A 230,686-nucleotide genomic window follows, 5' to 3' on the forward strand; every position below is an offset into this window, starting at 1 on the left:
ATTTATTCATTCCACGAATACCTTATTATGGGAATCGCGGTACGAAAATTAAGTGAAACTGCAAACAACCAGATTAGGAGGTCACCAAATGAAGAAGCCAGTAATAACTTTCTTTTTAGCCATGATTCCGAGTATAGCTACCATAATTTTTTTGATCGAATACTTTCCTTATACAGGTCTTGGAAGAATTGTAAGTATTCCAATAACATTAATTTTAAATATTCCTATTTTGTTATTTTCTCTGCTTTTCACTCAAAAATTAAAATCAAGAGAATCCAAAAGGTTTATTTGGATTGCAGCCATAACAATAAGCGTGTTGGTTGCGGTTCTTTTACATCCACAAGAATACTTACCTAGCGTTTTAACGCAACTTCGAGAACTGATTTTTCCCGTAGCGCCTCAATGATAAGCGAGAACGTTTCTGGCATCCTCGCTGGGTCGCTTGCTAGAATGCTATTAATTTTCTGTCTAATCTCTTCCTTTTTGGTTTCGTATCTAACCGCGTTTTGCTGAACATCTTAGTCAAACTGACGTGGGTTAAACTCGTACTTACTTGCGCCCATTGCAGATGATTTTCTTGCCATATGACACTTCCTAACTATTTTGTTAAATTGACATTTGCTATTCTTAGATAAAAAGGTGGTATCTTGATGGAACTAACCTATCAAATTGAAGAAATGGAATTGAGCAACGGAATAAAAACTTTATGCATAGGGTTTCCAGTTGGTTATGAATCACTATCTGATCTTTTTTCCTCGGAGATTTCTGTTCATTCAGCAAAATGGTATTTAGACGCAATTGATAGAGTTGTCTCCGGTTCTTCGAATTTTGAACAATTTAGAGGTAATGCTTGCAGACTAGAAATATTCAGTGAGAAGACAAATGTAATTAATTATCTATTTGAGAGTATAGAAGATAATCACTTGTATAGTTTTAAATGCAGCATTTCTACGATGTTTCTGAAAAAACTTATCGATGAATGGGTAGAGGAACTTGAAAGATTCGAATCAAAAAACAAGTAGCTAGACTCTCTACACAATTTGTTAAGTCACCGAAGTAATTGCAAGCTTATAAACATGCTTCCCCGTGTTCAATCGAACGTAATCATAGAAAACATCAACTACTGTTCCTTGATTGCCGTAAACGTCTGTGACGCTATCTCCCTTTTTTACATCCATTCCGATTCACCCTTTTGGTTTATTAAGAACTACGAATGATTACATATCCACGTGAATCCTCTTCCACATGCTCCGGATTTTCTAAATACTCCCCGTTGTCTGTTTTAACATCTGCATAAGGAGGCATCTTCTTTAACAGTTCAATTAATTCCAAAACTTTCATCTTGTACACACCTTTCTATTTATCAAAATGAGCAGTTTGTTAAATCACACCCCAGAAATCTTCTGAAAATTAGTATTTATATATTTTTCTGTATATGATAAGCTTTAGTTATTGGTAATAATTAACTTTTTTGGAGGTGAATAACTATGTTTAAGCGATTTCTTCAAGCGTTAGGATCAAAGCAACCATATTCCACTTGCCTGCCTCCTTGGTGCATTGACACAATAAACGGATGCTTCTGCCCGTGGGGTCATAAATAATTCCACAGCGACTGTCTCAAAAGCCCTAATGTGGCTGAGGGATGGTCGTTTTTCTATTTATCTGCTCATATTCTATTAGATATCAGCTCTGACCATTTAACAAAATTGAGATTGTGTGCCCTATAAGCTGAAGCTATCTACTGCTTCGTCCATAAGGTCTTGGTTTAATCCGATGTACCGCAACGTGATTTGCGGATGGCTGTGATTGAAGATCATCTGAAGTGTGGCAATATCCCTTGTTTTCTTGTAAAAAAAATAGCCAAATGTTTTCCTCATCGTATGGCAACCAATCTCCGTAAGACCTAATTTCGCAGCCGTTCCATTAATGATTTGGTAAGACCTTACCCGTGTTATGGGCTGTGCAGTTTTGCCACTCGTGATTGCCTTGTCTCGTTCAAGCTTTTTCCAAGCAAATGACAAGCAGTAGTTCACCGATGTAATCTTGTCGTTTGGATGACGTGGCTGGTACTGTTCGAATGCCTCATCTATTGCAGCAAGGAGCATGTCCATTGTTCCTCCGCTGACGACAAAGGTCTGAATATTTTTAGGTTCATCACCTTTGAGGTAATACATCTGACCTGTCTTTGTGATCATCTTTTCTTCTACTCTCTGGAAAGCCAGCTCCATTTCATTTAGATCTTCTTCCAGAACGGTTTCATTTATGCCAACCCCGGTAGGTATCTCATTCGTAGAAGAAGATTTTTTAAAAGATTTATTTAAAAGACTTTCTTTATACCCCTCTTCATCCTTAGAGCCGAAAGGGATTGGAGCGTTATCCCCGTCATATTTTTTATTGATTCCGTCAACGATTCATTGTTAGCTTAAATGTTTTGTAGTAGTGTCGACAATAAAACATTGGCGACCTCAATGTTTTGTAAGCTGCTATTTACCAGCTTTTTCAGGTGTTCTGATGATGCTTTTTTTGCGAGCGATCTTCCATTGTTCAAAGTGCTTATTGAACTGTCATACATCCATGCCTTATACCACATCCCCTACTCAACCGTAAAACTAAATCAATCATGCTTCGCTGACGCTTAGAGAAATCTCGCATTGCGATTTCTTCATATAGTGAATGGGCTATTCTAATATGTGCATTTGTAGGTTGTGGGTTTACCATTGGCCTACCACCTTCTTCATGAATTGCCTTTGCTGTATAGCGGGAGGAGCACTGTTTGCTGATACGTCTCGAACGCTTGGCGGCCTTCTCTCGTGTTATGAGCTTTCCAATGGCAAGTTCTCGCCTGAGTAACTGGCCCGCACGCCAAAGCTTGTTGTCCCGCTCCCATACTTCCGCTAGTACTGCCAGGGTAATCTTTCCACGATCTTTTTGCTTCTTAACCCTTCGCTTGTACGTGGGTTTTGCGTATGTATCCCTAGACGTGTTGGACAAGCTCTGTAATCACCTAGACTGCTGTATTGAAGACATCATCGAACATGTTCCTGACAACAAATAAAACACACCCAACCGGATGCGCTTTTTTTGAATTCGAATAAGGGAGTTGATTTTGTGGCGAATTTGAAAAAAGCTTATTAATAAGTGAAACCCCTCGCACCTACAGGCACAAGGGGTTTCGCATATTAGTAAGCAGTCATGTATTGCTCGCGCTCCCAATCGTGAACGCGTGTGCGGAACATATCCCACTCAATTTCTTTCGCTTCAATAAAGTGTACCAATGCATGCTCGCCCAATGCTTCGCAAATCACCGGATCTGCTTTCAGGCACTCGATTGCTTCTTTCAAAGTAGCAGGCAAGTTCTCGATTCCGTTTGTTTCGCGGTCTTGCTCGGTCATCACGTAGATGTTGCGATCAATGGCAGGTGGTGGCGTAAGCTTGTTTTTGATTCCGTCCAAACCAGCTTTCAGCATAACTGCCAACGCCAAGTATGGGTTCGTTGCAGGGTCTGGGCTGCGTACTTCAATACGCGTGCTCAAGCCTCTGGAAGCAGGGATACGGATCAATGGAGAACGGTTTTTCGCAGACCAAGCTACGTAGCAAGGAGCCTCGTAACCAGGAACCAAACGCTTGTAAGAGTTTACGAGCGGATTCGTGATCGCAGTAAAGCTACGAGCATGTTGCAAAATACCTGCCAAGTAATGCTTCGCTGTTTGGCTCAGTCCCATTACATCGGACTCGTCATAAAAAGCATTTTCTTTACCACGGAACAGCGATTGGTTCGCGTGCATACCGGAACCAGCTACGCCGTACAGCGGTTTTGGCATGAAGGTCGCATGCAGACCGTGTTTTTGCGCAATGGTTTTAACAACCAGTTTGAACGTCAAAATTTGGTCAGCTGCTTGAAGTGCATTTGCATACTTGAAGTCGATTTCGTGTTGACCTGGAGCTACCTCGTGGTGAGATGCTTCCACTTCAAAGCCCATTTTTTCCAACGTCAATACGATATCACGACGGCAGTTTTCACCGGAGTCGAGTGGAGCAAAGTCGAAGTATCCACCTTGGTCGTTCAGATCCAGCGTAGGCTCACCTTTTGCGTCCAGCTTGAACAGGAAAAACTCAGGCTCTGGACCTACGTTGAATGCTGTGAAGCCCATTTCTTCGGCTTCTTTCAGGGCACGCTTCAGGATGTAGCGCGGATCTCCTTCGAATGGAGAGCCATCTGGCATGTGGATATCACAGATCAGACGTGCAATTTTGCCAAACTCATTGCCCCACGGGAATACAACCCATGTATCCAGATCAGGTACCAGGTACATGTCGGATTCCTCGATACGAACGAAGCCTTCGATGGAAGAACCATCAAACATCATTTTGCCATCGAGTGCTTTTGGCAATTGGGACAGCGGGATTTCTACGTTTTTAATGATCCCCATCAGGTCGGTAAACTGCAGTCGGATGTACCTTACGTCCTCTTCTTGGGCCATGCGCATGATGTCTTCTCTTGTAAACTTGCTCACATTTCTCTCCTCCTGTCTCTATATCGGCTTTCTATCTAGTGGAAGAAGCGGGAAAGCTCTCCACGTATCAATGCACCCTCGCCATGGCGAGAGGCATCGCGATACATAATCTGTTGCCTTAGGAGCTGATGCAGCTCTTTGTCGGACATGTCCTTGCGTTTCTCTTCGGACGTCGTGGTAATCTCTGTTTGTTCCATAGCAGGCTCTTGCATTTGCAGGACTTGCTTGATCCCTGCAATATTCAGTCCTTTTTCAATCAGAGCCTTGATCTCCAACAAGCGATCTACGTCGTTGAAAGAAAAGAGCCTCTGCTTCCCTTCTGTGCGGGCGGGCTGAATCAGGTCGTTTTGTTCGTAATAACGGATTTGCCTCGCAGTGAGATCCGTCAGCTTCATGACGATCCCAATGGGAAAGAGGGCCATATTCCGGCGAAGGTCATCACTCATGACTTGTCCCTCCTGTTTCGTATTTCTTAGTCTTATTCTATTTTATAACAAAATCCCTGTCAATAGATGTTAGATAATATTACACAGAAAGTTATGTACAGTTTTTTCACATAAAAAAACGACATCCTCCATCATCAAGAGAATGCCGTCCGTTCCATGCGCTTTTATCCTATTCACCCGGAATTTCGAGTAAGCCTTTTTCCAGCATCCCGTTCAACGCCGTCAAAATCCCCACTTTTACGTGCGAGTACGTCAACCCGCCTTGAACGAAGCCCAAGTAAGGTGGACGAATTGGGCCATCTGCCGAGAATTCGATGCTCGCCCCTTGAATAAACGTACCTGCTGCCATAATCACAGGATCAGCGTACCCAGGCATTTCACTTGGATACGGAGTGACGTGTGAATCGACTGGTGCTGCTTTTTGGATCCCTTGGCAAAACGTAATCAGTCGTTCTGCACTGCCGAATTCCACGGATTGAATCAGGTCGGTCCGCGGCTCATGCCACAGTGGATTTGTTTTGAAGCCCAGACGCTCCAGCATTGCCGAAGAGAATACCGCTCCTTTTAAAGCTTCTCCCACTACGTGTGGGGCCAAGAAAAAGCCTTGGAACATCTCCAGAAGCGAGTAGAGCGATGCACCACCCTCTGCGCCAATTCCCGGTGCTGCCATCCGATACGATGCGAGCTGAACCAAATCCTCGCGTCCCACTATATAACCGCCTGTCTTGACCAAGCCGCCACCCGGGTTTTTGATGAGAGAGCCTGCCATGATATCTGCACCTACGTGCAATGGCTCTTGCTCCTCCGTGAACTCTCCGTAGCAGTTGTCTACAAATACAATCAAATCAGGCTTGATTTCTTTTACAACCCGTATCATTTCTTTGATTTTCACAATGGTAAAAGAAGGTCGATCTGCATAGCCTCGCGAACGCTGAATCCCAATGACCTTCGTCTGTGGTGTAATCGCTTGTGCGACTGCCACAAAATCAATTTCACCTTCTGGCGTCAAAGGCACGTAGCTATAACCGATGCCGTAATCCTTGAGTGAGCCTTGCCCTTCACCGCGCACACCTACTACTTCTTCAAGCGTATCGTATGGCTTGCCCGTAATATAGAGAAGATCATCGCCTGGACGAAGAATGCCAAACAATGAAATCGCAATCGCATGTGTACCCGAGATAATATGGTTACGCACCAATGCCGCCTCGCCACCAAACACTTCGGCGTAAATCGATTCCAGCGTTGCACGTCCAGAATCATCGTAGCCATAGCCTGTGGATGTTGAAAAATGAAATTCATTGACTTCATGCTTTTGGAAGGAACGCAATACTTTCAGTTGATTCGTATCCACCAAAGCGGAAATTTGACGATGTCTCTCTGAGATTGTCGCTTCCACCTCCATTACGAGGGGGCGAAGCTTTTCTCCATGGGAAAAATATGAAAACATCTGTTACTTACCAACTCTCTTCAACAGTCTCTGGTTTATCCAGGAGGAAAGGAACAATCCTGCCGTATATCGGATTATCCTTGTTCACACGAACGGTGATCAAGTAGGCCGCTTCCTCTTCATTAAATTCTTGTTCCATCTCTACCCCATCCCGATGCAATAAGGAAAGAATGTCTCCGCGCTCAACTGGAACGCGCAGCTTCATTTCATTGAAAGATTGCAGGGCAAATGACTCAATCCGGGTGAGAAGTTGCTTCAAGTCATTTTCCCGCATGGCAGAAATCAGAATCGATTCGTCTGCACGCGGCAAGTAAGAGCCCTCTGTGAGCATATCTGCCTTGTTGAAAACGACTAGCTGCGGAATTTCTTCTGCTTTTAGCTCGCGCAAAATCTTGTCTACGACTTCCATGTGTACTTGGAAATCAGGGTGATGACTATCCACCACATGCAGGATGAGGTCCGCTTCCTTCACACCTTCTAGCGTCGAACGGAATGCAGCGACCAGACTCGTAGGCAAGTCTTGAATAAAACCAACCGTATCCGTCAATAGGACATCCAGTCCGCTCGGCAACTCCAATTGCCTGGTCGTCGGGTCCAAAGTGGCAAACAGTTTGTCTTCCTGCAACGTGTCTGCATTCGTAAGCTTGTTGAGGATCGTCGACTTCCCAGCATTCGTATAGCCGACCAACGCAATCTGGAACACATTGTTTTTCTTCCGACGCTCCCGATGCAATTGTCTCGTCCGAACCGTATCCTCTAATTGCTGCTTGAGTTCACTAATCCGCTTCCGAATATGACGACGGTCGCTTTCCAGCTTGGTTTCACCCGGACCACGCGTACCGATTCCGCCCCCGAGACGAGACAGTTGCTTTCCTTGCCCGGCAAGCCGAGGCAGCAAGTAGTTGTACTGCGCCAGCTCTACCTGGATTTTCCCTTCACGCGACTGTGCACGCCCTGCGAAAATATCCAAAATGAGCTGCGTACGGTCAATCACTTTGCAATCAAAAACTTTATCCAAATTACGAGTTTGACTCGGAGACAACTCATCGTTGAAAATGATGACGTCCACATCCAGCTCTTCAGCCCTCTGCGCGATTTCATCAATTTTTCCTGTCCCCAAATACCAGGCTGAATCAACCCGGTCCCGATTTTGCGTGATGACGTCCAGTACTTCTACACCAGCAGTAGCGGCCAGCTCATGCAATTCTTCCATGGAAAGACGGGTTCTTTCTTCATTCCGGTTATCTAAGTAGCAACCAATCAGTATGGCTGTTTCTTTCGTTTTGATCAGATCGTTCACCGATTCACGCCCCTTCATGCACTATCATACCACATTTTGCCCAAAACGTTACGGCAGCAGGGCACGCCAACTGAAATCCTTGTGTCATGGGTTACCTGCCGCTTTCTCTGAGAAAATCTCCTTCACGAAAAGCGGAATCACTTTGCTAATCACTTTGCGGAGTTCTTTCTCATCATATCCATCAGGTAGGGCATTCGCCTCTTCCTTGAGGAGATCTTCATGAATGCGTAGATTCAGATTTTTCAGGATAATCCCCATGTCTTTTACGCCAAATGTCTCTTCCAGTACACCTTCATCAATCAGCACCATCTTGGTCCTCTGCATGTTTGGTAAAGCTCTTTTTTTTGGTAAATTATATCATATTATGGAATTCTGGATGAGTGCCGTTGAAGAAAACAGAACGACCATCACTCTTCGCTCACGGAGTAATGGTCGTTTATCTTCTGATGCCGTTTTTCATGTGAAATCTTCTGATTTCCTAACTCATTTCTAGATGCTTCTCATAGTGCGAAAATATACCTTTGTATTTTTCAATCGGGAACTGTTTGAGCAAGTCTACGAATAACTTTAACACTTGAATAGTCCATCTAAACTTCAACCCTATTTCTAGATGATCCTCTAAATAAAAGTTAGCAATTAGCTTACTGCCCTCTTCTTCATCCCTATCATGATATACAAATAAAATCTCAAGATATTTACCAACGTCATTATAATCTTTTAATAACGCTACCATGATAACCTCCATGAACGTGTTAGGTGCATATGGCTATTTAATTTCCATAGAACCAATCAATCAGTGACCATCTACCATCGCTTGGTATTGGGAAAGTCCAGTCGTTCCATTTTCAAAAAACTAAAAGTAATTGACATTCGCTATTGCACCACATCTTTAAGCCATTGCAGAGTCATAGCATCCCTATAATCTTATTAAGTCACTAGCTAAAAAGTTCCTTTAATACTAAGTTGACATCTTTTTCATTAGCGCATTCTTGCCAAGCTTCGGAAAGCATTTCCTCAATTTCTTATTTTGACTTACCATTGAAATCACTATCGTTAAATTCAATAGTTCTAGTTACATCACCTCCATGTTTACTTGTGCCCACTTTAAATTGAAATGATCTCTTCATATTAACTTTCTTATTAGTCCAATCATTTAAGTGAAACTAATGTAACAGGTCGCTTTGTTCAACTTACCATTCTAAAGATTCATCATTCAAATCCAACTTAGATATAGAATGAAAGAAACGGTTTGAAAATTAATGGATATTATGTATAATATTTACAATATAGTAATTTCCAAAAAATTCAATTTGAAAAGGAGATTCTTATGAACAAATTGTTTAGCAAAGGCTCATTCTTTACTCTAATGCTAATGTTTATTCTGGTTATCGCACCAGTAGCATCAGCGGCAGAGAAAACAGTGGATTGGAATTTCTATTTCTTTGGCTCAAACCTTACATCTACTGAACAGATATATTTGGATACTGCCCGATCTGTTGAGTACGGATGGACTAACAAGGATGGCGGCGATGTTCGAATCGCTATAGTAACTGTTGGCGATGGCAAAGAAGTAGCTGGTATGCCCGCTAACGCTTATGGTGGAGGTACAATTGTTGATCTACCAAAAGGTCATTATCTATTGAAAGTAAGTGGAGGCGCTTTTACTACATCTACTGGAACTGCATATATTAAATACTGATAATACTTTTAGGAAATAGAACAGGATTGCCGCTTAAAAAGAGCGGCTTTTTTATTTTTGTCCAGAGTAAAAGACTTGCGTAATTGCAAGTCTTTTTTCCTCTCATCTAAAAGCTCTAGACTTATTAGTCGCTGTACCTGATCGTTTTTTAAGGTTTTGAATTTCCTAACCAATTGATTAGTATGTCTGACGCCTTTTTTCCTATTTCTCCTACTTTGCATAACATCAATCTCACACCAATCCACGTAATGACTTGTCCAATTCGATCTCTTGCGTAAAAATTGGCAGGTTTTCCGATGTTCCTGAGTATACTTTCTGTATGATGGTCAAGGCAGGTGAAACATGTGAAGCAAGCAGGAGCCATTCCTCAAACTGAGGTGCTCGAATCTTCAAGTAGTAATAATCGAATTCAAGTTGTATTCAATCGACCAGTAAGTGTTAAGCAGCTAAATACTTTACCTGAAATAGTTCGTACCACGTCGAGTTCAAATTTAACGACTGTTTTTGAAGAATTAGAAAGCCTGATTGGTTTACATGAAGCCAAGAAAACGATTTATGAAATTTATGCGCTCATCAAAATGAATAAAGCAAGGGAACGACACGGGCTTAAAATTGAGAAGCAAGTTTTCCATATGGTTTTTAAAGGAAATCCCGGTACTGGGAAAACAACAATTGCACGCCTTTTCGGTAAGATCTTTAAGGAAATGGGTGTTTTAACTAAGGGCCATCTAACCGAAGTGGAACGTGCAGATCTCGTTGGTGAATTTATTGGACACACGGCACAAAAAACCCGTGATCTTGTTAAGAAAGCCATGGGAGGAATACTGTTTATCGATGAGGCCTACTCATTAGCTCGTGGCGGTGAAAAAGATTTTGGAAAAGAGGCTGTAGACTGTCTTACCAAATGCCTTGAGGACTTTGGCAATGATTTCGTCTGTATAATTGCAGGGTACAATGATGAAATGGATACATTCCTTGACTTAAATCCGGGACTGCCTTCACGCTTTCCCGTCCACATCAACTTTGCTGATTATGATGTGGATGAGTTGATGGATATTGCAAATGTAATGGCAAAGAACAAGGAGTATAGAATCTCTGCTGAAGCAAGTGAAAAACTGAGAAGAAGACTGCTTACAGTAACGAGCGATCCGTTTCATGTAAATTTCAGTAATGCACGATATGTGCGAAATAATATTGAAAAGGCAATACGTGTGCAAGCTGTTAGATTGCTCAAAATTCCTGACCCAACTCGTGATGATTTAATGAATCTGAAGTCCGAGGATTTTTCAATTTAGAAACAATAAAATCCCTCATTATTGAGGGATTTTACTTTTTCAATCTGAGCCTGTCCAAAGCGAAGCAGAGCACTACGATTCCAAGCAGAGATCCCGAAAGAAACGGGACCACTTGCTGCAAAGGATGGACAAAGGGCGAAATTCCTTTGACCAGGAATGCGTGAAAAAAGACCGTCACGATACCAAACAACCCCACCCCGAACCAGAACATCCATTTTTCCAAGACAGGTACTTGTCTCATAACGATCTGTCTGTTTTTCCGCGCACTTCGCGCAATGACATACAAAATGGCCAATCCGCCGAAAAGGGTACTGCCGTGCTGTAGCAGCTTGTAAACAGGCACCTTATAATGGGCGATTGAGATCGTTTGTTGCAAGAACAAGAAGTGGTCTACCATACGTCCACCATCATGGGTAAAGGCATCCCATGCGATATGGCTCAAACTGCCGAGTAACGCTGAGTATATAAACACAATTACCGCTCGCCACGCTGGCATTCTGCTACCAATGTCTGTGTAGCCCAGTCCTCGTTCAATCCACTCTGGCAAACGTGCAAGCAATGGCTTTTTGACCACGTACTGGTACAAAAACGCTAATAGGATCGCGATGGGCAAATCAACCAGCCACAATCCGAGCATGGTGTGACTGTATACGCTGAATGGCTGCATCCGGAAGAAATACTCAAAATCGGGTGCCATACTGCCAAAAACGAGGGCAGAGAACGAAAACCACTTGCATTTTCGTAACGGCAGTACAATAGCCGGATGAGCAAAAGTAAAAGGCATGCGCTTACTCCCTTTTCGTCATTAGAGTGGCAATAGATTGGCAACTACCTGCTTGCCGCTTACTTGAATCCCTTTATCCTGTTTTCCGCAATGAGCCAGATCTTTGATGAGCTGCTCAATTAATCGCTTGGCTTCCTGACTTTCCTTTTTCTCCAATTTTACAATCAACTGGACGGCATCCCCGGTTGAAAGAATTCGTTCTGCCTGTCTTTTTTTCGTATCGTAATCATGGTCTTCGATGTAAGCACTTAAACGAATTTCTTTTACTTTTACGCCTTTTTCAGCTTTCCGGTTTTTAGCGTTTTCCTTAATGACCTGTTCCTTATAATTCGTTCGATTCACTAACTGACAAGGCGGCGGACTCGAAGCCAACGAAAGACATACCAGGTCCACTCCTTGTTCTTTTGCCATTTGAAGCGCTTCTTTTGTGGAGATGATTCCGAGATCTTCCCCGTTTACCCCTGTTAATTGTACGACTGCCGCTTTTATTTTTTCATTCAGGATCATCTTAATCTCACCTAACCTGTTCATTCGATTTTCAAAGACATCTTTACTTCTCCAAAGAATGCAGCGTATCCTTCCAAAACTCGTAAATGCAAATCATTTTCATGACGAAGACCAATCGTTTTTGTATAATAGGACAAGGCATGAACTTACGGACGTCATTCACAGAATATTCATTAGCAAACTAATTAATTGGGGGTACTTTGGTGGAGTTCAGTTATGCAACCGCATTAACCCATTCTGCATCGCATGTAATGAAAATGCATCGGCAAAATGTAGAATTTCTGATTCAAAAATACGACGTCTATCCGGGTCAACCCATTCTGTTGATGCGCTTGATTGAAAAAGATGGAATGATTCAAAGAGAATTGGCCCGAAAAATCGGAGTAAAGCCCGCTACGCTTACCGTCATGATTAATCGAATGGCCAAATCGGGACTTGTCGAGCGCAGAGCAGATGAACGGGACCAACGTATCTCCCGTGTTTATCTTACCGACAAAGGTCGGACGGCTACCAAGCATGTCAAAGAAGTATTACGCATCATTGAGGAAAACTGCTTCATCGGATTCTCAGAGGAAGAAAAAGATGTTTTGCGGGGCTTGCTCGATCGTATGCACAGCAACCTCCAAGCTTTTTACTTGCAAAATACGCAACCGACTTCTGAGTTGTAAAAAGCTTCTTTCCTGGAATAATAATGAGAAAGGTTTGACAACTTGCCGTGAATAATCTAGCAAAAGAACTTGATTCCACGTCCCTAACCGGCAATAAATCACGCCGGCTGTGGATGGCAGCGATTCTAGGATCGCTTTCTGCTTTTGGTCCACTGTCCCTAGATATGTATTTACCTGCACTTCCTATGCTTGCCGATGATTTGCAGACGAGCACCTCCATGACCCAACTCAGTTTGACAGCATGCATGCTCGGCCTGTCCATTGGTCAATTGTTCGCGGGGCCGATCAGTGACGTACGTGGTCGAAGAATCCCTTTAATTATCGGGCTCATTTTGTATGCGGTCTCTTCCTTTTTGTGTGCGGTAGCTCCGTCTATTTATACGTTCGTCTTGCTTCGCTTCGTACAAGGTCTTGCTGGTTCTGCTGGAATTGTTATCGCTCGCGCTACGGTTCGCGATTTGTACTCTGGGACAGAGCTGACGAAGTTTTTCGCCCTCTTGATGCTCATTAACGGAATCGCTCCGATCGCGGCACCTATCGTAGGGGGACAAATCCTCCAATTTACTACCTGGCACGGCGTGTTTGTCGTACTGGGCCTAATTGGTGCTATCATGTTTCTCGTCGTGCTGCTTGCTCTTCCAGAAACATTGCCACAAGAGCGCCGCTCCAAGGCGGGAATCGGCAATACACTGACGACCTTTGGTACCTTGCTGAAGGATCGCGTTTTCATGGGGTACGCCATCGCGCAGGGCCTGGTGACAGCTGCCATGTTTGCGTACATCGCCGGTTCTCCCTTTGTTTTTCAAAAAATATTTGAAGTGTCTCCCCAAACGTTTAGTCTCATTTTCGCGATTAATGGTGTAGGCATTATTATTGCGAGTCAAATCACAGGTAAGCTTGCAGGTAAAGTGAAAGAAACTTCCTTGTTCATTGCTGGGATTATCATTGCGGGAGTCGGTGGAATCCTCCTTCTGACGATGATTCTCCTACAAGCTGGTCTTATTGCTGTGCTCGTTCCCCTTTTCTTTGTCGTATCCAGTGTAGGGATTGTGGGCGCAACTGGATTTTCTCTCGCCATGCAAAATCAAAGCAAGGCAGCAGGAAGCGCATCTGCTCTCCAGGGGCTACTCTCCTTCATTAGCGGCGGAATTGTCGCTCCACTTGTGGGAATCAGCGGCGAATATACTGCAGTACCAATGGGGATCATCATTGCTCTTTCTACGATCGGTGCCATTGTCTGCTACATTGTTATGGTTCGTCGGAATTCATCAGCGTCCTGATCAATTCCCCTATTGCAAACATACGTTCTGTGCATTACAATTACAGTATGGGCAAGAATAGTAAGTGGGTTTGACAAGTTGGTCATATGAAAACCAAGGGAGATGTTGACACATGGCATTGCGTTTGATTCCTTACATCGTTTTGAATGGTACTGCGGGTGAAGCGATTAGCTTTTATGAGGGTGCGCTAGGTGCTGAAGTGCTGTTCAAGCAAACCTTCGGTGAAATGCCGGAAAATCCGGAGTTCCCATTACCTGCAGAAGCCAAGAATCGTATCGGACATGCTACTATTCGCGTCGGCGAAACGGAATTGATGTTTTCCGATACCTTTCCAGGACAACCTCATCAACTTGGTGATCAAGTGACCATCTGCATCTCGACCGATGATAAAGAACAATCTCATAAGATTTTTGATGCCCTGCAAGAAGGCGGACAAGTGATTATGCCACTGCAAGAAACGTTTTTCAGCCCAGCATACGGCAATGTGAAGGACAAGTTCGGCATCACGTTCCAAATTTACACGAATAATCATTGCATGGAGTAATGTGAAAGCCCTGTTCGCTTCTATGGCGACAGGGCTTCTTTATTGCTTTTTGCGCTTAAGGTATTTCCATCAATCGCGCCAGATAATAAAAAAAACCAGGATCACATGTATCCTGGCTGTTGGTGTTGCATCGCTTACTGTTGGTTGTTCTCCTGAGACATAAGCGATACAGGGCGTTGCGGAGTGAAAGTGGAGATCGCATGCTTGTATACTAATTGTTGCTTGCCTTCGCTATCAATCACAATCGTGAAATTATCGAATGCTTTAATATACCCGCGCAATTGAAATCCGTTCACAAGGTAAATGGTAACCGCGATGTTTTCTTTCCGCAAATGATTCAAGAACGTATCTTGAATGTTGATCGTCTGTTTCATGTACACTACCCCCTAAAAGGACTTGTATGTTATATATTCGGCAATTGTTGAAACTTTCCTGCCAATATTCGCTTGATAGTTTCCACGTTATTCCTCTGTTCCGCCGGATCAGTCATGTCGAACCATTGAATTTCTGCCATGCGACGGAACCAAGAAAGCTGGCGTTTGGCAAAATGCCGCGTTCGCTGCTGGATGTCGTTCACTGCCTTTTCTAGCGTGATTTCTCCATACAGATAAGGAATGAGCTCCTTGTACCCCAAGCCTTGCATGGAGACCAGCGACGCGTCGTAGCCAGCATCCAAGAGCCCCCTCACTTCCTCAACTAGTCCCGCTTCGATCATGAGTTCGACCCGGTGGTTGATTCGTTCATACAGCTTTGCGCGGTCCATCGTGAGGCCGATCATCACCAAATCATAAGGGGAATGCTGCGCCCGCAGTTGAAAGTCGGACATTTTGTACCCGCTGCTTTCATAAATCTCCAATGCGCGAATCACCCGCTTTACATCATTAGGATGCAAGCGTTCGGCTGTAATCGGATCGACATCGGCCAGTCTGGCGTGCAGTGCTTCCACGCCTTCGCTGTCAGCCAATCTTTGCAGACGATCACGGAACTCAGGGTCTTGAGAAGTAGTGGAAAACTGAAATCGATGGGTAACCGATTCTATGTACAGACCTGTCCCGCCGACGATAAACGGAAGTTTGCCACGTTGGTTGATGTCAGTAATCAACGTTGCGGCACTTTCCTGAAACATCGCGACAGAGTATTCTTCGTCTGGATTTTTAATATCAATGAGGTGATGCGGTATACGCGCAAGCTCCTCGGGTTCTGCTTTTGCGGTGCCAATATCCATTCCACGGTATACTTGCATGGAATCTCCGGAAATGATCTCACCGTCGAACTGTTCGGCCAGCTCCAAACTTAGCTGGGTCTTGCCGACCGATGTTGGCCCAATAATCACGACTAGCTTTTCTCTCTGTTGCAAGGTCACTCCCCTCCACCTATCTCTTTGTAGCTGTACACGACCTGCTGGCCGCGGGAGCGAAACGGTGTAAAACCGAAGCGCTCGTACAACCTACCTTCTTTTCCTTCTTTCATTACCACACGTTTTCTCGCAACTCGCTGCGCTTCCAAAACAGCCTCCTCTGAAAGAGCATCTGGATTGGCGAGCTCCCGGACTCCGGCGATCCCCGACGAGCTTTGTACAGTTATCTCGAACATAGGATCGAAATAAACGACGTCGAAGGAACGTGCAGGCAGTCCTCTTAGTACTTCTAGATGGTTGCCACATCGCACCTCAATACGACGCATGGCTTGCTCCAGTTCTTCCGCATTGGATGACCAGTGCCGTAGTCCATCTTCTACCAAGATGGCTAACAATCGCTCAGATTCGATGCCAACGACTTTCCCCTTTGCGCCAGTCGCGTGAGAAAATACAATAGCGTCAGCACCCAAACCCAAGGTTGCGTCAAGCACTTCATCCCCTGGATGAATTTGGCAAGCAACAAGCATAGTATCAGTATCGCCGCGCATGAGCCGCTTTATACGAAAAGCAGATGTATTCGGATGAAAAAAGAATGGTTTTTTCCCCGGCACTTCCAGACGTGCTCCAAGAGCGGAAACCACCAATACTTCTTCTACCCCATATCGCTTGCGCATTTGACCCAATGAATAATCGCGTCGATTCACAACCTGTAGCCCCAATGTACTAGCCAATTCAGCTGCGTGACGCAAGGTTTCTTCACCAGGCTCAAGTCCTGTCGTAACAATCACGCCTTTGTTCCCTTCCTTACGTCTTCGCCCTTTTTGACAAGAACTGCTGTTCTAGAAAAACGACTAGACGGTTTTTACATAAACGGTAACGATCATATTATTGTAAGCAGGATTAATTTGCCGGTCAAATAGAATCTGAACCAAACTGCTTTCCTCTTTACTATGACAATCATACCATTTTTTATGAAAGCACGTCGGACTGTAGTATGATTTTCCAGTCCATCAATTTCACTCATGTAAAAAAGACCCGTGAAGTTCCGTGGGTCTTTTTTTGTTGCGAGCATTTCTACTCCTCTATGGTAAGGTTTGCCTGTCTGATCCAGTTCAGCCTGCGGTTATTTAACAAACCGAGATTGTAATACGTAATCGATTGAGCGCCTGCGTCCACCGCAGTTTTCACCCTCGCTGCCAGATCAAACGCTGACTGGATTTGGCTATGATGCAGGGAAAAAGCAGCCCCCAACGCAGCTTCTGGGGCGACAAGCTTCATCGCATGAAACGTATACGCCACCTCATTAACACTGTCTCCATAGGCGAGAGGGACGACACGATCGAGAGTAGCCGCAGCTTTTCGTAATGAAACCCCTTCCCAATAGGACTGATTCACATAAAACGGTGTCGAGGACGGAAAGCCATCCAATGCAGTCCCCTTACTCAGCGCGATTTCCTTCAGGCTCCTCCATAGCCCATCTACCACTTCCAGACGAGTTTGCTGATAGTGATACAATACCGGGTATTCCAGCAGCAAAAAGGCGACTTCTCTCGTTTCTGCGGATACTTGCGAGATGGAATCCGCTTCCACTATCTGATTGACCAGCCTTGATACAAGCTGTTGGACGGCTCCTACATCGATTCGTTTCGCTTCGGCACGTTCCGTACATGCCCCGCAAAAACAGAACGAGAGTAACCATTGCAGTGATTCTCCTAACGGTAGGAGGCATACTTCATGATGCTCGCCATGCTTCATCGGCAAAAAGGCGGTCGCTTCGATCAAAATCCGATCTGGCTTGACTTGCTCTAACGTATCTGCAAATAGTGCCTTGGCGTAATGCTGAACCTCAGGCTGCGAAGGACATAACGCGTACGTGTATGTATCCCCCCAAATGTTTTGCACACAAAGATCTGGATGAGCCAAACCTAGCGTAGAATTGTGAAGGCCAACCCACCATGTATGAAACCCCATTCCTGCCTGCTCACAAGCTTCTTTCATTTTGGCAAGAACGCCTGCTTGTGCGATTTGCTCGTGTACGGTCGGGCGCAAACGATTATACTTCGACCATTCAGGCGTAAACGACACCCCTGAAAACGGCAGCCTGCGAAACGTTTTGCTTTGCGGGTGAAAAAATCTCCCCTGATGATAGCTGCTATTGACCACCGCTGTATTACATTTGGCACCTTGCAATGTTTGTATCACAGCTTCGATACCACTTTCGGCTATGTCCCACGGATAAATAAACATCCCGATTTGGCGTGATGAACTCATTTCGTTTCACCTCGTTTTTGCAAGTAATCATATGTCAGTGTTTGTCTAAAATCAATCTTGATTTTTAAATTTTCTGAATAACCCCACCCCAAAGAAACACCCCCAGGGAAGGGGGTGTCTGTTACATCACACGCTTAAACATTTTTTCTAAGTCATAACCAGTAAAATGAATCACAATCGGCCTGCCGTGTGGGCACGTATACGGACTGCTTGTCTTGCGCAGCTGGTTCAGCAAGCTTTCCATTTCAGCATGTGTCAGGAAGCGGTTCGCTTTAATCGAAGCTTTGCAGGACATCATGATGGCAGCTTTTTCGCGCATCAGCACGACATTGGCTTGGGCGTTTTCGCCCGTTTCCAGTACAAACTGAATGAGCTCCTCAATGACCTCCAGCTCAGCTCCTTCAGGGAACCAATGTGGATGCGCACGAACGATAAAGGTCCGTCCCCCAAACGCCTCGATCTCCAATCCAAACGATTGCAAAAGCGACAGTCGCTTCTCCAGCTTGCTTGCCTCTGCAGCCGTATACTCCACCGTATGTGGAAATAGCATGATCTGGCTGGAAATGCCCTCTTCTGCAAGCTTGTCCATGAAATATTCGTAAAAAATCCGCTCCTGCGCGGCATGTTGATCGATTAAATACATGCCTTCGTCATTTTGTGCGACGATGTAGGTGCCGTGTACTTGACCAACTGGGTACATAACGGGAACAGGCGAATCCGTCTCATGTTCATTGGTCGCTTCCAAGAGTGGCTGTGATTGATCGGTACCTGCTATGGCTGAATTGTCCTCGCTGCTGATTTCATTAGTTGAATGAGGAGCAAGGGATGGAGCCTGGGCAATGTCCAATTGTTCCGGAATCTTAGTCTCGTAAGGTTGGAAAGATTCTCTCGTGTCCGTTTGATCCAACATAGTTGCCTGCACGATTTCATGCGGGATAGCCTCTACTTTTGCAAACTCCAGCTTTTCATAGTTGGCTGCCGACTCCTTCACCGTGCCACTCTCAAAGGATGGTGCGATATGAGACACTACATCCACTTGCTTACTGGTTGTTTCCTGCTTGGCCATCCATTCCTGGAGTCGGGGACTCGCTGCTAACAGTGGCGATTGTGGTGTTTCAGGCTTGCTGATTTGCAGGTCAAACTGCGGTTGTACGACCTGAGTGACGACCTTCGCTTTTGGTTGCGTAGCCATGGGTCTGACAATTCCTAAGCCTTGTCGCAACGTCTCTTTTACCGATTGTTCTATAGCACTGCACAATTCATCTTCTTTACTGAATCTCGCCTCAAGTTTGGCAGGATGTACGTTCACATCGACCAGTGACGGATCCATCTCGATCTGCAAAGCGACAATCGGATAACGGCCGATGGGTAACAATGTATGATAACCGCGCATAATCGCATTGTTGATCGAATAGCTGCGCACGTACCGACCGTTTACCAGTGTCGAAAGGTAAGAGCGATTCGCCCTTGTCACTTCCGTCTTCGAAAGAAAACCAGACCACTTATAGTCGAGGGTCTCCCCTGCAATTGGTAGCAACAGCTTCGCTACTTGCACACCGTAGATAGCCGCCATGACGTGCAGCAGCTTTCCATCGCCAGACGTTTGCAAGAGTGTCTTACCGTTATGAGTCAGCAGGAAGGAGATCGACGGATGCGTGAGTGCAAGCCGATTCACATAATCGGAAATATGTCCGACTTCCGTAGCGATCGACTTCATGTATTTCAAGCGCGCAGGTGTGTTAAAAAACAAGCTGCGTACACATACTTCCGTCCCTTTTACAGCGGCTTTATCGGAAATCGTTCCGAGCTGCCCACCTTCAATCAAGAGATGAGTACCTACCTCACTACTGGATGTACTGCTCGTCAGCTCCATGCGCGAGACTGCAGCAATACTCGGCAGGGCCTCGCCACGAAAGCCCAGCGTACGAATGCGGAACAAATCACGAGCGTTGCTGATTTTACTGGTGGCATGGCGCTCAAAAGCCAGCTGGCAATCTTCCCGATCCATCCCTTTCCCATTGTCAACGATCCGAATCATCTCCAGACCGCCTTCCTCTACGTGAATCTCGATTGTCGTTGCACTGGCATCAATTGCATTTTCGACCAGCTCTTTGACAACCGAAGCCGGTCTTTCCACTACTTCCCCTGCAGCAATCATATTGGCGAGATGCTCATCTAAAACTTGAATGGTTCCCATGAGTGCCTCCCCTCCGGACGAACCCTATCGCTTTTTCAATTGCTGTTTCCATGCATATAGCTTCATCATGGCGTCCATTGGCGTCGTTGAATTCAAATCCAGCTCGCGCAGTTCAGCCATAATCGCTTCTTCCTCCGCTGACGTAAACTGCATCGGTTCTTCACGCACCGCAGCAACTGGTGCCGTCCATAGCGTTTCGAGCGACATCTGCACGTCACTCGCTGCATTTCCATTCCCTGCATTTCCATTCGCTTCAAGCCCAGTTAAGATACTGCGCGCCCGTTCAATGACCCAGGTCGGCATTTCAGCCAATTCAGCCACATGGATTCCATAACTTTTATCTGCTCGACCTTCTTCAATTTTGTGAAGGAACAAGAGCTTTCCTTCCCGTTCTTCGCATCGAGCGTTGACATTCACGACACCACTCAACGTCTCTGCTAAACCGGTCAACTCATGGTAGTGCGTCGAGAAGAGTGTTTTGGCACCGATTTTTTGGCAAATGTACTCAATGACTGCTTGTGCAAGCGCCATTCCATCGTACGTCGAAGTCCCGCGGCCAATTTCATCAAGCAGGATCAAGCTCCTCGCTGTCGCTTTTTGCAGGGCGTGTCTGGTCTCCAGCATTTCCACCATAAACGTACTGTGACCACCTACCAAATCGTCGGCTGCCCCGATTCGAGTAAAGATCTGATCAACGATCGCCAGCTTGGCCTGTTTAGCCGGAACGAAGCAACCGATCTGCGCCATCACCGTAATCAAGGCGATCTGTCGCATGTACGTACTCTTACCTGCCATATTTGGACCCGTAATGAGCAAAACTTGGCGATTCGTCTGATCCATCTCCACGTCATTTGCCACGTATTTTTCGCGCTCCAGAACGGCTTCCACTACTGGATGACGCCCTTCTGTAATGACGTAATCGCCGCTTTCCACAAGCTCAGGACGTATAAAACCGCGCTCGTCACTTACCGTAGCAAATGCCTGAAGAACATCCACAGATGCAATGCGCTCAGCGAGATTCTGCAGTCTTGGTATATGCTTCGCGACCTCACTTCTTACCGTCACGAACAGTTGATATTCCAACTCAATCATCTTTTCTTCCGCTTCAAGAATGAGCGCTTCGCGTTCCTTCAACTCTGGTGTGATGTACCGCTCTGCATTAGCCAAAGTTTGCTTGCGCTCATACCGCCCCGCCGGAACGTTGGCGATATTAGACTTCGATATTTCGATGTAATAGCCGAACACCTTATTGAAGCCTACTTTGAGTGAACGAATCCCTGTCGCTTCTCGTTCTCCCTGCTCCAGTTGGGCAATCCACGTCTTCCCTTCACGACTTGCCGTATGGAGCTTGTCCAGGTATTCATCGTATCCCGTCCGAATCATTCCGCCTTCACGAACCGATATCGGGGGATCATCCACAAGCGCATGAGCCAAATAGTTGACGATATCCGTACACTCATCCATCCCTTGCGCAAGCTCCATCAATACCGGCGTATTCGTTTGGATCATATACTGCTTCAGCTCTGGAACAGCTTCCAAAGACATCCGTAGCTGTATGAGATCTCGTGCGTTCGCATTCCCGTAGGAAATACGACCCGCCAGACGCTCCAAATCATAGACACGATCCAAGCAAGTCCGCAAATCGGAGCGAAGCAGCATGTCACCCTTCAAGGCTTCCACAGCGCTCAAACGTGCCTCCAACTGATCGCGACTGAGCAATGGGCGCTCAATCCATCTGCGCAAAAGACGACCACCCATTGCGGTTTGAGTCCGATCTAACAGCCACAACAGAGAGCCTTTTTTCGTCTTATCGCGAATGGTCTCTGTCAATTCCAAATTGCGTCTGGAAAAGCCGTCCATTTGCAGATACTGCTTTGAATCGTACTGTTTTAACAGGCGCATATGGGCAAGACTGCGTTTTTGCGTCGTCCCTATGTAGAACAAGAGAGTATTGACCGCCGCTCGCATGGACATATCCAGCCCTTTTGCCTGCTCCGCATATTGACTATCCACCGCAAATGCGTCTAGTTGGTTTGCATCCACGACTGTAGATGGCAATGCTGTCTTCGGCAAAACAGCGAGGCCAAAAAAGACGAGCTCCTTGGGGCGATATTGCAAGGCTTCATCCAGAAAAGCCTCTGCTTGTCCCACCAAAGAGGTAACGTACATCTCGCCTGTACTCATATCACACGCAGCAACACCCGTTCGCCCTTCTACTTGGGCCAACGCTGCCATATAATTGTTTTCCTTATCCGTCAGCCATTTGCCTTCCATCATCGTTCCAGGAGTAATGACGCGTGTAACTTCCCGGCGAACGACCCCTTTGGCTTCTTTTGGATCTTCGACTTGCTCACAAACGGCTACTTTATGTCCTTTTTTCAGTAGCTCTGCAATATAGCCATCTGCCGCATGATGTGGAACACCACACATTGGTATGCGCTCAGAACCACCACCCTCACGTCCCGTCAGTGTAATTTCCAGCTCACGGGACGCAAGAATGGCGTCATCAAAAAACAGTTCATAAAAATCGCCTAAGCGAAAAAATAAGAAAGTATCCGGATAATCTTTTTTGATAGCCAGATACTGTTGAATCATCGGGGTATATTGAGCCATGATTTTCTTCTCCTAGCCTACGAATTCTCGTCGCTATTATATCATGATTGTACGGTAATGTTGACCCTGCATCCAATGGTAGATCTGTTTATGCTAGCTTCCATGTCTTGCGAAGGTCTTCATCCGTTCTCCACGATTGGCTTTCGATTAAAAAAGAAAAGTATCGATCTAAATGAATTCGTGACAGTGTATAGCCTGGTAGCTCCTTTAATTCTTGCCAGACTTGGGCAACGTACGGCAGGAGCTTTTCTTTTTCGCCCTGGTAGTACGCTTTGATGAGCGGGAGCTTTAGATGAGGCGTCGCTTGTAGCTTCTCGTGATTGGTTGCAACCAAATGGGCCAAATGAAGAATACCTCGAGTGACAAGGGGATCAACGAGCCAACTGGGGAGTGTACGATATTCGAATCCATATTCCTTCTCCCTTACATCCCCCAAAAATCCATATCGCTCTCTGCGGCTCATACAGCCTGCATCCTCAATCAGAACAAGGGGAAGAGCCAAGTACGCATCCAATTTTCGCCGAAGAGAAAAAGTAGGGGTAAGCCCGCCAAAATGAATATGCCCGCCGATTGGATAACCTTGAAACGGCATTCCGCCAGCGAGCCATTCGATAGACGAATTCCCTATTTTCTTGTATGCGAGTGCCAGATTATCGTAGATATGCATAAATAATTGATCAGGGTCCTCTGAGGGCGCAGGTCTCAATTCTGCAACCGGGTGCTGATGGAGACCTAATTCTTCCCGATAGCGTGTCGTATCACATCCAACCGTGCCATTAATACTCAGGAAGTCAGAAGCAAGTGCCATCTCTCCTGTGGGCTTGCGTAAAGCAAACTCGGGATCAGCCCCCATGCTTTGCAGCTTTTGCAGCTGTTTGCGCATCCGACCTTCCCACCAATCTCGAGCCCGCTGCATATATTCGTCAGCATCCTTGGCTGGCCAATTTGGTTCCACCTCGACGACCTTAAGCCGATGGGGAGAAGCCGCCATGATCGTCACTTGACCCGCATCAGCTCCAGCGGCATACAAACTGCGCGCAGCCAGCCCTTGCACCACCTGTACCTCCGTTTCGGTGGAAGGCAGGGAAACGGATTGCCACTCAGGTTCCTGCATCCGGTGCAGCAGCCATTGTGATTGCTCCTCGCTCCTGGCGATATCCAGTACATGGTCTTGGTAAAGGCAGATCCTATATGTCCGCCAGCCCGGTCGCGCTGCTTTTCCTGTCGTTACAGGTATTCTCCCTTGCCGGAGCAACCAGCGCCCGATTTCTGGACGATGCAAATACGCTACGACTTCTTTAGCATTAGCCGTCATCGGTTGTGTTACTGGCGTTTCCTGCTTGTTAGCTCGCTGACTCGCCTTTGTGCGTAGAATCATGCCTTCCACACTCCCCCGCTATTCTCTCGTTATCTTATGACTGCGCCCAGAAAAAAGTGTGGATGGTACGCATCCGAAAAAAAGAAAAAAGAGGAGATAATTTCTCCTCTTTAGTCGAGCTCGTCGAGTAGCGTAGCGGAATCAAAGTCATCAAACTCGTCACTGTTATCTTCAAAGTCGTCAACCAGATGGAACTCTTTGTCATCACAACTATTGCAGACAACAACGCACACCTTTGTTTCTCCAATGACCTCTACTGCATATTCACTTTCAACTCTGACTGTGATTGTGCCACCACCACTTAACTCCGCTTTTATGCACTTCGGTTGCTCCACGGCGCGTGCAACGATTTCCAGATCGCCTCTGCAGTTCTTGTCGAAGAACGTAAGCGGTACGAGTACGGAGAACTTAACAGTTTCCCGCTTGACTTCGGTTTGCGTGTTATTAGCAAACGAAAACCACAGGTTGACGTCATACATACCAGATACTTCAACGGCATCTCCGACTTTCTCTGCTTGGAAGTTCGTGTTTATAATCCAGCATCCGAGGATCGTCGAAGGAGTTTGCGACGGTATGATGGTGTGGGTTGTAGTAGAAAATTTATGGCCTTTGCCGCAGACTGCTTTCGCGATAAGTTCCCGGCACTGTAGATCTTTGTCTATACCCGACATTTCGTTACCTCCTCCATACAACGTTTCTGTACATTTGTATGCAGGGCATTCGACTAGCGTGCAAACAACCACCTTATATTTGGGAAAGTTGTTGGGTACTCATCAATACAGCGCCGGGAAGGCTTTCTATCAAGAATTAGGAGCAGCAGCCGCCAGATTTTTTCTTTTCAGGCCCGCCACCCGTCTCTCCAGTCAATGGGTTTCCGCCTGTATCCAAAATAATACGCTCCGAGACGGTGTTCGTGATCACGTTTGTGACCATTTGCAAAAGATCGTTCACATCGACCTGCGATTGCTTGAATTCCGTAACAATTGGAATGGAATCCAGCTCCTCATGCAATTGGTTGTACTCGCCTTCCACTTTTTTCACCAGTTCCGGCTTGTTGATGGATTCAAACATCACCATTTGCTTTTGCTTCTGCTTCAAGGTATCAATCAAATCTTGCACACGTTCATTGTGCTTGATTTGCAATTCGGCACGTTTGAAGAAATCGACTTCATTCGTACGCGTGATCATAGCTGCAAGTTCGCGAGCTTTATCAAGAATTTCTTTCTGGGTATACACGTTTGTTTGTTCCATAATGACCTACACCTCAACTTTGGATACGAGTTCTCCGTGGAGTGTCCACGTTTTCGCATCTGTAATTTTTATGTGCACATACTGTCCGATCAAGGATTTGTCGCCCGTGAAATGGACCAACTTGTTCGTACGCGTACGACCCGCGAGCACTTCCGCATTCGTCCTCGATTCGCCTTCCACCAGTACCTCGACAACCTGATCCTGCAGTTTTTTGTTCTGCTCCAATGCGATGCGAGCCAACACTTCATTGAGTCGATATAAGCGCGCTTTTTTCACTTCCATTGGAACGTTGTCTTCCATGACAGCAGCCGGTGTACCTTCACGTGGGGAGTAAATGAAGGTATACGCAAATTCATACTTGACCTCTTCCACCATCGAAATGGTATCTTCAAACTGCTCATCGGTTTCGCCTGGGAAGCCAACAATAATATCGGTAGAAAGCGAGACATTCGGGATCGCGTCCTTGATTTTGCGGACGAGCTCCAGATAATGCTCACGAGAATATTTGCGCGCCATCCGCTTGAGTACTTCTGTCGAACCGGATTGGACAGGCAAATGGATTTGCTCCACCAGGTTGCCGCCCTTTGCCAGCACCTCGATCAAGTGGTCGTCAAAATCACGCGGATGACTTGTTGTGAAGCGCACACGCGGGATATCAATCTTGCGGACCTCGTCCATCAGGTCTCCAAAACCATACTCGATGTCCTCAAAATCTTTCCCATACGCGTTGACGTTTTGTCCAAGAAGCATGATTTCCTTAAAGCCTTGGCGAGCGAGATCACGCACTTCCGCGATAACATCCTCCGGGCGTCGACTGCGCTCTTTTCCGCGGGTATACGGCACGATACAGTACGTACAGAACTTGTCACAGCCGTACATGATGTTAACCCAGCCCTTAGTGTTTCCTTCGCGGAGCTTCGGCATATTTTCGACGATATCGCCTTCTTTGGACCAAACCTCAATCACCATTTCTTTGCTGAACATCGCATCGCGCAACAGTTCTGGCAGACGGTGAATATTGTGCGTTCCAAAAATCAAGTCGACCTGCTGGTAGCTTTTCAGGATTTTCTTCACAACTTTCTCTTCTTGGGACATGCAACCGCAAACACCGAGGATCAGATTCGGATTGTTATTCTTGAGCCGCTTCATGTGGCCAAGCTCTCCAAATACTTTATCCTCTGCATTTTCTCGGATCGCACAGGTGTTAAATAGGATAACATCCGCATCTTCGACAGAATCAGAGGAGGTATAGCCCATTGCCTGCAAAATACCAGAAATCGTCTCCGAATCATGCTCGTTCATTTGGCAGCCATAAGTACGAACGTGATAACGCTTTCCTTTTCCAATGTGCTGCATGTCTTCTGGGATATTAAAATCGTAATGGACTAAAATCTCTTCCTTACCACGCTTTTTCGCATCTTTCAGAGAGGGGGCCTGGAAGTATTTCGCATAGTCTTCCGTTTTCTTTGGAGACTTAACGGATTTTAAGTCCACAGTCGCCTCTTTCGTTTCCTTCATCATGTATCACCTCAACTAAAATCATCTACATAAGTAACCAATAAAGAATTATATCATTTTGGGTGATACAAAAGCTAATGCTTAATAACCATTATGAGGCAAAAAATGTACGAAACGGCGAGAGACCGTGCCGATCATCTCTGGGTATTCCCGGTTTGTTAACCCCTGCCCGCTCCAAAAGCGTTCCATCCAAATCAAACAAGCATGCCCTTACCATTTGGAACTCCGTCTTTTTTCCTATTTTCACCATAATATTTTTTCTCCTGCAACAATACAAGCCCACTCGCCGTCTGAATAGCAGTCAACAAAAACTACATTGCCATTTTGAGGAGGTTAACATGAAAAGAGCACTAGCCGTATTTTTGTCGGTGTTGATGTTCTTAACGATTATCCCAGTCGTTGGTGCCGCTTCCACTCCTTCGTTCTCAGACGTTCCACGTAGCCATTGGGCATACAAGGAAATTACGGAGATGGCGGCAAAAGGGATCATCAAAGGATACGACAATGGGACGTTTAGACCGAACAATGAAGTGACCCGCGCCGAATTTGCCAAAATTATGATCGCAGCAGCAGATGTAGATATAAACAAACGCTACGTCGACCAAACCTTTAAGGATGTTCCGCGTCATCACTGGGCATTTCTGTATGTGGAATACGCCAAGCCTTACTTGACTGGTTACAAATCCGGTTCCACCTACACGTATAAGCCAGATCAAGCTGCAGTACGTGAAGACATTGCTGTCGCATTGGTACGCCTGTTGGGCTATGATCAAAAGTACAAAGCCGACCTGAATCAATTGAAAAAGTTCCGTGATTACGATGATATTTCGTCAGCTCTGCGTCCGTATATTGCGATTGCGATCCAAACTGATCTGATGAAAGGATACAATGGCAATTTCCGTCCACAAGATCCGATTACTCGTGCGGAAGCTGCTTCTCTGCTCTATCGTGCTATTTTGGATCGTGACGATGATGATGAGATCAAAATTGTATTCCCTACCCCTGGTCAACCGCAGCCTCAGCCAGAACCAGAGCGAATCAATATCAGCGATTCCTTCTCTGATTCCAAATTGAAAAACTGGAATACAGACAAAGCGACAGGAAAATGGGAGGTCGCTAGCAAACAAGTGACAGCGGAATCCGATGACGATGATCTGGATCACTACTTCCTGCCACTGAATTGGAATGAGTCTGACAAAGTTAAGAAATACGAATTGAGCGTCGATGTCAATGTCGTAGGCAGTGAAGGTTTAGGAGGCCTTTACTTCAACGGTAAAGACGGAAAAGCCAATGTTGTATTCGTCCAAAAAGATCGCGTTGTTTTAGGGAAAGTGAATGATGTCGAAGAAGACGATATTGACATCATTACTTCTAGCTCCTACAAGCTGAAATCCAGCAATCGCTTAAAAGTAGAAGTTAACGAGAACACCGTTTCCATTTACCTGAACGATCAATACTTGTTCGGTCAGCAGTATGTGAAACAAGAAGGCACAAAGCTCGGTCTCTACCTGCAAGAAGAGGCAATTGAAAACGCGCCTCGCAAAACGACCTATCTGGACAATTTCTCCTTCAAGGAGACTAAATAAAGAACCGTATTTTGACCCGACAAGCTATCTTGGCCTGTCGGGTATTTTTTCACTCTCCTTGACATACATGTTCTACCAAATGGAAAAAAGATAGCGAAAACGTAGAAATAAACGCATTTCAGATGTTATAATGGTAGCTATTCTTGTCCTGTGAAGGAGCCTTCCTATGTCGTTTTCTGTTAATCAACCGTTTCGCTGGATGGACTCCGGTACCTACCAGGATAGTCCACTTGAGCCTTTAATCCGTGATGAAGCGTTGGCAGCCAGTATGCAATTTGAATCTGCAACCCCTGTGATTCATCTGTGGGTGTACGATCAGGCGCTGTATCTCGGCCGTAGAGACGCCAAGCTTCCTCATCTACAGCAAGCCTTGCGTAAGTTCGGTCAAGATGGCTTTGGTTGTGTTCTTCGCTCGTCTGGTGGAGCTTGTGTTCCGCTTGATGCTGGCGTTCTCAATATGGCTTGTTTATTACCTGACACTTCGATTTCCATCGACTCCTTCTTCTCATTTGTTGCCCAACTTCTTGATGTGGGCCTGCGCGATTATGGGAAGCTGGAATTTGGAGAAGTGACGGGTTCCTACTGTGCAGGCGAATACGATTTTTCCATTCACGGTAAAAAAATCGGAGGTATGGCACAAAGACGCACGCGACACGGCTCTATTTTGCAGTTATGCATTAACGTCGACGATCGGCCACGAGGGGAATGGATGGAGCACTTTTACCGTCTTGCCGGCTTGGATGAAATGCAAAGTCATAAGCCAATTCCTTCCATTGATGCTTCTACCGTTGGCAGCATTGCGAGTTTGACTGGAAAATTGGCCACTATGGATGATGTAAAAGCACGTCTATTGGAGACAATCCGTTCTGAGTGGGCTGTATCACCTACCCCCTTTTATGTGCAAAATGAGTTAGTGACAGAGTCGAGGCATCATTTGTCGCAACGATTACACTTATTTTCTTATACCGCAAAAGAACTGGCCGCACCTGACTGGCACTTACCCGAATAACGGGCATTATATTTGCTTTTGATACTCCAGGTGCTGCCGGAAAAATTCTGGAGGAATTATGAATAGCAATCGAAAGGGGACGTTTCAGGATCTGAATGCCCTTTTTGTTTTTGGGGCTCTTACTGTCTTGATGATTCACATCCTCAGTTTTTTTCTCTCAAATGAGAAGACGTATCCGTGGAATAGTGATTTACAAGCCGTTCTAATCATCTTGTTAAAATTCGGTCGTTCTTTGTTTATATTTGCAACTGGCATGTTGTTGTTTTACTGGTATCAGCACCGACAATTGGATTGGCGTGCTTTCTGGAAGAAACGCTGGCGCGCGGTTATTTTGCCTTATGTAATTTGGACGGCCATCTTCACCTATTTTAAACACCAAACTTTTGACCCGGCCGTGCTGGTTGGACCGTTTTTCGAAAGTCTGTTTAATGGCAGTTCGTTCTACCACCTGTATTACATTCCGCTTTACTTGCAGCTTTGCTTGTTGTTTTGCCTGATCAAACCGTGGATGGAACGGCACTTGAACTTCCGCTGGATCATCGCGCTATTTGTTGGACAGGCTGGTCTGTACGTTCTCTACCGCTATTTGTTCATTCAGCCGTTATGGGCCATCGATTGGGCTTCAAACCCATTCCTGTCCCTCATCCAGCACAGTTATGTTTACGGGCAACATTATGTTTTCATGTACGTATTTACTTTTGCACTCGGCGCTTATGCCGGAATGAATGTGGATAAATGGCGGACGTGGGTGAAACGCCTTCAAATACCTTCTATCGTTGTGATGGCAAGTGCAGCTGTTTGGATGGCGTACGGCTATCTTTCCGGCTCCAAAAGCTATTACGAGAGCATGAATATTTTCGAACCGCTTTACTTGGTGTACACACTCTGTGTGATCATCAGCTTTTACCCTGCATCCAGTTATCTCGGCAAACTGCCTAAACTCGGTCCATGGCTTGCCCGGTTGGCCAAACAAAATATGGCTATCTATTTGGTTCATCCGTTAATCTTGTTCTTACTACAGAGCTACGTTATTCATCGACTAGGCTGGTCGACGCCGTCATTGGTTCTCGGCATGTTCGTAATTACACCGCCACTGTGCATTTTCCTTTTCGAATTGACGACGATGTCCTTTTGGTTCAATCGAAGAAAACGTATGGAAGCAAAACCGATTTTCAAAAATCAAACGTATAAAGCGTAAAGGATACACTGGTTTCCTCTAAACTCCTAATGTAAAAAACAATATGATCTCCCATACTAGTACGAGGGACGATTGTTCCACACCTCGATTACTTGCCTGGCGTAACTGCCGGGCTTTTTTTCGTCAATGCCCCGCCAAAGGCTTGGTGACGCCAAGTTTTCTAAATGTAGCCCTACCGTTTGTACCTCGCTTACGGTATCATAGAAGAGGACCACAAGCAGTGCTTACTGCTATAGACGACAGAAAGAAAAGGTGGTGGATCTGAATGAATCAAGAGATCCCTTTGTTACATATTCCGATCAAAGATCTCATAATCGCGTCCACAAAGGTCGCACATGTGCAGTTAGGTAATTCGCTTGAGCACACCCTGCTAGTCCTAATCAAGTCCGGCTATTCATCCGTTCCTGTACTGGATCATCAGTATCGTTTGCATGGGTTAATCAGCACGAATATGATCATGAATAAGACTCTAGGTTTGGAACGCTTCGAGACCGAGCGTATGTCCGAACATATTGTAGATGATGTGATGGATACGAAGGTCCCTCGATTGCGTGACACCGATGAATTTTTGAAAGCATTGGAAGTTTCCATTAATCACCCTTTCGTCTGCATTGAAGACGACGAGCACTATTTCCAAGGAATCTTGACTCGAAAATCGATATTGGCTTTGGTATATCGTCACTTTCGCAATCTGCCCTTTCCTTTGGCTGACCAACAACAGCCAGCAGAATCGTAGGTCACGGCATACAAAAAGACGGGGCAATAAATGCCACCGTCTTTTTCACATTCTTCTGCGTTACTTCTTTAGAGTAAATAGCTTGGCGATAGAAGCTGATGCTTCCGGTTCTTTTTTTCAGCGAGTAATGTCTGCGCATATTCCAGTGGATGACGGTACGTTTGTTTAAACATCGCCTTCTCTCCTGCCTTGAAAAAAGAATAGCGCTGATCACGCACATTGACTTCAATTAAATACGGATTGCCTCGCTCGTCAATTCCCATATCCATCCCCAAATCTGCTAATGATGAAAAATGCCGACCATACTGCTTCGCAATTTCCACCGCCGCTATACCAACTCTTTCGATGACCGCTTGTTGTTGTTTCACTTCAGGAAAGATGGGTACCAAAGCTTCCGAAAACGGCACTGCTGTTCCACCTCGAGAGAGATTGCTCAGCTTGTTTTTCTGATTGGCGACCTTGGCAACCATCCCGCTCACAGTCCACTGTTTCTCTTTGTTTTTCTGCACCGAAACACGAATATCAAACGTTTTTCCTGCATAGCGTGCCAAAGGAATTCCTCGCTGGATCAAAAATCTTTTGTTACCGACCCAACGTCGCACCGTGGAGAGTATCTGCGAATGAGATAAAATCTGCCGCTTTTTCGAGGCAATGAAGTGATAATTGCCTCCATGCCGTTCAATACGTGCTACCCCAATTCCGACTGATCCAATCGAAGGCTTGACGTACACCACCTGGTACTTATCCAAGAACTGACGCAACTGCTCCATGGAATAAGGAACGGTATGTGGCAGATAGCTGCGGATGTGTTCGTTTTTCCAGAGCATCTGGTGTACTCTTCTCTTATCCCGTACAACCAAGCCATTGAACACCGTCTTCTTTTGGCTCAATCTTCGAATTACATTTCGTGCTTTTGTATCCCCTGTCAACACACGATTGTGGATGACGCGCGGGACTGAAACCAGTTGGGAGACGAGTCGATTTCCGTTCCAAAAATATCCCTTGACCCTTTCATCTCCTGGCTTCACATGCCGCGGATGAAAAAAAACAGGCTCCAATCCAAGCTCTCTTCCGATTTCGACATAATAAGGCAGACGCTCATATGACTTGAGGCCTTGAATACCTTTCTCCATAAGGGCCCAATCCAACATTATCCCGATTCTGTCCACGTAGATCCCCCTTGCCACATTGCTCTCACATAGGGTATGTGCCAGAAAGGGCAAGAGCGTGCCTATTTTTGTACACCTCTTTCGCGAACTGACAAAATACTTGCTTTCTCATAGGAATGATGTCGGATGCTGCGCTTGCCCGGGAAAGGATCGCATTTCGTTCTTTTTATTGTCCCCGGCGTTCGATAGCCAGTAAAAATGGGGCTTGGTTTTGCTGATTGATATATTGATATTTTAAAACCAAATAATCCAATTGGCTTAGCTCGTGGCAAAATGCTTCTACTGCCTCTTTTTCCGTCTCTCCCGCCGAATGCCCCCAATAAATCATGACTGTCATGATTCCGCCTGGTCTGAGCACCCTCAACCCTGATTGAATCGCCTGAATGGTACTACTCGCTTGTGTTGTGATTTCTTTGTCTCCACCCGGTAAATAGCCTAGATTAAACATGATCGCCGCGGCACTAATCTCCAGCTTGTCAATTTCCTCATGACTGGCGAGCATCATTTCTACCCTGTTCGCCAGACCTTCTCTTTCGAGTCTCTCTCGTGTCTTCTCGATTGCCTGCGGCTGGATATCGAAGGCGATTACTTTCCCCTCTTCTTGCACCAATTGCGCAAGAAATAAGGTGTCATTTCCATTCCCCATCGTGGCGTCTACAACAGTTTCTCCTACTTGTACCCGTTCACGGATTAATTTACGTGCAACTTCTAATACATTTGGAAACACAGTCAACTCTCCTCTCTATGTACACAAACCTTGTTATAAATCGATTTGCAGGCCGATGCGCGCCGCATAAACTGGACCTGCAACAAAGGCATTGGCCTCCGCAATTACTTTAGACTCATCATAGCCGTAAAACAAATGCGTAACTAATAACGAACGGCAGAATAAGGATTGTGCCAGTTCTGCCGCTTGGCGAACAGACAGATGCCCATTTTGCTTGGCTGGTAAATTGTAATCCAGATAGGTCCCCTCACAAATAAACAAATCCGCTTGATTCGCAAAGCCCTCCCAGGCTGTGCCTGGTCCACTGTCAGCTCCGTATACGAGGACATGACCGTTTGCTTCCAAACGCATGGCGTAGCATGGATCTCCATCACCATGGTCTGTCCGTAAAAAAGTAATCGAGACGTCCCCAATGGTAACAGACGTTTCTTCGGTGATTGGTGTAAATGTGGTCGCATCTCGATACACCAATGTCTGAGCATTCGCCAATGGCAGCGCAGGAGCGTAGATAGGAAGCGGCTTGTCAGCAGGTCTTTGGCCAAATAGCTGATGAACCATTAAACCGTACTGCATCACTCCTACATCCGCAACATGATCATGATGATAGTGAGATAAGAGCATGGCATCCAGCTCATAAATGGGCAAATGCTTGCCTAACTGAGCAAGAACACCGCTCCCGCAGTCGAGAAGAATTTTGACACGGTCTGTTTCAATTAGGTAACCCGGAGTAGCACCCCCTGGGCCAGGATAAGGAGATTGATAGCCTAACACGGTAACGCGCATATTCGGTTCACTCCCTCTCATAGGATGGAATAAGGTGGGACAGGAGGTCTGAGATGCAAGGAACATGGAGAGCCGCATGGCAGATCGCTTTTACGTATATTGGGACAGTCGTAGGAGCTGGTTTTGCCTCAGGCAAGGAAATTGTAGAGTTCTTTGTTCAATATGGAACACAAGGCTTAGTTGGCATCATTCTGGCGACGACGCTGTTTATTTGGGCAGGCATCCGCGTCATGCTGATTGCCTATCGGATTCAGGCCGATTCCTATCAAGAAGTCAGCACCTATTTGTTTGGGCATCCGTTTGGCACTGTATTTAATACCTTGCTCTTAACCGTATTGCTAGGCACTACCTCCGTCATGCTCGCTGCTACCGGCGCGATTTTTTGGGAGTCATTTCGATTATCTCCCCAAATCGGCATTTGGTTTAGCATGATTTTGATTTTTTTCGTGACGAAAAAAGGGCTGTTTGCCATCCATCACGTGAACAGCATTTTTGTTCCGATGCTCATTGGCTTTACTGTACTTGTCTTCCTTTATACGAAGCCATGGTTAGATACGAATGTCGTCGTTGAATCGTTACGGCCTTGGGCGTGGCTTAGTTCTCCCTTTTATTATGTTGCCTTAAATGTCACGCTTACACAAGCGGTTTTGATTCCGATGGGTAGACAGAGTACAAGCGAGAAGCCTCTCATCCTGGGGGGAATCATAGGAGGATTGGGAATAGGCCTTCTGCTCTTGCTCGCCTATGCTTCTCTCTCTGTAAAAATGCCGGGAATCCATCACGCGGAAATGCCTATGATTGCTGTGCTGCAAGGCTTGGGGCCAACCATTCCTTTTTTATTCTCCCTATTGGTGTATGCCGAAATTTTCTCGACTCTTGTGGCCAACGTTTTTGGTCTAGCCCAACAGATTAGACAAGTTACCCCACTTCGAGGGCCGACTATTTTACTCGGGATTTTGCTGATTTGCTATTTGATCAGTTTTATCGGGTTCAGCTCGCTTCTCCGCTTCCTGTATCCACTCTTTGGTCAATTGGTTGTCTTTTTCCTTGTCATGCTCGTGTACAGGCAGTGGCGCGAACGCATGTAACAAAAAAACCTCTCCCGTTAAGGAGAGGTTTTTCACTCTATCAAACTTAAGCAAATTCTTTAACCAATTTTTCGAAGTCTTCTTCAGACAAGCGAATGTCTTGGTTCACCAAACCTTCTTCTTTGAAGCCATTTACAAGAGCTTCGTAAGGTTTTTGCTCAGTGTTTTGGTAGATCAGACCTGTAATCAGGCCTTTGTGTTGCATAGAGGTAGACATTGCTTTGATACGGTCATGTGGATCGTATCCTTCGAGCGTGTCTACTGGTACGATGTTCTCTTTGAACCAGTCGTATGTGTTTACCTTGTTGTAGGTTACACAAGGGCTGAATACGTTGATCAAGGAGAAGCCTTCGTGTTGGATACCTTTTTCAATCAGTTCAGTCAAGCCCTTCAGATCGCTGGAGAAGGATTGAGCAACGAATGTCGCACCTACAGACAGCGCCAGTTCAACTGGAGAAATCGAGGACTCGATGGAACCTGCCGGTGTAGACTTGGTCACGAAACCAGTCGCGGAACGCGGGGAGGTTTGACCTTTTGTCAGACCGTAGATTTGGTTATCCATTACGATGTACGTAACGTTCATATTACGACGGATAGCGTGTACAGTATGGCCCATACCGATCGCGAAACCATCCCCGTCACCACCTGCTGCGATAACTGTCAGCTCGCGGTTCGCCATTTTCACACCTTGTGCGATTGGCAGGGAACGTCCGTGAATACCGTGGAAACCATAACAGTTGATGTAGCCGGAAATACGACCAGAGCAACCGATACCGGAAACAACCGCCAGATTTTCAGGTTCCAGACCTACGTTCGCTGCAGCGCGTTGAATAGCCGCTTGGATGGAGAAGTCTCCACAGCCTGGGCACCAGTTTGGCTTTACGTTATTTCGAAACTCTTTCATAGTCGCCATTTTTTACCAGCTCCTTCACTTCAGCATAGATTTCCTTCGGCAGGAATGGGTTACCGTCATATTTAAGCACGGATTCGATTTTTTCAGCGTTTCCAACGTGTTGTTTGAGCAAGCTTGTTACTTGCGCTTGAGCGTTGTGCTCAACAACAACAACTTTCTTCGCTTTATCTACGAGTGCTTTGATTTCTTCAGTTGGGAACGGATGCAGCAAACGGATTTGTGCATGGTTTACTTTCATTCCCTCTTGTTCCAGACGGCCTTTTGCTTCTTGAATAGTACCAATTGTGGAGTTGATACCCACAACCAGAACATCCGCATCAGCGTGAGGAGCATCTGCTGTTACAGCGCCTTTGAAGCTTTTCAGGACGCCTTCCATTTTGCGCATACGTTTATCCATTTGTTGAATACGGTTTGCAGCATTCTCAGATGGACGACCAGTTTGATCATGCTCAACACCAGTTACGTGGTGCAGACCGTATTTTTGACCAGGAATAACACGAGGAGAAACGCCGTCTTCTGTTACTTCATAACGTTTGAACAGGTCGTTTTGCTCTTTTTCTGGCAATTCTTGTCCAGCAAGCAGTTTTCCGCGGCGGATTTCTACTTTGCTGTAGTCAAATGGAACAACGGTTTGTTTACCCAAGGACAGCGTCAAGTCTGTCATCAGGATAACAGGCAGTTGGTATTCTTCCGCAATGTTAAACGCTTCAACTGCATCGTAGAAGCACTCTTCTACTGTGCTTGGCGCGATCACTACTTTTGGAATGTCACCATGCGTACCGTAGATCATAGCATTCACATCGGATTGCTCGATTTTGGTAGGCATACCAGTAGATGGGCCACCACGCTGTGTGTTCACGATTACAACTGGTTGTTCCGTGATACCAGCCAGACCAATTGCTTCCATCATCAGGGACAGACCAGGACCTGCAGAAGCAGTCAAGGAACGAGCACCCGCGAAGTTAGCACCGATTGCCATCGTAATTGCAGCAATCTCGTCTTCTGTTTGGATAACAGTACCGCCCAATTTAGGCAGCTTTTTAATCAAGTATTCCATTACCTCGGAAGCAGGTGTGATCGGATAAGCTGGCATGAAACGGCAGCCTGCTGCTACAGCACCCAGAGCGATCGCATCGTTACCGATGAGGAACAGTTGTTTTTGTGGATCAGCCTTTTCCATTTGGAACTCAGGAAGTTGACCACCAGTCAATTCATTTACAAAATCAAAACCGCGGCGAATGGCATCCATGTTCTTTTCAACCACTTTTTCGCCCTTGCGGAGGAACATATCTTCAACAATGGGACGGAAGCTTTCCACTGAAATGCCGAGGATGGCACTGGATGCACCAATCGACACCATGTTTTTCATCAGGGAAGTTCCCAGCTCATCAGCGATCTCAGTCAGTGGTACAGTGAAGAAGCGAACTGGCTTCAAGCCGTCCGGCAACTTTGGATTAAATTTCGCGTCCGCGATAATGATACCGCCTTCACGCAACTCATGCGCATTGAAATCGATCGTCTCTTGGTCAAACGCTACGAGAATGTCCAGATCGTCAGAGATCGCACGCATTGGCGTTGTGCTCACGCGAATTTTATTGTTCGTGTGTCCACCCTTAATACGGGAAGAGAAGTGACGGTAGCTATACAGATGGTACCCCATCCGGTTCATTGCCATCGAGAAAATCTCACCAGTACTCTCGATGCCCTCCCCTTGCTGTCCTCCAACTTTCCAGGAAAGTTGACTAATCATTCAGATTCCACCCTTTCAGTGACTGTGAGAAAAGCTGCCCTATCACACCTTGAAAAGACTGATAAGATGTGACATTTCTGTGCATAGACAGTAACAATTGTAGTCCTGTCCATGTCAAATTGCAAGTGCTTTTACTCAACTTACTTTTGACCTGAATTTTAATGTTGAACTTGGTACATTAATATCCTCATGCTTTATTGTAGCACGTTTCCGAAAACACGCAACCAATTTCCTTGCACAAATTTCAATACTTCCGCCTCTTTATATCGTTTTAACAAAGCTTCTAGTAACTGGGAGTAATCTGCCGCGGATGCCATGTCCCCAAACGTCTCGGTAATACCATCGAAATCGGAGCCAAAACCTACGTGGTTTACGCCACCCAACGCGCAGATGTGATCCAAGTGGCGCAGCAAGTCATCGATCCAAACCGTGCGCTTGTCCGGCACGGTAAAGAAGTCTACAAACGTCAAGCCAATCACGCCATCTTTGGCGATTAACGCTCGAATTTGCTCATCCGTCAAATTGCGAGAGTGATTGCATAGGCTTCTCACGTTCGAGTGGGATGCGATCACTGGTGCTTTCGAGCATTCTAGTACATCCCAGAATCCTGGGTCGGCCAAATGCGAAACATCAATGATCATCCCCAGCCGATTCATTTCTTCTATGACTTCTCGTCCAAATGAAGTAAGTCCACCTGGATTCGGCTCTCCATTTCCACTTGCTAGGGCATTGCCATGATTCCAGGTCAGCGTCATTCCTCGTACACCAAGCCGGAACCACGTACGTAGCTGAACCAGACTCTCTTCTAATGCATGCGCACCTTCTACAAACAGAATAGCCCCTTTCTGTCCCTTTAATACGCATTCAGTCAAATCTGCCTTTGTGAAAATCGGCCGGAATTTATCACTGGCCACCTTTTGATAAAAAATATCGATCATTTCTAGTACAGAATGAAAGCGACGTCCAAACGGCACTTGAGAAGGGACGAAACAGGCAAGCACTTGTATGTCTACATTCCCTTTTTCAAGGGCGGTAAAACCCGTTTGCAAGAGCTTGTCTTCTTTATAGAAGTCCAAATCAGGGTTCTGCCATAGCTTGCATAATACATCGCTATGCGCATCAAAGATTTTCATATGGAAACGCTCCTTCTCATCGATAACTTCGGAGGTTATACTTCTGAACAAACGAAAAAACCTGTTCATTCTTCGAACAAACAGGCAGGTGAAGCATTTGCAGTTGTATCATCTGGGTTCTACGATTAATTTGATTGCAGTTCGTTCTTCTCCATCAATCACGATGTCGGTAAAGGCTGGAATACAAATGAGGTCAACTCCACTCGGCGCTACGAACCCTCGTGCGATTGCTACTGCCTTCACAGCTTGATTAAGCGCCCCAGCACCAATGGCTTGGATCTCAGCGGCTCCTCGTTCACGAAGAACTCCGGCAAGGGCACCAGCAACGGAATTGGGGTTAGACTTTGCTGAAACTTTTAATACTTCCATCCTTTTTGAACCTCCCGTCTGATAGGAATCCTGTCATCATTAGAATGATATTCGCATAACCCCTAAAAATTCCTGCTAACTCGCTTGAAAGATTCAAAAAATTCTAATCTTATTCTCATTATTCCATAAACGGATGGTCAGAGTCAATTCTGATTCGTTCCATTTTTTTCGCATGCCCAGTCGTTTTATCTAGAGTAATCAGCACCGCATTCAACTGCGCTGGATCTGGCGCTACCTCAAAGCGAACTGGGAGCTGTGTCAAAAATTTCTTAATAACAGCTTCTCGCTCCATCCCCAAAATGCCATTACTCGGTCCACACATTCCTACATCACACAAAAATCCGGTTCCTTGAGGCAAAATACGTTCATCAGCGGTTTGCACATGGGTATGTGTCCCCACGACCGCCGTTACCTTCCCATCGAGATACCATGACATTGCTTGCTTTTCCGATGTGGCTTCCGCATGAAAGTCTACAAAAATGAGCTTCGTACGCTTCCGAGCTTGCTCTACTAGCTTGTCAGCCATTTGGAACGGACAATCGAGCGGCGGCAAGAACGTACGCCCCATCAAATTAATGACGGCTAGTTCCCCTTCATGTTGTTTGATATATGTAATCCCTTTTCCAGGAGCCCCTTCTGGGAAGTTCGCGGGTCTAATCATCCGCGGCTCATCATCAATAAAATCGAAAATTTCTCTTTGGTCCCACGTATGATTCCCGAGCGTAATCGCTTGAACGCCCCACGCGAAAAGCTCCTTGGTAATTTTCTCTGTAATCCCACGACCATGCGCAGCGTTCTCTCCATTCGCTACGATAAAGGTAGGGTTGTATTTTCGTTTCAGTAACGGCAGATATGTTTTCACGATCTCTCTGCCAGGCGAGCCCATAATATCTCCAATGAATAACAACTTCATTACCAAATCACCTCATTGCTAGTATACACAATTCCTCTGCTCATTAGAAAACTTGACTTCGTCAAACATTTGGTGTGTCCTTCGTTGCGCTACAAAAAAAGTAAAGTGGCACGCAGCCACTTTACTTTGCATACTCAACTGCCCGTGTTTCACGGATAACCGTTACTTTAATATGACCTGGGTAGTCAAGTTCATTTTCAATTCGTTTCGTGATATCCCGTGCCAGACGGGTAGCTTCCGCATCGTCAATCTTATCAGGTTGAACCATCACGCGAATTTCGCGTCCTGCTTGAATCGCATAAGACTTTTCTACGCCATCGAACGACTCAGAGATCTCTTCCAGTTTCTCCAAACGTCTGATATATGTTTCCAATGTCTCACGGCGTGCACCTGGGCGTGCGGCAGACAGAGCGTCAGCAGCTCCCACGAGCATAGCAATGACGGAAGTTGGTTCGGTATCACCGTGATGAGACGCAATACTGTTCACTACTACGTGATGCTCATTGTACTTCTTAGCCAGTTCAACACCGATTTCAACGTGTGAACCTTCTACTTCATGGTCAATTGCTTTTCCGATATCATGCAGCAAACCTGCACGTTTGGCCAGCTTCACATCTTCTTTCAGTTCTGCCGCCATTAAACCGGCGAGATGTGCCACTTCCATAGAGTGCTTCAGTACGTTTTGACCGTAGCTTGTACGATAACGCAAGCGTCCGAGAATCTTGATCAGATCTGGATGCAAGCCGTGAACGCCTGTTTCAAACGTTGCTTGCTCACCGTATTCACGGATTCGCTCGTCTACTTCGCGACGTGCTTTTTCCACCATTTCCTCGATGCGAGCTGGGTGAATGCGGCCGTCTGCGACCAGTTTATCTAACGCTGTCTTGGCGATTTCCCGACGAATCGGATCGAAGCCAGACAGGATGACTGCTTCTGGAGTATCGTCAATAATCAGATCGATACCAGTCAACGTTTCCAGGGCACGAATGTTACGTCCTTCGCGTCCGATAATACGTCCCTTCATCTCATCATTTGGCAACGTAACCACAGAAACGGTTGTTTCTGCTACGTGGTCTGCTGCACAACGTTGAATGGAGGTCGTAATGATCTCACGAGCACGCTTGTCCGCTTCTTCCTTGGCCTGAGTCTCAATCTCCTTGATCATCACAGCCATTTCGTGACGGACGGTATTCTCCACATCAGTCAGAATGATCGTCTTCGCCTCATCCTGCGTCAAGCCGGAGATTCGTTCTAGCTCTGATACTTGTTCTTTATATAAGTGCTCTACCTTGCTTTGCAGTTCTGCGATGGTACGGTCACGCTCAGACAATTCTTCTTCTTTGCGCTCCAACTGTTCCATCTTGCGGTCCAACGATTCTTCTTTTTGTAGAATTCGTCGTTCCTGACGCTGGATCTCATTGCGTCTCTCACGCAATTCGGTTTCCGCTTCGGATCGAAGCTTGAACACTTCATCCTTTGCTTCCAGCACCTTCTCCTTCTTAACGGCTTCGGCGTCCCGTTTAGCTTCCTCCACGATCTGTCGTGCAGCTTCTTCTGCACTGGAGATCTTCGCTTCCGCAATCGATTTACGAGTGAAGTAGCCTGCACCCAAGCCGATCAGCAGGGCAACGAGCACAATGACAACAGTAAGTATAGGATCCATAGGCTTTTTCGTTTCACCTCCTTATTGTAAGACATCTCCCCGCTTTCCAAGCATTTGTTTTCCATGGAGTGCTCTCACATTTGAACATTCGGCTAAAAAACAAGACCGATTTACTCGGTCCGCTGAATCCGTACAGCTTTCGCACGGTTTTTCAGTTGTTTCATAGGCAACGAGTGAGCAAATCACAAAAGTTATGATACACCAAGTAAATACAAACCTATTTTATTATTTGTGAACAAGAATTGTCAAGATCATGCAAATAGAGTTGGCCCTAACTATCGCTTCTATGACGCAATTCTTCACGCATTTGTTGAATGATCGCATGGGAGAATCCCTTGCGCATCAGCATAGATAGCAGCTTACGCTCTTCATCGGGGTTCGGTGCACCCTCTATACGCCGCGCCTTCTTCTCTATCAATGCGCGGGCAGCATCTAGTTCAGCCTGCCTAGACACGCCACGTACTGCGTCCTCTACAATCGCTCTGTCCACTCCACGCTGGGTAAGCTCCATACGCAGCATATACGGGCTCCTCGGCTTCAAACGCAATCGCTCGTCTACCCATTGCTTCGCAAATGCTTCATCATCGATGTAGCCGTGATCCTTGCAGCGCTGGCATATCTCTTCTGCAATCTGTGGCGAAAATCCCTTTTCTATCAAATAGGAATGCAGCTGACTGCTTGTTCGCGGGCGTATGCCGAGATATCGCAATGCACCTAAATACGCTTTATGCTTTTCTTCTGCTATCAGGACTTCTCGGCAAAAAGCTTCATCTAATTCTGTTCCCTTAAATAGGTTGTACTTTACCAGTATGTCTTCGTGTACGGTAATGGCATACTCGCCTTCGACATCGATATGGTAGCGTTGCTTTTGTTTGATATCTCGATGAACGGCAGTGATCAGGCCGCTCTTCATGATGATTCACTCCTTCGCAAAGCTAAAATAACAGCCTGTCTCATCGACAGGCTGCTCTTCTACTCTTCATTACTCCAGATCAAATGTAGGCTCTTCATCTTGCTCTGGGTCATTTACTGCTTCACCTTCTGGAACAGAACCAGGGTTTAGGCTGAAGTATTCGCGCACCTTTGTTTCAATCTGTGATGCAATGTGCGGATTTTCTTTCAGGAAGACTTTCGAATTCTCTCTACCTTGGCCGAGACGCTCCTCATTGAAGGAGTACCATGCACCACTCTTTTGAACCACATCGATCTCGGAACCGATGTCGAGAATGCTACCTTCTCTGGAAATACCTTCGCCGTACATGATATCCACTTCAGCAACCTTGAATGGTGGTGCTACTTTATTTTTGACGACTTTGATCTTCGTCTTGCTTCCCAAAATGTCGTTGCCAACTTTGATAGATTCCGCTTTACGAACGTCCAAGCGAACACTCGCGTAGAACTTCAAAGCGCGTCCACCCGGAGTTGTTTCTGGGTTACCGAACATAACTCCCACTTTTTCACGAAGCTGGTTGATGAAGATGGCAATCGTTTTGGACTTGTTGATGGCTCCGGACAGCTTGCGGAGTGCTTGGGACATCAAGCGTGCTTGCAAACCTACGTGGGAATCTCCCATCTCGCCTTCGATCTCTGCTTTTGGTACGAGTGCCGCAACGGAGTCGACTACGATAATGTCTACCGCACCAGAGCGCACCAGTGCTTCCGCGATCTCCAAAGCTTGCTCACCAGTGTCTGGTTGGGACAACAGCAATTCATCGATGTTCACACCCAGCTTCGCAGCGTAAACCGGATCCAAGGCATGCTCAGCATCGATAAACGCAGCTTGTCCACCCTGTCTTTGAACTTCTGCGATGGCATGAAGCGCTACTGTTGTTTTACCAGAAGACTCTGGTCCGTAAATCTCAACAATCCGTCCGCGTGGGAACCCACCCACACCAAGTGCAATATCTAGAGCAAGTGCACCGCTAGAAGCCGTAGAAATCTGGATGTTGGATACTTCTCCCAACTTCATAATGGAACCTTTTCCGAATTGCTTTTCTATTTGACGCAATGCACTCTCCAAAGCTGCGCGACGATCTGACAAATGGTACACACCCTTTCAATTTTCGCATCTCTTTTGCTTGTCTTCATCATACCTCGAGACAGAAGTGTTTGCCAAGTATTTTTTGCGAACAAATATTCGCATCGCAAAAAAGCAGCCATTTCCTGGTTGTTCCCAGAGAAATGACTGCTTTGTGTAATACTCTCTAATTAGGAACGCTTCGCTCCGCGAGGCTTTGCAGGCTCCAGATTGATTCGTTTTCCGTTGATACGTGTTTGACGCAGTGACTCATATACGAAAGCAGCTACCTCTTCTGGAACCTCAACAAATGTGAAGTTCTCGAAAATATCGATGCGACCTACTGATTTTCCTGGGATACCCACAGATTCAGAGATCTCGCGTACCAGATCCTGTGGCTTCATGTTCGCATTGCGGCCTACGTTCAGGAAGAAGCGAACCATGCCTTTTGCTGCGCCTGTCTCACCAAAGTTGTACGCTTCTACTTCCTGCCCTTGTCCCGCTTCGGTATGGAATGCCAGGTGTAATGCAGCAGCTGCTACTTTTTCAGCCGGGTATTGACCTACGAGAGCATCCGCTACTTTTTGATACATATCCGCGATTGCATCGCTTTCCAAAAGGCTAGTCAATTGTTCACGCAATTGCTCTTGTTTGCGCTCAGCCACTTCCTCCAGGGAAGGAACATTGCGAGAGAGCACTTGTGCTTTTGTCTGCTTTTGGATAAACATCATTTGTCTTACTTCACGCGGCGTAACCAGCGTCATCGCAATTCCTTTGCGACCTGCGCGACCAGTACGGCCAATACGGTGTACGTAGCTCTCAGAGTCTTGTGGAATATCGTAGTTGATTACGTGAGAGACGTTTCCTACGTCGATACCGCGTGCTGCTACGTCAGTCGCGATCAAGAATTCAATCGAGCCCTCACGGAACGCATTCATGACCTTGTCACGTTGTGCCTGTGACAAGTCACCATGCAATCCGTCCGCAAGGTATCCGCGGGATTGCAGCACTTCAGACAACTCATCTACGCCGCGCTTAGTGCGGCAGAAAATGATACCCAGCTCGACATCCTCACTGTCCAAGATGCGGCAGAGGCTCTCTACTTTGTTACGGTCAAACACTTTGTAGTATACCTGTTCGATCAATGGTGCCGTTACTTCTTCACGGCTAACCGCGATCGTTTGCGGTTGTTTCATGTAACGGGTAGCCAAACGCTTGATTTCTGGCGGCATCGTCGCAGAGAACAGCAAGGTTTGACGCTCTTCCGGCATATGTGTGATGATCGTCTCGATATCTTCGATGAAGCCCATGTCCAGCATTTCATCCGCTTCATCCAAAACGAGTGTATGTACGTGATCCAGCTTCAATGTTTTTCGGCGCAAGTGGTCCATAACACGGCCAGGAGTACCTACAACGATTTGTACACCTTGGCGCAGTGCACGAATTTGATGTCCGATCGATTGTCCGCCATAGATTGGCAGCGTACGAACTTTGTTATATTTCGAGATGCGCAAGAGCTCTCCCGCAACCTGGATAGCCAGCTCACGAGTTGGGGTCAGCACGATCGCTTGTACACGATTGGCAGGCGTAATCTTTTCTACAAGTGGAATCCCGAATGCAGCAGTCTTACCAGTACCTGTCTGTGCTTGACCAATCAGGTCTCCGCCATCCAGAACTTTAGGAATGCAAGCTGCCTGAATCGGTGATGGCTCCTCGAAACCCATATCGTGAATCGCTTGCAGAATAGATTTATGTAAAGGAAAATCGGAAAAAATCGTCATGAAAAAAATCACCTTTCTTTTTGCATTTGCAGCGCATAAAACAACGCGTATTTAGCGGCACGCCCAACGATTGCATGCCTTCTTCCGGCAAGGCGGAGCTCTTTTACAACTGTAGGCATTCCTTCTGCCGCGATCCCTACGTAAACAAGGCCAACAGGCTTGCCCTCGGAAGGATCGGGTCCAGCCACTCCCGTAACAGAAATCCCGTAAGTAGCCCCCAGCTTTTCTCGTACATGTTCAGCCAGCAATTGAGCTGTTTTCTCACTGACTGCCCCATCTGCTTGCAAAATGGAATCAGGTACTTCGAGCAGCTGATTTTTCACTTCATTGGTGTAGCAGACTACCCCTCCACGAAACACTTGCGAGCTTCCCGGCACTGAGGTAATCAACGAGGCAATTGCTCCTCCTGTGCAGCTTTCTGCACAAGCAATCGTCTCATTTCTCTTTTTTAGCTCAGAAACCAGCACATCATGCAGCGACGAATTCTCACCCATCCCGTACATATACTGGCCAACACGGCTGAGAATTTCTTTTTCTACAGGTAAGATTAGGGCTTCCCCTTCTTCGACTGTAGCAGCTCTTGCCGTAATCCGCAGCGTTACTTCGAATTCTTTGGCGTATGGCGCGATCGTTGGATTGTCCTGCTTTTCGATCAGATCGAGCAGTTTTTCCTCCAAGGCGGATTCGCCTATTCCGTAGAACCGGAGTACATGAGAATGAAACACTTGTTTTTCTGGGAGCAAATCGTTCAAGTAAGGCATCACGTAATTCTCCACCATTGGATACAGCTCGCTTGGTGGTCCAGGCAACAGCACGAACGTACTACTGTCATGACGGATCGCCATCCCCGGCGCCATCCCGAAATCGTTGGAGAATACATGGCTGCCAGAAAGCACCAGCGCCTGCTTACGATTGTTCTCCGTCATGACAATCCCACGTTGCAAAAAGAATTTTTCAATTCTCTCCATGGCCTCTGGATTCGTTTCCAATCCAATGCCTACATGCCCCGCCAAGGTTTCTTTCGTCAAATCATCTTGAGTCGGCCCTAGCCCACCCGTGAAAATGACGAGATCAGATCGCCCTGATGCCAATCGAATCACTTGTAGCAATCGCTCCGTATTGTCTCCCACAACCGTATGAAAGTAAACTCCCACGCCAATTTCCGCCAGCTTCTGAGAAAGAAACTGTGCGTTGGTGTTAGCGATCTGGCCTAGCAAAAGTTCGGTACCTACCGCAATAATCTCCGCTCTCATCTTCCTCATCCATCCTCTTTGAGAGTAGAAAAGCCTCTAAACTAATAGTTTATCACTTGCAAACGCTCAAGAGAAGAGTCTTGTGAAAAAAGAGACCAATACCCGCATTACGAGTATTGGATCACGTTACGATTTTTCGCAAAGTAGTCGTACCCGGAGTAAATCGTGATGATCACCATCGCCCAAGTAGCTACTTCGTCGAACGGAATGCCGAAGAACTCAAATGGGAAGTTGCGAATCATAACAGCCGTAATCGCTACGATCTGCACCCATGTTTTCAGTTTACCCAATGCACTCGCAGCAATTACCTGTCCTTCTGCCGCTGCAACTAGTCGTAGACCCGTTACCGCAAACTCCCGGCTGATAATGACAATCGCAATCCACGCTTCCAGACGTTGCATCTCTACAAGTGAAATGAGTGCTGCGGAAATCAACAGCTTATCAGCAAGCGGATCCAAAAACTTCCCCAAGTTCGTCACGATTTTATTTTTCCGTGCAATATAACCGTCGAGTCCGTCCGTACTGGCTGCTAGGATAAACACCAAAGCCGCAATCAGCTCGTTATACGTCATCGTCAGGCTGCCAATCGAAAATGTCCCGATGTTGTAACGCACCAGCATAAAAAACATAACTACCGGCACCAGAAAGATCCTGGCGAGTGTGATGCGGTTGGCGAGATTCAACTAGACTACCTCCCCGGCTAAATCGTATTCATAGGAGTGTGTAATTTTTACTTTTACGATGGTGCCCAGTTCGCCTTTAAAACCTGTGACGAATACTTCACCATCGATTTCCGGAGCGTCATACTGTGTTCGACCTACATAAATATCGTTACGTCCTTCGTAACGTTCAATCAAAATATCCAAGACTTGACCAACAAAGCGTCCGTTGCGATCTCCGGCTACTTCACGTTGAATTTCCATCAGCATGTTCGCACGTTTTTCCTTAAGCTCTTCGTCAACGTGGTCAGGCAGACGAGAAGCTGGAGTGTCATCCTCGTTGGAGTAAGTAAACACACCCAGTCGATCAAAGCGAATATCCTTCACAAACTCGCTCAGGCGCTCGAAGTCTTCCTCTGTTTCCCCTGGGAACCCTACGATCAAAGAGGTACGCAGTGCCACATCTGGAACCTGTGCGCGAATTTTTGCTACCAGCGCACGAATGTCCGTCTGTCTTCCCGGACGACGCATTCTTTTCAGAATATGGTCTTCGGAGTGCTGCAAAGGCATATCTACGTATTTGCACACTTTTGGATTGGTAGCAAAGGTGTGGATCAATTCATCCGTGAAAAATCCAGGATATGCGTAGTGAAGACGAATCCACTCGATGCCCTCGAGTTCTGCCAGGCGGTTTAAAAGTTCAGGAAGCATCAGTTTTCCATCGTAAATATCCGTTCCGTAGTTCGTAGAATCTTGTGCGATCAGGCTCACTTCTACGATACCTTGAGCAGCCAAATGACGCGCTTCTTCTACGATGGACTCGATTGTACGACTGCGGAATCCCCCACGCATCAAAGGAATCGAGCAGAACGTACAGGCGTTGTCACAACCCTCGGCAATTTTAATATATGCGGAGTATGTGCCTTCTTTTACTTTCCGCTTCACTACATCTTCGTACGTAAAAATGGGATTTCCTACAAAAATCGGTCGCTTGCCCTCTAGAGATTCTTCGATAATACCTGCAATCGACATAAAATCGCCTGTTCCGACAATACCGTCCACCTCAGGAATCTCATTCAAGATATCCTCTTTGTAACGTTGTGTGAGACAGCCTGCCACCACAAGCGATTTCAGTTTGCCGGATTCCTTCAATTCACCCATTTCCAGAATCTTATTGACGGATTCTTCCTTGGCTGCATCGATGAAACCGCAGGTATTGACGATGACCACAGTTGCTTCTTCCGGGTTATCAACCAGTTCATAACCTTTTTCATCTATCAGATGGGCCATCATGTCCGAATCAACGAGATTCTTTTCACAGCCCAGCGTAACAATCGCTACTTTTTCACGCGTGCCTACCTTCTCTGTCATCTTTTTTCCTCCAATTGGTCACACCAACCCATATTACACCTATCCAGTATAATATAAGCCTAAAGGAAGTGTCAAAAAAGAGAAAAGTACGAAAGGCAAGCATATGCTTGCCTACTGGGTGACCGCCTCTTTAACTTTCATCGTAATATTAGACGGCATTGATTTCATTTTAGACGTGTCTACCAAGACTCCGTTAACCTTCAATTCCACTACAGTCGGTTTGCCCAAACGAATATAAGCTGATTTCCCCAGCTCAATCGTTTTTTCCTGATCCTTCTTGAGCGTGCCCTGCTCAACATAAGTTTTGCCTTTTCCTTCCGAAATACCAAACCAGCTTGTTTCTGCTTTCACCTTCAAATAAACCGTGATTTTTTCTCCACCTTGCAAGGAATAATTATACATTGATCCTTGCTGCGATTCGAATGTGATGGTTGCCTGAGGAGTTTCTGTAACGGTCTCAGGTGGGTTTGTTCCTGTTTCAGGATTCGGTGTGGTAATAGAAGGAGGCTTCGGTTGTTGAGCAATCGGGGATGTTCCCGCTCCACCACCATTGCCAGGCGTGACAATCTCTGCTCCAGGGTTAACTGTTCCACCCGGCACTGGCTGAGTCATCTGATTTCCGTTGTTGTTGACGACAGCGAAATAAATAACCCCGATAATCAAGGCAATAAACAAGACGAGCAAGGTCTTGGTAACCCATCGCCCCGCTTGTAATGGATTGTTCGCTGAAGCAACTCGTCTGCGACGCAGTCGTTCTACTTGCTCTGTAGGTGGCTGGGCCGGCAAATCGGACTGAAAGTGAGTCAGGATGTGGTTCGGGTCTAGACCGACAGCTTCCGCATAACTCTTTATAAATGCACGCGCGTAAAAGTGGCCAGGAAGTACATGAAAATGACCCCTTTCAATGGCTTCCAAATATCGCCGCTGTATCTTGGTGATACGTTGGATGTCGTCGAGCGTGATTCCTTTTTCTTCGCGGGCCCTTTGTAGGACTTGACCTAGCTCAGACACAGCTGCCCCTCCTTAATTCATTTCGAAATTATCAAAGCCGCGATTGTTGATAAGCTCATATGTAATCTCTTCATCCGGATGATGACGCAGCTCAATAATGTAATGGAAATCATCAAGTTGGTACTCAGATTCCCTTACGAATATATCCGGATGCTCAATGATTTTTGCGGCAGGAAAGTTCATAATTTCCCGAAGCAAGGTGAAGTGCTTTTCTGTCGATCGCAGCGTTGAGACAATTCCATCTATCAAATATACATGATCTGTAGACATTTCATCAATGGCTAAGGAACTACGCACCGTCTGGCGCAACAAAGTAGAGGAAATGAATGTCCAACGTTTATTGGCGGATACACTGGCAGCAATCATCGATTCAGTCTTCCCTACGCGAGGCATGCCACGAATCCCGATGAGCTGATGACCTTCCTTCTTCAGAATTTCTGCCATGAAATCGACCAACAAGCCCAGCTCTTCACGAACAAAACGAAACGTTTTTTTGTCCTCGCTATCCCGTTCAATATAGCGACCGTGACGCACAGCCAAGCGATCCAGCATTGTCGGGGGACGTAACCTCGTTATGGTTATGTTGTCCATTTTTTGCACAACGTTGCGCAAAACCTCCATTTTTTCATCATCATCGGTCAAGAGCAGCATACCTCGACGCATGGTATCCACACCATTGATCGTCACGATATTAATGTTCAACATCCCCAGAATAGAAGATACGTCCCCTAAGAGACCGGGACGGTTACGGGCAATCTCATACTCCATGTACCATTCTTTCTTTGCTTCCATATGCAATCCTCTCCGCCAACCAGAATTCTCTTCTTATGTAGTATATCACGTTCGTTTCATTCGACAATCGCGAAAAGAAAAATCCCCAAAAGTAGGGGATTTGATGGCTAGCTGCCAGCGTTCGCATCATTGCGATTCTGAACAAGCTTCACCATGAGTGATGCCAAAGCTTGTTGCTGCTGTTGATCACCTGCGTCCCACAGCTGTTTCAACAGACGCTCCTGATCGTTTTTCGGGTCTACTTGCTCAGACAGATAGCTACCGATTTGATAAGCTACATTTTGAAGCGTATCGCTTTCCATCCCGGATTGTTTCGCTTGTTCTACCCGATCTCCGAGAAACGCTTTCCAGTCGCTGAAATTGTCAAGAATCGACATAGGGAAATTCCCTCCTTTTGTACGTTGCGAACAGATTTGCTGCCCACACAAAAGGTAGAATTCCATCATTTCTCGTATTTTATTCATGCATACTTCTCTTCTACGTGTACCATCCACCGTTTGGACTAATCACTTGCCCCGTCACATAACTGGAATCCGCCGAAAGCAAAAAGCGCACGACTGCGGCTACCTCATATGGTTGTCCAAGACGGTTGGCCGGAATTTCTTCCGCGATCATTTCCATTTCATCTGGAGCAAAGCGCTCCATCATTCCACCAGCAATAGCTCCAGGAGCGACTGCATTTACCGTGATTCCGTTTGGGGCCATTTCCTTTGCCAGGGCTTTTGTGAACGTATTGACTGCTCCTTTGGTCATGGAATACAGCACTTCACATGAACCGCCTGTCAGTCCCCAAATGGAAGAGATGTTAACGATACGCCCATACCTTGCGCGCAGCATGGCCGGAACAGCAGCTTGGCAGACCAAAAAAGCCGAACGAACATTAAGAGCGATGAGCTCATCGAATTTCTCGACAGTCACATCCGTAAATAAGCCGACATCATCCACAGAGGCGTTGTTTACGATCAATAATGGTGCAACCTGCATCTGAGCAAACATCGCCGTAATTTGCTGTGGATCCCGTAGATCAGCTTGGAGGATGACGTACGGAACACTCCGCTCCTGGCATTTTTGCACCAACGGCTCCAATTTTTCTTTATTTCGATTGTAATGCAGATAAAGGGGAACCCCCGCATCAATCAGGTAGGCACCGATCGCCTGCCCGATCTCTCCGGAAGCTCCCGTAATTAACGCCCACGGCGTCTCTTGCTTGAACATGAATACATTACTCCTGTGGCGAAGCGGAACGAACGATAGAAACAGCCATCTGCTCGATTAAAAAATGCTCCTTCAAACGTTTTTCCACATCTTCGCGTGTGATCGACTCCAAGGCAGGCACTACGGAAAACAGATCATTTCCGTTAAATTTGAAGCTGGTAAACTGGTTAGCGATAAACTCCACGGAGTTTAGAGAACGCAGGAAGTTTCCGATTTTTTTACGCTTCGCACGCTCAAAGTCATCTTGGGCTATACCGTTTTGCTTCAACTGTTCGATTTCTGCTTTGATCGTTTCCACTAAACGCTCTGGATCAGGTGTATCTCCACCAATGATCGTATACGCATAATCCTGCTCGCTGCTGTAGTCAAAATCAAAGCTTTCCGTAATCAGCTCACTGTCATACAAACGCTCATAGACAGCGGAACTTGTGCCGAACGCGATGTCCAATACCAGTTTAGTAGTCAACTCGCGTTTTAACAAGGCTTCCTTGGTTAGACCGTTTTCCTTTTCCTTGATTCCGATCATGCATTTGGGCAAGCCAACTGTTAGAAACGCTTCTACTTTCGCTTCCGCTGGAGCTGATGGCTCTTCTGGAAAAACGCGCGTGATTTGTGGCGCAGGAGCAAACTCCTTTGCTCCCTGATTTTCACGAATGAGCTTCATGATCGCTTCTGGTTCGAAGGAACCCACGACCAATAGGAGCATATTGGCAGGATGATAAAACGTTTCATAGCACTGATACAAATATTCTTTTGTAATATGAGAGATCGTCTCGATCGTACCCGCAATCTCAATGTTAATCGGATACTTTTGGTACATGGCCTTCAAGAGGTTCACGTACACCTTCCAGTCAGGATTGTCATCGTACATGGTGATTTCCTGGCCGATGATTCCTTTTTCCTTTTCTACACTGGCATCTGTAAAATATGGGTCCTGCACATAATCGAGCAGCAGATTCAGATTGTCATCTAGCTTATCTGTGCACGAGAACAAATAAGCCGTACGATTGAAGCTCGTGAATGCATTACAGCTCGCCCCGTTTTTACTGAATTCGTGCATGACATCCCGATCTTTCTTCTCAAACATTTTGTGCTCAAGAAAATGCGCAATGCCGTCGGGAACATTGATTTCTTCCCCGCTTCGAGTGCGGAAATGGCTGTCAATGGAGCCGTAACGCGTAGTGAACACAGCGTATGTTTTGCTGAAGCCCTGTTTGGGAACCAGATAAACTTGCAATCCATTTTGGAGAGTCTCATGATATACCGTTTCATTTACTTGTTCAAAGACAGTGGTCTGCATCTTATGCCTCTCCCTTCTTGTCCCGCAGCAGATAAATCGTGTCAATCGTCACCTTGCTTGCTACCTTCTTGATATCCTCAATGGTCGCTTGGTTGATCCCCGCCAAAAGCTCTTCGATTTTCCGAGGACGTCCACTAATCACACCATTGTACGTAAAATCAATCATCCCGCGCGCACTGTCCAACAGCTCACGGAACTGATTAGACAAAGTTGCACGCGTTTGGCTCATTTCCTCATCCGATATGGTTCCTTGTTGCATTAGATCAAGCTGCTGCTTAATAATCTCAACCGCACGTTGATATTTGCTAACATCAATCCCGGACATAATCATGAGAATCCCTTTGTGGCTCTCTAGCCTGGAAACGGCATAGTAAGCGAGACTTTCTTTTTCACGGACGTTGACAAACAGCTTGGAGTGCGGAAAACCGCCTAAAATCCCGTTGAACAAGAGCAGCGTCGGATAATCGTCATCCTTATAAGTGATCTGCGTGCGGCAACCGATGTTGAGCTTTGCTTGGTTGACATCGAGTCGATCGATCACTTCGCGCTCAGCCGATACATCCTTCGCCGTTGATGCGATCTGCAGTTCTCCTACTTGGGAACGCTCCAATGGGATATGCTTGCGAATAGCCTCGCTTACTTCCTGCTGATCAACATCGCCCACCACGAACATATTGATCGGATTTGTCGTCGTTACTTCTTTAAAATATTGATACAGCTCCTGGCCAGTGATCTTTGGCAAATCCGCTACACGACCTTGGACGAGAAGCGAGAATGGTTCACCCTTACACATTTCTTCTGTCACGCGTTGGTTCGCATACTTCATTTTGTCGTCGATCAAACTCTCCATCCGTTTTCGTAGCGTCTCTTTTTCCTGTGCCAAGTACTTTTCGGAAAAAGCGTTGTCTTGTACATACGGTCTGACGAGCATATCTCCTACGAATTCGATGGCATGCTCCAAAAGTGAGGATTCATTGGACAAATACTTTTCATTCGGTACTTCCATATAAATTTGCAGGATTTGCCGCTCGCCTTTTTTCATGACATCGACATCAAAAATGGCACCATACAGGAAATCCAAATGTGCTCGCAATAGTTTCGTTTCTGGAAAACGAGCGCTGGCACGTTTCATGACCATCGCAAGCAATGCTGTTTTCGTTACGTGCTCCTCCGATAGCGCTTGTTCAATCATCGTCACGATCGTCGTTGTCTTGAACTTTTCGGTTGGAAGGATATGTACGTTCATCCCATTGATTTGGGAGCTTTGAAAGGCAATTTCAGTTGTAGAAGCAGTCATAGTTCAATCTCCCTTCTCCATCAGCTTACTCATACTCTTCTCTATTGTAACCAATTGTCAGGGCATCAAGCATCAGAATCTTCCATTATATATCCCAGTGCTTCATCCTATGCGCTCACGCAAGTCCCGTAATACGCAAATCACAGCGCTTCCATTATATAAAAAAAGAGCAAACGCACCTTTTTACGAAGGGCGTTCACTCTTTTCCTTACATATCCATCGCATCCCAGTCTCGAGGATCATCCGATGTGCCATGCTCTTCAACAAATCGACCGCAATCAGACGAGAGACAGAGCATGCCATCCAACTGCTCATCATGAAAGGGTAAGCCGTGGCTTCCCCCACAGTACGGACAAGTCCACATACGACGGGCCTCCTTTTATTCGTGAAGGTACTCCGTAGTAGTTTGTCCAAATATTAGAGGAGACTCTCCACTTTATTTTGCTCCCAAATCCGCAAGTAATCATACGGATCGATTGCTTTCCCCGTGCTGTTACGATAGAGGCCAAAATGCAGGTGAGGTTCAAACATTCCCACTGTACCAGTTCCACCGTAGCCTGTATCTCCAACAAAACCGATCAGCTGTCCAGCTTTTATCGTTTTCCCTACATGCAATCCTGGCGCATACGCTTGCAAATGAGCGTAATACATCCGATATTGGCCATTCTCATCCGTAATGTTTACTCTCCAGCCACCATACGTATTCCAGCCCACTTTGTTGATTGTCCCATCGGATACCGAGTAAATCGGCGTTCCTTTCGGTGCCATAATGTCGATGCCCTCGTGATTACGGACACTGCCGCTATTCGACTCGGTCCACTCTCGATCGGATCCGAAGCTATCCCCATACGGCTCATATCCACTATTATCGTGGAAAGGAAACCGAAATTGTTTCCCAATCAATTGATCATCCGCATCCACAACTTTTGTGGCCATCGGATGCTCAGCTCTTTTTGCATCTTCTGGCAAATATAAAATTTGGCCCACCAGTAACTCATCAGAAGAGAGCGGGTTATTTTTTTGAATGGCACTCATGTTCGTGCCGTGGCGAGCTGCAATTTTTGATAAGGTATCTCCCTGTTGAACGACATATGGATTCAAGGAGTATTTCACACTCGCAGCCTTGTCTTCCACAGTTTTGGATTGTATGTATGCAACAGCCGACGTCTCATCCCATCGAACTTGATAGCCAAATGCCTCAGAGATAAATCGGATCGGAACAAGCGTCCGCTTATTCACAATGATTGGAGAAACATCCATCTTCAAACGTTTTCCATCTACGTTCGCAGTCTGGCTTCCAATTGTAAGGGTGATATGCTTGCCTTTTTTGTTGAGCAATACTTTTTGCGTATCTGCATCGTAGCTTACTTCTGATCCTGTTGCCTCCGCTACTACTCGTATTGGAACGAGCATGCGCCCATTTCGATGGATTGGTGATACATCTGATTGGACTCCCATTCCATCGACAACGACAGAAATGATCGGTCCTGGCTCTTTTGCTGAAACCATTCCACCGGATACTGCTATCATCAGGCAAAAAACAAAAGCGCCTAGAATCCTGTTCCATCGATAACTGCTGTACTGATGTAGACAGCGGTTCATCTTTTTCCCTCCCCACAGACAATTTGCAAATACGGATAGGACCGTTATTTGCGGACCGCAAGCAGTCACAAAAATTATCGCACAGGGGAAGTGACAGGTTCTAGACGCTAAATTTTGTCAACGAATGATTAACGCGATCCCGTATCGTAAGGTTTGCCGAGGGCCGCTGGAGCACTGGATCGTCCTACCAGACCAGCCATCACGAGAATCGTCAGTACGTACGGAAGCATGAAGATAAATTCAGTAGGAATGTAATTGGTCAATCCGAAGATTTGCACCAAAGACTTGATCGCTTGAGCGACACCAAAGAATAAAGCTGCTCCCATCGCACCCATTGGATGCCATTTACCAAAGATCAAGGCCGCAATCGCGATAAACCCTTGTCCGGAAACCGTGTTATGGGAAAAGTTACTGGTTGTCGTCAAAGAAATGGTAGCTCCACCCAACGCAGCCAGCATACCACTGATCATAACAGCTGTGTAGCGCATTCTCTTAACATTGATCCCTACTGTATCAGCAGCACGCGGATGCTCACCAACTGCACGCAAGCGCAATCCGAATGGTGTCTTGAATACAATATACCAAGTAAGGAAAACTGCAATGAAAGCTAGATAGCTCGTAGGATAAGCCTCAAAAATGGCATGTCCGATATACGGAATTTCACTCAATCCAGGAATACTGAATTTGTTAAACACTGAGTTCAATGTCGTTGTCTGACCTGCTCCGTTAAAAATAATTTTGGTCAGGTAGATGGAAAGTCCAGCTGCCAAGAAGTTCAGGGCCACACCGCTGACGGTCTGGTCCGCTTTAAACGTTACCGAAGCAACAGCATGTGGGAGTGCAAAAATAGAACCGGCAATCCCCGCTGCAATAAATCCGACCCACGGTGCCCAAGCACCAAGTGAATCTTGGAAAGCATAGGTCATTACGGCACCAGTAAAAGCACCGATAATCATCATACCTTCTAGCGCAATGTTCACGACACCAGAACGCTCGGAGTACAGTCCACCCAATGCTGCAAAAATCAAGGCAGTGGAAAACACGATGGTATCATGAACGAGGTTGCTAAGAATTAATCCCCAATCCATCAGTTTCCACCTTCCTTTTTCTTCTTCAAGATCGGCTTAATAAACATTTTCACGATGCCATGTGCAGCAACGAAGAAAATAACGGAAGCAATCACGACACGAATCAATTCAAACGGTACACCTGCACTAAATTGCATACCGCTCGCACCGAATGTGAGAACCCCAAACAATATGGCAGCAAGGATAACCCCGAATGGTGTATTTCCGCCAATCAATGCTACCGCAATTCCATCAAAGCCATAGCCAGTATGCTGCGTCATAATCGCTTGATAGTGGAATACGCCCAAAATCTCAGTAGCTCCACCAATCCCTGCAAACATACCACCAATAAACATAGCCTTTACAACATTACGATTCACGTTCATACCAGCATACTCAGAAGCATGCGGGTTCAAACCAACGGAACGCAATTCAAAACCAGATTTTGTTTTCCAAAGGATGATATAGAAGAAAATAGCTGCGAGTACGGCAATCAGTGTACCCCAGTGCAAACGAGCATTGTCAAACATTTCAGCGAGCCATCCAATGGTAATGATCGCAGAATCCTTTACCTCTTCAGATGTTTGTTTGCCTGCTGGAATAAAGAAGGCATTCATGACCCAGTTTGCAAAGTAAAGAGCTACCCAGTTCAACATAATGCTGGTAATAACCTCATTGACACCACGGGCTGCTTTCAAATAACCGGCAATGGCACCCCACAAACCACCTGCTACAGCACCTGCAATGATAGCAAGTGGAGCATGAATGATAGCTGGAAGGTCAAAAGAAACACCTACAACAGTAGAAGCAATCATCCCTACGATAAATTGACCTTCTGCCCCGATGTTAAAAAGACCTGTACGGAAAGCAAACGCTACAGCCAAACCTGTAAATATCAAAGGCGTAATTTGGCGAATCGTTTCCCCAAAGTTATACGCGTTACCAAATACTTTTTTAAGCAAAGCCATATAGGCATCGATTGGATTAAATCCACCTGCCAACATTGCAATTGCCCCAGTCAAAAGACCAAGAATGATCGCAACGGCAGGAACGAGAAACGATTCTTTCGTGAAGACCGCAATAACTCTATTCATCGTTTCCCCCTCCTTGCATTACTTTCCCGCCGGACATCATCAAGCCGAGCTCTTGCTCTGATGTCGATTTCGCATCGACAATCCCCACAATAGCTCCCTCATAAATAACCGCAATCCGGTCGGACACATTGATAACCTCATCCAATTCTAAGGAAAGCAAGAGAACTGCTTTTCCTTGATCGCGTTGATCAATTAGTCTGCGATGAATGAATTCGATAGCCCCTACGTCCAAGCCACGAGTAGGTTGAGCCGCAATCAGCAAATCCGGGTTCTTGTCCACTTCGCGGGCAATAATTGCCTTCTGTTGGTTTCCTCCCGAAAGCGCTCGTGCTGGCGTGTAAATACTCGGAGTTCGAACGTCGAATTCTTCGATAAGCTTGGCCGCATGCTTGTCAATGGCGCCATAATCAAGAAAACCGCCTTTGCAAAACGTTGGATGGAAATACGTTTCCAATACCATATTTTCACTCATGGTGAAATCAAGAACCAATCCTCGTTTATGTCGGTCTTCTGGAATGTGAGACAATCCTGATTCCGAAATGTTTCGCGGACTTTGATTCGTAATTTCTTTGCCATTAAGAAGGACACGCCCACTTGTTGCTTTACGTAAGCCAGTTAATACTTCAATCAGTTCACTTTGGCCATTTCCGTCGACTCCTGCAATCCCGAGAATTTCACCCGCGCGAACCTCTAAGCTGAGATTGTTCAGTGCATTCACACCGCGGTTCCCCATTGCAGTCAATTTCTCTACGGCCAAGATCGTATCTTTAGGTTTTGCTTCCGTTTTATCCACGCGGAAGTTTACTTCACGACCAACCATTTTTGCAGCCAAGTCGTCTGGATTCGTATCTTTTACCAAAACGGAATCAATGACTTTTCCGCGACGAATGATTGTTACCGCGTCACATACTGCCATAATTTCTTTCAGCTTATGTGTGATCAGGATAATTGTCTTACCTTCTTTTACCAAGTTATGCATGATCTCGATAAGTTCATGGATTTCCTGCGGCGTCAATACAGCCGTAGGCTCATCAAAAATCAAGATGTCCGCACCGCGATAAAGCGTTTTCAAAATCTCAACACGCTGCTGCATCCCTACTGAGATATCCTGAATTTTTGCTCTCGGATCAACTTTGAGCCCGTATTGATTCGACAGTTTTTCTACCGCTTTCTCAGCGCTTTGAATATCTATCTTCAACCCGTTTTTCGGTTCATTTCCTAGCACAATGTTTTCCGTGACTGTAAATGTTTCTACGAGCATAAAATGTTGGTGAACCATTCCGATACCAAGGTCGTTTGCAATCTTTGGACTGGTGATCTGTACAACTTTCTCGTTAATCAGAATTTCGCCTTCATCCGGCTGATATAGACCGAACAAGATATTCATGAGTGTGGACTTACCCGCGCCATTCTCTCCGAGCAGCGCATGAATTTCACCTTTACCTACGGACAGCGTAATACTGTCATTCGCAATAATGCCTGGGAACCGTTTTGTGATCCCTCTCATTTCAACCACTTTTTTTACCGAGTTCATGCATGCTCACCCCATTTTTCGGGTCTATTGTGAAGGTAAAGGACAAGGCCAGTAGCTCGAACCAGCCTTGTCCGTTTGCAGCTTCCTTAGTTTTTACTTGTCAGGAACTGTGATTTCGCCTTTAACGATTTTTTGCTTGTATTCTTCAACCAGTTTCAGTACGTCTTCAGGAACGTTCTTCGTGGAAGTGTCAGCCAGACCTACACCGTTTTCAGCCAGTCCGAGCCATTGTACTCCGCCTTTGAATTTACCCTCAGACAAGTCTTTCGCTACACGAATAACTGCTTCGTCAACACGTTTTACCATGGAAGTCAATGTGATCTCGTCGCCAAAAGTCAGGGATTGGTCTTTGTCAACACCGATTACCCATACGTTTTCGCCTTTAGCTTTACGGTCTTTTGCTTCGTTGAACACACCGTCACCTGTACCGCCGGAAGCGTGGAAGATGATGTCCACACCTTGACCGTACATAGAGGAAGCCGTAGATTTACCCATGTCTGGTTTATCAAAAGCACCAGTGTATACTTTGATTACTTGAATGCTTGGGTCAACAGCTTTTACACCTGCTTCGAAGCCAAGATCAAAGCGTTTGATTACCGGGATATCAACGCCACCAACGAAACCAACTTTTTTCGTTTTCGTCATCTTCGCTGCAACAACACCAGCGAGGAAGGAGCCTTCATGCTCTTTGAAGAGTACAGATGCTACGTTAGGAGCATCTACTTCAGCGTCGATGATCGCCAATTTTGCGTTTTTGTTTTCATCTGCTACTTTTTTCAGGTGGTCACCCATCAAGAAGCCGATACCCCAAGTCAGATCCCAACCGTCTTTTACGAATTGAGTCAGGTTTGGTACATAGTCAGCATCTGATTTAGATTGCAGATAGTTTACGTTTTCTTTCGGGAGATTCAAATCGGTTTGGAGTTTTTGCAGCCCTTCCCAAGCACTCTGGTTAAAGGAGTTGTCGTTTACGCCGCCAACGTCTGTAACCATACCTACTTTGATAGCTTTAGCAGCTGGAGCACCACCATTGCTACCAGTTTGGCCTTGAGGCTGTGCTTCTGGTTTGCTTCCGCAGCCAGCGAGAACGAGCGACAGGCTGAGTGTTGCCACAGAAAGCACGGATAGAACTTTCTTCATCTGAGATTACCCCCTGTTTTTAGTTGATGAAATTGTTGAGTGAGGTTGCCCCCACAGTTACAACCGTCTCCGTACGACATGAAAGTGAATTTTGTCAGCCCTGAAGTAATTATGGGAGTATAGCACTGGCTTTTCACTTTCGTCGTAATGAATCTGTTTGAGCAAGAGCATGGGAGCAGATTTATCGCAATGCAGCAGGTTGGAAACCTTTTCATTGTAGCCCATGGGTTCAATATCGGCTACTGCGTATGCGATCCTTACCCCTGTTACGCTCTCCAGCCATTTGAAGATAGACTCTCCACTTGCCGCATAGCCCCCGGGCACCAGATGTGCAGGAATGCGGTCCACACAATAAACCACAGGCTCACCGTCAGCCGTGCGAATTCGCTCTACTATGAGAACGCCTTCACCCGGATTTAAGGCTAGCCGCTTCCTCTCTTCTTCAGCAGATTCGCCAAAGGATGTTTTCAGGATCAAGGTTCCTGCCGTATATCCTTGACGCTCAATTGCATCCGTCACACTAAAGAGTTCCCCAATCCCGCCTGAAAAAACAGGCTTTGAATTAATAAAGGTACCTACACCGTGTCTACGAATGACAATCTTCTCTTCCTCAAGAAGTCGGAGTGCCTCGCGAAGCGTCGCCCTGCTTACACCAAGCTGTTTGGATAGTTCGGCTTCAGAAGGGAGGCGTTCACCAGGACGAAGAAGTCCGGTTTCGATATCACTCTTGATCTTGTCCATTACCAAGAGAAACAGTGATCGAACATTCCCTTTGATGCTCATCATCATTCACTCCTGCTGTCCTTCAGCCATCCCAACAGGTAGGACGTCAGACCTCTGATTCGTATGAGACTTAAATAACAACAATTTCCGTCAATCTCTTAAAAAGTTTACATGAGGGGCGAGTATCATGCAAGCCAAATATTTATGAATAATAATGCAAAATGATTAATTTCGACAGGGATTTTTCTCCTAAAATAGGAAAAAAGACCCTGCCGGTACAAATACTGGCAGAGTCTTTCACTATGAAATATTGCTTTCTATGGACGGACGTGGTAGACGAACCTCACGAGGCTTGCTTCCCTCATAAGGACCGACTATTCCTTGAGCTTCCATCATATCAATCAATCGTGCCGCTCGCGTATAACCGACACGGAGACGACGCTGCAGCAAGGATGCCGATGCCGTTTGGGCTTCTGAAACAATTTGAACAGCTTGATCGTACAGTTCATCATCCACGACTGGCTGCTGTTCCTCTTGCACGTCACCCGGGATCATCTCTTCATTGTAGCGAACCTCTTGCTGTTCTTTCACAAAACGAACAACCTCTTCTACTTCCTTGTCGGATACAAAAGCTCCTTGAACACGAGTCGGCTTGGATGCCCCCATCGGCAGCGAAAGCATGTCCCCTCTACCAAGAAGCTTTTCCGCTCCTCCCATATCCAGAATCGTTCTGGAGTCAGCCATCGAAGATACCCCAAAGGCAATGCGGGAAGGGATGTTCGCCTTGATCACACCCGTAATGACATCTACGGAAGGACGTTGTGTCGCGATGATGAGATGAATCCCGGAAGCACGAGCCATTTGCGCGAGTCGACAAATCGCATCCTCCACTTCTCCCGGAGCTACCATCATCAAGTCCGCAAGCTCATCGACAATGACGACAATATAGGGAAGTGGCGTCCCTTCCACTTGCGCATTGTACATTTCAATATTGCGGCTCCCTGTTTTGGCAAACAAATTATAACGCCGCTCCATCTCTGCCACGACCTTTTTCAATGCAACAGAAGCTCTTCTCGGGTCAGTAACAACAGGAGCCAACAAATGTGGAATTCCGTTGTACACATTCAGTTCCACCATTTTCGGGTCAACCATCATCAGCTTGACTTCTTCTGGTTTGGCCTTGAACAAAATACTCATGATTAATCCGTTAATGCATACTGATTTTCCGCTTCCCGTCGCCCCCGCTACGAGCAAATGGGGCATTTTCGTCAAATCTGCTACGATCGGCTCTCCGGAAATATCCCGGCCAAGAGCAACGGTAAGCTTCCCTGGCGCATCTTGATACTCAGGAGCTTCTAACACTTCTCGTAGTGATACGACCGCTACCTCAGAGTTCGGAACCTCGATGCCAATGGCTGATTTTCCTGGGATTGGTGCCTCAATCCGGATATCTTTTGCCGCCAATGCCAGAGCAAGGTCATCCGTCAAGCTGACAATCCTACTTACTTTTACCCCTGTAGCAGGCTGAACTTCATAGCGTGTAACAGCTGGTCCGCGATGTACTTCGGAAACCGTTGCATTGACCCCAAAGCTCTTCAGTGTCTGCACTAATTTCGCCGCATTTGAGGTATGATCGACGTCTTTTCCTGTAGAACTCGCTTTAGGTCTTGCGAGCATTTGCAGATTTGGAAGCTCATACGGTATGGTGTTCTGTTCTTCTCTGGTATCTAGTGTACCGAAGATTTCTTCTTCTCCTTCGAGCGCAAACGTAATTTCCTGATTTGTTTTCGGTTGTGCAGCTCTCGCTTGATGACTAGGATCGACCAGTTCCTCATCCTCATCCAACGCAATGCGATCCGTAAAATCACGAATTAACGGGGCGTTCGGTTGCTGGACTTCTTCCTCCTGAATAGCAGGCTGTGGATGAGATTTTTGCTCTTTCAACGCAGTAACCGCGATTGTGCCGTTCTCTTCCTCCGATTGCTTTTGCTTGCGAGCCTCTTCGGATTCCTTTGCTTCCTTCTTTCGCTTCTCGCTCTCTTCCTGTAAAAGCTGTACAGAGTCCTTCACTGTATTTTTCGCCTTTCCGTAAAACAAAGCGAGCTTGTCCTTGGCAAACATCAAAATGTTTACATAAGAGAGATTGAACAGAAACATCAGTCCCACAAGGAAAAGGAAAACAATCACGAGACCCGTACCAATTGTCCCAACAAGACCATTTGTCACCGCAAAAAACAGGGCACCGATCATCCCTCCGCCTACCCCGGTGGTGGACACTTTCTGACCATGATCGAGCCAAATTCTGTCCCATGTAACCTTAATAATGCTTTGCTCTGCAAATTTTCCATCTGCGGTAATTTGTTTGTACAAAATCATGTGATCCCAGGTCAAAATCGCCACACCAATGAGCGCTATCCCTAAGACGCGGTAAGTAAGCTTCGGTGACTTTCTCGTAAACATCATATGTATGGCCATTCCGATTAGCAGAACAGGAATGATGAAATCCCATGAGCCCGCAATAAACCGAAATAGAAGTGCCAGTACATTTTTGCCCAGCCATCCACTCTCCAAAAGCCCGATCAAGGACAGCACGATGATGAGAAGTCCCAGCAGCTCTATTTTGACAACTGAGGCCAATGCCGCTTGTGAACGCTCTTTTTTTCTCCTACTCAATGGCACGCCTCCTCCTCGTCATTACACTCGTTATGTACTGTAATGGTAAGAAAACCTCTATCGAGGCCTTTTCAACGTAGAGCGACCGCGTTTTAGCGGAAAGTTTCCATGCGCTCCGGAATTTATTTAATAAATTCCTATTCGTTAAAAAAGGCAGCCGTCGCATGTTCGGCTGCTGTTCGTACATCACTAGTATAACACAGGAAATTCATAGAAATACAGGACTTCTTAGGCGAGCCATTCAGGTTGAAACTGAATTTTTTGTCCGGGTGCGAACTGCTCCTTCAGGTAGTCTTGCGGATCCGGACTAATCAGCCTGACGATTTTTCCTTCAAACGGTCCGGTTTGCTCAATGAGCATCGTGGCATGACCCACCGCGATCTCTTTCAGCTCTTGTTTCTCCACTTGCTCCATGTTCTCAAAAACCGTTTCCATCGGAATGATGGAGTATAAGATCATTGGAGTACACTCTCCTCGCCTTTTTGCGATTTGATCAGTTCGTTCAGCTTTTTCAGCGCACTTCCAAGGCCGCCGACTTCATCAATCAAACCATATTTAACCGCATCTACGCCAATCACATTCGTTCCGATGTCTCGTGTCAATTCACCGGTTCGGGTCATGAGCTCACGGAACTTTTCTTCCGAGACATTGGAGTGACGGGAAATGAAGCTCACTACACGATCTTGCATTTTGTCCAAGTACTCAAACGTTTGCGGCACACCAATGACAAGACCCGTCAAGCGGATCGGATGGATCGTCATCGTAGCGGTTTCTGCAATAAATGAGTACGAACCAGCTACAGCAATTGGCACACCGATACTATGACCACCGCCGAGTACGAGTGTGACTACCGGTTTAGATAATGACGCTACCATTTCCGCAATCGCTAAGCCCGCTTCCACATCCCCACCAACCGTATTCAAAATGACGAGCACGCCCTCTATTTTGCTGTTTTGTTCTGCCGCAACCAATTGAGGGATGAGGTGCTCATATTTCGTCGTCTTATTTTGAGGGGGCAACTGAATATGTCCTTCTACTTGTCCGATGATGGTCATACAATAAATATTGCTTTCGAGCTGTGGAACGTTTGTCTGGCCCAGTTGCGTAATGGAATCGAGCAGTTTTTTCTTCGGATCTTCTTGTGCAGGTGCTTCTGATGGCGGCGAAGCAGCAGGCTCCTGATCATCAGTTGGTGATTGTGGTTGGGATTCCTTACTATTTACCGCTGTACTTGCAAATGGTGGCCTATTTAAAAAATCGTTAAATTGTTGATTCGGCATGGATGATCCTCCCTCACTTTCCTCTGTAGTATGGATAAGGGGAGGAAAAATCATGCGCCCACAAAGCCAAAAAAAGCCAGAAACCCTTCTTCTAAAGGGTTTCCAGCTCTTTATCAAGTGATCCTACACTTCCATGATAATCGGCAAGATCATCGGACGTCTGCGCGTTTGCTCGTACAGATAACGGCCTAATGACTCTTTTACGTTATTTTTCAGTGAAGACCATTCATTCACATTTTCTTCCATGCATTTGACAAGTGTTTGGGTCACTATGCGATTTGCCTCATCCAGCAGCTCTTCGGATTCACGCACGTAGACGAAACCGCGAGAAATGATGTCTGGACCTGACAAAATCGTGCCATTTTGTTTGCTGAGTGTAACGACAACTACCAGTATGCCATCTTGTGACAGTAATTTGCGATCTCTAAGCACGATGTTTCCTACATCACCAACGCCCAAGCCGTCAATCAAAACGTTGCCAGCATGAACTTTTCCACCGTAACGGGCCTTGCCCCCTAAGAATTCAACTGTATCGCCGTTATCCAGCAAGAACGTGTTTTCTTCAGGAATGCCAACCTGTTCAGCAAGTAAGGCATGCGTTTTCAACATGCGATATTCACCGTGAACAGGAATAAAGTACTTAGGCTTCATTAGGTTTAGCATCAGGCGCAATTCTTCTTGGCTACCATGACCGGAGACGTGGACGGTTCCGTTAGGTCCATGGCCACCATAAATGACATCTGCACCAATGCGCGATAATTGATCGATCGTACGCGCCACGTATTTTTCATTCCCTGGAATGGGAGTGGCTGCAATAATAACGGTATCCCCTGGAAGGATGTCAATTTTCCGATGGGCGGATCGGGCCATCCGAGTGAGCGCGGACATAGGCTCTCCTTGGCTTCCAGTTGATAAAATAACGACTTGTTCAGCATTCAGCTTGTTGATTTCATCGATCTCAACAATCAAGCCCTCAGGGACCAACAAGTACCCTAAGTCTCTGCTGATATTAATAACATTTTGCATGCTCCGGCCGACAACCGTTAATTTACGGTTGAACTGTGCTGCAGCATCCACCACTTGTTGAATGCGGTGAACATTTGATGCAAACGTAGAAACCACAATACGTCCAGATGCTTTGCTGAACACATCCATGAGTGCTTTGCCCACTGAGCGTTCCGATCCGGTAAATCCAGGCCGTTCTGCATTCGTACTGTCAGAGAGCAAGCACAAAACGCCTCTGTCACCGATCATCGCCATTTTTGCCAGATCAGCTACCTGATTGTTAACAGGTGTTTGATCGAACTTGAAGTCTCCTGTATGAACGATGTAACCTTCTGGCGTGTCCAGGCATACCCCTACACAATCCGGGATGCTGTGGTTTACGCGGAAAAAGGTCGCTTTCATCTTTCCGAGAACGACTTCCGAGTCGCTGTTGATCAATACGCGTTTTGTTTCGTTTAGGATGCCCGCTTCTTTTAACTTTGCATCAATTAAACCAAGGGTAAGTTTTGTCGCATAAACCGGGACTTTCAAATGCTTCAGCACGTAGCTGAGGCCGCCGATGTGGTCTTCGTGTCCATGCGTAATAATAATACCCCGAACCTTGTCGCGATGTTCCTCCAAGTAGGTGATATCCGGAATAACCATATCAATCCCCAGCATTTCCTCTTCTGGGAACTTCAACCCGGCATCAATCACTACGATGTCATCACCGCTTTGTACCACGTACATATTCTTCCCAATTTCGCCGACTCCGCCCAGGGCGAAAACGAGAACAGAGTGATTCGACTTTGCCAAAACGTGTAACCTCCTATATTTAGTTGTCATGTCCACTCAAAAAAACCGCCCCAAATCACTTGTTCTTATTATACCCGAAGTGAAATCATGAACACAAGGAAAAAGAGCCATCCCGGGCAGGAATGGCTCTTGATCTTTCTATGGAGTTAAACAAGCAGGGAATGAACGAATGCTTTTTCTTGTTCATTCAGCTCAACTAGAGGCAATCGAACGCCCCCAACTTGAACGCCGAGCTTTTCTAATGCGACCTTGGTCGGTCCTGGGCTCGGGTAGGCAAACAGGCCTTCAAAAATCGGCAACAGCTTGCGATGGAGTCTTGCTGCATCTGCGTAATTACCTGCAAAATAAGCGTCCATCATGTCTGTCATTTGGCGGCCAACTATGTGACTCGCCACACTGACAATGCCCACTCCCCCGATAGACAGGATCGGCAAGGTTAAGCCATCATCACCACTATACAGCTCAAAGCCTTCTGGAGCATGTTCAATGATTTGCGACATCTGCGACAAGTTGCCAGAGGCTTCCTTCACGCAAACGACATTTGGCAGTTGAGCCAAACGCAGAGTCGTTTCCGCTGTCATATTGACAACAGTACGTCCTGGCACATTGTACAGCATGATTGGCAACTCGGTAGCATCAGCCAATGCCTTAAAGTGTGCGTAAAGCCCTTCTTGAGATGGCTTGCTGTAATAGGGTGCAACGAGCATTACAGCGTCTACGCCAATGGATTGTACAGCTTGAGTGAACTCTATACTGGAAGCTGTATCATTACTGCCTGTTCCAGCAATGATGTGGACTCTTCCTTTTGCGTAGGATACCACATGACGGAACAGATCAAGCTTTTCGGTACGAGACAAAGTCGGAGATTCGCCAGTCGTTCCACTGACGACAATCCCCGTCGTTCCATTTGCGATCAAATGATCAATCAAACGTTCTGTTTTATCGTAATCGATTTGAAGTTGATCATTAAAAGGCGTTACCATTGCGGTAAGCAGTCTACCAAAACGTGCCACTCACTCTCCAACTCCTCTTATCGTGATCAGTAGGTATTTAAGGCAGGATATGCTCTTACATATGTTGAACATGCAGATTGAACTGCTGATGAAGCGCACGAACAGCCTTCACCATATCCATTTCATGCACGAGTACCCAGATGGTTGTATGGGAGTCTGCCGATTGAAGAATTTGAATGTCTTCTTGCGTAAGTGCCTCCACGATTCGTGCCATCACACCCGGCACGCCCGTCATCCCTGCACCAATCACGGACACTTTTGCGCAGTGCGGTAACAGCTGCGGCTCGTATCCCATTTCCGTTAACAGACGAGCAGCTTTCTCTCCCATTTCATCATGGACCGTGTAAGCAACACCCATTGGGTTCACATTGATGAAATCTACGCTGATGTTATTGGTAGCCATCGTTTTGAAGACTTGTAACTGTGTATCGTAAGACCCTTCTTTGTTCGCTACCTTGATCTGGGTAATGTTCGGTACATGAGCAATTCCCATGACGACTCTGTCGTGTACAGTGTAGCCCATTTTCCCGATCTCCAGCATGGTTGTAACAAGTGTACCGGGGTCGTCCGAAAACGTAGAGCGAACACGAATCGGCACGTTTGCGTGCATCGCGATCTCCACCGCTCTAGGATGAATGACTTTTGCACCCAGGTGAGCCATGTTGCAAATCTCCGTGTAGGTCACCATGCCAAGTCGCTGCGCTTCCTCGACGATGCGCGGGTCCGCCGTCATAATGCCTTCCACGTCGGTGAAAATATCCACCGTTTCAGCCTTCAAAGCGACACCGAGAGCGGTTGCAGTTGTATCGCTACCGCCCCGTCCCAGTGTCGTAATTTCCCAATCGGCTGTACGTCCCTGAAACCCTGGAACGATCACAACTTGACTTTCCTCCAGGTCTTGCAAAATGCGACTTGGATCGATCGACGTGATTTGTGCATTCGTAAAATCGTCGCTCGTCACAATATTTGCCTGACCACCTGTCAAAATCGTTGCTTTAATTCCTCGTGCATTCAGCATGCTGCACATGATGGTAGCAGAGATGATTTCTCCGGTATGCATCAGCATATCCATTTCACGACTTGGCAGTTGGTTCCCATTCGCACGAACCAACTGCAAAAGTGTATCCGTTGCGTATGGATCACCCTTGCGACCCATCGCCGATACGACAACGACGAGGGCATAGCCCTCATCAATTGCTTTTTCCATATGGTAGATTGCCCGCATCCGGCAATCCTCCGTCGTCAAGGAAGAACCACCGAACTTCTGGACGAGAATCTTCACTAACCTCTCCCCTATACTCTTGCTTTTATGAGTTCTTCAGCGATTTGTACTGTATTCCATGCTGCACCCTTGAGAAGATTGTCAGAAACGATCCACATATGCAGTCCACGAGGATGATGGAGATCACGACGCACCCGGCCCACGAATACTTCCAGTTTGCCTGTTGCATCAGTAGCAAGTGGGTACTGCTGTTCCCCTGGCACATCTACTAACACGATACCAGGAGCGTTTTCCAGCAGGGCCTTTACTTCTGCCAGATCGTAATCCTGTTTCAGCTCTACATATACCGACTCGCTATGGCCATAGACCACTGGAATACGTACGCAAGTAGCTGAAACAAGTACAGTGTCATCACCGAAGATTTTTTTGGTCTCATTGACCATTTTCATTTCTTCATAAGTAAAACCATTGTCGGTGAACACATCAATCTGCGGAATCGCGTTGTACGCAATCTGATGATGTACAGGCAATTTGCCTACAGGAAGTACGTTACACTGCGGTTCTTTACCATCCAAAATGTCTCGACTTTGGTCGAGCAATTCATTGATCGCAGATTGACCTGCACCAGATACTGCCTGGTAAGTAGAAACGATGATTCGGTCTATACCAAAACGATCATACAAGGGTTTTAGAGCGGCAACCATCTGAATCGTAGAGCAATTCGGATTCGCAATGATTCCATTATGAGCGAGCGCAGCATCCATGTTTACTTCTGGCACAACGAGAGGAACATCTGGATCCATCCGGAATGCGCTGGTATTGTCAATGACAACTGCACCGTGACGCACTGCATGATGAGCCAGTTCCTTACTGACCGATCCACCAGCACTAAACAAGGCAAAATCAACCCCTGCAAAACTGTCTGGAGTCGCCTCTTCCAGTACAATTTCTTGCCCCTTGAAGGTGACTGTTTTTCCTGCAGAACGTCCAGAAGCAAGCAGCTTAAGCTGTTTGATTGGGAAGTTGCGCTGTTCTAATAGTTGAATCATCTGCTGTCCGACTGCACCAGTCGCACCGACTACAGCAACGTTGAAAGTCAGTTGGTTTGCCATCTCTTACTCTCCTCCTAATCGCGAAAAAGCAGGTTAATTGTTTATTCTGTAGTCTTATTAGTAGTTAAATCTTTCGATGAGCAAGGGTTGCAATTGTCGACCTTCCAAAGCTGCTTCGCATGTTTCCAATAGGAGATCCATACGAGCTACAAGCGAGTTCGGTTTTTTATCCGGGGCATCCTGCCCGAACGGCACGAAATACATATTTTTCGCGGCCAATAGCTTGGCAATATTGGCTGCATTTAATCCCAGACCATCATTGGTGGAAATGGCAATCACAATGGGTCGCAGATTACGCATCGTCGCTTTAGCTGCCATCAATACGGCACTATCCGTAATGGCATTCGCCAATCGACTCGTCGTACTGCCTGTGCAAGGCGCAATCAGCATGACATCCAACAACTTGGAAGGTCCCAACGGCTCAGCCTGAGGAATCGTCGAAATAAGCTCCTCGCCTGTCAGTTCCTTGATTTGTTGCTGCCAGCTTTGAGAAGTACCGAAGCGTGTATCCGTGGTCATAATCGTATTCGATACGATCGGTACCACCCGTGCCCCAGCATCCACAAATCGCTTAATTTGCGGCATGGTTTCCTCAAAGGTACAATGCGATCCAGACAAACCAAATCCAATGGTCTTTCCCTGAAGTTTACTCAAGTTGCATCCCCTCCTGGCGCTTTCCTTTGACCCGCAATAAGACGAGACAATGTTTGGGCTAAAATTTGTCCAGCGGTTTTCGGTGCAACGATTCCAGGCAATCCGGGAGCAAGAAGAGCTTTAATACCTCGTCTTTCAGCGTAACGAAAATCCGTTCCCCCTGGTTTGGAGGCAAGATCAAGAATAAACGCCGATTGAGGCATTTGAGCAATCACTTCTGCCGTGAGTAATAATTGCGGGATGGTATTAAAAATGAAATCAGCATTCGTAACCTGTTGCCTTACTTCGCTTATATGGAAGGGAGTCAATCCCATCTCATAAATGCGTGCCAAGTGTTCCTGACGTCTGGCCCCAACTCTTACGCGGGCTCCCAACGCATGCAATGCTCGAGCCATGGACAAACCTGTTCGGCCCAACCCCAAAACAATTGACTGTGATCCATGAATCGTAATATCCGTATGTTGAATCGCCATCATTAACGCTCCCTCTACAGTAGGGATAGAGTTATAGATAGCTACGTCATCACGATCCAATAGCTCCACGAGCGGAAGCTGGGTGGAAGCCAACAGCTTTTTCAGATAAGGCTTTGCCATTCCCGTGTAAACCACGCAATGACTCGGCAGACTCGCCACATGTTCGTCTAGCAACTGCATTTGTTTGGAGCAGAAAATACTTTCCACGTATCCTTGGTCATCGGTCCCTACGATGGGTAGGATGAGGGCGTCCACGTCTTTCAACACATCGCATGTTAATGGTTTCTTCGTTGCCCCTGTAAAATTACTTTCCAGGTTGTCGAAGCCAACTAACGTGACGCTAGCATCCAGTTGTATGCATCGCTTAATGACTTCCAACTGGCGAGCGTCTCCGCCGATGAAGGCAACATGTATGCCCGTTAGCATGCTGCGTTCCCCTTTCCACACATTTTACTGCATTAAATGATCGGAACGCAAAGGTTTTCCATTTGGAAAAGTTGACGGAAATCCATGCGGTCTACCCCCATCCTATTCCGCTCCTGCTACTTCGGTGACAGAAGCGCCTACTTTTGGGAAGCTTGTGCCTCAGGCGCTTGAAGCTGGATGATGACCATATCTGGCCCAATTTTTACAATGGATCTCCATGGGATCACGAGGTCCTCTCGCTTCTTACCGAACCCAAAGAAACTGCCTCCTGGCAAGATGATGGATTGAATCGTACCGTTTTCGGGATGGATGACTAAATCGGAATCACTGATGACTCCCATTTTCTCCCCGTTGTCCAGTCCAATAATCTCCTTCCCACCCAACTCGCTTAAGCGCATGGAGAAGCCCCCTTTGTCCTTTTATTTACTGTTGATATACGCAAAAAAATCCGGGCTATGCCGGATTTTTGCTTACAACAAAATATCGTTTTTCACGTTTTCAGGGAAGCCGTCGAGTGGACTCACCATCGCCATAGACATCTTGGAACGGAACAATTGCTGCGCCACAGCCAAAACAGATTCATGGGAAACACGGTCAATTTTGGCGATGATCTCGTCTAAACTTAGGTGACGGCCCAGCAGGAGTTCATTTTTGCCAAGTCGACTCATACGGCTATTCGTGCTTTCCAAGCTGAGCATCAGGCTGCCTTTCAGCTGCTCTTTTCCTTTATTCAGCTCTTTGTCCGTAATTCCATGATCAGCGACATCGCGTAGGACGCGCGAGACGATGTCAAAAACCTGTCCTACTTGCTCTGGTGCCGTTCCTGTATATACGTGGAACGTACCCGCTTCTTTGTAGGACGAATGATAGGAATAAACAGAGTATGCCAAGCCGCGCTCTTCTCGAATTTCTTGGAATAGACGCGAACTCATGCTGCCACCCAGGACGTTGTTCAGCAAAATCAAGGAGTATACATCAGGATGCCCTACCTTAAAGCCAGGTAGTGACAGGCACAGATGCGCTTGCTCTGTCGCTTTATGATGCGCGATCACATTTCCAGCAAAATCAGGAGTAGACAAGGTCGGCATACTGCCTGGACGCGAGAAAGTCTGAAAGCGCTTTTGAATGTCTTCAATCAAACTGTCTTCAAAATTTCCTGCTACTGTTATCACCGTATTCGTTGGCAGGTAATGCTGATCAATATAACCGAGCAAATCGTCACGTTTCAAGCTACGCAGGACATCCTCCGTACCCAAAATTGAATACCCCAGTGGGTGTGTGCTGTACGAAGCGCGCGCAATTAAATCATGCACCATATCATCTGGCGCGTCTTCATACATGCTAATTTCTTCAATGACGACGTTCTTTTCCTTTTCCAACTCATCTGCATCAAACACCGAGTTGAAATACATATCAGAAAGAACATCGAGGGCGATTGGAGCATGTTGGTCGAGCACCCTTGCGTAATAGCAGGTATACTCCTTCGAGGTAAAGGCGTTCACGTTTCCGCCAATCTCATCAAAGGTTTCCGCAATTTCCTTTGCAGAACGAGTAGTCGTGCCTTTGAAAAACATATGCTCGAGAAAATGGGAAATCCCGTTGTTTTTCTCGTTTTCATATTTCGAACCAGTCCCTACCCAGATGCCTAAGGCAACGGAGCGAACGGACGGAATCCGTTCCGTCACGATTCGAAGACCGTTATCACACGTATGACGTTGTATCACGTAAATCCTCCTCGGTTGTTCATCTGTCTCTACCCGAAACCTCGGGGAATTTCTTGTAAACACGTCTAACTATAGCAAACTTCCTTTGTCTCCACAATAAATGAACATGTATTTACGGTGACGGGAGTCTGCGACTCGATATTACCTCCGAAACAGTCGTCGGCTGTAGCCCCTTCTTTTTGGCGATCGTCAGAAGTTGATCTAAACTGGCCTCGGAGGTAGATGTAGGGTGCATGAGTACGAGGACACCGTTCTCCATTTTCCGGCTTATTTTATTGATCACATAAGCAGGCGAAGGTTTCTGCCAGTCAATCGTATCTGCCGTCCATAAAATCGTCTTCATTTGATAAGAAGAATGCGCGATTTGTACAACGCGTTGGTTAAAAGCACCAGATGGCGGTGCAAACAAGGAGGGCTTCACTTCCAGCGTTTTATAAATAACATCTTGCGTACGACTTATCTCTTGATGAATTCTCTGTGTCCCCAGTGTGTTCATATCGGGATGGGAATACGCATGATTACCAATCTCATGGCCACGAGCCAAGATCTTTTTTGCTTCTTCTGGGTAACGTTTTGCCCAAGAGCCATCCAGAAAGAAGGTTGTCTTTACCTTGTGCTTATCAAGTGTATTGAGCATTGAATCGAGATACTCATTCCCCCAGGCCACGTTGATCATGAAAGAAATCGCCGGCTTATTCGGATTTCCTCGATAGATGGGATGTGCTCCCAATTGCTCAAGCGAAACCGCTGGAGGTACTTCCTTGTATACCAGCAAATCTGGACTAGACACACCCGCAGCCAGCATTTTATTGATTGATTCTTCTACATCCACAACGCGTCCATTATATCCCGGAATCGCTTTCCATGTCTGATCGACGACGGCATCTATCGGCTGTTCCTCTCTGCCCTCTTTCCACTTTTCAATCTGCGCCCGTAAACGCGCTTTTTCGTTTTCGTTATGATCTCCATTCACTACCTGGACATGTTTGATCGTACTGATGTAATGATGAATAGGCTGATAATTCAAGAGAACGATCAGCGCTGCTCCATATATAACGATGAACAAAAGTCTCCTGGTCCTATTCGTCATTAGGGCGTCGCCCTCCTCTATCGATCGTACGAGTCTCTCTTGTCCAATGTATGAGAGGAAGGAACGACTTAGACATACGAAACGGGAGCATCTGGCACATAAAAGAAAAAGCTTCCGTACACGAATTTCTTCGAGTGACGAAGCCTTTTGTTTTTCTTTATTCTTCTTTTGCTGGTGTTTCAGCAGCTTGTGCCGCAGCAGCTTGCTCTTTCAAAACTGCTTTGCGAGAAAGATTCACACGACCTTGGTCGTCGATCTCGGTCACTTTCACTTGTACTTTATCACCAACTGCGACAACATCTTCTGTTTTGGCTACACGCTCTTCAGCCAGTTGAGAGATGTGGCACAAGCCTTCTTTACCTGCGAACAATTCGATGAACGCACCGTACTTCTCTACGCGTTTTACTGTTCCCAGGTAAACCTGACCAACAGCTACCTCACGAACCAGATCTTCAATGATTTGTTTCGCGCGCAGATTCGCTTCGTGGTTGATGGATGCGATGAAGACTCGTCCATCTTGCTCGATATCGATTTTTACGCCGGTTTCTTCGATAATCTTATTGATGACACGACCTTGTGGACCGATTACATCACGAATTTTCTCCGGATTGATCGTCATGGTCATGATTTTTGGTGCATAAGGAGACAGTTCTTTACGCGGTTCGGAAATCGTGCTCATCATATGGTTCAGGATGTGCAAACGACCTACACGCGCTTGCTCCAAGGCCAGCTCTAAAATCTCACGGTTGATACCGGAAATTTTGATGTCCATTTGGATAGCTGTTACACCAGCCTCTGTACCCGCTACTTTGAAATCCATGTCTCCCAAATGATCTTCCATACCTTGAATATCAGTCAGGATCGAGAAAGATTTCTCATCTTTGCTCATGATCAAGCCCATCGCAATACCTGCTACCGGAGCTTTGATCGGTACACCTGCATCCATCAAGGCAAGTACGCTCGCGCAAATCGACGCTTGCGATGTGGAACCGTTGGATTCAATTACTTCAGATACGAGACGAATCGTGTATGGGAACTCTACCTCAGATGGAATGATCGGCTCAATTGCACGCTCACCCAACGCACCGTGTCCGATTTCACGACGCCCTGGAGGACGCAACGGACGTGCTTCACCCACGCTATACGGTGGGAAATTGTAGTGGTGCATGAAACGCTTGGATTCTTCCAGACCGAGTCCATCGAGAATTTGAACATCTCCCAGCGCGCCCAATGTGCAAACGCTCAGTGCTTGCGTCTGACCGCGGGTAAACATAGCAGAGCCATGTGTACGGGAAAGAATGGTTGTCTCACTGGACAGCGGGCGGATTTCGTTCAGAGCGCGTCCATCAGGGCGAACTTTCTCATCCGTAATCAGACGGCGAACCTCATCCTTGACAATATTGCCAAGTACTTCGCTAATCATCTTTTCCTGCTCTGGGTATGCCTCAGGGTCCTTGGCTGCAAAATGTTCTTTGGTTTCTGCCTTGATATCGTCAATAGCATCGTAGCGTGCTTGTTTTTCTTCGATGCGAACAGCTTCTTTCAGGCGAGCTTCCGCATATTCACGCACAGCTTGATCGATTTCAGGATCCACCTCATGCAAGATGACTTCCATCTTTTGCTTGCCAATTTCGGACACGATCATGTTCTGGAATTCTACCAGTTGCTTAATAACGTCATGACCCGCCATGATCGCTTCAAGCATTACTTCTTCCGGTACTTGGTTCGCAGCTGCTTCCACCATGTTAATCGCTTTGTGTGTACCTGCGACAGTCAGGTGAATATCGCTTTTCTCCGCTTGAGCTACGGTAGGGTTAATGACGAACTCCCCGTCAATTCGTCCTACGATCACTCCTGCAATCGGACCTTCAAAAGGAATTTCCGAAACGGATAGCGCTGCGGAAGTACCGATCATCGCAGCGATTTCAGGTGAGCAGTCTTGATCCACAGACAGAACAGTATTTACGATTTGTACATCGTTACGGAATCCTTCTGCAAAAAGAGGGCGGACAGGGCGGTCAATCAAGCGGCTAGCCAAAATTGCCTTTTCGCTCGGACGTCCTTCTCTTTTAATAAAGCCGCCAGGAATTTTCCCAACCGCGTAGAGACGCTCCTCATAGTTGACAGTCAATGGAAAGAAATCAAGTGGTTTTGGTTCCTTCGAGACTGTAACTGCGGACAGGATTGCTGTATCGCCGTAACGAACCAAGACCGAACCATGCGCCTGTTTAGCCATTTTGCCAAATTCCAGGGTCAGTTTTCGGCCTGCCAGTTCGAAGTCATATGTACGGTATTGTTGCTCCATGATGCTAGCAGTCCTCCTTCACAACAATGTGCATTTCACACTTTGTTTTCTACCTATATGTATTATTTCCTGCCATGATAAAAATTAAATGGCTACCTTTGGCAGTCTTTCTAGATAATAAAAAAAGCTTCTTTTGAAGCTAATTAAATCTACCAGATAGGTCACAAGCTTTTTTACTCGTTTCGGATGGGCTTAGCGCATTTCTACGCTAAACCCTCCTACACGATAGAAAAAGCGGGCAGAACCCGCTTTTTACAAGACGCTGATTAGCGGCGCAGACCCAGGCGGTCTACAACCGAACGATAGCGTTGAACATCTGCTTCACGCAGGTATGTCAACAGGTTACGACGTTGACCAACCATTTTCAAGAGACCACGACGGCTGTGGTGATCTTTCTTGTGCGTACGCAAGTGTCCGTTCAGATTGTTAATGTTTTCGGTCAAGATAGCGATTTGCACTTCCGGTGAACCGGTGTCGTTCTCATGAGTACGGAACTCTTGAATCAGTTGAGTTTTACGTTCTTGAGTCAATGCCATCATGACTCACCTCCTCATTTTTTATACCGTTCGCCGAGTCTGCCGTCGGTGAGAATCGGACAGCCAAGCTACGGTTATCTGTACAACGTTTTGAATTATAGCATACCATTTTGTGAAAAGCAAAGAGAATCCTTTACGAGATTCCCTCTGCGAATTTTTGTTTCGCCGTTTGTACATCTCGTCCAATTTGCGCAATGAGCGCATCGACTCCAGCAAATTTCTGTTCTTCCCGAATGTAGAACAGGAACTCTACTTCTACTTCTTTGTCATAGATTTCACCAGAGAACTCAAATATGTGCACTTCTAATGACTTTTCTTTTTTCTCCAGTTCAAATGTAGGCTTGATGCCTACGTTCATGACGCCATAGTAGCTTTGTTCATCTACGGTAAACCGAACGCCGTAGACCCCATTCTTTCCGATTAAGTACGGCTGATTCACTTGGACATTCGCTGTAGGAAAGCCAATGGTTCGACCGCGTTTGTCGCCATGCACGACTGTCCCGCGAACTTTGTAGGAGCGGCCTAGCAAATGGCGAACCTGCTCGACATCCCCATGATGCAGATATTCACGGATGATTGTACTGCTCACTTTTTCACCCAAACGATTTACCGGACCCACTATGTCGAGCCCATAGCGACCTTTGCTCATTTCTTGCAGGGTATGGGCAGTCCCCATCCCGCGATAGCCAAAGGTGTAGTCGAAGCCAACGACAATATGGCGGCATTCCAATGGGAGAAGGCACTCTGCGATGAAATCTTCTGGATAAATAGCCGCAAAGCTAATATCGAACTTCATTACATAAGTGGTGTCTACGCCCATCTTTTCGAATTGCTCGAGCTTGTCTGCAAGTGGTGTCAAATAGCGGGTATAACCGCTTTGCCCCAATACTTCTCGAGGATGCGGATCAAAGGTCACTACCGTACTTTGCCATCCGTTTGCTTTCGCTGTATCAATCGCCTTTTGAATTACACGGCGATGCCCAATATGTACACCATCAAAGTACCCCAGTGCAATCGCACAAGGATTCGCTTGCAGGTCAGACGGAAACGGGTATGTCAGGTAGATCGTTTTCACGGATTACACCTCGGCTGGAAAGACTTTTTCTGGTTTGGCGAAAAGTCCTTTGTCTCCACGGCATACGCGATGGATGCCAAGTAATTCTTCCCCCGCAAACAAGCAAATCAAGCTTCCTTCCTCCGTAGTGACGCCCGGAAGCGCAGTAGCAAGTCCATTACGTACTGCTTTGATCCGTTCTGGCTTAACCTGAAACGACGGTAAGAACGAGATTGCCTGAGGGATGGAGACCAAGTAGCGGGAAATGTCTTCCCCGGTTGCTGCCTGTTCCTCAATCTGCTGGAGGGGGATTGCCTCTTGCTCTTGGAACGGGCCGCTTTTTATTCGCCGCAACAGCTTCATATGGGCAGGATAACCCAGAGCGCGTCCGAGGTCAACACATAAGGTGCGCATGTATGTGCCTTTGGAGCACGTACATGTGAATGCAACATCGACAGTGTCCCCATCCACGCTGATCTTATGAAGGGTCAGCTCATACAGCGTCACTTTCCGTGCCTGCCGTTCGATCACCGTGCCTTCACGAGCCAGGTCGTACAACCGCTTGCCGTTTACCTTCACCGCTGAGAACATCGGAGGTACCTGCTCCATTTCACCCAAAAAGGATTCGAACAGCGCTTGAATACGCTCCGTAGTAATCGATGCTGCATCTACGCTAGCTTGCTCCACCACTTCTCCGGAAGCATCTTCCGTCGTGGTCGAAGAGCCGAGGCGCATGACTACATCATAGCGCTTAGGCAGCTCTTGCAAATATTCAACTAGCCGCGTTGCGTGTCCCACACAAATGGGGAGTACACCCGTTACATCTGGATCCAGTGTACCCGTATGCCCCACTTTTTTCGTTCCATACAATCGACGAATTCGTGCTACACAATCATGGGAGGTCATACCAGCTGGCTTATCGATAACCAGCACGCCGTTCACGTTACTCATCGAATTTCACTCCTACTGCATCGTCCAGCACAGTCCATACTCTTTGCTGTACTTCTGAAAGTGGTCCTTTGATCGTGCATCCTGCTGCTTTTGCGTGTCCACCACCACCGAGCTGCTTAGCAATGACAGCTACATCAACCCGATCGCGAGCACGCATGCTCACCTTGACCACTCCTAGTTCCGCTTCCACAAAAGAAACGCCTACCTCGACTCCCTCAATGTTGCGGCAGTAATTCACCAATCCACCAGCATCTTCTCGCTCAGCACCCACTTCGACAAAATCTGCTGCCGAAACAGTGATCGAAGCAACCAAATTTTGATGGGACAGTTGCAAGGTTTGGAGAGCACGTCGCAAAACTTTCACATGGGCAAATGTGATTTCCTCCAGGCAGCGCTCTGCTACGTCTCCTGGCTTCACACCATATCCGAGCAATCGAGCAGCGATTTCCATGACACGCGGTGATGTATTGGAATAGCGGAAACCGCCTGTATCTGTCAGAAGACCTGTATAGATGCACAGCGCAAGCTCTTCATTGAAAGAAACCCCAGCTGCTTCTGCAACATCAAACAAAATCTCTGCTGTTGCGGCTGCATCCGGCCGAACCAGATTTACCGTTCCAAAATGATCGTTGGTCGGATGGTGATCGACATTCAGCAAAGCAGCTCCAGACGCAAATAAAGACCGTACATCGCCCATCCGCGACTCATCCGCGCAGTCTACAGCGATTACGGCCCCGAACGTCTCGTTCAGTGGTTGCTTGCGCAGGTTATAAAGACGGTCAAACCTTGGCAAGAAGTTAAACTTGATCGGTGTTTCCCCTTCGTTTACAACCACATACTCTTTTCCCAACTGCTCTAGCATGAGCACGACTCCCAAAGCAGATCCTGTAGCATCTCCGTCAGGACTTACATGAGAGAGAACCAGGAAGCGGTCGTGCTCCTGCATAAACCGCGCCGCTTCCTGTACTGCTATTTGATTAGGATTCATCCTGTTTCTCTCCCTCTGTGGAGATTTCCCGCAGGATTGATTCAATTTTGCTGCCGTAGTCAATGGACTCGTCCAGCTTGAATACAAAATCAGGAATGTGACGCAGCTTTACGCGTTTCCCGATCTCCGTACGTAAATAACCTTTTGCTTTTGTCAAACCTGCAAGAGAAGCTTTACGCTCTTCCTCACTGCCAAAAATGCTGACAAAAACCTTTGCCAATTGCAGGTCACTGCTTACCTCTACATCTGTTACCGTTACGAAACCGACACGAGGATCTTTGAGTCCACGCTGCAATACGAGGCTCAATTCTTTTTTGATTTCTTCGCCTACGCGGCTGATTCGTGTTTTATTCATCGATTTTCACCTCCGCTAGCTGCTCTTTACTCGTAGTATTCCGTATCCACGCGAGTCAACTCTACCTCTGGATGGTTTTCCACGAATCGTATGACAGCCTGCATTTCTTGTTGTAAAAAAGAGATCTCATTAGCAACGGCAGCGATACCCAACACGGTACGCTGCCATTGCTCGAGATAAGCCACCTCTGCCGCGGAGACGTTAAATCGGCTCCCCAGCTTGCCGATCAGACTTTTGACGATGGCCCGTTTTTCTTTCAGGTTTTGGCTAGCGGGCAGAAACAGTTCAATCTGCACACCTGCTACCATTATTGTTTCACTTCAACCATAACGAATGCTTCGATGACGTCATTAATTTTGAGGTCATTGAAACGTTCCAAGGTCAGACCGCACTCATAACCCGCAGCAACGTCTTTCGCATCGTCTTTGAAGCGCTTGAGTGTATCGAGCTTACCTTCATAAATCACAATGCCTTCACGGATCAAACGTGCACCAGCATCACGGCTCAATTTACCTTCAGTCACATAGCAACCTGCAATGTTTCCAACCTTGGATACCTTGAACACTTCACGAATCTCAGCTTGACCGATAATATTTTCTTTGAAGACTGGATCCAGCATACCTTTAAGAGCTTGCTCGATCTCTTCGATTACCGTGTAAATAACACGGTGCAAACGGATGTCGATCTTCTCTTGTTCCGCCATGCTGCGTGCATTTGGTTCAGGACGCACGTTGAAACCAATGATGATGGCGTTGGAAGCATTTGCCAGCGTTACATCGGATTCCGTAATCGCGCCAGCACCTGTATGAATGATTTTCACACGAGTACCGTTGACATCGATTTTCTCCAGAGCGCCACGCAGCGCTTCTACAGAACCTTGTACGTCACCTTTTACAATCAGGTTCAGCTCTTTAATATCGCCTTCTTGGATGTGTTGGAACAAGTCATCCAAAGATACACGGGAGCTCTCACGACGCTCGGATTCACGTTGCTTGGAAGCACGTGCTTCCCCGATCGCGCGGGCTTTTTTCTCGTCTTCAAAGACGCGGAATTGGTCGCCTGCTTGTGGAACGTCATTCAAACCAGTGATTTCTACTGGAGTAGAAGGTCCTGCTTCTTTCAGGCGGCGTCCTTTGTCGTTCACCATGGCACGTACACGTCCGAAAGCGGAACCTACTACAATTGGGTCACCAACGCGCAGGGTACCTTGTTGAACCAGAATGGTTGCAACTGGACCGCGTCCCTTGTCAAGCTCTGCTTCGACAACAGTACCGCGAGCGCGCTTGTCTGGGTTTGCTTTCAGTTCTTGTACCTCGGAAACGAGCAAGATGTACTCAAGCAATTCTTCGATACCTGTACGCTGCTTAGCGGACAATGGGGAGAAAATAGTTTCGCCGCCCCACTCTTCGGCAACCAACTCATACTCGGTCAATTCTTGCTTGATGCGGTCAATATTTGCTTCTGGTTTGTCAACCTTGTTGACTGCAACGATGATAGGTACGTTAGCCGCTTTCGCATGGCTGATCGCCTCAATCGTTTGTGGCATAACACCGTCATCCGCTGCAACAACCAGAATGGTGATGTCTGTAATTTGCGCACCACGAGCACGCATTGTTGTAAAGGCCGCGTGACCTGGTGTATCTAGGAAAGTAATTTTCTTTCCTTTGATTTCTACTTGGTACGCACCGATGTGCTGTGTAATTCCGCCTGCTTCGCCTGCTACAACGTTTGTAGAGCGAATCGCATCCAGCAAAGTCGTTTTCCCGTGGTCAACGTGTCCCATGATGGTAACAACTGGTGGGCGCTCCAAGAGACTTTCTGGTGCATCCACTTCTTCCAATGTTTCGAAGTTGGTTTCATCGATGATGATTTTTTCTTCCACTTCTACATTGTAGTCTGCACAAATGAGTTCGATTGCTTCACGATCAAGGTACTGGTTGATTGTTGCCATGATGCCCAATCCAAACAGCTTCTTGATCACTTCCGCTGGTTCCTTGCGGAGTTTCACTGCCAACTCGTTCACTGTCAAAGACTCGGTAAACGTAATCTTTGCTGGTGGTTCCAGAACAGGACGTTGCGGCTTTTGTCCACCACGATGGTTATTTCCGCGACGGTTATTTTGGTTGTTGCGGTTATTTCCACCACGGAATGGTTGGCTCTTTTTGTTATCCTCAAAAGTCTTTTGAGTTTGAGGAGCCTTTTTGATTTTCTCGCGCTTCTCCATACCAACATTGGATGGGAGTTTTACTTTATCTTCAAACTCTTCTCCTGTACGTCCCTCTGTCTGATTAGCAGCAGGTTGTTGTGCAGGACGCTGTTGGTTTTGTGGGCGTTGCTGATTGTTCTGTGGTCTTTGTTGTCCTTGGCCTTGTGGTCTTTGTTGTCCTTGACCTTGTGGTCTTTGTTGTCCTTGGCCTTGTGGTCTTTGTTGGTTACCTTGTGGCTTGCGGTCATTCGGTTTTGCGGGTTGACTTCTCATATTGTTTGGTTTTCTCTCCTGATTCTTCCCCTGATTTTTTCCATGTTGAGGACTTTGCTGATCGGAAGTAGCACTGTTGTTACCGAAACGAGTAGTATTTGTCGTGCTTCCTTCACGATCGCCATTTTGTCTGTCATTTCTAACAGCTTGAGCTTGCCCCGACTGTTGCTGGGGTCTAACCTGTTGTCCTCTGGAGTCGGTGGGGCGACGTTGATCGTCTGTTTGCTTTGGTCGTGCATCGCTTGACGAGTTGCGCGCTTCTGGCTTGGCGCCAGAACGCAATTTGGCCATGTGATCCTCGATCCTTTTAATCGTCCCTTCTTCCATGATACTCATATGATTTGCTACTTCTATATTCAATCGTTTTAGCAAATTGAGGATTTCCTTACTGCTCATGTTGTGCTGTTTGGCATACTCATACACACGTGTCTTCAAATATACTTCACCCTTTCTAAGTTAGGTGAGCAGACGCTGAATGCTTTCGGCCAATTTCCCATCGGTTACCGCCACGGTAACGCGCCCATCTTTTCCGATTGCGTGTCCCAATGAATGTCGGTCGCCAGTGGTTACACATGAGACACCGTAATAGGAACATTTATCCTTTACTTTCTTAGCGGTATTGTCTGATGCATCTGATGCGAGCAAAACCAGGCGGGCCTGCCCATTACGAATAGCGGTAATGACTAGCTCCTCCCCGGTAACGATCTTTCTCGCACGCATCGCCAATCCGAGTAATTGTGCTGCTTTTGGGATCATTTTCCCATCATCTCCAGCCATTTCTCACGGAAAGCATCATACTTTTCTTGGGAGATGGACATGTTGAGGGCACGTTCCAGCACTTTTTTCCATTTTCCCGATGCGAACGCATCCGGCTTCAGACAGCTTTCCTGCCGACACACATAGGTACCGCGTCCCGCCGCCCTTCCAGTAAGATCAATGACGATCTCTTCTTCTGGCGTCCGGACGACGCGGACTAATTCCTTTTTCGGAAACATTCCTTGGCAAACAATGCACTTACGCAACGGGATCTTTTTTTGCTTCATGATTATTCGTTGTCCGTCCCTTCATCGCTCTCTACTTCTTTTGGATAAGCGATGCCTTCTTGGTCGGCTTGGGACTCGCTCTTGATATCGATCTTCCAGCCAGTCAGCTTTGCTGCCAGGCGTGCGTTTTGGCCGCGCTTACCAATCGCCAGAGACAATTGATAATCAGGAACGATCACACGTGTAACCTTCTCGGCTACGTTAACCTCAACATGCAGAACTTTTGCAGGGCTGAGTGCATTGGCTACATACTCGGCAGGATCTTCAGACCAACGAACAATGTCGATCTTTTCGCCTTTCAGCTCCGTAACGATCGTTTGGACGCGCATGCCCTTTGGACCGACACAAGCACCTACTGGATCAACATCTGCGTTGATGGAATGCACAGCGATCTTCGAGCGATCGCCCGCTTCACGCGCAACAGATTTGATTTCAACCACACCGTCATATATTTCTGGCACTTCTAATTCGAAGAGACGCTTCAAAAGCCCCGGGTGAGTACGAGAAACGACGATTTGCGGTCCTTTAGTGGTTTTCTCTACTTTGATGATGTATGCCTTCACACGATCTTGAGATTTAAAATCTTCGGATGGCATTTTTTCTGTGATCGGCATAACGGCTTCCGCCTTACCCAGATCAATGTAATAATTGCGAGCGTCCATACGCTGAACAACGCCTGTTACGATATCGTCTTCACGCTCAATAAACTCGCTGTAGATCAAACCGCGCTCCGCTTCGCGAATGCGCTGTGTAACCACTTGCTTCGCTGTCTGAGCAGCAATACGACCGAAATCACGAGGCGTTACCTCGATTTCGACGATGTCCTCCAGACGGAAGTTAGGATCGATTTCTTGTGCTGCTTCTTGAGAGATCTCTAGGCGCGTATCCAATACCTCTTCTACGACGTTCTTCCGCGCAAACACACGCACCATACCTGAATGACGATTTACATCCACCCGTACATTTTGGGCCGAGTTGAAGTTACGTTTGTATCCAGAGATAAGAGCCGCTTCGATGGCCTCAATCAGTACGTCTTTGGTGATGCCTTTCTCTCTCTCAATGGCTTCTAAAGCCTCGATAAAATCGCCGTTCATGACTTTCGTTGCCTCCTCCTTTACTTACCACGGGCTACCACAAGCTACTGACAATTAAAAAACAATCGCCAATCTGGCTGTGTCAATTTGCTCTTGGGAAATTACATACGTTTTCTTTGCCTCTTTCACTGTCAGCTTGCCATCTTCAAAGGATATCAGTTCGCCTTCGAACTGGCTTGATCCTTCTACTGGCTCTTTTGTTGTGATATGAACATGTCTGCCAACAGCTTTCGTGAAATCCTTATCCTTACGTAAAGGGCGCTCAGCACCCGGCGAAGATACTTCTAAAAAGTATGCCGTAGGGATGGGATCTACTTCGTCTAGTTTTTCGCTCAGCTTCTCGCTGACAAGGCGGCAGTCATCAATATCGATGTTGCCAGTTTCATTGTCGATAAACACGCGCAGAAACCAGTTGCTGCCTTCCTTTTTGTACTCGATGTCAACCAGCTCCAGGCCCACTTCTTCAACGATGGGCGTGACGAGTTCAGTGACGATGCCCGTTACCTTGCTCAAGCAAGTACCTCCTTCTCATTTGAACCATGAGGTGTAGCCAGAAAGAAAGAGTGGGTTTCCCCACTCTCGATCAGCCATGCGTATAAAACCAGTATTTCCAAAAAAATTATAGCATAACAGCCCTCCGCTGACAACCTTTGGATGACCGTCTGCCTTGACAGCAAGCCTTAGAACAAGGATAGCTGATTGGATTCCGGCAGTCCTTTCAACGCACCCTGTTCGTCCAAGAACTCCAAAATGGTCTTGGAGATACGGGAACGGGATAAGAGATCTTCCTTGGACAAAAACTCTCCTTGCTCTCTCGCCTGCACGATACTGATCGCTGCGTTCGTCCCTAAGCCAGGCAGGGCGTTGAATGGAGCGATCAGAGTGTCACCCTCGATCAGGAAGCGCGTTGCGTCCGATTTGTACAAATCAACGTTCGTAAAACGGAAGCCGCGTTCCACCATTTCCAGCGCCATCTCCAAGACAGTCAGCAATGCCTTTTCTTTTGGCTGTGCATCGTGTCCCTTACCCTCGATCTCTTCAATCTTTTGCTTGATCGCTGCTGAGCCTTTGACCATCAACGGAATATCAAAGTCATCTGCACGAACAGTGAAATACGTCGCGTAAAACTCCAATGGACGATGAACTTTGAAGTATGCGATCCGCACTGCCATCATGACGTAAGCAGTCGCGTGCGCCTTCGGGAACATGTACTTGATCCGCTGACACGATTGAATATACCATTCTGGCACATTGTTATTGCGCATTTCTTCTTGGTCGTCTTCAGGAACCCCTTTACCTTTACGTACAGACTCCATGATCTTAAAGGCACGAGAAGGCTCTAGTCCTTTATAGATCAAGTACACCATGATATCGTCACGACAACCAATTACGTCCGGCAGCTTACATGTACCGTTTCGAATCAAGTCCTGTGCATTATTCAGCCAAACGTCCGTACCGTGTGAAAGTCCAGAAATCTGAACGAGCTCGGCAAACGTAGTCGGTTTGGTGTCTTCTAACATCTGACGTACGAATTTGGTTCCAAACTCAGGAATGCCAAGTGTTCCCATGTTCGTACCAATTTGTTCTGGTGTAACTCCCAACGCTTCGGTGGTACTGAAGATGGACATGGTCTTTTTATCATCCAGTGGAATCGTCTTCGGGTCCATTCCCGTCAAGTCTTGCAACATACGAATAACAGTCGGATCATCGTGTCCCAGAATATCGAGTTTCAGCAAGTTATCGTGAATGGAGTGGAAGTCGAAATGGGTTGTGCGCCATTCTGATTCATTATCATCAGCCGGAAACTGAATCGGGCAAAAGTCTTCAATCTCCATGTAGTCAGGTACTACGATAATACCGCCCGGATGCTGTCCCGTCGTCCTTTTTACGCCTGTGCAGCCGTTGACGATCCTGGATATCTCCGCATTACGCAGCGTCATGCCACGCTCATCGGCATACTTTCGCACGTAGCCATACGCTGTTTTTTCCGCAACGGTACCAATCGTTCCGGCACGATAAACGTAATCCGCTCCGAACAGCTCTTGTGTGTATTTATGTGCACGCGGCTGATAGTCACCAGAGAAGTTCAAGTCAATATCCGGTACCTTGTCGCCTTTAAAACCAAGGAACGTTTCGAACGGAATGTCTTGCCCGTCTTTGGCATACATCGTGCCGCATTCTGTACATGCTTTATCCTCCAGGTCAAACCCAGAGGCGATGGAACCGTCTGTGATAAATTCACTGTGCTTACAATCTGGACAACGATAGTGAGGAGGCAATGGGTTTACCTCAGTAATCTCAGACATCGTGGCAACAAAAGACGAGCCTACAGACCCACGTGAACCTACCAGGTAACCATCATTCAACGATTTCGTTACCAAACGCTGCGAAATCAAATAAATCACACCGAAGCCGTGCTTGATGATACTGTTCAATTCTTTTTCCAAGCGATGCTCGACCAGTTCGGGCAATGGATCACCATACAACAACCTTGCTTTGTCATAACACATTTGACGCAGCTCATCATCCGCCCCTTCAATGATCGGCGTGTACAGCTTGTCTGGAATCGGACTAATATCCTCAATCATATCCGCAATGGCATTCGTATTGGTTACAACAATTTCTTTTGCAGTCTCTTCCCCCAAAAAGGAAAACGCCTCTAGCATCTCTTCCGTTGTATGGAAGTAAAGCGGCGGCTGGTTGCCTGCCGTTGGGTCCCCTTTTGACAATAAGAAAACATCGCGGAAGATTTCATCTTGCGGATTGAGAAAATGCACATCTCCTGTGGCTACGACCAGCTTGCCGAGCTCTTTTCCCATTTCCACAATCTTTTGATGATAGCCCTTCATCGTCTCCAATGATGGAATTTCTTCATTACGCAATAGTGGTGAGTAATGAGCAACCGGCTGTATTTCCAAAAAGTCGTAATAACTAGCAACTTCCTTCAGTTCTTCTGGTGACTTACCACGCAGAATCGACTGCATCAGCTCGCCATCCTTACATGCTGTCCCGATTAACAAGCCTTCACGGTATTTGGTCAGCTGGCTTCGCTGAATTCGTGGCCAACGGAAGAAGGTTTCCACATGGGAACGACTCACGAGCTTGTACAGGTTTTTGAGGCCTTCTTTATTTTGCACGAGAATCGTCGCATGGAATGGACGTCCACTCTTGTAATCCGCCTCTTCGTTGCTTTTTTCATTCAGTTCAGCAAGCGATTTGATTTCCGCTTCTTTTATGTCCTTCAGCATTTGCTGGAACACTTGAGCCAAGGCCACGGTATCGTCCAACGCACGGTGAGCATTAATGAGCTCGACGTTAAACTTTTTCGCTAATGATCCCAAACGATAATTGCGCATTCCTTTGTACATCAAACGCGCCAAAGGCAGGGTATCTAAAAATGGATTGGTCCATGGTTCCATGCCAATCCGTTTGGCGCAGGCGTTAATAAACGCTTTATCAAACTCTGCATTATGCGCAACGAGGATGGCGTCACCAGTAAAATCTTTGAACTTGCGGAGTACCACATCGAGTGTCTCTTGCCCGCGGAGCATTTCGTTGGTAATCCCCGTAATCTCGGTTGTTTTTGGCCCAATTTCTAATTGCGGGTCGATCAGTTCCGTCCATTGGTCGACAATTTCTGCGCCTTTCATTTTGACAGCAGCGATCTCGATGATTGTATGCTCTGAGGCGTTTAACCCCGTCGTCTCCGTATCAAACACGACGTATTCGGTATTTTCATCAATGGAGAGATTGTTGTCTGCTTGCATGTTGTAAACGATATCGATACCATCCTCGACTACGTAGGCTTCCATACCGAGAATGCATTTGATGTTGTTCTTTTTGGCGATGGAATACGCCTCTGGAAAAGCCTGCACGACACCATGGTCAGTGACAGCAATTGCTTTATGACCCCACTTTGCTGCCGTCGAGACCAGTGATTTTACGGATGCAACGGCATCCAGCGCACTCATCGGCGTATGGCAGTGGAGCTCGACACGTTTTTCTTCCGCGTGATCTTTGCGAATGACCTGCTCAATCTGGTTCAAATCATTGGCATTCATCACAAGATCGCGTACAAATGTGTCATGCTGTACACTTCCCCGTACTTTCACCCACATGCCGTCTTTCAGCAATTCAAGCATTTTCACGTCTTCTTTATCGCGAGAGAACATCTTCACCGTGAGAGAATCCGTATAATCCGAAACGTTGAACGTGAGCAAATGGCGTCCACTGCGAAGCTCTTTAACTTCTACGTTAAATACGGTTCCTTGGATGACGATACGGCGTTCCTCATCTTGAATCTCGCAAATCGGGATCGGCGCATCTTTGATTTCATAGCCCATCATGAGCGTAGTGACAGCCTCAGCTTTATCAGACGATTTGTTCTCTTGCTGAACAGCTGTCATCACAACTTCGACGAGAGCACGCTCTTCCTCTTTACGTTGCTCCTCAAAGGCCTTATACGCGTCATCGCTTTCTTCCCCATGGAAAGTAAAGCGCATCGAGCAATCGGTAGCTTTTTGGAAAGCAGCCAAAAGCTCATTATCCGCTCGTTTACGCTTGGCAACCTCAACGGACATCTCCGTTGGCAAGTACACCTTTACTTCCTGTTGGTCGACCTGCTTACGTGCTTGACGCATCGTACCTGCCAAGGAGTTCAGAGCTGGCTCCAGACCCGCCAGCAAGACATCCCAATACTCTTCGACTACATGATCGAGTGATGGCTTTTGGAGATAATGAAATCGGGTATCTACTTTGGCTAGATGCGAAAATGTATGCGTCAATCGCTTCGTAAAAGCTGCATAAACATCTGCAGGTATCATTCTCGGGAGGGCAAAGTGAAAAACCCATTCTTTGTTCTGCTTATACAGCTCTAACTTTTCAATCTGAGCATCAAGAAAAAATCGCTCCACCCATTCGTCAGGAACTTCCATTTGCTTGACCAATAGGGAGAAGCGATGCTTTTGCTCTTGTAAACGGTCCACGGTTTTCCCACCTTCCCTATAAGTGAGCGTTCAAACAAGAAAAAGAGGCACTCCCCCTTTAAGCTAGGGGAGTACCCCGTAAAAATTCGACAAAATCCTTCTTATTCCTGCATGCAACTAGTTACCGAACAAGGCAGCTCCTGTTTGGTCAACACGAGATAAGTGACCTTTCACTTCATCGACCAATTGATCCAGCTTCACATCATGTGTTTCACCGTTTTTGCGGATACGCACTTCAACTGTTCCTTCTTGTGCAGCTTTATCGGAAACCGTAATACGCAGAGGCAATCCAATCAAATCGGCATCTTTAAACTTCACACCAGCACGCTCAGGACGATCGTCAAACAAAACTTCTACGCCAGCCTTGCGCAATGCTTCTGTAATTTGTTCACTAGCTTGCCGTTGCTCTTCTACTTTAACATTGACCGGAATCACATGCACATGGAAAGGTGCAACAGATACTGGCCAAATGATTCCATTTTCATCATTGTTCTGCTCGATCACTGCCGCAATCGTACGAGATACACCGATTCCGTAGCAACCCATGATCATTGGTTGACTGCGACCATTCTCATCCAGGTAGGTAGCACCCATCGCTGTGGAGTATTTCGTACCCAGCTTGAATACGTGACCGACTTCTACACCACGTGCAAACTTGATAACACCACCTGTACGAGAGCACTCGTCGCCTTCTGTAATGTTGCGCAAGTCAGCGTACTGGGAAACCGTGAAATCACGGCCAGCAACTACGTGAGTCAGATGATAGTCTGTTTCATTGGCACCGACGACACCATCATAAACATCTTGAACAAAATTGTCCGCAATGATTTCCACTTTTTCAGGATCAATGCCAACAGGGCCAACAAATCCTGCAGGAGCTCCTGTTACCGAAACGATATCCGCTTCAGAAGCCAGCCCTACGATCGTCGCATCATACAAGTTTTTCAGCTTCACTTCATTGATCTCATGATCACCGCGCACCAGAACCATAACCAGCTTGTCGTCTATACGATAAATGAGGCTCTTGATGATTTGCTTTGCTTCGATTTGCAGTGCTTCTACCAATTGGTCGATCGTTTTGGTACCAGGCGTATGCAATTTTTCGCGAGCTGGCGCTTCTGTTGCTGGCTTCGCATATGGCTTGTACACGACTTCTGCTTTTTCCAAGTTGGCCGCATAATCGCCTTCTTCAGAATAAGCAATCGTGTCTTCCCCAATGTCGCAAAGCGCCATAAATTCGTAAGTGCCTTTTCCGCCGATTGCACCTGCATCCGCTTCTACTGCACGGAAGTTCAAGCCTACACGGGTAAAGATGTTCGTGTACGCATCATACATCGCCTGGAAGTTGCGATCCAGACCTTCTTGTGACGTATCAAAAGAGTAAGCATCCTTCATAATAAACTCGCGGCAACGAATCAAACCGAAGCGTGGACGCACTTCATCACGGAACTTGGTTTGAATTTGATAAAGGTTGATCGGGAGTTTTTTGTAAGAGTTAATCTCATCACGTACGAGACTCGTAATGACTTCTTCGTGGGTTGGACCCAAGGCAAAAGGACGATCATGACGGTCACGCAGGCGAACGAGCTCTGGACCGTATACATCCCAACGACCCGTTTGATGCCACAGCTCAGCTGGTTGCATCGCTGGCATCAACAGCTCTTGTCCCCCAGCATTGTTCATTTCTTCACGCACAATCGCTTGGATTTTGTGCAGGGAACGGAGCGCCAGGGGCAGGTACGTATAAATACCGGAAGCCAGTTGGCGGGCCATACCAGCACGGAGCAGCAGCTTGTGGCTGGCAATCTCCGCGTCGGATGGCACTTCCCGCAGGGTAGGGATCAACATTTGACTTTGCTTCAACACGTGCGTGTCCTCCTTATGCCTTATCAGCAATCAACGTGCATTACCCTACAGTTGTAGGTTTTTGCTCGTTTACAATTTCATTAATTTCTTTCATCAGCTCTTCAAACAACTCGGTTTCTTTTACTTTCCGAACAATTTCACCATTACGGAAAATCAAGCCCTCGCCATTTCCGCCGGCAACGCCTACATCAGCTTCACGAGCTTCACCAGGACCATTAACCGCGCAACCCATTACCGCTACTTTTAACGGTACTTTCAGCGTCGAAATGGCATCTTCGACTTTTGTTGCCAAGCCAATCAGGTCAATTGCGCATCGACCGCAAGATGGGCATGCAATAACCACTGGATCGTTGTTCACGATATCCAAGCTGCGAAGGATTTGTTTCGCTACTTTAATTTCTTCAACAGGATCAGCCGTCAGGGATACGCGGATGGTGTCACCGATTCCCATCGACAATACCGTTCCAATTCCAACTGAAGACTTAATGCTACCGGAAAACTGTGTACCTGCTTCTGTAACACCGACATGCAGTGGATAGTTGCGTTTCTGTGCCATCAACGAATATGTTTGGATCATTGTTGGAACATCGGAAGACTTCAAGGAAATGACGATGTTGTCGTAATTCAAGTCTTCCAGAATTTGCACGTGGTCTATCGCACTTTCTACGATCGCTTCCGGAGAAGGGTAACCGTATTTCTCTAAAAGTCTTCTCTCCACTGAACCGGAGTTGACCCCGATACGGATCGGAACATTGCGCTCGCGGCACGCTTCCACTACGCGTTGCGTTTTTTCTTTCGAACCGATGTTTCCTGGGTTGATCCGAATTTTATCAATCCCGCTCTCCAGTGCAATCAACGCGAGCTTGTGGTCGAAATGAATGTCGGCAACAAGCGGCAATGGGGAGCGTTCTTTAATTTTTTTGATGGCACGGGCTGCATCTTCATTGATGACGGCCAAGCGAACAATTTGGCAACCGACATCGTGCAGTCTCTGAATCTCAGCCAGAGTTTTTTCTACATCACGCGTGTCTGCTGTCGTCATCGACTGGATGACTACGCTTTTTTGGCCCCCGATTTGCACTCCACCTACAAAAACCGGTTTCGTCTCCTCGCGCTTGAACATTTTGCACCATCCTTTTAGGTATGTCTGTTTTTCTTTCTATCGTGTTAGTACGTGATTAGGAGAACAATCGTTGCAGATCATTCCAAGTCACTACCAAAATCAGCAACATCAAAAAGGCAAAGCCCAGGAAATGAACCATTCCTTCTTTATGCGGGTCAACAGGTCGACCACGCAACGCCTCTACTCCCAAGAATGCGAGACGTCCGCCATCTAAGGCAGGCAGTGGCAACAGATTGAACAATCCAAGGTTAATGCTCAATACAGCAGCCCATTTCAATAGAATCGCCATACCTTGTTGAGCAACCTCTCCTGTCATCTTGAAAATACCGACTGGACCACTCAAGTCCTTCAGCCCATATTCACCCGTCACGAGCATTCCCAAGCTTTTCAGGATCATCATCGTAAACTCGTAAGTGGAAGTTGCACCGTATTTGAGAACTTCTCCTGGGGCAAACGTGAGTGCATTGGTTACCATGATTTTGCCCACGTTATTTTCGTCTTTCCCTACTTTAACTGGCACAGTCATACGCTGGCCATTGCGCTCGTAATCAAATGTTAATTGTTGGTCCGGCGCTTTGCTAATCTTCTCTACAACGTCTTTCCACGAGGATACAGGCTGACCTTGAATCGCGATCACCTTATCACCTGGCAATAATCCAGCTTGAGCAGCAGGTCCTCCCGGAATCACATTCCCCAGATGGCTGCCATTCGGTACGCCGTACAAGAAGCCGATCACGATAAACAAAACAAACGCCAGCAAAAAGTTGGCTGCAGGTCCTGCAAAAATCGCCCAAAAACGTTGGGAAACTGTCTTGCCTTTGAACTGTCTGTTCAGAGGAGCAATCTGTACTTCTTGTCCATCCTTGACCAGCTGAGCCTGTGGATGAACAGCAAATGTCTTCTGCTCTCCATCTAGTTCAAGCACGATATTTAAATTTTGCTCCAGATCAAAATGTACCACCGTACCGGTAATCGCACGAGGTGAACCAGTACTTGGCCCATCGAGCAAAATATGTGTGACCTTTCCTAACGCATCCCGCTCCACGCTTACTTCCATGTGCGGTTTCAACATATCCATTTCCGGGTCTTCCCCCGCCATGCGAACGAGACCACCAATGGGTAACAGGCGTAAGGTGTATTCCGTTTCTCCCCGCTTCACGCGAAAAATTTTTGGCCCCATTCCCAGTGCAAATTCACGACATAAGATTCCTGCCTTCTTGGCCAGAAGGAAGTGTCCTAGTTCGTGCACAAAGACAAGTACCCCAAATACAACTACAATCGCGAGAATTGATTCAACGGAATCCAGGTTGGGCAAAGGCAAGTGAACAGCCACCTTTCTGTCAAGTATCTAACACTCATATTTCCTTAGATGGAGACGAGCGCATAAGAGCGTGCCCACTCATCAGCTGCAAAAATATCTGTAAGCTCTGGACTCGCTACACCCGGGTGAGCTTCGCACGTTTTTCGGACGACCTTTTCGATGTCCAAAAAACTGATCGCTCCCTTCAAGAACCTATCAACTGCGACCTCATTAGCTGCATTTAGTACTGCAGTATGCGTACCACCTGCCATGCCGCACTCGTACGCTAATTTTAACAGAGGATAACGCTCATAATCCATGGCTGCAAAATGAAGCGTGGCGATCTTGACTAAATCAAGTGGTTCCGTAGGCAGTTCTTTTCTAATGGGATAGCTCATGGCGTACTGAATCGGAACCTTCATATCCGGCGTACCGAGTTGGGCCATGACCGCTCTGTCTTTGTATTCTACCATAGAGTGTATGATACTTTCATAATGCAATACGCATTCGATTTGCTCATAAGATAAATCGAACAGCCAATGAGCCTCGATCACTTCAAATCCTTTGTTCATCATGGTAGCAGAATCGATGGTAATTTTTGCACCCATGCTCCAATTCGGATGAGCCAATGCCTGCTCTACTGTCACTTGCTGTAGATCCTCGCGAGAGAGGTGACGGAAAGAACCTCCTGAAGCGGTCAAAATGACCCGCGCCACATCTTCCTTGCGCTCCCCTTGCAGACATTGGTAGACAGCTGAATGCTCGCTGTCTACTGGAATAATCGATACGCCTTTTTCTTTCGCTCGTTTCATGACGACAGGGCCAGCGCTCACCAGTGTCTCTTTGTTGGCCAGTCCAATTGTTTTTCCCGCCTCAATCGCAGCGAGTGTAGGTGCGACCCCTACACTGCCGACAACAGCGGTCATAACGAAATTGGCAGCTTCATGACGGGCAACCAGTTCCAATCCTTCCGCCCCGTAAACGATTTCTGGTTGAGACTTACCCGCCAATCTATCTCGCAGTTCAACGGCAGCCTCCTCATTTCCCACAGAAACGAGCTCGGGCTTGAATTTTTCCACCTGGCGTGTCAATAGATCGACGTTTGTTCCAGCAGCCATAGCCACCACCGAAAAATCCTCAGGATGCTGGTCTACGACTTCAAGCGTACTCGTTCCAATTGACCCCGTTGAACCTAAGAGCGCTATTTTTTTCACGGATTTCACCCTCTATATCTCTTTCTATATGCAAAAGGTTTTAGACAATACCTAATAGATGTAGAACCGGAAAGACGAGCAAAAAACTATCAAAGCGATCCAAAACGCCCCCGTGACCCGGAATGAGCTGTCCTGAATCTTTTACATGGAAATGTCTCTTGAAAGCCGACTCAACCAAATCACCCAATTGCCCGACGATCCCCGCAACAAGTGCGATAGTCAAAGCCTGATCAATCGCAAAATGTCCAAAGCTTGCATTGATGGAAAGGACAATCAAGACAGAAGCGACGAGACCTCCTAAGGCCCCTTCCACCGTCTTGTTTGGACTTATTTCTGGCCACAGTTTACGCTTACCTATTGCTTTTCCCACAAAATAGGCGCCCGAATCAGTCGACCAGATTCCCATAATGACCATGACCGTCAGCATGAATCCTTCAGGTAGGTTTCGGGTAGCGGCCATATAAGTAAAACCGTAGCCTATGTATAACGCCCCCACCAACGTAAGGGCGACGTGTTCAATGTGAAACTGATTTTTCCGTAAAACGGAGTAAATCAACAAGAGCAGGATGACGGGCAGCATCAGATCCGGCATGCTGATACTGAGCCAATCCGAAAATAATAGAGACGGCCACAAAATGCTTAACATCAATACATATCCGAGCAATCCTGCCAAATAAAATGACTGAATGCCAGCCATTCTCATAAATTCAAAATAGCCAATGACAGCCAGTAAAAACACCAATAGTGAGTACCAAACTCCACCAGCATACATCAATAATAGAAAAGCAGCCCCACCAATCAGGCCTGTTATTATACGTTGCTTCAACTGATTCCACCTCTCGGTTATACCGCCCCGTAGCGACGAGCTCGGCCTTGGTATTCCACGATTGCTTGATAAAAATGTTCACGGGTAAAATCAGGCCATAGCACGTCCGTAAACCATAATTCTGTATATGCCAATTGCCACAGCATAAAGTTACTCAAGCGAATCTCTCCACTTGTGCGAATCAAGAGGTCTGGATCGGGAATTTCGCTTGTATACAGGTAGCTCGATATCAATTCCTCAGTCAGTTGCTCTGGTTGAAGCTCACCTGCTTTTACTTGTGCCGCCATCTCTGAAAAAGCTTTCGCAAGTTCATCTCGCCCGCCGTAATTCAGAGCAAAATTCAATTGCAGACCGCTATTGTCCTTCGTTTTCTCTTCTGCTTCCAGCAGTGCTTTCAGCGTATGAGAAGGCAGCTCGTTTTTACTGCCCAGCATGCGAATGCGAACACCACGTTCTATTAATTCATCCAATTCTGTCGACAAAAATTCCTGCGGAAGTTTCATGAGAAAATCCACTTCATCGCGTGGGCGCTTCCAATTTTCGGTAGAGAATGCGTACATCGTCATATAACGCACACCGATCTCGTCTGCAGCCTTGACGACTTCCTTTACTGCTTTCATTCCTGCACGGTGCCCGGCAACCCGGGGTAAACTGCGCTTGTTGGCCCAACGACCGTTGCCATCCATAATAATCGCCACATGTTCCGGGATCTTACCGGAACGATCCAACTCGGCTGGCTCCGTTTGCTTTTCTTTGCGGCCCCATTTGCGCGCCAGATGTTCTAACATAAAGTGTTCCCCCGTAATGAGAGATATAGACGTACATCCCCCTCAATCGAGGGGGATTACCATTACCTATACTTCCAAAATGTCTTTCTCTTTGTCCTTAACGATCTTGTCAACTTCGGCGATGAATTTATCCGTCGCTTTTTGTATGGTTTCTTGATGACGACGGGAATCGTCCTCAGAAATGGTAGCAGCTTTTTCCAGCTTTTTGATTTCATCGTTTGCATCACGACGGATGTTACGAATAGCTACCTTTGCTTCTTCTCCACCTTTTCCTGCCAGCTTCACGAGCTCTTTACGACGCTCTTCTGTGAGTGGAGGAATCATCAGACGGATAATCACACCATCGTTGGATGGGGATATTCCCAAATCCGATTGTTGCAGCGCACGGTCAATTTCTTTGAGCGCGGTTTTATCCCAAGGCTGGATAGTCAGCATACGTGGTTCTGGAACGCTGATGTTTGCCAATTGGCTAATCGGCGTTGGAGTGCCGTAGTAGTCTACTGTAACACGCTCCAGCATCGCTGGGTTCGCACGACCTGCACGCAGGCTAGACAGATCTCTTTTCAAAGCATTGATCGCTTTATTCATGCGATCTTCCATGTCTTTTAGCACAGTTTGTGGCATAATTATTCCCCTTTCACTAGAGTACCGATTTTGTCGCCCATTACTGCCCGACGAATATTGCCTTCTTCAGAAATGTTAAAGACGATCAACGGAATACTGTTATCCATGCACAGGCTGGACGCTGTTGAATCCATGACACCTAAACCTTTATTCAGCACTTCCAGGAATGTCAACTGGTCGTACTTCTTAGCGTTCGGGTCAAGGCTTGGATCTGCAGTGTACACACCGTCTACCTTGTTTTTCGCCATCAGGATTACTTCAGCTTCAATTTCAGCTGCACGCAGAGCAGCAGTCGTATCCGTTGAAAAGTAAGGGTTACCAGTACCGGCAGCGAAGATGACCACACGCATTTTTTCCAAATGACGAATGGCACGACGGCGTATGTATGGTTCTGCTACCTGTCTCATCTCAATCGAGGTTTGAACACGAGTCGGGACGTTCACTTTTTCTAACCCATCCTGCAAGGCGAGTGAGTTCATAATTGTGGCCAGCATCCCCATGTAATCGGCTGTTGCCCGATCCATTCCTTTAGAGCTGCCGGAAAGTCCGCGCCAGATGTTACCTCCTCCGACGACTACTGCGACTTGTACACCCAATTCTACGATTTCCTTGATCTGGTTAGCGACGGAGAAAATTACCTTTGGGTCAATCCCATACCCTAAGTCCCCCGCCAAAGCTTCCCCACTCAACTTTAACACAACCCGTTTATAGGCAGGAAGTGGCATGTGAAACGGCCTCCATTCATGAATCATTCTCTGTGCCCAGTCTGCATTCCTTCTAATTGGGAACAGGTACACACTGCTATTTACATGCAGAAAGTTTCACACAAAGTGAAACTCTCGCTTTGAAAATAGGGAACACGAAGGTGTTCCCTATAACCTTTATTATTGCTTATTAACTTGAGCCATTACTTCAGCTGCGAAGTCTTCTTGTTTCTTCTCGATACCTTCGCCTACTTGGAAGCGAGCGAATCCTTTCAAGGTAGCGCCTGCTTCTTTCAACAGAACAGCTACTTTCTTGTCAGTATCTTTTACGAATGGTTGCTCAACCAGTACGTATTCTTCGAAGAATTTGGAGAGGCGGCCTTCAACCATTTTCTCAACGATGTTAGCAGGTTTGCCTTCAGCCAGTGCTTGGTTTTTCAGAACTTCACGCTCACGCTCGATCTCATCAGCGGAAACTTCTTCACGGTTAGCAAAACGTGGGTTGGACGCTGCTGCGTGCATGCCCAGGTCGCGAGCCAGTGTCTCGTCTTGTGTACCTTCCAAAGTAACCAGAACGCCGATACGGCCACCCATGTGGAGGTAAGCACCGAATGCGCCGTTGTCTGTTTTCTCGGAGAGTGCAAAACGACGGAAGGAGATGTTCTCTCCGATAGTCGCGATTTTCTCGTTGATTACATGACCCAAAGTCTCGCCAGCACCTTTGAAAGGTTGCTCCAGCGCTTCTTCAACAGATGCAGGGCGTTGGGATACAACGTGCTCAGCGATGTCTTTAACGAGTGCTTGGAACTCAGGGTTTTTACCTACGAAGTCAGTTTCGCAGTTCACTTCAACAACTGCTGCTACGTTTCCAGCTACCGCTGTTGCAGTCAAACCTTCTGCTGCGATACGACCAGATTTTTTTGCTGCTTTCGCTACACCGCGCTCACGGAGCAAGTCAATCGCTTTTTCCATGTCGCCTGCTGTTTCTTCCAGCGCGCGTTTGCAATCCATCATACCTGCGCCTGTACGCTCGCGCAGTTCTTTAACAGCTTGTGCACTAATTGCCATTGAGTGAAACCTCCTCGAAAAGTTACGATCTTATTATAATCGAAAAGCAAGTCACCTGTTAACCTTGGCGACGCTATTCAGCAAAAAAGGATGGACGGGGGTTCTGACACCCTCAGTCCACCCTTTAACACACATGCTTACGCAGTTGTTGTTGCTTGTTGCTCTGTACCTTGGTTTCCTTCCAGGAGAGCGTCTGCCATTTTAGCAGTGAGCAATTTCACAGCGCGAATTGCGTCATCGTTACCTGGGATCACATAATCGATTTCATCTGGATCGCAGTTAGTATCTACGATCGCAACGATTGGGATACCCAATTTACGAGCTTCTGCTACAGCGATGCGCTCTTTACGAGGATCGATGACAAACAGAGCGTCAGGCAGTTTATCCATGTGAGCGATACCGCCCAAGAATTTTTCCAGACGATCCATTTCTTTGCGCAGAACGATAACTTCTTTCTTAGGCAATACTGCGAAAGTACCATCGTTTTCCATACGCTTCAGCTCAGCCAAGCGAGCAGTACGTTTTTTGATGGTAGTGAAGTTTGTCAGAGTACCACCCAACCAACGTTGGTTGATGAAGTAGTGACCTGTACGTTCTGCTTCTTCTTTAACGGATTCTTGTGCTTGTTTCTTCGTACCAACGAAGAGAATTTTTCCACCGTCTTGAGCGAGTTCACGTACGAAGTTGTACGCTTCCTCTACTTTTTTAACGGTTTTTTGCAGGTCGATAATGTAGATTCCGTTACGTTCGGTGAAGATATAGCGAGCCATTTTCGGGTTCCAACGACGAGTTTGGTGACCGAAGTGTACACCAGCCTCGAGCAATTGTTTCATCGAAATTACTGCCATATTTCACACCTCCTTCAAAAATGGTTTTTGTGATGCCTACCTCCGCCACACCGCATGTTCCAAGCAATTCTGCCTTAGGCAGCACCGTTGCCGGAATTGGTGGACGTGCGATTTCAACACCGTAAATGAATATATCATATGGGAGTTTCAATTGCAACAAACGAATTCCATTTATTTCGTAAAAAAAGTTTTGACCCTTCTTGGCAGAGGACAAATGGACACATTTGGTTACATTGAAAAAACCGCCTATTTTTTAGGCGGTGTTGTGATCAACTTGACGATGTCTGCTTCCTGAGCGGCGGTCGACACTTCATAGGTACCTACACGAATACGATTTAGCTTGTCGCTCGCACGTAGCTGTGCCACAAATTGATTGTCGGCAGGAAGGATTCCTTCCTTTACTAGAATCTGCGCTACATCCTCTGCAGTTGCTTTGTAAGGGACAGTGAAAGATACCTTCTTATCTGCTACTGGTGCTTCTACTGTCGGAGCTTTAGGTGCCAACGTATTGGGTGACGTTGGTGTCTGCGTATTCGGTACGGTTGGAGTAGACTGGCCGTCCTTACTCTCTGGATTCGTTGGCGGAATGACCTTTTGTTCCGATGAAGCTGCAGGTGTCGTAGGCTGTACTGTTGGCGGCTGCGGCTGCTTAGTCACAGGCGCCACGGTTTGACCTACCTTTGGCGTAACTGGCGCCTTAGGCACTCCAGGAGCTGGCTGTACGTTCACTTTCTTTTCTTCCTGCCACTGTTTGTATTCTTCTGCTGTAAGTACGACCATTTCCAGCTCTTGTGCAGCTACTTTCATTTGATCGACAGTCAGGGCTGGTGCTTGCGCAGTTTGCTTAGGCGCTAACAGTCCAATAATGGAGGTAGCCACAATCAGTCCTGCTCCAAATCCAAATAATAGCTCTTGTTTACGCATCGGCAAGACCTCTCTCATGCCTGTCAGCCAAGGAAAAGACCAAATCGATTTCCCCTCTGCCGGCACCGAGTCGTTTTGCGATCTCATCCCGAGACAAACCTTCTTTACTCAGCTCAAAGGCACGGCGATAACGTTCTCGCAGTGCCAGCATATCCACCTCTTGAACTTGAGGTGCTGGTTCTATCCTATCCGTATCATTTGGAGCCTCTTGCTTGTGACTCTCACTCTTTTGCCATTCTTCTTCTATATTGTCTAATCGCTTGCGCAAACTAGCGATATCCTCGAGAAGATCCGCTCTCATTTCCTGCCATTCTGCAGAAAGAAGATGGGTTTCTTGCTTTACCTGTTTTTGAAGACGCTGCACGCTTTTTTCGAGCTCGTCCTTGTCCGTCGTGCGTTGTGTCGGTATTGAGGAAAAGGAGTCAACAGGCTGCTTCTTTTTAATGACAAAAGCAAGAAGCATACTGATCATTCCTGCTCCAATCAGGATGGGATACACTACGTCCATGTTGTCCACCTTTATTTCTGGCTTGACTTCGTTTATAAAGAAATATCTATAATACGTCCACGCAATGGATCTCTCATGAGATCAGCATTCGTAGATACACCTTCGCTCGATTCGGACAATTGACTTCCAGCGGATTCTTTTTTGTCCTGATGTTCTTGCTGTCCTTGCTTTTTTTCTCGTTCGCGTATCTGGTTCTTTTGTGATTGCTCAAGATCGCTCGGGCGCTGGCGCATATGTTCATCCAGGTCTCTTCGCTGATCAATCATTGATTGTTGTTCATGCATGGTTCGTTGTTGCTGATGCTCCTGAATTCGGCTGACTTCTAGCGTACGTGGTATTGCCACCTGCAATTCAACCGCTTTCAAACTCATATGGCCCCAACTCCCTTTGTCACACTAAGTATGTAAGCATCCTGGATTAGATGAGAGTTGCTGTGCTAATTTCACCGTCCAGCACAATAAATCGCGTTCTCGCATACTCGTGCTTGATAAAGTGCACCAGCTTTCCAAACGTCATTTTGATTCCTGGATACATCACATGATATGCCTCAATAGCTGCTGGTCCTTCCCCTTTCAGCTCGAGTTCAATATCATTTCTGCGTGCTTCCAATTCCTTGCTTTCTTTTTCCAGAACCAAACGAGTATTGGTTAGCTTGATTTGCATGAGACGTTTGTCTGCTGGAAGTTCTTTGCTAACTTGAAGGATCTGATTAATAACGCCTAGGCCTTGATCTGTTTTGCGTAAATTTTCATACACATTTTGTAGTTCTTTTTGAATGTTCGCCAATTCTTGTCTTAATTCTGGTTTTACTCCTACTTCGAGTATCGTAGGAGTGGCGCTGCTGTTCCCAAATACTCGTGCCACAATCTTTTCCCCAGCTTGAAGCACGCCACCAATAATGAAGCCTTTTGCTCCTTTGCAGATGATTTGCTTTCCGGCTCGTATGGTTGAGAACATGATGCTTTGTGAAACAATCACTTGATTGCCAGCCGTTACATTGGCGTTTTGGATAAAGGATGTCCGAACATCTTTCCCCGCAACAATGCAGCCTTTGTCCTGAGCAACAATCCCGCTTTTGATTTCAATAGAGCCCTCCGCGTACAACTCGGCCCCTTCTACACTTCCAAGTACACGGATATCTCCGGATGACTTTACGCGAAAGCCATTCAATACGTTCCCGCGAATGACCACCGTTCCCACAAAATCAATATTGCCAACACCAAAATCGACATCCCCGTTTACTTCAAATACGGGAAACACGTTCATTTTTGCCTGTTCCGTGAAGGAGACTTGTCCGTCAATAGCGGCGTATAGCATCGTCCGCTCTTGATTGAGCACAACATTTTTCCCAGGCTTTATGTTTATTTCCTTGCCGGCTTTGGGAGCGATGGGCTCTCCGGTAACTGCTGTGCCTGGTTGTCCCTGGCTTGCTGATATTTTACGTGCCAAGAGTTGTCCTTTTGCCACATTAGGGATTGTCGTCACATTATAAAAATCAACTCGACCATCCTCTAGCTCTTTTGGACCTTCCCCTTCATTAATAGATGCCAAATAGGGGTACTCGATAGTCGCATCGGTTCCGGCCACAGGTGCAATCCCCTGAGCAACCTTTACTCTCGCATTTGCATACTTCGCGGGTAAGGTACACAAGTTCTGGACTACATCATCGAGAATTCCATACTTCACATTGCTTGTTTGTAATGCTTTGTAAACATCTGTTTCCAAGACGACAATTTCGTCGATATCTTGTTCGTCCGCTCGTAGAAGTACCTCAGCCTCCAATTTATCAGCTGAAATTTTTACTTCTATTTTATAATTCCCGATTCCTTCCATCATTCTACCCCTCTCAAGCTTGGGTAATGTCCCCTTACATTAATTGCGATTTCCATCTGGACAACGCAGAACGAAGTCGGAAAAGAGCTTTGGAGTGCAACTGGGATATTCTTGAAGGTGACAAGCTCATGATTTCCGCAATTTCTGATAAGGTCATTTCTTCAAAATAAAACAAGGAGACAACCAATCGTTCCTTTTCAGGCAATTTGTCGATGACCGTTACTAGAACCTCTTTTAAGCTGGATACTTCCGCCACATTATCAGGGCGAGGTGTGAGCTCGTCAATGATATACGAATGTCTTGCTGTTTTTTGTTCGTCTTCATCCCCTACTGCCTCATCGATAGAAACCATGCTGGCAAGAGAGGTTTCCAAGAAAACCTGTTGAAGCTCCTTTTTGCTTATTCCCAGATAATTAGACACTTCTTGATCGGTTGGCATTCGCAGCATTTGCTGTTCCAAGGTGGTGTATGCTTCTTCGATTTTTTTGGCCTTGTCTCGAACAGTACGAGGGATCCAGTCGTTCTCGCGTAGTCCATCGATCATTGCACCACGAATCCTCCACATGGCGTACGTCTCAAATTGGAGACCCCGGGTATGATCGAATTTAGCCAAAGCGTCCAATAGTCCAAAGCGCCCATAACTAATCAAGTCATCCTTGTCCACATTTGCTGGCAAATTAATCGCCAACCGATTTGCCACCTTATCTACCAGTGGCAAAAACCGCGTGACCAAGTCAACCTCCGCCTCGCGACTTCCCTCTTGTTTCCACATGACCCATTTATCGAACTCTTTTGCTTTTTCTTGACTGGTTAGCCGTGCCACGAATAGTCACCAACCTTTACTCATCTGATAAGCGCCTAACGACCTCTGCAACGGTGGCTGGATCCTCAGTAGGATGAACCCTTTCCATCTTGTTGATTGAGAGTGGTGCAAATGTTTGATCTTCCTGTTCTAATAGTTGTCCAATTTCCAGTACGACCCCACCTTCCGCTAGAGGAGAGTCTGTCCCCTCTAGCGTGTCCGTAACCATTGGTGGAGTAGATGACTGTATGAACGTTGCGAGCAGCCAACGAATTGGAAATGCAGCGAGGAAGAATAGGACAAATGCGATACCTGCTCTCTCCAGTGATACGAGCCAGACATTACTCGCCACAGCCGTACCCAGCGTCACAAGAAATGCGAGCATTCCTAATCCAAAATTAATCCAAATGGTTCCTAACATTTGTTATACTTCCTTCACACCTTGATTTACGGTCCTGATTTGAAGAATGCCGTTTGTGGCATCTAACTCTATTGTCCGACCGCAGTTTCCCCCTGTATCTTCTGCCACGATCTTTATATGAGCATCCTTCAATGCAAGTTTGCACGCCTCTACATTCCGAGGCCCAATCCGCATGGTGTCATTATTCCCTAAAAATGCGAACATTTGTGCACCGCCAGCCAATTTTGCAACTGTGTGTCTGGTCTCAGCACCAGCCTTCACCATCAACTGAATCAGATGGGGGATTGCTGTATCCGCATACTTGCCTATTGTTAGCTCCCCGCTTTTAGCCAAAGACGATTCAGGGAGCATAACATGTGCCATACCTGCAATTTTATGGATATGATCGTAGAGCACTACCCCTACGCAAGAACCTAAACCGGTAGTACGCAGCTTACTCGGCGGCTTTGCCACACCAAGATCAGCCATCCCTATCTTAATAATCTCCATCGAACGGAACCCCTAATGAACGAAATAGTGTTGGGAGCGATTCAGGATCAGGAATTAAGAAAAAGTTCCCTTTTACTTGTTCATTGCCTTCGAAAAAAGCGGTGTCAATCGTGAGGGCAAAGTCACCCGCTTGACCCAACGCTATTAATCCATAACTTAGAATAGCTCCAGCCATATCCACAGCGAGTGCAGGTACAGACGGTTGTAAATTTAATTGTGTAAAATCAGCTAACGATGATAGATAAGAGCCTGTTAAGATGTTGCCAATCTCATGCAGCGCTGAAATCTCCAGCTCTTCCCACTCGTACACATCTTTATTAATTCCTGTAATTTGTTCGAGTAGGTGCTTGGCAGAATCCAAATCAAGGATGAAAAACATGTTCCCTGGACAATCGCCTTCAACGCGGAGGAAGACGGTCACTACTACAGTTTCCGCTCCTCCTACACAATCTGCGACTTCGTCGAAAGGGATAATCTTGACTTGTGGAACTTTCATATCGATTTCTTTTTGTATGAGCTTGGAGAGAGCCGTGGCAGCGTGACCAGCACCGATGTTCCCGATTTCCCGTAAAACGTCAAATTGGAAATCTCCAAACTTCGTAAAATCGCCCATTTTACTTACCCCTCAATTGCGTCCAACTGCTTGATTTCCTCAGTGCTCAATACTTTATCGAGATTTAAGAGGATTAACAGTCGTTTATCCAGCTTAGCGACACCTCGCAAATAAGCGGCTTCCACTCCTCCAACAACCTCTGGAGGCGGTTCAATCGCATCAACTGGTATATCGATAACATCGTTAGCAGCATCTACAATGAGACCCACTTCCAATTCACCTACGGCCACGATAATGATTCGAGTTGCTTCGGAATAGACGCTTTCTTCGAGACTAAAGCGATTGCGTAGGTCAATAATCGGTGTCACAACGCCACGCAGATTAATAACCCCTTTGACGAAACTAGGCGTTCGCGGAACTCTTGTGATATGCTCCAGCTTTTCAATGGATCTGACCTGATGAACCTCTACGCCATACTCTTCGTCCTTCAATCGAAAGACAATCACTTTGACTTCGCTAATGACTTCTTTTTGATCGAGCATGCGGCTGCCCCTCCTTCTACTTAATCAGCGAGTTACAATCTATGATGAGCGCGACCTGTCCGTCTCCCAAGATCGTTGCACCTGAAATAGCAAATACATTGACCAGATATTTGCCGAGAGATTTTAGAACAATCTCTTGTTGACCGATGAACGAATCGACGACAAGGCCTGCCATTTTCTCACCTTTACGTACGATGACGACTGCCACTTCATCTTCCATCGTTTCCCCATTATCAGGCACTTGGAAAATGTCCTGCAGCGAAACGAGCGGAACTACACGTCCCCGGAAGTCGATCACTTTTTGGCGGTGAGCCATCATGATTTGATCTTTTTTAAATACAGCCGTCTCAATGATGGAGCTGAGTGGGACAGCGTACTTCTCATCTTTCACTTGTACCAGCATCGCGGAAATGATAGAGAGCGTAAGCGGCAATTGAATGAGGAAAATCGTGCCCTGACCGCGCACAGAATCTACGCTGACACTGCCACCCAACGATTCAATTTTGGACTTAACGACATCCAGTCCAACACCACGACCGGAAATATCAGATACAACCTCCGCTGTACTAAAGCCTGCTGCAAAAAGCAACTCGTGGATTTGCTTGTCGCTCATGCTATCTGCAGTAGCAGGATTGACAATCCCTCTCTCAAGCGCTTTTTTGAGAACTTTATCTTTATTGATTCCAGCACCGTCATCTTTTACTTCAATAAATACATGGTTCCCACTGTGGAAAGCGCGGAGCTCGATTTTTCCTTCCTCTGGCTTACCCGCCTTTTTCCGATCTGCTGGAGACTCAATTCCGTGGTCAAGCGAGTTACGCAGCAAGTGATTGAGTGGGTCCCCGATTTCGTCGATGACAGTACGGTCCAATTCTGTCTCCGCACCGATAATCTCCAGATTCACTTTTTTATTCAGATCTTTTTGCAGATCGCGAATCATACGTGGGAAACGATTGAATACTTGCTCCACCGGAACCATCCGCATGGTCAGAATGATGTTTTGCAAATCGCCACTAATCCGACTCATGTGCTCCACGGTTTCTTGCAGTTCATTCTTTCCGATCTCGCGTGCCAACTGCTCCAAACGACCGCGGTCAATGACTAATTCGCTAAACAGATTCATCAAGATATCCAAGCGTTCGATATCCACACGAATTGTTTTTCCACCAGCCGTTGCCTTCTTCACAGGTGCTTGAGGAGCTTCTGCTGCTCCTTTTTCAGCTGGCGCTGGCGTCTGTTGCACTACGGGAGCAGGTGGAGCTTCACTCTTCAATTGAATCGTTTCGATTGTCACATCTTGGATTTCCGAAATGTTAAGAATCGTAGTTCGTACTTTTTCAATCGATTGCTCCGTCACATAGGCGATTTCAAACGATTGTTCAAATCGTTCATTCTCGATATCTTCAACAGCTGGCTTCGTTTTGATCACTTCACCCATGGATTCCAATTGATCAAAAACCATGTAAGAGCGAGCAGCCTTGAGCAAGCAGTTTTCATTCAATGTCACTTTGATCCACAAAACGTTATTTCCGAGCTCCTGAGACTGCTTCAAGACCATCATTGCATAATCGTCCAGCTCGTGCTCTTCAGCTGGTGTACTTTCCTCTTGCGGTGCTTCCACTACCATCGTAGCAGCTGCTACTTCCTGCTCGGCTGAAAAATCTCCAGCTACAATCGCCCGCAGCTTCTTTACAATAGCGGATACATCCGCTGAACCGTCTCCACCCTCTGTGATATCGATGACCATGCCTTCAATCAAATCTACGCTCTGAAAAATAGCGTCCATGATATCACTGGTAATCGTTAACTTCTGATTGCGAATCAGGTCAAGTACATTCTCCGCTTCGTGAGTCAAACTCGCCATGTCTTCAAAGCCCATGGTCGCCGACATACCCTTCAATGTATGAGCGGAACGAAAAATCTCTTTGACGTGGCCAATATTACCCGGATCACTTTCCAAGAGTAACAAGTTGGCGTTGATTGCCTGTAGGTGTTCCTTTGACTCCTCAATAAACATGTCCAAATACTGATTCATATCCATAGGTGATCCACCTCCCAAAAATCAGTGCAAGAGCTTGCACAACAGCTCTGGAATCTTTTCTAATGGGGCCACGTTGTCTGCCAAGCCTGCTTGAATCGCTGCTCGTGGCATTCCGTATACGACACAACTCGACTCATCTTCGATAATACTTGTGACAGCGCCAAGCTCCTTCATACGCTTTAGCCCTTTAGTCCCATCATTTCCCATGCCTGTCATGATGATTGCCCATTTGTCTACGTTTGTCAATTGACTGACTGATTCAAACAGGATATCGACAGACGGTCTGTGACCGCCTCGTGGCTCCTCTTGATGTAAATAGGCCTGAAGTCTCCCATTTACTTGACGAACTTCGAAATGGAAGCCTCCTGGAGCGATGTAAGCTGTACCATTTTCCAAATACTCGCCATCGACAACCTCGGTTACTCGAATTTGGCATAACGAGTCTAGCCGATTTGCTAACGATTTCGTGAAACCTGCTGGCATATGCTGAACGATGGCAATTGGTGCCGGAAAATTCGCCGGAATTGCAGTGAGTACACTCTGCAATGCTTTAGGACCACCCGTAGATGTACCTAAAACCACCAGTCTTGCCTTTCCGCCCACTTGTGACCGTATCACGGCAGGCGGGCTCGGTATTTTCGTACGTATTGCTGGAGATGTCGGTGCAGCTTTTGATTCGGAAGATACCGGTTTGACTACGCGAGGGATCTGCTTTCTCAAACGTACTTTCGATGCTGCCGCAGCCTTCACGCGCTCGATAAGACGATCGCCCACTTTGTGGATGTCGAGAGAAATTGGACCAGACGGCTTCGTTACAAAGTCAAACGCGCCTAGCTCCAACGCATGAATCGTAGCTTCGGCCCCTTCTTTTGTCAGGCTGCTCAACATGACGATAGGAACCGGGCATTCATTCATCAGCTTTTCCAAAGCGTCCAAACCGTTCATAACCGGCATTTCAATGTCGAGAGTTAGAACATCCGGCGCCAGTTCTTTACATTTTTCAATACATTCGAGTCCATTCTTAGCTCGATCAATCACTTCAATCTCAGGATCCGTTGATAAAATGTCCGAAATTACTTTACGCATGAATGCAGAATCGTCCGTGACGAGAACGCGGATTTTGCTCATTCGAATGTCGCTCCCTTCCTACTTTTATGTCTCATCGTATGAAGTGCCTCAACTTCGCAAGAAATCCATTGAGACCACTGACAGAAGCATCTGAAGTAGCCGGACGATCCAAATACCGTTCTACCAGATTTCGTATGCTTCTCGCGGCTTGCGATTGTGGATATGTAAGTAGAAAAGGACGCTGCATTTTAACAGCTTTTGAAACATAAGGATCATCCGAAACATATCCAAGCGACTGAATATCCAGATTCAAAAAGCGTTTGGAAACCATCGCAAGCTTGTCCGCCGTCATTTTCCCTTCTCTCTCCGACGACGCTCGGTTTATCACCAATCGAATGGAGACAGCGGGGTTACGTGCGTGTAGCATCTTGATGACTGCATATGCATCCGTTATCGCTGGTGGTTCGGGGGTGGTAACGAGGATGACCTCGTCTGAGGAGAGCATGAATCGCATGGATTCTTTTGAAAAACCTGCTCCCGTATCAAAAATGATTGTGTCGGCATAGCCTTGCAGCGGGTCCAGATGAGAGAATAAGCGATCAAGCTTGTGATCATCTAATTGCATAATCTGTGTAAATCCAGAACCACCCGCGATAAATTCTAAGCCTCCTGGCCCATGCTCGATAATGTCCCAAACAGTCGTATCTGGCTCTAACAAATGAAACAGATGCTTTTTTGGTGTAATTCCCATTAATACATCCAGATTTGCCAGACCCAGATCCAAGTCAAACAAAACCGCCTTATGACCCTTCTCAATCAAACCAAGCCCAAAATTCAAGCTGAAATTGGACTTGCCGACACCACCTTTTCCACTCGTCACTGTCACCAGTCTAGTTGGTCGTGTCTTCTTGTTTTGTAGCATCCGCTCACGGAGTTGCTCTGCTTGGTCACGCATCTGTTTACTCTCCCATAATCATCGTTGAAACCAGCTCGGGTGTAGCTACAACGATATCATCTGGTACATTTTGACCTGTCGTTACATAGGAGAGCTGTAGATTCATCTCCTGACAAACATTCAACATCGTGCCAAAGCTGTTCGTTTCATCCGCTTTTGTAAAAATGACTTGCTTCACTTGAACTTCCGCAAAATTTTGGACGATCGCTTTCATATCGTTGAATTTGGAGCTCAAGCTAAGTACTAGATAGTTCACGCTGTCTTTTCCATGCTCCAACAATTCACGAATGCCTTCCACGTATTCATCGTTGCGAAAATTTCGTCCAGCCGTATCGACAAAAATGAGGTCACAATCACTTAAGCGTTCCATCGCTGCCGCCATTTCTTTCGGAGAAAAGACAACCTCCAGCGGGACATTCAAAATGTTTGCGTACGTCTTCAATTGTTCTACTGCTGCCATTCGATACGTATCAGCCGTAATAAAGCCGATTTTTCGTTTTTCCTTCAACATGCTGTTCGCCGCAAGCTTCGCAATGGTCGTTGTTTTTCCAACCCCTGTCGGACCGAAAAAGAAAGCATACCGTACGTTCTTACCCAGCTTTGGCGAAGATGCTGTATATGGCTCAATCATCGAAGTGATAATCGTTCGGCATACAGCAAATGCTTCTTCCTCCGTCCACTTTTCACCCGGTTGCGACATTTCCATTACTTTTCGAATGATTTCCGCTGTTAGCTCTTCAGTCACTTCTTGTTTCAGTAACTTTGCACGAATAGACTGTATCTCTGGAGGAAGTTGTTCACTTAAGTCATGCACCAACAGCTTTTGAAACATTTGACGCATATCTCGCATTTCAGTGGCAATCGCGTCATGATTACTTGCGGGTAAAGCTCTTTCTTGGGTTGTCATGGCAGGAGCATGCTGCTCAGTTGACTCTCCTTGCTTTTGCACAGTTCTCGTATCTGGGATCTCTTCTTTTGGAGGCGTCGCAACCGCGGTTTGTGTCAACGCGGCTACGACCTGCTCCCTACCTGTTGATTCAACTTGTTGATTCTCCGATGTTTTTGTCACAGTCGGTCTTCGATACGCTTGAGCAGCGGTGTACGTACCCGTCTGCGATTTGGGCAAAACGTTGTTGGTTCGATGTTCAGCTGCTACTGTTGGATTTTCTCGCTCGGATGCCTTTTCATCGACAGCAGCGATTACTTCGATTCGTTGTTTGCCAAACATCCCGAACAATCCACCTGTTTTTATCGGCTTGGAATTAAGAATCACAGCATCCATTCCTAAGTCCGTCCTGATTTTTCCCATTGCTTCTGGCATCGAATCGACAATGTAACGTTTTACCCTCACGAAATGTTCACCATCCCTACGCTTTGCACTTCAACATGTGGTTCGAGCTCGCTGTACGACAAAACGGGAACGTCTGGCATCATGCGATCTACTAATTGACGCAAGTACATTCGGACCGCTGGTGATGAAAGAATGATCGGCTGTTGACCCGAGTTGATCATTTTGCTCACTTCAGTCGACATGTTTTGGAATATTCGCTGAGACGTTTCCGGATCCATCGCCAGATAGCTTCCTTGCTCAGACTGTTCCACACGTTCAGAGATTGCTTTTTCCAATCCTGCTCCAGCTGTAAGCACGCGAAGTGGTTGTCCTGGCTCCGTAAATTGGAGTGTGATCTGTCGCGCCATCGCCTGTCTCACATATTCTGTCAGTACATCTGGATCTTTTGTATACAAGGCTTGATCCGCAAGTGCTTCAAGGATGACGTTGAGATTTCGAACAGACACTTTTTCACGCAACAGCTTTTGCAATACTTTTTGTACGTCCCCAATGGCGAGCATACTTGGAATCAGCTCGTCTACGAGAACTGGTGCTGTCTCCCGTACATTGTCGATCAAGGCCCTTGTTTCCTGGCGACCTAACAATTCGTGGGCATGTCGCTTGATGACCTCTGTCAAGTGTGTAGCCACAACAGATGGCGGATCGACAACTGTATAGCCGGAAAGCTCAGCAATCTCCTTATTCTCTTCTGTTACCCATAATGCAGGCAATCCAAACGCAGGTTCTACGGTTTCTATACCAACAATAGAATCATCTTCGATCCCCGGGCTCATCGCCAGATAGTGATCCAGCATGATTTCCCCTTTTGCGACCTGGTTGCCTTTTATTTTAATCATATATTCATTCGGTCGAAGCTGGATGTTGTCACGTATACGAATGACCGGTACAACGATCCCCATCTCGAGTGCGATTTGTCTTCGAATCATAATGACCCGATCTAACAAATCTCCTCCCTGCTTCACATCGGCAAGCGGGATTAAGCCATAACCGAACTCGAATTCGATCGGATCGACCTGTAACAGGTTCACGACGCTTTCTGGACTGCGTACTTCTTCCAATTGCTGCTCTTCCACCTGGTCGGCGGATTCTTGGATTTGCATCTTTTGGTTCTTCTCCATTTTCCAAGCAGCAAATCCCATTATCCCGCATACCGGAAGTACAGGCAGAATTCCAATCGGTGTAAAGAGTCCCAGCAATAACATGCATCCGGCTACGATATAGAGAAGACGCGGAAAGCTGAACATTTGCTTGACGATGTCTTCACCAAGACCTTCACCAGAAGTAGAACGCGTTACAATAATACCCGCTGCGGTCGAGATTAAGAGCGCTGGAATCTGGCTCACCAGTGCGTCACCGACAGACATGGTAGTGAATCGAGAGGCAGATTCTGCAAAGCTCATATCGTGAATGAGCATCCCGATGATAAAACCACCAATAATATTTACGATAAAAATGATAATACCCGCGATGGCGTCCCCTTTTACGAATTTGCTGGCACCATCCATTGCTCCATAAAAGTCAGCTTCGTTCTCAATCTTTTTTCTTCGGACACGTGCATCTGCTTCTGTGATCATCCCTGCATTCAGATCGGCGTCGATACTCATCTGTTTACCAGGCATCGCGTCGAGCGTAAAACGTGCTGCTACCTCAGCTACACGCTCAGAACCTTTCGTGATTACGATAAACTGAATGATGATCAAGATCAGAAACACGACGAAACCGACGACTTGATTACCACCGACTACAAAGCTACCGAACGTTTCAATAACTTTACCGCCTTCACCATGCGATAAAATATTTCTCGTCGTCGACACGTTCAAGGCTAGTCGAAAAAGTGTTGTAATAAGCAAAACCGTCGGAAAGATCGAGAATTCCAAAGTTTCTTTTGTATACATCGACACAAGCAAGATGGTCAATGCAAGGGAGATATTCAAAATCAACAGCAAATCAAGTAGCGCTGAAGGAAGTGGGATTACCATCATGACAACAATGCTTATGACAAAAAGGATCGTACCAACTTCTTTAAATTTGAATCCCACTGGTTATCCTCCTTCCATTTATTTCACTTTCCCTTGCAGCTTGTAGACGTACGCGAGAACTTCCGCGACCGCTTTAAACATCTCTTCGGGAATTTGTTGCCCAACTTCAACTTGACTATAGAGAGCCCGGGCCAAGGGCTTGTTTTCCATGGTAACGATACGATGCTTTTTCGCTACTTCCCTTATTTTTAATGCTAGATAGTCTTGCCCTTTGGCGATTACCGTCGGTGCACTCATCGCACTTGCGTCATAGCGAACGGCAACAGCAAAGTGAGTCGGGTTCGTAATAATGACATCCGCTTTGGGAAGCTCCTGCATCATACGGCGAATGGCCATACTTCTTTGCCGTTCACGAATCTTCCCTTTGATAAGCGGATCACCTTCCGCTTGCTTATGCTCGTCCTTGAGATCCTGCTTGGACATCCGCAGATTCTTTTCATGCTCATAACGCTGATAGGCGTAGTCCAGAATCGCGAGAATGAAAAGCAATAACCCGAGATAGATTCCCAGCTTTGTCACCTCTTCGGCAGTAAACGATAGGACTGCTCCGAGAGACAATAAGGAAAGCTGTACAACTTGTTCCTTTGCATTCCATAGAATGACGTACGCGACATATATGCCTGCGCTTATTTTCAATAAAGATTTCAGTAGCTCTACGAGCGAGCGTAAGGAAAAAATTCGTTTTGCCCCTTTAATCGGATCGATCTTTTCCAGTTTCATTTGGAGGGGTTCCGTACTAATTAGCCAGCCTACCTGCATGTAGTTCACCGCAAATGCGACAAGAAAACTCAAGCCCAGAATAGGTCCTACAATTTTTATCGCTTCAAATACGAGCTGCATCACGATGACTTTTAAATTTTCTTCATTTACTTGCCACGTGGTGTATGTAATCAATGACTCCCGCATCAAATCTTGAAATGTGCCTAGCATGGTAGAGCCAAGCATCATTAACAGAAAGAAAAATGCTGTCAAAGATAGGGCTGGGGAAAGATCCTGACTTTTCGCGACTTGCCCTTTTTTTCGTGCGTCTTGCTTTTTCTTGGGCGTAGCTTTTTCTGTCTTTTCCCCATTAAAAAATTGAAGATCTACTTGATAAGAAAGCCTCAATTGATTCATGGTGATCCTCCGAGCGATTTCATCATTTCTGCAAGTGCCCGGAACATGTTCCCAAACAATCCGTTCAGGGTCAGCAAGAACGCAGGCATCACCACGATAAGCAGTAAAAAACCCGCAAGCAGTTTAATGGGCAAGCCCACCACAAAGATATTAAACTGCGGGACAGATTTGGCGATAATACCAAGAGAGAGATCAACCAGAAACAATGCAACGACGATAGGCGCCGCAATCATAAATGCACTCACAAACATCGTTTGAAATGTTTTTACTGCTGTCATCATGACGTTTTCGCTTCCGAAAGCCGCCCACATGATGTCCACCGGTATAACCTGGTAACTGCTTATCACACCTTGTATCAGCATGTGATGCCCGTCAATACTGAAAAAGTACAGGACAGCCAGAATGTTTTTGAAGTTACCTGTCACCGGGATATATGTACCCGTTTTGGGGTCAATCACGTTTGCCATTGCAAGACCCATCTGCATGTCCATCAGTCCGCCGGCAACCTGAATAGCGATAAACATCATTTCACATATGTAACCAAGAATGACACCAACAAGCGCTTCCTTCATGACATACAGAATAAATGTCAAATCCATCGGAATCTCGCCTTGCACCGGCAAGGATTGAAAACTGATGACGGCCATGACAAATGCAAGACCGATTTTAAACTGATTCGGTACACCACGAATGGAAAAGAACGGAGCCGTTACAAAAAAGGCACTCATTCGGACAAAAACAAGCAAGAATACGGGCAGATACATCAGAAAAAGATTCATATGCTACCCAACAAAACGATGAAGGTTACCGAAGATCCCCATCGTAAAATCAAGCAGTACCCGAAGCATCCATGGACCAGCAGCCAAGATCACGACAAATACGGCCACGATCTTTGGAATGAAAGCGAGTGTCTGCTCCTGAATTTGTGTCGTTGCCTGAAAGACACTGACCATCAAACCGACCAGTAAGGCGACCCCAAGTGCGGGTGCCGAAATGAGCAGGATGGTATAAACAGAGCTTTGGGCGATTTGCATAAGTAATTCTTGTGTCATGCTCTACCTCCTGAGGCATTCGGAATGTCGCTAAAAACTGGTCAAAAGTGATCTCACAATGAGATACCAGCCGTCCACCATGATGAACAATAAAATCTTAAACGGCAATGAGATCATAACCGGCGGTAACATCATCATCCCCATCCCCATCAAAATACTGGAGACGATCATATCAATTACGAGAAAAGGAATGAATATCATAAAACCGATCTGAAAAGCCGTCTTCAATTCACTAATGGCAAAAGCAGGTACCAGTGCATTCAAAGGAATATCTTGGATCGATTTTGGTCGTTCGGCTTTTGTGTATTCCAGAAAAAGTGCTAAATCTTTTTCACGCGTCTGCTTTGCCATAAATTCCTTAAAGGGTATGACTGCTGCGTTAAGTGCCTGCTGTTGCGTTAGCTTGCCTTGCATAAATGGCTGCACGGCTGTTTCGTTTACTTGTCCGAGTGTCGGAGCCATAATGAAAAATGTCATAAACAACGCAAGGGCAATCAATACCTGATTCGGTGGCATTTGTTGAGTTGCCAATGCATTTCGTACAAAAGACAAGACAATCATAATTCGCGCAAAACTGGTCATTAAAAGCAAAATCGCTGGAGCTACAGATAGTACTGTCAAAATCAGTAACAGCTGAATGGCCGTCGATGTCTCCTGCGGTGTTCCAGTTCCGCCGCCTATCTTCAAATCAATGCTCGGAACAAGCGGTGTCCCCGCTGGCGCCGCCATGACCATATCAGGTACGGATAGCAACACTGCGACAAGCATCAGCACCTGCAAAAAATATTTCATTTTTGGTCCCCTCTGTCCTGAGCTTGCTCTTTCTTCCAATGTTCTGTTTGGTTTGGACGATTTTTCAAGTCGTTCCATTGACCCTGCAACAGATCTTGAAAGCTTTTACCGTCCATATCAGAAGAAAACAAGATTTCTTCTTCTGCCTGCTTTTTCTTACCGAACGGGAGCCACTCTAGCGAGAATGGGCTTTTCATTGGTTTGATCTCTGCGTCAGCCAAGATCAGATCTACCTCTTCACCCGGTTCGATCCTACGAAGCAATTGAACGTTTTCTCCCACGCCCACGATGTACAATGACTCGCCGATCATAACAACCTGAAGTGTTTTGCCGTTGCCTAACGCAGTAGCGCTAATCACTTTAATTGGTCCATGACTTTGAGCCCCTTGACGTCGACCAAGAAAACGGAGCAATAAAAAGATCAATACTGCAATAAAGCCAAGCGAAAAGATGACTTGAACTAGATACCCGATCATACTTCCTGTTCCGCTGCCCGGAATGGCCGCCGGCTGTTCACTGCCGGCGGGCGCATTGCTAGTTGGCACTTTTCCCTGGTTGTACGCATCCGCTACTGAACCTTCCGCAAAAGCGGTACTCGGCAGGGAGGAGACGAAAAGCAACAGGATCAGACTGAAGGCTAAAATGAGTCTTGCCCCTGCATTCCGGATCATCATCATTAGCTCATTGTCTTTTTGATCGCTTCCAGAACGCGATCCGCCTGGAATGGTTTTACGATGAAGTCTTTTGCGCCCGCCTGGATCGCATCGATTACCATCGCTTGTTGACCCATCGCGGAGCACATGATCACACGCGCGTTAGGATCCAATTTTTTAATTTCTTTCAATGCAGAAATTCCATCCATCTCTGGCATGGTAATATCCATGGTTACGAGATCAGGTCCCAATTCTTTATACTTTTCAACTGCTTGTGCACCGTCACTTGCTTCCCCTACGACGCTGTACCCGTTTTTCGAAAGAATTTCCTTGATCATCATACGCATGAATGCTGCATCGTCTACGATTAAAACTTTGTTAGACATGAATAGCTCCTCCCTAATGCTTCCCTCTTGATTGGATTATTGTAATTTTTGAACACGATCTATCTGACTGATGATGTCTGTAACACGAACCCCAAAGTTCTCATCAATGACGACAACCTCGCCCTTGGCAATTAATTTGTTGTTCACCAAAATATCTACATGCTCACCTGCCAGCTTGTCCAACTGTATAATCGATCCAGCGGACAAGTCAAGGATTTCTCTAATAAGCTTTTTCGTACGACCTAACTCAACTGTTACTTGCAATGGAATATCGTGAAGCAGGTTTAAGTTCTGTATGTCTCCTGTATACATAGGAGCACCTCCAAGCGGAGCAAATTGTGCTGGTACTACATTCGCCTGACTAGCTGCAAGACCTCCGAAATGCTGTGGTGTTGGCGGAGCCATTGGAGGCTGCTGATACATACCTGGGTACGGAGCGTAGCCTGGTGGCATCATTGGTTGTCCATACGCGTCAGGATACATCGGCGGCTGTCCTGGGTAGCCCATTGGCTGTGCGTAACCCGGTGGTTGCTGATACACCGGCTGTTGCTGTTGTGGCGGCGCTACAGGCGGTACGTGGCTCTGTGGTTGCTCCGGCGCACTTGATTGGATAGAAGGAGCCGACAGACTCATAGCAGGCAGAGAAGGCATCTCTATCTCATCTATGAGGGCGGCCACTGCTGCTTCATCCTCTGAACCTCCAACCAATCTATCAATCATCTTTTTCGCAAAGGAAAGCGGGAGAAGCTGCATAATATTGGAATCGATAAGTTCGCCTTGCTCTCCTACCTTTAAGCGGAAAGATACTTTCACCAGAGGACTGTCATCATCAGAGAAGCTGTCTCCACCCTTTCCTTGCGCCAGATCCATTACATCGATGCCAGGTGGCGTAATATTAATGAACTGGTTGAAAATCGTCGACATGGACGTAGCAGCGGAACCCATCATCTGATTCATTGCTTCCTGAACCGCGCTGATATGAAGCTCAGACATTTCAGTGCTCGCTGGTCTGCCGTCTCCGCCCATCATCAGATCCGCGATAACTGCAGCATCTTCCATGCGAATGACTAGCAGGTTAATTCCTTTGAAACCGTCTGTATATTCCACGTGGACGGCCACGTGAGGAATCGGAAATTCGCTTTCCAATTCATCGACATTGACTACGGAAACAGTAGGGGTAGTAATATCTACTTTTTGACTTAACAAAGTAGATAACGCGGTAGCTGCGCTCCCAAAGGAGATATTACCAATTTCTCCGAGTGCATCTTGTTCAAACGGGGACAGAAAATCGGCAACATCCTGGGTCACTGCCGACACAGCTTCCTCTTCGTCCTCAACCAAGTTGTTCGCACGTAACAGCGCGTCAATCTCGTCTTGAGAAAGCATATCTCTACTCATTTTGTTCCTCCCCCTCCTCTATGACTTCATCAATCTGTACGGCGACCCTTCCTTTAAGTGTTCCTGGCTGACCCAAGAACTTTAAGTGGTCGCCCACTTTAATTTTCAACTTGTTGTCGATTGATTGATCTAATTGAATGACATCACCTTTTTGCAGCTGCAGGAAATCTCCTACTGTAATCGTAGCTGTCCCCATTTCAGCAACAATCGGCAATTTTGCAACTTTTACTCGCTCTTCTACACGCAGACGCTCTTCTTCATCCCGCGTTTTCTTTTGTTTGGAGAACCAGTATTGTCCAGACAGCTTTGTCATGATTGGCTCCAGTACCACGTGAGGCAAACAGAGATTGATCATTCCTGTTGTATCGCCAATTTTGGTACTAAAGGAGATTACCACGACAATCTCGTTAGGTGAGACGATCTGCATGAACTGTGGATTCATCTCCAAACCTTCCTGGTACGGATCTAGCTCAATGATTTGCTTCCATGCCTCGTGGAAAGTATCCAGCGCTTTGCCGAATACGCGTTCCATCACCGTTGTTTCAATTTCCGTAAGGGCGCCCATCTTTTCTGGAATCGCCCCCTGTCCTCCCAGAAGTCGATCCAGCATAGTATAGGCGATGTTTGGATTTACTTCCAAAACCATTCGTCCTTCCAGCGGAGGAGCTTCAAAGATGTTCAAGATGGTCATCTTGGGAATAGAACGTATAAATTCGTCATACGGCAATTGATCGACGGAGGCAACCGTAATTTGCACGAAGGTACGGAGCTGAGCTGAAAAATACGTAGTCAACAGCCTCGCGTAGTTTTCATGGATTCGCGTTAAACCACGGATCTGATCTTTTGAGAATCGCAGGGCGCGTTTGAAATCATATACTTTGACTTTACGCTCAGTTTCTTCCTTTTTCAGCTCGTTGGCATCCATTTCGCCCGAAGATAGGGCGGCCAACAGCGCATCAATCTCACTCTGTGAGAGAACCTCGGCCATATGTCGTCACCTCCTTGCTATGTATACCATAATCGCTTCCTATGACAAGACGCGTTTGGTTGTCACTACTTGAACAATCTTACCTTCTTGCATCAGGGAGCTGATTTCATTCATAATTTTTGCTTCCAGCTTGTTCACACCTTCAGTACCTTTTATGTCTTCTGGTGTCAACCCCGCCAATGTTTTAATAATCACTTGATTGACTTGTGGCAAACGCTGCTCCAGCTCTGTTTTAGCATCAGCACTGTCGGCCGTAATGCTAAAGCGTACAATCATGTAATTATTCGTTAGCAAGTTCGTAGTAATTTCGCCAGTGTCAACGGAGAACTCTTTCATTTCCTCTGCCGTGAGCGTCTTCACTTCTTGCTCTCCCGTCGTGGCTGTTTGCGCATCCGGAGAGAGATACGTTTGCCAGAGAACAAACGAGATCACTCCCAGTAGCGATATCGCGATGATAATGATTAGAGCCATGTTAAACAATCGATTTTGAAACATCGCTAATGCCTCCCGCTATTCATTTGAATCACCCGGCATTTTCGGTACAGATGTTGCCGGAGGAACATTATGATAAAAAGCCTGAACACGTTCAGCGATGGATTCCACCGAATCCTTCACGATGTACTTTCTGTCGTTGAATAGCGTGATTACGCTATCCGGAGTTGCTTCAACAGTTTCAATGTGAGTGATGTTCAGATAAAAAGTAGAGCCGTTAAAACGAGTTAACTTAATCATTGGCTGCTCCTTTCCGGATCAGGCTGGGGAAGGCTTAGAACACTTCCCCGGCCAATTCCGTTAAACGAAATTATCGTTTCAGGTTCACCAGTTCTTCTAATACTGTGTCAGATGTCGTGATGATCCGAGAGTTTGCTTGGAAACCGCGTTGTGCCACGATCATTTCTGTAAATTCTTCAGAAAGGTCAACGTTGGACATTTCCAGTTGTCCTGCGATGATGCTGATTCGTGCATCTGCTGGAGTAGCTGGAGTCATTGGATCATCATCACGTGCACCGGCGTTCACTGTGTTTTCGTAGAGGTTGTTACCGATCTTCTTCAAACCACTTGGGTTGTTGAAGGTCATTACGCCAATAGTATTGTCCGAAGCAAGTGCTCCAGTATCATCCACAGTCGTAACTACGCCATCCTTACCAATGGAGTAAGAAACAATTCCATCTGCTTGGTTGATTTGGATTGGAGCCGGATCAGTGTTCATCAACTTCATCCCTTGGGAGTTCACCAAGAAACCTTGGGCATCACGAGTGAAGTTCCCTGCACGCGTGTAATAGATGGTTGCCCCTTCATCAGGACTGACCATGAAAAACGCGTCTCCTTCGATGGAAAGGTCTGTCGGCAGGTTTGTTGTCATTGGGCTACCAGCAGAGAAAACAGTATCAATAGAAGCAATGGAAGCACCCAGGCCGATTTGCGTCGGGTTTGTACCGCCTTTACCACCATCTGTAGGAGCACCAGCCCCTTGAACGTTTTGGCTCAAAATATCTTGAAACATTACACGACCCTTTTTAAAGCCAACTGTGTTTACGTTCGCGATATTGTTACCAATAACGTCCAATTTTGTTTGAAAACCACGCATGCCTGAAATACCTGAGTACATTGAGCGAAGCATAGTTATTTCCTCCTTTACCTTCTCATTTACAGCGGCTACCTCTGTCAGTCGGTAGCCGAATGGGCTTCCTCAAAAGGAGGTCCAGCCCAGTAAACAGCCACCTACACGAAAATGGCACTGTCGATGTTTGTAAATACATTGTCCTTCATGCTGCCATCGTCTACGGCGGTAATAATTTTCCGATTTACGATGCTCACGACGTAGGCCACATTATCCATCATAACGAGAGACTCTCTGGCGCCTTTGGCGGCTGCTTTTTGCACAGCGGACTCCAAACGCTCCAGCTGCGGTCTTTCTAGCGTAATGCCCCGCTCCTGCAAGCGATTGACGGCATGCTGGCTAAAACTAAGTGGCTCCGACTTGGTTGCAGCGCCAATCGATTCCGTCAAATACTGCTGAAATAACGTGTTGTTTCCCGGAGCAGTTTGGGTAGTAGCTTTTGCGACGTGATTCGTTTTCGGAGGAAAATAGGGTTGCCCCACACGAAAATGGTTCATGGCGCTTCCTCCTTATATCCAATCCTAGACGATGTCGTCAATGCCGCGAGCCGTTTCCCGCAATCGATCCCATAGCACATCTGTTGATTCATTGCTGTCTACCAGGGCATCGAGAGCAAATTCTTGCTCGTCTTGATCTTGCTGTTGTCGATTCTCTTGCTGTTGTCGTGCTTGTTCACGCTGCTGTTGGAAGTTAAAAGCTGTATCCTGCTGCTGGTTTACCTCCAAGCGATCAACTTGCAAACCTTGTTGTGTCAACGCAGCTCGAAGCTGCGGAAGCTGATTGTCCAGCATATCCTTTCCAGCCTGTGTTTCGGCATGGAACTGTGCTGTAATCACTCCATTTTGGGAAGTAATGGTTACATCTACTTGGCCCAAAGATTGTGGATTCAGAATCAGCCTCGCCTCATGTACGCCATTATGTTGCGTCAACTGCATCTTGGACACGAAAAGTTGTGTGACTTGCTGTGTCAGCTGATTGGCGTTCACATGATGTGTTGGAACCGACTGTTGCTGAAAGGTCTGTACCGATTGTGTCTGCGTATTTGATGAAGCAATAATCGGTGTCTGACCATTTCCATTCAACATGCCCTCTTGCGCATCGCCCTCTTGATTCAAAAGGCCGCCTTGCAGGGTAGGCTGTACAGTTTGAGACTGAATCCCTGCCTCTAGCTTGTAAGCCGAGAGACCTTGATTCAACCGTAGTGGTGAAATCGTCTTAAACGTGTCTTGCTGGGTTGTGTTCATGTTTGCCATCACATCGGATCGCAAGTTCAGTCCACTTTTTTTCGACTCTTCCGTATTTCCTTTTTGATTCTTCAGGGATTCGAGAAGAGCTGCCAGCTTGTCCAGTTCGTTTGGAGTTGCTTCCCCTTTTTTCAGGTTAGCTAGAATCTGCTTCAAATCCTCACTCACTTGACCAGCATTTCCTTGCGCTTTACCCAAAAGTTGTTCAATTGCAGTTGCAAATTTTTCTTGGGCATCAGGCGGTAATTCGTCTTGCGTAGTTTGACCAGAGCCAAGCAGTTGGGCAAATAATGCCATGAGCTCAGCTAATGCTAGCATCTCCTCTTCACTTAAACCCTCTGGCGCAACCATTGTCTCTTCTGCGTTTCCCACTTGATCCAACATCTGCATCAATTGCATGGAAAACATTTGACCTAAACCAGTTCCTCCCGCATTTGCCACAGGTGCCGCTGTAACAGATCCAGCTGATCCTACGGCAGGAGTCAAATTGGCCACATTCATCTCGTTCACCTCCTCTTTTTGAATTGTTGCTTATAGGAACGAAAACAGATGATTGCTCAATCTATTTTCGAAGCAACTCTGTCGTGATGCGAGCCGCCAGATTGTCTTTTTCTTTCTTGTCGTCATTGGCGATCGCTGAGAGAGTTTGTGCCCGTTTATTTGCAGGCAAATCTTTCATTAAAGCAATGGCTTGGGCCTTGTTAGTATTCATGAGTGAACGAATGATGGCAGCAGCATCCGCTGGCGGCAATTGAGTAAATGTATTGTTTAGATCCTCATTCGATTCAGACCCATCACGCGTATTGCTCAGCGCTTTTGTAAGAACATCTACACGTTGTTGTAGAGCAGCAATGTCATCATCTTTGTTCACTACTGAATCTTTTAACAAGATCGAAATATCGGCAGCTTTCTTCGGTTCCATCTTCGCCAAAATGTCCGCTTGTTGGGCAGGTTTCATTTTGGTCATAACCGTCACTGACTCTTCCAGCTTGAGATTTTCAATAATGGCTGCCGCATTTTTGGGTGACATGGTTGTATACACTTTAGCCAAATCTGCAAACTGCTTCTGACGTTCTTCCTCAGTAGCACGTTTATCTTCCATTGCCTTGTTTAAATCATCGATCTGCTTTTCCAGTGCCACAATAGTGGCGTCTTTCTTTGTTGACTCTTCTTGTAAAGCGGTAATCTGCTGCTGGTTTTTTGCATGATCTTGCTGTAGGGTTGCCACTTGTTTGTCCATGTCAGGTTGTTCTTCTGAGTCGGGAGTTGCCGCATATTCGTCCGGGACTAATTTTTCCACGTACGGTATGGAGTTAGCCCAGTGGAGAACAGTCCCTAACACGTTTACTCCGAGCAAGCTCAGGAGCACACCGCCAAGGAGGCTGGCAAACAGTGCAGGAATGACAATCATATAAAAGAACCATTCCCACCTGCCGTATTCCCGTTCTTCTTGGATTTCTTCCATTTGGAACCTCCCTCAGTAGCTTCGGCGAAGATAGAGCTGCGTACCGATCTCATCCAACTCTTTTTGCTCTTTTTGCTTCTGGTCGTCCAGAAATTGGTGGAGCGACTTTTCCCGAAGGCGTTGCCATAGTTGGGACTCTTTCATACGTTCCGTCAATCGTGACTGACAGCGTTCCACATCCTGTTCACAACCGTGCAAGGTATGTTGCTGATTCTGGATGGATCTCGCAACAGATTGTTGATATTGGGTAATGGAAATGAGCTGTGCAGCACTGCATGTCTGCATCTGTACTTCCTGAAGCTTCACCGTCATCTCGTCATGATGTTCGGTTAGTTGAGTAAGCTTCCACTCTTCTTCGTTTTTACGCTGGATCGACTTTCCGAAAGCCCACTCTGCTTGTTCTTTTTCTTTTTCCTTTAAATCAAGAACCTTTTGGAGATGAAACTGAAACACACGCACGTTAGTTCACTCCTCCGAAATGAGCTGTCAACGCTTGGATAGCGCCCTGCAAAGTAGATGGCTCATGCGTTCCTTGTGCCGTAAATCCAGAAATGATATCACGGTAGCGAATAGCCGCATCGATTTCCCGGTTGCTTCCCGGCTTGTAAGCCCCGATATTAATGAGGTCCTCCGCTTCACGAAACGTAGCCAAATGCTTTTTCAGCTGACGAGCAGCATCCAAATGGTTACTATCGACGATTTCATTCATGACACGACTTACACTCGCCATCACATCAATGGCAGGAAAGTGACCTTTGTGAGCGATCTTCCGGTCAAGAACGATGTGACCGTCCAAAATCCCCCGCGCCGCATCCGCAATCGGATCGTTCATGTCGTCAGAATCAACCAGTACGGTATAAAAGGCTGTAATACTTCCCTTATCCGCTGTTCCTGCGCGCTCCATTAGCTTCGGCAACATCGCAAAAACCGATGGCGTATAACCACGCGTAGCCGGCGGTTCTCCGATTGCCAAGCCCACCTCACGTTGTGCCATGGCAAAGCGCGTGACGGAATCCATCATGAGCATGACATTCATTCCACGATCGCGGAAATATTCCGCTATGGATGTCGCAATCATTGCTCCCTTGATTCGAATCATGGCAGGTTGATCGGAAGTAGCTACGACAACAACAGACCGCTTTAGTCCTTCTTCCCCAAGATCGCGCTCGATAAACTCCATGACTTCACGGCCGCGTTCTCCAATAAGACCAATGACATTGATGTCTGCCGTAGTATTTCTGGCGATCATTCCCATCAATGTACTTTTTCCTACCCCTGATCCAGCGAAGATGCCGACCCGTTGACCTTTCCCAATGGTAAGTAGACCATCTATCGCTCTCACACCTACACTCAATGGTTCTTGAATGCGCGGACGAAGGATCGGATTTGGCGGCATGTTGTTCGTAGGATAAGACGTCAGCCCAAATGGCAGTGAACCTTGATAGGGTCGACCCAACCCATCTAGGATCGAACCCAATATTTCTGGTCCAACTTTTACATCTAGCGAACGTCCTGTCGCGACCACATCACAACCTGGACCAATTTCGGTCAATTCGCCTAATGGCATTAACAGCACTTTGTTTTCGCGAAAGCCAACAACTTCTGCGATGATCGGTTCCTTTGTGTTAGCCGGATATAGATGGCATATCTCGCCTAATTTCACTTCTGGCCCTTGCGACTCAATAGTGAGTCCAACAACCTGTGTCACTTTTCCATTCACGCGCATCGGATCTAATCCATGCAGCATGTACTTGTACTTCGAGAGATCTAGGATGCTCATGGAGCCTCACTTCCTCGGGCAATCGTAAGCAGCGCCTGTTTAATCTCCTCCATTTGTGTATCAATGCGGGCATCGACACTTCCCAAAGCAGTACGGATGACACATCCACCATCTTGTACGGTATAGTCAGGGTAAATGGAGAGCTCTGCTTGTCCATCTAACAATTCCAGAAAACCTGCACGATGTTCGAGCACATAATCGAAGTACTTATGGTTGACGCATACCGTAATCTCGCCATAAACACGTGAGCGTCGGAGTGCCTTTTTCGTTATTTCCAGGACCTGCTCGGGATGCTGTTGCAATTCCTGTCCAATGATTTTTTTAGCGATTTCCATGCTGAGTTCCACTAGAAAAGGCTCCGCCTCAGCTATAATCTGTTTTTTGTCGGCAAACGCCTGTTCCAGAATGGTTTTTGCTTGGCTGAGTGTAGCTGTTTGCTCCTCGTATGCCTCACGTTTACCCGCTTCGAAACCTGCCTCCTGCCCTTCCGTCATAGCCTGTTCTTGTACTTGTTGAAACAGCTGCGCAGCTTCCTGACGCTTTTGTTCCCACCATTCTTCCATCTGAGCAAGCGTCTCTTGTCTTAATTGCTCTGCTTGCTCCGAAGCTTGCTGCAAGATGCTTTGCGCGGTTTCTTCTGCATCTGAGATGATCGTTTTCGCCTCGATCTCAGCTTGATTAAAAATTTCCTGATTTTCTTGCAACCTTTCAGCAACTTCTTCCGTCTTAAGTGGTACAGGCGTTACCGAGAGGAGAAAAGATTCCTCAGAAGGCCGATAATTGGCGCTTTTGATGATCCTAGACAATGATATCATCTCCTCCACCGCGGGCGATGATGATCTCACCAGCCTCCTCTAAGCGACGGATAATTGCAACGATACGAGATTGTGCCTCTTCGACGTCGCGAAGGCGAACTGGGCCCATAAACTCCATTTCTTCTTTGAAGGTATCCGCCATCCGTTTGGACATGTTCCGGAAAATAACTTCCCGAACCTCTTCGCTGGATACTTTGAGAGAAAGTTGCAGATCGGCATTTTCCACATCGCGGATAACGCGCTGAATCGAACGGTTGTCGAGAGTAGCAATATCCTCGAAGACGAACATACGCTTCTTGATTTCTTCTGCCAGCTCTGGATCTTGAATTTCGAGGGAATCCAGAATCGTGCGTTCGGTTCCACGATCGACACCGTTGAGTACAGCCACGATCGCTTCGATCCCGCCTGCCTGCGTGTAATCTTGGGTAACAGTGGCAGAGAGCTTTTGCTCCAATACCTGTTCAACTTGAGCGATTACTTCCGGTGAAGTGCTGTCCATAGTCGCAATACGTTTCGCAACCTCTGCTTGACGCTCTTGCGGAAGAGCGGACAAGATCATGGCTGCTTGTTGAGCTTCCAGATAAGAAAGCACCAAAGCTATCGTTTGCGGATGCTCATTTTGAATAAAGTTAAGGATTTGACCTGGGTCAGCCTTTCTAGCAAAGTCAAACGGTCGAACTTGAAGGTTTGCCGTCAAGCGATTGATAATATCCATCGCTTTGGTCTCACCCAAAGCTTTTTGCAAAATTTCTTTGGCGTACGTAATCCCGCCTTGTGCAATTACCTCTTTGGCAACTGCTATCTGGTGAAATTCAGATAAAATTTTATCTTTTTCATCCGTATCCACTTTTCGCACATTGGCGATTTCTAATGTCAGTTGCTCGATCTCATCCTCACGTAAATGCTTGAACACCTGGGCAGAAACTTCCGGCCCGAGTGAGATGAGGAGGATAGCTGCCTTTTGTCGTCCTGACAACTCTTTAGCGCCGCGAGCCATACCATTCACTCCTTAATCTTCTGCTAACCAAGTACGAAGCAGAACAACAAACTCATCTGGTTTGCTTCGCGCCAATTTTTCAAGTTGCTTTCTGACCACTACCTGGTCTCCATCTTCTTGGTAAATCAAGTCTGGTATTTCGGCCGCGTTTAACGGTGTCAGCAAGTCTGGCAATTCGTCTTCTTCTTGTTGTTGCTTCGCTTGACTGCGTCTGCGATAAACGAGGAAGGCAACAGCAGCAAGTGCCAAGACTGCAATACCACCAACTGTCCAAAGAACAGCAGGACTTAGTGCACCGGAATCCTCAATCTCAGCTTTTCCTGAGAACTGACGAGGGAGTACAGAAATATGCTTGTCCAACTCAGCATCCGTTAAATCAGAAACCTGATCACTCAAAGTGACACGAACAACATTGCGCAACACTTGTTTGATGCTCTCGAGCGTAGCTGCATCCATCGTTCCACTAGCTGGCGGTTCTACCCCAACGTTGATTGTGATGTCTTCGATCTTGTACGGGCTTGATGTGACATTTCGTGTGATACGATTTACTTCACGGTTAATCGTATCATTCAACTCTTCATATTGACTGTTACTTCCTTGTGGGGCAGCTCCCGGGTAGTTCGTAACTGCATTGTTATTGGTTCCTGCAATTCCCCCTGGAGGTTGACCTTGTCCAGAGAAGGCTTTTGATAATTTTTGAGAAGAAATGATAAGTCCTTCGTTATTCTCTTTGTCAGGTGCCTCAACTATGTTCTCTACGCGATTTTCTTTGTCAAAGTTCATTTTGATGAACGTATGGACGATGACTTTATCGCGTCCCATGATTGTACCCAACAAGTTGTACAGGTTTTGTTGAATTTTCTTTTCAACATCCGCTTTAATTGTTTCCTGTTGCTTAAAGCTACTCAATGTGCCTTCGCTTTCATTGCCTTCGGAACGTTCTAGTGGATTGGAATACTGGTCTGTAATCGCAATCGCTTCCATCGGCAATTTCGGAACGCTTCGGGAAACAAGCAGATATAGCGAGTTAATTTGCTTTTGATCAAGCGTTGTTCCAGGTTCAACATCGACGATAACGGAAGCCGTCGCTGTATCCGGAGTCTCCGTCACCCAAACGCTTTCCTGCGGCAATGTAATCATCACTTGTGCGGAGCGTACACCTTTTACACGTTCCAGCATCTTGCGCAGCTCTTGTTGCAAAGCCTCTTTCTTCATGACATCAAATTGGCGATCTGTAACTCCAAGGGTACTAGAGAAAATTTCTGCATTAATTCCTGCTTGACTCGGAATACCTTGTGCAGCCAAATCGACAATGACATCTTGTGCCATTTTTTCTGGAACCTCGATACTTGTACCATTCCCCGTGATTCGATATGGAATTTGTGAAGCTTCCAACTCTTGCTTGATAGTCCCGATTTCTTGTTCACTCAATTTTTGGTTGTAGAGTGGTTTGTACACCGGCTGAGAAGCGATGTATATGTATAGACCAAGAGAAATCAAGAGGAAGAGCGAAATACCGAGAATCATCCATTTTTGTTTCTTGGAAAATTGGTTCCATTTTGACGTAATCTGGTCTTTGTATACTGCTAAACGTTCGTTCATGTTTCACCTCTCAAAGGATACCAACAACGATCAAATCGACATGCGCATGATTTCTTGATAAGACTCAATCATCTTGTTCCTGACCTGCATAGTCATCTGTAGCATCACGGAAGCTTTTTGACCTGCAACAGTCAATTGGTGCAAGTCGGTAATTTCTCCCGCTGCAAACTTGTCGGCAAGATTCGACGATTCTACTTGCGCCTGATTCACTTTATTCATGGCATCCGATAGAAACGATGAGAATTCTTGGGAAACTTCAGCTGGGGTTGGCTTGTTCACACTCGGTGTACGAATTGGCGTTAGTTGGGAGATTGCACTCATTTCCATTCCTTACTGTCACCCGCTTTACTTGATTTCCAACGCTTTTAGCATCATCGATTTGGAAGCGTTCAGTGCTGTCACGTTGGCTTCGTATGATCTTGATGCAGAGATCATGTCCACCATCTCTTTCATCGGGTCGACATTCGGCATCAAGAGATATCCGTCTTGATCTGCATCTGGGTGAGATGGATCAAATACTCGCTTAAACGGAGTATTGTCTTCTTGAATCGATGTAACCTTTACACCTTGTCCACCCCGACTTCCTGAGACCGTCCCCACGGCTGCTTGCAGGAAGTTATCAAACGTTCCATTTGTTTGAGGTGACAACTCCACCATTTTCCTCCGATATGGCTGCCAGGCGCCATCTACGAAGTTTGCTCGAGTGGTTTCCGCATTCGCAATATTGGAAGAAATCGTATCCAATCGCAAGCGGTTAGCTGTTAAGGCAGAAGCACTTGTGTTAATTCCCTGAAACAAGCTCATCTTTATTTACCTCCACCCTCAATTACACTGCGTAGCTTTTGAAAATGTCCTGCTGTCAATTGCGTTAAACCACTGTACCAAATTTGGTTTTTGGCCAATTCTGTTGTTTCAGTTTCCAAGTCAACATCATTACCACTGTTCTGAATGAAGTTATTCGGATTGGACACAACCTGTGGTACTGCAACGCCCCCTACATTTCCAAACGGTAGGTGTCGTTGATTGGTCCGATACGCTTCTAACTTGCCATTTCCCGCTCTTGCGTTCAACTCATCTTGCAAAAAGCTCTCGAAGATGACTTGTTGACTTTTGAATTGAGGGGTGTCTATGTTGGCAAGGTTGTTTGCGATCGTTCTATGTCGCAATGTTGCAGCGTCGAGTGATCTCTCCAGGACCTGCAGATGGTAACTATCCAGCATTTTTTCCTTCTCCCCCAATATGAGTCAATTACTTTCCCTAAATCCACCTATATTTCCTGTATTTTCGACACCCTAATACGATTCAATCATAGCAAAATCAATTTGGACAAAAAAGCCCCTTTTCATGACGTTTTTCAAAATGATTCAATGGGACTAAATCCCTTATCTTTCCTGTTTTTTTACTGCATTTTACAAGGAAACCATATTCAAACCATTGCAATCGTCGAGGTATGCATTAAAAATCATCATATAATTTATGGTAATAATGTGTCGTTTCTTGCTTTAATTAGGACTAAAGTCCCATGAGAAAAGGTGCAGCAACATGAGTTGCTACACCTTTTGTTTACTTTCTTGTAACTTTTCGCAAGGTATATTAGGAGGTTTTGAGCTTCTCCAGTTCAGGCAACAGCTTTTCATTCAGCACTTTAATGAAGGTACCTTTCATCCCCAAAGAACGGGATTCGATCACGCCCGCACTCTCCAGCTTGCGCAGTGCGTTTACAATTACGGAGCGAGTAATCCCTACACGATCCGCGATTTTGGAGGCTACGAGCAAGCCTTCTTTGCCTTCGAGTTCTTCAAAAATATGTTCAACAGCTTCCAACTCACTATAAGAGAGGGAACCAATCGCCATTTGTACAACCGCTTTGCTGCGTGCTTCTTCTTCGATTGCTTCAGAACGCTCGCGCAAGATTTCCATACCTACTACAGTTGCCCCTACTTCTGCAAGAATCAGGTCGTCATCGACAAATTGATCGTTAATACGACCCAAAATCAGCGTACCGAGACGATCTCCTCCACCCATAATTGGAACAAGCGTCGTCCAACCTGTGCGGAATACTTCTTTCATTTCAACTGGGAAAATGGTGTATGGGCTATCTACATCCAGGTTCGCAGATGTTTCATCTACTTTCAGTAACCCCATGCTGTACTCTTCTGGAAAACGGCGCTCTTCCAGCATTTTACGCATACGGCTGTTATCCATCTCTTGATGAATCGCAAAGCCGAGAAGTTTTCCTTTGCGGCTTACAACATAAGTATTTGCTTCGATAACGTCACTCAAAACTTGGGACATTTCATTGAAGTTCACGGCATGACCCGCGGATTTTTGCAACATGCGGTTAATTCTTCTTGTTTTTGACAGTAGATCCATCTGTATTTCCTCCTAATTATATGTGCTGCCTATCCAATGTTTATAAAATATATTGACTCAAGTCTTTGTTCCCCACGATTTTACCTAATTTCTGTTTGACATAATCGGGGGTAATCTGTACAACTTCTAGGTGGATTTCTGGGGCTTCAAAAGAGAGATCCTCCAGTAGCTTCTCCAATATGGTGTGCAATCGTCTAGCACCAATGTTATCTGTGCTCTGATTGACCTCAGCAGCGAGACGAGCGAGTTCCTGAATGGCTTCCGGTGTAAATTCAATACGCACCCCTTCTGTTTCCAAGAGGGCCACGTACTGCTTAAGCAACGCGTTTTTAGGCTCAGTCAAAATTCGGACAAAATCTTCAACGCGCAAGCTAGTCAGCTCCACCCGAATCGGAAAACGACCTTGCAATTCAGGAATTAAATCGGATGGTTTTGCCATGTGAAAAGCACCAGCTGCGATAAACAGAACATAATCTGTTTTGACAGGACCGTACTTAGTCATGACAGTTGAGCCTTCCACAATCGGTAAAATATCACGCTGGACCCCTTCACGGGATACATCTGGGCCACGCCCATCCTTACCCGCAATCTTGTCAATTTCGTCAATGAAGATAATACCGTGTTGTTCAGCTCGACGAATTGACTCCTGCGTAACTTCGTCCATATCCACCAGTTTTTGCGCTTCCTGCTGAATTAATACCTTTCGCGCATCTTTTATTCGCAATTTTCGTTTCTTCATCCGCTTAGGCATCAGGCTACCGAGCATATCCTGCATTTGCATCCCCATTTGTTCTGTACCCGGAACCTGGAACATGTCAAACATCGAAGGTGATTGATCTTCGACTTCGATCTCAATCATTTGCTCTTCTAACTGGCCATTCGTCAATTGCCACATGACTTGTCTGCGTTGCTGCTGGATCGACACTTCTTCTTGATCAGAGGTATCCTGCTGCTGTTGCTGCTGTCCACCGAAGAACATCTCCAACGGATTTTTGAACGAGTTCGACTGCTTGCGAGATGGAACGAGTACGTCCACAATCGCTTCATTCGCAAGCTTCTCGGCTTTCTCTTTCACCGACTCTACTTTTTCCTGTTTGACCGTACGGATAGAAGCTTCCACCAGATCACGGACCATCGATTCTACATCGCGTCCTACATAACCGACTTCCGTAAACTTGGTTGCTTCTACTTTAATAAAAGGAGCACCTGTCAGTTTTGCAATCCGACGTGCAATTTCCGTTTTTCCAACACCAGTAGGTCCGATCATCAAGATGTTTTTTGGAACAACCTCTTCAATCATTTGCTCTGGCAAACGACTGCGACGATAGCGGTTGCGAAGCGCTACAGCAATAGCTTTCTTGGCTTGTGCCTGCCCGACAATGTATTTATCCAAATGCTCTACGATCTTCCGCGGGGTTAATTGCTCAAGATTCAGCACAGTAGGTTCCTCCCTTTCGCTCAATTCAACTCATCCACAACAAGATTGTTGTTTGTGAACACGCAAATTTCAGCAGCGGTACGAAGCGATGCTTCCGCAATTTCACGTGCGCCGAGATCCGGCGCATATGTTTTCAATGCACGACCTGCTGCAAGGGCAAAGCTACCGCCAGAACCAATTGCAAGAATCCCATCATCAGGCTCAATGATTTCGCCATTTCCGGAAATAAGCAACAAATGCTCCTTATTGGCAACAATCATCATGGCTTCCAAACGACGCAAAATTTTATCCATGCGCCACTCTTTCGCCAGCTCTACAGCAGCACGCTGCAGATTGCCGTGATACTCCTCCAGCTTTCCTTCAAACTTCTCAAAAAGCGTAATGGCATCAGCAACAGAGCCAGCGAATCCTGCTAAAACTTCGCCGCGATATAGACGTCTTACTTTTTTGGCACCGTGCTTCATTACCATGCTGTTGCCAAAAGTAACCTGACCATCTCCGGCCATCGCTACAGACCCATTATGCTGTACAGCAAATATGGTTGTTGCGTGAAACTGTTCCATCACTGATTCCTCCCGTTATGTCCGATTGGCGGAACCTGTATTGCCCGGGTTTGCTCGTGGGTGAGCGGTGTCATATACATGCCGAAGTCGCTCTTTGGTCACATGGGTGTACACCTGTGTCGTCGAAACATTGACGTGTCCCAGTAATTCTTGCACAGTACGCAGATCAGCGCCGCCGTTCAACATATGGGTTGCAAACGTATGACGAAAGGTATGTGGTGAAACCCGCAATTGAAGAGCGTACGTATCTACGTATTTGTCTACAATCCGCCGAACACTGCGGTCGGATAACGGTTCTCCCCGATAGTTAACCAGCAAATTGCCGTGTTCTACTTTTCCAGCCAACAGTTTTTCTCTTCCATATTCTAGGTATTGCCGAAGAACGTCGCAGGCATAACTTCCAACCGGCACATATCGTTCTTTCGCTCCTTTTCCATAAACCAAGGCGACTCCCATACTCGGATTCACATCACTCACAGATAAAGTGGTGAGCTCCGTAACACGCATGCCGCTTGCATACAACAGTTCAAAAATCAGCCGATCACGAATTCCCAATGGAGTGGTTGTATCAGGCAGATCGAAAAAAGCTTGAACTTCTTGCGGATATAAAAAGGAAGGAAGTTTCTTCTCCATTTTGGGAGTGGAGACTAGTTGAAATGGATTCTGTTCCAGTTGACCTTCACGCAACAGAAATCGGTACAAGCTACGCAAACTGGATAGCTTGCGGGCAATACTTCGTCGGGAAAGCCCCCTGCCAGCCAATTGCGCGAGAAAGGAGCGACCATGCAAATAAGAAACAGCAGCAAATACGGTGATTTGGTGCTGTTCCATAAAGGAGACAAATTCGCTGATATCTGCCACATACTGCTTCACCGTATGAGGAGAGGCGTTTTTTTCAACTCGCAAATAGCGGGTAAACATCTCAATATCCGCAGAATTTTGTTGCGAAATGTCCATACGGGATGCACCCTCCTCGAAGCACCTATATAGTAACACAGACGAAAAACGGATATCAATGTTAATTGTGTCGTTCTTGTGTAAAATTCTGAATTGTATCTAGCGCCCGCTCAGCGAGCTTTTCATTTTTCAAACGCTTGTCGCGGATTCTTTCTGGCCATTCCGGTACCAATCCGAAGTTTGCGTTCATTGGTTGGAAATGCTTTGGATCTGCCGTTGTAATATAACGAGCCATGCTGCCCATAATTGTTTCTGGCGGAAGCTCGATCAATTCTTCCCCTTTTGCGAGTCGTGCTGCATTTATCCCCGCAAGCAAGCCTGATGCTGCTGACTCTACATATCCTTCTACACCAGTCATTTGACCAGCAAAGAAAAGTGTTTCGCGATCTTTATACTGATACGTAGGCTTCAACAGTTTTGGCGAGTTGATAAAGGTGTTGCGGTGCATGACACCATAACGAACGATTTCGCAGTTTTCCAACCCAGGAATGAGTGAAAAGACTCTTTTTTGATCCGGCCATTTTAGATGAGTCTGGAAGCCTACGATATTATACAATGTCGCAGCACTATTGTCCTGACGAAGCTGTACAACCGCGTAAGACTTTTTGCCTGTCCGTGGATCAACCAGCCCCACTGGCTTCATGGGACCAAATGTCATGGTTTTGTGCCCACGCTTTGCCAATACTTCAATCGGCATGCAGCCTTCGAAGAAGATTTCCTTTTCAAATTCCTTCAATGGAACTGTTTCCGCAAAGATCAGCGCATCATAAAAGCGATTGAACTCCTCTTCAGTCATCGGGCAGTTCAGGTAGGCTGCTTCACCTTTATCATATCTGGAAGCGACGAATACCTTGTTCATATCAATCGAGTCTTTCTCAATAATGGGTGCAGCTGCATCATAGAAGTACAGGTATTCTTCACCCGTCAGCTCTTTTAACTTTGTAGACAAAGCAGGAGAAGTAAGTGGCCCCGTCGCAATTACGACAATCCCATCAGGAATTTCGGTAATCTCATCCGAAATGACCTCAACCAAAGGATGATTACGAACGGCATCTGTAACATGAGCCGAGAACTCGTGTCTGTCTACGGCAAGCGCGCCTCCTGCTGGAACCGCGCAACGATCTGCCGCATCGATAATGACAGAGTTCAATCGACGCATTTCTTCTTTTAATACACCCACTGCATTCGTCAACGTGTTAGCACGCAATGAATTACTGCATACCAACTCTGCAAATTTATCGGTATGGTGTGCAGGCGTTTGTGTCTTCGGTCTCATTTCATACAGCTTTACTTTTACACCCGCCTGCGCGATTTGCCATGCTGCCTCACTACCAGCGAGACCAGCACCCACTACTGTAATTGTTGGTTGTGACATGCTGTTAATCCTCCAAACTACAAAATCAAATCAGGCTGCTTAGGAGTCTGCCTCTTCTTGATAATCACACTTGGTGCAAACAATGCTAACTCCTTGCTTCTTGCGCTTTTTCTCCACGAGCATGCTGGAGCATTTTGGACAAGGTCTGGCAATCGGTTTGTCCCACGATACAAAATCGCATTCCGGGTATTGATTGCAGCCATAAAAAATACGACTCTTCTTAGATTTACGTTCGATAATCTCTCCGGTTTCACACTGCGGACACTTTACGCCGATTTCTTTTACAATCGGCTTCGTATTACGGCAATCCGGGAATCCGGAACAAGCTAAAAACTTGCCAAATCGACCAAGCTTATATACCATCACACGGCCGCAAAGCTCGCATGATTCATCCGACTCTTCGACTTTCAGCTCTACTTCTTTCATTTCTTCTTCTGCAACAACTACGCGCTTTGCAAAGTCGTGATAAAAATCGTCCAGCACCTGCACCCAATTGGTGGTCCCTGCTTCGATATTATCCAAACCCGATTCCATATGCGCAGTGAATTCTACGTTGAGAATCTCCGGGAAAAACTCCTCGACAAGCGTGATCACAATCTCGCCTAATTCAGTCGGAACAAATCGTTTCTCCTCTAACGCCACATAGCCTCGCTTTTGAATGGTCTCTAATGTAGGCGCATAGGTAGATGGACGTCCAATCCCCATCTCTTCCAATGATTTAAGCATGCGCGCTTCAGAGAATCGAGGTGGTGGCTGTGTAAAGTGCTGACTCGGCTCGATTTCTTTTTGTTCGAGGATTTGTCCTTCTTCAATGGGCGGAAGGAAGCTTTCTTCTTCTGCACCGTCATCGTTTCCTTCAATATATACCTTCATAAATCCAGGAAACTTCACTTTGGATCCTGTTGCTCTGAAGGTAACTCCACCTGCGTCAATATCTACGCTCATCGTATCAAGAACAGCAGATGACATTTGACTGGCAAGGAAACGCTCCCAGATCAATCGATACAAGCGAAGCTGATCTCTCGACAAGTATTCCTTGATTTCATCCGGTGTACGCATTACACCTGTTGGACGAATCGCTTCGTGAGCATCTTGAGCATTTTCGTTTTTCGCCTGATTGCGTGGCTCAGTTAACACATAGTCTGAACCATATTTCTCAAGTATGTATTCTCTTGCTTCGTTCTGTGCAGTCGCAGATAGGCGAGTAGAGTCTGTACGCATATAGGTAATCAAACCAACTGCGCCCTCTTTATTGCCAACGTCGATCCCCTCATAGAGCTCTTGAGCAATTCGCATGGTCTTAGAAGTGCGGAAGTTTAGCTTACGAGCTGCTTCTTGCTGTAAAGAACTCGTGATAAAAGGAGGTGCAGGATTGCGCTTACGCTCTCGCTTGGTTACCTTTTGTACCACGTATGGTTTGTTCTTCATTCGTTTCAATACCGCTGCTACATCATCTTCCGAATGAAGCTCCACCTTTTCATCGCCATAACCATAGAACTTAGCGTTAATTTCTTTTCCGCCGCTGATCAATGTACTCGCAATCGTCCAATACTCTTCTGGTATAAACTCTTGGATCTCCCGTTCACGATCCATGATAAGCTTTACCGCAACCGATTGAACACGTCCAGCACTCAAGCCTTTTCGAACCTTTTTCCATAGAATTGGACTGATATTGTAGCCTACGAGTCTGTCGAGAATGCGACGTGCCTGCTGAGCATTTACCAAGTCCATGTTTATGTGTCGTGGATGCTTGAACGCTTCTTTGATGGCATCTTTGGTAATCTCATTAAATACCACACGAAGCGGCTGATTCAAATCGAGCCCAAGGTATTGTGCCAAATGCCAAGCAATTGCCTCCCCTTCGCGATCCGGGTCGGCTGCGAGATATACTTTTTTTACTTTTTTAGCGGCATCTTTTAAGCCCTTCAATACATCGCCTTTGCCGCGAATGGTTATGTATTTGGGTTCAAAATTACGCGTAACGTCTACACCCATTTGACTTTTCGGCAAATCACGTACATGCCCGATAGACGCTTTCACGATATATTTACTACCCAGGTATTTTCCAATGGTCTTGGCCTTCGTAGGGGATTCTACGATTACTAGCGTATCAGCCATTTTTTTCCTCCCCTTTTAGTAAGGAATCTTCCCTATTATTAAATACCCTTATCCGGTTTGTCAAACACTTGTACGTCTAGACATTACCAAATATCTGGAAAAAACGCTATCGACGAGCAAAATAACCGCCCGGAAGTGCGACGATGGCCCCTTTTGCTTCCAAACGAATCACCAGCTGATGTAGCATCCTGCGCTGATCTTTTTCTAAACTGCTCATTAACTCATCCAAATGAATGCCATCATATGTTACGGCTTCTACAATCGCTTTTTCTTCATTAGATAAGGGAATAACCTCGGTTGCCTTTCTGTTTTCGGCCTGCTGCTTCCGTACAGCTTCTGGAAGATGATGCTTGATTTCCTCCCAAATATCGTTACTGCACGTTACTAGCTTTGCACCTTGTTTGATCAAGTTATGCGGCCCCGCACTCATCAATGAAAAAATCGGGCCAGGAATTGCAAAAACTTCCTTGCCCTGCTCAAGTGCACAGTCTGCCGTAATCAAGGATCCACTTTTTTCTGCTGCTTCCACCACTAATACACCGATAGAAAGTCCACTTATGATACGATTTCGCTCTGGAAATAATCCAGATATAGGTGGAATATGTGGAGGATATTCACTGAGGAGTAGGCCAAAAGATTCAATTTCGCGATAAAGTTCTCGATGCCGAGAAGGATAAACGTGATTCATTCCACACCCGAGCACACCAATGGTCTTACCGCCTGCTTTCAACGTAGCTTGGTGAGCTTCCGCATCAATTCCATATGCTACCCCTGAGACAATGACAAGACCTGCTTGTACCAGCTCTCGGACAAAAAAGCTACAGCTCGCTCTTCCATATGGTGTCGGTTTGCGCGAACCAACGACGCCAATCGACAATTTCTCCAATAAGGTGTGATCACCACGATAAAACAGTGTCCATGGAGAATCCGGGATATTGCGGAGCGAAACAGGATAAGCATCGTCAAAAGGACATAAGAAGCGCGTTCCCTCTTCTTCACGCCTTTCCAATAGCGCCATAGCTGATGCTTCATTGCTTTGCTTGTCAACATGCCCAGTGATCAAGGAAGTCAATCTGAGCTCATGTGCCAGTTCGTGCCAATTTTCGATGGCCACCTGAAAAGAACCAGTGATTTCAAAGATTTCTCTGATTTTCTTTCTTCCCAAACCCGCTATCATCGTTAACACATACAGCCAGTCTCTCTCGTCGAGCTGAGCCTTTCCCATTCCGAAATCCTCCTTCATCCCGATCGCTATTGTCACAGTTGACGGTTTTGAAAGTTATTCTATCGAAAGAAAGAGGCTGCTTCAAAAATAAAAAAGTGGACAAGCCTAAGCCTGTCCACTTCTGTCTTCTATGCTTACTTGCCCATTACTTTCTCGAGCATACCGCGCTCTTTCAGCAATTCAACAAGTGTTTCACCGATAACTGCAGGTGTTTTCGCTACGCGAATACCACATTCTTCGAGCTTCGCGATTTTCTCAGCAGCTGTACCTTTACCACCGGAGATGATCGCACCAGCGTGGCCCATACGTTTTCCTTCAGGAGCAGTTTGCCCGCCGATGAAGCCTACAACTGGTTTTTTCATGTTAGCAGCGATCCACTCAGCTGCTTCTTCTTCTGCAGTACCACCGATTTCACCCAGCATGATAACTGCTTCGGTACCTGGATCTTCGTTGAACATTTTCAGTACATCGATGAACTCCATACCTTTTACTGGGTCTCCACCGATACCTACAGCTGTGGATTGACCCAGGCCGCGAGTAGAAGTTTGGTGAACTGCTTCATAAGTCAAGGTACCAGAGCGAGATACGATACCTACTTTACCTGGAACGTGGATGTAACCAGGCATGATACCGATTTTGCACTCACCTGGAGTGATTACGCCAGGGCAGTTAGGGCCTACGAGAAGGGTTTTCTTACCTTCCATGTAGCGCTTAACTTTTACCATGTCCAGAACTGGGATACCTTCTGTGATGCAGATTACCAGATCCAGTTCAGCGTCAACTGCTTCCATGATCGCATCAGCAGCGAAAGGAGGAGCAACGTAGATAACAGATGCAGTAGCACCAGTTGCTTCAACTGCTTCTTTCACTGTGTTGAAAATTGGAATACCGTCAACTTCGGTTCCACCTTTACCAGGTGTTACACCGCCCACCATTTGTGTACCGTATTCAACGGCTCCGCGAGTGTGGAACAGACCAGTTGCACCCGTAATCCCTTGCGTAATTACTTTTGTATTTTTATTAACGAGAATACTCATCGCGTAATTTTCCCACCTTTTTTAACGTATCTACTCGAGATAACTTACTTTACCAAGGATACGATTTTCTCAGCACCATCAGCCATAGATTCTGCAGCTACGATGTTCAAACCGGACTCATTGAGGATTTTCTTACCCAAATCTACGTTTGTACCTTCGAGACGTACAACGAGAGGTTTGTCCAATTTGATTTGTTTTGCTGCATTTACTACGCCGTTTGCGATAACGTCGCATTTCATGATGCCGCCGAAGATGTTGACGAAAATACCTTTTACTTTTTCGTCACGGAGAATAATTTTAAACGCTTCTGTTACTTTCTCTTCAGTAGCTCCGCCACCAACGTCAAGGAAGTTAGCAGGGTCTCCACCGTAGAATTTCACGATGTCCATTGTTGCCATCGCCAGACCTGCACCGTTTACCATGCAACCGATGTTACCATCAAGTGCGATGTAGGACAGATCGAACTTGGAAGCTTCGATTTCTTTCTCATCTTCTTCATCCAGATCGCGCAGAGCTACGATGTCAGGGTGACGATAGAGAGCGTTGCTGTCGAAGTTCAGTTTCGCATCCAGTGCCATTACTTCACCGTCGCCAGTTACAACCAGTGGGTTGATTTCAGCGATAGAAGCATCTTTATCAACAAAAGCTTGGTACAAGCTCATCATGAACTTGGCAGCTTTGTTAATCAATTCTTTTGGAATGTTGATTGCGTAAGCCAGGCGACGAGCTTGGAAGCCATTCAGACCTGTTACTGGATCAACTACTTCTTTGAAGATTTTTTCTGGATTGTTTGCTGCTACTTCCTCGATGTCCATACCGCCCTCTTCGGAAGCCATCATTACAACGCTTCCAGTAGCACGGTCAACAACTACACCAACGTAGTATTCTTTCTTGATGTCGCAGCCTTGCTCGATCAGAAGGCGCTTAACTTCTTTACCTTCTGGTCCTGTTTGATGAGTAACCAGTACTTTGCCAAGAATTTCGCTGGCATATGTACGAACTTCATCAAGATTTTTTGCAACCTTTACACCGCCAGCCTTACCACGGCCACCAGCGTGAATTTGCGCTTTTACTACGTTTACTTGGGTGCCCAGTTCTTTCGCTGCTTCAACAGCTTCTTCCACTGTGAAAGCTACGCGTCCTTCAGGAACTTTTACACCGTACTGCTTAAGTATCTCTTTACCTTGATACTCATGAATGTTCATTCTCCATCCTCCTATGGCAGATAAAGATCGGCAGGCTTTTAGACCGGTTCAAAGACGTCTGTCTTTTTCCGGTCATAACCTCCACTATCAGTGCAACGTAACTATTCTACGACAAAAACTGCAAAAGTGGTAGTAATATGTTCTTTTTTATCGTGACCAGAAGTGCGAAACTTCATGAGGATATTCCTCATTTTCGTAGAGATTGAAACAATTTCCACTCGTTTTCAGCGAGTTCATCGTGATTGTACCAAGTTTGGTCGTACTTAAAGTAACCTGGATATAGTTCAATTCTCTGTTCTGTATCATTCACAAAAAAATGAAGTTCGTATTGTTTTGAGCCCGGATCTTTCGGTGGAACATTTAGTGGATCTCCATTTTTTAGCAATCGGACGGATTGATGAGCAATTCCTTGCTCGATCGTCGTTTGGGTGACATCCAACTCTGTGTCTTGGACGTTCATTTCGCCATTTGCTGTGATGCGAATCTGTGTAGATTTAAATAACTGGTCGAACCTGTCTTCCTTACGATTGCTTGGTGGCATCCATTCCGTTAACCGCGAAAAGAGGCTACCCTCTACACGAAAGAAAAACGTTTCTCTCCCAAAGGGAACCGCAATCAGCGTCGGCGTTAAAATGGCCACTTCGACAGGTTTGTCAGCAGAATTTATTCTCATCCGATAGTTCGGATAGAGTGGATACTGCTTGCTACGACTGTCCAGCTCTGGTACTGCCGATTCCATTACTTTCCTGATGTATTCTGCTTCTGATTCGTTCAACACGCGAGCTTGACCAAGGTCCTCTGCCGCTAAACGCACACTTTGAATTTTTTGTGAGAGCACGCCTTTGCCAGTTAACTTGTTTACCCACTGATAAAAATAGCTGGCACCCGCTCCACGATACGTGTGTCCTCCAAACTCACTTGCCGACTCCCCCACTGTTACGACAAGTGGAGCCTGCTGTGTTCGGTAGAGGACAAGTGTAAAACGTACATCCTCTTGCTTTAAAGGCTCGGATGATATTTGTAAATCTTGACCCTGTCCGGACAGCTCTTGCAAAAACAAGCGCGAGTCCAATAATACTTCCTGTCCATCCGTTGACATCACCGTTACTTTTTCAACCGCACCAAGCTCTGTCTCGATATGATCTTTCATGTCATCCGATACCTTACCTGACTGTGCACAGCCAGTGACAAACAAGGTACTCACCATCATAACCAGTAGACACGTACGTAAAGACGATATCACGCAGTAACCCTCCTCGTGTATTCCTGTAAGATAACGCTACAGAAGTCCCAATCGACGGCTGATCTCACTGCCAAGCTTTCGTTTCACGTAAATTTCACCAATTTGGTGCGGATCTTTCACAATAACGGAGCGATTGTTCGTACGAATCACCACGTACTTTTCATTGTTTTTGTCCAAACCACAAATCAAATCAGATGAGGCTTCAACAAAGATAGCTACCACTGTTTTCCCATCTATTTTTTTCAACGAAATTTTTGGGAATGGGGTCACAAACGGTGACGTCTTATCTTGGATGTATTGCGTAATGGCAAGAATGTATTTGTCCGGGTCTCCATACTGCTCGATCTCATGATCAATCCCGCACACTGTTCCTTCATCGGTAATGCCTAAAAATAAATTCCCGTTGTTTGAATTCGCAAACGCCACAATAGACTTAATAATTCCCGTCTTCGAATAAAGAAAGTCGCGTTTGAATTCAATCATGTCGTTCTCACCAAGTTTTGTTGCTGTTACGGGATCATCGATTCGGCCTAAATAGCGAAAGCGACTGATTGCCCCTAAGCGATAGACGTATTCTTCAAATATATCAGCAGGCAGAGAAAGGTCTTCTATGCTTGCATCTGTGTTTTGCCACAATTTATATGTTTGCGGAGCAAAGCACATGTCAAACAATACGTTCCCACCGAGCGAGCGTATGTTCATACCGATGGAAGCAGGCATGATCTTCCCCGGCTGATAAGGGGCATCTGTTTCTACATCCAATACTCCTGAATGAATTAAATAATCGAAATAATGACGCGGTAATTGTGCATGATGCTTTAATAACTGACGTTCTGGTTTGGGTCGTCTGATTTCTTGATAAAAATCAAAACGCACAGATTGTTCTTCCAGTTGGCTTACACTCGCAATCAATGAACAAATATGGCGCATGTTTCCCCTCGTTTTGTGTTAGAGTAGGTGTCATTGTTTGGTCATATTTTAACGCAACGTTTAAAGGATTGACTAGTTTTTTCGTTATTTTTGTGTTTGATAGTGATGTAAGATTGTTTGCAATTTAAATGAAAGTCCCATTTCTCCACTGATTTTCAGCTTACCCGTTACAAAAGCAACAGTGGGATTCAAACGTCCCTCTACGAGCTTAATAAAATCTTTGTCAGATAACTCTAGCTTGCAGCCTGCTTCCCTGGTCACACCCAGCGTGTAGTCCGCCTGATTATCGGCAAAAACAATCTCGTAGGTGCCCCCCTCTTCTCCACTTAGGACAAAATGATAAATCGCATGTAATCCAGTGATCCCTTGTGGTTGGTCATTTATTCTATTCGATAAATCCTGAAGAGTTTTTTGTACTTGCATGCTCACTTCTCCTTGCTCGCTATGTATTACGACTGCTTTCGGTAAAAAAAGAAAGCCGGGTGTTTACCGGCTTACTTCACACGGACAGCTGTGCCTGTGGCAATAACCATCATCATACCTTCTCGCAATGTTTCGAAGTCGAGATCAACCCCAATCACTGCATTTGCACCTAATACCCGTGCTTTTTCTTTCATTTCACGCAAGGCCAGTTCACGACCTTCTGCGAGTTTGCTCTCATACGAGCCACTTCTGCCTCCGATGATGTCCGTAATCCCTGCGAGAAAGTCACGGACTACGTTTGCACCCATGATTACCTCTCCACTGACGATATCCAGATACTCTTCCACTTCTTTTCCTTGGATCATGCTGGTAGTAGTTACAATCATGTCATTGCCTCCTCATATCGATCTATTCACACTATATATTACGTACCATAAAATAATTGGTTGCAATGAAAGATCTTAGCCTGTCCAAAAGTGTATGCGCATTGTTGGTAAACTATACTTTTCCTATCCGACCGTGGAAGAAAGTGATTTGGATAATTTGGCAGCTGAAGAGCCTAAACTTGCTTCAGCGATTAATTCCCGCCAGGATCTGGCGAAGAAGTCTGGTGTATTGTACCCGTTCACATGACCAACAGCTGCAGATACGAAGACATCCAGAACGTTGGTTGGACGTGTAATAAGCGTAATGTATTCCTGAATCTGTTCATCGGAAATCGTAGAGATCAAAACAAACTCGTCCCCTGCATAACGACATAAGTAATCACCCTGTTCTTCAGCCAAAGAAGAGAGGACCGAAGAATAGGTGCGAATGACATCATCCCCGAATGGATGGCCATGCAGCTTATTAATTCGGCCAAAGTCGTTCAAATCGATAAAAAGCAAATGGAAAGGTTTTCGCTCCTTTAAAAAATTTTCCCCAATAAACTGGATGTATGGAGCGCGATACAAACCCGATAATGGGTCTCGATATTCTGCTATTTTCATCTCTACGATTTCTTTTGTAATGAATCCGATCAGTTGATCCTCTTGTTTGACCAAAGCAAGCCCGTTTTGTTCTTGATGAAGCGCGTGATAAGCCTCCCATACATTGTGATTGGCTGACAGATAGAACGGCTGACTACTCATGGCATCGGCAACGATTCGGTTTGGATGAGCTGACAAAACATCTCTCGTCGTAACCATTCCCAGTACCTCTCCGTGATCCATGACAACTAACGAATCAACATGAGATTCGTTCATTCGCTCCGCCGCATAAGAGACACTTTTTTCAGAGGTGATGGTACAAATCGTCGTCGTCATGATGTCGGAGATGTTCATAATAGATCCACCTCTCGTTGAACAGACAATGCTATTTTCAACTCAGATCGCAGAACCATAGAGTCGCTAATCATACGCTCTGCTTCTTCCAGAATGATTTTCATCAGCAATTTTTCATCTATCATTTGCAAAAGGGTATTTCTTAACAAAACCGCCTCAATCTTTGGATGATTCATTTTCAGTAAAGTAAACTGCTCTGGTGAAAGTGCATCCGCCATTCTCCTTACAGCCTCAGGACCAATTGGCGCTTTCCGCCCGATGATCAACAGATCCTGCATCGGAGGGACTTCAAACTCGGATATTTTTAAGGAAAGCGTTGCTTTCCGAGAATATACGTTGTTATCACTAGCCATAAAAATTCCTCCAATTCTGCATTGCCCTCTTATTCGTCCGGCAAACTGCCTGGTTTACCAAATAAGTATCCCTGGCCGATTGCAACGCCCAATAAAGAAGCACAAGCAAAATCCTCTTCTTCCTCAACTCCTTCGAGAATGAGTTGAGGTGCATCTTTGCAAAATTCAACAAATAATTTTACAGTCTTTTGCTTTTCTAATGAACTCGAGAGCTCTTGCGAAAAAAAACGATCAATCTTGATGTAATCAGGTGAAATATCTTCGATTTTACTGAATATATTCGCGCCATCTCCTACATCATCCAACGCAATTAAGAACCCCATCTTTTTCAATTCAGCTATGCGGTGTGTAAAAATGGGTTCGCTCCAACATTCTCCTTCCATAATCGATTCGTTGATTTCCAAAACGATTTGGTTCAAAAAGGGATGAAAGGAACGAGCGATCTTTTGAATGAAGCTAGGAAATGTGTCTTCTATGATGGTAGAAGGAAAAATGTTCACAAATAAAAGCTCGTTTTTGTGTTCGATCGACGAATGAAAAAAAGTCGAGAGCGCATAATGCAAGGAATGGGCGTCGAGTTCTGGCAGCTTTTGGTTTTCCTTTGCCAAAGAAAACAATGCCTCTGGATAGGTCCCCGCTTTACTGCGAAGTAAAACTTCATACCCTATTCTACTTCTCTCAGGAAGTTGACATATGGGCTGAAATGCGTGATAGTACTCTTTTTTCTTAAATAAATCTGGAATGCTCTCCATCAATTTTCCTTTCCCTTTCCTAGCAAGTATGAACACAAAGAAAAAGCTTCTTCCAAGCGAGAGAAACTCTGCGCAACTTGGAAGTGCTGGGAAATGTACCTACATGCACGCGAGCAAAAGAGATTCCACTCTCTTTAGGATACTTCTAGTCATAACAATATCTAGGTAATAAAGATTACAAATATCATCAGGCATTTCGACAATATACGTCTTTGTCCCTACTTATTCGCCAACATCTTGCATATTCCTTTCCAGATCATACTAATTGTTTCAAATTAATTAGGAACATTGTACGTATAATAGCTATTTTCTATCGTTATATATTCGCAAAATGATAGATGTATCAAGTAATTCCACAACTTGTAAGCGAACTGAATTTCATGCAATTTATGAAATTAAATTTTTTACTGCTTGTTTCGTCGTTAGCAGCTAGCAAGCTTTTTTCATATGGTATGGGAAATAGGTATCGACTTCATTCAAAGGGAGGAAGACCAGTGGTCAAGACCTCAACGAATACATTACAAGTGCAGGAAGGCCACTTATTCACGATTACGCTAGTGGCAAATCCCTCAACCGGCTACCAGTGGGACTTGTCTAATCCGGTGGATGCTCGCTTTTTATCGTTATATGCGAATCATTTTGTTCCTCCACCATCACCAGCTCGTATTGGGCAAGAGGGGCATCAGGTGATGTCCTTTCAGGCTTTGCGACGGGGAATGACGTCGATTTCTTTGAAGTATTGTCGGCCTTGGGATAGTGGAGATTGCGGGGAGTTTGTGTTTTATGTTGTTACGATTGTATAGGGGTTATGTTTAAAAAGTACTTACTGTTACTTAATTGGTAGTGGAGTGGTTAGTCTGTATGTGCTGTGTTCATTTATTAGGCACATGCAGACTAACCGATTTTTCTCGAACATTTGACTATTTGGCATTTGGACAAGCGATGTCATCTATGCAGACGTGACCATGCAGAAAAGCAAACTGTGCATCGGAGGAACAAGAGTTGAGGAACAAAGAAGGAGCATGCTCTGCATACTGATTCAATCTGCGCATATTGATAATCATCCAGAAAGATATGGTGTAATTTGGATGAGGTGAACAATATGGTATTCATTGCTTTATCTGCATTGTACCTTAATCCTATTCTAGCTATTTTGTTCTTTGTTAACTTTACATTTATTATGAAGAAAATTGTCAACAATAAGGATTATAGGCGAAATGCAGTTTTTGGGTCATTGCTGATCGTATGGATCTTGTTTTCCTATGGTTTCTTATTATGGCAAGGTTGTTGATTCACTGCTGAAAGAATTGATTTTTCCATTCTATCTAGCATTTTGTAATCTTTTAAGTTTAAAAAAGTAGCCCTCGGTCCAAGGCTCTGTAGCGAATTGCTTCTGCTACATGCGCAGCATCTACACGACCGGCCCCATCTAAATCTGCAATTGTCCTCGCCACTTTTACAATTCTATCGTATGCTCTTGCACTCAAACCTAATGTCTCGAAGGCAAGCTGCAGCATCTCTTGTCCTTCCTTGTCCAGCTGAGCAAATTGGCGCAGCTCTTCTCCATTCATCACACTGTTAAAAGGACATCCTGGACGATAGTGGTATCTTTCGCATTGGACAGCTCTCGCTTGCTCTACTCGTTGTTGAATGTCTTTTGAGGACTCCTCTGCTTTTCTGTTGTGAAGAAGTTGAACGGGTACTCTCGGCACCTCGATGTGCAGATCGATGCGGTCTAGCAACGGACCTGAGAGCTTTGAGCGGTATTTGTAGATTTGTTGGGGAGAGCATGAGCATGTTTGCTTCTCTCGAGTACCGAAGAATCCGCAAGGACAAGGTTGAAGATAATACCCTTGGAATATCATTAAAAAAGGAAACACCGTACTCCCCTTTTTTGGACATCGAAGATGATAGTCCTGGTGGCCGTCTTAGAGCAGCACGTACAGCAAAGCAGATGTACTTGGTCGATCTTGCCGCTGCCACAGGTTTGTGTACAAGAACAATTGGATTAGCAGAAGCTAATAAATTGAAAGTTTCTCCTCCTAGCCTAAGACGACTTTCCAAAGTGCTTGGCGTCTCAGTTGCTTTTCTCGGTTGTTTTGAGAAACTGCCGGAATCAAGTTTAGGGGAACGTATTATTAAAGCTCGATTGTACTATGGGTACACAAAGAGAGAATTTGCTGCGCTTTTAGGAATAAGTGAGCGCACTCTATACGAATGGGAACACGACCGCAAGATTCCACCCACGACGCCCCTAAATGACCTATCGAAGTATTTGGATATACTAATGAAGGAATAGAATAAAGCGGACCTTCTGAAAATTAAAGGGCTGCTTTGTTTTAGCAAGTAATTCTTTAACCTATCTGAACTAAAAAAGTACTACGAATAACCGACTTAGTAAAATTGACTCCTCACGGAACAAAGGTTGAAATCGTAGTCAAATAAAGCATTTGTTTCGTGTACCCGCAGAGTCCTGATACGAATCACAGTAAAAAACCCATCTCCTCAAAGCAGGGACGGGTTTTTTATTATCCAGAAATAAAAAAAATGCTGGTGATCGCATCATGCCACTCTTTGTCCAGTTCCGTATTTTGACGCTTGCTTTTATCGGCGGCTGAATGAAAACAAATTCGCATTCCTCGCCAGTGACAATTGATTTTGATATGCCATAGAATGCCTCTCAAATGAGAAGGCTTAAATCTTACTTTTCACAAGCAACTCCGTCTTTGTCACGATCTAACTTCTCTCTGTACCCAGGCTCACCTCTATATAGAGGAGCTGCGCCTGCTGCTTTTGCCTCACTGCAGTTAGCATAATACACTTCCTGTACTGGCTGAGGAGTTGGCTGGGGTTGGGGATTAGGCTGCGGCTTCGGTGAAGTTTGGGTAGCCACGGTGTTTTTACTGGGCTCCGGTTCGTTCTTTTTTACAACATCCGAATGGTACCCATCCTCTTGGGCGTAGTTCTCAATTGACCAAATTCCAACTCCGGCTTTTTGGGCTTGTTCTTGAATTTTACGGTACTGTTCAACATATTTCACGTTAGGCACGTACACATATGCGACGCGTGCCAACCCCTTTTCAAGCAATTGCTCTTGAACTGATTTACCATCTACATAAATGTAGTAGAGAAGTCGTCCATATTTGTCAGGACCATTATTTACATCCTGTTCAAGCTCCACAGTCTTTTCAGTAAGGAGTTGCTTCGTGAAGTCGCTCGCTTCTTTACCGAATGGTTGTACCCCGTATTTAGGGTGCTTCGTTTCAGGAGTATCAACTAGAAGAAAACGTACAGTCTCTTCTTTGTCATTTATTTTTACTTTGATAGTATCTCCATCCACCACTTCCAGGACCTTTGCTTGAATCCGTTGTGCATTCTGAGTAGTATTTACATCGGTAGCCGAAGCCGAAACTCCCTGCTGATCTGTGGTTACAGTTTGAGAGGAACTAACGGCCTCTGTTTTCGGTGAATTTACTACTGCAGATGTTACATTGGCCGATTCAGTTGTATTACTTGGATTTGGTTTATTATTGGTATCTCTGCCAGCTATCCCAATGATTAATGCTAATATCGCCCATGCTGCTCCTACACGCTTACCAATTTTCCCCAGCCGTTTCCAATCAACAAATACCATTATGTAAGGTACAAAAATCCATCCTAATATCTTTATAAGTTTCAAAATAAGTCCCCCTAATATCCAGACGTATTAGATTTTACCGAGCTACTTTAATGTTTCTGCATTTCGGATACCCTTTACAGCCATAGAATTCACCTTTTGCCCCTTTTCGCAAGACCATCTGGTTACCGCATTTGTCGCAGCTTTGTGTTTTCGACTGGAATTGTGCGATCACCTTTTTAGGGTCTGGTTTTGCTGTAGGGTTCATCAGGAGAATCATTTCAATAAGCTTCTCCCGATTTATTAACCTTACTTTGTTTGAAGTAGCTAGATTTCTTGCAGCATCTGTGTAATCACGATTACTTACTACCCACGCTTCATGTGCTTTGTAATGAGCAATCGAAGCCTGCGCCTGTTGTACCGCTTCAATCCCCACATTTTTACTGTAGCGCTTTGCTTGTACTGCAATTTTCTTTCCATCTTTTTGAATGATAAGATCTGCCCCGTAGTCTCCTACAGCTCTTGTTATTTCTACTTTATACCCTTGAGAACGAAAAAGCAGTCCGAGGTATTGTTCGAATTGAAGACCATCCATAGTATCAATTTCGCGGATTCCTGATTTCCTTAATCTCTCTTCTCTCTTTGCACCCTGAGCAATAGCAATCCAAAGAGCAACACCCATTACAGCAGCAAAAGCAATTCCACCGATGATAAATGAATTTGTATAGTAATATGCCCCGCCAAATGCAAATAAAGAAAGCAGTCCGACCAACTGGCTTACCGGGTCTTCTCCCTTTTTCTTTCTTCGTGTCAAAAGTACAGTCCCCTTTCAGAAATAGTTCTTTTAGCGTATTTAATTCCCTTTTTTTCCACAAATGAAACAATCATACATGAATAAACAAAACAATAAAAACCCACCCTTCTTTATGAATAGGCAGGTTCTTTGATACTGTAATCCCTCGGTACATACTATGCACGCCCATTCGCTTGCTGCTTGGCGTCGTATAGATAACTGTTAAGGCGAACTTGGCACTCAGCTTTTAAATGCGACACGTTATAGAGGCATTCTTCTTGTCGGCCACGGACAGTCACAACTACAGAGTATAGAAAACCATCAGTTGTCCTTTGAATATGAATTTTCCCACCCATCCTCCCAAACTGGCTCCGATATTCGTGGTGTTTTCGCTCAGCCCACATCGATACGGTATCGAGCATGGGGCGGTATGACATTTTGAGCTGATCCTGATTAAGGCTTTCTGAATCAAGGGCGATAGCCTTAAAAAGCATGCCATACAAGATCGTTTCGTGTAGTATCTCTCGCCATTGGTCAGGTTGAATCATTGTCTATTACACCCGCTCAACTTGAAGTAAATTATCGATAGGAACCCACCAGCAGCCATCATCCCGAATAAGTTTGATTTTCCGTTCATAACGGTCGATGTTCTTGACTACCCCCCATTCCCTACGAATACATTCCTCATACCAACTGACGGCAATCGCAAAATTTTTGCGTACTGAGTCATAGATGATGACATACAGTTCAGCCTTCAACTCTGCCTCAATCGGTGCCAACGAACCCACCACAGGCTCATAGTGATGTTCATAGAGCAAACTCATTTGCCTTCTCCTCCACCAGTCCAGCCTCTATCAAATCACGGAGAATGTCAGGAGCACATCCAGGACTTGCTCCGATACGGATTTTTCTTATCATGACGAGATGACTGTTGGTTAAAACCGGAACGGCTTGGAGTTGGCCATCAATCACTGCTTTGATTGTCTCCACGTTAATCACCCTTTTACGAACGTTTGTTCCTATTTTATGCTGGATAATAAAAAAAGAAAAGCCCCACTTTTTAGTGGAGCAATAGCTGTTTCAATTTATCTACAGTTGGAATGTCTGCTGGTGCCCAATTTAATTGATCTAGATCTAATGCAGAAACCCATGCAATCTTTTCATGTTCAAGGGCTTTAGGGCCCCCACTCAATACTGTCGATAAAAAAGTTCTTAGGTGGACAGTAACGGTATCATACTCATAAACCGTATCTTCGATCATTTCACCTACTTTTATTTCACATGATAACTCTTCTTTGATTTCTCTGTACAACGCTTTTTTTGGATCTTCACCTTGCTCTATCTTTCCCCCTGGAAACTCCCAGAAACCGGATAGATTCATATTTTTAGACCGCAGTGCGCATAATACTTGTTTGCTTTCATTCACTATTACAGCCCCTACAACTTCAATGCGTTTCATAACTGATTTCCTCCAAAGCCTTTTTCTTAAGCTTTTCTACATCATTGACTAGATCTAGGATATGCATCTTCTTATGACAATTGGGACAAAGAGCAACTGTATTACCTGTGCTATCTTCCCCGCCTCTTGCTAGCCATTCAACATGATGTGTTTCAAGATAAGGTTCTCCGTGTTTATTATGAAAGGGTGCAGGGTTTTCACATAGTTGACAGATACCCTCGGCTCGTCTCTTTGCAAACTCAGCAACATATGGATCTCGATCGTATGTAGTTACATTACCATTTCTCTTCGAAGATGTCTTTCTCGCATTTTTCGCTCTTTTCTCGAGATCATTAAAAGACATACGCCGAGCTTTTTTTTCATGAACTTCATGGGCAAATCTAATAGTATCCTCAGATGGCTTAAAATTTTTGCCCGTACCAATCAATGTCACGGGAAAAACCCATACTTTGCGAATCTTTCCGTCATCATCTGGTTGATTCTCTTGATAAGGATCACCTGCTAACTGAACCCGTCCTCGAAAGGTGTACTCTTTATCTTTAAACACTTCGAATAGGTAAACTTCAACCCCATTATTATTCGACTCATTTAGGGTTTTATTTTGTGTATGTGTTATGCTTTGATCTCCGCGCCTGCCCGTTCCCGTATAGTGCAGTACGTCATTTATCCATCGATCATCATAGAGGGATTCAACGTGATTAGAGACTATAATTAATGAGTTCGTCTTTAGTGCTCTTCTCATTCCACCTTGTGTAGAGCATTTAAATATTTCACTTAATACGTCATTATTTATTACGTCTCCAGGATTTAGTCGGTGCCAATTTGTCATATTTGTTCCACCTCAAGGCTACAATTGGTTTTCATTGAAATCGCATTTCCAATTCAACATGTATGTTTCGAATTATTCCAACCAAAATTACACATTTATGAAAATTGTAGCATCTCACATAAAAATTAAAAACCCTCCCTGGATTTCTTCAAAGGAGGGCCTATACATGAGTAATATCCAAAGCAAACAATAAGCTGAGTCGTTTAAGTATATAAAGCCATTATAGTTTGATTTTCCCGGTTTCCTTCAGTAATTTAACTAAAAGAACAAGGGAATAAGTAATTATTAGCATCGAACTGCCCAATCCCGCTAGGCTGCTATAAATTAGCTCGTCTACTCTTGTTTCCATTCCTAATGAAGATTCTAAACTAGTTGACCACCAACCAGCTATAATGATTTGAACAAAAGTATTGATGATCAGTATTGAGATTTTTCGTTGTAAAGATAAGAAAACTATAAATAGTGAAAACAATACGCCAGAATACTGTATAAACCTAATAAACTCCCCTTCATCAAGTACTACCGGAATATCTGCGCCCATAAGCAAATCAAGAAAAAGTTGAATACTACTTCCAATTAATAGCACAATGAATAGTAACCAATTAAGAAAAGCTGGCATAGTTTCCCTCCTTTATAGCTGTAACTCTTTCGTTCTACAAATAAAAATAGAAAAGAGAGTCCGCTTTAAACATGTTTCTTCTATTATTAATTTACTAGATCTATCGCCTCTTTTACTGCATCTTGAACCCAATTAGGTAGGTCAGCCATTTCATCCCATAATTCTCTATTTTCATCTTTGCCCTTTTCCCCCATGTCAATTGTTTTTGTACGTTTAATGATTGAATCTAATCCTTCAGAGATTAAATCTGGAATTAAAAAATCAACTTTCTTAAGTGCTTTTGCTATTTCTCCTGGATAGATATGACCGATTATTTCCCAAGTTAGAGAGTCAGATGAAATATCCAATCGCTTACCGTATTCCATCCTATAATCACTTTTAATTTGATCTGCGATTTTCTCAGCATTATTTATATCTTCACTAAGAGCATTTCTAAGGTCCTTATCATTATCTAAATGGATCACGCGTTTTTCCATCGTCCATGTAATTAAATTATCGCCTATCTTAAGTGTTCCAGGTTCACGTTTACTTGAACGAGCTGCAAAAAGTTGTTGTGCCTCAGAAGATATTTGAACTGTGTCAGCGTCAGTTTCATTGTTTTTTAAACCTTGGGTTACTGTTTCTTTAGGTTGAGCCACGGCAGCATTTTTAGCTGTATACATTTCTTGAATGTTTTTTGATGAAAGGCCACTTTGAGACACACTAATAGACATTAATTTACTACCCCTTCACAATGTATATTTTTAATCCCGTTATTTACACTTTAAAGATTATATGGGATTTATTTCTAATTTTACAACCATTTCATTTATATGTAAATTATTTTTTCTGATTAAAAATACTTACTTAGACAACTTCAATATTGGTTAAAATGTTTAAAACATATGTATGCAAAGTAGATCCTCTAGTAAATTGCTTGTAGAGAGGGTTTGTCCAATATTTAGCTTGATATAACTTCAGCAAATGTTCAAAGAGTCGTATGGTAAGCTTCTCTCACCTTATCGCCAGCACTTGCTAGCCATAAAGACGCTTAGAACGCTTCGCCTTATACGTCTTTTGTTCAGTTTTGTCTTGTATTTTCCATGTAAGTTCGCGCACATAGCGATACCAGCCATTACCATGTCTGTTTTCCACCAACCTATCCAAATCCATTTCGTACCCTCCATGAGTCGTTCCACGAGCTGTCGTCACACTATCTAGGGCTAAATTTGATCTCCATTGCCTCACCTTTACACGAGCGTTTATTCCTGTCTTATACGGGTGACGAAAAAAGAAAAACCTCGCAAAAAAGCCCTCCCCCGTTTATCCGGAAGGAGGGCTGTTGCATTTAGAACGCTGCTAGAAGTATTTCAAGAGCCTGTTGAATCGCTTGGGTTTGTTCGTCTGTCAGTAACCCGTACCCTGCTCCTACAATTGCAAGAGCTCCCCCTACTATCATCAAAACTCCCTGTTTCTTTTTGTTTGCCTTATCCAAAGCACTCATCCTCTCAATATTACTGTATTTGTACTACCATCCCACTCAATCTGTAGACAAAGTGCAGCAGCCAACTCACGAGCAGGAGCATATGCCGATCCCGAAATGAGCTTTTCGTTTAGGTCATTACCGTTAACACGAACATCCTTCGTTTGTTCAATCCACTCCACTTTTCCACTAGCAGCATTGGCAACCGCACGTACTGGCAGCATAGAAACGCCTTCCTGCAAAAAGCCCGTTACCGCGAGCAATGTCTCGTTCAACTTAATTGCAACCGGGATTTGCTTTGGCTTATCCACTTTACCCACAGCTTTTTGCAAGAATTGTGAGTAATTTATTCGGAATGTGCCCATCGGGAATGCAGGACAGTTTTTCCACGCGTAGCCGGGGTACTCCTGGTGACCAAACACCTGCTTCATCGATGGAATCTGTACCTGCAAGTGCTGGATCAGGCGATTGGCGGCATCAAGTTGCTCAGGCGTCGGTTTCTGTGTCCGGAAGTCCCCGACAAGGCATATGCCTAACGCATGACGGTTGCTGTTACCGACATGGTAGGAGATTGCCTCTGGATCGTTACACCAATAAATCACCCCATCTTTTTGAATCACTAAATGATAGGCAATGCCCGGCCACCCATTAGTGCCTACATGATATCGTGCGAATGCCTCTGGCGATCCGCTCAACGTAGCAGAATGGTGAATGGCTGCCGATCGGATGTCAGTCAGCTTACGCCGTCCATACCTTAGTGTTTTGTGGCGTGGTAAAGAGGCACGTACGTCCATCACGCGCGCGCCTGATATTGTCATATTCATAATTATTTGTACTCCTTTCTCGCAGCTCGTTCAGCCTTGGCTTTGATCTCTGATCCCACCAATTTTTCAACCGACCTTGGCATAGGCCAGCCTGCGCGATGTGCATTGGCTGTCAGGCTTGTCCAAGTGTGGTAGATAAGACCGAATGTGACGCCATAGAACAAAAACCCAGGGGTGCCCATAACACGATCTAAGAGATTCGCTAAGGCTGGTAGAGCAAAGAGGAACATTGTGCGTGGGATTCTGGACAACCCATAATCAGATGAGTAGGATTGATCTTTTTTTGCTGCGGAAATGCCTGTGATCCAATCCAAGACAATCATGAAAAAGAGCACAATCAGGATGTCTTGGCGGTTCGTTCCATATAGATAATGAAAAACGGGCGACACGATTGCACCCGCTGTTGTCGCCCAAGCGTTTGCTGGGGTTGCTACGTTTTCTAGGCTTTGAAGAAATTTCATCAGCTCATCTTCTCCTCACCCCCACGGGGCAAAAATTAAAGGAGCCGCGTTAGCAGCTCCCCTATGAAATCCTTATTTTGTTGAACCTTCTTGTTCAAGTTTCTCGATTCGTTTCTCTAGTTCGCTCATTTTTTTCTTGAACCATGTTCGTATGAGAAGATAAGTGACTACACTCACTGGCAGCCATACGAAAATGATTAACCAAAGAAAACTTCCCCAGTCCCATGTGAATCCAATATCACCATTCATGTAATGTCCTCCCCTGATTCATTCTTAAAAGATAAGACGCTCTGGGTTCCGGGAAAGTCTCAAAGGAGAAGGAGCAGCTCCCCATAAAAAAACACCTTCGCTCTTTTGAGAGAAGGCGTTAAGTTGTTTGTACTGTAGCTAAGTGTTCAGCAACAGGTAAGCGGTAGGGTTCCGGAATTACTTTTTCTGCTTCCTTCCCAGTCGGTTCTAGTGACCAGCCGCATTTTACTAAGTAGGCATAAACCGGAATCATATATTTTACCACCATCATTTAACACCCCCTTTTAATGTTTGGACTTCTTTTTGTAATACCTCAACAGTCTCATGCAATGCAGCTATCGCTTCATAAGCCGATTGGAGCTCTGTATTTACCTTTGCTTGCTCACTTGTACGTAGCTGAGCCAAATCGGTTTGTTTTAAGTGTCTGCCCATGGCTTAACGCACCTTCCTATTCGTAACTGATCCCGAAACCGGCAATTTCTATCGGACCTAGCCGTTCTTTTGCATCTACCGTAATCTTTAGCGCCAAGCCCCAGTCAGGTGCGGTTTTAATCAGGTTCTTGTATCTGAAATAGTCTCCAGATAAAAAGACGTCCGTTACATCCTCCCAGGTCGGGTTTGGGTCGTTTGCATTATTTGAAGATTGGACAGTTAAGACGGCTGGAGCCTTTGTGTCCAAGATTTCGAAGAAGTCCAGGGCGCAGCTCTGCCCAAGTGCTGTGGGGTCTGCTTTTTCGTTTCGATTGACGATTTTAATTTTGTGCGGCCCATAGGGTAATTTAGTGTTTTCATAAACGATTTGCTGCTTTGAATCGCCTACGTACCCTTCTGGTACATACTGACTTACGATTTTAACCAGTACATCGTCTATATAAACGTCTACCAGCCCGTACCACGGGCTTAACCAACTGCCAAAGCGAATGCCTGTACCGATAAAAGACAGCTCGGCCCAGGCCCCGGCTACCCCTGCTACGTATGCAATTGTTCCTTGGCTGCTTCCAGCGTCTACATAGTTAATGTTGTTCCAGGCAAGACCGCCGCTGCTGTACGTGATTCTTGAGTCGGTGTTTTCTATCCGTTTCACTGTTGGTACGTGAATAGGTAGCGTCGCAAATTTTGAAAATACGCCTCGATCTACAGGGGCCGTCGTCTTGATCGGTTTTGTTTGTAATGCAAGTGTTGTTCCGCAGCGTATACTCTTTTTTCGTAGGATGGTCTGTGTATTATCCACATACGGGTAACGCAGGGCCAGCAGTTCGCCACTCCATGACGGATCAACACTAATCAGCTCGTATTCAGCCTTCGAGATTTCATACACCCTTACCTGGTCAAAGTAGGCGTACTGGCCTGCTTCGGTCGGTGAAAAACTTAAATCCAGGTTGCCAGGATAGTCGGTCGTAGGTGCGGTTTTACACCAGTAGAAATTAAATTTCGTTTTGTCATAGATTGGCCAGCTAGCACTATATGTAGGCCCGCTCGGTATAATACGCGCCCCATTTTCCGCATTTCCATTTTTAATAAAACCTAGAATTACGTAATACTTGCCTGCTTTCCATCCTCCTACGTCCTTATATGCTGCGGCTACATTTTTATTGGTAGCCGTTACCTTAATACTGGCATTACCATCTACTTTGTTTGTCGTATCCGTTGTAACGGTGCAATTGTACGCGCCCCAATCGGCTGCGCTTTCACATTTCCCGCTTGTCCCCAATCGGTTTGTAAGCGTCTGTTGATCCGTCCATTCTGACAACGTACCCGTAAGGCCATCCTTCGCAGCCATTCGCCAGTAGTACGTCGTGCCTTCTACCAGATCAATCTGGGGCGTATAGCGTACCTTTGTATATTCTTTCAAGCCTTGTATTTTTACAGATATATTGTCTACATACCCCGTAAGGTCTGCAAATTCGTCAGTAAACGCACGAACTTGTACTAGAGTAGTTTTAGCTGGAATTGTTATGGTTTCAGTAAACTTTAGCCAGCCACTTATTGTAGCGTCGTACCACATAGTGCCAGTATCCAATCCCGTATCGGTAATAATATCTATCTGCAATTTTCCTTTGTTGTGTTGCGTTATTTTCATATAGCCTTCTACAACAATAACATCACCGGGTTTCCAACCTTTCAGGTCTTGGTAAAAACCTATTGCTTTGGACGTTTTGCTTACCAATTTTAGAGCGCTGTTCCCTTTGCGTTTTACCTCTGTGTCTGTTCCCGCGAACTCCCCATCAGCGAGGCTACTGTGCATTGGCTTCCAATAGGTACCCGAAGGGCTTTCAAATCCCCCATCTTTCACCAATTGTGCAGGCCGTACCTTGCCTGTCGTAATACCTTGCCACTCCCAAGCTGTACCGTCGAATACCTCCCAGCCTGTAGCGTCTACGTTGCTGGTGAATGTATAAATTTCGGTTTCGGACGACAACTGCAACACGAACGCCTGGGCGTTGTTTTCTACGTCGTCATTTATTGTTGCTTCGAAAACGGGCCGCTTCCCTACCCGCAGCATATCTGGAATATGATCGGGTATCGGCTTACCTGGAGGTACGTTGATAACGAAATACTGCCCTTTCGAAAATCCACTAACCATGCCAGTCGAATCGCTTACTTGTACCTCCCAGTAGTACGTTACTCCTGCTGCAAGTACACCATCTGGTACGTCGTAATACACATTCGTAGAAACGATAGGTCCGCTGTCGTGAGCAATACCGTTATCAGACGCTCTTTTTATCCTTACCTGAAAGGCGTTTTGCACATGATTTTCAGTGTCTGAATATGTCCATTGTACGCGTGGCGTTTGGCTTATCATTAAGGGTAAGGCACTTGTCCCTAACGGGCTCATAGGCGTTACCGTTGGTGCTTTTGTTGTTTTAAAGTATTTACGAGTAGCATAAGGGCTTGCGGCGTCGTGGTTGTCCCATACAATGACTTCCCAACCGTATACTTTGTCAGGCTGCAAAGCTGTTACCCCGCTGGATGGATACGTAAAGGTCGTGCTGCCTGTGGCTACTTTACCACTGTCATAAATAAGTGTTGCCCCGTCGTATATTTTCAGTTGTCGCGCTTTCTGGCTGTTCCCAACGTCTGGGTCAGAAAATGACCAGTTCAGTGTAGGAGTCAACGTCGCTAGTACTGCTGGAGCAGCAAGAGTCCCTGTGGGGTTCATTGAAGGCACGTGTGGGGCTGCATTTACTGGTGCAAGCATAAGGGCCATAGTCGCAGAATAGGTCCCCCCGCCATGTGATAACGTTGGAGGCTGAGCCAACTGAGTAGAAATATTGTCCAAGTAACCAACAGAAGCTGACCCATTCGTCAGCCAAGTATAATTGGGCGGATTTGAAGGTGGAGTATAGCGGTTTACCAGCAGAACGCCCATACCAGGTGTAGAATACCCTGTTGGAATAGACTGGGTGGGTGAACCAGACGCATAGCCTGTACTATCCCAGTCCACAATTTGGGCATTCCTGAATACTACTGTAACTTGCGACTGGCTGTTTCCGCTCACCGTAATGTTTGCTGTTACGTCATTATCTACGGTATATACTCTGGCACAAACCGAATCGGGTGAAGCCCCAGCGGTGTTGTACGCGTGGGTATACTTCTGGGTCATACTTCCTGCACTTAGTGTAGCGGTTACGTCTACTCCGCTGCTCCCAGAAGTAGCAAAGGTAACTACTACGTCACCCTTTTTCAAAACAGCGTTTGATATCACCGTCCCAACTCCCAGGGCTTCGTAGGCTTTTGAAATAATTGACAAGATTATTCCTCCCTTCTATGCCAGATACACTTTCTTATTCTTGCTGTCATGCTTTGTAGCCCCGTTTAATAGTTTGACATCTTCTACATCTATAAAGGATTCAATATAAATATTGCTTGTCAATCCGTTTAAAACTGCCCCTTTTACCGTCTCCAACTCAAGAGCCATTTCCAAAATGTTTTTTTCATTAATATCTGCCCTCCTATGCAGATGATCTATCTCTGACTTTGCTACAGTTTCCAATTGCTCTATTTTTGAATCTATCTGATCAAAGTTTTCGTTAATTTTTTTAGCCCCTGTCAAAAGACTGTCAGGGGCGCTTGGATCGATAGATATACGATTCTTCATCTACGTCACATCCTTATGAGGTATGCACCATCAATGACCGCGCTTTCGGAGTTATTGTCATCACAGTTGTGTTCTGCTTTATCCGAATCCTCAGCTTTGTGGAGGATGAAACAGTGCGTTCAAACTTCAATCGCGTAAACTCGTCATCAATAGGCGTTTGTTCGGTTGCTGATCCCATAGCCGTCCACGTCTTCCCACCATCGATGGAATATTCAACAGTTTGTGACGTACCACTTGGTGTACTCAACTCCACGTATACAGTAACTTTCGTAAACGGGGCCGTTGCTGTAATTTCTCGACTCAAATATACGCCATTCTTTTTATAAGCCATCGGGATTAGACTTACACTTGACTGGACGACTGGTGACGAACCAGATGTCTTAAATAAAGCCCGCACATGCACCTTGTTCGTTGGCTGCGTTAACCATGTCACATCCAGATCATCAAGTGCATACCAATTTTGCTCATCTATGGAGTATTGCCACAACAGCGCCGAATTTCGAGGTACAAGTTGACTTGCTGAAAGGACAAGTTGAGTCACTTGGTTGGCAGACACCGGATTAAATTGGAGTTTTGCGTCGTTCATGAATTTTGCTCCGTAAAGCTTAAACTTTAAATCGGAGTCTTGGTGTGCTGTCCATGCCGAACCGTTGGAGCTTGAAAACAGTACACCCACGTCATATGGCTGGCGTGATACGATTCGATCTGTATTAAGGTCTTTTGCACTCATTCGGACCACATACGCTCGATACTGGCTCGAAGGAGTCAGAAGCACGATGGCATGCTCCGTGTTTGCCTGTATCAGGACTGGTTCCGGGAACCTTACCCTTGTAGCTCTACTACCGTCATTTGAAACAATCACTTGAGACGAGTTGATTGCCACTGAGGATAGAATTGTCATAGAAGGGTAGCCGTTTACTACTGTACGCAACTGCACTGTCAGGTCAGCAACAGGGTCTTTCGTGCCAAAGTAAAGGTCAACAGAAGTCACAAACCGCTCCTCAGTGAGAATAAAAGTTTGGGCAAGTGGATCTGTTAATCGCCAGGACGGAATCTGCCAGAATGTCTGCTCCACTACTTGTTTCCGCCCAACCCCAACATAGGACGCTTTTGCTTCGTTTTGTTTTACAGCCATGCTCTACACCTCATTCCAAAAGTAAACTTCTCGCGTCCCTGACCGTACCCCAGCAGGAATCATAAATTTGCATGTAAACCGCCCTTGAGCATTTGCCCTAATCGTATTTGGTTGAGTCCCCGATACTGATCCAGACAACGGAGTAAGATTCACTGGTAGTCCATCAAACGTGGCTTTTATATTGTCACTGTGTGGCTCAAACCCTTCGCCGATCACCGTTACCTCCCGTTGTCGGATAAATGGAACCTGTTCGTCCAAAATAACCCTTGTTTCTGTCCGAGTATTTCCAGCCGTTCTCCAATCCGACCACCAGCCCCAAACAGCATTTGTAACTGTCGAAGTCTCCACCCAAGTATCGTGTGATGGAGTAAGGCGGATGGTTGCCAGATTACCAAACACTTGATACGGGTTAACGTTCATAGTCTCAGTAGCAAATGGCTGGTCGATCAACACCTCTTCGGAATAGGGTAGCGTGATCAATCTTTCATGGAATCGAACCGTAGAAGCAGCATGATTCGCTTGCATCTCTACAAAACTATTCTCTACTGGCAACTGTAGCGTCTTTTCACGCGGGTTAATCATTGCGTCAAATGCAGGATGAGTAACGTCCGATCGTTCGAAATTCGTAAAATTGTCCGTGAAAACACCCTTTTTCACCAGAGACGGATCAGAGTTTTGTGCCTGCCGATCAAGGTCCGCAACAGCTTGGTTGTACTCAGCACGTTCCAGCCGATCAAGGAGAGAACGCAGCTCGAGCATCGTCAAACGTTTAGGCTTGCGGTTCGTTACGATCACAGAGTTGCTGTTCGGCGGTAGATAAAGTTCCCCCAGCTCCAAGACATCTGGCGGTGACGATGGTGGGTAGGGAAACATATCTGATTGTCCCTGTATGACTTTTACTTCTCCCTGGTAGGTGAGGTAGTATACATCCTTTCGACCAAGATAAAACTCGTAGGTTGTCTGAAAGGTTGTGTTTGGCACCGGCTTATCACCGCTAAGCCACCTTACGCCGTTATTTTCCAACCTTACATCTGTACCAATTACCATGACTTTTATATATCGATAGGTAACTGTATACGATGACCCACCTGCAGGTTCTGCACCTGCTAATGACCAATCTACGGAGTCGCCGGAAAGCTGAAAATCAGTGCCTTTTGTATACGTAGTGCTTCCAGCAGTAGCTGATACGATATCAACAACTGGCGTCCTTGGAAGAAGGTCAGAAGTGCCAGCAACATTCCCGCGTGTAATTGTCTCTGTTCTTTCCACGGTTGCTGTTACCGTTTGTATGGCTTTTACTGGCTTTGAATTTAAGGGGTAAACAGACGTGCCTGATTGATACGTCTTTGTTTCGTTTACAACCACACGCGTATCAAGAGCTTTGGGGATGGTAAGCCTCAAGGGAACTAGCTTATCTATCTGGTAGCCCAACACATACGCTCGACCAGCATCGATGACTAGTGTCACGTTCTCAGCATCCTTCTTTTCAATAAAACCATCCATCCCTGATACCAGAAATGATCCGTTTGTATCATAGCTACGACGAGCCAGAATCGGGGTTAAGCCCTCCAACTCCGGTGGCAATTTTGATGTAATGAGCTCCCCGTTCACCAGCCGGTACATGTGTGTTGCTTCCGGATCATCCACTACCCACTTTGGATCAAAGACAGTGCGCTGAGCACCAGGCATCCCATAATTAGAAAACCCAACCGCTGGATCATACAGGGTTGGGTCGTCTTCGTATGTGATTGTATGTGGATTGACGCGTAACCCAATGCTTTCCTCTCCAGCCCCTTTGATCGCTACAGTTGTTTCCGGAATATCGTGGATGATTCCACCCAGATATACCCGCGCTGCTGATACGATTACGAGTGTTTTTTCTTTGTTGATATAGAGCTGGCCACCTTCTAAAATGTGCCCGGAGCCGAAGATAACGTCCCCTATTTGCTTATCGCGATAGAGCGACATGGCCTGTATCTCGTTTAGCTCGGCAGTCTGAACACGTCGTCCACCAACGAAATCAACGGACTTCCATCTGTTCGTAGGATCAAATCGGTTTAATATTTCCTTTGCCATCGTTACCCTCCTTTACAGCTCCAAGATGTATTCAATGTTTTCCCGATGTGTTACCTCGCGTGCAATAGGTGATTGATTCGTAACAGTAAGTAGAAAACCGTAGTCTACCACCTGCTCCGGCTTAGCCACCTGTAAATTGATTGGTACCCCGTCCACCAGCACCGTACCTGCGTACACACCTGTTTGACGATACGTGCAGATTGGAAACTCATCATAACGAAGCCACGCCTGCACATATACCCAGCGGCAGTCAGTATCCCGTGCTTCTGCCTCATCTATAATGCGCCATTTCTGACCAAACTGCTCGATCGTTCCGTTTGTATCATCAGGCGTGACGAACTTTACTTGTTCAGCCCGCTTCAAGGCAACAATCTCTGTAATCGTCTGACCATAGGAAACATCCGGTATTTTCTCAGGGGTTTCAGGATTCCATGGCGACGTTTTCCCCACTGCGATAAACACATTCCCGTCCTTGAATAGCTTGAAAGCTTGATACGTTTTCATGCCTTTTACATCACTTGTTTTTGATGCCAACTGCTACACCCCCTAAGTCGTTTTCGTAACCTTTGATTGCTGCACGCGGAATACCTCATCAGCAAATGTCAGCTCGTCTGTAAAAAAAACATTTGGTGACCACCAGCTCCTGCGGTCATGGTTCGTTTTATGAAGCGAATGCTGCTGCAACGAGTGAGTCGTCATTTTTTCCTTACCGCTCAATAAATCATCCCAACGATCAACGATATGAATATCTCTATGCCTCGCTATGCTATTACTCGCTGATCCGCGTTCGTACTCGACTTTATGAGCCAGAGCAACTGAAAACAAATAACGAAAACCAGCCATCCCCATCAACTTGACGATGCCACGTGCTACTGAAAGAGTCTCTGGGGTGGTATAGATGACAGAAGTTAACGGCGCAAACTCCCAACCATCCGCCATAACTCCGAATTCAGAGAGTTCCAAGCCTGCTTCCGGCATAAGTCGATAAGACTCTTGTAAACCAAATCCTTGTGCCAGAATGGATTCAACCGTCATCCTGCCATTGGCTCTAAGCTTTGCCAGCAAATCCTCATCATCTGCAGCGTCCAACTCGCGTCTCCAAAGTTCCAATGAGGGCTCGTACATGAGATGAAGGAAAAATGCCTTCCAGATGTCGCTATCCACTGGCAGGTAGTCCGACACTGCATCCATAATTGCACGCATGTGCCGGCTTTTTTTGTAGTAGCCCGGCAATTCAGCCATCAGCGCATTTACTTGCTCAACGCTCATATGATCGTCACCACCGGATCAATCTGTGCATCTGCTCTAAGCGTGACGCTAGATGTTGGCAACAGTATCTTCGCATCTGTAGCACCAGCACCAACCAACGCGGCAAAAATCTGAGCGAGAAATAAGGTCCCCCCTACCCCAATGGAACTGGTGTAGGTCAAAATGGCTTGTCGGGCTTTTTCTTTGTCCAGACCTGTTACAGCAACCTCAATGGGCACAGTCTGTCTACTAACGAGACGAACAATTACATCAAGACCCGGAGTCTTTTTACGATCAATTACTTCCTGAACCGTCTCCAATAAATTAGGGATCGTACCACCGACTACCAAGTCAACAGTGCCGATCCCTCGTATCAGATTAAGACCTCTCACGTAGTTTACGCCTGGTATGGAGTGTGCCCAGCGTTCATAGTCGGATAACGCTCCACCACGCTCAGGATTACGTTTATGCCGCAATACCCGATTACGCAAGTCCTCTGTTGGTTCGTTTTTATCCATCGCTAACCCGTAATCGATGGCCATTAATTCAAGGTACTTTCTTGTTGCCGTTACAGCAAAAGCTTGTTCGATGATCTTGCCTCGTTCCGTTTGATGTTTAAAAAGTGCTTTTGCAATCGGAGCCAGAGCATCGTATATAATCGAGCCTTCACTTCTGTCCAAGTCTTCGGGAACAGTGAGAAGCATCTCATATAATATCTCTCCGAAACTCGAACCTTCCAGGAAGCTTAGATCAATTTCAGACATCGATCACCATCTCCAGCACCCCTTCCTCAGTAACCATCAAGAAGAATATTTTCAATATGTTACCTACCCACTCAAATGAAAATTTTTCACAACGTTCTATCCCGAACAAATACTCCAAAGCTTCGCGAACCAAACGCTTAGCCTCCGCTTGCTTCCACTCCCTCGTTCCATCACTTCTGATCAACGCTTTCAACTCATGACCATAATCAGATGAGTAAATATCGAAAGTATAGCGATCTGTAAGAAGAGCCTTTGTCGCGTTTTGTAGCAAGGCCTCTTCACCCACAATCATGACTGACTTTCCATCAGGTCGTACTACAAACTGCCCAGCTTCAAAGTCATACTTATATGTCCTAAGAACATTTGGGATGGGGCGCCGCTCATGTTCGGGAGTCTCATCTTCCACCGGAAAGATTGGAAAAATACTCATGGCCGCTTCACCCGATCTATGATGTAGTAGGCAGAACCTACTGATATCACATGTACTTTATCGTTTAACTTCAAAACGTCCTCAAATTGCAATAGCACATAGTTATGCTTAAACGAGGTAAACGGCGCAGCCAAGTCATCCGTATCTAAATAATCTTCCTTCTTCATGTCCCCCAGATCACGCTCTGCTTTTTCTTGATGGGTAATCGTGACAACTCGTGTATGTCTCGTCAAATGTTCTAAGACGGTAATAAACTCCTTCCCGATTGGTTCTGTCATGCCATCTATCAAGATTTTCAGATCGGGTGGAGGCTTAATAACGGTTGCCAACTCAATCCGTACGTCTTTAGGGGGTGGATCTGCCCCACCAGCTCCTTGGTTTTGATTGGCACCAAGTACATGCGCAAGCTTTTGAAAACCATTCACCTTCCGTTCACCTCCATCTGTAAATCCAGTTTCATTTCGTGATAACCAGGCCGTATCGTATGACTATCACCAAAAACAGTAAACACACCGTTAAGCTTGGTGATCTCTTCATACACCTGAATCTTTGTCCCGGCAATAACGTCATCAATTCCCAAAGATGTAACAGACGCCTGCACCTTGACCCGGCTTAGATTCTGTAACTCTTGCTTGGCAACAGCGATCTCATTACCTCGATCCTCGTCCTGTATTTGTATCACTTTTACCAGATGACCATACCGGTTGGCTTTGGCAGCGTCTACTTCGTCATGAAGTACTGAGAGGTAATCCGTGTCGCTCCCGATCACCCTTACAACTGTTCGCATATCAGCGATTGATCGCTTGCGCTCCGCATTCAACAAGTTCCTTCCCTGTTGTATCTTCCACTGTATTGATTGTCCCCGTTGCGTTCCCACGTATACCTTCCCCTGCTCAATCCAACACCAGTAACGAATGCCAGTGGCGCGGTACACTTGGTTGAGTACATCCACTACTGCATCCCATACGCTTTTCCCGCGTATAACCTGCTTTTCCACGGGGGGCATCGCTCCGATACCACCTACGGGAATACCATGCTGTGCAAAAATCTGACTTAAAAGTTGATCGGCAGCTCCGCCTGTAAACACCACGGCTACATCGTTATTGAGTAAATAAAAGCCGAAGTCATAGGCAACCAGATTAACATCTCCCTTTGCCGTCTTCCCCAAATCCACAACCATACCAGTAAACAGAGAATGTGGAGACCCCGAATAGTAGGAAATCAACTCCATCAGGTCGCCTTCTTCCACGTTGACATCAGGCCAGAATCGATCACGTCCATTATTTGTCTTAACTGCTAGGGTTCGTTTTGCCTCCTGACGGCTTCCGGACCATGTTGCCTCTGAAAAGGGAAGGCGAAATGCCTTACTGCCTGGCTTTTGAAATCGAACTTCGTAATGATGTTTTGGTAGCACCCGTCTCCCCCTCCCGCTCTGCTTTATCGTCGCGAATTGTACTTATCAACCAACGATTCTTTTTCGCCTTTTTTCTTGGTCGCGGATACCTTGGCTTTTCGTGTATCTGGACGCTTTCCTTTGCCTGTCGTTTGGAACTGGATATTAACATCGGCGGACTCCACGGTCACGAATCGATACTCTTTTAGCACCAGTTTAAAATCCACGTCAAACCCGTCCCATTCATAGGAAAAATCACGTATGGTAACAGCAGCATTGATTTCGCTACCTGTGACGGTAAAACGAATTGGATACCCTGAGTTTTTCCAACGTTTCATGGTTTCCACGAACTCCTCTGGGGATGGAAAACCATCATAATCGCACAGTCCCGGATCATATGTTTTAGGCCAAAAGGTAGAAAAAGAATACTCTTCCAAGGTTGGCTCTCCGATGATAGTCGCCTCTCCTATGGCGACAAGTTCAATATCGATGTAGCTGTGCCCGATCTTTACTGCTATTTTGGGTGGAATGACAGGAAGACGAAGCTTTTCAACGTTATTGTTCCAGGCTAACCAGAACTCAAGGTGCTTGTATTTCACTTGTTTCTATATCTCTCCTCTCAACATAAAAAGCACACCCGTTTGAGTGTGCTTCTACTTTATTAATCTCCTAGGCTTTTTAAGTGGAAACGCCTATTCTTGATTGACAATTGCTGTAATGGAAAAAATCCAGTAATATAAGTTATATAACTGGATTACACTAAAAATGACCGCAGGTGTTCCAGCACCTACGGCCTATACAACAGACGTTCCCTACATGGGGGCGGCTCAAGGATTAACTAGAGATAGACCTCTCCGGATTTGGACCCAAGGGAGGTCTATTTCTTTTTGGGGAAAGACAGGATCGCTACCACGAGCATTGCGAATGAAATCATCAACGTCAATGCTTGGAACACTGTCACAGGCGTCACCTCCCCCCGTTTCCGACATGGGAGATGAGCCGACCACCCTTGAGGAGCCGCTTCTGTTGTATATGGAAGATTATAACACGTGAAAGCTTCGGTATGAGAATATATTTCCTCTTATTCAAGCACGATAGAACCTGTACCAGCTAATACGTGTCCGATTTTTTCTGCAAGCAAATCAGCCATCTTCTCACATAAGCTCTCTAATTCTTCCTCAGAATTCTCTATTGTTGATTGCCCAGTCAATTGAATAGTGGGACGGAAGTCTATATAAAAAGAAGTTGGCTGCCCACTTGGACTTGTATACTGTGCCTGAGTTCCACTTGCTATAGAAGGTGTATAACTTGGAACCTGACTAAAAGTACCATCCAAAGCTGAAACTAATGAGTCACTTGACGCTTCAACACCCATTGCCATAGTCTCAGGAATAGCCATCCCACTATCTGTAAGGCGAGAAAAAGGACCCAGCTCAGCATCAGAATGTGGTAAGAATTGATCAGCCCATTCTAATGCACTGGCAATAGCATTTGCTACTTCGTCCTTAACAGATAAGATCCCGTCAACGATTGTCAGTATGATTTTTTTGCCGCTATCAAACAAGCCACTTATCCACCCATCAAACCAGCCGTCGATCGTAGTAAAGGCGTTGAAAAAAGTTTCCTTTATTGTCTCCCAAGCCCCCGACCAGTCACCTGTGAGGAACTGAATAAATGCTGTGAACAGACCTTTCCAGAATTCAAATTGCATTTTGAAATATGCTGTAATTCCATCCCAAACTGCTATCCCCGCATTTTTAACCCATTCCCAGCCTGCTACTAGATAAGCACTGACCATATCCCAATTTTCGTAGAGCCACCAGCCAATTGCTATTAAAGCTATTATCGCAGCTATTACAAGAAGAATGGGCCACAAAGCACTTATCGACGCTATGCCAAATCCAGCCATCGCACCTGACATTGCTGCAAAGCCTGCTGATACAGGCATCCATATTCCAGCCAAAAAGATTAATGGTCCCACCAATAAAGCTAGGGCAGCCATTACCATCAAAAATGAAACTGCCACCTTCGTGATGAACGGATGCTCTTTTGTAAATGACCCAATCCCCTTTGCAATTTTCGCAAGAAGACCAACAATTGGTTTTGCCACTTCTAATACGGAGTCACCTATCGGATCAATTGCTAGCTTCATTTCGTTTGCCATCGCTTGCCATTCATTCGAAACTTGGCCAACTATTTCAGTTGTTTTTCCTGCAAAATCTTCAAGTGGACCAGCATTAAGCATGGACATTAAAGCCTTCCGTCCAACATCTTCATACTGAGTTCCAAAGACGTTTCCCAAGACGTCATCTTGTAACTTCTGATCCTTGATAGAAGCAATCCCTGCTGTAATCGTCATGATCGCATTTTCTGCTTCTTTTCCACCGGCTTTAATCTGATCGAGCATTTTGAACAGTTTATCCTCACCGAAAATACCTTCAAGAGCGCCCAAGGCTTTCTCATCCAGCGCTTTGTTCAATCGAATACCGAACGACTCTTTGAACGCATCTCCCAGCTTGTCAAAATTAAATGCCTTTTCAGCTCCTGCAACGAACATCCCCATCATTTTTTCAGCACTGATACCTGCCTCCGCGAATTGTGGTGAGTATTCCCAGATTGTATCGAGCAAATCATCTGCCTTGTCACCCACTCGTTGGTAAGCAGCTGTAATCATGTTCAATCCTTTAATTGGGTCAGTAGCCCATTGCCCTTGCATCACATCCAAAGCTTTTGCAATGCTTGCTTGATCGAGATTACCGAAAGAAGCCTTTTCAAGGGCCAGAGCTCCTTCGGCCACTTCTCCAATCTGTTCATCTGTCCCCTCAAGTAATTGCCGGAGCCGTCCGTAGGCCTCTGCTGCTTCCATTGGTGTTTCTACCAAACCTGATGCGAATACCCCTTTGGCGCTTTCTGACAGGCTTGACATCTCAGCATCAGTAGCACCTACATTCGCCTGAAGAATACCAAGAGCTTGATCCATGTCATGTGCGGCAATAGCAGCCGTAGACAATCCTGCTGTAACGATCGCACCCCCCGCTGTTGCCAGCCCGCCAATTTCCTCAAGGTGTCCTGCTACGGCATCTACATGCTCAAGTGATGCTGCTGCTTCATCACCAGCTTTTGCAGCTTCACGGAGGGCTCTTTCCAGCCTTGAAGCCCCTTTACCATCAACGGAACTGGCTTCTTGATCTACATCAGAAAGTTCCCGGGATAGTCTTGTTGCTTGCTCATAAGCGTCATCCAAGGCACGTTCCATTTCCCTGATTGCGCCGTCATCCATGTTTTCAATCGCATCTTCCACATCACTTGCGGCATCTTCCACATCATCGAAAGCATCTAGGGTTTTGCCGAGCAAACGCAGGAGAGAAGTGAGTTGCCGACTTATCTTGTCTTCAAATGCAAGAGTTGTTGTCGCTGCCATTTGCTATCTCCTCCTTCCTCTTCCGCGTTTTCCTTTAGGCTGCGCTAATTTCTTGGCCTCTTGCGCTTTTCTTTCGATCTCCATCGCAGTCGATATCAAAACAAATTGTTTTTCCCGTTCTGGTAAGCTGAGAATTTCAGATGGCAGCTTGTTTTTTTCCTGCCAGATATAAGAAAAGAGAGCCAACTCAGGACTCTCTTTTATGAGTTTTTTACCTCTTCCTCAGCCTCCTCATCATCCGTGAAATCGCTGATCTTAGAGATGGCCTCATGAAGTGCATCAATTTCATTCGGGCTGAAAAGGCAAGGGACTACATCAACAGCAGCAATCTTACCGAACTTCGCAAGCACTTGTTGAGAATCGATGCGGAAATCTGTACGATCGGTGTCGATACCTGCAATGATGATTTCCGCTTTCAAACGCAAGTCATCAAATTCAACTTTCCGCTCCGCTTTACTCTTCTTACCGGATATAGAGACTTTCAACGCTGCCTTGCGTGCTCTGAAATAAACTTCACCGGAAACCGATCGGATCGGCAGTTTGACGCCCTTCTTTTTCCAATCCCATACGTCTTTTACAACTTCATCAGTATTCATGCTCAAAAAGTCTTCCATCGTCAAAAACTGACTCATTCAAAATTCCTCCTTGGGATAAGCCTTAGTTTTTTTAAATAAACTCATAGTCGTCAACTGTACCTTCCAGGGATGTATCTTCATCTAGTTCACCGTGGCTCCATTTTGCTAATGACAGTGAGTCAGGGCAAAAGCCAGTCACTGCAACTCGATACTTACCAGCAACTTTGTCGTCGAGTTCCCCAATGAAATTCACTTTCTTTGCGGGGTTTGATGCGATTTCCATGATGAGTTGCTGGATATCCGATGTACGCTCAAATGTAGCTGTCATGCTAACAGATGATGCCAGCACACGATGTCTTTTCCGAAGCTTCCCAGCCCTCTTACTTTCTCCCTTCTCAAATTCCTCAGTGAGCTCGAAGCCAATACACTCGGGGAGTTCCCTTCCATTCTGGTCGTAAAAATGCCCATGAGTACCGGAATACGTTTCTTTCATGCTGTATCACCTCACTTCGATTTGTTGTAGATATAAATTTTTTCGAGCGCATCTTGATGGCGGAAGCCAGCAATGAAATGGCCTGCATTACGAGCAGGCGTGTAAATCGGGTCCTCCCCGTGATAATCCGGGTCTTCGATAAACTCATAATCATTCGCGATCACTTCCAGCGTGGCAAGGGGCCTGAAAACCTCTTGCTTCATCATCTGGCAAAAGGCAGCGCGGCGGGCAGGGCTGTTGCTGTTTGGCTGTTGACGAATCCACTCCTTGCCTGCCTCCTCTTCTGCATGGAGAATGGTGTGGAAAGTGTCAGCCACCCGAATTTTCCCATAATCTTTTGACTGATCAGGCCCCGGAATAGTCAGGGTATTTACAGGCTCCTGAATGATAACCTGCCGATTGTCCATGTTCAGCATAAGTACACCAGCTTGCACCATTTCGATTAAGTCCGTATCTGGGTCCCACTCATGCGTTAAGGATTCGAACGGGGTAATGTACAATGCCATCGTGTAATTAAGAGGCAGAGAAGCCATCAGGGACGCAATGTAAATGGCCACTTTTGAACTCGCATAGGTGTTGCCTTTCCAACGTGCTCCACTTCCTACATTGACCACAGCCATGTGGTTCACATCTGTAGACGCCTTCATGATGGTTTGCTTATTTTTATCCCTTGTTTCATCGCCGCCGAAAACAAACTTGATGAAATTACCTAGCGCATTTTGCTGTTTAGTCCAGTCTTCTGCTGCCGCATTTAGGGCAGGATCAGCAATTCCAAGAGTAAATACACCGTACTTGCCTTTCTGAGTCGCAAGCGCATTTTGATATGCCGTGTATTTTATTGCCTCCACACTGGTTCCACTGTTACCTCCAGTCAGGTTTACACCTGCTGTGGCTTCGGGAAGCGTATCAGCTATCTTTTTTAAGACAACAAACTCGCTATCACTGAAAGCCTGAACCAGCGCATCCACCGTTTTCGCTGCCCGACTGTCCACCAGCTCCGCTCCCCGATAGATCAACAACTCTGTTTTGGTAGCATCCAACAAGCTTGGCTGCACCACGACTTTCAAATTGTTGCCTGCCTCGCCTTTGTACTTGGCTTCCACAAGTAGAACTTCGGTTGCAGCACTCTTCAAAGTCACACTTGCGACGGCCGCTTTATCCCCTGCCACGCGGTAGAGCAAGACTTCTGTTGGATGAGGGTTAGCTGCCCAAATTAAATGAAACGCTTCTGTGACTCCGAAGATTTTCTCTGCGGAAACCTTGGATCGGACTGTTACAAATTCCCCGATTGGGCCCCAATCCGCGACGATTGGTAATGCAAGCTTTCCACGATTGCCGATTGTCGTTTGCTCTTTGATGAATGACTTCAAAAAGGAGTAGACACCGGATAAGACCTTGTTTTCTCCCAACTGATATTGTCCGGCCATTTACTTCACCGTCCTTTCCTTGAATTTCTTCACGAATTCCTCTGCCTGATCGACCGTCATTTCGTCTGGTGCATCAAAAAAGGTAGCAATGGCTTCGGCTCGGTTTAACCCGAACTTTTGCTCTGCTACCTTCAAGATTTGCTCTTTTTTATAAGTTGGTTTTTCTTGCTCCTGTTTGCGAGACATGAGGCTTACCTCCTTTCCTCAATGATTCATCGTAACTGCTATGAATCACTTCTAACGGGTCGTAAACCACCGGAGTATAAGGGATATAAACAGTGTATTTCAGCTCAAATGATCGATCTAGGTTATCAGGCTTGCTCATGGTCAAACGACACTCTCGCAGGTATCCCACTTGCTTCTTGTCCGGGCTGTAGAGTGGAAGAATCCAGCTCCGATCCGCAAGGTCTTGCCTGACAGCCAAAGATAACCTCGTAAGTTGGTCTATATCCTTTGCCATCAGAACAAAATTCATCGTCCCTTTCTCTCGGTAGGCATCAGCACGCCGTGGTTCCGAAATACGAAATGGCTCTTCAACAAACCACATGGGCCGTTTAAAGTCCTTGGGTACAGAAAGGTTCTCTGTTTGGATACCTGTCAAAGAAAATAGCCAGTGTCGTACAGACAGCACATCATCACCCATCTGGAAACAGCCTCCTTGCTAATTCAGTCAGTTCCTCATTCACCAATTCATTTATGATTGAGTCTACTTCTACTCTTGATCTGGATAGATAGTGTACTCCGGGAATACGTTTTCCAGTCAAAACCATTCCGAAGTCAAACAAATTTGGATTATTCCCCGCGCTCTTTTCAGAAAGATATTTTTTATAGGCTGCTGGATCATATTTGAAAATTCCTTTTCTCCAGTAACCTGGTATGAATTGACCAGCTTTTTGGGTGTACCCTTCTTCAACATATCGAGCATATTCCAGGTTGCTACCGACAGTGATTTCCACACGACTACCTTGTAACGCCAAGTTAAACATGTTGTTTTGATCACCCACGGACAATGACGATCTCAATAGTCCCTGATCAACTGGGACGCGATCTTGAGCACCCCGCAACACCTGAAAGCCAGCTTTCCGAGACACGTTTTCCATTGCTGCCTTAACTTCGGTTTTACTTCGTTTTTTTAAGTGGAGATACAATTTTTCTAAATCTTTTTTGTTGACCCGTGCCATCAAATTTCAGGTTCCTCTCCCGTAGCAGGATCGATCATGGTGAGTAAGACTTCATAGTGATGCAAGCTTTCAGCTCCATAAACAGGATAAGGGAGACTGACTTTATACAGGTTGCCAGCAAATTCAGGTTGCTCAATCTTGAGCCGCATGCCTGCTTTCAAATCTGCATACAAGGTGTGCATGAGAAAGTCCTGATGCGTAGCCTGTCGCCCTGTAAGCTGCTGAATGCGACCGGGGGAACCGGACACCCTGCAAGGCACTTTTCGAACAACAGGAAGCCATTCTGAGCGGTCTTCTCCCCCAGTGAAAGGGTCAGGTTCCCCCCCGACATCCAGAAGGGTAAAAGAGTGGCACAGAAGCCGCTTGTATTCGGTTAGATCATCCACAGCTTCTGCCCCCTGTTCTTGCTATATTTTTTGAGGATACCTTCGACTTTTGGATCATTGCTCACATAGGAAAACGTCTCCTGATAATCCCCTTGCTTGGTACTGCTCAATCGTCGATCTTGGGCCATGTCTTTAATCACCATAGCGACAGCCAGCTTTAATTCATCAGGGACAGGATTTGGTATGTTCACCTGTCCCTCCACATAAACATTCGCCCGTAGAATGACTGGATCAAGACGACATAGTTCCCACGAAGCAAATTCAGCATAAAAACCGATCAGCTCATTACTTGTCAGAATTGCCATCGGTATTCACCAGTGTCTCTTCATCTGCCGCAGGGTCATCTTCCAGCTTATATCCCAATGGTTCGTACACGACTTCAAATGCTTTCCGCGTCACTTTTATTTTTTTCTTGTCCTTACCACCAGTGATTGTCAGTAGATCATTTGTTTTTTTCATGAATGATAGCTCCTTTCAATAATTAAGGTGTTGGTACAAATCCGGTAGGACGTAGGACAGCAAATGCCCCTTCTTTGATTACAAGGAACGCAACTTGGAACGTAGCCTTCAATGCAACCATGTCTTGCTCAGCAAGAGAAAGAGGCTTCCCATCTGCTCCAGTAATGGAGTGAAGAGTCGCCTCACGCAAGATTTCATACTCAATATTTTTAAGAATGCCTGTCTTGGCCTTTTTGAAGTCACCAGCAATCAGGTCAGCTTTTGTTTTGTCCCAAGCACCATTTCTGCTGTACTCAATCGGCAGCGAATACAGTGAATCTTCAGCTACTCCTTCACGTACAGATGAAAGGTAAAGAGGATCACCTTGGCTATTTTTCAATCCGCGCAAGGATGTCTTTAATCCGGTATGCCCAACGAACGCTCGTGGCTCTTGGTCATCGGCTTCAATCAGTGCCATGACACTGTTTACATCATCGGCCAGATTCTGACCCGCGACAGAACCGCGAGTAAAGCAGTTCCCCACATTGATAGCTGCCCCCAAGATGTTAGAAGTAAACGGAGACTCCGTCCCCATGATCGTAGCTGCATCCAATTTAGTATGGAATGCTTCAACAATGTACGGCTTCAGTTCTTCAAACACATCGATTCGTGAGCGATCCAGCGCTTCCTTTGTCATTGGAATGATGACAGCCAGCTTCTTAGCGGTCAATGTAACCTGTGTCCAGGAAGCTGTCGAGGTTTTGATACGTTCTCCCTCACCTACCCAGTAAGCTCCAGGCTTATCTAGAAATACTGGAATCTTTTTTGTTGCTGTTGTCATTGGTTCCAGTTCGGAAAGTTTCAAAATAGCCGAACCGCGGACTACATCCTTGATGATCTCTTGTGATGTCTCTTCCGGAATCAATCCGCTAAGGCTGCTGCTGAACGTTACTCCCTCATTGAATCTTTGCAAATCGAAATGAAGTGGTGCTTGTTTTACCAGTGCCATGCTATTCATGAATGATTGCCCCCTTTTAGATGCGCTGCAATTTGCGTAGGTCTGAGATATTTGGAATGGTAGACTTTTGATTGGCTGGTGGCTTTGCTCCAGGAGTAGTTCCCCGCGGTTTTTCATCTGCCTTCAACCATGGTTTAGAAGTGATTAACTCAGTAACATGTTTGTCGATGTTTTTAACCTTGCCTGCATCCGTCACCTCGACCTTAGAAAGATCAGCCAGACGTATGGCATCGGACAGTTTATCCGGGTCGACCCCTTGTTTGATTGCCTCCAAGGTGAAGGCATTTTCAATGCGGAGAGATTGGATGGTGCCATTGGCGTTTTTCAGGTCGGTTTCCCGCTCAGCCAGCTTTTGTTCCGCAGTTTTTTCAGCCTCTTGCTTTTGCTTATGGGAATCAACAATCCCTTTCAGATCGTCAGCTTTCTCAATGCCCAAGCCTTTGAGGAAATCACTGACTGCCCCTTGTAGTGCGGAATCGTATTCCTCTCTAGAACCAAACGCTACCGCAGGTTTACCTTCCCCTCCGTTATCGCCACCTGCAGCTGCTTGACCACCTCCCCCATTGGCGCCTGCAACTGCCCCGGTACCACCACCGTTATTCCCTGCCTGTCCACCTTGGCCACCGCCATTCCCTCCGTCACCAGCACCACCACCATCGTTAAATCGTTGCATCCTAAAGGTCCAGTTTGATTGGAGCTTTTTCATTTGGTTCCTTCCCCTTCCTCGTTTTGAATTTTAAGTGAAACATGTTCAGGATATTGCTGTGCTATTGCTTGAATCCCCAGCAACGCGGTTTGCATGATGGTAGAAACCCCAGCACATACAATGTCCTTTCCATGCTCTGCATAATTGGCATGACCCACCGCATGTATTTTCATTTCACCGTTGTCCAGATACGCTTGAATTTTGATCACATCGAACTCGCCTCCTTTCAGGCAATAAAAAAACACCACGATTCCGTGATGCTACTCGGGCAGTCCCTTTTCCTTTGCCCATTCTTTATAGGTGCGTGCTGAAGTGTAGCCTCTCTCCTGATCAATCCGGTAAGAGCGTTCGCGTTCCAACTTTTCCAAGACCTTCGATTTCATTACTGGTCGCCAGTACGATCGGCAATTGGGGTGATTAGGAATGCGTTCACCCTCACGCCCTGGATTGTCGGCTGTATCATAATCAAGCGGATATCTTTTGCCGTCCAGCTTGCGGCACTCAGAAGAAGTCCGCTTGTCTAACGTGGCACAAAATTCCTTTTCACTCACAATGTCGGAATTTGCTTGATAGGCCATCGTTTGCCCTTGGGCAGCAGCCCGGTTTAATTCTGTACGAGCTAGTCTAACTGCACTGGACCAATTCTCTTCCGTTCGTAATGTAATCTCTTTGGCTGTCCGTGTGATGCCCCACCCTTGGATAGCTGATTGAGTTATCACATCCTCCATTGCTGCTGACAATAAATCAACCCTTGTACGGATTCTCTTTGAAAACGGTCTTCCAGTCCAACGAGTTTCAATCGCAGACATCACCATTCCACCGTTTATTTGAGGAATATTGACCCCAATTTTCAGCTCTTCCTCGATGAAGTATAAGTGATGAAATATGCTGTTTGTGTACTCTTCTCCCCAAGCAATCCTTAATTGGGTTTCTTCCTCTAAACCTAGCGCTACTAAAGTGTTGTTGATAGCCCCCATAATGCCTTCAAGCCTATTTGCATTATGGATGAGGGACTGAATGCTCTCGCCACTTTCCGCGTATCGTGAATAGAGGCTAGTTATTTCCTGCACGATTTTTTTATTAGCTTTGGTAAATGCCTTTTTTATTTTGTTGCCATGCTTTGCGATCCGTGCCTCTAGCTCTTCTTGGTACCGTTCTTCTCTGCTCATGAAGCGTCACCTTCTGGACTGTTTTCATCGTCAGGGGGCTCGTCATCATCTGTCGGCTCATTGTCCTCCAATGCGTCGGGGTCGAGTATCTTCATTCTGCGTTCAGCCTCTTCGTCTTGTTCTTCAAGCAGTTTTTCACGAGATGCACGCGGATCATCCACAAACGGCAGCAGCGCCAGCCTTTCCTCATGGGACAACTGACCAACCAGTTTCGTCACGATCTCCACCATTTCCACCACATTCACTGGCATGTTCTTACTGAATTTCACATCGACAGCTTGATAATCCCACTGTTTTTTGTATTTTCGATTCAGCATGCCAGTAAGAATACGAATTCGATTACGAAACCCTTTTCCATACTGGCGCATCTTTATGCCCGCCTTAATGTCGGCATGGTAAAAGATGATCTTCAATGCAATTCCGGATGGAGCTGTCCCCACTTGGTCAGGTCGCAGGTGAGGTGTTCCAGTTTGGTCAAGAATCGTTTCGATCAATCGGTTGATAGTGTTTTCCTCATGAGTGTCCTGTAGGTCCCAAGTGACCGGAACGGCTTTTTTGCCTACAAGGATTTGAGAGGTTGACCACATCTTAGCGAGATACTGTTTTTTCTTCTCTACATCCGTGATGAGTTCTCCTTCTGCGTCATACAGGAGTAGATCATCCAGGTCCAAATCTTCAAAAATGACTTTCGGATTCTTGAAATATTCCTGCACATCTACCTTACCAGTGACAGCCTTGTTAATCGCGTCCATAAGCTGCTTCAGGTCTGAAAGATCGCCCATCCCCTCAACCATCCCATCATCGCGGTTTTGCTGATGTTTCCGACGCCGATTGACGTAGTGCGTCCAAGGGACAACGGGCTTCTGCTGAAACTTACCATCTTGGTTCTTTACGCGGACAGTGATGTTATGCGAGACGGGATTCTGTTCCCTGCTCATATCTAGAACAAATGCAGTCCCTTCTTGTCGGAGGTAAGTAATCTCGTTTTCATCGTATACTTCAACCAACATAGTTTTGGTGTTTCTGCTAACATCCGTCATCGTATAGTACCGAATAACCGCAATCAGCTTAGCTTTAACCGTTGTGTCATACACAGCGATACACTCGTCTGCTTTGAACTCAGTAATGCAAATCTGTCCATCCTCGTCAAAGTAGTAGTATTCGAATACTTCTCCATCGATAGAACCGTCCTCGATAATATCGTAAGACAAGCTCTCTTCATCGTTATCCATCAGGACAGCTTGCAGCTTTTTAACGTACTCTTCCACGTCTGCTCCTGCCTCATTGGAAGAATAGCGAATAGGATTACTGGCAATGTATGATGTTCCGAAGTCGATAATTTTTCGAGCAAAATTTAAGACGATTTTGTTATTCGGTTTGCCCTTTTCTTCATGTTTGTGGAGAATGGCTTGGTCTCCATCGACATACTTCCTCATAAGCGAGTAGTCCTTCGTCTGATGCTTTTTTATCAGGTCTGATACCCAACGCCATGAATTATTGGCTTTGTTCTCTTCATAAAACTGCTCTAGGAGCATTGTTTGCAAGATTTTTCACCCTCTTCACCCAGCCTTTTCGGCAATTTTCCAAGGAATTACTTTGAAACGACCAATTAACAACTGGCGGAATACCTTACTATTCCAAACAAGGTACCGCAATGAATCCATTGCATGGTCATTTTCTTTTAAAGGCACCTCAGCACTATCACCAGTAGTTCCCTCTGGATAACGATAGTTGGTCAACTCTTGGATGACTTCTTTCAAGTGATCAGAAATGAAAATGTTTGGCCTGCCGTTGTCACTCTTCACTTTGAACAGAATGGAGACAGCCCGTATTCCTTCATTTACGTGCTTCTGTGCTGCCTTGGCTGGCAAACCATTGGTCAGGTACGTCTTAATGTTGCTGGCGTTCTCTGAGTCACACCAAAATACCTTGATCTTCCATTTCTTCATGAGCTCCTTGTCTTGAGCCACCCAGCAGTTGGAATCACCAGGAATAAGAATCTCCATCTGAGCCTTATAGATCGCATCCACGATCCACAACTCACCATTTGCAGTCATTGCCCCGACAAGAGTAACACCGGGGTTGGTAAAGCCCCAGTCCTTGCCCGCCTCAATATGAACAAAATGTCCATCTTTGAACTTCTGCTCACAAAACGCGCGGGGTACAACATGTATTGATCGGTCAAATTCCTCATAAACCTGCCCAAAAAACACATCGAACCGGGCGAAAATCTCCCGGTCAACATATCGTTTCGGCATGGTTTCAATCATGCGCTGAATATTCCTTTGCAACTCAGGCAATGGATTATCCTTACTCGTCCAGTAAAAATTTCGCCATTCTGGATCATTGCGATATTCGTCCAATTGGCCACCTGCCTGCGTATGCTGCCCATTCAACACGATGTCATGGTAAAACCAGTTCATCCCCTCTGGCGTGGTCGTCCAAACACTCCAGCCGCCTTTGTCAGCGAGAGCATAAGAAAGATATCCACTCCAAGTCTGATCCTTCATTTTGGAAGCCTCATCAAGCCATACACCATCAAGCCCTTTACCTACAAGCGTCTTCGGATTGTCTGCAGATTTAAACTGGATAAGCACCCAACCCTTAAGCCAGATACGGTTTTTAGATGCATCCCAACTCTCGATCATTTCCTCTGGAATGACCGCAGCCAACTCTTCCTGCTGAATCTCGGACATAGCGTAAGTAGGTGACACACACCAGTATTCCAGCCGAGGTTTTGGTTTCTTCATGACTTTTAAGTTGCGTGGGGGCTTGTACGGTAATCCCTTTCCTCTTTCTATGTCTGAGAGGACGTTATCGAAAAACTTTCTTGCACCCACATTTGTTTTACCGCCGCGCCGGCCGCAATTCATCACGATGTTTCGTACATCACACATCATGACTTCGACTTGCTTGCAATGTGGCGTCCAACTCTCAAAGGGATCTACATGGATTACCTTCATTGTGACCACCGTTTTACAACCACTTCTGTTGGTCGATCATCATCACCCGACTGCAGTTTCCCAACCTCTAGCTTCAGCTTTTCTACTCGCAGCCGCTGCTCTTCTGTCGCAAGCCCCTTGCTGCACATATCCTCATATTGTCGGATCAGAGATTGTAGAGTTACCATGGCACGTGATTGAGCATTAAGGAACGTTGCTTGACGGTCCCAGGCAAACTGAAACTCGTATTCCTCCTCTGTTACGACTGGCTCGAATGAATTCTCGTCTTTTGTACTGGTGTCTACAACCTCGAATTTTCGCTTTTTCAGTTCCTTGATCATCTCGTCTTTACTTTGGACGTACATAATCTTCTGCGCTCGGATAATAGCGGTGTACTGAATCACAATATTATCCCAAAGTATGTCTATCGGAGAGCGCGTTTCAAGCTGCTCAATTATCTCCAACGTTTCTTCTGGGAAGAACTTACGAAAAAAGCCGTGGGTAACAGCGTTGGAATTGCGCATCGGCGCAGCCCCTCCCTTGTTTCCAACGGCGTTCTTATTTCCTTTTGGCGCTCCAGTTTTTGACTCACGTTTTATTGTAGTACTACATTCACCTGATTGTAGTACTACATTCCACTGGTCCCGGCTTTTCCAATTACTAATCGTCTTTTCCTTCTCATTCAATTTCTCAGCTAGCTCACGATTACTTATGTCCCCGTTACATTCCAGCCATATTTGCAGTGCTCGATCTCGGTTAGGGCTTCTTGCCTTTGCCACTACATTATCACCACCACCTATTGAGTTTGTTTTGCAAAAAGAAAAAAGCACCCACTAGGTGCTTTTTCAAGTCTACTATCCTTCGTATTCATGGAGAGCCTTTAAAATACCAATCATCGTATCATAGTGACTAACACTATGTCCGACAGCATTCTTACTCGCATCAAGAAATCTTTGCGTTAGCGTCTCTTTAGGGTATGTTCTTTCCATAAAAAGAATGCATTTCGCAATCCATTTCTCATAATCCTCACCATTCATAAACTGGCCAACCATTCCATCATGAGCGCACGTTTGACGAACATGCTCTCCTTCTTGTATCAATTTCTCAAGCATTTTCTCACCTCCCTCACCTTACAACATTCGGCAAAAGGAGGGCATTTCCTGTTACTATTTGACTAACCCTCTTCTCCCCTTCATTCTCCCCTTAGTTTTTTCCTTTTCAAAACGAAACTTTATACCTAATTTTTCGTAAGTAAAAATAGGAAGCCCATCATTTTCCAACTGGATACGGTTTGTTTAGAAGAAAGCACCACCACCATCCTATTTGACTAGTATCCTCGTCAAACACAGGGAACAGATGGTGTTTCTTCTTACAGCCTTCACAAAATACTATTACAGCAGTATCCAGTGGTGGGCGATTCAGTGGCGTCCAGGTTATTTGCTCATCATCAAGAGATACTTTCATCGATATAATCTTACCCACACTTCCTAATCCCCTTTCTGATTGGAGGTGAAAAAGATGAGCGTAGTACAAATAATAAAAGATTGTGGTGCTAAACGTGAAATGGTTTACATCACCTACGAAGGACAGGAAAGATTGGTTGAACCATATTCTTTCCGTGATGGTGGAACACGATTCTTCGGTTGGTGTCGAATGCGAGACGAGATACGTGGATTTACAACAGTAAAAATTAGTTCTGCACGTCCATCTGGAAATACTTATTCTCCACGATTTGCAGTGGAATTTTAACTACTAAAAGCACCCGTCTCAGGAACGGGTGCTTTTATTTTTCTTCAGCAGATTATCTATTTTTGTTCCCTCTATACACACAGTAAAGTTTCGGTGGTAACCCGATTCACGTATTTTGTCACCGCCCACTGATGTAGCTATTCACCCGCTCTTTCGATGCTCTGAGTAAGCTTGAAAAAGTCCTTTCATTCATAAGTGACTTCCTTATGACAAAGTTAGATATGGAACTTCGAATGCCATTCAAAATACGGCTTAGAGATTTCGTTCCAGTGAGTACATTCTTTATCTACTAGCGGCTCAATATAGTTTGTCAAAACCGGAGTAACAATTTTTTTGGTATTTGACTTGATCCTCCCGTCCTGAACAGTTATGTACCCTTTTTCATATAAATCATCACACCCAAGCTTACACATAGGCATCACAATGTTTTCGAAATCGAGTTTCTCATCATTGGAACATTTCGATCTCTTTTTGATATGGGCTGCTACTAAAAGGTTAACAGGGTATGTGCTACCACAAATCCCACAGTTCGCTACACTTTTACCTCCGAACAGGGCTTTTCTAAGAAAGCTCTGTTCAGTCCTGACCATCGCTTTCCCCTTGGCATCCAGTGGTCTATTAGGATCAAAGTTTTTAATTACATTCTTATATTCCTCAAATCCAATTTCCGGAAAGTGAGTATCGCTCTGAAGATCAAATTCTTCACATATTCGAATACTTTTCTCTTCATCTAAGATGCTAAAGCCTCGGATTGTGTAATTCTCTTCATATCCAACTACCCTATTTAAATCAATATACTTAATCCTTTGTTGCTTTACTTCATCTAAGAAATATACGTATTCCCAAGTCTGCCCGTTCGGATCTGTGCCCCAAAGTTCTAAGGCTAGTTCTTTATTGTGTAGCTTATATGTGGAGACAGCAGACGCGAAGATACCTCCATTGCCCGAAAACAATGTTATATCCCCAGTCTGAATCCTATTCCATTTTTTTATATTCCCATTGGTTTTCCCTGGAGTAACTCCCCAAGTAGGTATCAATTGATCAGGATATAGTTCTTTAAGTCTCTCTACTTGTTCATCCTCCAAATATCGAGCCATTCTTGAGAGTTTAACAGGATTCGTAATGGTATCTATATAGTGTTGTTTGGCATCGCCATTTCCGGCCGGCTGGAGAATTACGCTATTCATAGTTACACCTACAACTCGTCGTATTTTTTGTTGGAACCAAAAGCCTTATCTACTGGATATTTAGCTTCGTTTTTTGCTATTTTCTCTCGAATACATTGCTCTATATCGATTCCTAACGCATCTGACATAAGAAGTGAGTAAATCATCACATCAGCTAATTCGTCCTTTATATTCTGATGATTCTTTTCTACAGCCTCTTCACTACTCTTCCATTGAAAATTTTCTAGTAGCTCACTGGCTTCCAATGATATTGAGATAGCTAGATCTTTAGGATTGTGAAATTGGGCCCAATTACGTTGATCTCGGAATTCGATAACTTTGCTTAATATATCTTTCATCCTCGAATTACTCCTTAAGTTGTCATTGTTATGAATAATTCGACCCAAAAAGTCAATTCCCTACAAATTCCTTCAAATATATTAAAAAACCAGCCTCTTCGAGTGACAGCTTTCCGAGCCGTCGCTTTGCCTTTTGGCTGGCTTTAATCTTGACGAATTATAGCTTCGACCTACTGGACGAAAAACCTCTACGATCTCGTCCGTCAGGCGAAGCACTTCCTCGGTGTAGTATTTTTCTCCTGTTGTTGAATCAACAAACTGGCGCACTACATTTCACCCACCTCCATTTTATGATGAATTTAAAAATACTTCCTAGACGGGAAATAATTTTAGTCACTCGGACAAATGATACAAATACCTACTTAAATGCTAAATAAAGCTAAAATATTGAGATCAAGATTCACAGCAATGGCTATACGAATGTGCAGCACAACTAAAAATCATTAAAGATCGTGGTGGTTGGAAAGCCCATCATGACCAATTTGCTGAGGATGTCCTAAAGGAACACTCAAAATCTATTTCTTCAAACCTCTTGCAACAAATTGAAAGCTCCCCAATAATAAAATGTATCAAATGAACTGATTTTCAATGGGAGGTTTCAAATGGCATATAAAACTACCTGTGATTGCGGTCACCCTTACTCAATCGAATATGAAGGGGATAGCCCGTGGAAGGACAAATTCTCTGCGAAATGTCCAACATGCGGGAAAATACATCAGGAAAAAGTTTGCGCCATTGATGTTATATGGACCTTCGAACCAAATTGGAAGAAGCCTATTGAATAGGCTTCTTTTTTGCAAGTAGAGATTCTCTATTGTCGATATCCTCTTGATATCGGTGTATTAACTCATTATGCGTATTAGGATGAGCGGTACTGGACAAGGGGCGAAGGGCCGGAGCCGTAAGTCTCGCAAGAAATCCCCTGTCCGGTATATCCCAACAGCGTAATCGCGATTTTCCAAAGCTCCGAGAGGGGTTCCCAAACTTGAAAACCGCAGCAGTGCATACAACGAAAAAAATTGCATGTTCCCTGCTACGATCATCGCAAGACTAGCGCGTTCAGGCTCAGAATGTCCCCCTCTCGTAAGGTCACATGCGTCATCACCCATAGATTCGCTCAGGTACACCATTGATAAGGGATAGGCGGTATCTCCCAAGAGCCGATGTCGCTTGCTCTTGACTCAAGATTACCGATTCCAACATATCAAATCGTCCTGCCTTTTATCCCTGATTTTTTCCGGGTTTTGTCCAGTATTTTGTCGGGATTTTGTCGGCAGTTAATGGTCAGTGACAATAGAGTTAGTAAATTTACATTTGAGTTGGTAATAAGTTAAAGAAGGTTAATAGCTGTGTAGAACAAAAAAGATTTCCTATTTATAGAAGTCTTTTTTGTTGATTAATAAAAATGAATTTGGTCATATAATACTAACAGTTAGAAAAAAATGAAATTAAAAGCTAGGGGTTGAGGACAATTAGTTACAAATTTGTTTGCAAGCCATTTTGCTATAATTTAGATGACCCGGGTTCTAATAAAACTTTTCTAGGGTCAAAGATGGACAGAACTTGTATTTTTTGCGGGAAAAGCTCTCCAGAAGTTTCTTTTCAGAAAGAAGCACATGTAATACCCGCGGCTCTAGCAAATCGTACGCTTTTTACTTATTGTGAATGTGATGTTTGCAATGAAAATTACTTTAGTCATTATGAGAACGAGATGGCAAATTATTTAATGCTTGATAGAGTCTTCATACGTGCTCGGAAAAGGAAGGGGTTTCCTAAGTACAAACCAAGTGGTAAGGAGTCATTTATTGAAGGGAAAACTGGTACCAATACGGTTAATCTTTCAATAAAAGAAGAAGAGGAGACATTTGAAATTATTGATAAAGACGATGGAGTAATAATTTTAAAGATTAATGACGCTCCAATGTTTAGGCCTGCAGATATTTGTAAAACAATGGCTCATATGGGATGGTTGTTACTTCCAGAAGAAAAAAGAAATGAATTACCTTATGTAGCAGATTGGTTATTAGGGAAAGTAGACATTTTTCCATTAACCTTAGACATAGTTACTCCGCCTGGAAATGGCTTTGCAAAAGTAATACTAGAATTATGGGAATCAGAAGATCCGAATTCCGATTACCCAATATCGATTAGATTCACATTTGGACGCAAAATATTAACCTTCTATCTTCCAAAAAACCCAGAAATAAAAACAAAACCTGTTCCACATAATGCCTATATACAACTACCTGATAATGACTGTGAAATTGAAGTCAATCGCTTTAATATCAAGGATAATGGTAGATTTAAGCCTGATGAATTATCCTACACGCTAAGGTATGAATCAAAAGATCCAAAACAAGAGATATAATGTGACATTTGAGTTGGGAAAAATAACATTAAAGTTAGCCCCGATAATCAGCTGGTATCGGGGTTTATTAATAACCGGCAGTTGCTTTATTCCTCACTCTAATGTAACTAGACAGTTAAATGCATAAAAAACGACACTCAGATCATCCCGAGTGCCGTAGCAATTTGCATAATTGCCTCTTTCTTTTTTGTGTAGAATTGGTCTTTTGTCAGACCTAAGTCCAGATATACATTGATGTCCTTCACCCTAGACGTGCTCAGATACTTCTCTTCGATGATCTGACGCTCTACCTCATCGAGCGAGTACTCGAGAGCTCTCTCGATCTGCTTCGCTTTCAATTCATTCTGTGTCTCTGAAAGCTGTAGCCGAGGGAACAATTGCTCGATGCCCTTCTCCTCTTGCTCCCTCTTGTTCTGAACAGCAACACGGAGGGCTTTATATGATTTCAATTCCTTCACAACAGCCTTCCTGACTTCTCTCTCATTGACTGGTTGTAGAAATGACAGTTGCTCTTGTACCTGTGCGCTCATCTTTCCAATTCCCCCTCGCGGCAAGCCCGTGTTATAATGTTTATGCGAACAAACATTTGGGGCTCCCGGCTGGGGGCTATTTTTTTGTCTCTTTTCTATAGACAACTTTGTCTTAGACACCTAGAGAGGTTGTATAAAAATTGTAAACACCTTAAAATGAGCATAAATACAATATTGGGGGAATAGAATGAATATTCACAGTATCCCTATCCAAGGTCGATTAGCAGAACGCTTTAAAAAAGGAGTTATCCAAAAGGTAGAAATGGTTGCACCGATTTCTGAATGGAATGGTATTTACTCAATCTACTCTTGTGATGAAGAACTTAGCCTTTCCGAGGAAAATCCAAACATTGCAGGAGGCAGTTACGTTACAGATGATAAAGGTGGAACATTTACCTTCACTCACAACGATGGATCGAAAGAGACTTTCCAACTTTATCCAAATACACCTGTTATCCTTATGGAGTCTGGATTACTAAAAAGCGAGTATTGGTTTGCGTTTACATTATTGCACGAATTAGGACATCATAATGATCCAAACCGCCCTATGAAGCCAACATATAACGGAGAAATATTCGCGCATTTATTTGCATTCGACCGTCTATGCGGTCATCAAGACAAATTCCATAGACTTGATGAAACACCACCCTATCTTTATTACGAAGCACTACAAATTCATCAAGCGCAATGCCCAGACTGCCGGTTAAAATAATCCGGCATTTTTATTTTACCTTTCTCTCTTCCCTACACATTGTGTATCCAGCGTCACACGGCTTCTTCATCCAGAAAATCGTATGGTGTTATCCGACTTTCGTCACGGATGTATGTCGTCCAATTGACACTACACATATCGCACTGCAAATGTGCAATAATCGACCACGGGCACTGGCGTTTCAGGTCGACACGTCGTAGCTCCCGGCCCAAGTTTCCGCAACACTTGCAACTAAACTCGTGAAACTTCCTGCTCATGATGCCACCTCACTCGCACAGGCCGTAAGCGCTGGAGCACGCTGGCACGTTTTCAAATTCAATTGCTTTGACAAGATCAAGCTGCTTCCCACCATATGAAGTCTTGGACCAGTCCACCCATTCGTGGATTCCATTGCCTTGACCGTGAGCTGTGGGGAAAAAGGAAGCCGCCCCGCGTTTCGATGCCAACTTGACCAATTGTTCCCACTCAGCTACCCGCGCAATTTCTTTTGGAAACCTACGGGCTATTTCAAAAAGCTCACTTTTGCTGCAATTGATGCATGGCATGCATCCGACACGGCCCATTCCGAGCTTGTATAAGGGATTCGGATCGATGCCATGACGCCAATGCATTTCAAATACATCCTCTACCTTCCAGTGAATCAGCGGCCTATAAACCGAGAAGCCTTCCCCGTCCTCACGTTCGGGCAGGTTCGCGCGGGCCCGACTCTCTTCTGCCCGTACACCTTGCCAGCTCACAATGTCGTACCCTTCTAGCAATAATGGTTCGTAGACTTGCTCCTGAATGACCTCAACCTTTAGGAACTGAGTGCAAAATCTCGCTTTTGTCGATGGGAAGCGTCCTTTCCAAAGGCATAGGTCAAGGAATGGTATCCCTGTCGGGTAAAGTACCGTCAATGCACGTTCCACCACAGAGGCAGCCTCTGTTTCAGTCATTCCTTTCTGGAACGGCTGCCAAATCCAATCTCTGATTTTTAAACCTTCGACTGTTTTATCCTCCGGTTCCCATTCCGGCGCTGGCTCTCGTTCTGTTTCTTCGTCTTCTAGTCGTTCCGTGTACCAATGTCCCTCGACATCTAAGGTTAATTTCCTTGACCAGTGGTTTTGTACATAAAGACGCTTCTTTGCGATCCGTTCTGTGAAGTCTGCCTTAACCCGCTTAATCGGCCCGAGCTGCTGTTCAAGGTAGTTTAGGTATTCGTATGTCAACGGGTGTTCATGTCCTGTGTCTGCGAAGACTGGCAGCACTTCTACACCCAACTCCTTTACGGCGTAAATCCACATTGCAGCACTGTCTTTTCCACCTGATACCGATAGGACGTTTGCTTTTTTCAATCCTCGTCACCCCTCTCTTATCTCCCTGAGCAATTTGTAAATAAACAAATTTCGTGATACATTTTTTTGTAAAATACTGTATAAAGGTGAGTATTATGAAAAAAATAACTTTGCATAAAATAGTTTCAATTGTAATCTGCTTGAATGGTCTTTATTTAATGATAACTAGCCTGGATTACGGCTTACTCGGTATCCTTTTTTTAGCTATTGGAATATGGAATGTTTTTACGTACTTTGGTAAAAGTAATGATTTAACATAATTGAGCTTTTGTTCCTATCTTTTTTGTTCCAGTCTCCTCGTGGCATAATGATGACGAAGGAGTTGGTCACGTGGAAAAGTCGTTTTACTATTCGGTGTCTTGGTCCGAAGTGGGTTACTTGAAAGAAACATTACAATCTATGGAGATACCCTTTGCTATTGAGCAGCCGTCAGATAAACTACAACTTGCTACTGGAGAAGTTGCCTTTATTTTTCCAGACATGCATGTAAGGGTTTATCGCCATATTCATGAGCTATTTGGCAGCCATGGGCGAGCTTATCCCAGATAATTCATTCGGTAAAACGCCCCGTCTGTCGTAACATTCAGTGGTCTAGCTACCTGTTGTCCTTGACCGTCTCATGCGATCCAGCATTCCCATTAATTCCGGGTCATCACGTAATAAGCGCGGTGATTCCCGGGACTGGAACGCCCCTGCCCTTTCTTGCTCCATTTGCCACTGAACAGATGCTGGGAGATTGTCCACTCTTAACTTGTTATCTCGAATAGGAACAACCTTTTGCGATTGCTGTTGTTGGAACTCCTGATTAGCCTTCTCTGCTTGTTCAGCAGTCCGCACCCCTTGAACGAACATCTTCTCAAGGGTCCCTTTTGCGTAATCCCAAGCCTTACCTTTTTCGGCTGCATATCGCATTACCCAAGCTAACATGTCCATCTGTAACCCGTCATCAAGATAGCTATGTAATAACTGCATGATGACTGGATTAGGGTCAAAGTTGAAATAGTATTTATATTGGTCAATCACGCTGTTAAATACATGTAGGTTCCTACCACCTACCACCACCACACTTTTATGCTGTTCCTTGGAATCAGTAGTGGTATCAGGAATCAGTTTAAGGGAATCAGGAATCAGAGAATCAGCACGGCTTTTAGTAGGCTCGTCACTACCTAGGCACGGAATTTCCGAGGAAAGCCCTAGGCTGTTCTGAGGCTGTGCCTTACCTTGGTCGGTCACAGCCCTAGGCTTGTCCTTACCTACTTCGGGCTTCGGTTTTTTGCTCGCTGCTTCTCTATGATGAGGATTTTGATGGTCCTTAAATTTTGGAATACTAATGAAACGCTCTCCATCCACTTCGTATCTGATGATAAAGCCAGCGCGATGTAATTCCTGCAAGCACTGGTCTACCTCGACATTCTCATATGGGAAAAGCTCACCCTTTATTCGTTTTGGTCTATCCTCTAAAAACCCCTCACGATCAGCTAAACACCACAAACCGATGAACAATAATCTTGTGTGGGGACTGAGATCAGACAGGTCCTCGTTTTTAAAAAATCCTGGTTTGATGTTCCTTGCTCTAGCCACTTCCCTCAACTCCTCCCGGCTATGATGCTCCTCCCTGATAGAAAGGAAGGAGAGTGTTTTGTTGGTATTCAATAAACGCTAAGCGACCCGCTCGCGTGTTATGAGCCTTCCAGTGGCACGTACCTGACTGAGTAACTGGACCGCATGCCAGTGCAACGTTCCATGGTTCCCCAGTTCCTCCTTGGCTTCGGAAGATGATGTGGTGCCCTTCTAATGTCCATACTTGCTTACTACTTTTCTTGCAAAGCACGCAGCAGCCCTTATCCCGTTCCCACACCTCATCGAGAACTTTGGAAGTAATCTTCCCGCGATCCTTTTGTTTCTTAACTCTTCGCTTAAATGTAGGTTTAGGAACGGCTCGAACTTCATTGAACATGCTCATTTTTATCGCCTTCCTTTTGTGCAAGTACTCTGTAATGCTTTATCTTGATTGGAGTCCATTCCGGATAGTGCCTCCTCATGAATGCCGCTGCGAATCGCTTTAGCGTCTCGGTATCTTCAAGCACTCGATACATGTCGGGGAGTAGAAACCATTGCTCTATCATTGCTCAGCTGCCTCTTCATCCGGTTCAGCTTGATCGTCTTCTACGACCTTGTAATCTACATCGAAAATGTTGTCTGACTCAATTCCGTTATCTTTTCGCAGCTTCAAAACGGCCTCATCAGTCAAGAGCTTCTCCTGCACTTCGATGCTAATCGGCATGTATTTCGCCATTTCCTTGATGCAGGTTTTCTTGCACATACTCTCAAAGTGGTCTTTCCATGGACCTACCAGCTTCCCATCTTTCTTGGCAGCGGAATGCGTCATAGCATGCTTATGGCATTGCTCGGCCGTCATGGTTACAAAATCAAAAGCTCCATCTTTTAGTCGATAAGCTGAATAGTAACGAACTGGCTTCCCTTGATCATTTGCTCCCCTAGATTTAATGGCCCCGATAGCTTGAGCCATCATAATGTCCATGAAATCATCCTTACTCGGAGTGAAGTTCTCTAGGTGGTGCAGCATATCAAAAGGAACATGGACTAGACGCTTGTCCTCACCTTTGATGTAAATGAACAAGTCGTTTTCGTAGACGGTCTCAGCATAAATCTTAGAAACATCACCAGTGCGCCGAATCAAATCAATCTGTCCTTTATATCCAATCTGAAACTGGCATTCCATTTGCTTAGTACGGTTGTTTTTGAACGGAACTAAATAGGCGTGTCCGATTAAATTAGGCTCCAGTCCCAAAGTTGCGCAGTTCATTACAGCTCCCACAATTGAAGCGGGTGTGCAATCAATAAGTGCTGGTGTCCTACTGATAGCTGTTAACGTGATTCGAGCTAAACGCTCAGGCGTCATGTGCTTTGGAACCAACGATTTAATAGCTTGAAAGTTGTCGGCAAGCTCTTTCTTGATCACTGCATTAAAGTTTTCAGCCTTAGTCATCGTGCGCTGTGCTAACTGCCCGGCTAAGGCTGATTGATTTACCGTCTTAGCTTCAGACATTATTCATCGCCTCCAATTACCCGAAATATTCGGCCGCGCTTCCCAGTCTTCCAGGTAAACCGAAGATCCCCTTGAAAGTACGCTCTTTCGCTTGTCTGCATATAGCCCTTAATCTGATTCTTTGCTGCTTCCTCTCGCTGTTCGGCTTGGCTTTTAGCTACTCTTGCTAGATGCAACTCTTGGATAATCGGGTAAGCCTCCTCAGGTAGTTCAATCGAAGAATCCGAAACAGATTCAGGAAATGCATCCTTGAGATAGTCAGTATCTTGATGAGAGAAGACTGGCGGAATTTTTGCCACCACATGCTCTTCCCAGAATCCTTTTTCGATAGTAATCAGGTTCTTAATCAGTTCTTCATCCCGTTCGATTACCCGCCATTGAAAATCCCAGCCTCCAATCAGAACGGCGATAAACCATCTATCTGCCCCAGTAACGGCCATGTAATGGTTGCATTGGAGAATATACTCCGTTGGTGCCTGCGTACCGGACCAGTCATCCTTGCAATATTCAGATGTGTTCTTGCATTCCAAACCTGCATTCTGTCCAGGTAGCCAGCGATCAATATTAGCTAACATGAAGGGATGCTCGGGATGCTGGAATATCGCGTTTTGGCGCCATACTTTATATCCGGTATCCTCTGCAAACCAATCAGCAATAACAGGTTCCAGAAGTCGTCCTGCCTTCATTTTTGGATTGTCCTCTACCGGAGGTAGCTCTCCCAGTTTCTCTAGGTAAACTGCCATCGGTGATTTGTAACGACTTAACCCGCATATCGCGGCAGCATCGGAACCACCAATTCCAAGACGTCGATATTCTAACCAGTCTTCATGCTGCATGTTTAACGTATTCACCAAACGAATGGCTTGCATGCTCTTTCCCTCCCTCTTGTTTTTTAGAGGTAAACGCGTTACGCTATAAATAACCAAGTTTTAGCCGTTAGTATCACCTAAAGACTCCGTTCCCGCGGGGTCTTTTTCATTGTCCAGCTCAACGTCATCTAATGTGGTCCAGTATTCTTCCCCTCTGAAATCACGTACCTTGACATCGACACCATGGAATTCTTCTTTTGCGTCAACGATAGTGACTTTGTGCTTCAGAGTCCCTGTTCTCCGGATCAAGTCCTCACGCTTCTTTACATTGACCGGCCTGCTCCAAACCACATCCATCCTCCTTTCCTTTTTGGATACGAGGTGCCGCGTCCCAACCTCTACGCGGCCGTTGCAGCTCCCTTGACTGCGCCACGCTCTTTCTCCCTCGCTATATAACCTGTCTCATCAGTGCCGGTAGGTTATTCCCGGCAGACTGAGGCAATGTTGCCCCAGTTTCCACTATTTGAGTAAGCGCCTTGCCTGTTCTCTGATTCCATCAATGAAATCCTCAAAGTCCATTGTTGCTTTCCCATCGACTAATAGCTCCAGCTCCTCAATAACATCCCGTACTGTCCATTCAATTCCACTGTCATCGAAATCAAATGCCAAAGCTTCTATCGCTCGTTGTCTGCTCGGCTCCGTTTTCTCTACATATTCTTGAATATCAAGCACTGGTGCGCTCATACTTGATCTCCTCCTCCAATGCTGCGATCTCGCGTACACGCCACTCTATTTCATGGGCTAAATCACGTTTATGAACATCTAGTTCCTCACGAAGCCGTTTCATTTGAACGTATTGCACATCTACCGCTCGCCAATCATCATCAGCTTGTCGATATGCTTGTTCTGCATTTTCAAGTTCACGCTGCAGCTCTACTATTTGAGAAGCCACTGTCTTTTTCAAAGGCTTGTCCTCCTCAATCAGGTATGGTACTCTTCGAATAGATTTGTTTTTCTAAGCCGTCCGTTCGCCGCGGGCGGTTTTCTCTTTTTCTACCATTCGCTCTAATTCAACCATCTCGCCTAAAGTAATCACCTTGCGTCCAACTGGATCATCTCCATCGCACACTAACTCGATAACACCTAGAGCAGTTGTTAGTTCCTTCATGCCTTCTCCTCCTCTAGCTCTTCTTTAAATAGAAGCAACCGATCACGATAGTTTTCGTTTTGTTCGTCTGCTTTCGTGTATTGCTTTGCGACTTCTGGCATTAGAACTTCCGTCATAGCAGCGTCATATTGGTATGTTTTTTCAAGTACCTCGAGCATTCTCCGATTCCAGTCTTGATTTGTTTTCATTGAGCCCGCCCTCCCGCAAATAACATTTCTTGTCGCTCGCGGCGAATCAACTCGCGTGGATCGGTTATGACTATCTCCAAATCTCTTGCTTCTAATAACCAGTTGTGTTGGTGAATGGCTGGATCAATACCGTAGCGTTCATCCATCAAGATATGTACGTCATCACACGCCTGGAATAGGTCTTCAATCTGCTTACCTGCTTCCTTCAAGAGACTTTCTTCATCTGTCGATAACGAATCCCATGGTCGCCTTTTACGCTCCCATTCAATCAATGCCTGTGCTTCATGGATTACATCCTGGCACTGTTTGATGAGGTTATATAAAGTAGCTGTAAGATTAACCATCAAGCGCGGGTCAGTCGGCGGTGGTGCATCGCCAAAAAGATGTTTTATCATCCGAACTGATCGGTGATTGCCGCATTCCTTCACGAACGCTTCGGCGTCCTCTCGGGACGGTGTCGCTCGACCATTAATCACATCCGATACCCAGCGCGCCGATCTTCCTAGCCTCTTCCCAAGTGATTCGTACGTCAGTTGTTCGCCTGTACGCTGATTTTGATAAGCATATTCACATATGTCATGTATCCGAGAGCGAGAGTATAGTGAGATTGTAGTGCTGCTGTTCCCCATCTGTTCTCCTCTTTTCTATTTGGGTTTCGAATTACAATGAAACTGTGCTCATCTTTCAGACTTCCCCTTGGTTGCTTTCCTTGGGGTTTTTCTTTTAAGTGCCATACAGGAATAATTTGGTAGGGATTCTCACACTTCTGTCGAATCTGTTGTCGGAAGAACGTGAACTTTAGCGAGTGGCGTTCTTCTGATATCAAAGACGGAGGAGGTGGATAAAAAATGGATTATTCGCGTTTGCTAGATTCAATTGAACCAATACGATTTGGTAATCCTCAACTTGCTGATCGTCAATACGAGATACTAATGGAGTCAATTCGAGAATTCGAATCTGAGTTAGATGAAGACCACGAAATTGGAGTTAAACTCGCATCGTTCGGGCAATCGATCCTTATGCACGTTACTGATATAGGTTATAGCAACCCTTCCTTGATTCATTTTTATGGACAAGTGGATGGAAAAGATGCTGAACTCATCCAGCATGTGAATCAGTTGAACTTTCTTTTGATGGCTGTTCCTGTTGAAGGTGGACGTTCGCCACGCCGCATAGGTTTTTCAGTAGATCGTGATGAAGACGAAGATTAGGCATAATAACCTCATCAATGTATTCAATAATTTGTGATTGCTGAGGATCTACAACCGTACGAATTTGCAATTGAGGGGGCTGTACTTTGTGTGCAGCCAACTCTTCCCGCACAATCTGGCGTACTTGTTGCTCAGTCAGTTGCATCATTTTCACCTCTCTTTCATCACACAACTGCATGCAGCGTCGAGTCTTGGCAGTGACCTCCACCTTGACCTTGTTATCACCCTTACCTGGTGAAATGGTGGAATGTATTAAGGCGCGGCTCATATCTTCGCTCGCTCCCGCTCTTCGGCGCTCTATGCAGTTGTGTGAGTGTCATCCAGCACTCCTTTAGGCTGTTTCCTCTTTTGTAACCGGTTGGTCTGGCTGAGTGGCTTCCTTTGGTTCTGCTGGTTTTGACTTAAGCAAAACCTCTAAAGCATGGACCATTCGTTTCATATCAGGTGCGAACTCACGATGGAATTCGATACCTTTAGGTGGTTTGATCATTGTTAGTCTCCTTTCATGCCGATATCTCTCTGTCACACACGTGAGACACCTTGTCCAAAAAAAAGATATCTTCAAATGTACGATTTGGAAAAGCTACTAGCACTTTAGCAATGAAATCCTTCCCTAGCGAAAAGCGTTTGTCAACGGCAGGAAGCTTCGCCCTCCATAGTTGGCTTCTTGATACTCCAATGAAATCGGAAAACTCCTGGTCATTCATCTTCATATCATGTTGGAGATTATCAAGGATCCCCGGCTTTAGAATGACTGTCACTTTATTCCCCTCCTCCCTTGTCTCACGCATGTTACAAATATAAATTACCACACGTGTAACATGCATGCAACAAGAAATTTCACGAATGATACAATTTTGTTTCATACATGATACAGAGATTTGATATGATAAAGACGGTGATGTGATGATGAATCTAAAAGAATTCGGCGTTTTTTTTGCTCGTATTAGAGAAAAAAGTGGATACAGAAGCCAACGAGAACTCGCGGATGTTTCAGGCGTGAGCCATTCGACAATTAATAGAATTGAAGCTGGTACCCATAAAACAAAGCACGAGACCTTGAAAGTGCTCGCTGCATATTTGAAGGGCGTTACATATGAGGAACTTTTGGAGAAAGCTGGAATTTTAGAGGATATACCATCCCCTACCTCCAAGAAAGACAAACCACTCTCCGAATATGAAAGCTTATTCTTCTATGAGCTGGATAAGCTCAGCGAGGAAGATAAAAAGAAGGCCTTAGAGCATGTGAGGTACTTGAGGTATCTTGCGGAGCAACAGAAATGACAACGAGACATCCTCAATTAGAAGATGTCTCGCTTTTTTGTTCATACTCTACTGTGAAAATTTCGTTAGTATAACGTAATGAATAGTCCTTAAGAAGTTTTTTTAAAGAATCTGCTTCTTTCGGAAGCCGTTCCTCCAATACTTCCCATCCAGTTATAGTTATTTTCATGGGTAGCTTTACCATACCGGTGATCGCGTCCCAAAATGCATTCCAATTCATACCGTACACATCAGGGAAATCAAGTTGACGTTTCAAGATCATATGAAGATCTGCTGGAGCCACTACACGGGAAACATCTAAAAGTATATGCTCCTTCCTCGGCTTAAACTCTGTAATTAGTGGTTGGTTTGGAAGTGAATTCAGATGGAACAATTCGGAATATTTCTCGTGTTCAAATAAAAACTCTTCTATTTCTTCCCTTGAAGTATTTACATCCCCATATCCATCCAGGGCACGCTCAAGGTTTCCCGTGATCGCATACAGATATCCATTCCATTCATGATCAGAATCAACGTAATTTGATAACCTATAGAGAATTTCACATGTCTCATAAAGAGTATAGTGTTTGTTTTTGTAACTGAAGTTAATCATTCCAACTATTGTTTTTAGTGCTGTTTCTTCGTCTGTGTTAGTGCAAAGCTCGATAAGTAAGCGAGGAATGTCCTCCTCTTTTTTTACCATTGAAAGGTCAAACACTCTATCAGGTATAACTGTTACCTCTAAAAGATCAATTACTTTATCTGCCCACACGATTATATGATCTTTAGAAAAGAACCCTATGGATAATCCAATGTGACATACTTTGGCTTCAAACTCAATATCCATATTCTTCACCACCAAGTTCCAGATAGTTAGTATCATAGTAACATGCTGGAAAAGTCAGGAGTAGTGTGTACAAACGGATATATAAAGAATCTGCCCCACATTTGATAACATCACTGCAGTCGATGGTAATTAGTCGAAGTTGAGATTTTTCATGACAGAGAGATTCCCCTACTGACAATTACAAATGTTTTTGAGCATGTCAGGTATTTAAGGAATCATGCCGAACAGGGATTCAGAAATCACAACGAGATGAGTTAAACTATAAGTGTCTTTACTGTTACACGTGAGGAGAAATTATTATGGACCTTTTTGAGAAATGCAACAATGTTGATTCCAAAGATGAACTTATTCAATTCATAAAGGCTTTAAGACACGATCTTCAAATTAACCCTGATGAATGGGAAAACCTATCGCTCGCTGCCTTTTTAGAGGCAATGGAATCCTGGATGGAAGATACACTAGATATGGAGTATCTGCCGGATCAGCCCGAGTGGAAGTCTCTTGCTACTATATTGTACATGGGGAAGATTTATGAGTAGTTAGCGTATCTTGCGGAGCAACGAAATGACAACAAGACTCACAATAATTATGTGAGTCTTGTTGTTAAGATATATTTTGAATATCCTTTTCTAACTCTTTGACTGACTTAAAGATCTGCCATTTGAATTTATTATCAATTTGTTCATCTGTAAATTTTGATACTTTGATATTGAAAATATTTTTCAATATTAGTTTTTTCTCTGCGGTACTGTAATTATCAAAATTAGGAATATACTTAGTTCTAGTAACATTTTCACGAATCTCCGAAAATGTCCTTACAAATCGTTTAATATTTTGTTTAGGAACCCCATATCTTGTACACAATTTTTTTATAAAACAATCAAGTTTAAATAATAACGATTCGTCGTTAATTTGCGAAAAGAAAAATAACCATCCAAATTTTTTAGAATCAAATTTACAGCCTGTTATCCTTAAATTTAGCTTCCAAAGTAATATTTCAAGTTTATTCGGTAAACTAGAATACTTATATTCGGAAAAAGTTGTTAATATTGACTGCTTCAACTTTTTTAGCGATTGATCCTTTACCGAATAGTGCTTTGTTTTTATATGATAACCAAGAAATTCAAACCCGCTTTCAAGTTCTCCAGAATTTGTTTTTTCTATATTGATTTTCAATTTCAACATCTTAAACTCATTATTAATCTGATTGCGGATAGTAGTTACATCCTTTTTGTGACAGAGAATTATTATGTCATCAACATACCTAAAATATTTTAAATTCTTTTTCCCGATATAATCATTATCTATTTCGTTTAAGTAAACGTCAGCAAGAACATTTGATATTGATAAACCTTGCGGTACTCCTTTTATATTTATTACATTTTGATCATTTGTGTTTGCAGGTGACTTTGTTGGAGTTTGTATTGCTCTTTTAATTAGAGTTAATATTTTCCTGCTCTTAATTCTACCTCTTACCTTCTGGAGTAATATTCTGTGGTTTATCGTAGGATAAAAATTCTTGATGTCAAACTTGATAAAGTAATCATACCCATCATTCTGAATTGAATCCTGTAGTTTACCTATTTTAACTTGGATTAGTTCGTTATTCGTAACACTTTGGAACTCAGTAGATAAAATACCTTTTACTATATTTAAAGTAATCTTGTCTCTTATAGTTGGAATTGAAATTACCCTTGGGAATTTATCCCTTCCTTTCATGATTAGTTTCTCTTTATATGAAATAAAATCATATGTGCCATTTGCAACTTTCCTAGTAATAATTTCAATATTCTCATCAAGATTCTTTTCAAATGTTTCCTTATTAATTCGATCTAATCCAGTTGTTGCTTTCTTTTTGATCACAGTTTCGTACACATGTCTAATTTCTTTTTCAGTAAATTTTTTTTTGTAAACATCAAATCCACTCATACAGATTCACCCTTTAAAAAAATCAGAATACTTGGGATTAGCAGAGGTAGAATAAATAATCCAATAATGACGATTCTAATACGAACTCTGTACCAAAATATTCTTTGATTCTCTGATAGGGATAGTTCTCGTATTTTTTGTTCTTTTATAAAAATTAAATAATCATATTTACTGTGATTTTCGACATTACTTAATAAATCATCATACTTGTTTGAAATGTCTTTGAACTGAGCGAGATTAATTTCCTTAGTATTTGGATCTTCTTGAATGATTTGTAGTTCTCTATATAATCCCTCCATTTTCAAGTAACAATTTTTCAAGTCCTTTGCTCTACTTTTAAAGTCCCTAGAGCTAACAAATAAAGTTGAAGCAAATAAGAATAACGAAGCTATTACTAGGACAAACGAGATGAAAGGTGTTGAGTTTTCAGGGGAAATCGTCCAAATTGAAGCAACAAGAACAATCAAAGTATAATAATTAATTAGAACTTGTGCCCAAAAATCAGTCGATTCTAATCTCTCTGAAGTCTGAATACGACATTTTCTCGTAATCCAAATATTATCTAATAGTCTTGTATAGATTTTATCCTGTTTTGTCATTTGACCACCCTACATAAATAAATGTGAGCCCTTGATACTTTACATTTTCACCCAATAAAGGGTTCTCTCATATAATTATGAAAGAAGAATAGAATATTCTTGTTAATTAGACTCATTCCCGAAGGAATTATCTCTAATATAGAAGAGATAAGGGCTCACACAACTTATTTTTATTATATTTCAGTATTTATTTCAACAATAAATTGAGAATTAACCCAAATTTTTGAGATTATTGATTTCTTGACCAACTAATTTTGCATTATTTGGTGTCCATTTTGGAGGCCCGTATTTTTTATAATACCCCAGTACATTTAAATATTTCTCCACACTCTCTTCTTCGTTTAGTTTTTTAAACAGTTCCCAACATGCTAAAGAGTCAGCAAGCGCTCGATGTGATTCATTGACGCTAACACTATACCGAGCACACATTTCATTTAGCGTATGGGGGTAACCATTTCTATCTCTACATATTGTTAAAGTGTCGATAAAGTTATTTTCAAAACTCTGCCCCATTATTCTTTTTAAAGAGAAATGAAGAAATCCAAGATCGAATCCAGCATTGTGGGCAATTAAGGTACTATCTTCTATGAACTGGAAAAGCATCTTAAAGGCTAAATCTTCTTGCATCCCCAAAGCAACATTTTGATTGGTTATTCCAGTTATTTCAGTGATTTTTTCTGTTAGATTACCGTTGAAATGTACTAAAGTTGAAAATTCACTTATTATTTCCCCCTTTTTTACTCGAATAGCTGCTAACTCGATTACTCGATCTTTTTTACTATCTAATCCACTGGTTTCAAAATCTATTACCGTTAAATCTTCAAGCATCATTATCCTCCTTCTACTGCTCATTTCTTGACTTTTAAGAAATCAAAGCACCAGGATATAGATATCTAGGGATTATGTTAACAATGAAAAAAATTTGCTTACTATTATTAACTACCTCAATTGGCATCAATTCAAACACTCTATCTTTCCGATCTTACCCCTTGTTGCCCTTGTCCCTTACTTTGTACCTGATACAAATCATTTGACCTTTGTACCTTACAATGCCATCTCCTTGCTAATTAGTGGTGAATGTATACAATTCGGCAAATAGTCCCAATTACCTACTACATTCGATCAGGTTTATCCGACATAAAACGACATATTCTCCTAATTAAGTCGTAATCAGTACATCAAATTGTCACTAGTAGGAAAAAAGTAGGAATGGTAAGATTATATACAGAACAAACGTTCCTACTAGAGGTGAATCAATGAAGCTATTTTACACTCCTACCCCTCTTGAAACTTGGATAAGCCACTTCTACAAACAACTTGGCATAAAAACACCTGACGAATTAGACGAACAACGTATTGCAAGATCATTACACATCCATCTCTTATACAAAGAGATCCCATCAATGGCATATGAGTTCGGCCGCTTCAAAAGTATCACCATCGACAGTAGACTTCCCTCGTCTGTTCAACGGGAACATTTTTATCATGAGCTATGCCATATTCTTCGTCATGCCGGCCGCCAAATTATGATGCCAGCGGCATTTCGAGAACTGCAGGAATGGGATGCTAAGAATTTTACTAGGTATGCTGCGCTGCCACAGCACATGCTGACAAGGTATGATTTTAGGCAGCCAGAGATACTGGATGTCCTATCAGAGCAGTTTAAGGTTACGCCAGAACTATGCGCAGCACGATTACAAAAAATTCAGGATAAATTAAAACTTGCTGTAGTCTAACTTTCCCCTGCTTAAATAGCAGGTTTTTTCATTTTTCGCCATTACTTAAAAGTAAATATGGTATTATTCCTGATTTTCGACATAATACGACGGATTTTTTACCTATAAAACATTATTATAGGTGTAACTACTAAAATATGCCTATTCTAAGAGGAATGCTTATGGACCTCAGACCTCACATACTCCGTATGTACTGGGTTTCGGAATGAGTTTATTTTAATACCTAAAGTTGCCAATTATATCAACTACAAGGTATTGCTAGTTGAAGAATTCAGTCATCTATACTTACATACGATCTGTCAGATGCATACAACAAAGGCCCTCCATGCACTTCAAGAGCGCCAGGTAAGAACTTCTCTTCTTACCTGTTCATGCCTATGAAGATGCTGTAAGAGGTGATCATCTCCTATGACCAGCCGATGGATATATCCATGATGGCTGACGAGTTTCTACTGTCTGAAGAATTTGTGTATTATCGCTTGTACTTAATATTCCCTGAGAAGGCGGCCGCAGTTGCGCGATCGAAGGGTGGGTTTGGGTATATTAAATAGCTTAAACAGTGAGGAATTATTAATGGCGTTGATTCTTTTAATAATAGTCATATCCGTTTTAGTTTCTTGTTATTTTTTAATCTATTACCAAAAAGGAGAGCGTGGAGAATTGCTTAAAATCGGTGTTATCCTTCTTGCCATTTTTGCATTATTAAACCCATTCATTATCAAATTTGGGTATGGTATCACTAACCAAGAACTGTTAGGGCAAACCGGAGATTGGCTTGGAGGGTCAAGCGTTCCCTTACTCACATTTGCATCTTTCGTTTTGTTGATTGCAACTTTCACTACACAAAAAAAGGAACTTGAGCAAACCAATAAAGCTCTCCTTGAACAACAAGAAGAATTGGAATTAACCAGACAAGCCCATTTGGCCCAGAACCTTAATTTAGAAAAACAAAGGGTTGAAAGTGCCATATTTCAAGGGATCTCATTACATAATGAGATTGTTAATTCTATGGAGCGCGTAGAAGAAAATCAGGATTACAACTACAACACCCATAGTAGAACGACGTACGTTGTTACCCATAGCGGAAGAAACGTTATAAAAGAACTGTATTTAGAATTAAGTTTCAAACTATCTACTGACATAGAACACATGACAATTGACAAAAGGCTATTAATTATTCAAAGCAAGTACAAATTTTGGTACGAAGAAAACGAACATTATATAGGACATTATTATCGCAATCTTTACCATCTTTTTAAGATGATTGACACGTCCATTCTTGATCCAAAAGAAAAAGAAAAATACGCTGATATCGTAAGAGCGCAACTCTCATCATCCGAATTGTTATTACTCTTTTACAATGCTGTTTCCTTTACAGAAGAGAACAACTTCATCCCACTGATTATTCGGTATAACATACTCAAACATATAAACAAGTCAATGTTAGCACTGCACAATGATCATCATATTTTAGCAATGAGATTTAATCTTTGATTTTTATATCCGCCGTACATTATCTACATAATGAGATTACTTTTTCTTGCCTAGAAATATCCGATTCAATTGCACGTTTAAAATATGGGCTAAGATATTTCAAAAAACAACAAATCGGAGGTTTTGATATGTTACAGGCATTTGATGAGCATTATTTTTTGAATTCGAGTGCAAACATCCTAGAAAACACTGGTGAGCTTCGTGAACCACAATATGAGGCTTACCTGGATATTTGCAAGCACTTCTTAGTAGACAAATCGCCTGACCACGCGGTCGTTGTTTTACCTACAGGCGCTGGAAAAACTGGTGTAATGGCTTTGGCACCTTACGGAATTAGCCAAGGCCGTGTTCTTATCATTACCCCACAACTGGTAATTAAAGACCATGTTATGGAATCATTGGACCCCTCTTCTCCTGAGAACTTTTGGTTGGCGCGTAAAGTGTTTGAGACCTATTCAGAACTACCTATTGTCACTGAATACGATAAAGACACTCTTCAGGAAGAGCTTGAAAACAGCAATATCGTGATTCTCAATATACACAAGTTAACCACTGCTCATCGAAACTCATTGCTAAACAAAGTTGAAGATGACTTCTTTGATATGATTATTATCGATGAAGCTCATCACTCACCTGCTGAGACTTGGCAAGAAGCATTGAGATACTTTTCAGGAGCTAAAGTTCTAAAGGTAACTGGCACCCCATTTCGTGCTGATCGTAAACCAATTGAAGGCCATATTATTACAAATTATCGTTTAGGTAAGGCAATGGCACTAGGAATTGTGAAAACTCTTGAAAATTTCCGCCTGATTCCTGAAGCAGTTTACCTTACAATCGGTGAAAACCCGACTCGCTACACATTAGAGGAAATTCGGAAATTAGGTATTAAAGATGAGGAATATATTTCAAAGAGTGTTGCTCTTTCACCAGAATGTAATCTTCAGATTGTAGAATCAAGTATAGAAGAGTTGAATGAACGAAGAGCTGCTAGTGATGTACCCCACAAAATCATTGGTGTATGCTGCAACATTAACCACGCACAAGATGTTAAAAAGTTGTATGAAAATGCTGGTCTTCGTGTTGTAGTTGTTCACAGTAAACTACATAAAGCCGAAAAAGAAGAGTCGCTTCGAAAAGTGGAGAGCCATCAAGTTGATGTTGTTTTGAACGTAGCCATGCTTGGAGAGGGATATGATCATAAATATCTGTCTGTAGCAGCTATCTTTAGGCCATACCGTAGTTTAGCACCCTATGCCCAATTTATTGGACGCATCCTTCGAAGCATACCCGAAACTGAAGTGTGTTCTCCGAAAGATAATATTGGTGTAGTTATAGCCCACCGTGACCTTGGTCTCGATCCTCTTTGGAATGAATATAAAAAAGAAAGTGAGTACTGCGACGTCCTCAAGGCTGTTCAAAAGCAGGAAAAGGGCGAGAAAAAACTCGAAAAAAGTCTACGTAATCCGAAGCCGCAAGATATTGGAACAGTAACCATGGAAGGAGATCTCTATTTTTCTTCCGAATATTATGAGTATACTGAGGCTGCAAATCAACAAGACGAGTATGAGAAGGATATTGCAGAAAGAGTGACGAAGCTAAAAGATATCTTACCTAATCATTCGGAACCTGAACTCCGAAAAATTGTTTTACAACAAGACCGTCCTACCAATACAAACCCTTTGTTGAAAAACCCAAAAAAGTTCCGTATGATGGTGAGGTCTTCTTTTTCACAAAAAATACAACATGATATTCCTACCCAACTCCTGGTTGATAATGGTTTATCCAAAGAAGGTTATGAATTGGCTAAACTACCATTGCGTGCTGATGTCCGTTGGGCCAGAGATTCAGGGGATAACGCTGCAATCATTGCTGTTTATTTAAACGCAATGCTGCAAAAAACGTTTGGGGATCGGAAACAATGGACGATAGAAGATTACACACATGCCGAGAAAGAATTAACTCAAATAATCAGTCATCTCGAAAAAATGATAAGGAGTGTCAAAAATGGTTGATGCCCTAAGGAAAAATCTGTGGGAATCGTTATATCTTAATCCACTCTGGCCGTCTGATCTCATCGAGAATGCGATGGATCCTGATTACACTCAAGTGAAATTTTCCAAGTGGGAACATGGTACTAAAGCAGAATTAGTTTTCGTTGATGATGGCGAAGACATTACTACAACTTACTTTTTTGACGAAAAGGAATTTCTACAAAAAGTTATTATGACGGAATTCGGTCATGAAAGCATTATTTATGACAGAGAGCTTGAAGTTGCTGCTGTTATGAAAGATTTGGTCGATGCTGTCACTGACGAAATGCTTCTTAAAAACCAGACAGCATGAAAAAAGGAGAGCGATTGCTCTCCTTTTTGATTTGAGAATAGCACCCATTTGACATTAATATCTCAATCTAAATATCAAAAAGGTGGCACGATGGAGTTCGTTGATTCTTTTAGTTATAATGTTACCTAATTCTTCCCCACAGGGTACTCAAGCTCTCCAATCAGGTCTAAATATATGTACTTACCTTTGAAGTCTAAACTAACAAGTTCCAGGTAAAAGCCATGACCAAAATGCTCTTCAATCTCAGGAGTAACATACACCCATTACTCAAATTCCTCTATAGTTAGTTTCTGCTTTAAATCCTCGTTAAATTTAATCTGTATATCTAGAAGCTTCATTTGTTGGTCCCCCCTCTTACTCACTAGCTGCTTTTCATCGACGATTCAGGCACTGGGTTTACTTCCAGCGATTATACATTGAATTGTCACTAGTATGCATGTAATAAAAATGGTAAGATTATGAAATAAGAACAAAGGTTCCTATCTAGGTGATTCCATGAAACTAGCATACTCTCCCACTCCACTTGAAACCTGGATAAGCCACTTTTACAAACAACTTGGGATAAAACACCCGAGGAACTGGATGAACAGCGTATAGCAAGGTCACTGGGCATCTATCTCTTTTACAAAGAGATCCCATCAATGGCATATGAATTCGGCCGCTTCAAAAGTATAACGATAGACAAACGACTCCCTTCACTTATGCAAAGGGAGCATTTTTATCATGAGCTGTGTCATATCCTCCGTCATTCCGGACGCCAACTAATGATGCCAGTTGCCTTTCGTGAACTACAGGAATGGGATGCAAGGAATTTTACGAGGTACGCTGCCTTACCCCTACATATGCTGAAGAACTATGATTACAAGCAGCCTGAAATACTAGATATCTTATCAGATCAGTTTAAGGTTACACCGGAGCTTTGTTCTGATAGGTTGCTGAGAATCAAATCAAAATTGTCATGCAACCCAATCCGATTCATCTCGTAACAAATCAAAAGGACAAATTAATATAGGAGGGAACCATGTTGCGGTTAGGAGTTTATGCACGTGTTAGTTCAGACGATCAAGCAGAACGTGGTACAATCGAAAACCAGCTCGAGTTTGCTCGTAAGTATGCGGATCTCCATCAGTTAGAAATCGTTAAGTGGTACAAGGATGACGGCGTTACAGGAACCGTCCCACTAGAAGCTCGTCCAGCCGGCCGCGAATTGTTACAAGATGCTAAGAACGGAATTATCGATCTTCTTCTTATTTACCGGTTAGACCGACTTGGTCGATCCGCCAGAATCATCCTGAATTCCGTTCATGAGCTAGAAACTGACGGTGTAAAAATCCGTTCCATGACGGAGCCCTTCGATACTGGTGACCCATCTGGTCGTTTTCTTCTAACCATTCTGGCTGGAGTTGCTGACTTAGAACGGGAGACCATCCTGGAACGTCTGTGGTACGGCGCAAACCGCGCTGCACGATCCGGCAAATGGCTTGGAGGTATTGTCCCCTACGGTTATCGAGTAGACAGTGAAGGCTATCTAGAGATTTGTGAAGAGTTACTCCCCCAATCAGACATGACAGAAGCCGGAGTTGTTAGGCTAATCTTTCACATGCTAGCTAACCAAGGCCATTCCTGCATTAAAGTATCAGACTACCTGAATGCACTAGGCGTCCCTACGGCATACGCCAAGGATGATCGGAAAGTAACTCGTGGCAAACGAAAAGAGAATACTGCGGGTATCTGGCGACCCTCTAGAATACGTGGGATTATAACGAATACCTCTTACAAGGGAGTACATTTCTATGGAAAACGGAGCACACGAAAGCGCGATGTCATCGAACGTGAAGTTCCAGCCATCGTTGATGTAGAAACGTGGGAAAAAGCACAGAAAGTCCTTCGAAGTAACCAAATTGAAGCTATGCGTAACATCAAGAATCAATATTTACTACGTAGCTTACTAAAATGTCAGTGTTGCGGATTAACTTATGTGGGGATTCATTATCCTGGAAGTAAACGAGCGCTAAAAGGGTACTACACTTGCACAGGAAAGCAAGCATATAAGGGCCCGATGCAAGGTAAATGTACTTCGAAAAATTTGCCGCAAGATTGGATCGAGGACCTTGTGTGGAGAGATTGCTTGGCCTTTATTAATCAGCCAGGGGAAGCCCTTCAGGAGATTGCTGCAGCTAGAGAAGTAAAGCAGACTGAGAAGGTCGATTTGGAGTCCGAAATAGCACTTATTCAAAAGAGCATCGATGATAAAGATATAGAACGTCAAAGTATCCTGGACCTCTTCCGTAAAAGCATCATCACTTTTACCGATTTAGAGAAACAGATCCAAAAAATAAATCAAGAGAAAGAGCTCCTCGAGCAACGCATAAAAGAAATACGAACCTCATTGCAAATCGACCACGATTATTCTACTAAGGTAAAGAATGCTTTTCAATTACTCACATCATTACGAAACAAACTAGATGACAATCCCTCATTTGAAACGAGACGTGAAATTGTGAAGGCTTTGGTCCAACGCATTCAGGTACATACAACACCTAGCGTAGGTTCAAAACGTCCTCGTGCTTCAGTCACCGTTCAGTATTGTTTTGCCAAGGATATTATCTACACGGACAAGGATTGCATGAACCAATTAACAGAAACCGAGCAGGAAAGGTAAAAACCTGCTTAGATCGTCCAATCGTAACAGCCCCTGATTCTAGCGGCTGGCGCAGTACCTCTAATACATGCCGAGAAAACTCGGGCATCTCATCAAGAAAGAGGATTCCGCCGTGAGACAAGCTACACTCTCCGGGACGCGGGATTTGCGTACCACCGCCAATCAGTGCAGTAGCGGTAATCGTATGGTGTGGAGCACGAAAAGGTCGCTCCTCAACGAGCCCACTCTCCCGCTTCAATTGACCAGCAATACTGTATATTTTCGTCACTTCGTAAGATTCATGAATGGTCATGTTCGGCATGATACCAGGCAGGCAAGTAGCTAAAAGGGTTTTCCCTGAACCTGGAGGCCCCACCAATATCACATTATGAAATCCAGCTGCTGCGATCTCCAAGCCACGTTTTACAAATTGCTGTCCGTAAACATTGGCAAAGTCCGGGGGCAGTTGGTTTTTATTTGTCTTGCCTGTTTCCGATTCGGAAAAAATCAAGTCTGAGTTCTTACTATGAAGTCCTTCTTTCCAGTAGTTCACGGCCTCTTCCAAATTACTCGCAGGCAATACGGTAATGTCGACGAGCTGTGCTTCCGCTGCATTTTGCTCGGGGAGAATCACGTGGGTAAATCCTACATTTTTAGCTTCTAGCAAAATGGGGAGTACACCCGTTACAGGGCGAAGAGAACCGTCTAATGCCAACTCTCCAAGAACGAGGATTCTCTCTGGTCTAGGGAGCATTTGCTTCGAGGCAAGTAAAATACCGAACGCAATAGCTAGATCGAAACCAGAACCTTCCTTGCGCTGGTCTGCTGGTGCTAGGTTAACGGTGATCCGCTGCATTGGGTAGTCGTATCCTGCGTTACGAAGGGCAGCACGAACACGATCTCTCGCTTCTTTTACTGCAGAACCCCCCAGTCCGACCAAGTCGAATTGAGGCAAGCCATTTGCTATGTCTGTTTCGACAGTGACGACCATTCCATCTATGCCGAGCACCGTGCCTGAATAACTGCATGCGTACATGTTCTCTCCCCCTCTGGTTATAGGGTAGGAAAAGATAGAGGGGGTGGGCAAGTAAATTGGAGCTTTTGCCTTAGCGTTTAATAAAAATTTGTCAAGAGCTATAATTTTGGACTTCATTATTTATACTGGGTATAGAAATTAAAACTTGAACAGTTGAATATCGGCTCAACTGCTACTTCTCGGATCTATTAGCGAAGATGAATCGCTTTACTTTTGACATACTATAATTTATATTGGTCAATTAGATCTCCCCAGCCCTCTTCCCGAGTCATTCGTACGTCAGTTGTTCGCCTGTACCTTCGTGACCTCAAGTTCTCTCTTGGATGGAATATAACAAATTTTGAAATCCTCCAATTGTTTTTCTGATTTTGTCTAGGCGTTCCCTACAACTTGATAAATTTCTCCTAATGATTTATTAACTTTATCTTTATTTTCAGTTTGTTCATCCTCTTCTTCGTACAAAGATCCCACAAACTTATTTGTACTACTAAAGCAATTTTAAAATAGTTCTAGTGGTTCATCACCATACCAAGTGATAGAATCTTTATTCTGATAAATATTCAGAAGCTTATCTTGCATAAAACTAGTAATTGGTTCTGATAATAGTATGTTTCTAAAAATTCGAGTAATTTCTGATTCAATTTCTTGTTTAGTTAGGGTATAGCCATTTAAGAAATTCTTCATATAGATTTGCCGAAGAATTGTAGCCTTTCCACTATTATTTCGTCCACATATCACATTTATTTTACCTAGATTTTGTAATCTACACTTCTCCATGATTTCCTCATCCAAAATCTCAATATTAGTAATTCCCAAAATGGAATCGCCTCCATATGAAGCTTATTCTAAATACCATAACATAATCGTTCCTTATATATTAACAATTCCTAAATGTAAGTCTATAATGATGTAAATTCAAGTAAGAACCGTTTGATCAATGTTGTGATAACTCTATGAATCATGACCTGGTTCTCAAGGAGCTCCAAATTGATTTAGTTTACGTTAAGTACCTTGAGCCAGGTTGTTGCCGTATAGGAAATAGAGTGTGACAACGAATCTAAACGATCCGCATCTTTACAATGATAAGGGAGGAGAAATCATTAGTATGGACCTTTTTGAGAAATGCGAGAATGTTGATTCAAAAGATGAACTCATTGAATTTATAAAGGCATTACACCACGACCTTCAAGTGAACCCTGAGGAATGGGAAAACCTATCGCTCGCTGCCTTTCTGGAGGCAATGGAATCCTGGATGGAAGATACAACAGATATGGGGTGTCTTCCAGATCAACCCGAATGGAAGTCACTTGCTGCCATTTTATACATAGGGAAGATTTATGAGTAGTTTTTTGGAACAAATTATGTGAGGTATGAGAGGTATCATACGGAACTGAGTATATGAAATGACAAGAAGACTCGATAACAATATTCGGCTCTTTCCTCGCTTATTTAATTGTGTTTATAAAATACAATTGCCCCACAAAAGGGGCAATTGTTTCAAAATGTTTTTCTTATATGGCGCTGTGTAATTATAAGTTACTTCTTTATTATTGTGGATTTTCAATAAAAGATATTTCTTGTGTTTTATCTTCCTTTATATTTCTAATTTTGTCAAACTCCCCCCACCTATCTACATAGTCTGAACTTTCTTGTACCCAGAATCGTAATACAACATTTGAACCATGAATCCTCATGCAAGGGATAATAAATTGAGGAACGGAAACAGAAGGGAGACGACAATTTGAATAAGAATTGTCAAAAATATTATTAACTTCTTTCCCCTTATAATTTACATATTTGTTAGTTCCCCTATCAAACTTGTCAACGTTATTACCTGCATAATGGAATAATGTTGGACAAATTCCTAGTTGCTCCATTTGCATAATTATACTAGAAATAGCACGACAAGCATTGTCTATTTCATCATTAAGTGGGAAATCATTTCTTTTATGTTCTATTCTATTACGTATGTTAGCAACTCGATTTCGTTCCAAAGTATTAGTAATATCAATTAAAAAATTTAGAATTTGTTGTCTATCATCATCTCTTAGATCCAACAATAAAGGTTTATGTTGAAAAGGGAATTTAATAACATTCGTTCGATTGTAATAGCCAGGAGTCTCGTCTATAGTTCTTTTATAGCTCTCCTTTTCTTCTAATATCTTTAAACATACATCTCTCAATATTGAAAAACCCTGAATTAAAGGACCTAATGTATTTTTCCCTTGCTCATCATATACTAATGGGGATCCATTAAATGACTTTTGTCCTGAAAGAGTATATGCCATAAATTTCCTTGCTTCCTCATGATTAAATTTAAAGCCTGTATCAGCGTAATGATTGGCGAGTAGCGCCCAAGTTGAAAACGATAAACTATAATCCAATACTTCTTCTAGTGACACAAAGAAATTGACTCCTGAACTACGAATCATTTCTTTAATACTTTCATCGGGAGAATTAGTCTTTATTGTCGTTTGAGTAAACTTTTCCAAGCGATCCCAAAACAACTTGTGTATATCTGGAAATAGAGATAAATCATACCCGAGTTTCCATAGAATTTTATTAATAAGCTTCTCCTCTTCATTTGTAGAAGTTGGTATATAGAAATTACCAAAACGTAAAAAATCAAACGTGCTTCTCATTTTCTGCGGACTTGCAAAAACTAATTCCTTAATTATTCTTTTAGGATCTTCTACTGTCAAATAGTGATTTAATTTATCATGAGTGTTATCACCCTCTTGATGTCGAAGATACCAATTTAAATCTTCATCATTATTATATAGACTTTCAATTAAGTTTTTTAATCTTATCGAAGGCGATTTTCTAAGTGGTAATGCACGAATTCCAAAAAAAGAGGCCTCAATATATGTGTCGAAGTAGTTTCGACCATAATATTGATATCGTGTTTCTCTTTTTTCAGTGTAAGGTATTTTAATGATATTATTATCAATTAGATACTCTATAACTGTTATAATACTGTTATTTTCTAGTAATAATATTAGCTGGATACACTCTTCTCTACTTAACTGTTCACATATTTGATCTGATGAACCATATAACCTTCTTTCATTTTTCGGGAAAAGTGCTCTAATTTCTTTTGAGTAACTATCAATTGAGTACTTTAATATGTTTTTTATTTCTAACTCACTAAATGCATTAGTTAAGAGAATTGTGAGTTCTCCTAGATGCATATCATCATAATAATCCGGCAATCCGAGTTGAGTATACTTTATGTTTGATTTTTTTGCTGCTTCATTTTTTTTGAGTTCGTCTTCCAAATACTCTAGCACTTTAGATGTTAAACAATTACCAGTCGATAATCCAGCCGAGTGTACACGTCTACATGCTGGTTCATTACAATGCCATATGTAAGAAGTTCTAATGGGCTGATTCAATCTTTTATCTAAAGATGTTAATACCCCAAACGGCCCCACAATGTAATTACCTATTTGGAAAATTCCTTGAGGAGTATCAGATAGTAATTTTATAGTTTCATCATAGGGAATTTCTTTATAACGGATAGTAAAGAGTTCAGAGTACTTATCGTACAGTAGCCTATCATAAATCCACGGAAATAATAACTTTCTATTTAACACTTCGTTTTCGAAAGCTTCTTTTACTAAAGAAGTGTCTGTTTTTTCCCAATCAATAAACGAAAATGTCGGAGTACTAGCAATAAACATAGCTAATTTTATTTCTGGATCAGTAACATCCCTAAAAGCTGATTCAACGTACTTGTAATATTGATTCCCTTTTTCATTTAACGCAATGCGACTATATTTATCGGATGCTTTATAGTCAGATAAAACAATGCATTTTTTGAAAAATAGACTAAATATATATCCAAACTGCTCTTTATTTATATCTAAGTTTTCAACAGCAACTACTTCTCTCATTTTTAACCTCTCTACTTTTTGACTTTTTTGATTTAATTTCGCCGAAAGTGGATTAGCTAATATTAAATCTACTTTGTAGGATTTAATAAATTCTTTGTACACAACCACTACTAAAAAATGTTCAAGATCTCAAAAATCTCGTTTGCTTAATAAAGATCATTAGATGAAATACAGCCTATACATCTCCTTTACTGTAAGCTATTTTCGAAAGGACTTGGTTCACCACAACAACGATAGAATGCAGTAAATTTTTTCGCGAAATAGCATAACTCTACCAGTCCTTTTGTAATCTTTTAACACATGAATCACTCGGAATTTTTGCTAAGAACATACGCTTGAATATCGGATTGCGAGCTGAAGTTTCTAATAACAAATTTTTTCTTCCTCTATTTATTTGTTGGATTATTAACTGATTATGTTCATAGGAATCATGTAAAAAATGTGCTTCTATGACAATTAGGACAAATGGCAGCGACCCACCCCGGATGATCTAGTCCTCAATCAAAACTCGCAGAAGTTTTGCACTAAAAACAGGTCTTCGCTACCGTCATTATAGATTAATGTTGCTTACCTCGCATAGCAATTGGCTTATTAAGTAAATTTCTATTAATGTAGCTTGTTTTTCCTTCTAATACTCTTTTCTAAAAAAGTTACTCCCATTTGGCTATTTAGTTTTCCCCTATAGATTTGTTCTCACATCACTCGAATTAATCTATTTAATTCCTCTATAATTATTTCATCAATCATTTCTCTGTTTAAATCCAATCTTGCTTTTCTCATAGTTTTATTCTCGGTTGAAAAATAATAATCGAAGTCAATTGTACATTTTTCGTTCTCCAAATATTCCCTTGTAATTACTGAGGGAAAAGGAATGAAATCAGAAGTCTCATTAATAATTACCCCTTTTACACTGTATAATTTTAAGATTTCCTTTAAACCAATATCATGAGATAAGAAGAATGGAATAAAAAACTACTTACTCCTCCAAACCTCATCAAAAATTCCATAATCCGTGGTGCAGTAAAATCCCATGCAAGGTTTTCTATTAAATCAAGAATCTTCTGCGGCGCAGTATCCTTATTTATTTTCCTAAATATTCTAACGCCCCCTTTTTCCTTGAAGTATTTGTAGGCTACCATCGCCTCTCTTTCATAGTAGACTCCTACTTTTTCGTTCATAAAATCAAAAAGCTCCTTCATTTTCTTTTGAGGACTTCTATTACTTGAAAAATGAATTTGAAAAACACCAATTAAAAATAAGGTCAATTGCTTTTGCAAGAATCTTAATTGCTTCAGATGATCCTTCCCTTCTTGAGTACAAAACAGTTTTCCAATAAGCTCTTCGACATTTTGTCTGGCTTCAATAGGGGAAAGTATATATTTTACTTTTCCTTTCTCTCTGTATAGCTTTTCATCAGTACTCTTAAACAATTCTAGACTTACTAAGTTTTCATAGATATCTTGGTGCATATTTTTGAAATAATCCATATCATAATGAAGTTCTAAATCTAAAGCCTTTGAATTCTCTACTAAATAAAAGTAATAATCGTATTGGAAATTTTCACGAAGTAATATATCAATAGATTTAAAGATTTCATTTTTAAAATTATTAGTATTATTATTTACAAACTGATGAATATAACTAGCATAATTGGTATCAAACATAACTGAATAATCAATTGGAATATCGAACTTATCTAATGTGATCATCTTTTTCAAAATATCGTTATCAATAAAGAAGATGTTTTCTGATTGAAGATACGATATAAAATCATTATCTTCAGAGTAAAGAACTTTAATAAAAGTATCCGGAAGAAAACTATTACTAAAGTGTTCAAGCGTGATAATAGCCCTTAATTTATCTTCAATTGGTCCCATCATACTCCATGCCATTCCAACTTCGTATGGACTATTAGCTTTAGATAAAAAATACAATAATTCTTCTGTCTGCATACTTTCTTGCTCCCTAATATTTGATGATCTGTTACCCACTTAGGATGATCTGAATGTCAGCTACTTGGCAAATAAGAGTGAATGTATATATTTCGGCAAATAGTCCCATTTACCTACTACATTCGATCTGGTTTATCCGACATAAAACGACAAAACCTCCTGATCAGTGATCAAGAGGCTGTTTACTGTCTTCTATTCAGAGTACGTTAAAATCAGTGACTATTGAGACTATATTTCCACCTTCGTCAATTCCCCAATATGAAGCATAAAAACCATCCCCGTAACCAGAACGGAAAATCATAACATTTAGTCCTTTATCTTCACTAACGATGAGATTACACCATGTATCGTTGTTCTCGGTCAACAAATCATCTACAACGTCATCATAAAAGCTAATAAAATCTTCTCCACGCTCTCGCTGAATTTTGGTTTCTAGTTCATCCATTTTTATGATCGCTTCACCGTCAGCAAAACAGCCTAGTCCTGTATCTACGGGATAGCCGTATATGTGCCCTTCCTCTAAATTATCTATACGTTGCCCCTCTTTAGTAGCCATTTCCCAACGAACTGGCTGGGATTCAGAAAACTTCAACTCAACAGCCGCTATGCAGTCTCCTTCGTCGTTCCACCAAGCAACAACTGGATACTCCCCAGGCGCTATTGATCGTTCGAATGGAACCGGATGGGAAATCATTGGATCACAGGCAACAATTTTACCCGAATAAAGTTTTAGCTTTTCCAGATTTTCCGGACGTAGTGCACCATTGTATATCTCATGCAGTAACTTTGACATAATACTCAAACCTTTCTATTTATGATGTTAGTAATAACTAGCATCTTCTAATAATTGCTGAGTTTCCGGTACTTTTACATAGAATTGTCACTAGTAAGAAGGTAGGGCAAATGGTAATATAATACAATAAGAACAAGTGTTCTCAATAAATGATTTGATGAAATTGTCCTACTCTACTACCCCACTCGAAACCTGGATAAGCCACTTCTACAAACAACTTGGCATAAAAACACCTGAAGAACTGGAGGAACAACGTATGGCAACAGCATTAAACATCCATCTCTTGTACAAAGAACTCCCATCAATGGCATATGAATTCGGCCGTTTCAAAAGCATAACGATAGACAAAAGACTCCCTTCACTTATGCAAAGGGAGCATTTTTATCATGAGCTTTGTCATATCCTTCGTCATTCCGGACGCCAGCTAATGATGTCCACTGCCTTTCGTGAGCTACAGGAATGGGATGCAAAGAATTTCACGAGATACGCTGCCTTACCCTTACATATGCTGAAGAACTATGATTACAAACAGCCTGAAATACTAGATATCTTATCAGAGCAGTTTAAGGTTACACCGGAACTTTGTTCTGATAGGCTGCTGAGAATCAAATCAAGATTGTCCTGCAACCCTATCCGATTCATCTCGTAACATTTCAAAAGGACAATTCAAAAATAGGAGGGAACCATGTTGAGGTTAGGAGTTTATGCACGTGTCACAAGCAGAACGAGGTATGATCGAAAATCAGCTAGAGTTTGCTCGTAAGTATGCGGATCTCCACCAGCTAGAAATCGTTAAGTGGTACAAGGATGATGGTGTTACTGGAACAATCCCATTAGAAGCTCGTTCAGCCGGCCGTGAACTGTTACAAGTTGCTAAGAACAAAGAAATCGATCTACTTCTCATTTACCGTTTAGACCGGCTTGGAAGATCTGCGAGGATTATCCTGAATTCAGTTCATGAGCTAGAAACTGACGGTGTAAAAATCCGTTCCATGACGGAGCCCTTCGATACTGGTGACCCATCCGGTGGCTTTCTTCTAACCATTCTAGCAGGGATAGCTGACTTAGAGCGTGAGACCATCATAGAACGTCTGTGGTACGGAGCAAACCGCGCTGCACGGGCTGGTAAATGGCTTGGAGGTATTGTCCCCTATGGATACCGCGTAGACAGTGAAGGCTATCTGGAGGTTTGTGAAGAGCTACTCCCCCACTCAGATATGACAGAGGCGGGAGTTGTAAGACTAATCTTCCATATGGTGGCTAACCAAGGCCACTCATGCATAAAAGTCTCCGAATACTTAAATGCCTTAGGTGTTCCTACAGCTTACGCAAAGGATGGTCGGAAAGTTACTCGTGGCAAACGAAAAGAGAATACGGCGGGTATATGGCGCCCCTCAAGAATACGTGGGATCATTACGAGTACCACTTACTATGGATTACATATCTATGGAAAACGGAGCAAAAGAAAACGTGATTTGATAGAACGTGAAGTTCCAGCCATCGTTGATATAGAAACGTGGGAAAAAGCACAGAAAGTCCTTCGAAGTAATCAAATAGAAGCTATGCGTAACACCAAGAATCAGTATTTACTTCGAAACCTACTAAAATGTCAGTGCTGCGGGCGCTTGTAATAATGGAATCTAACATCCGGTTACCATTAATGTTGATTTAGATATACGAACGAATTAGGATGCCTTAAGTATCCCCACTTAAAATCTTTATTCAAATAGAAGCAATAATCACCATCTGGGCAAAACCATATCCATCCGATTGCCTTACCATCCTCTGGATGTGGATTATAGAGGTAGCATTCGTGGTGCCAATCAAGTGATCTCGTCATCTGTATATTCAGTAATATCAAAAGTAACAAAAGGAATCAGTAAACGAAAGGAAGGCCAATCACTGCTATGGATACTTAGTTTGAAATTGAAATCCTTACAAAATTTACCCCACACCAGACGATATTGCTCATCCGACAAAGGGATCCAATTGTTCCCATCTCCTCTCAAGGGCCAATTAATTTCCGTAGCCATTGATCTTCAAAAACTAGCAAAGAGAAAAATAGCTGGCAGTTAACCAAAAAGGTCTGCACTATTCCCACTCTCCCATACATTTATGGAAAACTTTCACTCCAGCAGGTATACTGCAAATAAACAGGTAAGGAGTTGGTTCGATTTGATTTTTACTGTTGATCATCATCAAATTTCCATACACCACGAATATGCTGAACCTGTTCAGATCGACTGGGACGAAGTATACAGTGTCTCTTACTATAAGATCGATTGCATCGAGTACGAAATGGGTTACCTCGTTTTTGACTTGGTATACGGTGAGTTCATTGAGATTAATGATAGTGATCAAGATTGGGAAAAAATCGTCAATGATCTCGAAAAATACTTACCCTCGCAAACAAGCGATTGGAGGCATTCATTACGTAGTTGGTCGATCGACGACGGTATTCTTTATCTTTATGAAAAAACGTAAGAACGAGGCGAACTGAACCTCCTCACTTTATCCAACGATTTAGAACGTGTATTATTGCTGAAACCATTTGAATATGATGGGGAAAACGATAATCGCTGGTCCTGGACTTATAATCGGCCACCTTTATCTTCACTGCTTTCTCTTCCATTCATTCAGTAGTTCAATGATTTGCTGGTTTTGATCCACTTGCGTTACGATGTTCTGGTTCATCCTCCGAATCACGTCGTAGATGGCAAAAAGTCCTGCCAACAGTAGAAAAGCAAACAACAATTCCATGCCGTTTTTACCTCCTTTTACGATTAACGATGATATAAAAAAGACCCGCGATCAATGCGAGTCTTTTCTCATGCTGTGTTGTTTCTTCTTGAGCAAATCGAGCTACTTCTGATAGACAGAGATATACTCTTTTTTCACGTGATCTGCTAACCAAACGAGCTCATTTCCATGGTAAAACTTCACACCATCTTGCCAAGCTTGCCTCGCATCGATTCGCAAAAGTACGGGATGATCGTCTCGTCTTTTCCCAACCTGCTGTGCTGTTTGGACGTCTTCAGACAGATGCACATACTGTCTTCCTTTTGGAACAAGCCCGCTAGTCAAAATAGAATCGAGGAATCTTTGCGGCGTACCGTGAAAAAGAAACGCAGGTGGTTCTTTTTCTTCCTTTTGAATCTTTTGCGGCATTGAATGTCCATAGAGGGCGCGAATTTTGCCTTGATTGATCTCATGACGCTTTTTTTCTGATAACGCAATCATCGTATGTAAATCTTCTTCGGCAACCGCTCGCCACTTGCGCTGTTCATGAAGTGACAAAAGCAATTGCTTAATAGGTACCCATCCTTGTTCGTCTAACTCAAGCTCATATTCATGGGGGGCATGACGAAGCGCATAGGACAGTTCTTTACTCAATTTTTGATAATCCATACACTCATCTCCCATTACAACAGGTCATAGCCACTTCTTTTACGCAAAAAAGTAACCGAGACTCACGATTGCAGCAATAAATAGGTGAACGATGAAATTTCCTGTTAGTCGAACCCAGAGCAGTTGGCTTTTCATCGTCCAAAATCCATAGAGGAGAGCAACGATCAGGTAAGCCAGAACATAAATGAAAAACACAGGACTGCTCTCCTCTTTAGGACATTTCTTTTTTTATGTTAGCAATTAGCTTGTCAGCATTGTTTTCATCGTTATCAAACATAACCAGGTCTTGCAAAGCAATCCCTTCTACGGATTGAATTGCTGTGGACATAGAATCGGCCAGTTGCTGCATATCAGCTTTGTCTGCTATTTCAACATCTAGAACCAGTACAAGTTTTTTCTTCATGGTGATAATCCTCGCTTTACGATAAGTATGGATAGTGCAATCGAGCCATATCATCCCCATTATACATAATAATCCGGTATACATCGACAACTGGTAATCACAGCTTTATTCCGGAATATCTATATATGCGGAAACACTCGATTTTAATATCTCGATCAGCACCTCATCCATGTATATGTATTCATCAGGGATGCCCAAGCAAATGATCCTTTTATCCATCAGTTCCGAGCTAAACTTTTCTTGTAACCGCCTTACATGTTTTTTCTCCATACAAAAAATGAAATCAGCCCAGCCGATAAGACCACTTGTTACTTTGATACGCGCCCCAGTTTCAGTACCTGCTGATCTTACTTCATAATCATTAATCCCGTGAAAAATCTTTTCTGCTGTCAAGCTCCTCCATTTATTTCTACTGCAAATGAACAGTAGCTTCATTCTTCCTCCTCATCTAAATCTTCAAACTTCCATTCCTCTGGTACCGGATAATAAGCGTCATACTCTTTCTTGGCATCCTCGCTCATTTCCTCTAGCCATGGCCAATAATGCATGACATAGTCCTCACCAAATCCCATCCGCCAAAACAAACTATAAGGATGCTCTTCTGGAAACACAATCCATGGTGGCAAATAGAAATGCGGTTGATACCCCTCTAGGCTTTCACGTACTTCCATCCACAATCTTCCTAGTATGTTTCGTTCGTTACTCGTACGATCGATTAAGGCTGCATCCCCAGTAGAAAGCAGAATTTCACGAATGACAGGGTACTGTTCTACTTTTGCTTGTAATACCTTGCGCGTGATCTCTTTTTCAAAGATAGTTCCCGAAACTTTCTTGGCTTGCAGATAGTGTTCCGAAGTTGTCCATCGTTCCCCTTCCACCTCTATCGGATGACCAGAGAAATGGGAGAAGCAGCCGTAAGGTTTTTCTGGTTGATCGAAGTGAATTTCAAGAGGTTGCTGTATATGTTTTCGGATATGATCCTGCATGAATATTTGTACCTCCCTATCTAGCGTAGCGTTTTCATAATGACTACCTGACATTCCACGCCTTCTGTAAATACTTCCGAAATATATCATCCAGCTTGTCTGTTGGGTCATCCAGCTCATTTGTATATTGGCTAGTCAGTGCAGTCAGACGCTCAATATGTTCCTCAATAAAATGGTGAAGCTCTTCTATTCTTGGCTCCCAGTTCAACTCATCCCCAGCTATTTTTCTTTGGAGCAACTCAGAAATTTTACCTTTTAACCTAGAATCGGTTATCAGCTCTGAAACTAACTGATCAAATCCAATGGGGGGGTTCGTATGATTCGTTTCGATCCAGATACATGCGAGGATCGGGCGTAACACGTAAAAATACTTTTTGATTTTGACTTGCTCCCCTTGCAGATAGTCCCGAAAATTCCCCTTTGCCATACTGAGGTAATGATGCAAGGAAGCCTTTGGCGAAAATACTTCCCCTTGCAATCTTACCAGCTCATCTCGAAAGCCAAGTGTATCGAGATAGACGATATCTGACACAAGCCATTCTTGTAGAGGCGGATTCGATTTTCGATATAGCTTGAGGGCTTTTCGAATATCCCAGCCATTTATATCTAAAAGGTCATTGATCGGTACTTCTACAACATCCCGTTTGTCGTCAATGGACAAATACCATTCTGGTTTCTTCACATAGACAAAACGTACATCATAATCGCTATCTTTGGACGGAAATCCCCATGCCCGGCTTCCTGATTCAACAGCGAACAATATTTTCAAGTCATGCTCTTGCTCGATTTCTTTTAACTTTTCCAAGATGATCTCTCTCAAGGTTAATTCCTCCTCCACAACAACTAACAGGGTTACCTTTCATTTTGAAAAAAACTCGCTGAACCAATTAAGATTCAGCGAGCTTTCTATCCTATCTTATTTTACGGTAACTTCAATTTCCACTGTAGAGCCTTTGTATTTTGCTGTAATAGTAGCCTTACCTTTCTTTTTCCCTTTTACAGTTCCATTGTCTGATACAGTGGCTACAGCAGACTTGGAGGACTTCCATGTAGCTTTGGTACCACTGATATCATCGCCATCATAGGTGAGTCTAATCTTTTCGGAGTCACCTTTTTTGAGCGAAATAGAGTCGTCATCTGCCTCCAACTTGCCTGAGCTTGAGCCGCCAACTTTTACCTCAATCTCCACTTTTTCGCCTTTATACGTAGCTGTAATCGTTGCCGTTCCTTTTCCTTTTGCAGTAATCGTACCACTGCTGCTGACAGTCGCTACAGAAGTTTTAGAGGATTTCCATGATGCTTTAGAACCACTGATGATGTCGCCATCATACTTCAATACAACGATTTCTCTATCACCTTTATCCATGGTGAGGCTGGTATCATCAGCTTCCAGTGATGAGGAGGAACCATCAACAGTTACATCAATATCTACTGTTTCGCCTCTGTAACTAGCTGTAATCGTTGCCTTACCCTTACCTGTCGCTGTAATAGTACCGCTACTGCTGACAGTTGCTACGGAAGATTTAGAAGTTTTCCAGGAAGCTTGGGAATTACTGATCACAGCACCATCGTAAGTCAGAATAATGATTTCACGATTTCCTTTCTTCATGGAAAGTTTCGTGTCGTCCGCTACCAGCTTACCTGAGGTATTTGCATCAACTTTTACTTGGATCTCTACCTTGTCACCTTTGTATTGAGCTGTAATGTAAGCAGTTCCTTTACCTTTAGCTGTTACAACCCCGTCACTTACAGTTGCGACAGACGAATTGGATGTTTTCCAAGTTGCTTTGGAACCAGACAATCTTTCATCGTCATATCTTAACTGAATAGTCTCTTTTTGTCCGTCTTTCAAGGAAATACTAGTATAATCCGCTTCCAGTTTACCTGAAGCATCCGTATCGACATAGACGTCAATTTCTACCTCGTCGCCCTTGTATTTAGCAGTAATCGTAGCTGTACCTTTGGCTCTAGCAGTAACGACCCCATCATCACTGACTCTAGCTACGGAAGTATCCGACGATTTCCAAGTTGCTTTGGAACCAGACAGTTTATCATCGTCATAAGTCAATTTAATTGTTTCTTTATCGCCTTTTTCCATCTTGAGTCGAGAGACGTCTGCTTCTAGTTTCCCATCTGAGTTGCTTTGGCCAACATTTACTTCAATTTCTACTTTTTGGCCTCTATATTCTGCAGTAATGATTGTGCTTCCAGAAGATACAGCCTTTATTTCACCATCATCTACAGTAGCAATGGATTTATCCTCAGAACGCCAATCTGCCTTTGATCCAGCTAGAGTTTTATCAGCATATTTCAAACTAATTGTCGATTTCTTACCTTTTTTAAGATTGATTTCAGAACGATTTGCTTCCAAAATCTCAGCTTTTGAAACGGTGACTCTGATTGATACTTTATCTCCATTATATTTTGCTGTAACAAAAGTCGATCCTGCCTTCTTAGCTGTCACGACTCCATTGTAAACAGTAGCGATATCAGAAGTGCCTACTTCCCAGTTAACCAGTCCATTATCAATCGTGCTGCCATTATAAGTCAGGCGAATCGTTTCCGTTGAACCTACGGAGATATTCATTGAACTCGAGTTGGCTTTCAGGCCAGAAGTGCTTGCTACCACGCTATAGGCTTGTAAAGGTTGTGGTGTCGTGACTTGTGCAGAAGCAATACCTGTAACTGAAAACTGAACAGTACAAATAGTTGCAACCGCTAAGGAGACGTTTTTCATTAAGTTGCTTTTGATCTTTTTCATGTTTTTACCTCCAAATTATTTCCTATACTTGTATTGACGTATGAGATGGAAAAATGTCACACCAAATATGCTTTTTTTTTGAAAAATATTTGTTTTTATTTCAAACAATTGTTTGTAACCCAAATACAAAAGCAAAAAGTGACTCTAGTTATGGGCTTGTCTGTACGAATAGATCCATTTCATCAAAAAAAATGCTTCCCAGCTTTTGAGCCGGAAAGCGGATATTGATGCTTGGAGGAGTTTCATCGCGTCGAGTACAGTACATAGTACGCTGGCTCTGCGACTGATGCTGTAGACGTATCCCCAATATATCCGTAGTCGAGAGCCCGTTTTTCCTAGAAAGCACTCTCATAATGCTCAATGACCGGCTTCATGAAGTCTCCACCTGGTGTTAATGTACCGGTGTAAATCGCGATGACATCAAACCGAAAGGCCGGGATTGGCTGTGAGTTTTTTTGCAGGTATTCGATGGCAAGCTCACGCAGCTTCTGTTTCTTCTTCCAAGTAATGGACTCGCCCGCTGATCCAAAAGATTGGCTGCTCCTCGTTCTGACCTCAATGAAAACCAAGCAATTTCCGTCTAGCGCAATCAAATCCATTTCCCCACGTTTTGTTCGAACATTTCGATCGACAATGCAAAAACCCTTGTTCACTAAATAGCTTTCAGCAAGCTGTTCTCCTTTTTGACCAAGAAGACGGCGGCGATCGCTCATTATTTGGTTCCTCCGCCTTTATCGATACGATAGACAAAAGCAAGGATTTCTGCCACAACTTGATACAACTCCGGAGGAATTTGTTGATCCAAATCCAGCTTACCCAAAACCTCTACAAGTGATGGGTCCTCTTGTACCGGTATATCATGCTCCTTTGCTGTCTTCAGGATATTGTCAGCTACGTACCCCTTGCCTTTTGCCACAACCTTTGGCGCTTCCATGGTACCCGCCTGGTATTTTAACGCAACTGCCTGTTTGCGTTTTTGCTCTGAAGAGGATGGCGGCTTCATACGCGAAGGTCAACCCCTTTATAGTCAGCCAGGATGGGGCCTTTTGCTTGGATCGGACTTGTCGACTTCCCGCGCTCGGCCGGGACTGGCTGGACCCGCATAGCCGATAGATGGTAACCAACATCCTGTAATTGGTCAGCAAAACGATCCTTGGAGCCTTGAATGAGTGCTTCCACCCATGGCGTATCGTTAAAAATTTGCAGGTTAACGATTCGATTCACGATACTGACATCAATCATAGTTGTCCCCATACTTTGGAGTTCCAAATGAAAGAATAGACGGCAGTTCTCCGGATCAAGTTGTCCAGAGCCTTTCTTTTTTGACTCAATTTGGACGAAAGCCGTCTCATCCCCTTCTGCTTGGCGAATCGGAATTTGCATCACGATTTGAGACAAAGCTTGGTTAGAGGGCTGTACCATCATCAACTGTTGTCCGGTCACTTGTTGCAGTAGTTGATCAGCAGCTTCTCGCAAGGCGGTTGGTAGTGCCTGAGCTGGCGCTTGACTGATTTGCAACAAGAGGGATTTGACTGTATCCATCTGCTTTAATGAATGCGAATCGATTGCCCCCTGTGAAAATGCCTGGCCCATCAATTCTCTCTCGTGGGTTACGCCTAAATGACGAAACAATTCAGCAATCGGGTTAGCAGCTGTGGCTCCATTCACTGCACCAGATGCTTGAGACATCATTTGTTGAATGACCTTTTGCCCCGCATCTGTCACTACGGCCCTTTGCTCTGCCATCTGCTTGTTTTGGATCGGCTCCTGATTCATCTGTGATGACTGAGGAATAGGCAACGGCTCGGTTCGAGCAATTTTTGACTCGACGCTTGGACCACTAGTCTGGTTAGGCAGCAACTGATTACTCTTTCCGATCATGGCGTTTTGCTGCGATTCCACCTGCTTTGTTGCAGGGCTTGGTGCAGTTGCTGCCTCAGTGGAAACAGATGACGAAACAGCTTGTGATGGCGATGGTATGTTACTGAAAGCCTGGGTTGATGGTTGGGGTGATGTCTGCACTTGCGCTGAAGGCTGACCGCTCTGCGCAGGCAGCGGCTGAGTCTGGCTTCCTCCAGACGCGTTCTGAGAAGCACCTTGATTGGGCTGATTCCCTTGTGGCATTTGTTTGACCGCCAGTCCCTCGTCTGTTGCATCGTTGCCCGTGATAAGTAAAGAGAGTCCTGCCAACTTTTCTTTTAATTGACTAACAAGCTGTTTGACATCTCCCGTTGCTGCATTAGCCTGTCCGGGGACTTGCTGTGATTGGCTTTGAGACATTTGACCTGTCGTCTGTGAAGGCTGGCCCTCTCCCTCTAAAAAGAGCGAGGCTTGCTGCAGCAGGTTTTGGATAAGCTGACCCATTGGCTTGTCCGATAAAAAAGCTTTGAGCCCTCCGATTGTATCAGGAGTCAGTGGCAAATTTCGTTTCATGGCAGTCATGAATGCCTCTATCGTGGCATTGTCTACGCCTAAGCGTCCAGCAACGGCTGAAAAAGCTTGTATCGTTTCCTTATTCACAGGAAGATTGGCACCAAGCAGAGCTTGCACGATCGCTTTGTTCTCTTTTGTATCGGCAATCCCTAGTGACCGCATTAGCCCTTCTAGAGATGCGTCTTTGCCAGCTCCTTCCCCGACGCTTTCCAAAACCTTCAACGTGACGACGCCTGTTGATGGTTGGACTTGCAGCCAAGCTTTCTGGCCCGGTTCCAGACTTGCTTCCATTTTAGCCTGAACCTGCATTCCCCCGACTTGTACGAGCGCCATATTGTCCGGGTAATGCTTGATTACCGTGCCTTTAAACACTTGTCCGGGAGTAAGCTCAACCGGCTTCGGAGCGGATATGGGTGCTTTTTGCACGAATGATTGAATAAGTTGCGACGGGGAAAACATGCAGATCCTCCTCCTGTAGGCAGTATGTTACTAGCTCCACTTTTTAGGCGTGTTCTTTTACACCAGTGAATGTCTTGCGATGGATCGGCGTAGGTCCAAATCGAGCGATTGCTGCCAGATGCTCAGGGGTGCCGTAGCCTGCGTGCTTGTCAAAGCCATAGGCTGGATATTGTTCGGCATACTGGGCCATCAATCGATCACGGGTAACCTTTGCTACGATCGATGCGGCTGCAATCGAGACACTCTTGGCATCCCCTCCGATAATCGGAACCTGCTCGCAATCCATTCCGGTTAGCTGCACGGCGTCAATCAGTAATGCATCTGGCACTTTACCTGCCTGTTGGATCGCCAGCTTCATCGCCTCTTTTGTAGCAGCCAATATATTGATCGCATCGATTCTTGCTGCATCGACAATTCCGATTCCCACAGCAAGTGCATCTCTTTGAATGATTTCGCAAAAAGCTTCCCGAGTGGATACAGGTATCTTCTTCGAGTCATTCAGTCCTGGCAAGTAAAAATCCTTGGGCAGGCACACGGCACACGCGACAACTGGACCAGCCAATGGTCCTCGTCCGACCTCATCTACCCCGAATATGTATTGATGCCCCTTATCAAACATGGCTTTCTCATAGACGGTCATGTCAGCCCACATCTGTGCGAGCTTTTCTTGACGTGCAATCGCTGCTTCCGCCTGCTTCGCCAGAGCCTGTACACCCGCTCTTTTATCTTCTTTCAGCAATTGTAAAAAATCTTTGGGTACCTCGTCCAACTTTTCCATCGTCACTCGTATTTCTTTTATCGACATATCCGCTAGATTCATTGACTCATTTCTCCTTACAGATCTCAAAGTGCCCATTCAAAAAGACGACGTTTTGAACATCCTCTCATAGTAAAAAACCTGCCTACCGTATATATCGATAGACAGGTTTTTGATGGCTGGAAAGCTTATTCGGGAAAAGATACTGGCTTACCAATCGGTTCGTCCATTTCCCAATCAATCGGGCGCTCGACAGAGATCGTTCCCAGCTTTCCGGAACGCAGCTCACGCAGGAAAATTTCCGCTGCCTTGTCGTAGTCGATATTTCCGCCAGAAACGAGACAACCGCGCTTCTTCCCGATTTCTTCGAGCATTTCTACTCGATCCTCAGGCAGTTCTTTTAGCTTGAAGCGTTCGATCAGGCGTTCCGGATAGTAGTGCATCATGTAGCTGATGACAAATAATGCTACCTCCGTAAAATCGATGAGCTCGTCTTTAATTGCCCCACTTGCCGCCAGTCGCAGACCTACCATCTGATCTTCAAATTTCGGCCAAAGAATACCAGGCGTATCGAGCAGCTCCAGTGTATCGCCCATTTTTACCCATTGTTGCGCCTTGGTTACCGCCGGACGATCACCTGTAGCCGCTACTGAGCGCTTGGACAAGCGGTTAATAAGGGAAGACTTGCCGACATTGGGGATTCCCAAGATCATGATGCGGATGGCACGACCTTGCATCCCCCGC

257 protein-coding genes and 2 pseudogenes (1 of these 259 cut by a window edge) are annotated in these 230,686 nt (G+C 44.9%); 34 read left to right on the top strand and 225 right to left on the bottom strand.

Annotated features, from left to right (window positions below; genetic code table 11):
* Positions 1 to 88: 88 nt before the first annotated feature.
* Positions 89 to 406, top strand: a complete 318-nt coding sequence (locus HP398_RS04240) for a hypothetical protein (protein ID WP_173621972.1) — start codon at positions 89 to 91, stop codon at positions 404 to 406.
* A 244-nt stretch (positions 407 to 650) separates the two neighbouring features.
* Entirely contained in the window at positions 651 to 1,022 is a 372-nt protein-coding gene (locus tag HP398_RS04245) for a hypothetical protein (protein WP_173621973.1), read from the top strand.
* A gap of 178 nt (positions 1,023 to 1,200) precedes the next feature.
* Here HP398_RS04245 and HP398_RS04250 read toward each other — a convergent pair whose 3' ends face one another.
* The gene (locus HP398_RS04250; RefSeq protein ID WP_173621974.1) at positions 1,201 to 1,341 is read right to left on the bottom strand and encodes a hypothetical protein; all 141 of its coding nucleotides are present in this window, start codon (positions 1,339 to 1,341) and stop codon (positions 1,201 to 1,203) included.
* A 380-nt stretch (positions 1,342 to 1,721) separates the two neighbouring features.
* Positions 1,722 to 2,195: a tyrosine-type recombinase/integrase gene (locus HP398_RS04255; RefSeq protein ID WP_254475869.1), complete on the bottom strand. Its 474-nt coding sequence runs from the start codon at positions 2,193 to 2,195 to the stop codon at positions 1,722 to 1,724.
* A 632-nt stretch (positions 2,196 to 2,827) separates the two neighbouring features.
* On the opposite strand from HP398_RS04255, the gene HP398_RS04260 reads away from it, so the two are divergent.
* The gene (locus HP398_RS04260; protein ID WP_082192194.1) at positions 2,828 to 3,055 is read left to right on the top strand and encodes a helix-turn-helix domain-containing protein; all 228 of its coding nucleotides are present in this window, start codon (positions 2,828 to 2,830) and stop codon (positions 3,053 to 3,055) included.
* Between the two features lie 124 nt (positions 3,056 to 3,179).
* On the opposite strand, the gene glnA is transcribed toward HP398_RS04260, so the two are convergent.
* The 6 genes from glnA to HP398_RS04290 form a co-directional block, all read right to left on the bottom strand.
* The gene (glnA, locus tag HP398_RS04265) at positions 3,180 to 4,514 is read right to left on the bottom strand and encodes a type I glutamate--ammonia ligase (RefSeq protein WP_173621976.1); all 1,335 of its coding nucleotides are present in this window, start codon (positions 4,512 to 4,514) and stop codon (positions 3,180 to 3,182) included.
* Between the two features lie 35 nt (positions 4,515 to 4,549).
* On the bottom strand, positions 4,550 to 4,960 hold the full coding sequence (locus HP398_RS04270; RefSeq protein WP_017249221.1) for a MerR family transcriptional regulator: 411 nt from the start codon (positions 4,958 to 4,960) through the stop codon (positions 4,550 to 4,552).
* Positions 4,961 to 5,129: 169 nt separating this feature from the next.
* The gene (locus tag HP398_RS04275) at positions 5,130 to 6,407 is read right to left on the bottom strand and encodes a methionine gamma-lyase family protein (RefSeq protein ID WP_017249222.1); all 1,278 of its coding nucleotides are present in this window, start codon (positions 6,405 to 6,407) and stop codon (positions 5,130 to 5,132) included.
* Positions 6,408 to 6,414: 7 nt separating this feature from the next.
* Positions 6,415 to 7,707, bottom strand: coding sequence for a GTPase HflX (gene hflX / locus HP398_RS04280; protein WP_017249223.1), 1,293 nt, complete (start codon positions 7,705 to 7,707; stop codon positions 6,415 to 6,417).
* 84 nt (positions 7,708 to 7,791) lie between these two features.
* A complete protein-coding gene (locus HP398_RS04285; protein WP_254475872.1) occupies positions 7,792 to 8,031 on the bottom strand; it encodes a hypothetical protein in 240 nt (79 codons plus the stop codon).
* Positions 8,032 to 8,185: 154 nt separating this feature from the next.
* Positions 8,186 to 8,440 carry a hypothetical protein gene (locus HP398_RS04290; RefSeq protein ID WP_173621977.1) on the bottom strand — a complete coding sequence of 85 codons (255 nt, stop codon included), beginning with the start codon at positions 8,438 to 8,440 and terminating at the stop codon, positions 8,186 to 8,188.
* Positions 8,441 to 9,034: 594 nt separating this feature from the next.
* Between HP398_RS04290 and HP398_RS04295 the strand changes: the two genes are divergently transcribed.
* Both HP398_RS04295 and HP398_RS04300 read left to right on the top strand, forming a co-directional pair.
* Entirely contained in the window at positions 9,035 to 9,406 is a 372-nt protein-coding gene (locus HP398_RS04295) for a hypothetical protein (protein WP_173621978.1), read from the top strand.
* Between the two features lie 344 nt (positions 9,407 to 9,750).
* Positions 9,751 to 10,701: an AAA family ATPase gene (locus tag HP398_RS04300; RefSeq protein ID WP_173621979.1), complete on the top strand. Its 951-nt coding sequence runs from the start codon at positions 9,751 to 9,753 to the stop codon at positions 10,699 to 10,701.
* Between the two features lie 31 nt (positions 10,702 to 10,732).
* Here HP398_RS04300 and HP398_RS04305 read toward each other — a convergent pair whose 3' ends face one another.
* Positions 10,733 to 11,485, bottom strand: a complete 753-nt coding sequence (locus HP398_RS04305) for a DUF4184 family protein (protein ID WP_173621980.1) — start codon at positions 11,483 to 11,485, stop codon at positions 10,733 to 10,735.
* Positions 11,486 to 11,506: 21 nt separating this feature from the next.
* Positions 11,507 to 11,992 (bottom strand): translation initiation factor IF-3, encoded by a 486-nt coding sequence (infC, locus tag HP398_RS04310; protein ID WP_017249232.1) that lies wholly within the window; start codon positions 11,990 to 11,992, stop codon positions 11,507 to 11,509.
* Positions 11,993 to 12,192: 200 nt separating this feature from the next.
* On the opposite strand from infC, the gene HP398_RS04315 reads away from it, so the two are divergent.
* The 3 genes from HP398_RS04315 (at position 12,193) to HP398_RS04325 (ending at position 14,484) form a co-directional block, all read left to right on the top strand.
* Entirely contained in the window at positions 12,193 to 12,660 is a 468-nt protein-coding gene (locus tag HP398_RS04315; RefSeq protein WP_173621981.1) for a MarR family winged helix-turn-helix transcriptional regulator, read from the top strand.
* A 47-nt stretch (positions 12,661 to 12,707) separates the two neighbouring features.
* Positions 12,708 to 13,940 (top strand): multidrug effflux MFS transporter, encoded by a 1,233-nt coding sequence (locus HP398_RS04320; RefSeq protein WP_017249234.1) that lies wholly within the window; start codon positions 12,708 to 12,710, stop codon positions 13,938 to 13,940.
* 112 nt (positions 13,941 to 14,052) lie between these two features.
* On the top strand, positions 14,053 to 14,484 hold the full coding sequence (locus HP398_RS04325; RefSeq protein ID WP_069844678.1) for a VOC family protein: 432 nt from the start codon (positions 14,053 to 14,055) through the stop codon (positions 14,482 to 14,484).
* A 134-nt stretch (positions 14,485 to 14,618) separates the two neighbouring features.
* Here the strand turns inward: HP398_RS04325 and hfq are convergent, their stop codons facing one another.
* From hfq to HP398_RS04380, 11 genes are all read right to left on the bottom strand, one after another.
* Complete coding sequence (hfq, locus tag HP398_RS04330) at positions 14,619 to 14,858, bottom strand: RNA chaperone Hfq (protein WP_007719110.1); 240 nt, start codon at positions 14,856 to 14,858, stop codon at positions 14,619 to 14,621.
* Positions 14,859 to 14,887: 29 nt separating this feature from the next.
* Positions 14,888 to 15,847, bottom strand: a complete 960-nt coding sequence (gene miaA / locus HP398_RS04335; RefSeq protein WP_017249236.1) for a tRNA (adenosine(37)-N6)-dimethylallyltransferase MiaA — start codon at positions 15,845 to 15,847, stop codon at positions 14,888 to 14,890.
* Complete coding sequence (locus HP398_RS04340; RefSeq protein ID WP_173621982.1) at positions 15,844 to 16,629, bottom strand: class I SAM-dependent methyltransferase; 786 nt, start codon at positions 16,627 to 16,629, stop codon at positions 15,844 to 15,846. Before HP398_RS04340 ends, miaA begins: the two co-directional genes overlap by 4 nt.
* Positions 16,630 to 16,915: 286 nt before the next feature.
* Positions 16,916 to 18,112, bottom strand: a complete 1,197-nt coding sequence (locus tag HP398_RS04345; RefSeq protein ID WP_017249239.1) for an alpha-amylase family protein — start codon at positions 18,110 to 18,112, stop codon at positions 16,916 to 16,918.
* Positions 18,113 to 18,233: 121 nt separating this feature from the next.
* Entirely contained in the window at positions 18,234 to 20,309 is a 2,076-nt protein-coding gene (mutL, locus tag HP398_RS04350) for a DNA mismatch repair endonuclease MutL (RefSeq protein WP_173621983.1), read from the bottom strand.
* Between the two features lie 24 nt (positions 20,310 to 20,333).
* Entirely contained in the window at positions 20,334 to 22,922 is a 2,589-nt protein-coding gene (gene mutS, locus HP398_RS04355) for a DNA mismatch repair protein MutS (protein ID WP_173621984.1), read from the bottom strand.
* Positions 22,923 to 23,010: 88 nt separating this feature from the next.
* Complete coding sequence (locus HP398_RS04360) at positions 23,011 to 24,300, bottom strand: putative amidoligase domain-containing protein (RefSeq protein ID WP_017249243.1); 1,290 nt, start codon at positions 24,298 to 24,300, stop codon at positions 23,011 to 23,013.
* 110 nt (positions 24,301 to 24,410) lie between these two features.
* A complete protein-coding gene (cotE, locus tag HP398_RS04365; RefSeq protein ID WP_017249244.1) occupies positions 24,411 to 24,971 on the bottom strand; it encodes an outer spore coat protein CotE in 561 nt (186 codons plus the stop codon).
* Between the two features lie 136 nt (positions 24,972 to 25,107).
* Positions 25,108 to 25,551: a YlbF/YmcA family competence regulator gene (locus HP398_RS04370; RefSeq protein ID WP_017249245.1), complete on the bottom strand. Its 444-nt coding sequence runs from the start codon at positions 25,549 to 25,551 to the stop codon at positions 25,108 to 25,110.
* 6 nt (positions 25,552 to 25,557) lie between these two features.
* Positions 25,558 to 27,069, bottom strand: a complete 1,512-nt coding sequence (miaB, locus tag HP398_RS04375; RefSeq protein ID WP_017249246.1) for a tRNA (N6-isopentenyl adenosine(37)-C2)-methylthiotransferase MiaB — start codon at positions 27,067 to 27,069, stop codon at positions 25,558 to 25,560.
* Between the two features lie 91 nt (positions 27,070 to 27,160).
* Complete coding sequence (locus HP398_RS04380) at positions 27,161 to 27,319, bottom strand: hypothetical protein (protein WP_017249247.1); 159 nt, start codon at positions 27,317 to 27,319, stop codon at positions 27,161 to 27,163.
* Positions 27,320 to 27,407: 88 nt separating this feature from the next.
* On the opposite strand from HP398_RS04380, the gene HP398_RS04385 reads away from it, so the two are divergent.
* The 4 genes from HP398_RS04385 (at position 27,408) to cbpB (ending at position 31,598) form a co-directional block, all read left to right on the top strand.
* Positions 27,408 to 28,655, top strand: a complete 1,248-nt coding sequence (locus HP398_RS04385; RefSeq protein ID WP_017249248.1) for an S-layer homology domain-containing protein — start codon at positions 27,408 to 27,410, stop codon at positions 28,653 to 28,655.
* A 166-nt stretch (positions 28,656 to 28,821) separates the two neighbouring features.
* Positions 28,822 to 29,664, top strand: a complete 843-nt coding sequence (locus HP398_RS04390; protein ID WP_017249249.1) for a lipoate--protein ligase family protein — start codon at positions 28,822 to 28,824, stop codon at positions 29,662 to 29,664.
* A gap of 58 nt (positions 29,665 to 29,722) precedes the next feature.
* Positions 29,723 to 30,862: an acyltransferase gene (locus HP398_RS04395; protein ID WP_173621985.1), complete on the top strand. Its 1,140-nt coding sequence runs from the start codon at positions 29,723 to 29,725 to the stop codon at positions 30,860 to 30,862.
* Between the two features lie 265 nt (positions 30,863 to 31,127).
* Positions 31,128 to 31,598: a cyclic-di-AMP-binding protein CbpB gene (cbpB, locus tag HP398_RS04400; RefSeq protein WP_173621986.1), complete on the top strand. Its 471-nt coding sequence runs from the start codon at positions 31,128 to 31,130 to the stop codon at positions 31,596 to 31,598.
* Positions 31,599 to 31,666: 68 nt separating this feature from the next.
* On the opposite strand, the gene HP398_RS04405 is transcribed toward cbpB, so the two are convergent.
* The 3 genes from HP398_RS04405 to HP398_RS04415 form a co-directional block, all read right to left on the bottom strand.
* On the bottom strand, positions 31,667 to 32,767 hold the full coding sequence (locus HP398_RS04405; protein WP_173621987.1) for a YheC/YheD family endospore coat-associated protein: 1,101 nt from the start codon (positions 32,765 to 32,767) through the stop codon (positions 31,667 to 31,669).
* 166 nt (positions 32,768 to 32,933) lie between these two features.
* Positions 32,934 to 33,494: a tRNA 5-(aminomethyl)-2-thiouridylate-methyltransferase MnmM gene (gene mnmM, locus HP398_RS04410; RefSeq protein WP_017249253.1), complete on the bottom strand. Its 561-nt coding sequence runs from the start codon at positions 33,492 to 33,494 to the stop codon at positions 32,934 to 32,936.
* 33 nt (positions 33,495 to 33,527) lie between these two features.
* Positions 33,528 to 34,277: an MBL fold metallo-hydrolase gene (locus HP398_RS04415; RefSeq protein WP_017249254.1), complete on the bottom strand. Its 750-nt coding sequence runs from the start codon at positions 34,275 to 34,277 to the stop codon at positions 33,528 to 33,530.
* Positions 34,278 to 34,330: 53 nt separating this feature from the next.
* Here HP398_RS04415 and HP398_RS04420 point away from each other — a divergent pair, with 53 nt between their 5' ends.
* Positions 34,331 to 35,365 carry a YkvI family membrane protein gene (locus HP398_RS04420; RefSeq protein WP_069849181.1) on the top strand — a complete coding sequence of 345 codons (1,035 nt, stop codon included), beginning with the start codon at positions 34,331 to 34,333 and terminating at the stop codon, positions 35,363 to 35,365.
* 46 nt (positions 35,366 to 35,411) lie between these two features.
* Here HP398_RS04420 and HP398_RS04425 read toward each other — a convergent pair whose 3' ends face one another.
* The 112 genes from HP398_RS04425 to HP398_RS04980 all read right to left on the bottom strand — a co-directional run bounded on the left by HP398_RS04425 (position 35,412) and on the right by HP398_RS04980 (position 148,329).
* Positions 35,412 to 36,278 (bottom strand): 2-oxoacid:ferredoxin oxidoreductase subunit beta, encoded by an 867-nt coding sequence (locus HP398_RS04425; protein WP_007719146.1) that lies wholly within the window; start codon positions 36,276 to 36,278, stop codon positions 35,412 to 35,414.
* Complete coding sequence (locus HP398_RS04430) at positions 36,250 to 38,028, bottom strand: 2-oxoacid:acceptor oxidoreductase subunit alpha (protein ID WP_017249256.1); 1,779 nt, start codon at positions 38,026 to 38,028, stop codon at positions 36,250 to 36,252. Before HP398_RS04430 ends, HP398_RS04425 begins: the two co-directional genes overlap by 29 nt.
* 194 nt (positions 38,029 to 38,222) lie before the next feature.
* Entirely contained in the window at positions 38,223 to 39,161 is a 939-nt protein-coding gene (locus HP398_RS04435; RefSeq protein WP_173621988.1) for a dipeptidase, read from the bottom strand.
* A 108-nt stretch (positions 39,162 to 39,269) separates the two neighbouring features.
* Positions 39,270 to 39,530 (bottom strand): stage V sporulation protein SpoVS, encoded by a 261-nt coding sequence (gene spoVS / locus HP398_RS04440; RefSeq protein WP_003385776.1) that lies wholly within the window; start codon positions 39,528 to 39,530, stop codon positions 39,270 to 39,272.
* A 118-nt stretch (positions 39,531 to 39,648) separates the two neighbouring features.
* Positions 39,649 to 40,443: a TIGR00282 family metallophosphoesterase gene (locus HP398_RS04445; RefSeq protein ID WP_007719153.1), complete on the bottom strand. Its 795-nt coding sequence runs from the start codon at positions 40,441 to 40,443 to the stop codon at positions 39,649 to 39,651.
* 121 nt (positions 40,444 to 40,564) lie between these two features.
* Complete coding sequence (rny, locus tag HP398_RS04450) at positions 40,565 to 42,106, bottom strand: ribonuclease Y (RefSeq protein WP_017249258.1); 1,542 nt, start codon at positions 42,104 to 42,106, stop codon at positions 40,565 to 40,567.
* Between the two features lie 271 nt (positions 42,107 to 42,377).
* On the bottom strand, positions 42,378 to 43,019 hold the full coding sequence (locus HP398_RS04455) for a RecX family transcriptional regulator (RefSeq protein WP_017249259.1): 642 nt from the start codon (positions 43,017 to 43,019) through the stop codon (positions 42,378 to 42,380).
* 69 nt (positions 43,020 to 43,088) lie between these two features.
* Complete coding sequence (gene recA, locus HP398_RS04460; protein WP_017249260.1) at positions 43,089 to 44,147, bottom strand: recombinase RecA; 1,059 nt, start codon at positions 44,145 to 44,147, stop codon at positions 43,089 to 43,091.
* Positions 44,148 to 44,314: 167 nt separating this feature from the next.
* Entirely contained in the window at positions 44,315 to 45,904 is a 1,590-nt protein-coding gene (locus tag HP398_RS04465) for a DEAD/DEAH box helicase (RefSeq protein ID WP_016743381.1), read from the bottom strand.
* Positions 45,905 to 45,912: 8 nt separating this feature from the next.
* Positions 45,913 to 47,157, bottom strand: a complete 1,245-nt coding sequence (locus HP398_RS04470; RefSeq protein WP_173621989.1) for a competence/damage-inducible protein A — start codon at positions 47,155 to 47,157, stop codon at positions 45,913 to 45,915.
* Positions 47,158 to 47,264: 107 nt separating this feature from the next.
* A complete protein-coding gene (gene pgsA / locus HP398_RS04475) occupies positions 47,265 to 47,840 on the bottom strand; it encodes a CDP-diacylglycerol--glycerol-3-phosphate 3-phosphatidyltransferase (protein ID WP_017249262.1) in 576 nt (191 codons plus the stop codon).
* Complete coding sequence (gene rimO, locus HP398_RS04480; protein WP_173621990.1) at positions 47,841 to 49,187, bottom strand: 30S ribosomal protein S12 methylthiotransferase RimO; 1,347 nt, start codon at positions 49,185 to 49,187, stop codon at positions 47,841 to 47,843.
* A gap of 111 nt (positions 49,188 to 49,298) precedes the next feature.
* Positions 49,299 to 50,198, bottom strand: coding sequence for a helix-turn-helix domain-containing protein (locus HP398_RS31330; protein ID WP_017249264.1), 900 nt, complete (start codon positions 50,196 to 50,198; stop codon positions 49,299 to 49,301).
* A gap of 12 nt (positions 50,199 to 50,210) precedes the next feature.
* Positions 50,211 to 50,990 carry a YmfK family protein gene (locus tag HP398_RS04490; protein ID WP_016743377.1) on the bottom strand — a complete coding sequence of 260 codons (780 nt, stop codon included), beginning with the start codon at positions 50,988 to 50,990 and terminating at the stop codon, positions 50,211 to 50,213.
* Between the two features lie 107 nt (positions 50,991 to 51,097).
* The gene (locus HP398_RS04495; protein WP_017249265.1) at positions 51,098 to 51,367 is read right to left on the bottom strand and encodes a DUF3243 domain-containing protein; all 270 of its coding nucleotides are present in this window, start codon (positions 51,365 to 51,367) and stop codon (positions 51,098 to 51,100) included.
* A 100-nt stretch (positions 51,368 to 51,467) separates the two neighbouring features.
* Complete coding sequence (gene ymfI, locus HP398_RS04500; protein ID WP_173621991.1) at positions 51,468 to 52,205, bottom strand: elongation factor P 5-aminopentanone reductase; 738 nt, start codon at positions 52,203 to 52,205, stop codon at positions 51,468 to 51,470.
* Between the two features lie 7 nt (positions 52,206 to 52,212).
* A complete protein-coding gene (yfmH, locus tag HP398_RS04505) occupies positions 52,213 to 53,505 on the bottom strand; it encodes an EF-P 5-aminopentanol modification-associated protein YfmH (RefSeq protein WP_173621992.1) in 1,293 nt (430 codons plus the stop codon).
* 1 nt (position 53,506) lies between these two features.
* On the bottom strand, positions 53,507 to 54,802 hold the full coding sequence (gene yfmF / locus HP398_RS04510) for an EF-P 5-aminopentanol modification-associated protein YfmF (protein WP_173621993.1): 1,296 nt from the start codon (positions 54,800 to 54,802) through the stop codon (positions 53,507 to 53,509).
* A 208-nt stretch (positions 54,803 to 55,010) separates the two neighbouring features.
* On the bottom strand, positions 55,011 to 55,166 hold the full coding sequence (locus HP398_RS04515; protein WP_167385121.1) for a hypothetical protein: 156 nt from the start codon (positions 55,164 to 55,166) through the stop codon (positions 55,011 to 55,013).
* Positions 55,167 to 55,219: 53 nt separating this feature from the next.
* Positions 55,220 to 56,404, bottom strand: coding sequence for a stalk domain-containing protein (locus HP398_RS04520; RefSeq protein WP_173621994.1), 1,185 nt, complete (start codon positions 56,402 to 56,404; stop codon positions 55,220 to 55,222).
* 128 nt (positions 56,405 to 56,532) lie between these two features.
* Entirely contained in the window at positions 56,533 to 57,492 is a 960-nt protein-coding gene (locus HP398_RS04525; protein ID WP_017249270.1) for an ABC transporter permease, read from the bottom strand.
* Positions 57,492 to 58,565 carry an ABC transporter permease gene (locus HP398_RS04530; protein WP_173621995.1) on the bottom strand — a complete coding sequence of 358 codons (1,074 nt, stop codon included), beginning with the start codon at positions 58,563 to 58,565 and terminating at the stop codon, positions 57,492 to 57,494. The genes HP398_RS04525 and HP398_RS04530 overlap by 1 nt, the downstream gene beginning before the upstream one ends.
* Positions 58,558 to 60,099: an ABC transporter ATP-binding protein gene (locus HP398_RS04535; RefSeq protein ID WP_017249272.1), complete on the bottom strand. Its 1,542-nt coding sequence runs from the start codon at positions 60,097 to 60,099 to the stop codon at positions 58,558 to 58,560. The genes HP398_RS04530 and HP398_RS04535 overlap by 8 nt, the downstream gene beginning before the upstream one ends.
* A gap of 93 nt (positions 60,100 to 60,192) precedes the next feature.
* The gene (locus tag HP398_RS04540; protein ID WP_017249273.1) at positions 60,193 to 61,239 is read right to left on the bottom strand and encodes a BMP family lipoprotein; all 1,047 of its coding nucleotides are present in this window, start codon (positions 61,237 to 61,239) and stop codon (positions 60,193 to 60,195) included.
* 57 nt (positions 61,240 to 61,296) lie between these two features.
* The gene (locus tag HP398_RS04545) at positions 61,297 to 62,022 is read right to left on the bottom strand and encodes a GntR family transcriptional regulator (protein WP_017249274.1); all 726 of its coding nucleotides are present in this window, start codon (positions 62,020 to 62,022) and stop codon (positions 61,297 to 61,299) included.
* Between the two features lie 240 nt (positions 62,023 to 62,262).
* Positions 62,263 to 64,641 (bottom strand): FtsK/SpoIIIE family DNA translocase, encoded by a 2,379-nt coding sequence (locus tag HP398_RS04550; RefSeq protein WP_173621996.1) that lies wholly within the window; start codon positions 64,639 to 64,641, stop codon positions 62,263 to 62,265.
* 222 nt (positions 64,642 to 64,863) lie between these two features.
* Positions 64,864 to 65,094 (bottom strand): YlzJ-like family protein, encoded by a 231-nt coding sequence (locus HP398_RS04555; protein ID WP_017249276.1) that lies wholly within the window; start codon positions 65,092 to 65,094, stop codon positions 64,864 to 64,866.
* A complete protein-coding gene (locus tag HP398_RS04560; protein WP_173621997.1) occupies positions 65,091 to 65,915 on the bottom strand; it encodes a ClpP family protease in 825 nt (274 codons plus the stop codon). The genes HP398_RS04555 and HP398_RS04560 overlap by 4 nt, the downstream gene beginning before the upstream one ends.
* Positions 65,916 to 66,038: 123 nt before the next feature.
* Positions 66,039 to 67,715 (bottom strand): ribonuclease J, encoded by a 1,677-nt coding sequence (locus HP398_RS04565; protein ID WP_017249278.1) that lies wholly within the window; start codon positions 67,713 to 67,715, stop codon positions 66,039 to 66,041.
* Between the two features lie 146 nt (positions 67,716 to 67,861).
* The gene (gene dapA / locus HP398_RS04570) at positions 67,862 to 68,728 is read right to left on the bottom strand and encodes a 4-hydroxy-tetrahydrodipicolinate synthase (protein ID WP_173621998.1); all 867 of its coding nucleotides are present in this window, start codon (positions 68,726 to 68,728) and stop codon (positions 67,862 to 67,864) included.
* A gap of 55 nt (positions 68,729 to 68,783) precedes the next feature.
* Positions 68,784 to 70,010 (bottom strand): aspartate kinase, encoded by a 1,227-nt coding sequence (gene dapG, locus HP398_RS04575; protein WP_017249280.1) that lies wholly within the window; start codon positions 70,008 to 70,010, stop codon positions 68,784 to 68,786.
* Positions 70,011 to 70,021: 11 nt separating this feature from the next.
* Positions 70,022 to 71,062, bottom strand: coding sequence for an aspartate-semialdehyde dehydrogenase (locus HP398_RS04580; RefSeq protein ID WP_069849223.1), 1,041 nt, complete (start codon positions 71,060 to 71,062; stop codon positions 70,022 to 70,024).
* Positions 71,063 to 71,119: 57 nt separating this feature from the next.
* Positions 71,120 to 71,716 carry a dipicolinate synthase subunit B gene (locus HP398_RS04585; protein WP_007719213.1) on the bottom strand — a complete coding sequence of 199 codons (597 nt, stop codon included), beginning with the start codon at positions 71,714 to 71,716 and terminating at the stop codon, positions 71,120 to 71,122.
* Positions 71,713 to 72,615, bottom strand: a complete 903-nt coding sequence (gene dpsA, locus HP398_RS04590) for a dipicolinate synthase subunit DpsA (RefSeq protein WP_017249282.1) — start codon at positions 72,613 to 72,615, stop codon at positions 71,713 to 71,715. The genes HP398_RS04585 and dpsA overlap by 4 nt, the downstream gene beginning before the upstream one ends.
* A gap of 137 nt (positions 72,616 to 72,752) precedes the next feature.
* Positions 72,753 to 73,013 (bottom strand): YlmC/YmxH family sporulation protein, encoded by a 261-nt coding sequence (locus HP398_RS04595; RefSeq protein WP_017249283.1) that lies wholly within the window; start codon positions 73,011 to 73,013, stop codon positions 72,753 to 72,755.
* A 72-nt stretch (positions 73,014 to 73,085) separates the two neighbouring features.
* Positions 73,086 to 74,339, bottom strand: a complete 1,254-nt coding sequence (locus tag HP398_RS04600; protein WP_017249284.1) for a M16 family metallopeptidase — start codon at positions 74,337 to 74,339, stop codon at positions 73,086 to 73,088.
* 112 nt (positions 74,340 to 74,451) lie between these two features.
* Positions 74,452 to 75,429 (bottom strand): polysaccharide deacetylase family protein, encoded by a 978-nt coding sequence (locus tag HP398_RS04605; RefSeq protein WP_017249285.1) that lies wholly within the window; start codon positions 75,427 to 75,429, stop codon positions 74,452 to 74,454.
* Positions 75,430 to 75,586: 157 nt separating this feature from the next.
* A complete protein-coding gene (gene pnp, locus HP398_RS04610) occupies positions 75,587 to 77,734 on the bottom strand; it encodes a polyribonucleotide nucleotidyltransferase (protein ID WP_173621999.1) in 2,148 nt (715 codons plus the stop codon).
* 266 nt (positions 77,735 to 78,000) lie between these two features.
* Positions 78,001 to 78,270 (bottom strand): 30S ribosomal protein S15, encoded by a 270-nt coding sequence (gene rpsO, locus HP398_RS04615; protein ID WP_015891708.1) that lies wholly within the window; start codon positions 78,268 to 78,270, stop codon positions 78,001 to 78,003.
* Between the two features lie 133 nt (positions 78,271 to 78,403).
* Positions 78,404 to 79,345 carry a bifunctional riboflavin kinase/FAD synthetase gene (locus tag HP398_RS04620; RefSeq protein ID WP_017249287.1) on the bottom strand — a complete coding sequence of 314 codons (942 nt, stop codon included), beginning with the start codon at positions 79,343 to 79,345 and terminating at the stop codon, positions 78,404 to 78,406.
* Positions 79,346 to 79,348: 3 nt separating this feature from the next.
* Positions 79,349 to 80,275, bottom strand: a complete 927-nt coding sequence (gene truB / locus HP398_RS04625) for a tRNA pseudouridine(55) synthase TruB (protein ID WP_017249288.1) — start codon at positions 80,273 to 80,275, stop codon at positions 79,349 to 79,351.
* Positions 80,268 to 81,263, bottom strand: a complete 996-nt coding sequence (locus tag HP398_RS04630; RefSeq protein WP_173622000.1) for a DHH family phosphoesterase — start codon at positions 81,261 to 81,263, stop codon at positions 80,268 to 80,270. Before HP398_RS04630 ends, truB begins: the two co-directional genes overlap by 8 nt.
* The gene (rbfA, locus tag HP398_RS04635; RefSeq protein ID WP_007719226.1) at positions 81,253 to 81,618 is read right to left on the bottom strand and encodes a 30S ribosome-binding factor RbfA; all 366 of its coding nucleotides are present in this window, start codon (positions 81,616 to 81,618) and stop codon (positions 81,253 to 81,255) included. The genes HP398_RS04630 and rbfA overlap by 11 nt, the downstream gene beginning before the upstream one ends.
* A gap of 26 nt (positions 81,619 to 81,644) precedes the next feature.
* Positions 81,645 to 81,926, bottom strand: a complete 282-nt coding sequence (locus HP398_RS04640) for a DUF503 domain-containing protein (RefSeq protein ID WP_173622001.1) — start codon at positions 81,924 to 81,926, stop codon at positions 81,645 to 81,647.
* Positions 81,926 to 84,532, bottom strand: coding sequence for a translation initiation factor IF-2 (infB, locus tag HP398_RS04645; protein ID WP_017249291.1), 2,607 nt, complete (start codon positions 84,530 to 84,532; stop codon positions 81,926 to 81,928). Before infB ends, HP398_RS04640 begins: the two co-directional genes overlap by 1 nt.
* A gap of 21 nt (positions 84,533 to 84,553) precedes the next feature.
* Complete coding sequence (locus tag HP398_RS04650; protein WP_007719232.1) at positions 84,554 to 84,853, bottom strand: YlxQ family RNA-binding protein; 300 nt, start codon at positions 84,851 to 84,853, stop codon at positions 84,554 to 84,556.
* Complete coding sequence (rnpM, locus tag HP398_RS04655) at positions 84,850 to 85,140, bottom strand: RNase P modulator RnpM (protein ID WP_017249292.1); 291 nt, start codon at positions 85,138 to 85,140, stop codon at positions 84,850 to 84,852. Before rnpM ends, HP398_RS04650 begins: the two co-directional genes overlap by 4 nt.
* A gap of 2 nt (positions 85,141 to 85,142) precedes the next feature.
* Complete coding sequence (nusA, locus tag HP398_RS04660; RefSeq protein ID WP_017249293.1) at positions 85,143 to 86,234, bottom strand: transcription termination factor NusA; 1,092 nt, start codon at positions 86,232 to 86,234, stop codon at positions 85,143 to 85,145.
* A gap of 54 nt (positions 86,235 to 86,288) precedes the next feature.
* Positions 86,289 to 86,747, bottom strand: coding sequence for a ribosome maturation factor RimP (gene rimP, locus HP398_RS04665; RefSeq protein ID WP_017249294.1), 459 nt, complete (start codon positions 86,745 to 86,747; stop codon positions 86,289 to 86,291).
* A 167-nt stretch (positions 86,748 to 86,914) separates the two neighbouring features.
* The gene (locus HP398_RS04670) at positions 86,915 to 91,219 is read right to left on the bottom strand and encodes a PolC-type DNA polymerase III (RefSeq protein WP_173622002.1); all 4,305 of its coding nucleotides are present in this window, start codon (positions 91,217 to 91,219) and stop codon (positions 86,915 to 86,917) included.
* Positions 91,220 to 91,336: 117 nt separating this feature from the next.
* Complete coding sequence (locus HP398_RS04675; protein WP_173622310.1) at positions 91,337 to 93,082, bottom strand: proline--tRNA ligase; 1,746 nt, start codon at positions 93,080 to 93,082, stop codon at positions 91,337 to 91,339.
* Between the two features lie 43 nt (positions 93,083 to 93,125).
* Positions 93,126 to 94,208, bottom strand: coding sequence for a flavodoxin-dependent (E)-4-hydroxy-3-methylbut-2-enyl-diphosphate synthase (ispG, locus tag HP398_RS04680; protein ID WP_007719240.1), 1,083 nt, complete (start codon positions 94,206 to 94,208; stop codon positions 93,126 to 93,128).
* A 55-nt stretch (positions 94,209 to 94,263) separates the two neighbouring features.
* Positions 94,264 to 95,529, bottom strand: coding sequence for an RIP metalloprotease RseP (gene rseP, locus HP398_RS04685; RefSeq protein WP_017249297.1), 1,266 nt, complete (start codon positions 95,527 to 95,529; stop codon positions 94,264 to 94,266).
* A gap of 44 nt (positions 95,530 to 95,573) precedes the next feature.
* Complete coding sequence (locus HP398_RS04690; protein ID WP_173622003.1) at positions 95,574 to 96,722, bottom strand: 1-deoxy-D-xylulose-5-phosphate reductoisomerase; 1,149 nt, start codon at positions 96,720 to 96,722, stop codon at positions 95,574 to 95,576.
* A gap of 40 nt (positions 96,723 to 96,762) precedes the next feature.
* Complete coding sequence (locus HP398_RS04695) at positions 96,763 to 97,548, bottom strand: phosphatidate cytidylyltransferase (RefSeq protein ID WP_016743343.1); 786 nt, start codon at positions 97,546 to 97,548, stop codon at positions 96,763 to 96,765.
* A gap of 17 nt (positions 97,549 to 97,565) precedes the next feature.
* The gene (locus HP398_RS04700) at positions 97,566 to 98,336 is read right to left on the bottom strand and encodes an undecaprenyl pyrophosphate synthase (protein ID WP_017249299.1); all 771 of its coding nucleotides are present in this window, start codon (positions 98,334 to 98,336) and stop codon (positions 97,566 to 97,568) included.
* Positions 98,337 to 98,402: 66 nt separating this feature from the next.
* The gene (gene frr / locus HP398_RS04705) at positions 98,403 to 98,960 is read right to left on the bottom strand and encodes a ribosome recycling factor (protein ID WP_017249300.1); all 558 of its coding nucleotides are present in this window, start codon (positions 98,958 to 98,960) and stop codon (positions 98,403 to 98,405) included.
* A gap of 2 nt (positions 98,961 to 98,962) precedes the next feature.
* Complete coding sequence (gene pyrH, locus HP398_RS04710; protein WP_017249301.1) at positions 98,963 to 99,685, bottom strand: UMP kinase; 723 nt, start codon at positions 99,683 to 99,685, stop codon at positions 98,963 to 98,965.
* Between the two features lie 159 nt (positions 99,686 to 99,844).
* Positions 99,845 to 100,732: a translation elongation factor Ts gene (gene tsf / locus HP398_RS04715; RefSeq protein ID WP_017249302.1), complete on the bottom strand. Its 888-nt coding sequence runs from the start codon at positions 100,730 to 100,732 to the stop codon at positions 99,845 to 99,847.
* Between the two features lie 137 nt (positions 100,733 to 100,869).
* Complete coding sequence (gene rpsB / locus HP398_RS04720; protein WP_015891726.1) at positions 100,870 to 101,580, bottom strand: 30S ribosomal protein S2; 711 nt, start codon at positions 101,578 to 101,580, stop codon at positions 100,870 to 100,872.
* Positions 101,581 to 101,826: 246 nt separating this feature from the next.
* Positions 101,827 to 102,522: a DNA polymerase III subunit gamma/tau gene (locus tag HP398_RS04725; protein WP_173622004.1), complete on the bottom strand. Its 696-nt coding sequence runs from the start codon at positions 102,520 to 102,522 to the stop codon at positions 101,827 to 101,829.
* Positions 102,497 to 103,021 carry a DUF6115 domain-containing protein gene (locus HP398_RS04730; RefSeq protein WP_017249304.1) on the bottom strand — a complete coding sequence of 175 codons (525 nt, stop codon included), beginning with the start codon at positions 103,019 to 103,021 and terminating at the stop codon, positions 102,497 to 102,499. The genes HP398_RS04725 and HP398_RS04730 overlap by 26 nt, the downstream gene beginning before the upstream one ends.
* Before the next feature lie 23 nt (positions 103,022 to 103,044).
* Positions 103,045 to 103,383 (bottom strand): hypothetical protein, encoded by a 339-nt coding sequence (locus HP398_RS04735; protein ID WP_017249305.1) that lies wholly within the window; start codon positions 103,381 to 103,383, stop codon positions 103,045 to 103,047.
* A gap of 46 nt (positions 103,384 to 103,429) precedes the next feature.
* Positions 103,430 to 104,848, bottom strand: coding sequence for a flagellar assembly protein A (locus HP398_RS04740; protein ID WP_017249306.1), 1,419 nt, complete (start codon positions 104,846 to 104,848; stop codon positions 103,430 to 103,432).
* A 31-nt stretch (positions 104,849 to 104,879) separates the two neighbouring features.
* Positions 104,880 to 105,668: a FliA/WhiG family RNA polymerase sigma factor gene (locus HP398_RS04745; protein WP_017249307.1), complete on the bottom strand. Its 789-nt coding sequence runs from the start codon at positions 105,666 to 105,668 to the stop codon at positions 104,880 to 104,882.
* A gap of 16 nt (positions 105,669 to 105,684) precedes the next feature.
* On the bottom strand, positions 105,685 to 106,068 hold the full coding sequence (locus tag HP398_RS04750) for a hypothetical protein (protein ID WP_173622005.1): 384 nt from the start codon (positions 106,066 to 106,068) through the stop codon (positions 105,685 to 105,687).
* Positions 106,069 to 106,071: 3 nt separating this feature from the next.
* Positions 106,072 to 106,557: a chemotaxis protein CheD gene (locus HP398_RS04755; RefSeq protein ID WP_007719270.1), complete on the bottom strand. Its 486-nt coding sequence runs from the start codon at positions 106,555 to 106,557 to the stop codon at positions 106,072 to 106,074.
* Complete coding sequence (locus HP398_RS04760) at positions 106,544 to 107,170, bottom strand: chemotaxis protein CheC (protein ID WP_017249309.1); 627 nt, start codon at positions 107,168 to 107,170, stop codon at positions 106,544 to 106,546. The genes HP398_RS04755 and HP398_RS04760 overlap by 14 nt, the downstream gene beginning before the upstream one ends.
* A 5-nt stretch (positions 107,171 to 107,175) precedes the next feature.
* Positions 107,176 to 107,652, bottom strand: a complete 477-nt coding sequence (locus HP398_RS04765) for a chemotaxis protein CheW (RefSeq protein ID WP_017249310.1) — start codon at positions 107,650 to 107,652, stop codon at positions 107,176 to 107,178.
* 16 nt (positions 107,653 to 107,668) lie between these two features.
* Positions 107,669 to 109,693 (bottom strand): chemotaxis protein CheA, encoded by a 2,025-nt coding sequence (locus tag HP398_RS04770; protein WP_017249311.1) that lies wholly within the window; start codon positions 109,691 to 109,693, stop codon positions 107,669 to 107,671.
* A gap of 21 nt (positions 109,694 to 109,714) precedes the next feature.
* Positions 109,715 to 110,821 (bottom strand): protein-glutamate methylesterase/protein-glutamine glutaminase, encoded by a 1,107-nt coding sequence (locus HP398_RS04775; RefSeq protein ID WP_173622006.1) that lies wholly within the window; start codon positions 110,819 to 110,821, stop codon positions 109,715 to 109,717.
* Positions 110,822 to 110,852: 31 nt separating this feature from the next.
* Positions 110,853 to 111,716, bottom strand: coding sequence for a MinD/ParA family protein (locus HP398_RS04780; RefSeq protein ID WP_173622007.1), 864 nt, complete (start codon positions 111,714 to 111,716; stop codon positions 110,853 to 110,855).
* Between the two features lie 4 nt (positions 111,717 to 111,720).
* Entirely contained in the window at positions 111,721 to 113,067 is a 1,347-nt protein-coding gene (gene flhF, locus HP398_RS04785; RefSeq protein ID WP_017249314.1) for a flagellar biosynthesis GTPase FlhF, read from the bottom strand.
* Positions 113,064 to 115,106, bottom strand: coding sequence for a flagellar biosynthesis protein FlhA (gene flhA, locus HP398_RS04790; protein WP_017249315.1), 2,043 nt, complete (start codon positions 115,104 to 115,106; stop codon positions 113,064 to 113,066). Before flhA ends, flhF begins: the two co-directional genes overlap by 4 nt.
* Positions 115,107 to 115,124: 18 nt before the next feature.
* Positions 115,125 to 116,222: a flagellar biosynthesis protein FlhB gene (gene flhB, locus HP398_RS04795; RefSeq protein ID WP_017249316.1), complete on the bottom strand. Its 1,098-nt coding sequence runs from the start codon at positions 116,220 to 116,222 to the stop codon at positions 115,125 to 115,127.
* Positions 116,219 to 117,001 carry a flagellar biosynthetic protein FliR gene (gene fliR / locus HP398_RS04800; RefSeq protein WP_069849267.1) on the bottom strand — a complete coding sequence of 261 codons (783 nt, stop codon included), beginning with the start codon at positions 116,999 to 117,001 and terminating at the stop codon, positions 116,219 to 116,221. Before fliR ends, flhB begins: the two co-directional genes overlap by 4 nt.
* A gap of 3 nt (positions 117,002 to 117,004) precedes the next feature.
* Positions 117,005 to 117,274 (bottom strand): flagellar biosynthesis protein FliQ, encoded by a 270-nt coding sequence (fliQ, locus tag HP398_RS04805; RefSeq protein WP_007719290.1) that lies wholly within the window; start codon positions 117,272 to 117,274, stop codon positions 117,005 to 117,007.
* 30 nt (positions 117,275 to 117,304) lie between these two features.
* Entirely contained in the window at positions 117,305 to 118,066 is a 762-nt protein-coding gene (gene fliP / locus HP398_RS04810) for a flagellar type III secretion system pore protein FliP (RefSeq protein ID WP_017249318.1), read from the bottom strand.
* Positions 118,063 to 118,743 carry a flagellar biosynthetic protein FliO gene (locus HP398_RS04815; protein WP_017249319.1) on the bottom strand — a complete coding sequence of 227 codons (681 nt, stop codon included), beginning with the start codon at positions 118,741 to 118,743 and terminating at the stop codon, positions 118,063 to 118,065. The genes fliP and HP398_RS04815 overlap by 4 nt, the downstream gene beginning before the upstream one ends.
* Positions 118,743 to 119,105, bottom strand: a complete 363-nt coding sequence (locus HP398_RS04820) for a response regulator (RefSeq protein ID WP_007719294.1) — start codon at positions 119,103 to 119,105, stop codon at positions 118,743 to 118,745. The genes HP398_RS04815 and HP398_RS04820 overlap by 1 nt, the downstream gene beginning before the upstream one ends.
* A gap of 36 nt (positions 119,106 to 119,141) precedes the next feature.
* The gene (gene fliY, locus HP398_RS04825; RefSeq protein WP_173622008.1) at positions 119,142 to 120,503 is read right to left on the bottom strand and encodes a flagellar motor switch phosphatase FliY; all 1,362 of its coding nucleotides are present in this window, start codon (positions 120,501 to 120,503) and stop codon (positions 119,142 to 119,144) included.
* Positions 120,496 to 121,491 (bottom strand): flagellar motor switch protein FliM, encoded by a 996-nt coding sequence (fliM, locus tag HP398_RS04830; protein ID WP_017249321.1) that lies wholly within the window; start codon positions 121,489 to 121,491, stop codon positions 120,496 to 120,498. The genes fliY and fliM overlap by 8 nt, the downstream gene beginning before the upstream one ends.
* A 39-nt stretch (positions 121,492 to 121,530) precedes the next feature.
* Entirely contained in the window at positions 121,531 to 121,986 is a 456-nt protein-coding gene (locus tag HP398_RS04835; protein WP_017249322.1) for a flagellar basal body-associated FliL family protein, read from the bottom strand.
* 15 nt (positions 121,987 to 122,001) lie between these two features.
* Complete coding sequence (locus HP398_RS04840) at positions 122,002 to 122,223, bottom strand: flagellar FlbD family protein (protein ID WP_017249323.1); 222 nt, start codon at positions 122,221 to 122,223, stop codon at positions 122,002 to 122,004.
* Between the two features lie 70 nt (positions 122,224 to 122,293).
* Positions 122,294 to 123,112: a flagellar basal body rod protein FlgG gene (gene flgG / locus HP398_RS04845; RefSeq protein ID WP_017249324.1), complete on the bottom strand. Its 819-nt coding sequence runs from the start codon at positions 123,110 to 123,112 to the stop codon at positions 122,294 to 122,296.
* Between the two features lie 101 nt (positions 123,113 to 123,213).
* Positions 123,214 to 123,609, bottom strand: a complete 396-nt coding sequence (locus tag HP398_RS04850) for a TIGR02530 family flagellar biosynthesis protein (RefSeq protein WP_069849272.1) — start codon at positions 123,607 to 123,609, stop codon at positions 123,214 to 123,216.
* Between the two features lie 24 nt (positions 123,610 to 123,633).
* Positions 123,634 to 124,857: a flagellar hook-length control protein FliK gene (locus tag HP398_RS04855; RefSeq protein ID WP_173622009.1), complete on the bottom strand. Its 1,224-nt coding sequence runs from the start codon at positions 124,855 to 124,857 to the stop codon at positions 123,634 to 123,636.
* Between the two features lie 61 nt (positions 124,858 to 124,918).
* Entirely contained in the window at positions 124,919 to 125,821 is a 903-nt protein-coding gene (locus tag HP398_RS04860) for a MotE family protein (protein ID WP_069849276.1), read from the bottom strand.
* Between the two features lie 12 nt (positions 125,822 to 125,833).
* Positions 125,834 to 126,280, bottom strand: coding sequence for a flagellar export protein FliJ (gene fliJ, locus HP398_RS04865; protein ID WP_017249328.1), 447 nt, complete (start codon positions 126,278 to 126,280; stop codon positions 125,834 to 125,836).
* A 1-nt stretch (position 126,281) separates the two neighbouring features.
* A complete protein-coding gene (fliI, locus tag HP398_RS04870) occupies positions 126,282 to 127,601 on the bottom strand; it encodes a flagellar protein export ATPase FliI (protein ID WP_017249329.1) in 1,320 nt (439 codons plus the stop codon).
* Positions 127,598 to 128,416, bottom strand: a complete 819-nt coding sequence (gene fliH / locus HP398_RS04875) for a flagellar assembly protein FliH (protein ID WP_017249330.1) — start codon at positions 128,414 to 128,416, stop codon at positions 127,598 to 127,600. The genes fliI and fliH overlap by 4 nt, the downstream gene beginning before the upstream one ends.
* Positions 128,400 to 129,413 carry a flagellar motor switch protein FliG gene (gene fliG, locus HP398_RS04880; protein ID WP_007719331.1) on the bottom strand — a complete coding sequence of 338 codons (1,014 nt, stop codon included), beginning with the start codon at positions 129,411 to 129,413 and terminating at the stop codon, positions 128,400 to 128,402. The genes fliH and fliG overlap by 17 nt, the downstream gene beginning before the upstream one ends.
* Positions 129,414 to 129,425: 12 nt before the next feature.
* Positions 129,426 to 131,015, bottom strand: coding sequence for a flagellar basal-body MS-ring/collar protein FliF (gene fliF, locus HP398_RS04885; protein ID WP_173622010.1), 1,590 nt, complete (start codon positions 131,013 to 131,015; stop codon positions 129,426 to 129,428).
* Between the two features lie 30 nt (positions 131,016 to 131,045).
* Positions 131,046 to 131,342, bottom strand: a complete 297-nt coding sequence (fliE, locus tag HP398_RS04890; protein ID WP_017249332.1) for a flagellar hook-basal body complex protein FliE — start codon at positions 131,340 to 131,342, stop codon at positions 131,046 to 131,048.
* Positions 131,343 to 131,360: 18 nt separating this feature from the next.
* A complete protein-coding gene (gene flgC, locus HP398_RS04895; protein ID WP_017249333.1) occupies positions 131,361 to 131,819 on the bottom strand; it encodes a flagellar basal body rod protein FlgC in 459 nt (152 codons plus the stop codon).
* Between the two features lie 2 nt (positions 131,820 to 131,821).
* Positions 131,822 to 132,235 (bottom strand): flagellar basal body rod protein FlgB, encoded by a 414-nt coding sequence (gene flgB, locus HP398_RS04900; protein WP_017249334.1) that lies wholly within the window; start codon positions 132,233 to 132,235, stop codon positions 131,822 to 131,824.
* Positions 132,236 to 132,608: 373 nt separating this feature from the next.
* On the bottom strand, positions 132,609 to 133,388 hold the full coding sequence (gene codY / locus HP398_RS04905; RefSeq protein WP_016743316.1) for a GTP-sensing pleiotropic transcriptional regulator CodY: 780 nt from the start codon (positions 133,386 to 133,388) through the stop codon (positions 132,609 to 132,611).
* Between the two features lie 40 nt (positions 133,389 to 133,428).
* A complete protein-coding gene (hslU, locus tag HP398_RS04910; protein WP_026043143.1) occupies positions 133,429 to 134,826 on the bottom strand; it encodes an ATP-dependent protease ATPase subunit HslU in 1,398 nt (465 codons plus the stop codon).
* 20 nt (positions 134,827 to 134,846) lie between these two features.
* On the bottom strand, positions 134,847 to 135,389 hold the full coding sequence (hslV, locus tag HP398_RS04915; protein ID WP_017249336.1) for an ATP-dependent protease subunit HslV: 543 nt from the start codon (positions 135,387 to 135,389) through the stop codon (positions 134,847 to 134,849).
* A 15-nt stretch (positions 135,390 to 135,404) separates the two neighbouring features.
* Entirely contained in the window at positions 135,405 to 136,346 is a 942-nt protein-coding gene (gene xerC, locus HP398_RS04920) for a tyrosine recombinase XerC (RefSeq protein ID WP_017249337.1), read from the bottom strand.
* A gap of 61 nt (positions 136,347 to 136,407) precedes the next feature.
* Positions 136,408 to 137,721 (bottom strand): FADH(2)-oxidizing methylenetetrahydrofolate--tRNA-(uracil(54)-C(5))-methyltransferase TrmFO, encoded by a 1,314-nt coding sequence (gene trmFO, locus HP398_RS04925; protein WP_173622011.1) that lies wholly within the window; start codon positions 137,719 to 137,721, stop codon positions 136,408 to 136,410.
* 39 nt (positions 137,722 to 137,760) lie between these two features.
* Positions 137,761 to 139,839, bottom strand: coding sequence for a type I DNA topoisomerase (gene topA / locus HP398_RS04930; RefSeq protein ID WP_017249339.1), 2,079 nt, complete (start codon positions 139,837 to 139,839; stop codon positions 137,761 to 137,763).
* Between the two features lie 106 nt (positions 139,840 to 139,945).
* A complete protein-coding gene (dprA, locus tag HP398_RS04935; protein ID WP_173622012.1) occupies positions 139,946 to 141,064 on the bottom strand; it encodes a DNA-processing protein DprA in 1,119 nt (372 codons plus the stop codon).
* A 134-nt stretch (positions 141,065 to 141,198) separates the two neighbouring features.
* Positions 141,199 to 142,101 (bottom strand): succinate--CoA ligase subunit alpha, encoded by a 903-nt coding sequence (sucD, locus tag HP398_RS04940; protein WP_007719376.1) that lies wholly within the window; start codon positions 142,099 to 142,101, stop codon positions 141,199 to 141,201.
* Between the two features lie 44 nt (positions 142,102 to 142,145).
* Positions 142,146 to 143,306, bottom strand: coding sequence for an ADP-forming succinate--CoA ligase subunit beta (sucC, locus tag HP398_RS04945; RefSeq protein WP_007719385.1), 1,161 nt, complete (start codon positions 143,304 to 143,306; stop codon positions 142,146 to 142,148).
* Between the two features lie 187 nt (positions 143,307 to 143,493).
* A complete protein-coding gene (locus HP398_RS04950) occupies positions 143,494 to 144,549 on the bottom strand; it encodes a hypothetical protein (RefSeq protein ID WP_173622013.1) in 1,056 nt (351 codons plus the stop codon).
* A 36-nt stretch (positions 144,550 to 144,585) separates the two neighbouring features.
* Positions 144,586 to 145,479, bottom strand: a complete 894-nt coding sequence (locus tag HP398_RS04955; protein ID WP_017249342.1) for an AlbA family DNA-binding domain-containing protein — start codon at positions 145,477 to 145,479, stop codon at positions 144,586 to 144,588.
* Positions 145,480 to 145,563: 84 nt separating this feature from the next.
* The gene (locus HP398_RS04960) at positions 145,564 to 145,902 is read right to left on the bottom strand and encodes an SCP2 sterol-binding domain-containing protein (RefSeq protein WP_106835375.1); all 339 of its coding nucleotides are present in this window, start codon (positions 145,900 to 145,902) and stop codon (positions 145,564 to 145,566) included.
* A gap of 71 nt (positions 145,903 to 145,973) precedes the next feature.
* Positions 145,974 to 146,288, bottom strand: a complete 315-nt coding sequence (locus tag HP398_RS04965; protein WP_017249344.1) for a YbjQ family protein — start codon at positions 146,286 to 146,288, stop codon at positions 145,974 to 145,976.
* A 123-nt stretch (positions 146,289 to 146,411) separates the two neighbouring features.
* A complete protein-coding gene (locus HP398_RS04970) occupies positions 146,412 to 147,224 on the bottom strand; it encodes a CBS domain-containing protein (RefSeq protein ID WP_173622014.1) in 813 nt (270 codons plus the stop codon).
* A complete protein-coding gene (locus tag HP398_RS04975; protein ID WP_017249346.1) occupies positions 147,221 to 147,577 on the bottom strand; it encodes a hypothetical protein in 357 nt (118 codons plus the stop codon). The genes HP398_RS04970 and HP398_RS04975 overlap by 4 nt, the downstream gene beginning before the upstream one ends.
* Positions 147,578 to 147,606: 29 nt before the next feature.
* The gene (locus tag HP398_RS04980) at positions 147,607 to 148,329 is read right to left on the bottom strand and encodes an EAL domain-containing protein (RefSeq protein WP_173622015.1); all 723 of its coding nucleotides are present in this window, start codon (positions 148,327 to 148,329) and stop codon (positions 147,607 to 147,609) included.
* A 494-nt stretch (positions 148,330 to 148,823) separates the two neighbouring features.
* Between HP398_RS04980 and HP398_RS04985 the strand changes: the two genes are divergently transcribed.
* Positions 148,824 to 149,132: a protease inhibitor I42 family protein gene (locus HP398_RS04985; RefSeq protein ID WP_069849295.1), complete on the top strand. Its 309-nt coding sequence runs from the start codon at positions 148,824 to 148,826 to the stop codon at positions 149,130 to 149,132.
* A gap of 546 nt (positions 149,133 to 149,678) precedes the next feature.
* Here HP398_RS04985 and HP398_RS04990 read toward each other — a convergent pair.
* The gene (locus HP398_RS04990; RefSeq protein ID WP_254475934.1) at positions 149,679 to 150,071 is read right to left on the bottom strand and encodes a magnesium chelatase subunit ChlI family protein; all 393 of its coding nucleotides are present in this window, start codon (positions 150,069 to 150,071) and stop codon (positions 149,679 to 149,681) included.
* 53 nt (positions 150,072 to 150,124) lie between these two features.
* On the opposite strand from HP398_RS04990, the gene HP398_RS30825 reads away from it, so the two are divergent.
* Positions 150,125 to 150,628 (top strand): helix-turn-helix domain-containing protein, encoded by a 504-nt coding sequence (locus tag HP398_RS30825; protein ID WP_254475876.1) that lies wholly within the window; start codon positions 150,125 to 150,127, stop codon positions 150,626 to 150,628.
* Positions 150,629 to 151,030: 402 nt separating this feature from the next.
* Here HP398_RS30825 and HP398_RS05000 read toward each other — a convergent pair whose 3' ends face one another.
* The 46 genes from HP398_RS05000 to HP398_RS05215 all read right to left on the bottom strand — a co-directional run bounded on the left by HP398_RS05000 (position 151,031) and on the right by HP398_RS05215 (position 184,654).
* Positions 151,031 to 152,008: a thermonuclease family protein gene (locus HP398_RS05000; protein ID WP_254475878.1), complete on the bottom strand. Its 978-nt coding sequence runs from the start codon at positions 152,006 to 152,008 to the stop codon at positions 151,031 to 151,033.
* Between the two features lie 34 nt (positions 152,009 to 152,042).
* The gene (locus tag HP398_RS05005) at positions 152,043 to 152,759 is read right to left on the bottom strand and encodes a restriction endonuclease (RefSeq protein ID WP_173622016.1); all 717 of its coding nucleotides are present in this window, start codon (positions 152,757 to 152,759) and stop codon (positions 152,043 to 152,045) included.
* Positions 152,760 to 152,914: 155 nt separating this feature from the next.
* Positions 152,915 to 153,286, bottom strand: coding sequence for a YhjD family protein (locus HP398_RS05010; RefSeq protein ID WP_173622017.1), 372 nt, complete (start codon positions 153,284 to 153,286; stop codon positions 152,915 to 152,917).
* Positions 153,287 to 153,292: 6 nt separating this feature from the next.
* Positions 153,293 to 153,562, bottom strand: coding sequence for a hypothetical protein (locus HP398_RS05015; RefSeq protein WP_173622018.1), 270 nt, complete (start codon positions 153,560 to 153,562; stop codon positions 153,293 to 153,295).
* Positions 153,546 to 153,728, bottom strand: a complete 183-nt coding sequence (locus HP398_RS05020; protein ID WP_173622019.1) for a hypothetical protein — start codon at positions 153,726 to 153,728, stop codon at positions 153,546 to 153,548. Before HP398_RS05020 ends, HP398_RS05015 begins: the two co-directional genes overlap by 17 nt.
* Before the next feature lie 70 nt (positions 153,729 to 153,798).
* On the bottom strand, positions 153,799 to 154,197 hold the full coding sequence (locus tag HP398_RS05025; protein ID WP_056488464.1) for a (deoxy)nucleoside triphosphate pyrophosphohydrolase: 399 nt from the start codon (positions 154,195 to 154,197) through the stop codon (positions 153,799 to 153,801).
* The gene (locus tag HP398_RS05030; RefSeq protein ID WP_056488466.1) at positions 154,184 to 155,026 is read right to left on the bottom strand and encodes an HNH endonuclease; all 843 of its coding nucleotides are present in this window, start codon (positions 155,024 to 155,026) and stop codon (positions 154,184 to 154,186) included. The genes HP398_RS05025 and HP398_RS05030 overlap by 14 nt, the downstream gene beginning before the upstream one ends.
* Before the next feature lie 220 nt (positions 155,027 to 155,246).
* Complete coding sequence (locus tag HP398_RS05035) at positions 155,247 to 155,645, bottom strand: hypothetical protein (RefSeq protein WP_056488469.1); 399 nt, start codon at positions 155,643 to 155,645, stop codon at positions 155,247 to 155,249.
* Positions 155,646 to 155,731: 86 nt separating this feature from the next.
* Positions 155,732 to 156,358, bottom strand: a complete 627-nt coding sequence (locus HP398_RS05040; protein ID WP_056488471.1) for a hypothetical protein — start codon at positions 156,356 to 156,358, stop codon at positions 155,732 to 155,734.
* A gap of 301 nt (positions 156,359 to 156,659) precedes the next feature.
* Positions 156,660 to 156,836, bottom strand: coding sequence for a hypothetical protein (locus HP398_RS05045; RefSeq protein WP_173622020.1), 177 nt, complete (start codon positions 156,834 to 156,836; stop codon positions 156,660 to 156,662).
* Between the two features lie 136 nt (positions 156,837 to 156,972).
* Positions 156,973 to 157,128 (bottom strand): hypothetical protein, encoded by a 156-nt coding sequence (locus HP398_RS30680; protein WP_217368538.1) that lies wholly within the window; start codon positions 157,126 to 157,128, stop codon positions 156,973 to 156,975.
* Entirely contained in the window at positions 157,125 to 157,931 is an 807-nt protein-coding gene (locus HP398_RS05050) for an N-acetylmuramoyl-L-alanine amidase (RefSeq protein WP_173622021.1), read from the bottom strand. The genes HP398_RS30680 and HP398_RS05050 overlap by 4 nt, the downstream gene beginning before the upstream one ends.
* Before the next feature lie 2 nt (positions 157,932 to 157,933).
* Positions 157,934 to 158,392: a phage holin family protein gene (locus tag HP398_RS05055; protein ID WP_056488476.1), complete on the bottom strand. Its 459-nt coding sequence runs from the start codon at positions 158,390 to 158,392 to the stop codon at positions 157,934 to 157,936.
* Between the two features lie 72 nt (positions 158,393 to 158,464).
* Positions 158,465 to 158,641, bottom strand: coding sequence for a hypothetical protein (locus tag HP398_RS05060; protein WP_164724554.1), 177 nt, complete (start codon positions 158,639 to 158,641; stop codon positions 158,465 to 158,467).
* 118 nt (positions 158,642 to 158,759) lie between these two features.
* Entirely contained in the window at positions 158,760 to 158,912 is a 153-nt protein-coding gene (locus HP398_RS05065) for a CD1375 family protein (protein ID WP_173622022.1), read from the bottom strand.
* Positions 158,909 to 159,073 carry a hypothetical protein gene (locus HP398_RS05070; RefSeq protein ID WP_173622023.1) on the bottom strand — a complete coding sequence of 55 codons (165 nt, stop codon included), beginning with the start codon at positions 159,071 to 159,073 and terminating at the stop codon, positions 158,909 to 158,911. The genes HP398_RS05065 and HP398_RS05070 overlap by 4 nt, the downstream gene beginning before the upstream one ends.
* 16 nt (positions 159,074 to 159,089) lie before the next feature.
* Positions 159,090 to 162,392 (bottom strand): glycoside hydrolase family 78 protein, encoded by a 3,303-nt coding sequence (locus tag HP398_RS05075; RefSeq protein ID WP_173622024.1) that lies wholly within the window; start codon positions 162,390 to 162,392, stop codon positions 159,090 to 159,092.
* A 15-nt stretch (positions 162,393 to 162,407) separates the two neighbouring features.
* The gene (locus tag HP398_RS05080) at positions 162,408 to 162,740 is read right to left on the bottom strand and encodes a hypothetical protein (RefSeq protein ID WP_173622025.1); all 333 of its coding nucleotides are present in this window, start codon (positions 162,738 to 162,740) and stop codon (positions 162,408 to 162,410) included.
* Positions 162,741 to 162,753: 13 nt separating this feature from the next.
* On the bottom strand, positions 162,754 to 163,875 hold the full coding sequence (locus tag HP398_RS05085; RefSeq protein WP_173622026.1) for a hypothetical protein: 1,122 nt from the start codon (positions 163,873 to 163,875) through the stop codon (positions 162,754 to 162,756).
* Positions 163,876 to 163,878: 3 nt separating this feature from the next.
* Positions 163,879 to 165,951 carry a DUF4815 domain-containing protein gene (locus HP398_RS05090; protein ID WP_173622027.1) on the bottom strand — a complete coding sequence of 691 codons (2,073 nt, stop codon included), beginning with the start codon at positions 165,949 to 165,951 and terminating at the stop codon, positions 163,879 to 163,881.
* Between the two features lie 12 nt (positions 165,952 to 165,963).
* Positions 165,964 to 166,485 carry a hypothetical protein gene (locus HP398_RS05095; RefSeq protein ID WP_254475881.1) on the bottom strand — a complete coding sequence of 174 codons (522 nt, stop codon included), beginning with the start codon at positions 166,483 to 166,485 and terminating at the stop codon, positions 165,964 to 165,966.
* Positions 166,486 to 166,497: 12 nt separating this feature from the next.
* The gene (locus HP398_RS05100) at positions 166,498 to 167,220 is read right to left on the bottom strand and encodes a hypothetical protein (protein WP_173622028.1); all 723 of its coding nucleotides are present in this window, start codon (positions 167,218 to 167,220) and stop codon (positions 166,498 to 166,500) included.
* Positions 167,217 to 167,963: a baseplate J/gp47 family protein gene (locus HP398_RS05105; RefSeq protein WP_173622029.1), complete on the bottom strand. Its 747-nt coding sequence runs from the start codon at positions 167,961 to 167,963 to the stop codon at positions 167,217 to 167,219. Before HP398_RS05105 ends, HP398_RS05100 begins: the two co-directional genes overlap by 4 nt.
* Positions 167,956 to 168,393, bottom strand: coding sequence for a DUF2634 domain-containing protein (locus HP398_RS05110; protein WP_173622030.1), 438 nt, complete (start codon positions 168,391 to 168,393; stop codon positions 167,956 to 167,958). The genes HP398_RS05105 and HP398_RS05110 overlap by 8 nt, the downstream gene beginning before the upstream one ends.
* The gene (locus HP398_RS05115; RefSeq protein ID WP_173622031.1) at positions 168,390 to 168,818 is read right to left on the bottom strand and encodes a DUF2577 domain-containing protein; all 429 of its coding nucleotides are present in this window, start codon (positions 168,816 to 168,818) and stop codon (positions 168,390 to 168,392) included. The genes HP398_RS05110 and HP398_RS05115 overlap by 4 nt, the downstream gene beginning before the upstream one ends.
* Positions 168,815 to 169,807: an XkdQ/YqbQ family protein gene (locus HP398_RS05120; RefSeq protein ID WP_173622032.1), complete on the bottom strand. Its 993-nt coding sequence runs from the start codon at positions 169,805 to 169,807 to the stop codon at positions 168,815 to 168,817. The genes HP398_RS05115 and HP398_RS05120 overlap by 4 nt, the downstream gene beginning before the upstream one ends.
* Positions 169,808 to 169,830: 23 nt before the next feature.
* Positions 169,831 to 170,385 (bottom strand): hypothetical protein, encoded by a 555-nt coding sequence (locus tag HP398_RS05125; RefSeq protein ID WP_173622033.1) that lies wholly within the window; start codon positions 170,383 to 170,385, stop codon positions 169,831 to 169,833.
* A gap of 278 nt (positions 170,386 to 170,663) precedes the next feature.
* Positions 170,664 to 170,756 carry a putative holin-like toxin gene (locus HP398_RS31335; RefSeq protein WP_221629570.1) on the bottom strand — a complete coding sequence of 31 codons (93 nt, stop codon included), beginning with the start codon at positions 170,754 to 170,756 and terminating at the stop codon, positions 170,664 to 170,666.
* Positions 170,757 to 170,867: 111 nt separating this feature from the next.
* Complete coding sequence (locus HP398_RS05130; protein WP_173622034.1) at positions 170,868 to 173,207, bottom strand: phage tail tape measure protein; 2,340 nt, start codon at positions 173,205 to 173,207, stop codon at positions 170,868 to 170,870.
* A 200-nt stretch (positions 173,208 to 173,407) separates the two neighbouring features.
* On the bottom strand, positions 173,408 to 173,839 hold the full coding sequence (locus HP398_RS05135) for a phage tail assembly chaperone (protein WP_173622035.1): 432 nt from the start codon (positions 173,837 to 173,839) through the stop codon (positions 173,408 to 173,410).
* Between the two features lie 34 nt (positions 173,840 to 173,873).
* On the bottom strand, positions 173,874 to 174,275 hold the full coding sequence (locus HP398_RS05140) for a phage tail tube protein (RefSeq protein WP_173622036.1): 402 nt from the start codon (positions 174,273 to 174,275) through the stop codon (positions 173,874 to 173,876).
* 11 nt (positions 174,276 to 174,286) lie between these two features.
* Positions 174,287 to 175,702 carry a phage tail sheath N-terminal beta-sandwich domain-containing protein gene (locus HP398_RS05145; RefSeq protein ID WP_173622037.1) on the bottom strand — a complete coding sequence of 472 codons (1,416 nt, stop codon included), beginning with the start codon at positions 175,700 to 175,702 and terminating at the stop codon, positions 174,287 to 174,289.
* On the bottom strand, positions 175,703 to 175,888 hold the full coding sequence (locus tag HP398_RS05150) for a YqzN/YkzM domain-containing protein (RefSeq protein ID WP_173622038.1): 186 nt from the start codon (positions 175,886 to 175,888) through the stop codon (positions 175,703 to 175,705).
* Positions 175,851 to 176,345, bottom strand: a complete 495-nt coding sequence (locus HP398_RS05155) for a hypothetical protein (RefSeq protein ID WP_173622039.1) — start codon at positions 176,343 to 176,345, stop codon at positions 175,851 to 175,853. Before HP398_RS05155 ends, HP398_RS05150 begins: the two co-directional genes overlap by 38 nt.
* Entirely contained in the window at positions 176,338 to 176,883 is a 546-nt protein-coding gene (locus HP398_RS05160) for an HK97 gp10 family phage protein (RefSeq protein ID WP_173622040.1), read from the bottom strand. Before HP398_RS05160 ends, HP398_RS05155 begins: the two co-directional genes overlap by 8 nt.
* A complete protein-coding gene (locus HP398_RS05165; RefSeq protein ID WP_173622041.1) occupies positions 176,883 to 177,269 on the bottom strand; it encodes a hypothetical protein in 387 nt (128 codons plus the stop codon). The genes HP398_RS05160 and HP398_RS05165 overlap by 1 nt, the downstream gene beginning before the upstream one ends.
* Entirely contained in the window at positions 177,257 to 177,574 is a 318-nt protein-coding gene (locus tag HP398_RS05170) for a DNA-packaging protein (protein WP_173622042.1), read from the bottom strand. The genes HP398_RS05165 and HP398_RS05170 overlap by 13 nt, the downstream gene beginning before the upstream one ends.
* On the bottom strand, positions 177,555 to 177,728 hold the full coding sequence (locus tag HP398_RS05175) for a hypothetical protein (RefSeq protein ID WP_173622043.1): 174 nt from the start codon (positions 177,726 to 177,728) through the stop codon (positions 177,555 to 177,557). The genes HP398_RS05170 and HP398_RS05175 overlap by 20 nt, the downstream gene beginning before the upstream one ends.
* Positions 177,729 to 177,750: 22 nt before the next feature.
* Entirely contained in the window at positions 177,751 to 178,725 is a 975-nt protein-coding gene (locus tag HP398_RS05180) for a phage major capsid protein (RefSeq protein ID WP_173622044.1), read from the bottom strand.
* Between the two features lie 16 nt (positions 178,726 to 178,741).
* A complete protein-coding gene (locus HP398_RS05185; RefSeq protein ID WP_254475883.1) occupies positions 178,742 to 179,398 on the bottom strand; it encodes a hypothetical protein in 657 nt (218 codons plus the stop codon).
* A 29-nt stretch (positions 179,399 to 179,427) separates the two neighbouring features.
* The gene (locus tag HP398_RS05190; RefSeq protein ID WP_173622046.1) at positions 179,428 to 179,640 is read right to left on the bottom strand and encodes a ribosomal-processing cysteine protease Prp; all 213 of its coding nucleotides are present in this window, start codon (positions 179,638 to 179,640) and stop codon (positions 179,428 to 179,430) included.
* A 51-nt stretch (positions 179,641 to 179,691) separates the two neighbouring features.
* Positions 179,692 to 180,600 carry a minor capsid protein gene (locus tag HP398_RS05195; RefSeq protein WP_173622047.1) on the bottom strand — a complete coding sequence of 303 codons (909 nt, stop codon included), beginning with the start codon at positions 180,598 to 180,600 and terminating at the stop codon, positions 179,692 to 179,694.
* Positions 180,597 to 182,135, bottom strand: coding sequence for a phage portal protein (locus HP398_RS05200; protein ID WP_254475938.1), 1,539 nt, complete (start codon positions 182,133 to 182,135; stop codon positions 180,597 to 180,599). Before HP398_RS05200 ends, HP398_RS05195 begins: the two co-directional genes overlap by 4 nt.
* A gap of 24 nt (positions 182,136 to 182,159) precedes the next feature.
* Positions 182,160 to 183,563, bottom strand: coding sequence for a terminase large subunit domain-containing protein (locus tag HP398_RS05205; RefSeq protein ID WP_173622049.1), 1,404 nt, complete (start codon positions 183,561 to 183,563; stop codon positions 182,160 to 182,162).
* Positions 183,560 to 184,372 (bottom strand): phage terminase small subunit, encoded by an 813-nt coding sequence (terS, locus tag HP398_RS05210; RefSeq protein WP_371736714.1) that lies wholly within the window; start codon positions 184,370 to 184,372, stop codon positions 183,560 to 183,562. The genes HP398_RS05205 and terS overlap by 4 nt, the downstream gene beginning before the upstream one ends.
* Before the next feature lie 24 nt (positions 184,373 to 184,396).
* Positions 184,397 to 184,654 carry a hypothetical protein gene (locus HP398_RS05215; RefSeq protein WP_173622051.1) on the bottom strand — a complete coding sequence of 86 codons (258 nt, stop codon included), beginning with the start codon at positions 184,652 to 184,654 and terminating at the stop codon, positions 184,397 to 184,399.
* A 406-nt stretch (positions 184,655 to 185,060) separates the two neighbouring features.
* Here HP398_RS05215 and HP398_RS05220 point away from each other — a divergent pair, with 406 nt between their 5' ends.
* Positions 185,061 to 185,291, top strand: a complete 231-nt coding sequence (locus HP398_RS05220) for a WYL domain-containing protein (RefSeq protein ID WP_173622052.1) — start codon at positions 185,061 to 185,063, stop codon at positions 185,289 to 185,291.
* A 215-nt stretch (positions 185,292 to 185,506) separates the two neighbouring features.
* Here the strand turns inward: HP398_RS05220 and HP398_RS05225 are convergent, their stop codons facing one another.
* The 3 genes from HP398_RS05225 to HP398_RS05235 form a co-directional block, all read right to left on the bottom strand.
* Positions 185,507 to 186,478: an HNH endonuclease gene (locus HP398_RS05225; protein ID WP_173622053.1), complete on the bottom strand. Its 972-nt coding sequence runs from the start codon at positions 186,476 to 186,478 to the stop codon at positions 185,507 to 185,509.
* An 8-nt stretch (positions 186,479 to 186,486) separates the two neighbouring features.
* Positions 186,487 to 186,816, bottom strand: coding sequence for a nucleotide pyrophosphohydrolase (locus HP398_RS05230; RefSeq protein ID WP_173622054.1), 330 nt, complete (start codon positions 186,814 to 186,816; stop codon positions 186,487 to 186,489).
* 81 nt (positions 186,817 to 186,897) lie between these two features.
* The gene (locus HP398_RS05235; RefSeq protein ID WP_217368601.1) at positions 186,898 to 187,083 is read right to left on the bottom strand and encodes a hypothetical protein; all 186 of its coding nucleotides are present in this window, start codon (positions 187,081 to 187,083) and stop codon (positions 186,898 to 186,900) included.
* Positions 187,084 to 188,368: 1,285 nt separating this feature from the next.
* Here HP398_RS05235 and HP398_RS31340 point away from each other — a divergent pair.
* Positions 188,369 to 188,515, top strand: a pseudogene (locus HP398_RS31340) (HNH endonuclease); the annotation flags it as partial.
* Between the two features lie 12 nt (positions 188,516 to 188,527).
* A complete protein-coding gene (locus HP398_RS05240) occupies positions 188,528 to 189,184 on the top strand; it encodes an HNH endonuclease (protein ID WP_254475885.1) in 657 nt (218 codons plus the stop codon).
* A 137-nt stretch (positions 189,185 to 189,321) separates the two neighbouring features.
* Here the strand turns inward: HP398_RS05240 and HP398_RS05245 are convergent, their stop codons facing one another.
* Complete coding sequence (locus tag HP398_RS05245) at positions 189,322 to 189,714, bottom strand: ArpU family phage packaging/lysis transcriptional regulator (protein ID WP_173622056.1); 393 nt, start codon at positions 189,712 to 189,714, stop codon at positions 189,322 to 189,324.
* A 187-nt stretch (positions 189,715 to 189,901) separates the two neighbouring features.
* Between HP398_RS05245 and HP398_RS05250 the strand changes: the two genes are divergently transcribed.
* The gene (locus HP398_RS05250) at positions 189,902 to 190,426 is read left to right on the top strand and encodes an ImmA/IrrE family metallo-endopeptidase (RefSeq protein ID WP_173622057.1); all 525 of its coding nucleotides are present in this window, start codon (positions 189,902 to 189,904) and stop codon (positions 190,424 to 190,426) included.
* Positions 190,427 to 190,692: 266 nt separating this feature from the next.
* Here the strand turns inward: HP398_RS05250 and HP398_RS05255 are convergent, their stop codons facing one another.
* On the bottom strand, positions 190,693 to 191,760 hold the full coding sequence (locus tag HP398_RS05255) for a phosphoadenosine phosphosulfate reductase domain-containing protein (RefSeq protein WP_371736715.1): 1,068 nt from the start codon (positions 191,758 to 191,760) through the stop codon (positions 190,693 to 190,695).
* A gap of 330 nt (positions 191,761 to 192,090) precedes the next feature.
* Between HP398_RS05255 and HP398_RS05260 the strand changes: the two genes are divergently transcribed.
* A complete protein-coding gene (locus HP398_RS05260; RefSeq protein ID WP_173622058.1) occupies positions 192,091 to 192,309 on the top strand; it encodes a hypothetical protein in 219 nt (72 codons plus the stop codon).
* A 42-nt stretch (positions 192,310 to 192,351) separates the two neighbouring features.
* Here the strand turns inward: HP398_RS05260 and HP398_RS31135 are convergent, their stop codons facing one another.
* From HP398_RS31135 to HP398_RS31345, 12 genes and pseudogenes are all read right to left on the bottom strand, one after another.
* The gene (locus tag HP398_RS31135; RefSeq protein WP_173622059.1) at positions 192,352 to 193,341 is read right to left on the bottom strand and encodes a DnaD domain-containing protein; all 990 of its coding nucleotides are present in this window, start codon (positions 193,339 to 193,341) and stop codon (positions 192,352 to 192,354) included.
* Positions 193,342 to 193,360: 19 nt separating this feature from the next.
* Positions 193,361 to 193,723: an HNH endonuclease gene (locus tag HP398_RS05270; RefSeq protein ID WP_173622060.1), complete on the bottom strand. Its 363-nt coding sequence runs from the start codon at positions 193,721 to 193,723 to the stop codon at positions 193,361 to 193,363.
* Positions 193,707 to 193,886, bottom strand: coding sequence for a hypothetical protein (locus HP398_RS05275; protein WP_173622061.1), 180 nt, complete (start codon positions 193,884 to 193,886; stop codon positions 193,707 to 193,709). Before HP398_RS05275 ends, HP398_RS05270 begins: the two co-directional genes overlap by 17 nt.
* The gene (locus HP398_RS05280; protein ID WP_173622062.1) at positions 193,883 to 194,830 is read right to left on the bottom strand and encodes a recombinase RecT; all 948 of its coding nucleotides are present in this window, start codon (positions 194,828 to 194,830) and stop codon (positions 193,883 to 193,885) included. Before HP398_RS05280 ends, HP398_RS05275 begins: the two co-directional genes overlap by 4 nt.
* Positions 194,830 to 195,699 (bottom strand): YqaJ viral recombinase family nuclease, encoded by an 870-nt coding sequence (locus tag HP398_RS05285; protein ID WP_173622063.1) that lies wholly within the window; start codon positions 195,697 to 195,699, stop codon positions 194,830 to 194,832. The genes HP398_RS05280 and HP398_RS05285 overlap by 1 nt, the downstream gene beginning before the upstream one ends.
* A gap of 60 nt (positions 195,700 to 195,759) precedes the next feature.
* The gene (locus HP398_RS05290) at positions 195,760 to 195,990 is read right to left on the bottom strand and encodes a hypothetical protein (RefSeq protein ID WP_254475887.1); all 231 of its coding nucleotides are present in this window, start codon (positions 195,988 to 195,990) and stop codon (positions 195,760 to 195,762) included.
* Positions 195,991 to 196,158: 168 nt separating this feature from the next.
* The gene (locus HP398_RS05295) at positions 196,159 to 196,383 is read right to left on the bottom strand and encodes a hypothetical protein (protein ID WP_173622065.1); all 225 of its coding nucleotides are present in this window, start codon (positions 196,381 to 196,383) and stop codon (positions 196,159 to 196,161) included.
* Positions 196,364 to 196,603 (bottom strand): hypothetical protein, encoded by a 240-nt coding sequence (locus tag HP398_RS05300; protein WP_173622066.1) that lies wholly within the window; start codon positions 196,601 to 196,603, stop codon positions 196,364 to 196,366. Before HP398_RS05300 ends, HP398_RS05295 begins: the two co-directional genes overlap by 20 nt.
* 51 nt (positions 196,604 to 196,654) lie before the next feature.
* The gene (locus HP398_RS05305; RefSeq protein ID WP_173622067.1) at positions 196,655 to 196,807 is read right to left on the bottom strand and encodes a hypothetical protein; all 153 of its coding nucleotides are present in this window, start codon (positions 196,805 to 196,807) and stop codon (positions 196,655 to 196,657) included.
* On the bottom strand, positions 196,804 to 196,995 hold the full coding sequence (locus HP398_RS05310) for a hypothetical protein (protein WP_173622068.1): 192 nt from the start codon (positions 196,993 to 196,995) through the stop codon (positions 196,804 to 196,806). The genes HP398_RS05305 and HP398_RS05310 overlap by 4 nt, the downstream gene beginning before the upstream one ends.
* Positions 196,992 to 197,390, bottom strand: coding sequence for a hypothetical protein (locus HP398_RS30685; RefSeq protein ID WP_217368539.1), 399 nt, complete (start codon positions 197,388 to 197,390; stop codon positions 196,992 to 196,994). Before HP398_RS30685 ends, HP398_RS05310 begins: the two co-directional genes overlap by 4 nt.
* Positions 197,391 to 197,420: 30 nt before the next feature.
* A pseudogene (locus HP398_RS31345) lies at positions 197,421 to 197,624 on the bottom strand (helix-turn-helix domain-containing protein); the annotation flags it as partial.
* A 219-nt stretch (positions 197,625 to 197,843) separates the two neighbouring features.
* Between HP398_RS31345 and HP398_RS05320 the strand changes: the two are divergent.
* Positions 197,844 to 198,206, top strand: a complete 363-nt coding sequence (locus HP398_RS05320) for a DUF6173 family protein (protein ID WP_173622070.1) — start codon at positions 197,844 to 197,846, stop codon at positions 198,204 to 198,206.
* 88 nt (positions 198,207 to 198,294) lie between these two features.
* Positions 198,295 to 198,444, top strand: coding sequence for a hypothetical protein (locus HP398_RS05325; protein ID WP_173622071.1), 150 nt, complete (start codon positions 198,295 to 198,297; stop codon positions 198,442 to 198,444).
* Positions 198,445 to 198,537: 93 nt separating this feature from the next.
* On the opposite strand, the gene HP398_RS05330 is transcribed toward HP398_RS05325, so the two are convergent.
* The gene (locus HP398_RS05330) at positions 198,538 to 198,696 is read right to left on the bottom strand and encodes a hypothetical protein (protein WP_173622072.1); all 159 of its coding nucleotides are present in this window, start codon (positions 198,694 to 198,696) and stop codon (positions 198,538 to 198,540) included.
* Between the two features lie 416 nt (positions 198,697 to 199,112).
* On the opposite strand from HP398_RS05330, the gene HP398_RS05335 reads away from it, so the two are divergent.
* Positions 199,113 to 199,490 (top strand): helix-turn-helix domain-containing protein, encoded by a 378-nt coding sequence (locus tag HP398_RS05335; protein WP_254475889.1) that lies wholly within the window; start codon positions 199,113 to 199,115, stop codon positions 199,488 to 199,490.
* A gap of 13 nt (positions 199,491 to 199,503) precedes the next feature.
* Here the strand turns inward: HP398_RS05335 and HP398_RS05340 are convergent, their stop codons facing one another.
* The gene (locus HP398_RS05340) at positions 199,504 to 200,316 is read right to left on the bottom strand and encodes a barstar family protein (RefSeq protein WP_217368540.1); all 813 of its coding nucleotides are present in this window, start codon (positions 200,314 to 200,316) and stop codon (positions 199,504 to 199,506) included.
* Between the two features lie 299 nt (positions 200,317 to 200,615).
* Here HP398_RS05340 and HP398_RS05345 point away from each other — a divergent pair, with 299 nt between their 5' ends.
* Positions 200,616 to 200,855, top strand: coding sequence for a DUF7660 family protein (locus tag HP398_RS05345; protein ID WP_173622074.1), 240 nt, complete (start codon positions 200,616 to 200,618; stop codon positions 200,853 to 200,855).
* A gap of 64 nt (positions 200,856 to 200,919) precedes the next feature.
* Here the strand turns inward: HP398_RS05345 and HP398_RS05350 are convergent, their stop codons facing one another.
* The 3 genes from HP398_RS05350 to HP398_RS05360 all read right to left on the bottom strand — a co-directional run bounded on the left by HP398_RS05350 (position 200,920) and on the right by HP398_RS05360 (position 203,672).
* Positions 200,920 to 202,245: a reverse transcriptase domain-containing protein gene (locus HP398_RS05350; RefSeq protein ID WP_173622075.1), complete on the bottom strand. Its 1,326-nt coding sequence runs from the start codon at positions 202,243 to 202,245 to the stop codon at positions 200,920 to 200,922.
* A complete protein-coding gene (locus HP398_RS05355) occupies positions 202,242 to 202,844 on the bottom strand; it encodes an SLATT domain-containing protein (RefSeq protein WP_173622076.1) in 603 nt (200 codons plus the stop codon). The genes HP398_RS05350 and HP398_RS05355 overlap by 4 nt, the downstream gene beginning before the upstream one ends.
* 210 nt (positions 202,845 to 203,054) lie before the next feature.
* On the bottom strand, positions 203,055 to 203,672 hold the full coding sequence (locus tag HP398_RS05360; RefSeq protein ID WP_173622077.1) for a 3'-5' exonuclease: 618 nt from the start codon (positions 203,670 to 203,672) through the stop codon (positions 203,055 to 203,057).
* 428 nt (positions 203,673 to 204,100) lie between these two features.
* Between HP398_RS05360 and HP398_RS05365 the strand changes: the two genes are divergently transcribed.
* The 6 genes from HP398_RS05365 to HP398_RS05390 all read left to right on the top strand — a co-directional run bounded on the left by HP398_RS05365 (position 204,101) and on the right by HP398_RS05390 (position 211,079).
* Positions 204,101 to 204,580 carry an ImmA/IrrE family metallo-endopeptidase gene (locus HP398_RS05365; RefSeq protein WP_173622078.1) on the top strand — a complete coding sequence of 160 codons (480 nt, stop codon included), beginning with the start codon at positions 204,101 to 204,103 and terminating at the stop codon, positions 204,578 to 204,580.
* A 573-nt stretch (positions 204,581 to 205,153) separates the two neighbouring features.
* Positions 205,154 to 206,074, top strand: a complete 921-nt coding sequence (locus tag HP398_RS05370) for a putative phage abortive infection protein (protein WP_173622079.1) — start codon at positions 205,154 to 205,156, stop codon at positions 206,072 to 206,074.
* 128 nt (positions 206,075 to 206,202) lie between these two features.
* Positions 206,203 to 208,086: a DEAD/DEAH box helicase gene (locus HP398_RS05375; RefSeq protein WP_173622080.1), complete on the top strand. Its 1,884-nt coding sequence runs from the start codon at positions 206,203 to 206,205 to the stop codon at positions 208,084 to 208,086.
* Entirely contained in the window at positions 208,079 to 208,417 is a 339-nt protein-coding gene (locus tag HP398_RS05380; RefSeq protein WP_173622081.1) for a hypothetical protein, read from the top strand. Before HP398_RS05375 ends, HP398_RS05380 begins: the two co-directional genes overlap by 8 nt.
* A gap of 641 nt (positions 208,418 to 209,058) precedes the next feature.
* The gene (locus HP398_RS05385) at positions 209,059 to 209,403 is read left to right on the top strand and encodes an ImmA/IrrE family metallo-endopeptidase (protein ID WP_371736716.1); all 345 of its coding nucleotides are present in this window, start codon (positions 209,059 to 209,061) and stop codon (positions 209,401 to 209,403) included.
* Between the two features lie 35 nt (positions 209,404 to 209,438).
* A complete protein-coding gene (locus HP398_RS05390; protein ID WP_173622082.1) occupies positions 209,439 to 211,079 on the top strand; it encodes a recombinase family protein in 1,641 nt (546 codons plus the stop codon).
* On the opposite strand, the gene HP398_RS05395 is transcribed toward HP398_RS05390, so the two are convergent.
* Together HP398_RS05395 and HP398_RS05400 are read right to left on the bottom strand one after the other, a co-directional pair.
* Positions 211,021 to 212,094: a YifB family Mg chelatase-like AAA ATPase gene (locus tag HP398_RS05395; RefSeq protein ID WP_173622083.1), complete on the bottom strand. Its 1,074-nt coding sequence runs from the start codon at positions 212,092 to 212,094 to the stop codon at positions 211,021 to 211,023. The genes HP398_RS05390 and HP398_RS05395 overlap by 59 nt on opposite strands.
* 498 nt (positions 212,095 to 212,592) lie before the next feature.
* Positions 212,593 to 212,910, bottom strand: coding sequence for an AAA family ATPase (locus HP398_RS05400; RefSeq protein ID WP_173622084.1), 318 nt, complete (start codon positions 212,908 to 212,910; stop codon positions 212,593 to 212,595).
* 289 nt (positions 212,911 to 213,199) lie between these two features.
* On the opposite strand from HP398_RS05400, the gene HP398_RS05405 reads away from it, so the two are divergent.
* Positions 213,200 to 213,439 carry a DUF7660 family protein gene (locus tag HP398_RS05405; RefSeq protein ID WP_173622085.1) on the top strand — a complete coding sequence of 80 codons (240 nt, stop codon included), beginning with the start codon at positions 213,200 to 213,202 and terminating at the stop codon, positions 213,437 to 213,439.
* Between the two features lie 202 nt (positions 213,440 to 213,641).
* On the opposite strand, the gene HP398_RS05410 is transcribed toward HP398_RS05405, so the two are convergent.
* The 3 genes from HP398_RS05410 to HP398_RS05420 all read right to left on the bottom strand — a co-directional run bounded on the left by HP398_RS05410 (position 213,642) and on the right by HP398_RS05420 (position 218,735).
* Positions 213,642 to 216,092, bottom strand: coding sequence for a hypothetical protein (locus HP398_RS05410; protein ID WP_173622086.1), 2,451 nt, complete (start codon positions 216,090 to 216,092; stop codon positions 213,642 to 213,644).
* 830 nt (positions 216,093 to 216,922) lie between these two features.
* Complete coding sequence (locus HP398_RS05415) at positions 216,923 to 217,942, bottom strand: hypothetical protein (protein ID WP_173622087.1); 1,020 nt, start codon at positions 217,940 to 217,942, stop codon at positions 216,923 to 216,925.
* Positions 217,943 to 218,138: 196 nt separating this feature from the next.
* A complete protein-coding gene (locus HP398_RS05420; RefSeq protein ID WP_173622088.1) occupies positions 218,139 to 218,735 on the bottom strand; it encodes a DUF4241 domain-containing protein in 597 nt (198 codons plus the stop codon).
* Positions 218,736 to 218,991: 256 nt separating this feature from the next.
* Here HP398_RS05420 and HP398_RS05425 point away from each other — a divergent pair, with 256 nt between their 5' ends.
* Positions 218,992 to 219,384: an ImmA/IrrE family metallo-endopeptidase gene (locus tag HP398_RS05425; RefSeq protein ID WP_254475891.1), complete on the top strand. Its 393-nt coding sequence runs from the start codon at positions 218,992 to 218,994 to the stop codon at positions 219,382 to 219,384.
* Between the two features lie 61 nt (positions 219,385 to 219,445).
* The gene (locus tag HP398_RS05430) at positions 219,446 to 220,366 is read left to right on the top strand and encodes a recombinase family protein (protein WP_371736717.1); all 921 of its coding nucleotides are present in this window, start codon (positions 219,446 to 219,448) and stop codon (positions 220,364 to 220,366) included.
* A gap of 26 nt (positions 220,367 to 220,392) precedes the next feature.
* Here the strand turns inward: HP398_RS05430 and HP398_RS30835 are convergent, their stop codons facing one another.
* Positions 220,393 to 220,575: a DUF2716 domain-containing protein gene (locus HP398_RS30835; protein ID WP_254475893.1), complete on the bottom strand. Its 183-nt coding sequence runs from the start codon at positions 220,573 to 220,575 to the stop codon at positions 220,393 to 220,395.
* Positions 220,559 to 220,768, bottom strand: a complete 210-nt coding sequence (locus HP398_RS30840) for a DUF2716 domain-containing protein (RefSeq protein WP_254475895.1) — start codon at positions 220,766 to 220,768, stop codon at positions 220,559 to 220,561. The genes HP398_RS30835 and HP398_RS30840 overlap by 17 nt, the downstream gene beginning before the upstream one ends.
* A 142-nt stretch (positions 220,769 to 220,910) precedes the next feature.
* Here HP398_RS30840 and HP398_RS05440 point away from each other — a divergent pair, with 142 nt between their 5' ends.
* Positions 220,911 to 221,219, top strand: coding sequence for a hypothetical protein (locus tag HP398_RS05440; RefSeq protein WP_173622090.1), 309 nt, complete (start codon positions 220,911 to 220,913; stop codon positions 221,217 to 221,219).
* A gap of 129 nt (positions 221,220 to 221,348) precedes the next feature.
* Here the strand turns inward: HP398_RS05440 and HP398_RS05445 are convergent, their stop codons facing one another.
* The 13 genes from HP398_RS05445 to ylqF form a co-directional block, all read right to left on the bottom strand.
* Positions 221,349 to 221,495 carry a hypothetical protein gene (locus tag HP398_RS05445; protein WP_017249352.1) on the bottom strand — a complete coding sequence of 49 codons (147 nt, stop codon included), beginning with the start codon at positions 221,493 to 221,495 and terminating at the stop codon, positions 221,349 to 221,351.
* A 102-nt stretch (positions 221,496 to 221,597) separates the two neighbouring features.
* Positions 221,598 to 222,143: an RNA 2'-phosphotransferase gene (locus HP398_RS05450; RefSeq protein WP_173622091.1), complete on the bottom strand. Its 546-nt coding sequence runs from the start codon at positions 222,141 to 222,143 to the stop codon at positions 221,598 to 221,600.
* 39 nt (positions 222,144 to 222,182) lie between these two features.
* A complete protein-coding gene (locus tag HP398_RS05455; RefSeq protein ID WP_017249354.1) occupies positions 222,183 to 222,338 on the bottom strand; it encodes a hypothetical protein in 156 nt (51 codons plus the stop codon).
* A 16-nt stretch (positions 222,339 to 222,354) separates the two neighbouring features.
* Positions 222,355 to 222,546: a hypothetical protein gene (locus tag HP398_RS05460; protein WP_017249355.1), complete on the bottom strand. Its 192-nt coding sequence runs from the start codon at positions 222,544 to 222,546 to the stop codon at positions 222,355 to 222,357.
* Positions 222,547 to 222,651: 105 nt separating this feature from the next.
* The gene (locus HP398_RS05465) at positions 222,652 to 222,981 is read right to left on the bottom strand and encodes a low molecular weight protein tyrosine phosphatase family protein (protein WP_017249356.1); all 330 of its coding nucleotides are present in this window, start codon (positions 222,979 to 222,981) and stop codon (positions 222,652 to 222,654) included.
* Positions 222,978 to 223,532 carry an NADAR family protein gene (locus HP398_RS05470; RefSeq protein WP_173622092.1) on the bottom strand — a complete coding sequence of 185 codons (555 nt, stop codon included), beginning with the start codon at positions 223,530 to 223,532 and terminating at the stop codon, positions 222,978 to 222,980. The genes HP398_RS05465 and HP398_RS05470 overlap by 4 nt, the downstream gene beginning before the upstream one ends.
* 43 nt (positions 223,533 to 223,575) lie before the next feature.
* Positions 223,576 to 224,352: a nucleotidyltransferase domain-containing protein gene (locus HP398_RS05475; protein WP_173622093.1), complete on the bottom strand. Its 777-nt coding sequence runs from the start codon at positions 224,350 to 224,352 to the stop codon at positions 223,576 to 223,578.
* Positions 224,353 to 224,448: 96 nt separating this feature from the next.
* Positions 224,449 to 226,293: an Ig-like domain-containing protein gene (locus HP398_RS05480; protein ID WP_173622094.1), complete on the bottom strand. Its 1,845-nt coding sequence runs from the start codon at positions 226,291 to 226,293 to the stop codon at positions 224,449 to 224,451.
* A gap of 335 nt (positions 226,294 to 226,628) precedes the next feature.
* Positions 226,629 to 227,006: a YraN family protein gene (locus tag HP398_RS05485; RefSeq protein WP_017249359.1), complete on the bottom strand. Its 378-nt coding sequence runs from the start codon at positions 227,004 to 227,006 to the stop codon at positions 226,629 to 226,631.
* Positions 227,006 to 227,296 (bottom strand): EscU/YscU/HrcU family type III secretion system export apparatus switch protein, encoded by a 291-nt coding sequence (locus HP398_RS05490; RefSeq protein ID WP_017249360.1) that lies wholly within the window; start codon positions 227,294 to 227,296, stop codon positions 227,006 to 227,008. Before HP398_RS05490 ends, HP398_RS05485 begins: the two co-directional genes overlap by 1 nt.
* Positions 227,293 to 229,185, bottom strand: coding sequence for a hypothetical protein (locus tag HP398_RS05495; RefSeq protein WP_173622095.1), 1,893 nt, complete (start codon positions 229,183 to 229,185; stop codon positions 227,293 to 227,295). The genes HP398_RS05490 and HP398_RS05495 overlap by 4 nt, the downstream gene beginning before the upstream one ends.
* A gap of 43 nt (positions 229,186 to 229,228) precedes the next feature.
* Positions 229,229 to 230,005, bottom strand: coding sequence for a ribonuclease HII (locus HP398_RS05500; protein ID WP_173622096.1), 777 nt, complete (start codon positions 230,003 to 230,005; stop codon positions 229,229 to 229,231).
* A gap of 125 nt (positions 230,006 to 230,130) precedes the next feature.
* On the bottom strand, positions 230,131 to 230,686 hold the 3' portion of the coding sequence (gene ylqF, locus HP398_RS05505; protein ID WP_017249363.1) for a ribosome biogenesis GTPase YlqF. The gene runs 338 nt beyond the window's last position; only the last 556 of its 894 coding nucleotides appear in the window; its start codon lies beyond the right edge, outside the window; the stop codon is at positions 230,131 to 230,133.

It is taken from the genome of Brevibacillus sp. HB1.4B, assembly GCF_013284285.1.
GTDB classification, from domain to species: Bacteria; Bacillota; Bacilli; order Brevibacillales; family Brevibacillaceae; genus Brevibacillus; species Brevibacillus porteri.

Bases quoted from the DNA above. Each gene is read 5' to 3' on its own strand.
- hslV (WP_017249336.1), bottom strand. From the start codon at position 135,389: ATGGAACAGTTTCACGCAACAACCATATTTGCTGTACAGCATAATGGG.
- HP398_RS05375 (WP_173622080.1), top strand. From the start codon at position 206,203: ATGTTACAGGCATTTGATGAGCATTATTTTTTGAATTCGAGTGCAAAC.
- HP398_RS04270 (WP_017249221.1), bottom strand. From the start codon at position 4,960: ATGAGTGATGACCTTCGCCGGAATATGGCCCTCTTTCCCATTGGGATC.
- HP398_RS04640 (WP_173622001.1), bottom strand. From the start codon at position 81,926: ATGGTAGCAGGTGTGCAGATTGAACTGTTTCTGCCCGCTAGCCAAAAC.
- HP398_RS04420 (WP_069849181.1), top strand. From the start codon at position 34,331: ATGCAAGGAACATGGAGAGCCGCATGGCAGATCGCTTTTACGTATATT.
- HP398_RS04530 (WP_173621995.1), bottom strand. From the start codon at position 58,565: ATGAATAGAGTTATTGCGGTCTTCACGAAAGAATCGTTTCTCGTTCCT.
- HP398_RS05245 (WP_173622056.1), bottom strand. From the start codon at position 189,714: ATGAGCGCACAGGTACAAGAGCAACTGTCATTTCTACAACCAGTCAAT.
- HP398_RS05460 (WP_017249355.1), bottom strand. From the start codon at position 222,546: ATGAAGAAAAAACTTGTACTGGTTCTAGATGTTGAAATAGCAGACAAA.
- HP398_RS05405 (WP_173622085.1), top strand. From the start codon at position 213,200: ATGGACCTTTTTGAGAAATGCGAGAATGTTGATTCAAAAGATGAACTC.
- cbpB (WP_173621986.1), top strand. From the start codon at position 31,128: ATGAATCAAGAGATCCCTTTGTTACATATTCCGATCAAAGATCTCATA.
- fliM (WP_017249321.1), bottom strand. From the start codon at position 121,491: ATGGCCGAGGTTCTCTCACAGAGTGAGATTGATGCGCTGTTGGCCGCC.
- infC (WP_017249232.1), bottom strand. From the start codon at position 11,992: ATGATCCTGAATGAAAAAATAAAAGCGGCAGTCGTACAATTAACAGGG.
- HP398_RS05200 (WP_254475938.1), bottom strand. From the start codon at position 182,135: ATGCTCCTAGAGCAGTTTTATGAAGAGAACAAAGCCAATAATTCATGG.
- HP398_RS05040 (WP_056488471.1), bottom strand. From the start codon at position 156,358: ATGTCTATTAGTGTGTCTCAAAGTGGCCTTTCATCAAAAAACATTCAA.
- HP398_RS05225 (WP_173622053.1), bottom strand. From the start codon at position 186,478: ATGAATAGCGTAATTCTCCAGCCGGCCGGAAATGGCGATGCCAAACAA.
- HP398_RS04435 (WP_173621988.1), bottom strand. From the start codon at position 39,161: ATGAAAATCTTTGATGCGCATAGCGATGTATTATGCAAGCTATGGCAG.
- hfq (WP_007719110.1), bottom strand. From the start codon at position 14,858: ATGAAACAGACGATCAACATTCAAGATACGTTCTTGAATCATTTGCGG.
- dpsA (WP_017249282.1), bottom strand. From the start codon at position 72,615: ATGCTAACGGGCATACATGTTGCCTTCATCGGCGGAGACGCTCGCCAG.
- sucD (WP_007719376.1), bottom strand. From the start codon at position 142,101: ATGAGTATTCTCGTTAATAAAAATACAAAAGTAATTACGCAAGGGATT.
- HP398_RS05160 (WP_173622040.1), bottom strand. From the start codon at position 176,883: ATGGCACGGGTCAACAAAAAAGATTTAGAAAAATTGTATCTCCACTTA.
- HP398_RS05140 (WP_173622036.1), bottom strand. From the start codon at position 174,275: ATGAAAGAAACGTATTCCGGTACTCATGGGCATTTTTACGACCAGAAT.
- HP398_RS05395 (WP_173622083.1), bottom strand. From the start codon at position 212,094: ATGTACGCATGCAGTTATTCAGGCACGGTGCTCGGCATAGATGGAATG.
- HP398_RS05080 (WP_173622025.1), bottom strand. From the start codon at position 162,740: ATGAAGAATCGTATATCTATCGATCCAAGCGCCCCTGACAGTCTTTTG.
- codY (WP_016743316.1), bottom strand. From the start codon at position 133,388: ATGGATCTACTGTCAAAAACAAGAAGAATTAACCGCATGTTGCAAAAA.
- cotE (WP_017249244.1), bottom strand. From the start codon at position 24,971: ATGTCGGGTATAGACAAAGATCTACAGTGCCGGGAACTTATCGCGAAA.
- rpsO (WP_015891708.1), bottom strand. From the start codon at position 78,270: ATGGCATTGACTCAAGAACGTAAAACTCAACTGATTCAAGAGTTCCGT.
- HP398_RS05415 (WP_173622087.1), bottom strand. From the start codon at position 217,942: ATGCAGACAGAAGAATTATTGTATTTTTTATCTAAAGCTAATAGTCCA.
- HP398_RS04740 (WP_017249306.1), bottom strand. From the start codon at position 104,848: ATGATGGAAGGAATCGGGAATTATAAAATAGAAGTAAAAATTTCAGCT.
- HP398_RS04455 (WP_017249259.1), bottom strand. From the start codon at position 43,019: ATGAAGAGCGGCCTGATCACTGCCGTTCATCGAGATATCAAACAAAAG.
- HP398_RS04490 (WP_016743377.1), bottom strand. From the start codon at position 50,990: ATGGAAGCAAAGAAAGAATGGTACATGGAGTATGAGATTGCCCGTAAC.
- HP398_RS04700 (WP_017249299.1), bottom strand. From the start codon at position 98,336: ATGTTAGAACATCTGGCGCGCAAATGGGGCCGCAAAGAAAAGCAAACG.
- sucC (WP_007719385.1), bottom strand. From the start codon at position 143,306: ATGAACATTCATGAGTATCAAGGTAAAGAGATACTTAAGCAGTACGGT.
- HP398_RS04290 (WP_173621977.1), bottom strand. From the start codon at position 8,440: ATGGTAGCGTTATTAAAAGATTATAATGACGTTGGTAAATATCTTGAG.
- HP398_RS04855 (WP_173622009.1), bottom strand. From the start codon at position 124,857: ATGAATGTGGCCAATTTGACTCCTGCCGTAGGATCAGCTGGATCTGTT.
- HP398_RS04520 (WP_173621994.1), bottom strand. From the start codon at position 56,404: ATGAACCGCTGTCTACATCAGTACAGCAGTTATCGATGGAACAGGATT.
- HP398_RS05205 (WP_173622049.1), bottom strand. From the start codon at position 183,563: ATGAAGGTAATCCATGTAGATCCCTTTGAGAGTTGGACGCCACATTGC.
- HP398_RS05010 (WP_173622017.1), bottom strand. From the start codon at position 153,286: ATGATTCAACCTGACCAATGGCGAGAGATACTACACGAAACGATCTTG.
- HP398_RS05295 (WP_173622065.1), bottom strand. From the start codon at position 196,383: ATGAGCGCACCAGTGCTTGATATTCAAGAATATGTAGAGAAAACGGAG.
- HP398_RS04495 (WP_017249265.1), bottom strand. From the start codon at position 51,367: ATGTCGATTCTTGACAATTTCAGCGACTGGAAAGCGTTTCTCGGAGAT.
- HP398_RS04305 (WP_173621980.1), bottom strand. From the start codon at position 11,485: ATGCCTTTTACTTTTGCTCATCCGGCTATTGTACTGCCGTTACGAAAA.
- HP398_RS04275 (WP_017249222.1), bottom strand. From the start codon at position 6,407: ATGTTTTCATATTTTTCCCATGGAGAAAAGCTTCGCCCCCTCGTAATG.
- HP398_RS04385 (WP_017249248.1), top strand. From the start codon at position 27,408: ATGAAAAGAGCACTAGCCGTATTTTTGTCGGTGTTGATGTTCTTAACG.
- nusA (WP_017249293.1), bottom strand. From the start codon at position 86,234: ATGAACGGCGATTTTATCGAGGCTTTAGAAGCCATTGAGAGAGAGAAA.
- HP398_RS05345 (WP_173622074.1), top strand. From the start codon at position 200,616: ATGGACCTTTTTGAGAAATGCAACAATGTTGATTCCAAAGATGAACTT.
- HP398_RS04535 (WP_017249272.1), bottom strand. From the start codon at position 60,099: ATGAACTCGGTAAAAAAAGTGGTTGAAATGAGAGGGATCACAAAACGG.
- HP398_RS04630 (WP_173622000.1), bottom strand. From the start codon at position 81,263: ATGAATCCTAATCAAATAGCAGTACAGGAAGCGGCGCGGTTTATGCAG.
- HP398_RS04525 (WP_017249270.1), bottom strand. From the start codon at position 57,492: ATGGATTGGGGATTAATTCTTAGCAACCTCGTTCATGATACCATCGTG.
- HP398_RS04465 (WP_016743381.1), bottom strand. From the start codon at position 45,904: ATGACGATTTTTTCCGATTTTCCTTTACATAAATCTATTCTGCAAGCG.
- HP398_RS05065 (WP_173622022.1), bottom strand. From the start codon at position 158,912: ATGATGGTGGTAAAATATATGATTCCGGTTTATGCCTACTTAGTAAAA.
- HP398_RS04430 (WP_017249256.1), bottom strand. From the start codon at position 38,028: ATGATTAGTCAACTTTCCTGGAAAGTTGGAGGACAGCAAGGGGAGGGC.
- flgG (WP_017249324.1), bottom strand. From the start codon at position 123,112: ATGCTTCGCTCAATGTACTCAGGTATTTCAGGCATGCGTGGTTTTCAA.
- ispG (WP_007719240.1), bottom strand. From the start codon at position 94,208: ATGTTCAAGCGCGAGGAGACGAAACCGGTTTTTGTAGGTGGAGTGCAA.
- HP398_RS04545 (WP_017249274.1), bottom strand. From the start codon at position 62,022: ATGAGCATCAAAGGGAATGTTCGATCACTGTTTCTCTTGGTAATGGAC.
- HP398_RS04560 (WP_173621997.1), bottom strand. From the start codon at position 65,915: ATGCCGAATCAACAATTTAACGATTTTTTAAATAGGCCACCATTTGCA.
- fliI (WP_017249329.1), bottom strand. From the start codon at position 127,601: ATGAGCATCCTAGATCTCTCGAAGTACAAGTACATGCTGCATGGATTA.
- HP398_RS05465 (WP_017249356.1), bottom strand. From the start codon at position 222,981: ATGAAGCTACTGTTCATTTGCAGTAGAAATAAATGGAGGAGCTTGACA.
- HP398_RS05155 (WP_173622039.1), bottom strand. From the start codon at position 176,345: ATGGGTGATGATGTGCTGTCTGTACGACACTGGCTATTTTCTTTGACA.
- HP398_RS05180 (WP_173622044.1), bottom strand. From the start codon at position 178,725: ATGAATAGCATGGCACTGGTAAAACAAGCACCACTTCATTTCGATTTG.
- HP398_RS04515 (WP_167385121.1), bottom strand. From the start codon at position 55,166: ATGTGGACTTGTCCGTACTGTGGGGGAAGCCACGGCTTACCCTTTCAT.
- HP398_RS04975 (WP_017249346.1), bottom strand. From the start codon at position 147,577: ATGGCTAGTGATAACAACGTATATTCTCGGAAAGCAACGCTTTCCTTA.
- mutL (WP_173621983.1), bottom strand. From the start codon at position 20,309: ATGGGAACCATTCAAGTTTTAGATGAGCATCTCGCCAATATGATTGCT.
- HP398_RS04425 (WP_007719146.1), bottom strand. From the start codon at position 36,278: ATGGCGACTATGAAAGAGTTTCGAAATAACGTAAAGCCAAACTGGTGC.
- HP398_RS05035 (WP_056488469.1), bottom strand. From the start codon at position 155,645: ATGCCAGCTTTTCTTAATTGGTTACTATTCATTGTGCTATTAATTGGA.
- HP398_RS05270 (WP_173622060.1), bottom strand. From the start codon at position 193,723: ATGAGCATGTTCAATGAAGTTCGAGCCGTTCCTAAACCTACATTTAAG.
- HP398_RS04445 (WP_007719153.1), bottom strand. From the start codon at position 40,443: ATGAAGTTGTTATTCATTGGAGATATTATGGGCTCGCCTGGCAGAGAG.
- HP398_RS05370 (WP_173622079.1), top strand. From the start codon at position 205,154: ATGGCGTTGATTCTTTTAATAATAGTCATATCCGTTTTAGTTTCTTGT.
- HP398_RS05450 (WP_173622091.1), bottom strand. From the start codon at position 222,143: ATGGATTATCAAAAATTGAGTAAAGAACTGTCCTATGCGCTTCGTCAT.
- HP398_RS04760 (WP_017249309.1), bottom strand. From the start codon at position 107,170: ATGGGCGATTTTACGAAGTTTGGAGATTTCCAATTTGACGTTTTACGG.
- HP398_RS05175 (WP_173622043.1), bottom strand. From the start codon at position 177,728: ATGAAAAAAACAAATGATCTACTGACAATCACTGGTGGTAAGGACAAG.
- HP398_RS30825 (WP_254475876.1), top strand. From the start codon at position 150,125: ATGTTTGCTTCTCTCGAGTACCGAAGAATCCGCAAGGACAAGGTTGAA.
- HP398_RS04245 (WP_173621973.1), top strand. From the start codon at position 651: ATGGAACTAACCTATCAAATTGAAGAAATGGAATTGAGCAACGGAATA.
- HP398_RS04755 (WP_007719270.1), bottom strand. From the start codon at position 106,557: ATGGAGATTATTAAGATAGGGATGGCTGATCTTGGTGTGGCAAAGCCG.
- HP398_RS04470 (WP_173621989.1), bottom strand. From the start codon at position 47,157: ATGAGAGCGGAGATTATTGCGGTAGGTACCGAACTTTTGCTAGGCCAG.
- trmFO (WP_173622011.1), bottom strand. From the start codon at position 137,721: ATGTCACAACCAACAATTACAGTAGTGGGTGCTGGTCTCGCTGGTAGT.
- HP398_RS04370 (WP_017249245.1), bottom strand. From the start codon at position 25,551: ATGGAACAAACAAACGTGTATACCCAGAAAGAAATTCTTGATAAAGCT.
- HP398_RS04840 (WP_017249323.1), bottom strand. From the start codon at position 122,223: ATGATTAAGTTAACTCGTTTTAACGGCTCTACTTTTTATCTGAACATC.
- HP398_RS04250 (WP_173621974.1), bottom strand. From the start codon at position 1,341: ATGAAAGTTTTGGAATTAATTGAACTGTTAAAGAAGATGCCTCCTTAT.
- HP398_RS05055 (WP_056488476.1), bottom strand. From the start codon at position 158,392: ATGAAATTTCTTCAAAGCCTAGAAAACGTAGCAACCCCAGCAAACGCT.
- HP398_RS04725 (WP_173622004.1), bottom strand. From the start codon at position 102,522: ATGAGAGAGGTCTTGCCGATGCGTAAACAAGAGCTATTATTTGGATTT.
- HP398_RS05250 (WP_173622057.1), top strand. From the start codon at position 189,902: ATGAATATTCACAGTATCCCTATCCAAGGTCGATTAGCAGAACGCTTT.
- HP398_RS05330 (WP_173622072.1), bottom strand. From the start codon at position 198,696: ATGATCAAACCACCTAAAGGTATCGAATTCCATCGTGAGTTCGCACCT.
- HP398_RS05335 (WP_254475889.1), top strand. From the start codon at position 199,113: ATGATGAATCTAAAAGAATTCGGCGTTTTTTTTGCTCGTATTAGAGAA.
- HP398_RS05380 (WP_173622081.1), top strand. From the start codon at position 208,079: ATGGTTGATGCCCTAAGGAAAAATCTGTGGGAATCGTTATATCTTAAT.
- HP398_RS04735 (WP_017249305.1), bottom strand. From the start codon at position 103,383: ATGAGTTTGAAAGCGGTTGAATTGCAGGTGGCAATACCACGTACGCTA.
- HP398_RS04325 (WP_069844678.1), top strand. From the start codon at position 14,053: ATGGCATTGCGTTTGATTCCTTACATCGTTTTGAATGGTACTGCGGGT.
- rny (WP_017249258.1), bottom strand. From the start codon at position 42,106: ATGGATCCTATACTTACTGTTGTCATTGTGCTCGTTGCCCTGCTGATC.
- ymfI (WP_173621991.1), bottom strand. From the start codon at position 52,205: ATGTTCAAGCAAGAGACGCCGTGGGCGTTAATTACGGGAGCTTCCGGA.
- HP398_RS04965 (WP_017249344.1), bottom strand. From the start codon at position 146,288: ATGATTGTAACTACTACCAGCATGATCCAAGGAAAAGAAGTGGAAGAG.
- HP398_RS04580 (WP_069849223.1), bottom strand. From the start codon at position 71,062: ATGGCAAACCAACTGACTTTCAACGTTGCTGTAGTCGGTGCGACTGGT.
- HP398_RS05050 (WP_173622021.1), bottom strand. From the start codon at position 157,931: ATGAATATGACAATATCAGGCGCGCGCGTGATGGACGTACGTGCCTCT.
- HP398_RS05195 (WP_173622047.1), bottom strand. From the start codon at position 180,600: ATGAGCAGAGAAGAACGGTACCAAGAAGAGCTAGAGGCACGGATCGCA.
- spoVS (WP_003385776.1), bottom strand. From the start codon at position 39,530: ATGGAAGTATTAAAAGTTTCAGCAAAGTCTAACCCCAATTCCGTTGCT.
- HP398_RS04820 (WP_007719294.1), bottom strand. From the start codon at position 119,105: ATGTCTAACAAAGTTTTAATCGTAGACGATGCAGCATTCATGCGTATG.
- frr (WP_017249300.1), bottom strand. From the start codon at position 98,960: ATGCCACAAACTGTGCTAAAAGACATGGAAGATCGCATGAATAAAGCG.
- HP398_RS05485 (WP_017249359.1), bottom strand. From the start codon at position 227,006: ATGAGCGATCGCCGCCGTCTTCTTGGTCAAAAAGGAGAACAGCTTGCT.
- yfmF (WP_173621993.1), bottom strand. From the start codon at position 54,802: ATGACTGCTTCTACAACTGAAATTGCCTTTCAAAGCTCCCAAATCAAT.
- HP398_RS05285 (WP_173622063.1), bottom strand. From the start codon at position 195,699: ATGCAAGCCATTCGTTTGGTGAATACGTTAAACATGCAGCATGAAGAC.
- HP398_RS05100 (WP_173622028.1), bottom strand. From the start codon at position 167,220: ATGAGCGTTGAGCAAGTAAATGCGCTGATGGCTGAATTGCCGGGCTAC.
- HP398_RS05350 (WP_173622075.1), bottom strand. From the start codon at position 202,245: ATGAGTGGATTTGATGTTTACAAAAAAAAATTTACTGAAAAAGAAATT.
- fliP (WP_017249318.1), bottom strand. From the start codon at position 118,066: ATGAAATATTTTTTGCAGGTGCTGATGCTTGTCGCAGTGTTGCTATCC.
- HP398_RS05365 (WP_173622078.1), top strand. From the start codon at position 204,101: ATGAAGCTATTTTACACTCCTACCCCTCTTGAAACTTGGATAAGCCAC.
- HP398_RS05310 (WP_173622068.1), bottom strand. From the start codon at position 196,995: ATGAAAACAAATCAAGACTGGAATCGGAGAATGCTCGAGGTACTTGAA.
- HP398_RS04255 (WP_254475869.1), bottom strand. From the start codon at position 2,195: ATGATCACAAAGACAGGTCAGATGTATTACCTCAAAGGTGATGAACCT.
- HP398_RS05130 (WP_173622034.1), bottom strand. From the start codon at position 173,207: ATGGCAGCGACAACAACTCTTGCATTTGAAGACAAGATAAGTCGGCAA.
- HP398_RS04360 (WP_017249243.1), bottom strand. From the start codon at position 24,300: ATGATTCTACGCACAAAGGCGAGTCAGCGAGCTAACAAGCAGGAAACG.
- HP398_RS04295 (WP_173621978.1), top strand. From the start codon at position 9,035: ATGAACAAATTGTTTAGCAAAGGCTCATTCTTTACTCTAATGCTAATG.
- HP398_RS30685 (WP_217368539.1), bottom strand. From the start codon at position 197,390: ATGATAAAACATCTTTTTGGCGATGCACCACCGCCGACTGACCCGCGC.
- HP398_RS04980 (WP_173622015.1), bottom strand. From the start codon at position 148,329: ATGGAGAGCATTCCAGATTTATTTAAGAAAAAAGAGTACTATCACGCA.
- flhB (WP_017249316.1), bottom strand. From the start codon at position 116,222: ATGAATCAATTGAGGCTTTCTTATCAAGTAGATCTTCAATTTTTTAAT.
- HP398_RS05090 (WP_173622027.1), bottom strand. From the start codon at position 165,951: ATGGCAAAGGAAATATTAAACCGATTTGATCCTACGAACAGATGGAAG.
- HP398_RS05470 (WP_173622092.1), bottom strand. From the start codon at position 223,532: ATGCAGGATCATATCCGAAAACATATACAGCAACCTCTTGAAATTCAC.
- fliF (WP_173622010.1), bottom strand. From the start codon at position 131,015: ATGAACGAACGTTTAGCAGTATACAAAGACCAGATTACGTCAAAATGG.
- xerC (WP_017249337.1), bottom strand. From the start codon at position 136,346: ATGGACATTTCGCAACAAAATTCTGCGGATATTGAGATGTTTACCCGC.
- truB (WP_017249288.1), bottom strand. From the start codon at position 80,275: ATGAGTAACGTGAACGGCGTGCTGGTTATCGATAAGCCAGCTGGTATG.
- HP398_RS04595 (WP_017249283.1), bottom strand. From the start codon at position 73,013: ATGCGCTTAAGCGAGTTGGGTGGGAAGGAGATTATTGGACTGGACAAC.
- HP398_RS05275 (WP_173622061.1), bottom strand. From the start codon at position 193,886: ATGATAGAGCAATGGTTTCTACTCCCCGACATGTATCGAGTGCTTGAA.
- HP398_RS05360 (WP_173622077.1), bottom strand. From the start codon at position 203,672: ATGCTTGAAGATTTAACGGTAATAGATTTTGAAACCAGTGGATTAGAT.
- HP398_RS05445 (WP_017249352.1), bottom strand. From the start codon at position 221,495: ATGGAATTGTTGTTTGCTTTTCTACTGTTGGCAGGACTTTTTGCCATC.
- HP398_RS04860 (WP_069849276.1), bottom strand. From the start codon at position 125,821: ATGGAAGAAATCCAAGAAGAACGGGAATACGGCAGGTGGGAATGGTTC.
- yfmH (WP_173621992.1), bottom strand. From the start codon at position 53,505: ATGCAGACCACTGTCTTTGAACAAGTAAATGAAACGGTATATCATGAG.
- HP398_RS05105 (WP_173622029.1), bottom strand. From the start codon at position 167,963: ATGTCTGAAATTGATCTAAGCTTCCTGGAAGGTTCGAGTTTCGGAGAG.
- HP398_RS05390 (WP_173622082.1), top strand. From the start codon at position 209,439: ATGTTGCGGTTAGGAGTTTATGCACGTGTTAGTTCAGACGATCAAGCA.
- HP398_RS05480 (WP_173622094.1), bottom strand. From the start codon at position 226,293: ATGAAAAAGATCAAAAGCAACTTAATGAAAAACGTCTCCTTAGCGGTT.
- HP398_RS04960 (WP_106835375.1), bottom strand. From the start codon at position 145,902: ATGCAAGTACAAAAAACTCTTCAGGATTTATCGAATAGAATAAATGAC.
- HP398_RS05110 (WP_173622030.1), bottom strand. From the start codon at position 168,393: ATGAGTATTTTTCCAATCTTTCCGGTGGAAGATGAGACTCCCGAACAT.
- HP398_RS05185 (WP_254475883.1), bottom strand. From the start codon at position 179,398: ATGCAACGATTTAACGATGGTGGTGGTGCTGGTGACGGAGGGAATGGC.
- HP398_RS30680 (WP_217368538.1), bottom strand. From the start codon at position 157,128: ATGAGTGCTTTGGATAAGGCAAACAAAAAGAAACAGGGAGTTTTGATG.
- HP398_RS05385 (WP_371736716.1), top strand. From the start codon at position 209,059: ATGGCATATGAATTCGGCCGCTTCAAAAGTATAACGATAGACAAACGA.
- HP398_RS04395 (WP_173621985.1), top strand. From the start codon at position 29,723: ATGAATAGCAATCGAAAGGGGACGTTTCAGGATCTGAATGCCCTTTTT.
- topA (WP_017249339.1), bottom strand. From the start codon at position 139,839: ATGGCTGATACGCTAGTAATCGTAGAATCCCCTACGAAGGCCAAGACC.
- rbfA (WP_007719226.1), bottom strand. From the start codon at position 81,618: ATGAATAAAACACGAATCAGCCGCGTAGGCGAAGAAATCAAAAAAGAA.
- HP398_RS05355 (WP_173622076.1), bottom strand. From the start codon at position 202,844: ATGACAAAACAGGATAAAATCTATACAAGACTATTAGATAATATTTGG.
- pyrH (WP_017249301.1), bottom strand. From the start codon at position 99,685: ATGCCACTTCCTGCCTATAAACGGGTTGTGTTAAAGTTGAGTGGGGAA.
- HP398_RS05340 (WP_217368540.1), bottom strand. From the start codon at position 200,316: ATGGATATTGAGTTTGAAGCCAAAGTATGTCACATTGGATTATCCATA.
- HP398_RS04240 (WP_173621972.1), top strand. From the start codon at position 89: ATGAAGAAGCCAGTAATAACTTTCTTTTTAGCCATGATTCCGAGTATA.
- HP398_RS05490 (WP_017249360.1), bottom strand. From the start codon at position 227,296: ATGAAGCCGCCATCCTCTTCAGAGCAAAAACGCAAACAGGCAGTTGCG.
- HP398_RS05025 (WP_056488464.1), bottom strand. From the start codon at position 154,197: ATGAAACGCATTGAAGTTGTAGGGGCTGTAATAGTGAATGAAAGCAAA.
- miaB (WP_017249246.1), bottom strand. From the start codon at position 27,069: ATGAAGGAAACGAAAGAGGCGACTGTGGACTTAAAATCCGTTAAGTCT.
- fliE (WP_017249332.1), bottom strand. From the start codon at position 131,342: ATGGAAATGAGTGCAATCTCCCAACTAACGCCAATTCGTACACCGAGT.
- mutS (WP_173621984.1), bottom strand. From the start codon at position 22,922: ATGGCTCAATATACCCCGATGATTCAACAGTATCTGGCTATCAAAAAA.
- rimO (WP_173621990.1), bottom strand. From the start codon at position 49,187: ATGACAGAGAAGGTAGGCACGCGTGAAAAAGTAGCGATTGTTACGCTG.
- HP398_RS05170 (WP_173622042.1), bottom strand. From the start codon at position 177,574: ATGGCAATTCTGACAAGTAATGAGCTGATCGGTTTTTATGCTGAATTT.
- HP398_RS04750 (WP_173622005.1), bottom strand. From the start codon at position 106,068: ATGTTAGGAACCATTTGGATTAATTTTGGATTAGGAATGCTCGCATTT.
- HP398_RS05060 (WP_164724554.1), bottom strand. From the start codon at position 158,641: ATGAATGGTGATATTGGATTCACATGGGACTGGGGAAGTTTTCTTTGG.
- HP398_RS05145 (WP_173622037.1), bottom strand. From the start codon at position 175,702: ATGGCCGGACAATATCAGTTGGGAGAAAACAAGGTCTTATCCGGTGTC.
- HP398_RS05220 (WP_173622052.1), top strand. From the start codon at position 185,061: ATGAGCGTAGTACAAATAATAAAAGATTGTGGTGCTAAACGTGAAATG.
- HP398_RS04955 (WP_017249342.1), bottom strand. From the start codon at position 145,479: ATGCGCCATATTTGTTCATTGATTGCGAGTGTAAGCCAACTGGAAGAA.
- HP398_RS30835 (WP_254475893.1), bottom strand. From the start codon at position 220,575: ATGACGAGATCACTTGATTGGCACCACGAATGCTACCTCTATAATCCA.
- rnpM (WP_017249292.1), bottom strand. From the start codon at position 85,140: ATGAAGCAAAAAAAGATCCCGTTGCGTAAGTGCATTGTTTGCCAAGGA.
- HP398_RS04650 (WP_007719232.1), bottom strand. From the start codon at position 84,853: ATGATCCCAAAAGCAGCACAATTACTCGGATTGGCGATGCGTGCGAGA.
- HP398_RS04835 (WP_017249322.1), bottom strand. From the start codon at position 121,986: ATGTTTCAAAATCGATTGTTTAACATGGCTCTAATCATTATCATCGCG.
- HP398_RS05495 (WP_173622095.1), bottom strand. From the start codon at position 229,185: ATGTTTTCCCCGTCGCAACTTATTCAATCATTCGTGCAAAAAGCACCC.
- HP398_RS04970 (WP_173622014.1), bottom strand. From the start codon at position 147,224: ATGAACATCTCCGACATCATGACGACGACGATTTGTACCATCACCTCT.
- HP398_RS05305 (WP_173622067.1), bottom strand. From the start codon at position 196,807: ATGAAGGAACTAACAACTGCTCTAGGTGTTATCGAGTTAGTGTGCGAT.
- rpsB (WP_015891726.1), bottom strand. From the start codon at position 101,580: ATGGCAGTAATTTCGATGAAACAATTGCTCGAGGCTGGTGTACACTTC.
- pnp (WP_173621999.1), bottom strand. From the start codon at position 77,734: ATGGAGCAACAATACCGTACATATGACTTCGAACTGGCAGGCCGAAAA.
- HP398_RS04765 (WP_017249310.1), bottom strand. From the start codon at position 107,652: ATGCTCGATCAAAAAGAAGTCATTAGCGAAGTCAAAGTGATTGTCTTT.
- HP398_RS04780 (WP_173622007.1), bottom strand. From the start codon at position 111,716: ATGCGTGACCAAGCAGAGCAACTCCGTGAGCGGATGCTACAAAACAAG.
- HP398_RS05215 (WP_173622051.1), bottom strand. From the start codon at position 184,654: ATGCTTGAGAAATTGATACAAGAAGGAGAGCATGTTCGTCAAACGTGC.
- fliG (WP_007719331.1), bottom strand. From the start codon at position 129,413: ATGGCTCGCGGCGCTAAAGAGTTGTCAGGACGACAAAAGGCAGCTATC.
- HP398_RS05280 (WP_173622062.1), bottom strand. From the start codon at position 194,830: ATGTCTGAAGCTAAGACGGTAAATCAATCAGCCTTAGCCGGGCAGTTA.
- HP398_RS04285 (WP_254475872.1), bottom strand. From the start codon at position 8,031: ATGCAGAGGACCAAGATGGTGCTGATTGATGAAGGTGTACTGGAAGAG.
- HP398_RS04380 (WP_017249247.1), bottom strand. From the start codon at position 27,319: ATGGTGAAAATAGGAAAAAAGACGGAGTTCCAAATGGTAAGGGCATGC.
- dprA (WP_173622012.1), bottom strand. From the start codon at position 141,064: ATGGGAAAGGCTCAGCTCGACGAGAGAGACTGGCTGTATGTGTTAACG.
- HP398_RS05420 (WP_173622088.1), bottom strand. From the start codon at position 218,735: ATGTCAAAGTTACTGCATGAGATATACAATGGTGCACTACGTCCGGAA.
- HP398_RS04605 (WP_017249285.1), bottom strand. From the start codon at position 75,429: ATGACGAATAGGACCAGGAGACTTTTGTTCATCGTTATATATGGAGCA.
- HP398_RS05230 (WP_173622054.1), bottom strand. From the start codon at position 186,816: ATGAAAGATATATTAAGCAAAGTTATCGAATTCCGAGATCAACGTAAT.
- HP398_RS04540 (WP_017249273.1), bottom strand. From the start codon at position 61,239: ATGAAGAAAGTTCTATCCGTGCTTTCTGTGGCAACACTCAGCCTGTCG.
- flgC (WP_017249333.1), bottom strand. From the start codon at position 131,819: ATGAGCTTGTTTCAGGGAATTAACACAAGTGCTTCTGCCTTAACAGCT.
- HP398_RS04770 (WP_017249311.1), bottom strand. From the start codon at position 109,693: ATGGATATGAATCAGTATTTGGACATGTTTATTGAGGAGTCAAAGGAA.
- HP398_RS04815 (WP_017249319.1), bottom strand. From the start codon at position 118,743: ATGATGATGATCCGGAATGCAGGGGCAAGACTCATTTTAGCCTTCAGT.
- HP398_RS05030 (WP_056488466.1), bottom strand. From the start codon at position 155,026: ATGACAAATTGGCACCGACTAAATCCTGGAGACGTAATAAATAATGAC.
- HP398_RS04555 (WP_017249276.1), bottom strand. From the start codon at position 65,094: ATGATCTTATACTCCATCATTCCGATGGAAACGGTTTTTGAGAACATG.
- HP398_RS05500 (WP_173622096.1), bottom strand. From the start codon at position 230,005: ATGAATCTAGCGGATATGTCGATAAAAGAAATACGAGTGACGATGGAA.
- HP398_RS04390 (WP_017249249.1), top strand. From the start codon at position 28,822: ATGTCGTTTTCTGTTAATCAACCGTTTCGCTGGATGGACTCCGGTACC.
- HP398_RS04345 (WP_017249239.1), bottom strand. From the start codon at position 18,112: ATGAGTTCATCACGCCAAATCGGGATGTTTATTTATCCGTGGGACATA.
- HP398_RS04850 (WP_069849272.1), bottom strand. From the start codon at position 123,609: ATGAACCATTTTCGTGTGGGGCAACCCTATTTTCCTCCGAAAACGAAT.
- HP398_RS04260 (WP_082192194.1), top strand. From the start codon at position 2,828: ATGGCAAGTTCTCGCCTGAGTAACTGGCCCGCACGCCAAAGCTTGTTG.
- fliQ (WP_007719290.1), bottom strand. From the start codon at position 117,274: ATGACACAAGAATTACTTATGCAAATCGCCCAAAGCTCTGTTTATACC.
- HP398_RS30840 (WP_254475895.1), bottom strand. From the start codon at position 220,768: ATGGCTACGGAAATTAATTGGCCCTTGAGAGGAGATGGGAACAATTGG.
- HP398_RS05135 (WP_173622035.1), bottom strand. From the start codon at position 173,839: ATGAGTCAGTTTTTGACGATGGAAGACTTTTTGAGCATGAATACTGAT.
- flgB (WP_017249334.1), bottom strand. From the start codon at position 132,235: ATGCTGGATAGTTACCATCTGCAGGTCCTGGAGAGATCACTCGACGCT.
- tsf (WP_017249302.1), bottom strand. From the start codon at position 100,732: ATGGCAATTAGTGCACAAGCTGTTAAAGAACTGCGCGAGCGTACAGGC.
- HP398_RS05085 (WP_173622026.1), bottom strand. From the start codon at position 163,875: ATGGCTGTAAAACAAAACGAAGCAAAAGCGTCCTATGTTGGGGTTGGG.
- HP398_RS04415 (WP_017249254.1), bottom strand. From the start codon at position 34,277: ATGCGCGTTACCGTGTTAGGCTATCAATCTCCTTATCCTGGCCCAGGG.
- fliR (WP_069849267.1), bottom strand. From the start codon at position 117,001: ATGAATCTTTTTCTGATGTATCTGCCCGTATTCTTGCTTGTTTTTGTC.
- HP398_RS05070 (WP_173622023.1), bottom strand. From the start codon at position 159,073: ATGGGCAGACACTTAAAACAAACCGATTTGGCTCAGCTACGTACAAGT.
- HP398_RS05425 (WP_254475891.1), top strand. From the start codon at position 218,992: ATGGCAACAGCATTAAACATCCATCTCTTGTACAAAGAACTCCCATCA.
- HP398_RS05150 (WP_173622038.1), bottom strand. From the start codon at position 175,888: ATGTCTCGCAAACAGGAGCAAGAAAAACCAACTTATAAAAAAGAGCAA.
- fliH (WP_017249330.1), bottom strand. From the start codon at position 128,416: ATGATATCATTGTCTAGGATCATCAAAAGCGCCAATTATCGGCCTTCT.
- fliY (WP_173622008.1), bottom strand. From the start codon at position 120,503: ATGAGTAGAGATATGCTTTCTCAAGACGAGATTGACGCGCTGTTACGT.
- HP398_RS05015 (WP_173622018.1), bottom strand. From the start codon at position 153,562: ATGAGTTTGCTCTATGAACATCACTATGAGCCTGTGGTGGGTTCGTTG.
- HP398_RS04775 (WP_173622006.1), bottom strand. From the start codon at position 110,821: ATGAGCAAAATCCGCGTTCTCGTCACGGACGATTCTGCATTCATGCGT.
- HP398_RS05320 (WP_173622070.1), top strand. From the start codon at position 197,844: ATGGATTATTCGCGTTTGCTAGATTCAATTGAACCAATACGATTTGGT.
- HP398_RS05240 (WP_254475885.1), top strand. From the start codon at position 188,528: ATGGCAAATTATTTAATGCTTGATAGAGTCTTCATACGTGCTCGGAAA.